We start from the raw sequence: 230,686 nt of genomic DNA on the forward strand, positions 1-230,686 counted from the left end.
TCGGTTATCTTTTTGCCATCGGCTGATAATTTCAAAATCCGTAAGGACTGATTTTTTAGCGTTGCTAAAATCAAACTGTTCTGCCATTCCGGAATAGTAGCGATACCATAATAAGCCATTCCGGAGGGGGCAACAACTGGTGTCCACGATTTAATGGGTTCAGTTCGAGGGCTTAGCCTGGCTATGGCTTTCTCCTTTTCGGTATCAATCATACCTTCAATTTGTGGCCAGCCATAATTTTTAAGGGGCTGGATAAGATTAACCTCATCCTCAATGGCATCCCCATGTTCGGAAGTGTAGATCGTTCCTTTGTCGTTATGGGTAAGTCCCTGCATATTACGGAAACCCCAGGCATAAACATAACTGTTTGCTATCGGATTATCCGAAGGAATTGTACCATCCAGGTTTAGCCGCAAGATCTTTCCATTTAACGAACTGCTATCCTGTGCAAAGGTATCGCTTGCAGCGTCGCCTGTCGCCCAATAGACTTTTTTGTCAGAGGATACAATGACACGTGAACCGTTGTGTCCCGTATTGCCCGGTATCTGTAACAGGCGCTTTGGGTTGGACAGTCTGCCATCGGCACTGTAATCGTAGCGATATAAATTTGAAAAAATAAGACTGTCTCTTTTACTGGTATACGAAAGATAGAGATAGGCCTGCTCGTGTTCGGGCTGATACAAAGACATGCCTAACAGCCCGAGTGTACGCTGATGGTAGACATCTTTTAGGCTATCGACTAAACTGACCCTTTTTGTCCGTATATCCAGTCTACGGATACTTCCACCAATTTCCGAAAATAAGATAGCCTGATTTACATGATCGTATTGTAAGTCCCATGGAACCTGTAGGCCAGTGGCCTCTTTGGATAAAGAAAGTATGCTGTTCTCCAATTGGATGCTATTGATTATCACGGTGTCCTTTTCGCCCCGGGGAGAACAGGAAGATAGAAAGGACGTCAATAGCAATAGCCAAACACAGTTTATTTGTTGTTTCATTGTCGGTCAATGGTTATTCTTTTGATTTATCTGGTTATGTCAAAATTAGTTTATTAAAAATAAATATACAAAAAATAATGTAATTTGTATACAAAATAACTGAAAATACGTTGCTAAATTCGATTTAGTGTTCTTGTGAATTAATTCTATAGATGATTTTATTAGGTTAATCTGTATTTGTTGCGAAGACTGTTTTGTAAAAAAGTAAAAAAAATACTTAATTGTATACAAAAAATATATATTATTGTATTCACTATGATGAAGTATAGGAGCAGAGTCATTATAAATTATAACGACAAAACACTGCTTCTTTAAAATACCAATAAACTGAAGAGCTTATAAATCATTTATTTAACCACTTTAACCTGAGTATTCATGATACTAAAACAGATTAAAATCCGGGATGTGATAAACAGGAACTGCCTTTTGGTCGGACTACCTTTTATTTCAATGGGTGCATTTGCCACTGTTCCGTCTTTTCCTCACCTGGAAAAGATTCCCATTCAACGCGTTCTTACTTCGGCCGGGGGCGCAGCAAATTTTCAACAGCAGATCGTTGGGCAGGTGCTCGATGCGAAAGGTCAGCCATTGGCTGGGGTAGAGGTGCGCAATCTTAAAAACTCATCTGTTACGGTGACAGATCAGGAGGGACGGTTCAAAGTGAATGGGTCTTCTTCAGATCAGATTCAGTTTCGCCTGATCGGTTTTAGTACAAAGGTAGCCTCGGCTAGGGATGTGCAGGCTTTGGTGCTTGAAACGAATGAAAGTGCCCTGGATGAAGTTATTGTGGTTGGTTATGGGAAGCAGAAGAAAGAGAATCTAACGGGGTCTGTTTCCAGTGTCAGGTTTGATGAGTCAACGGTGAGCCGGCCAAATATGAATTTGGCTTCTGCTTTGGTCGGTAAAGCTTCGGGACTTAATATCGCACAGACCTCCGGTAGTCCGGGTGCGGAAGGGTTTGATCTGTTGATTCGTGGCAAGGGGACAATGAATGATGCTTCTCCTCTGGTTGTCATTGATGGGGTGCCCGGTGCACTGAATGATGTCAATCCCATTGATGTGGAAAGCATATCTGTGTTGAAGGATGCGTCATCGGCTGCAATATATGGTTCCCGGGCTGCGAATGGCGTTATATTGGTAACCACCAAGCGCGGGAAGGGAGAAGATTTTACAGTAACCTATAATGGGTACTTCGGGCGTCAGCAAGCAGCTAAAAATATCGGTTTTATAACCGATATGGCAACCCATATGGAGCTTGTTAACGAGTCGGAGGGGCGAGAAAAATATAGTGCTGAATTAATTGATACCTGGAGAAAAGAGTCGGCGGCCGGTAATCCGCTGTATCCAAATACAGATTGGTACAAGGAAATGCTGAATACCTCACCGTTAACCGAGCATACGCTCTCTGTTCGCGGTGGTGGTAAAAAAGGAAACTTTGCCATGTCCTTGGGTTTTCTGGATAATAAAGGGGTCGTAGATAATTCTGGTTATAAAAAATATGATTTTCGGATCAATGCCGATACGAAGATCAAGAATATATTGACATTGGGCGGAAATGTTTTTGGTACCTGGTCAAACCGGCAACCCTTGGATGTAAATAGTTTTTTTGGAGCGATCCGTAATACGACGCCGGGAGTTGTGCCGCAGTATGAGGACGGGCGTTATGGCGGGGAGATGTTCCCGGGGCTCCCTCAGGGGGCTAATCCAAGAGCTTATGTCGATAATATCCGCGGAGATTACGAAAGGCAAAAGCTTGGACTTAAGTTTTTTAGTATAGTGAATTTCATGGAGAATCTGGAGTGGGAGAGCAGTTTTGGTTTTAATTACAATAATAACCGGAATTGGGAATATGTGCGTCCTTATTCATTGTGGAACTTACAGACTGGATTGGAATATCAAAAAAAGCCAAGTGTAAGTAGTTTGTTCAATGGCAGTATCCGCAATTATACAACGGTGCTGAATACCTTGTTGCGGTACCGCGAAACAATTGCAGAGAATCATCATTTGGCAGTCTTGATGGGTTTTGATCAGCAGTATAACCGTATGGACAAATTTGATGCAAAAAAGAATGATATATTGGGGGATGATGCGATCTATATTCTGGATGCGGGGGCAAACCTCGAAGCGATCAATGGTTCCGGGACAGATGATGCCCTTCAGTCTTATTTTGGTCGTTTGAATTATGATTTCAAAGGAAAGTATCTATTTGAAGCAAATGCGCGCTATGACGGTTCTTCCCGATTTGCAAAGCAGAATAGATGGGGTTTCTTTCCATCCTTTTCAGCTGGCTGGCGTGTAACAGAGGAGGAGTTTGCTCAGCCTTTGAAAACAGTATTTGATGAAATTAAAATTCGTGGTTCATGGGGTCGGTTGGGAAATAATAGAATCGGGGATTATACCTATCAGGTAGTATACGGTTCTTATCTGTATCCATTCGGTGGCCAGCTGAAGCAGGGGGTAGCGCCAAAGGAAATCGCGAACAGTAAAATAAAGTGGGAAACGACCACGATTGCTAATATCGGTTTAGATCTTGCGCTATTGAAGAATAGGTTGACTTTCAGTGCCGAATATTTTGATCGCAACACATCTGATATCCTGACGAAGATCCCTATTCCGATGGTGATGGGTAACTTTTCACCGCCTTGGCAAAATGTTGCCGAGATGCGTAACAGAGGGGTTGATCTTCAGCTTGGATATTTTGGGAAAGTGGGTGCGGATTGGTCCTATAGTCTGAATGGGAACCTGTCCTTTCTGAATAATAAAGTGATTAAGTTTAATGGCAATAGATCAATCAATGAAAGTTATATTACCATGGAAGGAAAGCCTTTCAATAGTTTCTTTATGCTCGAGTTTGATCGGATTATACAGAATCAAAGTGAAATCGATCAATTGAAGGCAGATGGTTATACTTTTGGGACGTATGTGGGCGGAGAGCCTAAACCTGGAGATCTGTTGTACAAAGATGTGAACGGTGATAAGGTGTTTAATGAGGAGGATCGGGTTGTCAAGAATTATTCGGGATTGCCAAAAGTTACTTATGGACTGAGTCTGAGTGCAGGTTATAAAGGTTTTGATCTGAATGTTGTGGCACAGGGTGTTAGTGGTGTGAAGCAATATTGGGGAAACGACGGTTTTAATACCTTTAATATCAATGAAGGCTTCTTGCAGAATGCAGCGATTTTAAATCGCTGGACGCCTGAGAACCATTCTACCGAATATCCACGATTGCGTACTTCTGGCAGTGCTTTAAATACTGTATATAGTGATTATTGGTTGCAGAATACGTCGTTTTTAAGAATAAAATCGCTACAGCTGGGCTATGCTTTGCCAAAAGATGCTTCGGCAAAATTTAAAGTGGATAGGTTGCGTGTATTCGCTAATCTGGAAAATTACTTCACATTCACAAAGTTCAAAGGTTATAATCCGGAGAACGCCAGTGTCTCTTATCCCTTAATGAAACAATGGGTAGTTGGTTTAAATGTAACATTTTAAGACGAAAAGCCATGATTAAGAAATTTAACAAAATAATAATTGCATCACTTGCATTGGTGCTACTAAGCTCTTGTAGTGATTTTTTGGACCGAAACTCATTGGTCGGTCTTTCGGAGGAGAGTTTTTGGAAGTCTGAGCAAGATGCTGTCATGGGGGTGAATACCCTTTACCATGCCAATCGGGAATTTACCAATAGTATTGTGATTTATGGGATGATGGATGATTTTACCGATATATCCTATCAGTCTTTTGCAACAGGATTGACAACGGGTGTTTTTCCTGCCAATGCAGGTTTTTACCTAACCTCCTGGGGGATCTTTTTTAAAGGAGTGTATCGTGCAAATACGGCCCTAAAGAATATTCCTGCTATCGCAATGAGTGAAGCGATAAAAAAACGGAGTATTGGTGAAGCCAAGTTTTTCCGGGGGTATTTTTATTTTAAATTGTGGGACTATTTCGGTGGAGTTCCTTTATACGACAGTCCCATCAATGTGGATGAATCTTATGAACCCCGGAATACGGAGAAAGAGGTGTATGAGTTTATTGTCAAAGATATGACCGAAGCCTATGAGACATTGCCGGATACTTATGATGCTTCAAATAGGGGGCGTGTAACCAAATGGGCGGCTCTTGCCATGCGGGGCAAAGCGCATCTTTGGGCGAAGGAATATGCAAAAGCCGCTGCTGATTTTAAGGAGTTGATGGATAAAAGTGACCGCAAATTGCTTGCTGATTTTCATACGCTGTTTCGGGTTGCTGGTAATAACAATAGCGAAGTGATCTTTGATGTGCAATATATTGCTGAACAGGGGCATGGTATAGCGACGGATCGTAATTATGGAAATGCACGGGGTGCGACGACAGGGTCCCAAAGGACAAGGCCAACACCTCAGCTTGTCAATGCTTTTGATATGGAGGATGGAACGGCTTTTAATTTTGCAAATTATACCAATGCAAAAGGGCTGCCTTTTAACCCCAATAGTGTGGAGGATTGGAAAGATGAGGCTTCGGTACGTAAGCTTTTTGAAAAACGGGATCCGCGTCTGCAGCAGTCTATTGTTGTGCCATGGTCGACTTTTGTGGGGCGCGGTGGTGTGACTTATCTGTATAAGTTTCCGGTGGCGAGCACCGATCCGAATGCTTATGTGCCTGTGTGGACAAATGGCAGTTATGCATGGCGCAAATTTGTGGAGACGGGGTCTGTTTATACGCTTCAGGATAATATGCCACAAAACTTTCCATTGATTCGCCTGGCGGATGTACTGCTGATGTATGCTGAAGCAAAGAATGAGACCTTGGGTGCGCCTGATCAAACGGTTTATGATGCCGTGAATGCGGTTCGTAAAAGAGTTAAAATGCCTGATCTGCCTTCTGGTATGAACAAAGAGCTCATGCGTGAAAAAATACGCCATGAACGTATGGTGGAGCTGGCTGGTGAGGGGCAGCGGTATTCGGATATCCGACGATGGAAAATCGCTAAAGATGTCGTGGATAAAGTTTGGATGACAGATTTTAACGGGACTCAGATCAGACAGCGGGGTTTTCCGGATCATTATTATCTGTGGCCTATTCCGCAGGCAGAAAGGGATGTGAATCCAAAGTTGACACAAAATCCGGGCTGGGAGTAGAAATACTTCCACCGGTTGGCTAAATAGTTGTATTGTATCATTGGTAATGAGTTTGATGAAAACATATTTTTCGTTGTTTTTGGTGTTGGTATTAACGTCAGTTTCCTACGCGCAGCAAAAAGAGATTCTGGTTGACTTGAGTCGGGGTGACTTAAATAAAAAGACCGTCGTTTATGAAAAACCAAAAGGAGGAAGTGGGCCGGGGCTGGTGTTGAAAACCGTTCCTCATGCCGGTTACCCTGATCGTTTGGCAGATATTGAAGTTACGGTTAAGGTGTCGCAGGCTGGATGGTATGTGCTGGAGTCAGATGCCCAACCTCAGGATCTGGAGCGGTTAAAACAGGAAGATGAAACAGGTCTAATGACAAAAGTCGCCTATTTTCAACTGGGTAGACAGCGGGTGACAAAGCGTATAGTGTATGATAATCTGAAAGGTGGGCATCAGGAGCTTGGGAAATTTGAGCTGCTAAATGCAGCGGAAAAAATGAAAATCTGGCTACCTGCAAATTTAATGTTGCAGGGCTTGCGCCTCAGACCTTATGTTCCACCTGCGGCACCTTTAGCGGCTGTACATTATCAGCCTAAAATTACGCCACCACAAGAAAGGCCAAGGTTGTGGGTGAATAAAGAAAGTTTGCCTGTTGTCAGAGAACGGCTTTTGTCTGAAGAGAATGGTTCGGCATGGGCTAAAGTGAAAGCTTCGGCTTTAATGCCCTATACCTTTCCGACCAATGAACATCAGGAAATATTTTACAATGAAGGGCTGGAGCATGTTATTGAGCAGAAAGCTTTTTACTACCTCATGACGCAGGATGAGCGGATTGGCCGGGAAGCTGTGGATCTGGTTTCGCGTTATTTGTCAGTTCTGGAATTTGGGAATGTAACACATGGGGATATTACCCGTGAATTGGGACGGGCGATCTATACAGGGGCACTGGTCTATGATTGGTGTTATCCACTGATGGATGCCGGTGTTAAAAGTCAGATGCGGAAAGACTTTAAGCGGTTGGTCATGGATATGGAGGTGGGGTGGCCGCCGTTTTATGGGCTGGAGAGTATTATTAACGGTCATGGTAACGAAGCGCAAATCTGCCGAGATATGCTGTCCTGGAGTTTGGCTGTATATGATGAAGATCCTGAGCCCTATAAATATGTTGCTTATAGCGTGCTGGAGCAGCTTGTGCCGATGCGTAAATTTGAATACCAGTCTCCACGCCACAACCAGGGGGTTGATTATGGTGGTTATCGTTTTGGCTGGGAAATGCATGGTGCCTGGTTGTATTATCGTATGCTTGGCTATCCCGTATTTGATGATAATATCAAGAATATGCCTTATTATTGGCTATATATGCGTACGCCCGACGGGAAAATGCTGCGTGATGGCGATATGTTTAATGTGAAGTATAATTCCAGTGATGATTTTTATTGGAAGAATCCCCAGACAATGTTGCTCTGTTATGCCTATTCGGGAAATGCAATGATCAAGGCTGAATTTTTGAAACAGGGTGGTTTGCCTGACAATCCGGTGCTGTTTCTGTTGTTAAATGATCCGAAGCTTAAAGCGGATTTCGATCGCTCAAAGCTGCCATTGACCAAAGATTTTGGACCTGTTTTGGGGTCTATGGTTGCCCGGACAGGATGGAGTGAGGGGAAAACAAGTAAGGAGGTCGTTGCGGAGATAAAAGGTGCTGGTTATCATTTTGGAAACCATCAACATGCGGATGCCGGCGCCTTGCAGATTTATCATCATGGTATTCAGGTGGGTGATCTGGGTTTATATCTTTCTTATGGATCACCTTATGACTTTAATTTTAATAAGCGATCCGCGGCGCATAGTATGCTGTTGGTTCGTGATCCTGCCGAGCCGCTCTTGTTCCGGACCAAAACTAATGATGGTGGGACGCGGTTTAGCCAGCGCTTTCCGCGTACCGTAGCGGAGGTGCTCGGTGACTCCTGGTACCATACCGGAGAAATCAGGGCTTCGGCATTTGGTCCGGATCCTATCCAGCCGGCCTACAGTTACTTTAATGCAGACCTTACTGCGGCCTATTCGTCCAAAGTGAAATCGTATGCAAAGAGTTTTCTGTTTTTGAATCTGAAACGGAAAGATGTGCCTGCTGCTATTGTATTATTGGATGAATTGCAAACCAATAATAGCGAATTTCAGCCCTACTGGCAGATTAATACACTGAATAAACCGGTCATTAATGAGGCAGGGTTTGTTTTGAATAATCAGTTTAAAGGTGCGGGCGGGACCACCTATGTCGATATGTTTAAGCCTGCGGTATTCGATCGGGAGCTGAAGGTTTATGCTGGTGATTCCACGGCTTTTGTATTCGGGGACTTGTACCAGGTGAAATCGCCCTGGCCTGAGGCGCGGGGTGCGCGGGTTTTGGTTAGCCCAAAAGCCAAAAGTACGCAGGTGAGTTATGCGACGGTTTTTCAAATGGCGGAAAGTGCCGAAGCAAAATTACCGGTGAGTTATGAAGAAAAGGAAGATTATTACCTGGTCCGGATTGCAGATCGTGTGCTCGTTATTGCGAAACCCGATCGGTATCTCGATAAAGCGGTTGAAATCGCTGTTCCTGCGGACCGGGAATACGAAGTGATTGTTGTGGGCTTGAAAGATGGTTTCTGGAATGTGAAAAATCCATCGAAAAATAGTAGCTTTAATATAAATATCCTCAAAGGGAATCATACGACCAGTTGGAAATCTAAGGCAGAACTATTCTATTTGTCACCAGGGAGACAGTATGGTGTCCGTGAAGGGGCGTTTTAGTAAAGGAATATATTGTTTAAATTTTTTAAATGATTTTGTATTCTTATTTTTGTAGAAAATTGTATACAATATGAAAGAGGATTCGCTTGCCAATAAGGTTTATTTAGAAGTCCGCAAGAAGATTTTATCAAGCCAGCTCGCTGGTGGAGCGCGGTTGGTCGAAAGTGCCTGGGCTGACAAGTTGGCTGTAAGCAGGGTTGCTGTTCGCGAAGCCTTTATGCGTTTGGCGGGAGAGAGTCTGGTGGAGTTTGGTGAAAAGGGGGGGTGTTTTGTGAAAAAGATGACTGTCGAGGATGTGCGGGATATCCGTGAGCTGCGTGAGTTGCTTGAAGTCGGAGCTTTAAAGATTTTGTTTTCAAAAAAGAATAAACAGCTGATTGATGATTTGGAATTGATCTGCAACGACTTTTCAGACATGGTCAGCAAAGGGTATTATGGTGGAGCCTGTGAGGCAGATGTACGCTTTCATGAACGTATTATCGAAGGTACTTGCAATTCCAGGCTAATCGCTATTTATAAAAATAGCAATATTCCTTTATTTCACATGAAATTGGGGGCTATTCTTGGGCAGATGGAGGATTATCTGGATACCGAACAAGAGCATCGAGCGATTGTGGATGCGTTAAAAGCGAATGATTGGAACAAGGCTTATGAAACTTTGGTGCATCACCTCGATCGAGGTGAGCAAGAGGCTTTGGAACTTGTGTAAAGTCTTGCCGGAATATACAAAAAAGGGGATATATATTATAATATCCCCTTTTTTGTGTGAATCAATTGCAATAATTGACCCTTTTCTGCTTCTGTAATAATCAATCCCATCGCTCCGGATGGGTCTACTGCACAATTGGTTGGGTTTTGTCCTGATGTTTGAATTTTTTCAGTGACTGTGCCGCTTTGATCCAGCGCGAGGATATGCCCTGAGCCATATATGGCAACAAATAAATTGCCTGCCTCATCAAATGCGATCCCATCGGGTCCGATCTGTCCACCTGCAAGTGCAAATTTTTCAATGGAATCCATTTGACATGATAAGGCATTCCAGTTCATTTTCCAGATCCATTTACTGCCTGTTTCGGCAATATATAATTTGCTGCTGTTGGGGGCAAAGGCTAGTCCGTTCGGGTAGCACATGTTCTGATGGACGGCATGCGCCATGCCGTTGGTCCGTAGGCAGCAGATATAGCCCGTTCCATCTGTCAATTCGCTCCCCGGACAAGTAAATAACAGATTTCCGTTGCTGTCAAAACATAAGTCATTGGGCATTTTTAATGATTTGTTGTCGAGTTCATTCAGGAGTGTGTCGCGGCTGTTGTTGGTGGGGTTATACCTGCGGATGCTGTTTTGTAATGCATCGCAGAACCAGATTGTTCCGTCTGGCGCAACGGCAATTCCGTTGGGATGCCCATCGACCTGTATGCGATCGTACTTGTTGTCCCTGTAGCGGATTAGGTTGCCGGCTTCTTTTTCTACCAGCCATATCGTGCCTTGTTGATCAAAGGCGGGGCCTTCCGGAAAGTGTAGGCCGTCAATAAGTATATTCATCTGAATTATTTTAAAATTTATTTTAAATGTATACAAAAATATTGTAATTTGGTATACATAAAATAGTGTGTATTTAAATACAGGATTGCTGTATCGCGCATTAGATACAAAGCAGTCATCCCAATTATAAAAATAATAAAAGCAAAACTTTTAATAGGCATGCAAGAAAACGAAAGATCAGCCGCAATACTGCGCGAGAATGCAAAATGGATACCAGGAGGTGTGGTATCGTTGAACAGGAAGTCGGATCCTAATATCTGCTTCGTTAAGGGAAATGGTAGCCATGTGGAGGATATCGACGGAAATAGTTATATCGATTATCAGGCTGGATTTGCAGCTTCCTTTCTTGGTCATAATGATCCGGATGTCAATGCTGCGGTATTGAAGACGCTTCAGGAGCAGCAGCTGCTGATGGGAGCGGGTCCTACTTTATTGGAAGGGGAGTTTGCGGAACTATTTTGTGCATCAGTTCCCAATGCCGAGAGTGTGCAGATTACGACAACGGGATCCGAGGCCACTTATCATGCGATCCGGATTGCCCGTGCGGTGACGGGACGCGATCATATCATCGTCATGCAGGGCGGATACAATGGTTGGCATAATGATGTGGCCTGCAATGTGATCAGCCAAAAAGCGGATATCGGATCTTATCAAAGTCCCGGTGAATATCCCTTTGACTCACTGAGCGCCGGGGTTCCCAAAAACCACAGTGATCTGGTACATGTTATCAATTATAATGACTTGGATAGTGTTCGTTATGTACTGCAGAAGTATTCAGTAGCCTGCATCTTATTGGAACCTATTTTACAGAATATCGGTATCGTTAAGCCGCAAGCCGGATATCTGGAAGGACTTCGTAAGCTTGCAGATGAGCAGGGTTTCTTATTGATCTTTGACGAGGTAAAAACTGGATTTAGACATGCTTTAGGCGGTTATCAATCCATTTGTGGTGTTCAGCCAGATCTTTCCACCTTTGGCAAAGCGGTAGCGAATGGTTATCCTTTGGGAGTAATTGCAGGAAAGAAAAAGTACATGGATTATTTTGTTGATCCGGATAAAACCAAGCGGGTCATGATTGCGGGAACATTCAATGCTTTTCCGCTGACAACAGCCGCGGCAATTGCAACATTGAAAAAACTTTCTAGTCCTGAACACCAGGTCTATAAGCATGTTGAACATCTGGGCGCACGCTTGGAACAGGGATATCAGGAAATATTTCCTAAATTAGGTGTACCATTTTATGTCGCTCGTCAAGGCTCGGCTTTCTGTACTTACTTTATGGATCATGCGCCGCTTAATTTTCACGATATTCTGGATAATCATGATTTCGAATTGGATATCCGCTACCGCAAAAATCTCATAAAAGAAGGAATCTTTAATTTCCCGGCTGCAATTAAGCAGGGAAGTATTTCCTTTGCGCATACGGAAGATGATATTGACCGGACCTTAGAAGCGACAGCACGTGTAATAAAAACTTTGTAACCCTGACTATGAAAATAACCGCTATCGAAACCTTTGTATGCCATGCGCGCATGCGAAATTGGATTTTTGTTAAAGTTGTAACCGATCAGCCCGGGCTTTGGGGCTGGGGTGAGGCGACGTTGGAGTGGCATACACAAAGTGTCGTTGGTGCAATTAAAGATATTTCTCAGCTGTTGGTCGGCGAGGATCCACGCCGCATTGAGTATCTGTGGCAGATGATGTACCGCCAGCATTTTTGGCATGGGAACGGAATTGTCCGCGGAACGGCAATCAGTGGTATTGATATTGCCCTATGGGATATTTTAGGTAAAATTCATAATGTGCCCTGTCATGAATTGTGGGGTGGTCGAGTACGGGATTATATCCGTCTCTATTGTCATTTGGGTGGTGGCCGAATGGAAGATTTTTACGAAACAGCACCTGACGACGCTAAACGTTTTGGCGATCTTGCCTTAAAGGCCGTTGATGAAGGTTTTACGGCTTTTAAATCCATGGCTGTTCCGGAAACAATGTCCCTGGAAGGGCTTCGCCCGATTAAATATGCTGAAGCCTGTGTCAAGGCAATGCGCGATGCCGTGGGGGATGATATTGATATTATGGTCGATTGCCATGCACGTCCTAGTCCACGCATGGGTATGCAATTTGCCAAAGCGCTAGAACCTTATGGTCTGTACTTTTTTGAGGAGCCATGCTGGCCCGAAACCATGGAGGATATTGCCCTGATCCAACGGGCGGTAGCGACACCTATCGCTTCCGGCGAACGCCTGATCGGTGTGCATGCTTTTCGGGATATGCTTGAAAAACGTGCGGTAAGTGTTATTCAGCCTGATATCACACATTGTGGTGGATTATCTGAAGCCCGCAAAATAGCTGCTTTGGCGGATGCTTATCGTGTGTCTATGGCGCCTCATAATCCACAGGGACCTGTAAGTACAGCTGCCTCTATCGAGTTGGGCTTCGCAACACCTTCATACATTATCTGTGAGAGTGTTCACAAAGATGTTGAATGGCGACAAGATGTCGTCAGTGAAGGATTTACGGTGCAAGAAAAAGGCCGTATTGTCCTCCCCAATACAAGAGCTGGTCTGGGTATTGAAATCAATGAAGAGGAGGTGAAAAAGCATCCGTTCCAACAGGAAATTTTACAGCGTACATTTTACAGAGATGGCAGTGTTGGGGATTGGTAGATTTAAATAGATATGAGAGCAGAATATAAAAACAAAGTGGTTTTGATCAGTGGTGGACTGGGTGATATTGGCAGGGCAATAGCCGAGGCTTTCCTGACGGCGGAGGCAATTGTCTGTATTGCGGATCGTTTTGCACCAGCACTTGCGAAAGAGCGGTGGCCTTCGCTCGATGAATCTCAGACCAACCTATTTTACGATCAGGTTGATGTTGCGGATGCTGATCAGGTGGAGTCTTGGGTTGATCGTATAGAGCGGGAGCTTGGAGCAATAGCGATCTGTATTGCTAATGCGGCCTGTGTCACGATTCAAAACTTTCGGGAGCTCAGCAATGCGGCCTGGAAAAACGAAATGGCGGTCAATCTGGACGGTGCTTTTTTTCTGGCCAATGCCTGTGCTAAATCATTTGTAGCGACTGGTGTCCGGGGGAATATTGTCTTTTTGGGCAGTTGGGCAGGGCATGCTGTACACCAGAACCTGCCGGCATATAGCGTTTCCAAAGCTGGCTTACGGATGCTTTGTCAAACCATGGCGCTTGAGTATGCTATTGATGGAATCCGTGTCAACGAAATTGCACCCGGTTATGTCAATGCGGGCTTGAGTAAAGTGGTTTGGTCCAATGATGCCGCACTCCAAAAAAAGGCTGCAGCAGTAGTACCACTGGGGGATATCCTCGAAGCGGAGGAAATAGCCAAACAGGTGCTTTGGATATGCTCCGACAATTGCAGACAGATGACGGGGACAAGTATCGTACTGGATGGAGGCCTCTCATTAATTAGACCTTAGATCATGGAACAAAAGGATCCAAGAAAAGAAACAACAGGTGGTTTACAGGCTAAAATTGGACTTGGCCAATGTGATATTACACCTAGCTTAGGGATCTATTCGCGCAATTGGGGGGCAGCTACTTTTGACCGGGCTGTTGCTGTGCACCAGCCCTTGCTGATGCATTGCCTTTATATGGCGCCTGTTGATTCTCCTCCTGCCATTATATTGACAGCCGATCTGGGCTGGTGGAAAAATGCGGAAGACGAACGGGCATTGCGTTTTGCATTGCTCGATCATTTCAATCTGACAGCATCACAGCTGGTCTTTACACTTTCACATACACATGCTGGCCCCAGTATCTGTTCTACGGATATACATCAGCCCGGAGGTGAGTTGATTCCACCGTATCTGGAATTCTTAAAAGCGCAGGCGATCAGCTGTGTCCAGCAGGCGAAGGATGGATTATTTGAAGGGAGTTTACATTGGAGTTATGGGGTATGCGATCTGGCCTGTAATCGGGATCTGGAAATTAATGGCGAATATCTCATCGGCTTTAACCCTCTAAAAGAAGCGGATCATACCTTATTACTAGGGCGTGTGTACGATAACACCGAAAAATTAAAGGCGGTGATCTGCAATTATGCCTGTCATCCGACGAGTTTTGCCCACGAAAACGAACTGCTTTCTCCGGATTTTGTTGGTGAAATGCGGCATACGGTGGAAGCGGTCTTGAAAGTTCCCTGCTTGTTCCTGCAGGGCGCATCGGGGGATCTTGCTCCCAAACGTCAATATGTCAAAGATCCGGCTTTGGTAGAAGCAAATGGTCGGCAGTTGGGCTATGCGGTGCTTGGAACCTTGGTCCAGGAGGATCATGCAGCTCAGCGTTGGGCGTTTGACAAAGCCTTAATTTCAGGAGCACCTTTGGCTTGTTGGAGTTTTCAGGAACAGGTATTATCAACTGAATTCAAGCAGCTTGTGCATACTGTAAAAGTACCATACAAAAATTTGCCGAGCCTTGAGGCTATTTTTCAGGAGTATGAAAGCTGTACTGATCGGGTTATGAAAGATCGCCTTTGGCGGAAATATAATACCCGCAAGACCATTGCTGATCAGCGGGAAGCAACCATTCCGGTATGGCTGTGGAAAATGGGAGATGCTATTTTGGTGGCCCAGGCCAATGAAGCATACTCTTGTTACCAGTCGATTATACGGGCTGAATTTCCCAACCATACCATTGTCTTTATCAATATCGCCAACGGTTACGTTGGCTACCTCGCGCCAGCGGAATGCTATGATAAAGATATCTATGCCGTATGGCAGAGTCCTTACGAACAAGGTAGTCTCGAGATACTTATTGAACAAACGAAATTAGGAATTCAAACATTACTGACCGATGAAACTAGATTGGATTGATGTCATTATTTTTGCGGTATACATAGTCGGTATCGTCGTATTGGGATTATATGCCTCGAAGAAAAGTTCCTCGTCCAAACGGGACTATTTTTTGGCAGGAGATAAGTTGCCCTGGTGGATGATCGGCGGGAGTATTATTGCCGCAAATATCAGTAGCCATCATCTTGTCGGTGCCATGGGAGCAGCCTATAGCCGTGGGTTTGTGGCCATCACCTTGGAATGGGGGGCCATATTGATCGGTTTTAATGCGCTGCTTTGGATATTTCTGCCTTTCTACATACGCAATGGCTTTTATACAATTCCCGAATATCTTGAAAAAAGATATGGAAATGCCACTCGCGTGCTCTATGCGATCTTGATCTTATTTACCTACGTTTTTGTGGAAATCGGAGCAGTGCTCTATCTGGGTGGACTCTCTTTACATGCTTTATTTGGTATTCCTATTCTGTATAGTATTTTTGGAATGGCGATTTTGACGGGCTTGTACACCGTGTTAGGAGGGCTGAAAGCCGTTATCTGGACCGAAATGGTTCAACTGGTTATCCTAGTGCTCGGCGGTGTCGTCCTGACCTTTGCAACCATCAATGCGGCAGGCGGATTTCAGTCCGTCGTGGAATCATCCAAAGACTGGAAGATGTTCTATCCGGCTTCCGATCCCGACTTTCCCTGGACAATGTATTTAGGCGGTTTGCTTTGTATCAGTGTATTCTACTGTGCGACCAATCAATTTATTGTTCAGCGCGTATTGGCCGCAAAAAATGAATGGCATGGCCGTATGGGCGTTATTTTCGGTGATTACCTTAAATTTTTGGTCCCGCTGATCATAACGATTCCGGCTCTGGTAGCACCTAAATTTTTACCGCATTTAGATCAACCGGATCTGTTATTTGCGACGCTCGTAGAAACGCTGTTGCCCAAAGGGTTGATCGGTCTGGTCATGGCTGGTCTCATCTCTGCGATTATGTCCCATATTTCTGGCGCTATAAATTCCTGTACAACCATACTCACAGTAGATATTTACAGTCAATACATCAATAAAAATGCCTCTGATGATCAAGCGATACGTTTTGGTAAACGTGCTGGAGTCGTCATTATTGTGCTTGGTATTATGAGTGCTGTGGTATTGATTAGTTATTCCGACAAACCTGTATTCCTCTACCTGATGAATCTGTATGGTTTATTTACGCCGGGTATAGCTACCATGTTTCTGATGGGGGTCTTTTGGAAGCGGACGACGGCACAGGGAGCGTTGACGGCTGGCTTATTGACCATTCCACTTTCGTTGCTCTTGGAATATGTACTTCCAGATATGCCATTTTTTAACAGAACGGGCATTGTGTTCTGGACCTGCATGATCGCCTGTGTATTGGTGAGTTTATGTACACCGGCCGTTCCGGAAGCGCGGCTGAAAAACCTGATATTGACACGCGATTCGCTTCAGATGCCCGAAGGAGATCAAGCCTCTTATCGTGGCTTTCGGAATCCAACCCTCTGGTGGATAATTATTACAGTGATGGTGCTGTATTTTTATGTGCGCTATTTTTAACCTAACTTGTTGGACGATTCCTTATGAAAGTATCGTAACTGAAATATGTTTTTTATCAATACATCGACGATGAATGCTATGTTGAAAGAACTAGACACCGAAATTGAAGCTATTTTCCCGGAGATTGTTGCGATCCGCCGGCATATTCATCAGCACCCTGAGCTGTCTTTTCAGGAATATAAGACGAGTGCCTATATCCAGGAGCGGTTAACCTTGCTCGATATTCCATTTAAAGTTGTCGCCAATACAGGCGTAGTTGCAGTGCTTGAGGGCGAAAAGTCCTCAAGTGACGATATCGTGGTTTTGCGTGCCGACATTGATGCGTTACCTATTCACGAGCAGAATGATGTGTTGTATAAGTCCACAAATGAGGGTGTTATGCATGCTTGTGGTCACGATTTTCATACAGCAAATCTATTGGGGGTTGCTACAGTCTTAAAGGGATATAAAGCCGAGTTTTCAGGGAAAATTGTGCTCTTGTTCCAGCCTGCGGAAGAAAAGATTCCCGGTGGTGCGATCCAGATCTTGGAGTCCGGTATCCTGGAGTCTTTCGGTGGAAAGATTAAAGCGGTTTTGGGTTTGCACGTCAGTCCGCGTGTACCTTTAGGGAAAATAGGTTTACGTCCGGGGCGGTTTATGGCCTCAAGCGATGAGTTTTATTTTACCATTAAAGGACGTGGCGGTCATGCGGCGGAGCCGCATCGTGGCGTTGATCCAATTATGATTGCCGCTCAGTTGCTGACCACTTTACAGCAGCTGGTCAGTCGTAAGGCAAACCCAGACATCCCTTCTGTATTGACTTTTGGTCGTTTTATCGGCGACGGTGCCGCGAATGTCATTCCCGAGGAGGTGAAGTTGGCTGGTACCTTTCGTACCATGGATGAAACCTGGCGCAAGGAGGCCTTGGCGACAGTAGCAACAATTTCACGGACGTTGCCCGAGGCCTTGGGTGCGACAGTAGATGTGGAAGTGCGCCATGGGTATCCTGCATTGAATAATGATCCCAAATTGACCCAGCAAGTAAAAAATATCCTACAAAGGAGCATGGGAAATGAAGTCGTGCAAGATCTGGAAATCTGGATGGCAGCAGAAGATTTTGCTTATTACTCCTATCGGTACCCAGCTTTATTTATGTTGGTGGGCACGAATAATGACCAGATCAATACCCAATATGGGCTTCATAATCCGCAGTTCAATCTTGATGAAAAAGCATTTAAGACGGCGATTTCGGCTTTGGTGAATAGTGCTGTTTCTTTGTTGAATGAGTCCAATGGATAGAAAGCATTTCTTACTTTCATTATTGCCGTTGGGGCTTTCTTTTCACACAAGAGCCGATTTTTCGGAGGAAGGACTCAATCTGATATTAACACAGCCGAAGAAGAAAAAAATCGGTATTATCGGTTTGGACAGTACACACGCCATTGCTTTTACAAAAGCGATCAATACGGCCAGTGCAGATAGTTTATATGGGCAATTCTCCGTTGTTGCGGCCTATCCTTACGGCAGTAAAACAATCGCGCTTAGCGCGGAGCGTATTCCCAAGATCACGGCCGAAATTCAGCAATATGGCGTCTCGGTCGTTTCCAGTATTGCTCAGCTGCTCAAACAAGTGGATTATGTGTTTTTGGAGACGAATGATGGCAACCTGCATTTACAACAGGCTCTTGAAGTCCTCAGGGCGCGAAAACCATTGTTTATCGACAAGCCTATAGCTAATTCGTATACCGATGCGCTAAAAATATTTGAAGCAGCCCGGAAGTACGGGTGTCCTGTATTTTCCTCCAGTTCATTACGTTACATTGTCGGCCTACAGGAACTTGATAAGAGTAAAGTTGTTGGAGCCGATGTCTATAGTCCCGCTGTCACGGATCCGTCGCACAAGGATCTGTATTGGTATGGAATTCATGCGGTGGAAATGTTGTTTGCCTTAATGGGGCCGGGCTGTATAACGGTGCGAACGGTACAGGAAAGGGGGACTTCCATGTACATTGGTCAATGGGATGATGGAAGAATTGCCTCGGTTCGCGGTATCCGGGAAGGGAAGGATGATTTTGGTGGCACAGTCTTTCTGAAAGATCAGATTGTTCATCTGGGGCAATTTATGGGTTATGGCCCCTTGCTGGATCTTATACTTCCTTTTTTTCAAACTGGGCAAAGTCCGGTGGATGAGCGGGAAACCTTAGCAATTTGTGCTTTTATTGACGCTGCGGAACAGAGTAAATTGAAGGGGGGTACACCCGTTAAATTGCAGAAGCTAGACTAGTTTGGGGGCTGATGTCGTGTAAGACTGTTTAGTTGCTCGCTACCGTTGTCAAAAGCTCACTATTGAAAATAGATGCCGGTGAAATTACTGTTTCCTCCAAAGGGATCTGATTGCCGTAACGTTCTTTGAGTTTGCTTTTGACCTCGGCGCTACTGAGGTCAAAATTTTTGAGTTTTTCCAGTTTGCCTACTTCGATTCCGGCACCGCGCTGATAGATTTTCCAGATCAGTTCCGAACAATAAATTCTGTTGTCCGACCATTCGAATGTGGCATCGTAGTTTTTACCCAAAAATCCCTCACCGATTCCCTTCATTTTAGCTAAAACTTCTTCCGATAGTACTTTGTCTGCTTCTTTAAGCCGTTTGATGACATAATGTTTGTTTTTTCCTCGAGCGATCCAGTCTGTCAAGCTGGTAACTGTGACGGGTTGAACAGCCTCCAGCACGTAAGGTTTTCCATCCTCATGAAAAATAAGACCACAGTGAGAGTAAGGAGAACCTGTCGCTAGTTGTACAGCTTTACATTGAGGCGAGACGGATGACTGAAAGATCATATCGCCATCTTTTAACTGAGGTAGCATCGCGCTACTTTTAACTTTTTTATCTAAAGATCCGTTTTGAGCTTTCGTTGCATTAATATGGAAATAAGATCGCCCGATCAATAGCGTGCAAATGAGCAACAGGGCAAATAAAGCTATTTTTTTCATCTGTGTAATTTTTTAAATAGGATCATATCATCTGCTATTATCGTTTATTCCAGTAAGATACGAAACGTACCGGCATAATTTATAGATTTATCTGTATGACCTTATTTTGGTAACGTTATTTTAGCTGCTGTTAGTATGCGCTGATTATGTATTGTTGTTTCAATCCTGTCATTCCCTTAAATAGCTATGCTGTTATTCAATCCCTATACTACCAGAAGTAGTGCATAGCATAAGTTGTTATCCTTATCTTATGGCTATGAATTATTTTTAAATATTATTAGTCTGATGAACAGGTAAATGTGTCATAAGTGTTGTTTTATTTAAAAAGATCAGATAGCTTTTTTGCTTTCATCTGCTCTGCGAATTGAATTGCATTAAGTACTTCTGTTTCACATTTGTATACCTTTTCTGTTGAAGCACCATGATCCAAAAGATAGCGTGCGATAACCTTGTTTTTTTGTTGTATTGCTTTACCAAGCAAGGTGCATTGTGTAAAACTGTAGTCGAATTTGACCTCATCTATACCCCAGATGTTTAAACTGTTTAAGGATGTTTTTTTGATAAAATCCAAGTCGTCCTGTTCAATCGCCATTTTAAGTAATTCAAAGTCATTGAAATTCTTATTCTTTGTCAGAAATGAGTTGTAAAAAAACTTTGCCACAGCGTAGTTTTTATTGGCTAACATATTGTGAATTGCATTGTAACCAAATTCTGCTGTGTTGGAGAAATCGTTCAATTGGCTTAAAAACAAGAGTATATTTTCTTTGGGTATGGTCCCCCAGTTGAGTAGCTTTAATTGCTCTAAATCGTTTGCCGCAAACAGTGCTGTCAGCTCTTCAATGAAGCTCAAGGAAAACAAATGGTTGTTTAATGTAAGTTTTGAGGGCCAGTTTTTGGTCGTCAATAACTTGATTTTGTTATCGATAATCTGATAGCTGGCCGAAACAGGAACTCCTTGATAACTACTGATTTTAAGTTCTGAGTCAGTTAATTCATACTGTTTCAGCCTAAGATTCTCGACGTTTGTACCAGGGAATAGGGTATGCAGATTCAGTGCTATAGCAAGATAGCTGCTATCATTTACCTGTAGATTATAGTGTAAATAGCCATCATCACTGATCGAATAGGGACTGAACGGTTGCTGTTGGAGTTGATCAGGAGAAGCCGCCCAAGTCTCCTGCGGCAATAGGAGTGTGCTTAGACTAACGAATAAACAGCATATATACGTTGATGTTCGCAAGAGCAATGCTCGAATGAAAAACAGCTTATTCATCAACATATTGTGTTAAAATAGCTTCGATCTCATCTATAAGTTTGTAAGAGTCTGATTCCAGTAGATCTATTTCTGTTTGAATGGCAGGAGTAATCGGCAACTGCATCAGTTTTCGATATACTTGAATGTCCAGATCAATACTCCTGAGTTTGAGTTGAAGTAAATACTGCCCTTGCTCGGTTTGTAAGCATAGTTGGTTGAATGCCTGTTTCACCCTCTCCAGTTCGGCAATTGTTCTGTTATGGTCATTTTCTGTCGCTAGACCGTAATTGGGGTATTTTTCACCCAATTGATTGAACGCATCAAGATATTCCTGTTCCGATAAGGAATGTATATTCATGTAAAGCAGGTTATAGGCGTATAATGCTTCCTGATTTTCCTCACTGACCGGAACGTCCTGATAATCTTCGACCAACTGCGAGATGTCTTGATATTCTGTTTGTAAAATAGCTTCAATATCCTTATTGATTAAATTTGCTTTGTTCATGCGAATATTTTGTTCTTTTTGCAGTCAACGATCGTGATCAGTTCGTTTGACTGTTTGTCTTAAAGACAAAGATCCGGTTTTCTGCGAAAGATACTATCCCTGTATTCCGCTAATTTTATACGGCCTCCTGGTCGTTTTGTGTTTCTCATTTTCAAGCGAATTTTAGCGTTTGTTTGCGTATGTTTAGGTGCCACTGAAGGTAAAACTGTGATTTTTTATTGTGCGTTATTAATAAATAAGGTGTTTTTAGTTAAAGTTATTGTGTTGATATTTAGTTGTTTGTGTCTTTATTCTGATTTATTGAGTAAAAAGTACTCAATAAATTTTGTCAAAGTGAAAATAATACGCATATTTGTTGAGTAAAAAGTACTCAACTAGAGTGGTTGTAAAAAATGAAACTATGATTATATTAAATAAACATCAGCTCATCACCGAACAGTTTCCAAATGGAGAAACGAAAGTGAAGGATTTCGATCAGTGGATCAAAGCGGATAATCTGCTAGAATTTACCTATCAGGAAGATGGCGATTTGATCCGTTTGTTTTTTGTCAAGAAGCGACTTGAGGAAGAAGGGGCGAGCTGTAAATTATGGATTCGTTATATGCCCTATAGTCGTATGGACCGCAAAATTGAGGGCGACCTGTTTACCCTAAAATATGTCGCTGCATTTATCAATAGTTTGCAGTTTGATAAAGTTTATGTTATTGAGCCACATTCCGAAACAACCCTCACATTACTGGAAAATAGTGTAGCGATCTATCCAGCGCTAGATTGGTTGCCGAAACTAATGGAAAAACTCGAATTTTCAGATAATGACCGAATTGTATTTCCGGATAAAGGGGCAGCAGCGCGCTATTTAAATAGTGGCTACGAAGATGCCTGTGTCTTTGAAAAGCAACGCAACCCACAAACGGGACGTATTGAAGCGATGAAATTAAAAACAGGTAACATTGTAAAAGGTGCCAAATGCATAATTGTCGATGATTTATGTTCTGCAGGTGGAACATTTCTCTGGGCAGGAAAAATTCTAAAGGAGATGGGGGCAAGTGAAATCTACCTGTTGGTGACACATTGTGAGCCAAGGATTTTCAAAGGTACTTTGTTGGAGGAAGATTCACCGATCGACCTTGTTTTCACCACAGATTCTATGATGAACACTACGCATCCGAAATTAAATTATATCAACTTAACAACTGAAAGCTATGTTTAGAGCAATGAGCAAAAATCCGATTCTCTGGACGGACGGTTACAAATTGTGTCACAAGGATCAATATCCAGCACATACAGAATGGGTATACGAAACCTGGACTCCCCGGATGTCACGGATCGCAGGAATAGGCCATGTTGCCTTCTTTGGATTGCAGGGGGCTCTGGCGGAGATCAGTAATTCTTTCGATGAATATTTTTTCGCCCAACCTGAGGATGCAGTTGTCGCGCAGTATGAAAAAGCCATTCGTGAAGTGTTCGCGATGACCAATAGCAATTTTGCGAGCACACATCAGTCACAACATATACGCGATTTACATCGCTTGGGTTATCTTCCGATTAAGGTGAAAGCCTTGAAAGAGGGGAGTCTCGTACCGATAGGCGTGCCGATGTTTACGATCGAGAATACCCATCCAGATTTCTTCTGGTTGCCAGGTTATCTTGAAACGCAACTCTCCGCTTATATCTGGTCACCAATGACCGCTGCGACTATCGCCGATCAATACAAGCGATTGTTGACAGGTTTTGCTGAAAAAACAAGTGATGTCAATAAAGTATTCACCCAAGCTGGAGACTTCTCCATGCGCGGTATGGGATCGCCTGAAACGGCTTATCGCACTGCCGGCGGACATTTACTAAGCTTCGGCGTTTCCGCAACACTTTCCGTTCGGGAATACCTCAAAACCTATTACGGAGCCACAAGTGATGTCATGATGTACACGCCTTCAACAGAGCATAGTGTGATGTGTTCTTACGGTGAACAGGAGGTTGAAGCCTTCCGACATTTGATTACGGAGGTTTACCCCAGCGGAAACATTTCTATTGTGTCCGATACCTATGACCTATGGCATGTTGTGGATCATGTATTGCCACAATTGAAAGATCTGATCATGGGGCGGGAAGGCAAGGTTGTCATTCGGCCAGACAGTGGCGATCCTGTTAAGATTATTTGTGGTGATCCGGAAGCTGACCACGAAACAGTTCAAAAAGGGATTGTCGAACGTTTATTTGAACTCTTTGGCGGGACGGTCAATGCGAAAGGCTTCAAGGAACTTGATCCACATATCGGTGTTGTATATGGCGACTCCATCACCGTGGAACGGGCAACTAAGATCTGTGAAGGTTTGATGGCGAAAGGTTTTGCCTCGACCAATACAATACTTGGAATAGGATCCTATACCTATCAGTATGTCACAAGAGATACCTTTGGCTTCGCTTTAAAGGGAACGGCCGAAATTGTGGCCGGTCAGTTTAAAGCTATTCAAAAAAGACCGGCCACAGACACCGGTAATTTTAAGAAATCCCAAAAAGGTATGGTTGCCGTTGTATTTGAAAACAATGATTTTCGCTTGATAGACGATCTCAATCCAACGACCATCGAACAATTGAATGATAGCAACCTGCTCAAAGAATGTTTTGTGGATGGGGCCTTTGTCTGCACAGCTAGTTTTAAGGAAATAAGAAATAGATTACAAACAGAATCAATAAGAGTATATGGAAAATAACCTAAGAAAACTGTTTTTCATCAATGATGAAAACGTTGAACAGTATGCCCAACAAATGGCATCATGGATTGCGGGACAAGTGAATGCGGCAAACCGTCAAGGTTTGGTACTGGGTATGAGCGGCGGGATTGACTGTAGTGTGGTTGCTTGCCTATGCCACTTGGCGAAGGTGGATGTCCATTTGGTCATGATGCCTTATGGTAGTGACATGAACAATAGCAAGAGTCATGCACATGGGATGGAGCTTATTGAAAAATTTGATTTTCCCTACCATATCTTTGATATCAAGCCAGCGGTCGATGCGCTGACCATCAATAACGAAGCCTATATTGCAGCTTCAAGCGAATCCAACCGTGTCTTGAGCTTAGCCAATATCCGGCCACGGGTTCGCATGACTTACCTCTATCAATTTGCTCAATTGGGAAGCCGTTTTGTGATCGGTACCGGCAATATGGCCGAAGCGACCGTAGGTTACTTTACCAAATGGGGAGATGGCGCTTATGATCTTAATCCCTTGGCCATGGTGACCAAGCAAGAAGTATATACACTGGCAAAATACCTAGGTGTCCCCGAATCCATTCAATATAAGAGTCCTTCGGCAGGTCTATGGGAAGGACAGACAGATGAAGAAGAATTGGGCATGAGCTATGCACAGATTGATGCATTTATTCTGACCGGAACATCCGGTGATCCGACGATAGATGAACTGATCCGTAGACGTCAACAACAATCTGCTCATAAGTTTGCTGCGATTCCAACTTTCAAAGGCTAGTAAAAAGTAGAGCTGATAGGAAAAGGTTAGGTTTAGGACACATACAATACATAATTATTGAAGATGAAAACAAGATATGAACAGATTGTTGATGTAAGAGAGATCGCATCCGAAAAAAGGGATCATGTTCCGTCCATATTGTCATTGGCTGGGCAGGAGCAAATCCTGCCTGCTGCATCGGATAAAAAGCGTACACTGCTTTTGGCGATTGATGTACAGAACGATTTTATGGAATCCATTGGCAGTCTACCGGTAGTTGGTTCGCGTGCTGATGTGCAACGGCTGACCCAATGGATGTACAACAATATGGCTTCTCTGACACAGGTCATGTGCAGCCTTGACTGTCATTCACTGCTGCAGATTTTCCATGCAGATTGGTGGGTGGATAAGCAAGGAAATCAGCCCAAACCTTTTACGGTCATCCGTCGCAAGGATCTTATCGATGGAACATGGACTGTCGCCAATGCGGACACAGCTGAACTATCTCTAGCGTATCTTAAAAATTTAGAAACCGAAGGGAAAAAGGAGCTTTGCATCTGGCCCTATCATTGTTTAGAGGGCAGCTCGGGGGCGCAATTGGAAAGTCAATTTACCAATATGCTCTATTTTCACAGCGCTGTACGACAGGTCAAACCCATATTGGTCTATAAAGGACAGGATCCCTACACTGAAATGTATGGTATCATCAAAGCTGAATACGATGACAATAAATTTGTCAATCGTGCCGTGCTCGAGGCTATCCAGGCCTACGATGCCATTTATATTGCCGGGCAGGCATCAAGTCACTGTGTATTGGCATCTGCAATGCAGATATTGGAATATTTTGCGGAGGATAAAGCGATTACGTCCCGCATTACCCTACTGATAGACTGTATGTCACCCATTGCTGGTTTCGAAGAGGCTACACTGCAGGCTTTTGACTCACTGCGTGAAAAATACGGCATACAGATCAAAAAGTCCACAGACGTAATTTTATAACAAGATGGTCAGTACCCCAAAAACATATAACTACGAATACCCCAGACCTGCAGTTACAGTCGATTGTGTGATCTTTGGTTTTGAAAAAAATCAACTTAAACTGTTATTAACCAAACGGGCGATAGAACCTTACTTAGGGAAATGGGCATTTCCCGGTGGCTTTATTCAGGAGGATGAAACTGCGGATGAATGTGCGCTACGTAAATTGTCCGAAGAAGCTGGGCTCAGCAATATCTTTCTTGAGCAGCTCTATACTTTTTCGGATTTAAACCGTGATCCCCGGGGGCGGGTCATCAGTATTGCCTATTATGCTTTAGTTAAACCTAACGAATATATCTTGGTGGCTGGACTTGACATCGATGCGGTGCAATGGTTTAGTTTGGAGGAGGTAGCTGATTTGGCTTTCGATCACCAACAGATCCTGTCTGTTGCGGTCGAACGCCTCAGAGGTAAAATCCGTTACCAGCCCATCGGATTTGAACTGCTGCCGGCACAGTTTACCTTACCTGACCTGCACAAATTGTATGAAACAATTCTGCAGCGTTCGATAGATCGCGGTAATTTTCGCAAAAAGATACTGAGCATGGATCTGTTGATCGACTATAGCGACATGCAAAAGGATAGACATGCCAGAGCAGCAAAAATCTATAGTTTTGATAAAGAAAAATACGAAGAACTCAAAGAAACAGGATTTTACTTCGAAATCTAACAATTTACCTTATCCATCGGGCTCATGAAACAACATGGGCCTTTATCCATTTCAATATTTAGCGTTTACAAGTCGAATATCGATTGTCACAGCGCTTAAATTGACTTACCTTTCCTATTATGTGATTGAAATACGATATTAGATTGAAATATCTTAATGGTGAATTATCTGTTAATATGAAAAAAGTACTTTATTGCGCTGGTATTGTTTTGTCGCTATGTATGGCATGTCAACAAAACAAGGTAAAAAATCCTGTTTCTCCTCCAATAAAGGAGGCTATTGTAAGCGAAAAGCCAGCGGTCGATTCGCTTGTCTTTCAGGATAAAATGATCAGAATTTATAAGATAGATTCGGTCAGCTTTTTTAAGGAACAGCAAAAGGCCGATTATAGGAGAGATACCATCGCTTCGATCAGCGATGTAAAAGTCGCGAAAAAGCTATTGCAGGGCCGTGTCGTATTTGGAGACTATATTCCAGGTAAGACCATGGAAATTGATACATTGGTGGAGGGGGATGTAATTGCTCAGGTACGACTTAATGATGGTCGCTTACTAACGGCGGGAAAAACAGAAGGTGCCATTGACCTGTTGGAGAATATGTTTGTGAAATATTTTCCATCTGAAGAGGTTTTGTTGTTGGAAGGAGGACATACAACAGATCAGGCACTTGATTTGCGTCAGGGGAAATGGGATATTGAAGAAATCGGTAATTTAGACTATGTTTATTTCTCTAAGCATAAGAAATATAGATTGAATGGCATGTTTAACGGACAGGAATGTTCCAGTTACTTTTTGCAAAAAAAGGAAAATGAGGTCTATCTGACCTATGCGCAGATTCCCCTGGACTGGAATGATAACTTTGAGTTTTGCACTTTAAAAGATATTTTTTGGAATGGAGATCAGCAGCTATACTTTCGGAATTTTTTCTATGGAGCACCGCATGATAAGCGAGCGGGTTTCTATAGACTGGATATTATTTCCGAAAATTGATGTCATCAATAGGAATGCATCGAATCTCAAATTACTTTTCCTAGCAAACTGCCCCTGCAAGTAAGAATTAGCAAAAGGAAAAATCCCTGTTTTCCGCTAAACAGAATATTTAATAATAGCTGTATTTTTACTGCATCAGGTACAGTGCTTGCCGTTTTCATCGTATTGAGGTAAGCACGATCTATTTTAAGACTATCGAGCAATAAGGTTATGGCGCATCGCATTTATATATATAACGTAAATCCTAAAACAAAAGAAACATTTGAAGCACATCTGGCCGAATGGAATTATGAAATTCCAGCTCTGATGTTCCCGCTATTTTCTTCGGGTATCCGTTCCCAAGGAACACAGCTCTATGCCAATAAGGAAGACGGTATTGCAAGGTTGCGCTATTTTTATGCGCTGCTTGCTGATGTTTATCAATTGCATTACAAAAAGAAGTATGCTGAACCGGTCAACAAGATGTTTGAATTTTTGGAAAGTTTGCCATTCGATACCTTTCAAATCGATGGACGGGATGTTTTCCATATGAACGTAGAAAAACATACAGAACAGGCAAGCGACTGGGTTGATGAGATCAGGACGACGGGAGCTTTATACACACAGGCCTTTGAGCAGCAGCGTTTGGATCCTCTTCAGAAGATCTTGCAATTATCAGGCTATGATACTTTTCTGGAAATGCTCGAGACAGACTGGATTAACTATGGTTTGGGCTTGTGGGAAGAACATGCTTTTCAGCAGGAGGGAACCGAAGTCTTTGAAGAAAATGGAAAACAAGGATTAAAGGATGCTCTTGGAAATATTCTGGTCGCTGCGAAATATGATGAGCTATTTGAGTTCAATGAAGCAGGGATTGCTTTGGTTGAACTGGATCATCTATTTGGTTACATCAATGAGCGGGGAGAGGAGATCATATCCTGTCAGTACGTTGAAGCATTTGACGCGCATGTTATCGATGGGGTTAATTATGCTGAGGTTGAAATCGAAGGGAAACGTGGTATATTGAATATTGATAGCAAACAACTTTCATTACCTGCTGCCTATGATGATCTGGACTGGTTTGCCCGTGGTTTTTTGAATGCAAAGCAAGGTGATAACTACTTTCTTTTTGCTGCTGATGGAACACAGGTTATTACCGAATCGGCGGATGAACCTTTTGGATACGATTACAGTAAGCTTTTTTATAAGTGGCAAAAAGGGACCATGAAGCGGAAATACTTTCGCATGGATGGTCACTATTTGGGCAGTTTTCTGGAAGATAGCCTACAGGCTCTTCCCAATGCCTATTTCTGGATCAAACCCAATAAGTTGCAGCGCAAGATTTCAATCATCAAGCCTGATGGTACTGTGCTGGATGAAGAGATTGATCGTATCATCGTTCTGGATGATTATCGTAGCATCGCATACCTGAAAAATAAACAATGGCAGATTTACGCACTTGCGCATGATCTATTCCGCTTAGTCGATCGATCTATTGATAAAATCTTGGTCGATAGCATTAAAAACTTCCGAAAAGATGTCTTTGTTGTCGCCTGTGCTGAAGGGCAGGGGATATATGAAGCTTATCTTGATCAATGGCTACTCGAACCTGATCCGACTTATCTAAAAATCGAATATTGCTATATGGACTTTATGCGTATCCAGCAATCCGAAGGAATGCGCTATTTTGATACAAAAGTGAATTTCTGTAGCGAACTTTACGATTATGTCAGTGCGCCGATTCATGATCCACATCCGGAACGAAGCGAAGGTGAATTCTTACTTTTATTTAAAGGAGAAAGGCTGTTTTACGTAGATCTAAAGCGAAATGTCGCTGAATTTCCTGAAACAGCATTTGGCCGTTTGTATGCCGAAAAATATAATTTGCAGGGAGCAGACCAGAGCTACTTTGTACAATTTTATCAAGCATGGACAAAACGAAAGGGGACGGGGTACGAATCTTATCTTGATAACGAGACGTTATACGAAAAAGCGCGAAAACTAAATTGGGCCGGTAAGATAACCGAGGCTATACCTTTGTTGACTATCGGTGCCTCCCGAGGTAGCGCCGACTGCCAATACCTTCTTGGCAATATCTATTGCGATACAGATCATGAAGATTTTCTGGATATTCCTAAAGCGATCGGCTTCTACAAGCAGGCTATCGCACAGGATCATGCACAAGCTTGGACGAACTTAGGGTTCATCTATGCTACGGGCCTCGGCCTTCCGCTTGATATTCCCAAAGCCTTAGAGGCTTACCAAAAAGCTGCGGCACTTGGGGAAGCGCAAGCAATGAGCAATCTTGGCAATTGGTATTATGAAGGGGAACATCTGGAACAGGATTATGTGCAGGCCTTACACTACTTTAAGCAGGCTGAAAAAGACGGCATCAATAACGATGCGCAGGTAGCCGAAATTTATTACCAACAGAAAGATTATGCCAATTTATTACCTTATCTGAAAAAGGATAAAGACGGACAGTATGCTGCGATTTATTATGGTATTTTGTATGAAGAAGGTTGGGGCGTAAAACAGAGTATGGTGAAGGCACTGCGTTACTATGAACAGGCAAACGAAAACGCTGCCTATGCTTATGCCGTCAATCGTCTCTTGTATTACTATAAAAACGGAGCGTTTGCAGATGCAGCTAAATACAACTTTTGGTTGGATTTTGCCAAAAACAATGACGTTGATATTGAAGAATAAAAAAGAATATGGCACATCGAATTTATATTTATAACACAGATAAAAAAGATCAGGAGTATTTCCATGCTTATTTGGGTGAATGGAACTATGTCATTCCAGATTTGTTGCTGCCCCTGTTTGCCGCAAATCCAAAAGCAAAAGGTACCTTGGTATATGCTGAAAAAGAAGCGGGTGTTTTAAAATTAAGGAGATTCTACGATCTGCTTATTCAGGAGTATAACTTGATATCCAATGCTGCTGTCCTGTTGACCATCGAAAAAATGTTCGATTTTCTGCATGGACTTCCATTTGAATGCTTCCAGATCAATGCGCGTGATGTGTTTAATATGTCTGAGGTGAAACATAGTCAACAAGCAAAGGATTTTGCATTTGAAATTCATGAGAAGAACCTGTATTACGAAAAAGCAGTAGAGAAGCAATCGTTATCAGAGCTTTATCCTATTTTGAGCCGCTCAGGTTATGATTCCTTTTTAGCGATGTTAGAGGCTGAGTGGAGCAACTATGGATTGGGCTGGTGGAATACGGAAGCGATTGATAGCCTTGATAATCAGTTTTTTGAAGAAAATGGACGCTGGGGGATCCGGAATGCGAAGGCTGAGGTAAAAGTTGAACCCCGCTATGACGAGATCGGAGACTTTGATTACAATGGCTTTGCAGTTGTTGCGAAAGAAGGTTTGTTTGGTTATTTAAATAGAAAGGGCGAAGAGACCATCCCTTGTATGTACGCCTCTGCAGCGCCTGTACAGAGCGGTCGTGGTACCATTGTAGGAAAAGTGAGTTTAGCGGACAAATATGGCTTGGTGAACGTGGAAACTGGCGCTACAATTATTCCCTTGAACTATGCGGTTTTGGACGATTTTGCTTATGGATTCTATCAGGGACAGCGGGACGGAAAATATGATATTATCGATGCCGAAGGTAAGGGCTTTCATACGACAGGTTCTGATGAGCCTTTTGAAATAGACTACGAGGGCTTTATTTATCAACCGATAGCGAACAGCAAACTACGTAAATACTATTCCAATCAGGGTGTTCTATTGGGCGAATATCCAGAAGGGGTTTTAAACGAATTGTTGTTTGATTTTTACGCGGTCAATTTAAACAATAAAAAAAAGAAATCAGTCCATGCAGCAGACGGCTCCCTTTTGGTAAAAGATGTGGCTGTGCTAAATGCCATGAATGGGCTCAGCGCATTATATTACCTTTCGGAAGGCAAATATTTTCTGTATGACCTCGCTAGCAAGGGTTTTCTTCTGCAAGATCTGACGATTAAATCTGTACAGGGAGGTGCCGATTTTGGTAATGGTGCCTATAATTGTTATATCATCCAAACCGAATCGGAAAGAGGAATCTATCACACGGAGACTAAAAGCTGGCTGCTACCATTGTCAGCACATTATGCCACAATCAGCTATGCGCTGATGGACTATTTTATCCTGCAAGATCAGGTGGGCGGGTATTATTACTACGATACTGATAGCAAAGAACTGAGTGAATCCTTCGATTTTATCTGTGGTAGTGTACGGCATTATCAAGATCTAATGATCTTGCGCGACGGCAAACTGTTCAATAAAGGATATGAGGGATTGGAAGAGGTGCCCCAAGATCAGTATGGATATTATATCAAGGTATTGGACAAGCTGGAAGGAAAGGAACTTGAGGTTTTTGACCATTTTTTCACCCAGTGGAAATCGGATCGGGGCGTAGATTTTGAATCTGCTTATGATAGTTATACCTTGTATCACATGGCCATGGATTGCTGCAGAAATGGAGACGTCGAAAATGCTATCCGTTACTTTACATTTTCAGCTGATCAGGACAATGAAAGCAGTATGTATGAACTTGGTAATATCTATACAGATACCGATAATGAAAATAAGCGTTTTCTGGACCTGAAAAAAGGAATTGCATACTATGAGCGTTCCGCCGGAAAGGGGCATGCAGCTTCTTGGAATAGCATCGGTTATCTTTACCAGCATGGAATAGGCTATACTTCGGATCTAAAAAAAGCTTTTGAGGCTTATAACAAAGGGGCTGATCTTGGGGATGGCTATGCATTATCCAACTTGGGTTATTTCTATTTTAGTGGGACCTATGTGGAAGAAGATCTTGAAAAAGCATTGGATTACTACAAAAAAGCGGAATTGAAACTGGTTGAAAATAATCGCAATATTGCTTCGATTTATTATAGTTTAGATGATTATGACCGTCTACTTGTTTATCTGAAGAAAGATAAAGCGGATAGCTATTCCAATATTTATTACGGTTTGATGTATGATGCGGGGTTAAAATTTAAAAAGGACAGTAAAAAAGCCATTCATTATTTTGAGCGGGCAAATCATTATAGTGTCTATGAGTCTGCTACAGAAAGCTTATTGGGTTACTATAAAAATGATCCCGACTTTATGGATCAGGAAAAACATGCCTACTGGTCGAACTTTGCCCGACAACACGAATTGGATATTGAACCCGAATTGTTGATTTGGGCGAATGAGAAAATTGGGGGAGTAGAAGCAAAGGACGAACCTAGAGGAAATAGTAGTTCATCCTTTTTTAGTAAACTGTTTAAAAAGAAAAAATAACCTGCACGATGTTATCTTCTGCGAATTTAGATTTCACAGGTATGCTAATCGACCTAGCCTTTATGCTATTTTTTGGCGTAGGTGTAGGTTATTCCCTGATAGTGGGGATTATCCATATCATCCAGAAAAAGACCAAAACGTTTGGCTATTATCTGCGGACATTTTTGATCGCCGGTATCGTAGGTCTTGCTTTGGGAGCCTTTGGTGCCTTTATTATCACGCTGTCGCTGATGGCCTAGGAATAGGTAATTCTCAAGGGGGCGCATTGACTTTTTTGGCAGCTACCTGAAAATAAGACTTTATCGTTAAACCGATCTATTTTTTGCGTTGACGATATGCATCAAATGGTGATTACAATGCCAGGCATAGAGACCTATATTTACTTTAAGGGAAATATACCGTTTTGTAACCGGATGAATAAAGGCTCGTTCAAGTTGCTCATCACTCAGGCTCTTAAGCAAGATATCCCAACGTTGGTGCAAGCCTTCTAATAATTTAAGGGAGCTTTCAATTGGATTGTGTTTTGCATCCGGAAGTTCGGCCCACAGGTTTTCTTCATAGAGTTTTATCGTAGGGTCATCTTCTGTCAGCGCTAACTTAAAACGGACAAAGCTATTCATGTGGCTATCAGCGCAGTGATGCACCACCTGTCTGATGGTCCAACCGTCTGGGCGATATCGTTTCTCCAAAGCGATATCTGGCAGGTCGCTGACTTCGGATTTGAGTCGTGCGGGGAAATCTGCGATTGTTTTTATCCAATCATTCAGTAGTTGCTTGTCAATATGATCTGGTACGGCAAAGCGGCCTATGGGATACCGAAGTTTTTCTAATTCATGTTGCATGGTTTAAATTTAACGAAAATTGCTTCAAGGTTCCTATGTTTTGTGCGTAAAGTGACGGTTAAATCCTGTTTTGGACTTTAGTTAATGAACTTATGTGATTTGGATGACAGGAAGAATTGTGGTAATTTCGGCAATTCAAGATGCGTCGCTTTATTCTTCTTTCTACGGCAGATGAGGTCGTAAGGGAAGTAAGTATGGTTTGTTTTGAATATAAAAGACAAGGAATGAAGAGTCTAAATGAGTTGATTAATCCGACAGATTCAGGATGGGGTCTGGTCGAAGAATGGATGAAGGGAGCAAGTAATTCTTATGAGGTACTGCCCAGAAATCCAAAACGTGCAGATGAAGAGCTACTACGAGCTCAGATTACCACAAAATCACCTATGGGTGCTATTATTCATCAAACCGGTGGAATACTCATCGATGGGGGATGGCTACGGATCCTAGGCTCTGGTTCGACTAAATTGAATCGAGGTATCATGGAGTGGAACAAAGGGAAAAGCTTTGACAAAGAAGGGGAGAAAGGTGGTTTTTTGTTAATTGCCGATGATGTTTTGGGAGGATATTTCGCGATTAATGCCGGAGCTTTGGGTGAGGGCATAGGACAGGTCTATTATTTTGCACAGGACACCTTGCAATGGGAAAGTTTGGAGTGCGGCTATTCTGATTTTATTTATTGGACATTGAAGGGTGACATCCGTCAATTTTATGAAACATTTAAATGGAAGGAATGGGCTGAAGATGTACAAAAATTGGATGGAAATCAGGTGTTTTCATTTTATCCTTTTCTATGGACAGAAGAAGCGCGTGATCTGCGCAAGGTTGATAGAAAAGTAGTGCCTATTGACGAAAACTACCATTTCACGATGGAGTTTGCCGGTGGAAGATAAACCTGTTACCAATTGGTGATCAACAGGTTCTTTGCCGCACGGAGACTACATTTCTGATATTTGGAATAGGCTTTTGCTGCTCTTTCCTGAATTTGTTCGTTGCTTTCTCCGTTTATATACCCTGTTAGCGCATCATGGAGACTGTAGGCTTCTGGACACATCAAATGGCTTGTCCAGAGAATGGGGTTTACAGTTTCCTTATCGATATGAGGTGCAAAATACTTTTTACTATAACAAGCGAGGATAATCGCATTCCGCTTTTCGTGGTCGGTGTTTTTGAAACGCTGGTCTAGTTGGAAATCCATAAGGCCATCATGTCCAATATAAGCATTGAGCTTTGCATTGCCTGCTATTCCGATAATCTTGTTGTCTACCTGCAGTGTATCTTTTAGCTGGCCATGCAGACCTCGGAGAAAATCAACTGTACACAGCTTGATCTCTTTGCCATCATAGGCATCTGCAACAAGGTAATAGTTTTCAGACCTGTGTTTATAGACCAAACGCTCGAGGATTGCATCTTTTGCTTTATACTTTTTTAAAAGTTTCCAATCTTTACTGCGATTGAAATAAGTTTTTATACCATATTCGCAGCCCCAATAGAGATTGTTGGCCGGATCCTGACCGTTACCGATTGCTTTGGGAACAGGTACGATTCCCTGATAGGTATTATCACATAATGCGACAAGTACATGAATTGTACGCGTTGTGGAATCATAAGGCAGAACGTCCGTGTGGTTATTTTCACTAGTCGACGGTTGCGCTGAATCTGCGGCGCTACGCTGCCCACATGCGAGAAATACGAGGGTACTACTTAGTACCCATATATAATTGAAAACCTTTTTTATCTCCATTGTATTAAACAAGAATGAATGATCTTATTTGTCGGTACATCAGATCCGACATTTAGTCCGCCTTGGATTTTTTTATCAGGGTCATCATCCTTAAATAATGTCCAAGGTCAGTCTGAATATAAACAAATATAGCCGGAAAATAGTGATGATATACTCCTTGTTTTCAGGGAATTTTAATCTGCAGCCGGATCAGACGATGCTGATACGATAGATACATGAGCTCGCACATGATCTTGTATCATTTGAAGTACTGATCGATCAACTACATTGGGTTCAATCAGTACTTCAAGTGTTTTTTTCAGTCCATCCTGCGCTAAAATTAGCGGGATTGATTTTGGAGTGTATAGGTATGCTCGTTGAGTTTCGTAATTTCTAGCTGGATACCTTCCGCTAGTCCAAGTTGGGTTGCGGCCTCTTTTCCTAGTTTAAGGACATGGAATCCACGGCCACGGTACGTGAAATTGCATTCAAACTCATTGGAATCAATAACGATCCGGAGCTTTTGTGATTTCGTTGGAAATAGAGGCTTAAAATCTTTCGTAATTCTGATTTGCGCTTTTTTTGTATCATCCGCTGTAATTTTATTTCCTGCTGCTGGAAATAACATATGATTGGGAGAATCATTTTGAGCGATATTTTCTACTGCTTGTTGTTCCTCCTTCTGTTGAACTGCTGCAAGCTCTTTCGGTGGATTTTCAGTTACTGCTGTCTCCTGAGGTTTTTTATTTTGGCGACCTTTTTTTCGTGCATTTTGATTGGTAGGTTTTGCCGTAACTTCCTGTGCTTTTGCATCAGTGGTTGCTACTGTTTTTTTGTCTTCAGCTTTTGGTGAGGGAGCGACTGCAGATAAAGGTCGTTTGATAATATTTCGAATGTAATAATGTTTTATTCTCGATTTATCCGTGTTACGTTCTTCAATTTCAAAATCCTCCGTATAGGCTTTAAAAAGGTGGGACATTTTGTCGTAACCATAATTTCGTGCATCAAAATCCGGCTTTCTTTTATTGAAAAGACTACCAATTTCCCCCAAAAATGCCCATCCATTTTCATCTGCGGTGTCATCAACGGTGTCTTTTAATAATTCCAGTGTCTCTTCGTCAAGCACTGCTATGCTGGTTGGATTGTCTACAGGTGCCGGTTTGGGTTGATTCTGCTGTTTTTTCTTTGTGTTAGGTTCCTTTTTTGGATTCTTTTCAAAGATCTCAACATAAATAAATTTGTCGCAAGAAGCGATGAAAGGTTTCGGCGTTTTTTTCTCTCCAATACCAATCACCAACTTACCCGATTCTCTTAAACGGGTTGCCAATCTTGTAAAATCGCTGTCGCTCGATACAATACAGAAGCCATCGACCCTGTCGGAATGTAGAATGTCCATCGCGTCGATAATAAGAGCTGAATCGGTGGAATTTTTACCTTGGGTATAGCTATACTGTTGGATGGGGGTTATCGCATGGGTGAGGAGCTTATCCTTCCATTTTTCGACATAAGGATTGGTCCAGTCACCGTAGATCCGTTTGATCGTTGGGATACCGTAGCGTTTGACTTCGTTCAGAATCTCTTCGATCTTTCGATAAGAAACATTATCCGCATCGATTAATATTGCGATTTGTAAATCCCCATGCTCTGCCATATGTGTTTATTTATATTTTCGATGTATTTTTATGTTTATGTTACGAATAGGATTCTCCTATTTTGAACATATGGTTAAAAATACACTATTGTTGAAGAATTATTGAATTTTTTAAGAATTTAATTTGAATGATGATTTTCTGAAGGCTGCTATTTTGTAAGATTTCCTGCCTTATTTTATACATGGGATTATAACAGGATCAGCCATAAAAGGCACGTCAAATAGAATTTAATAGGAAGTATAGAGACAAAAAAAAGGTTTTCAAACGGGGAGAATGAAAACCTTAAATAACCAATTATAAACCTAAATTATGATGCAACAAAGATAGTGTGTATTTTACACATATGCAAGTGTTGTTTATTTTTTTTAATAACCCGCTTGTTTTTTGTAGCTAAAAAACTACAAACACTTTCATGTTATGCTGTTAATGCTCAATAAAAGCGGAGGGCCGATAGCCCATGACAGCATAAAAACTATTTGTAAAAGCCTGTACACTTTGGTACCCAACTTTGTAGGCAATCTGGGATATGGTCAGTTCACCTGTGCTTAATAATTCAAGACTTTTAATTATCCGCAACAATTGCTGGTATTTGACCAGTGTCATTCCCGTTTCCTTTTTAAATAATCGTTCGATCGTGCGCAGGGAAAGATTGGATAATAACGCAATTTCTTCCATCTTAATAGGATGGGTATAGTGGTCGTGTAGGTGATTTAAGACTATCTGTAATCTATTTTCACTCGGCAGCGTAATTTCTAGATGCAATAAGCGGGATCCGAAGGCGGGGAGTTCGTTAAGTAGTGCACGAAGGAAAATTGTTTCATGTTCATTTTCTTCCGTCAATTTTGACCATTTTTCGGCATATAGGATCATCTCTCTTAACACCTTCGGAGCAGCGAATATTTGAACCTTTTCGAAAAATGGATCTTCCTGCTCGATATCAAAAAAGAGGATCATTAACTTGATACTCTCGGAATGTGAATTGGTCTTATGTAAAGCATTTGAGGGTACCCATGCCACATGATTCTGGGGGAGGAGGTACATTTTTCCCTCAACGGTGAGGTATTGAAAGCCTTGCTCGACATAAATCAACTGCGCCTTACGATGGGTATGTAACGCATCGTCGTGAACCCAATTTTCTTCGAACCAGACAAAATTAGATTTTTTTATATTATCAATTGTATCAATATGATTGGAACAGCTCATGTCGTTATAAATTAAATCAATGGCAAATTTAATTAAATAACTGGATATATCTTTGCAACAAATCATCTTGTAGGTGTATTCATCATGCGGTAATATCGTATACTAGTGGAAGGATCCATCCGCTAAACATTAGCTATTACACCCAAGAAATAAATAATTTATAAGAATAATAATATGCAAAAATCAAACACTGTATCCTGGAGCTGGTTGTCTGTATTGGTTGTTATTTTAGTTTCAACGAATCTGAGATCGCCGATTACGGCTGTGGGGCCTGTTTTGGGGCAGATCAGTGACTATCTTACATTAGATAGCTTTCAAAGTAGTTTATTGACGGCAATTCCTCTTTTTATGTTTGCAAGTTGTTCGGTCCTGGTGAGTAAGTATTCCCACGTTCGGGGTATGCATCGTTTTTTGTTGTTTGGATTGATTGTCCTTGCTGTGGGAATCATTGTGAGGGTAGGGGGCGGTACAACTTCTTTGTTTGTGGGATCCGTCATGATTGGCTTAGGAATCTGTGTGGGTAATGTTGTAGCTCCAGGGTATATTAAAACCAGTTTTCCCAATAACATCGGACTGATGACTGGTATTTTTGCTGTAGCAATGAACTTGACGGCAGCATTCGCATCAGGCTTTAGTCTACGTCTGGGTGACTGGACTGGCTTTGGATGGAGAGGTTCCCTAGGTGTTTGGGTGGTCTTGGCGATAGGATCTATTATTGCTGTTTTTTTTGATCAGTTACGTGGGCAGAAGAATGTTATTCCTGAGCAGAAGAAGCAAGTGCAGACTGGGATTGGGCATATTTTTAAATCCAGATTGGCTTGGTATATCAGTATATTTATGGGAATTCAATCATTGGTTTATTATAGTTTGATTTCCTGGTTGCCCAAGGTATTGGTCGATTATGGGATGGCTGCCAAAGACACCGGTTGGTTGTTATTTTTGATTCAGATTGCGATGATCCCCATTATGTTTGTCGGGCCTATTATTGCGCACCGAATGAAAGATCAGCGACTGATGGCTGTTGCTGTTGCGGTGGGTATGCTGGGCAGCATTTTGATCTTCTTTTTATATAAGCTAGATGGGATCTATGTTGCAGCCATATTATTAGGGCTTTCCAATGGCCTGTCGTTTAGTCTTTCTATTCTCTTTTTTAGTTTAAGGGCAAAATCGACAGCGAATGCAATCAAAATTTCGGGAATGGCGCAATCAGTTGGGTATTTGATTGCTGCATTCGGTCCACCGATTTTTGGAAAATTGCATGAGATAGACCCATCCTGGAACTACTCCTTTTATTTTCTTGCGGCTAGTATTGTCCTGTTGTTATTGACAGGAATAAAAGCGGCAGAAAATAAATTCGTGGAAGAATCATAATCGCGTATACGACATTTGGTAAATGCTAGCAGCCCCATTATTTTAAAATAATGGGGCTGCTGTCTATGTGGATAGCTTACTCATGAACCACTTGTTGATATCGTCAAGTTGGTTCACCTCGATTTAATCTTTTAAGATGTCAAATTCGATATAGGTCGCATTATTGACATCATGGAAAATGCGCTGTGTTGCTTTACGGAAGTCGGCTTTGGTCGCTGTATAGGGTTCCATAAATACCTGTGGATTCCGTTCCGCCAATGGGAACCAGGAGTTTTGTACCTGAACCATGATACGATGTCCTTTTTTAAAGGTGTGCGCAACATCTGGCATCACAAAATCTACTTTTTCTACGAAACCGGGAGTCAATGCCTGTGGTTTGTCAAAGCCGTTTCTGTATTTTCCAGCCATGATTTCACCTCTGACCATCATTTGGTATCCCGCCATTGTTTTTCCTTCAAAACTGGGAGCATCATTGGGATAAACGTCGATGAGTTTAACAACATAATCCGCATCGGTACCTGTTGATGATACTTTAAGGAAGTTTTTGATCGGGCCGACAATGGTAATGTCTTCGGTCAAAGCTGCTGTTTGGTAGACCATAACATCGGGGCGATTGGCTGCAAAACGTTGATCGTCGACCATGTACTCGCGTGTACGGTTTTGGATGAGTCCGCCTTGATGTGGAACAGGTTTGTTGGGGTCCGTTACATATTCATCCCATGAATCCGTGCGTTGGACTTTCTCAAAACCAAGTTTGCCCTGTGGCTGAAAATAAAGTTTTTTTGTTTCGACATTTTTTGGCGGCCATTGTTCAAATTGCTTCCATTCATTACTCCCCGAAATAAAGATATTGGCCTCGGCAGCAGAGAAGCTACCTTCTTCTTTTAAGTAGTGACTGAAAAAAGGCTGTTCAAATTTTTCCTGATAGGTGATACTTGTTTTTTTCTCAAATTGAATGTCGCCCAAATGATCTCCTGCTGCGCGAACCCATCCGCCGTGATACCAGGGACCCGCAACCAAAATCGAATTATTTGTTTTGCTTTTTTCTTCAATGGATTGATAGGTTTTAAATGTACCATAGGCATCTTCGGCATCAAAAAAACCGCCAACAACCATCACAGCTGGTTTGACCTCTTGTAGGTAATTGGTGATGACACGTGTTTTCCAAAACTCATCGTAGTTGGGATGCTTGAAGAGGTCGTTCCAGAATTTGACCGAATCGCCAAAATACTTTTCTTTGAGCTCTTTGGCGGTTCCGCCTTCAAGGAAAAAATTATATTTATCGACCTCGTTGATCTGAATGTTACTTTTGAATTGATTGGGGGTTATCGGTTTTGGACGTGGTACACCAAATGTTGACATAAATGTGAAAGCATCTTGCAGGAATAATACACCGTTGTGGTGAAAATCATCCCCAATAAACCAATCGGTCACCGGGGCCTGTGGCGAGACCGCTTTGAGGCTGGGATGGGTCTTGACCAGCCCCACTGTGGAGTAGAAACCGGGGTAGGAAATCCCATAGAGACCCGCTTTTCCATTGTAGTTCTTCACATTTTTCTGTAGCCATTCTAAAGCGTCGTAGGTGTCTGTGCTCTCGTCGATCGCTTTTTTATCTTTACTCAGATTTGTTGGCCGAACATCTTCAAAATCGCCTTCACTCATCCATTTTCCACGGACATCCTGATAGACAAAGATATAGCCTTCCCGCATCATCGATGGGAAGTTGCCCAAACTTTTCTTGTACTCATTTTGGCCATAAGGCCCCACGGTATAAGGTGTTCGGTTTAATAAAATGGGGTATTTCTTGGATTTATCTTTGGGGCTGTAGATTACGGTAAACAATTTCTTGCCATCTCGCATCGGAACCGTTACTTCGGTTTTCTCATAATAATCCCGAACATAAGCGGAATCTGTGGCAGTCTGTGCATGGAGCTGGCTCCCGGTTAACAATGCTAAAGCCAGAAACGAAATTGTAGTTTTCATTGAAATAATTATTTAGGAATGTTGATTTTTCATGGTTTATATAAACGTCCTATAGTCGTTTAGCCTAAACTCATGACGGTTTCATCAATTATCAGCCTAAAGGTAACGCTCCCGAAGTCATTTTCCAATTTTATTGTCATATTTATATAGAATAGAAAAAGAAAAATTGACCAATTTTTTAGAAAGAATAACTTTTTTCGAATTGTATTTGGATTAGTTTTTTAATGTTAATATATTGAGTTAAATTAGTTATGATTATATTTTGTTTTCGCAAGTATGATCAAATGCCTTATATTTCAGTGAGATGGACGATGTAAGCTCGGGGTGCTTATTTATTTCATCTCGTTTCTTTCGCCTTCGAATAGGTATTGAAATAGCAATTGTCATGATTTTATAAATAAAGTGACGATGGATATGAAATATGTTTTTTTAAGCTAATTTTAAGAATTATTTTATCATAAAACATCAATTAAATAACAATTTAAGTATATAGAATTAATATGGGACAACAAGTGAAAGATGCCAATGGTAAATTGGGTATTCTTATTCCGGGATTGGGTGCTGTGGCTACAACATTGATCGCTGGTGTGGCATCTATAAACAAAGGTTTTTCAAAACCAATAGGATCTGTTTCTCAATTGAGCAGAATCCGTTTAGGTAAGCGCACGGAGAATAGAAATCCTTTAATCAAGGATTTCGTCCCTTTGGCAAAGTTGGAAGATGTGGTTTTTGGTGGTTGGGACGTATATGAAGATAACGTATATGAAGCTGCTTCAAAAGCACAGGTATTAGAACAAGGCCAACTTGATGCTGTAAAAGCTGAATTGGAAGCAATTCAACCAATGAAAGCTGTGTTTGATCGCAATTTTGTTAAAAATTTGGACGGCACGCACATCAAATCAGAAAAAACACGTCGCGAATTGGCTGATGCCGTACAACGTGATATCCGCGAATTTAAAGAAAAAAACGGCTTAGACCGTGTTGTAATAGTATGGTGTGGCTCTACTGAACGCTATATTGAAACAAACGAAGCTTTCTCAACAATTGCAAAATTAGAAGAGGCTTTGGATAAAGACGATCAACGCATTCCACCAAGCATGATCTATTGTTATGCGGCTATAAAAGAAGGCGCTCCTTATGTTAATGGTGCACCAAACTTGACGTGTGACGTTCCTGCGATCGTTGAATTAGCTCATGAATATGGTGTTGCAATTGCTGGAAAAGACTTTAAAACAGGTCAAACATTGATGAAAACAATTGTTGCTCCTGGTCTTCAGGCAAGAGCACTTGGCGTTGAAGGTTGGTTTTCAACAAATATTTTAGGTAACCGTGATGGATTGGTATTGGATGATCCTGAAAATTTCAAAACGAAAGAAGTTTCTAAATTATCCGTATTGGAAGAAATCTTAGATGCGAAAAAGAATCCTGAGCTATATGGTGATCTATACCATAAGGTACGTATCAATTACTATCCTCCTCACGGTGACAATAAAGAATCTTGGGATAATATCGATATCTTCGGTTGGTTAGGTTACAAAATGCAAATTAAGATTAATTTCTTATGTAGGGATTCAATTTTAGCAGCTCCGGTTGCATTGGATTTGGCATTATTTATTGATTTGGCGCAACGTGCTGGCATGTCAGGTATCCAAGAGTGGTTGTCTTTCTACTTGAAATCCCCACAAACTGCACCAGGTTTACCTCCTGAGCATGATATCTTCAAACAATTAATGAAGTTGCAAAATACCTTGCGTCATATTATGGGCGAGGATTTGATTACGCACTTGGGATTAGATTATTACCAAGAGTTAGTAGACAGTATTCAATAAATTACCTTTATAAAAAGGGGAATAATTGCTTAGGGTAGTTCTTCCCCTTTTTCTTCAGGACAATTAGTGTATAAACTTGTATAACCCGCTCTATTTAGAGATGGTGGAGGGGGCTATCAAGCAATTGTCCGGAAATAACCCGCTGTAAATTTTTGCGTTTGCGAACGTTAAGATCGTGACAGGGGTTTTACTTTTTTAATGAATGATTTTATTTTGCAATTAGAAGGAATGGAATTTGCTATCATTGCGGCGGGAGAAGGATCTCGATTGCGAAAAGAAGGCTTTAATTTGCCTAAGCCCCTGCTACCTTTACATGGTGTTCCATTAATTGAACGATTGATTCGTGTCTTTGCTAAAGAAGGTGCGCAGCAAGTGCATGTTATTATCAACAGACAATCACCTGAATTGAAGACATTTTTAACGCATACAGCCTTCGAGCTTCCTATCGTCCTGATCGAGGAGGATACACCAAGCTCCCTGCATAGTTTTGCCTTATTGGTCGAAAGCAATCCAGATTGGACCTCCTGTTGTCTGACAACCACAGATACTGTTTTTAGACCCCATGAATTTCACGAATACCTAACAGCTTTCCAGCAAAAAGAAAATGCAGACGCTTTTATGGCCGTCACACCATTTGTCGACGATGAGAGTCCGCTTTATGTGAACACAGATCAGGAGCTAAACGTGAAAGCATTTTTAGATCAGGCTACATCGGAAACAAAATTTGTTTCAGGAGGTATTTATTGCTTTCGTAAAGCGGCAATGAGCTGTGCATTAAGTTCTGTTGCGGCAGGAAATTCCAGAATGCGTAACTTTCAACGTGCGCTTTTGGAAGATAATTTGCATGTTGAGGCATTTGTGTTTGAAAAAGTAGTCGATATCGATCACTTGAAAGACCGTATTGTAGCGGAACAGTTTTTGAGTGAGGAAGTTAGTTAGTAAAATGAGCGAAATGATTTCTATTTTAGGCGTGACGCGTAAAAACCGTTTTTCTCCCAATCATGTGGGGAATGATGCTGCAATATTTAATGAAGTTGTGCTAAAATTGACCGAGAAAGGTGCGTCAGTTGAAATTTGTAATGAAGACGAATTCTTAGCTTTGGATGCTATCAAACAGAAAAATGTTCTGACAATGGGAAGAACAAAGACCTTGGTTAAGAAGTTGCAATCTCTTCAAAATAATGGTGTTAACGTATTGAATTCAGGTTTCGGTATTGAGAGCTGTTTTCGAAAAAATATGACACTCAAATTATTGGAAGGGGGAATTCCTTATCCGAAGAGTATCGTCATTTCGACAGTCGCAGACATGCAGGCTATTTTTGAAAAACTGAAAGGAAAGGGTGTCTGGATCAAACGTGGAGACTTCCATGCAATCCATAAAGAGGATGTCACTTTTGCAGCCAGTCTCAAAGAAGCACAGCATATCCTAAACGAATATGCGCTCCGGGGGATTAAGGAAGCCGTTATCTCTGAGCATCTGGCAGGAGATCTATTAAAGTTTTATGCGGTTAGGGATACCGATTTCTTTTTCTACTTTTATCCCTATGAACATAATCATCATAAGTACGATTTGTATGAACAGATCAATGATGAAGTTGTCCATTTTCCATTTGATTTGGCTAATTTAAAGCAAGTAGCCAATCGCGCAGCGGAAGTGCTGGATGTCCATATCTATGGCGGTGATGTGATTATTGATGCAAATGGAGATTTTCATATTATTGATCTAAATGATTGGCCCAGTTTTGCTCCTTGTCGGGCAGAAGCAGCTGAAGCCATTGCACAAATGGTTTACCATAAATTTACTGAAAAGAACCACAATGCAGAGAGAACAAGTTAATGTAATCGAAGAAGAGAATTTGAGTGCATTCGAACAATCTTTAAAATCCAACGATACAGAAGAGAAAATAGATATTTGGTTTTATAGACCAATTGGTTTTCGTATTGCACAGGTATGTGCTAAAATTGGGATTACACCCAATGCTGTGACGATCATAAGTATTTTCTTTGGTGTTGCGGCCGGTATTTTATTTTATTACCAAGATCTATGGATTAATGTGATCGGAATGCTGTTGTTGGTCTTTGCAAACTCTTTGGATAGTGCAGATGGACAGTTGGCCCGGATGACAGATAACAAGAGTCGCTTTGGTCGTATTTTGGACGGCTTTGCGGGCGATTTTTGGTTTGCTTCCATCCATATTGCCATCTGTTTGCGCAGTATCAATGAAGGCTGGCCGGAATGGTTGTGGGTATTTTGTATCCTTGCTGGAGTGTCCCATATGGTGCAATCTGCAATGGCTGACTATTACCGCAATGTCCACCTCTTTTTTATCAAAGGTAAGGCAGGAAGCGAATTGGATAATACGTGTGATTTGAAAGTTGATTACGATGCCTTATCCTGGCGGAAGAACTTTTTTAGCAAGTTTGTGTTGAATGGTTATATGGGCTACACCCGAAATCAGGAAAAGCTATCCCCAAAATTGCAGAAGTTATTGCATATCGTCAAATCCCGATATAAAGATGATTTGCCCCAACAATTGATGGTTGATTTCAGAATGAAAAATAAACCATTGATGAAGTACACCAACATTGTGCAGTTCAATACACGGGTAATCTTCCTTTTTGTTTGGTTGTTTATCGGTCAACCGTGGATTTACTTTTTCTTTGATATGTTTGTTTTAAACCCGATCTTAATCTATATGTGTAATAGACAGGAAAAGGTAAGTGGTTATTTTGTTGATAAATTAACAAACGATCCAACTTATGGGGAGTAAAATCTATAAAGTACTCTTTATGCTGATTGGTATAGGCACCTTGGCCTATATGATTCATGCAATGGGAGTTCAGGAGATTTGGACGAATCTGGAGAAAATTGGTTGGTGGTTTTTGCCGGTATTGGGTAGCTGGGCTGTTCTTTACTGGATGAATGCCATAGCTTTTAAAGCGATTATTCAGGAGCCGCAATTGCCGCAGACCAATGTTCCTTTCTGGAAAGTTTTGCAATTAACAGTGTCTGGTTATGCGATTAATTACATTACGCCATTTGTGGCGCTAGGGGGAGAACCTTACCGCATTATCGAACTGAAAAATTATGTTGGCGGTTCAAAAGCAGGATCATCCGTTCTGTTATATGGCGTTATGCACATTCTATCCCATATTTTATTTTGGGTGGTATCAGTTTTCCTGATTCTATGGTTTGTGCCGGCGAGTACCTTGGTTGATGTTGCCTGTGCCGTAATTTTTGTCATGGCTATTGTATGCACCTGGTTGTTTACAAAATTCTATAAAAAAGGAATTACAGTTTCTTTATTAAAGACCTTATCGCGCTTGCCCTTAGTTGGAATGAAAATCAATAATCTGCTGGAGGCAAAGTTCGAAACATTGAACGATGTTGACCAACAGGTGAAGAATCTATTTCAAAATCGTAGAGACCGATTTTATACGGCTCTTTTCTGGGAATTTGTTGCTCGGGTAGTCGGCTGTTTTGAGATCTATTTTATTGGCCTTGCACTGGATATCAACATCGATTTTATTGATGCGATGATCATCAGTTCCGGATCCTCGCTATTTGCCAATTTGGTATTCTTCTTTCCAATGCAATTGGGGACTCGTGAAGGTGGATTGGCGATGGCTGTGATGAGCATAGGCCTGCCTGCTTCGGTCGGTATTTTTATGGGGATCGTGACAAGGATCAGAGAGATTGTTTGGATTATGATTGGTTTAGGTTGGATGAGTTTAGTTAAAAAGAAATAGCAATGGATAAGTTTATAATTAAGGGGATCATTTTTGATTACGGTGGTACATTAGATACGAATGGGGGACATTGGGGGGCAGTGATATGGTCCGGTTACGAAAAATATCAAGTTCCGGTTAACCTGAATTCCTTTCAAGAAGCCTACGCCTACGCCGAACGTCAAATGGCGATTCAGCCGATTATTAAACCGGATTTCAATTTCCTGGAAGTACTTGAAGCGAAATTGAAAGTACAGTTTGAATATCTTATAGCAGCTGGCTATGATCTGGATATGCGGTTGGCTGATAAAATCGCATTTGACGGTTATTCTCTTGCCAAGGATACTGTCGCACAGGTAAAGCCGTTATTGGCTATTCTGGGCGATCAATATCCCATTGTGATGGTATCCAACTTCTATGGAAATCTAAAAGCTGTGCTGGCTGATTTTGGGATTTTATCATATTTTAAAGCGGTTGTCGAGTCAGCGGTAGTGGGAGTACGTAAACCAGATCCTGCAATTTATGCACTTGGTGTCGAGGCGATGGGTATGCCTGCTGCTGAGATATTAGTCGTGGGTGATTCCTATAGTAAGGATATGGCGCCAGCAAAGGCTGTCGGTTGTCAGACGCTATGGCTGAAAGGACAGACTTGGGGCGAAGATAAACTACAGGATACTTCTGCCGCAGATAAACAATTTAGTACCATCTTTGATCTCAAGGATTTTGTTTAATCAGGCTTTTTGACGAAATTCTTTAGGCGATATGCCCACATTTCGCTTAAAGAATTTTCCAAAAAAAGACTGATCTGAGAAATGGAGCTGTTTCGCGATTTCTCCGATCGATAGCCCCTGACGGAGCAAACATTTAGCCTCTTCCACCAGAACATTCTGAATCAATTCTATTGCTGGCTTTCCGGTAAGTTCTTTCGTGATCACCGAGAGGTGTTTGGGGGTAATACCTAATTCTGAAGCGTAAAACTGTACCATATGTTCCCGATGGAAAGATTGTTTTAATAGCAAGTAGAAATTGGCCAATATTTCTCTTTTCCGTGAAGGTACCACGGGAATATTTTTGATATTTTGGCTGGCTAAACGTGCGATTTCACAAAACAACACTTCCGTTAGCGACTTGATAATCTGTGGCTTGAAAATATAGTCCCCACCTTGCTTGTCGTAATGAATAAACTGCTTGAATAGGTTAGACAGGTTTGCGGAATCTGGTGTCGAAAGTGAAAAAATGTGATTGCTATTTAATGCGAGCGACTTTTTTGTGAAGTCAAAAAAGTCTTTTTGAAGTTCCAATTTAAACGTAAAATCTATACTAAAGAAAATCAAATAAACTTCACAGTCCCAAGATTTGGTGACAGATGCACCATTGACTTTCGACGAGGGGTGAGTCAAGAGCAGATGATGCTGTCCAACTTGTACCCGTTCGTCATTTATAATAAAAGAGGTTTCCCCCTTTTTTATTAGGCAGAGTGAATAAAGGCTTTTGTTCGCCAATACATGTTGTTGCTGTGGGCTGAAGACCGGTTTGGATTTGTTTCCCTTGATGTGAAAAGCGAAAAAATCTCTGTTGTCAATGAGTTTATCGATAGAGGACATGCTTACTTTACAATAAAATCAAAATATGTTTTACGATAGGGTTCATCCTTTAAGGTATAGTGCCACCATTCCTTATCGTAGGCCTTAAACCCAAATTTAGCCATAGCCTCACGTAGTATCCTGCGGTTTTCCTTTTGCTTTGCAGTTAGTTTGGTATAGTTATGATGAGAGACGGCACCAAAGAAATCAAAAGGACCGCCCATATCTATTTCTTTGTGATCTTTAAGACTGATCAATGTTAAATCGACGGTACTACCGCGACTATGTCCTGATTTGGTCGCAATGAAACCGAGTTTAAATAAGTTTTTCTTATCCAGCTCTGGATAGAACTCCCGCTTAGCGATCGTATCTTGGGTGGCCAGTGACCAGGCTTTAAAATGATCAACTGCGCGTTGCGGACGATAGGCATCAAATATTTTTAATGCCAAGCCTTGATTGTTTAGATGTTGTTCAACTTGCTGTAAGGCCAATGCGGCACGCTTGGTCAGGATTGCAACAGGTTTTTCGTAGCCACGGATAGGTTTCCCTGTAAAATTGTGGCTTCCAAAATAACGCATTTCGAGGGTAATTGTCGGGATGAATTCTTTTACGTAGACGAAGGTTGCTGGCATCTTTTGTTGGGCTTTCGTTTGGAAGGCAAAAAAAGCAAGACCAATGGATAGACAGAAATTGAGTTTCATAGGATGAAGATACAACTTTGATGATCAATTCTAGCATTGAGCGATGAGCTGAAAGTGTATTGTAAACAATAACAACAGGATAAATAAGACAAGCCTCAGGAAATGAATGCCTGAGGCTTGTCAGGAAATATACTTAATGGTCTGTTATTTTCCTTTTTAAATAGTTGTAGATCTCGATCTGTGAGCGGCAAGGCTCCTTTTTATTTTCGACGTAGTGATTGCTTAGGGAATTGTTCAAAATACGAGCTTTAACATTATCAGTTAGTTGAATGTAAAGCATTTCCTTTAAATCTTCCTTGATTTTTTTACTGGTGATTTTTACAGCAGCTTCAATACGATGATCTAAATTTCGGGTCATCCAATCCGCCGAGGAGATATACATTAATTCTTTACCGGCATTGTAGAAATACATGACTCGTGCATGTTCCAGATATTCGTCGACGATTGAAATTGCATTCATCGGGGATTTAAATGTTTTCTGGTTCATCGCGCAATAAATCCCGCGGATAATAAGATCTATTTTAACGCCAGCTGTTGCAGCATCATAAAGTTTTTTAATCATATCTTTATCACTCAACGAGTTTACTTTGACAATGATAGCTGCTTTTCGGCCAGCTTTAGCTTCTGCGATTTCCAGATCGATAAAATGCAGCAACTCCCTGCGCATATCAATTGGACAGATTAATAAGCTTTTACAGTTTTTGATCATCTCAGCGGGGTCTGATTTTGGTCTTCTGAGGTAATTGAAAACTTTATTAATATCCGCAATGACATCTCTATTGCTCGTCAACAGGCAGTAGTCCCCATATAATTTGGCCGTTTTTTCATTGATATTTCCGGTGCTGACAAAGCCATATTGAATTGTTTTTGCGCCAGTCCGCTTTTTGATAACACATAATTTGGCATGTACCTTTTTATTGGGAATTCCCGTTAGGACCTTGATGCCTTCCAATTCAAGTTTTTCTTTCCAGTCGAGATTATTCTCCTCATCAAATCGTGCCCGCAGTTCAAGCATGACCGTTACTTCCTTGCCATTTCGGGCAGCATTTATCAATGCATTGGCGACTTTGGAATTCGAAGCTAAGCGATAGGCTGTAATCTGTATGGTTTTCACATCCGGATCCATTGCTGCTTCACGTAGCAGGTCAATGATAGGCCTAAACTCATGATAAGGAAAGGAGAGTAGAACATCTTTCTTCAAAACTGTATCGGTGACCCGTTCATAATTTTGAAAATAGGGATGTGGAAATGAAGTTCTCTCCTGTGGTTGGTGATAGGACTTAAACACATTGGGGAAGTCCATAAAATGCTTGAAATTATGGATCTTTTGTCCAGGTATGATACTATCTTTTTTGGATAAGTTGAGTTTTTTGATCAGAAACTCGACGAGTTTTGGATCCATCTCCTGATCAAAGATAAAACGGGTCGGTTTACCTTTCCGTCTATTTTTGACGCCTTTACTTATCTTTTCAACCAGCGTTGTATTGATGTCGTTATCGATATCGAATTCTGCATCTTTCGTGACCTTAAACACATGTGCATGGAATACATCGAAACCAAAATAGGAAAATATCAATGGAAGATTGAACTTAATGACATCTTCGAGAAGAATAATATGTTTTTCATCCTTTGGTGCCGGCAATTGGACGAAGCGTCCGTTCTGGCTGGTGGGAATTTCAATTAGGGCAAACTTAGTTTCATATTGCCATTCGCTTTTTCCCATGGCGATACCTAAATAGAGGCTCTTGTCACGGATATAAGGCATTGGACGAACATCATCTAGAATTAGCGGAATGACATTCGACTCCACATCATCCTGATAATACTCACTGACAAACTGCTGTTGCTCCGGACTAAGCTCTTCACTCGTCTTGATAAAGACATTTTGCTTGGCCATATCTTTTTGGATCCGATTCCAGGTGTTATCAAATTTCTTTTGCTGTTTGATTACCCGGATATTGAGTTCTTCTAAAATCAGTTGCGGATCTTCATAAAAAGATTGATTGGCACTTTTGTCCTTGAGGTCGATGGCACGTTTGAGGCCTGCCACACGTACACGAAAAAATTCGTCCAGGTTATTGGAAAATATACCTAAAAATTTGATCCTTAAGGGCAAAGGTACAGTCTCATCTGCAGCCTCTTGTAATACCCTGCCATTAAAGCTCAACCAGCTAACATCTCTAGGAATAAATTTTTTCGCCATAGCTAAATATACATAAATTTAAGAAGCAAAACTATAGGTCTAGGCGCGATAAACGAACTTTTTCGTGTTAAAGAATTATTAATTTATTTTTTCTTCATCTACTTCCAAAAAAATACCCCAAAAAGTGCGATACCTTTTGGGGTGAACAACATCGTTGACTGTGTTGTTATTTCTTTTTTCCGTATTTTTTTGAAATCTGGACCGCTTTATACTTGGTACCGTCAAAATGCGGGGCATCAATTGCCAATGTCGTAGGGTAAGGAGCTGTACGATCGAAAAAATATGCGGTGGTTGTACTGCCATAATCGTTGACTGGCAGGAGCTCCAGACAGGCTGTATAATCTGCATTCAATAGGTCGCCTACTGTGACGGCATAAATACGGATAATCCCGCCTTTATTCTGCTCATTCCTAACAAAAGCAACTTCCTTAAATCCGCCAGGAAGATCTTCGATACTTTTCTGATTGAAAGTATCTTTTAAAATAAAACCCAACAACACTAAAACCGGGATGACCAAAAGCCATACCTTTTTATTCTTCTTCATTAAAATACGCTTAAATAGTAATGTTTATATCCAATAATTTATAAAATTCTTTTAAGATAGCCTGATGTCCGGGCCAAGCAGGAGATGTAACCAGGTTTCCATCTACAACAGCCTGATCAGCTGGAATATTTTTCCAGATACCACCTGCCAATTCAATGTCCGGCCCTACAGCGACATAGGCTGTCAATGTACGCCCTGTCAGAACCTTTGCTGCTGTCAATACCTGAATCCCGTGGCATATTGCTGCAACAGGCTTATTCTTTTCAAAGAAATGCCTAGTAATTTCCAATACACGTTGGTTAAGACGGATATATTCCGCCGAACGGCCACCTGCAATATAGAGTCCATCGTATTCTTCAGGGTTGACCTGATCAAAATCTTTATTGATCGCAAAATTATGACCCCGTAATTCCTTATAGGTCTGATCACCTGTAAAATCATGTACCGCGGTAGGCACCACATCGCCCTTTTTTCGGTCAGGGGCAATGGCATCAACTGCTATTCCTATTGATCCCATCGCTTGAAATGGAACCATCGCTTCGTAGTCTTCTACAAAGTCTCCAACAAGTAATAATATTTTTTTTGCCATATCAAAAACCTCTTTTAGTAGGTTCTGAATTTACATATTAAAAGAGGTTTTTACAATGGTTATTTGTTAATCTTTTGTTAACCTTGAACCGTTAATTTTTCTGCAAGAGCACGTTTAGTCTTACGTACTTTAGCCTCGAGCTGGCTTCTTAAAGTAGGATTGGTAATACCTTTTCCTTCTTCAAAATTTTTATGAAATTCAGGTAGGGAGAATGAGTCTAGGATATCAGCACCATCCCAGGTAATTCTATTGACTGCTGCATTCAGTACAGTTGAGCCACCCATTGGACCGGGAGAAGTAGCTAATAAGAAAACAGGCTTACCATTGAAGGTTTTGCGATTCGGAATCCGTGATACCCAGTCAACAATGTTTTTGTAAGCTGAAGTATAGGAGCCATTATGTTCCGCAAGTGAAATAAGCAAGAAATCCGCGGCATCCATTTTTGCTGCAAAATCATGCGCTAATTGTGGAATGCCCAATTCTACTTCCTTGTCATAAGAATAAATAGGCATTTCAAAATGATTGAGGTCAAGAAACTCTACACTATCATCAGCTTCTTTGTAATATTTGGAAGTACTTGTTACAAAAGTTTTATTGATAGAATTCTTATTACTTGTTCCTGCAAATGCTAATATTTTCATCTGTGTGTACGTTTTAATTTTTAAACTGGTCAAACTTACAACTTAATCACAAAAAAAATGTCAGCAAAATGTCTGCTAGGGGCATAATAGCCTATTTATTGACCTAGATCAATGAAATGCGAAGCGTTCGTACATCCCGAGTAATCCGGTGAGCCCACCTGTATGAACAACCAGTAGCTGATCTGCTGGTGTGAAATAATCTTTTTTGATGAGATCATCTACAGCATAAAGCAATTTTCCGGTATAAGTAGGCTCGATCATAATCCCTGTACTGCTGATAAAATGCTGTGTGAATGCAAGGAGTTCAGGTGTAGTCTTAGCATACCCTCCAAAATGATAGTCCAGATGTAAAATAGGTGCGGCAAGATGGGGGTAGAGTTGAGCAACTTCATCATTGATAAAGCTGCCGTTTTTGAGTACGGGTACCCCGTGTATCTGGGTGAAAAGATCTTTTTTGTCAATTGCGTTGGCAATTCCGGCAAGCGTAGTTCCGGTACCACAGGCGGTAAAGATATGTTGGTAGTCCTGTTGGAGCTCATCGACAAGTTCGGCACAGCCTTTGGCACCCAAGAGGCCATAGCCTCCTTCATGGACATAGAAGGCCGTTGGATCCTGGCCGAAATAGTCGCTATAGAGCTTTTCTTTGTCCCTATAGGAATCCCGGTCCACATAAATAAGGTGCATCCCGAATAATTGACACATGGTCAGAACCGGATTATTAACCTGTTCGTCACCTCTGACGAAAGCTGTCGTTTTGAGCCGGAATGTCGCACCCGCACAAGCGGTCGCTAGCAAATGATTGCTCCATGCACCACCAAAAGTAACGATATGATTTTTTTTGAGCTGCAATGCCTCCTGAAGATTGTACTTTAATTTTCGCCATTTGTTGCCCGAAATAAAAGGATGGATCAGGTCGTCTCGTTTCAGTGTTACCTTGATGTGCTTTTTTTCCCATAAAGGTAATGTGACTTCTGTTTCGGGGCTATGGATTTTGAATGGAAACATAACATTAAATGAAAACAAATTTAACGAAAATTGTTTCATTTGGTTTATTTTTGTAGAATGACAGAACAAATGGGATCGCAAGATCAAGAAGAACAAGAGTTATTTGAACATCTACGCATTGAAGTGGATAAGGGGCAAGCTTTACTCCGTATTGATAAATATCTGATGAATAGGGTGGAAAATGCGACAAGAAGCAAAATTCAGCATGCCATTGAAGCAGGTTCTGTCATGGTTAACGGAAAAGAGATCAAGGCGAGCTATAAAGTCAGACCAGAGGATGTCATTACGTTGGTATTACCAGATCCACCACGCGATAATGAGGTTTACCCCGAAAATATTCCGTTAGACATAAAATACGAAGATGACGATGTCCTTATTGTAAATAAAGAAGCTGGAATGGTAGTTCACCCTGGTTATAATAATTATACAGGTACATTGGTCAATGCATTGACTTATCATATACAGCAGCTGCCACAGTTGCCGGGAAATTCAGACCGTCCCGGTCTGGTACACCGAATAGATAAAGATACTTCCGGATTGTTGGTGATCGCTAAGAACGAAAAATCGATGGCATTTTTGGCTAAGCAATTTTTCGATCATAGCATTACCCGTAAATATATTGCCTTGGTATGGGGTGATTTGAAAGAGGATGGAACGATTACTGGTTACATTGGTCGTCATTTGAAAGATAGACGTATTATGGCCATGTACGACAGTGAGGACAAAGGAAGATGGTCAGTGACGCATTACAAAGTACTGGAACGATTGGGTTATGTGACTTTGATCGAATGCCAGTTGGAGACGGGGCGTACACATCAAATTCGTACGCACATGCAATCCATTGGTCATCCATTATTTAATGACGCAATGTACGGCGGGGATAAAATATTAAAAGGAACTGTCTTCTCGAAATATAAACAATTTGTGGACAATTGCTTTAACCTGCTTCCACGGCAGGCGCTTCACGCACAGGTATTGGGATTTATTCATCCGACTTCAAAAGAAAATATCTATTTTGAGGTACCATATCCTGAAGATTTTCGTTTAGCTTTAGAAAAGTGGCGTGGTTACGCCGCAAATTCCATGGCTGTAGAAAATGATTAAAATTTAGAAAACAGATAAAGATGCCGACAAACTATATCAATTTTAACGGCAATGTAGTGCCGGAAGAACAGGAAATATTTAGCGTAGAAAATAGAGGCTTTCGCTATGGTGATGGATTGTTTGAAACCATGTTGTATAAGGATGGTGATATTCGTTTTCTGAATTTTCATGTAGCGCGCTTGCAACAGGGGATGGAATTGATACACCTTGATGATGCAAATCTTTTTGATGAATTTTTTATCCGTTCAAGATCGGAAGAACTGATTCGTAAGAATAACATGTTGGGACAGCAAGTGCGTATTCGATTGATTGTATTTCGGATGGGTGGTGGATTGTATAGTCCAACCACAAATAAACCGGGATTTGTCTTGCAGGTACAGCGCATAGAACCCAATCTACGAGATAAGAAAGTCGGTCTGATCGTGGGCTTATATAGTGAGTTCAAAAAGCCTTATAGTGATTTGTCAAAACTAAAATCGCTCAATTCGCAAATTTATGTACTGGCGGGTATCTACAAGAAAAAAATGGCCTTTGATGATGTATTGATCTTAAATCAGGAAGGTTACCTTTGTGAGTCCCTGACCTCAAATATCTTCGTGTATTATGAAAAAATATTATATACGCCTGCGCTATCCGAGGGATGTATCGAAGGTGTTATGCGACGGGTAGTGATGGATATGGCACGGGCTGAAGGGATTGAAGTTGTGGAGGCACAAATAAGCGCTGAAATCATGAAAAGAGCGGATGAGATTTTTTGTACCAATGCGGTACAAGGGGTGCAATGGGTCATGGGCTACAAGCAGAAACGCTATTTCAACAAAATATCACGGATATTGCAAGAAAAGTTGCTGAGTTGGAATTATGATTCAAACGAGGAACAAAGCTAAGTTTGCAGGAAATAATTAATAAACATACAAAAAGCCAAGATTAATCTTGGCTTTTTGTATGTACTATTCTGATGATCCAGTGCTCAAAAGCCTTTTTGAAGTCAAGCAGAAAGTCTTTTGTTTTTTGTAATTCAACTTTTCCGCTCTCGCCGATACAATCTTTTATATTACCAAGATAAGCTTCGGGTTGCTGCATCGGAAAGATATTGACAAATACCAAGGACTGTCGGATATGATGATTTGCACCAAAACCACCATAAGCCCCTGTCGAAGAGGAGATGATAGCTCCAGGTTTGCCATCCCATTTATTCTTCCCGTATGGCCGGGATCCTACATCTATTGCATTTTTTAGTACAGCTGGTACCGAGCGATTATACTCGGGGGTAATGAACAGAATAGCATCCAGTGCTGCAACCTCTTTACGAAACCGGATATAACTTTCGGGCGGATTGCCTTCGTCGTCAAAATCCTGGTTGTATAAGGGGAGATCACCAATTTCAAGAATACGATAGTTAAACTTGTTTGGTGTTTGTTCAAGAATAAAATCAGCTATCTTTCTATTATAGGATTGTTTCCTTAAACTGCCGACGATGATTCCAATGCTGTATGTATTCATACTGAAGTTCAATTAAAGTATTAATAGTATTATTGGTTGAACAATTTGCTCCCTAAAAAGTTTCCCTGTTTTTGAATGTAAAAATAAAACTAAGTTGTTTGTGCTGAATAGATTAAGTTTTTGTTAACAAAAATTAACATTTATCATTTAATCTTTTGCATACAGTTTGTTGTCGTATTGTAAAGAATAAATTACAAAACTAAGGGAGGAGCTACTTATGAAAAAAATGTTTTACACCGCTGCTATCGTTGCAGGTCTTTTTGTGGCTGGGACGGCTGATGCACAGGTAAGTATCAGCGTAAATATTGGGAGTCAGCCAAGTTGGGGACCGGTGGGTTATGATTATGCCCGTTATTATTACATGCCTGAATACAATATGTATTATGATGTACCTGCGAGATGTTATGTTTACTATGACAATGGGGGTTGGATAAGAAGGGCGAGTTTACCAAGAAGATATCGGCATTATGATTTTTATAGGGCGCATAAAGTAGTGATCAATGATCGCACACCTTGGCATCATCATGACCGTTATAGAAGCAGATATGGCCACTCACGGGGCAGACAGGTTTCTATCCGGGATAGTCACCATGGACATGGTGGATATTCCTTTGCAAGTGAACGCAGTGTGAGACGTGATCATTCCTGGGGTGAAAGCAATAGAAGATATAACGATAGAGGAAGAGGGCGTGGACGCGGATACGGAGATAGAGATAATGACCGACACGAGCATGGACACAGAGGGAGACATAGAGATTAATTGGATGTGTCTAGTTTGAGTATCTTAATCGTTTAATAGGAAAGGGACTTGTCGTAAGACAGGACCCTTTTTTTATAGCATTGATTTCGGTTGAGTTAGTCTTTTGGATTGGATAATCTCTAGATAGATGCTAAAATTTTATAACGATATGTTCAATAAAATAAAGTGTAAGGAATAAATCACAGGATATAAAGCGTTGATTCATGAAAATTATCTTAATTTTGCGACACGAGCATATGAAGTGACTTTAATAAAGTAGGACATTTTGTGTGCAAAAGATAGCATGTGGCGTGTAAGTTAATTTATGTAATGGGAAAAGTAATTAAATCAAGCTTTGTATTGATGGGCTTGGGAATAGCTAGTTTAGGATTGTGGTCTTGTAATCAAAACAGCGGTAAAAAGGAAGAAAAGGGTGTTACTGTCGATTCTGTACAGCACAAGAAAGACAGTCTAATTGTTGTGCAGGATTCTATTACAAAAGTGGATTCGCTACGCAAGGATTCCATTACCAAAATGGAGGCGAATGTTTCCTATAGTGGTGCCAAAGATACCACAGTTTTATTGACGGACTCTGTTTCGCCGCGATATATTTACCTTACTTTTGATGACGGCCCGCTTAATGGTAGCCAGTATTTGGATTCTATCGCAACAGCGAAGGGTATCAAGATCAATGCATTTTTGATTGGCGAACATGATAAGATGAGCAAAAAATTGCACGGCTATACAGAGCGGTATAAAAATAATCCGCTGGTCGATTGCTACAATCATAGTTATTGGCATGCGCATAATAAGTATAGTACATTTTATTCAAATCCACAGACGGCGTTTGAAGATTTTGAATTGGCAGAACAATCTCTGGGCCTGGAGCACAAAATCGTGAGACTCCCCGGAAGAAATATCTGGTATGTGGGTGACCGTAAAAAGGTTGATCTAAAAAGCGGCGCTTCTACCGCAGAGCTACTGCACCAAAACGGTTATAAAATTATGGGTTGGGACTGTGAATGGAAGATTAATGGTGTGACAGGTAAGCCGGATTTATCAGTTAACCAGCTGTATACACAGATGAAGAACTTGCTTCGTAAAGGTACATCCTACACAAAAAATAATGTTGTCCTGTTGACCCATGATAATATGTACCAAACGAAAAAAGGCCAGAAATTACTGTCAGATTTAATTGATAGTCTTAAACAACACCCCAACTATCGCTTTGAGTTTATGCGCAATTATCCACAATAGCGGATTTACACAATCTATAAAAATTTAGCCCTAAATCAGTAGTATAAGATTACTGGTTTAGGGCTAAATTTTTATAGCGGAAGAATTCCTCTTCTTAGTTTTGTTTGCGTAGATATTTTGTCAATATGACGATTGTCTGGCCTTCAATTTTTCCTTCGATCTGCTCAATATTATCAGCTACTAATCGGATATTTTTAACCACAGTACCTAAGGTTGCTTTGAGCGAAGAGCCTTTTACATCCAGTGTTTTTGTTAGCACAACAGTATCGCCTTCTAATAATCGCTGTCCGATGCTATCTTCATGAAAAGAAACGTAACCGTCGTTTTCATGATCTCCGGTTTTCTTTGCCTCCGCTAACGTTTCATCATCAAGGTAGAGGATATCGAGTGCTTCGGAAGCCCAGCCTTCATTTTTCAGACGATTTAACATGCGCCAACAGACAATCTGTACAGCAGGGATTTCTGACCACATGGCATTCGGTAGAAATTTCCAGTCTTCAGGGTTTAATTGCTCTGTTTTGTTGAGCTGGTTGGCCAATGTTGCTGAAATCAGTAGGGTGTTATCCAAAGTTGAACTGGTTTCCGGAGGTAATGTATAGGTTATTAAGTCCGTTGCAGTGTCTGTCAGTTCACATTTTCCGCCAGCTCGCGCTAGTAATTGTTCTTCTAATTTCATATCTGTTTCTATAAAAGCCCAAAAATAAGAATATAAATTGTAGTAAGTTGTCGTTGCTAAAATAAAGCTGGTCTTTCTCTAAAAAAAATAGGATGAGCCATTATATTGGTACTGAATTTGTACGCTAACGAAGTTGGAAAAGATTATTAACTGAAATAAATATACAAATCATATGAAATGGCAAGGAGGTAAACAAAGTGGCAATTTTGAGGATCGTAGAGGTATGTCCGGTGGTGGAAAGCTAGCATTGGGAGGTATAGGGGGGATCATCGTATTAGTTATTGGTTTTCTGATGGGGGGTGATCCCATGCAGTTGTTGCAACAGGCACAAAATATGGGTGGACAAACGGAGCAATCTGGACAGCCGCGCGAACTGAACCCTGAGGAAAAGAGGTTGACTGAGTTTTCGTTGACTGTACTTCAGAGTACAGAAGATATCTGGGCTGAGCTATTTAAAGAGCAAATGCAGCAAAATTATACGCCGACTACCCTGGTTTTTTATGATGGTGGTACGCAGACAGACGGTTGTGGGATGGGACAGGCTTCGTACGGGCCATTTTATTGCCCTGGAGATCAGAAAATCTATTTGGACTTGACCTTTAACCGCGAACTTTCCGATAAATTTGGTGCAAAGGGGGAATTTGCCATGGCTTATGTTATTGCACATGAGGTAGGGCATCATATTCAACAGCTGGTCGGATTATTACCCAAAACCAATCAAGCCCGTGGGAAACTGAGTGAACGTGAAAACAACAAGATTTCGGTCATGACTGAACTTCAAGCTGATTTCTATGCCGGTGTATGGGCGCATTACCTCAATGAATACACGGATATAAAAATAGATTATAACGATATCGTGGATGGTATGAAAGCCGCAGAAGCGGTAGGGGATGATAAATTGCAGACGGCTGCGCAAGGCTATGCTGTTCCAGAATCTTTTACACATGGAACCTCAGCGCAACGAATGGCCTGGTTTAAGAAAGGGTATGACTCAGGAGACATGCGCGCCGGAAATACGTTTGAAGACCCAAGTCTGAAATAGTAAGAACAGATTCCATAAGCGCTACCAACTGTAGTATGGTAAAGATAAGCCCTATAAATTTTTATGGGGCTTTTTATTGAACCAATAAATTACAACCTCGAATATCGCTTTGGTCAAAACGCCCCAGTATCTCAAATGAACCATTCTGATATACCTTTCCAAGATCCTGTGTTGCTATAAATGAACAAGAGTAGCGGTTGGCTAAATCGATGACATTAATGCCTCCAGTTCTGTCGGAAGAAATTAAACTCAAAGGGTCATTTGTATCACGAATTAATACTTTCATCCATTTGGGCAAATGGAAAATCCCTTGACCCGAAGAGTACCCCTGTGACAATAATTCGGTCATACCATATTCTGAGTGGATCCCACTGACCTTAAAAGCATCCTCAAGCAGTTGGTGAATTTCCTGTTTCACCATTTCTTTGCGTTTACCCTTCATTCCGCCAGTTTCCATGATAATCAGTTCCGGAAATTCAAAAGCATATTGCTCAATGAAATCAAGCAAGGCATAGGTGACACCAAAAAGGATGGTTTTAGTTCCGTTATCTTTTAATTGAACAAGTGTATCGTATAGCTCCTGATGATTGTAGAGGAAATAATTACTCTCCGTTTGTTTACTCTGTTTCATCAAATCATCGATCATGTAGATCAGGGACGAACCACTTCTTTCCAGATAGGAGGGGAGTAGGGCCAAAACAGCGATATCCGTAATCGGTCCATAGAAGTCTTCGAATATACGTCGAAAAGTGTGCTCATAGATGGATACATCGGCAACAAGATGTTTGGATGTGACCATACCTGTTGTACCTGAGCTTGAAAATACAATTTGGGGATCCATTCCGGCAGCCAGAACTTTTTGTGTTTTGAAAAATTCTATCGGCAGGAAGGGGATCTCGCTATAATGCTTGACTTGATTTTTTTCTTTACCTATCAGCGAAACATAGTCTCGGTAAACCTGACAATGCTGCAGTTGGAAGTGATAAGTTTCTAAACAATGTTGATTAAAGTCGTCTTCTGTTTGAATTGCAAAAAAATCCGTCCAATTCGTCATAGCATTTAAATTTTGATGGACAAAATTAGCTAAAATTTAGAAATATTGGGTAGCAAAGCCAAAGCTGGAGAGTCGGAATAATGTAAAAGCGTCTGCGGGCGAATTTTGGTATTCGGAATAATTATAGAAAAACACTGGTGTCGACTTTAGGACACCAGTGTTTGATATATTTTACAACATACCACCATCAACAGGAAGAACCTGTCCAGTGACGTATGCGGATAAATCAGATGCAAGGTAAAGACAGGCATTGGCTACATCTTCTGGAGATCCAGCACGTTTCAAAGGAATTCCAGCTTCCCATGTCGCGATCACTTTAGGATCCAATATATCTGTCATTTCTGTACGGATAAATCCGGGAGCGACAACATTTGCACGAATATTACGTGAACCCAATTCTTTAGCAATGGATTTGGTGAATCCTATGATACCAGCTTTGGAAGCAGCATAATTTGATTGACCAGCATTCCCTTGGACGCCAACAACGGATGACATATTGATGAAAGAACCTTTACGGTTTTTCATCATTATTTTTGAAGCAGCTTTTGTAACATTAAATACGGATTTCAAGTTGACGTTTAAGACGTCATCCCAGTTTTCTTCCGTCATACGCATGAGCAGACCATCTTTTGTGATGCCGGCATTATTGACTACGATATCCAGGCTTCCAAAATCTGCAACGATTGCATTGATTAATTGTTCTGCTTCTTCAAATTTCGAAGCATCAGAACGGTAGCCGATTACTTTTGTTCCGTAGGCTTGAAGCTCTTTTTCTAGCGCTTGTCCCTTTTCTACAGACGAAAGGTAAGTGAAAGCAACATTGGCGCCGTGTTGTGCAAACACTTCCGCAATTTTTCTTCCAATTCCTTTTGATGCTCCAGTTACCAAAGCAATTTTTCCTTCAAGTAGTTTCATATAAGAGTGTAATGTTATTCGTTGATGTTTTTGCAAAAATGTTAAAACTATATTATAACACAAAATCTTTCGATAAATAACGATTCAAAAAGCAATGGGCTTTTGTCTTATTTTGGATTATTTATTGCCGTATCGATGAACGATATCCTATGTATGGCCTTAGAAAACTGGAAAAAGTGGAATTTCGGTTATGCTTAGGATTATTTTAATAAATCAATGGTATTTTTGAATAAGTGTTTCTAAAAAGTACAGTTTTTTGACAAAAGACTTGGGGGTTTACCAAAAACTATATTAAATTTGCATCAATCACAAAAACATGAGCAAAAAATCAAATAAAGAAGTTGACGTTGTTCTAATCGGCGCCGGGATTATGAGTGCTACTTTGGGTACTCTAATCAATGAATTAAGCCCAGACGTTAATATTGAAATTCTCGAGCGTTTGGATGTTGTGGCGGCTGAGAGTTCTGACGCTTGGAATAATGCTGGTACAGGTCACTCGGCCTTGTGCGAATTGAATTATACACCGGAACAAAAAGATGGTTCGGTAAAAGTTGATAAAGCTGTTAAAATTGCTGAGCAATTTGAAGTTTCTAAGCAGTTTTGGTCGTACTTGGTTGATAAGGGTATTATTGCCCAACCGGAGAACTTTATCCGTAGCATTCCCCATATGAGTGCGGTTTTTGGTGAAAAAGATGTGAAATTCCTGAAGACAAGATGGGAAACAATGAACACCCAAACCTTGTTCAAAGGCATGGAATATACCGAAGATGCAACGCTATTGAAGTCATGGATTCCTTTGATGATGGAAGGGCGGGATGCAAGTGAGAAAATCGCTGCAACCAAGATGGATTTAGGTACCGATGTGAATTTCGGTTCATTGACACGTGATTTGATTAATAACCTAGCAAACAAAGAAAATATTTCAATTTCCTTAAACCACGAAGTTGTTGATATCGAACGTGAAGACGATGGCCGTTGGGAAATCGAAGTGAAAGATCTGAAAACAGGGGTAAAGAGAGAGCTAAAAGCGAAGTTTGTGTTTATCGGCGCTGGAGGTCACTCCTTGTTATTGCTGGAGAAATCTGGTATTCCCGAAGCAAAAGGTTATGGTGGATTCCCTGTGGGAGGGCAATGGTTGAGATGCATAAACGAAGAAATTATCAATACGCACCATGCTAAAGTCTATGGTAAAGCATCTGTTGGTGCGCCACCGATGTCTGTACCGCACTTAGATACCCGTTATATCGATGGAAAACAAGCCTTACTTTTCGGTCCTTATGCTGGTTTCTCAACCAAATTCTTGAAGCAAGGTTCTTATTTTGATTTACCTGCATCGATCAAATTATCCAATATCCGTCCGATGTTATCGGCAGGACTTGACAATTTGCCGTTGACCAAATATCTGATCACGGAAGTCATGAAATCTCCTAAAGATAAATTGGAGTCTCTGAAACAATTTATGCCAACAGCTAAATTGGAAGATTGGGTTATTGAGAAAGCCGGTCAACGTGTTCAGGTGATTAAAAAGGATGAGAAGAAAGGTGGAATTTTGGAGTTTGGTACAGAAGTGGTTTCAAGTGCAGACGGTTCTATCGCTGCGCTATTGGGAGCTTCTCCAGGTGCATCAACTTCGGTGGCGATCATGATCAGTCTATTGAAGAAATGTTTCCCTGAGCGTGCTAAATCAGATGAATACCGCAAGAAATTACGCGAGATGATTCCTTCGCATGGCAAAGCATTAAATGATGATGCTGAGCTTTGTAGAGAGACGCGTATCCGTACGCATAAAGCGTTAAAATTAATTGATATAGATTAATTTCAATAAACAATATACTTATGGGGTGCTCGGAAATGACAATGTCATCTGGGCTGAGATTATACCCAATAAAAGCGATTGTACGACCTTGTGCAATCGCTTTTATATACCTGATCCGGATAATGCTGGCGTAGGGATTTTAATTTCAATAAAAACATCCGTTTTTTCCGCTCATAAGTTTATTATGTAATTACACGAACTAATAAACAATTGAATGACTTCTGATACAATTTTCGAGGCTTTTATTCAGCAAATGCAACAAGCCACCATAGCGGAATGGCTGGGGGTATGTTTTGGTATCTTGCAGGTTTGGTTTTCAAGGCAAAATAAATCGATCAATTACCTCTTTGGGATAATAGGAATTATCATATCAGTATATGTATTATTCCATGCAAAATTATATGCAGAAATCTTGTTGCATCTCTATTATCTGGTGATGAGCATCTATGGTTGGATCTATTGGAAATATAGCAGTGATACGATCGTACCGATCAGTCGTAGTACAGCCCGAGATTGGCAGATTGTTGGTTTTATCTGTGTAGTCGGTTTCCTATTGTTCTATTTTGGTCTGGTGCATTTAACTGATTCGGATGTTCCGTTATGGGACTCTTTTGTTTCCTGTACAGCTTGGGCGGGGATGTGGCTATTGGCAAAACGTAAACTTGAAAATTGGATTTTATTGAACATCAGTAACCTGATGGCAATTCCCTTGCTTATACACAAAGGTCTATTCCTTTATGCTGGTTTAACCTTATTTTTATTTGTGATGGCTTTTAGTGGCTATTTTAATTGGCGGAGAATATTAAGTGATGAAAAAAAATATACAACTGACTGATGCAGCTATCGCTGTTCTAAAAGATCAGCAACGTAAAGCAATTCAGCAAAAGAGTTTGTCTGATGAGCAGCTTGAACTGATATACCTGAACAAGTGGTTTAAAATCTGGGTACCACAATCTCTGAATGGCTTGGGGCTGGATCTGGTTGGCGGGCTTTCCCTGTTGAAGGAGCTAGCCTACCAGGATGGCGGATTGGCATGGACGGTAACTTTATGTGCGGGAGCGAATCTTTTTGTTGGTTTTATTGATCCTGAAGTTGGGCAGGATATTTTCACTTCAAAACAGGTATGTTTTGGCGGAAGTGGGCAGATTGCAGGCATCGCTGAGCGTGAGGGCAAGTCTTATCGCTTGAAAGGGCTTTGGAAATATGCTACTGGAGCACCCCACCTGACACATTTTACCTTGAACGCCTATATCCAGGCGGATGGACAACAACTGTTGGATCAGGATGGAAATCCACTTGTAAAATCTTTCTTTGTCGCGCGTGAATTTGCATTGATTCATTACGATTGGGATACTTTCGGCCTTGAGGCGACGGCATCGCATTCTTTTTCACTAGATAATATACAGGTAGACGAAAACCAGTCTTTTTTTATTGATGCCTCAAAAAGTACACGACCTGAGCTGCTCTATCAATACCCTTTTATGCCATTTGCGGAGTTGACCTTATTGGTGAATTTTATGGGGATGTACCATCGGTTTTTGGATCTGATCGAGAAGTTATTTGTATTGAAGTCCAATCAGGGGAAATGGGAGCAAATGGAAAGTAAAACTGCTTTTCGGAAATTAGATGAAATGCAGCAGGACTATACAGCTAGGGAAAATAGTATCCTGGAGCTTGCGACTCGTTCTTGGGAGAATCTCAAGGATAAGGTTGATAATACCTCATTATATGAGCGTATAGCGATAGAAAGTAGAGACTTTGTGGAGGTTATTTTGTCCAATGTCATTAAACTCTATCCCCATACGGGGATTTCGGGCGCAGCCGCTGACAATGAAATCAATATTTTGTTTCGGAATATATTTACGGCATCTCAACATAAATTGCTGCAAAAGAATTTGTCCTAAACGTCGGGCTAGGCAAGCATGCTGCAATAGAATTTTAGCTGGAGATTTTTGAAGAGCATGGAGTTATAATTGTTAAATAAAAAAGACGATCAATTGATCGTCTTTTTATTGTTAAATAGGAAGTGTCCCCGACGAGATTCGAACTCATATCGTCAGAACCGGAATCTGAAATTCTATCCATTGAACTACGGGGACGTGTCGCAAAGATATACTATTTTCTAGATCTTACAAATAATCTTTGCTATAAAATTTAAACTTTTGAGTGGGGAATTTCTGGCGTATATCTCTCTTGTTTTTTAACGTCCCCGCTTTTATAATTTGCGTCATTCCGCTTTTCTTTGCTAACTTTTTGTCTATTAATATTATGCGTAAAAGTAAGCTCCATTCGCCCTGACCAATTAGGATATTGTAACCTGTTTTCATCAGGTATGATGGACTCAATATCGAAATCTGAGCGCTTATTTTTTTTTACTGACTACAGAACAAAGGCCGTTAATGATAGACCTATTTAAAGCAGATTTGTACGATTAAATTGTCAATAGTCAAATTATCGTTTTCTTTTATTGAGCTTACTGTTTATTTTTACCAGACTTACTGCTCTCTTTTATCAAGCAAATACGTCGGTTTTCTGTTCAGTGGATTATAAATTTTACTAATTAGTATCTCTTCCCGTTCAAATTCTACTGTAGGAATTACACGTAATTTAGCTTGAAAGCTATCTTTTATTTCCTTTAATAAAGCGGCATTTTCTTGTTTGGCAGAGATTAAAACTCGAATATCGTCGGTACCAATTGCTGTGCTGGATATCTCAATCTGATAATGTTCAATCTCTTCATAACTGGCCAATACATCAAACATTGCTGGAGGAAACAAGGTGGTTCCCTTATATTTGATCATCTGCTGTTTTCTTCCTTCGACTGGACCTATCCGATAGCTGTTTCTGCCACAGGTGCAGGGGGCGGCATGCCGTCTAACCATATCACCGGTTTTATAGCGCAATAATGGCATTGCCTGAATACCTAAAGTTGTTACAACAAGCTCACCAAGTTGCCCATCAGGTACGGCATTGCCATCGTTGTCCAGTATTTCCGTAATAATCAATTCTGGATGCTGATGACCACCATTGAAAGCTTCACATTCAGTAAATGCCGAACTCATTTCGGTGGAAGCATAGGTGGAGTATAGGGCAATATTCCATTTCTCCTGAATACGTTTGGCCAGTTCGTTATCTTTTAATTCGGCTGTTCTGAGATTTTCACCAATGCAAATAGCCACTTTCACAGAGCTATTATTGTAATCGATGTTGTGCTCTTCGGCATAGGCGATCATTTTAAGTAGGAACGAAGGAACAACAACGAGAAATTTAGGTTTAAACTGTTGTATTGAATCCCATTGCATTTGTGGTATACCGGCTCCGATACGGAGTATTCCTGCGCCAATTTTACGGAGACCGAGGAAGTAGGCCAGACCAGCCATAAAACGACGATCTAAGGTTGTCATGATCTGCACACGATCGCCCTTTTGTATACCAACACGTTGAAATGAAATCATTTCATTGTAGGCAAGCCGCTCCAGATCTGCATCCGTAAGTCCGAATACAACCGGCGTACCTAATGTTCCGGAAGTCGTAGAATAGTCAATAATCTGATCTTGGGGAACGCATAAGAAATCCCAGTTGAACTGTTGCAGCTGTTCTTTGGATGTGGTTGGAAGTAAGGGCAGGTCTCTGATACCACGAATGCTTTGAATATTGATCGCTTCAGTTTTGAATAATCGTCTGTAATAACTTGAATGCGTATTTAAGTAGTTTAAAACAGTCCTAAGCTTTTCATCTTGAAAGCTGGTTATTTCCTCAATACTTGCTTGTTCTATGTTTGGGTTCATCGATGATCTCCTTTCTTTTCGATCTTTCGGATATATGAAGCAATATTTTTTTGATCAACCGCAGTTGTTACTTCAAGTGAATTAGCCCGTTGGAATTGGTCCAATGCTTCTCCGTATCTTTTTTGATCGAAATAGTATTTTCCTTTTTTATAATAAACAGCCCAAAACAATGGGTTTAATTCTTGATAGTCCTGCCATTCCGATTCAGAAATCGATTCTTTGGTCTTTAATTTATGGTCGATAATACGGTCTAAAATTCGATATTGCTCATAATTCTGATAGGTCTTGCTATTTAAAAACGGATCCTGAGGGATATTCAATTCTGCACTTGATACCGAATGACCGGCCTGATGTAAAGTACTGTCAAATATCTTGTTGAGGTCATAACAGACAAATTCGCCAAGCTGATAAGGATTTGCTGATACCCAGACAAGACGTTTTTCGGGTTGGAAAACAATGCCATGATGTGCTAAAAGTTGGTTTAGGGCCTTTTCGTTGCCTAATCCTATTTCCTTATTTTTTAAACCATTCCGGTCCCTTAATATGGTAGCGACCTCATTAGGAGTGAGTTTGTCATGTTCCCGTAGCTGCGCTGTCAACAATTGATAGCGATAGGTACTGTGGCCTTCCTCAATTTGCTTTAGGTTGCGCTTGTCCGAACGATATGCAGGGCTTTGGAAATGGTTCGTGCACAACAGATGGTTCGTGTTTTCAGATTCGTATACATCAAATTTATGTGGCGACATTTCAATTAAAATTGCCTTTCCTTCATCTGCGGAACCAATCATCAACGATTCCGAAATAAAAATGGGGTGTTTTTTTGCAATAGCAATCGCTTCTTTAAAATTTCGTGCATATTGGAGAATTTCTCTTGCCACTATAGATATTGGGGTTTTTGCGGCCCAAGGAATAGAAGATTTCCCCGCATTAAGTGTCACTGTAAGTCCTGCACGATTCATTCCCGAGACAACACCGATCATCCCGGCCCAGCCGACGGAAAGAAAGGCATAGCCAGAATCAGGTTTAACAATGGAAATGAGCTTATTTTTACTAAAATCATCACCGGCATAAAAATCAAAATTTCGGCCGATAATTAGGCCTCCATCCGCGGACTTCTGATCCCAGGCCGCCAGAGAGGAGCAACCGACCAAAGCAAGATCCTGAAAAGCATGGCCCAGGTCGTGTGCACCGTGTAGAAAAAGATTACGTTGATAGGGATCCATTAGCGCGTCATAACGTGGAGAAGCATAGGTTGACAAAGCAAAAATCTCCTTTTTATATTCCGATGGGATATATTTATGGATCTTACGATTATAAATTTTTGTCAGTCGCATCATCAATTTCTGTTTCTTCGTAGAGGGTATAAATTCCTGTATTTTAGAAAAGAATGCATCTTCCTGATAGGCATATAACGATCGTGTAAGTAAACCTGTTTTTAACCCGATTTCCATTGGATTTCCAGTGACATAGAGTTCCCAAAGTCCCTGTCTGTTCTGTAGCAGGAAATTACTGTCTACAGCAATGTAATTGCTTCCCGAATCGGATAACTTCAGTTCTGGTATAGTCTGTGTTTCAAATTTAGCTTTTTCTTTCAATGCACCATTCAGTGTGCATGAACTACATAGCAATAGTATCCAGGTCGTTAGCCACAGCTGTCTCATCGTTCTCTTTAAATAGGTCATCTTCAAATTCCTTTCCAAGCATCATTAAGCAACAGGAGAAAGCTGTAATCGTAACCCCCAATACACCATGCATCTTGACATTTTGCCCCGTCAAAAATAAATTTTTGACTTTTGTTTTTGTAGAAATCAAGCTGTTCAAGGGATATTGGTGCTCTTTCAGGTAACCATACATATTGCCTTCCTCCGCACCGATAAAGTCGCGATAGGTCAATGGGGAAGAGGTATGGACCGATCGGATTGCATCCTTTATATTCGGGAACAAATGCTGTAGCTCTTCAATAATTTGATTGGCTTTTGCGGTTTTAAATGCTTCATAACTATCTCCTCTGGTACTCAGTTGCTGTATAATCGAGCGATTGAAACTTTCATCCCATTGCTGTACTTCTGCTGCTGTCATATAGCACATCACGGTCATTGTACTGCAAAAGGTTTGATCTTGATCGTTACGGCTCATGGACATGACCAAAGGCGATTGATCGTGATCATACCACACTGACTTTATATTTTTATAATGGTATATATTGTAGTTTTGGTAGGGAATAAGATCATCCTTACAGACGATGTAGACCGAAAATACAGAAGGACTCAGGGGGAGGCTGTGGATACGTTTGACATAGGCCTGTTTCTGAAAACGTTCAGGAAGCATCGCAAAAGTATGACGAAGATTGATATTTGAAACAAATTCATTTGCATAAATCAATTGCTGATCATCTGTACGTACAGCTTTAATCAACTGTTCCTCCATTTCTACACCGATAACTTCTTTGTTTTTCAAAATATCACCGCCATATTTTCGCAATTGGCGTATCAGTAATTTTGCGATTTGACTTCCTCCATTTATGCATCGCCAAGCAGATTGAATATAGGAGTTGATGGTCAGCGCATGGACATAAAGTGGCGTACTCTCGGCCTTGGCAACATATAAGAAATTGGAACCAACAAGAACAGCTTTAAGTAGTTCATTATCGGTCAGCTCATCTAGGAAAGATTTTAATGAGGTCCCTAGTACGGTTTCATTGAATCCAAAGCTTTTCCGAAGATTATACATCGGAAAGGAGTTACAGATTTCCTGTATTTTTTTGCAGTAATTTCTTAAAGCTTCTTCTTCTTCCGGAAAATAGGGGAGCAATTGATTGATGAAATTATCATAACCCTGAGCGTGCGGGTAATTGATAGGATCTCCTTCAAATGAAATTCGGTCATATTCATCGATATCCATGCGCTGGATGGCTAGATCCTGCATGATGCCCAGGTAATCAAAATATTTATACAGGTTTTCACCTTCACCTAGCCCGCCAATATAGTGTACTCCAGTATCTAAGATTTCCTTGTCGCGTACAAAGGTCTGCAGATTGCCACCATATTGATTGTTCTTTTCAATGACACATACCTTGCGCCCAAATCTGGCCAGCAGTACAGCGGTAACGAGACCGCCGAGGCCTGAACCGATGATCACACTATCATAGACCTTACCCATTCGTTTTTCTCTTTAATACATAACTGTGCTGGTCACTAAATACCTGTTCAAAACCTAGGTAGCTCGGTGCTTGTACAACATCATAATATATGATCGTCTGTACTGAATCCGCAATTTCATAGTTTTCGTCGTTACTCCCGAAAATCACTACATCTAGTTTTAATTGACTTTCAGCAAGATGTTTTAGATAGGTTAATTTACGTTTTCGAACCAAATAGTTATTTGCCGCAATAATGCGTTTTTCTGAATCCCGGATAAAGGTTTCTATTTGCCGTTGCGCCTGTTGCATGATTAACAAAAATTCAATATGACCATAATTGTCTCCAATATGCAAAATTTTTGCATTTGCTGCAATGAATTTATTCCATGCAGCGTAGGATGTCTGAAAGCGGTCAAAGGCGTTTAGGCTGACTTTTTCTATTTCACTTTCTTTATAACGATAGTTTAAACTGATTTTTTCTCTAAAATAAGCTGGATTTTCAAACTCATTTCTAATATCCGCAAATTGTTGTTTAAAAAAGCGACTGATATTTTTACAACGCAGGGTATAATTGTCACCAAATTGCTGATCTGCGGCAGGTATCCTTTTCCCTATGACTGTGCTTAATGTACCGTCATAGATAATAAAATCGCCTTTAGGACATACATCTGCAGCGCCATGGATGTAAATTGGGATGATATCCAATTGCAATTGTTCGGCCAGATAAAATGCTCCTTTGTGAAATCGTTGTATATCATTGGTCGCCGATCGTGTACCTTCAGGAAAGATAACGATAGAAAACCCTTCGTCTATCCGTTGCTTTAATATTGTTTTGGTCTTTTCCAGATCATCATCTAACATCAAAAATCCGGCCCGCCGAACCACTCTTCCAAATACTGGTGACTTATAAACCCATTCGTTGGTGACAAAAATGCATTTTGGCATTAAACGCCCGATCAGCAAAGTATCCAATAAGGAATTGTGATTGGCAATAATGATCGCCGGTTTTTTGAAATCTTCTCCGTGTGGATTGAATTGCTGCTTTTTGACAAAAGGATTTGATTTTAGGACGGAATCCCCAAAGCGGGACATGAGCCTTGTTATCAGGGCTCGGTTGCGGATAAGACTGAAAATAAAACCGGAAACAACACTTCCGATGATGTAATAGCTAAAGGAAAAGATAGCGAATAATCGCAAACGCAGCGTCAATGGAGAACGACCTGCTGCTGGCCTACGGCTAAACAATAACCTAAAAATAATAGGATAGAGAACGAAGGTGTTTAAAACGGCGGCGGTTACCCCGAGTAAGGAGACTGCGGAAATAGATTTTAACGCCGGATGTTTGGCAAAAATTAGTGCACCGATAGCCAGAATTGTGGTCAATACGGCAAGGAGAATGGATGTACGGTAGGTTGGCATCTCATCTTTGCCGGTACTATATTCTTTTTGTAAGGCCGCTGTCATGAATATCGCAAAATCCACACCATGACTGAAGACTAATGTACATACGATGGTGCTGAAAATATTGAATTCAAGATGAAATAGACCCATGAGTCCACCGGTGACCAATCCTGTCAATGCAATGGGGATCATACTGACCAATGCCAGCTCAATACTCCGAAAAGACAACCAGAGAATAATAAATATCGCGATAAAGCTGTAATTAACCAAGGTATTGAAATCATTTACGAGCTGGCCTAGAAAAGTTTCGTTCATCTCTTTTCGGTCAATCACAACAGTAGTTTTGTTGTTGAATTGCCCGATCAGATTTTCTCTGTATTTTTCCGTTGTTTTTACGACAGTATTTGCTGTAAGAAATCCATTTTTTGAACTCAGATACTCCGATAAGATACCATTATTTAGCGTGCGGTACTCAGCTAATGATATGGCTGAGTATTTTTGATCCAATAGATCAAAAAAAGCTTGATATGCATCGGGCTTAAATCCAAAGGCAGCGCTTGAACGGACAAGATTGCTGCGGATTTCTTTTTTGCGTGTCTCAGTCCAAAAGGCATTCCATTGTGCAATTTTTGCCTCCTGATCCTTTTTTGATAAAACAATTTCACCTATTGAGCTAATGGATGTGATTGTTGTATCTTGCTTTAACCTGTGATATAAGACGGTATTTTCGGAAAGAACCTGTTCGGAATTATTACCGTAACTTATTAAGAATAATGATTTTCTTTGCTGTTGCGCAGAATTTTCGAGCTTTTGCTCTGCTTCCTGAAGCTCCCTTGGGAAAAAGTTTAATGCCGACAGATCTTTATTGAAACCCACCCGCCAAAAAGTGAATAAACTAACAGCAACCAACAGATAACTAAAGATCTGTAGGGTTTTATTTCTCTCGAAACTGAAAGCAGATATGCGATCGATAAGATGATTTTTATCATCCGAACGTTTATTATTGGGCTTATATATATGTGGAATGAGAATCAAGGAAAAAACTCCTGAAAAAAGAATGGCAATAAATGCGAAGATTCCTAAGTCCTTCAGCGCTTCGGAATTGACAAATAAAAGGCAGAGAAAAGATACCGCTGTCGTTCCGGCACTCATCAATATCGGTTTGGTGATTTCTTTATACAGATGCTTGATATCCTGCGTTTGTTTGAAATGCGTCATGATATGGAGCGCGTAATCAATGGTAATACCTATCAGGACCGCTGCGATGGAGATCGATATAGCCGAAATAGTACCTCTCAGAAAGTAGAGAAATGAGAGCGCTAATAAAGCTCCAAATAATGATGGGATAAAGATGATGACGGGAATTTGTATTTTCTTATAAAAAAGAATCAAAATCAGCATCAATAGACTCATCGAAATAAGGATCGTTGTCTGGATATCCGTTTTGATTTGTTTTGCATTGGCAACAGCCACCAGTGAAGCTCCAAAATAACTTAATTTGGATTTCTTGTTATAATGCTGGTTGAGATCTTTTTTGATCCGGTTGAGTCCGTCGACAAAAAGGACATTATGTTCAGTCTCTGAACCCGAATATTTCGGATTAATAAAGAGTAATAGTTTGCTTGAGTCTTTCGTGATAATATAACCATTATAGAGCTGAAAATCACCGGCGATATTGAGTTGTTGGAATTTTTTTAGCGCTAAGAAACCAATTCCCAATGGATCCCGTTGTATAAAAGATTTTGCGATAATACTGGTGGGGGCAATTAATGCTGCGTAATTAGCCGCAACTGTCTGGGCTATGCTATCGCTGGAAAGTCGCTCTTCGATTGATTTATAATCGTTTCCATCAAGCAGGGTAGGCAACTGCCCGTAGACGAATTTCATGGTGTTCTCCATTTCTTCGTCACTAATCTGTCCTTGGATAGCCTGATAGTAGGGGGCAAGAGGTGCGATGCTATCTGAAAAAGAGTTGGCCATGTCAACCATATCATCAATTGAAGCATCTTTCTCCCGCTCGATGATGACACTGATTTTATCAGAAAATTTCAGTTGCGCTAATACTTTGGCTATTTCGTTTGTTCGTTCGTTTTTCGGTATTATCCGGGTGATATCTTCTTCAAATTTCAGTTTCAAAGCAAAAAATCCGGTGGCAAGCAAAAAAAATAGTGCAATTAACCAGGCAATATAGGGCTTCTTCTTAAAAAATAAATAGAGCTGATAAAAATAGTGCTGCATATTAACGTCGTTGATTTAACCTTAATAGAGTAAATGATGAAAGTCCAAATAGAACAGCGGTAAACAGGGCTAGAGCAAGACTGCCAAAGAGATATTGTAGAAAGTGCTCAGATATGGATTGGAAATCAATATTGCTATAATCTCGCAGCGGTCTGGCATTCGGAATGATCAGTTTGCCGGTCTGTATAGATCCCCAAATGATCAATGGTATCATAGGCGGAATACTGACATTTGAAAAGGCAAAGCAGAGTCCTTTGTTAAGCCTAAAAATGGAAGCGAGAAAGATGGACAGAAAAGACTGAAACCCCCAGACTGGAGCAATGCCGATAAATACACCCAATGCGATGGAGATAGATTTAATTAGATCCGAATCATTGGTGCCTAGAATGTCTTCTTTTAGAAATTGCTTAAAGCTTTTTTTTTTGAAACTTTGGAAAGCATTTCTCGGGAATATATAAAGTAGGCTGATCAATACCAGGAATGTATTAAGTATACTGATTCGGGTGAAGTCTTTAAATGGTCGAAAATGGGAAACTCTCTCCGAGGGGTCGTAAAGTATTTTAATGGGTACATTTTTTACGTTAACACCCTTCCATGCTGAGCGAACAATTACTTCAATTTCGAGTTCAAACTTATTGGTAAATAGTTTTTTAGGTATGAGGTCCAGCGGATATAAACGATATCCAGATTGCGTGTCTGCGAGCTTGATGCCCGTTTCAAACCAAAACCAGAAGTTTGAAAACTTATTACCAAAGCTACTTTTTTTTGGTATTCCGGCCTGATCCATCTGACGTTCACCAATCAATAGAACCCGACCATCACTCTGGTCAAGGGCATTAATAAATGTTGGAAGATCATCGGGGAAATGCTGCCCATCTGAATCTATTGTTATCGCATAGTGAAAACCTTGTTTTCTGGCCAATTCAAAACCTATTCGCAATGCCTTTCCCTTACCCGAGTTTTTATCAAGATGCTGTATCTCAATGGATGGATACTTTGCCAAAATTTCGGCTGTAGCATCTGTTGAACCATCGTTGATGACGATGACCTGTGCGGTGTATAACAATACACCATCCAGAACCCGCTGCAAAGTTTTTGCATTGTTGTATGTAGGAATTAGTACACATACATCTGCTGGGATCGCCATTTCAGGGATAGGTTGCGAATTTAACATAGCTATTTAAATGGAATGAGTATAGCGATGAAAAAAGAGCTCCATTTTTAATGCGATAGTTTCGTCAAAAGAGCAATTGGCTTTGATCTGGATGGTATCAGCTTCTTTGATTGCTAACTCTAAACTTAGATTTGGATGAACGAAAGGATCTATGATCGCATAAAAACGAATGTTTTTTGCGGCGCTCATACGCAGCTTTGATTGAAGTAAATCTTCACTTATATTTTTAATGATCTGTAACATGCATACCCCCGGTGTAACCGGTCTGTCCGGAAAATGTCCATTAAAAATAGAATGATTCGGATTAAGACTTATTTCCAACAAGTGTTTTCCATCTGCACTCAATCGACGTCCATGTATCTTATAAAAGTCTGCTAAAACCATGTCCCAAATATACAGCTTTATTTATTTTTCGTAAGCTGAGTTGTGTATCAAGTCAGTTAAAATGGAATATTTACAAAATCCATTTGCAACTTGATACCATGATGCTGCATACTAAACTTATCGAGTTTGCCGATGGAATCAGTGCTCAATTGGATTTTGAGTTTTGGTTTATATTTAGATGCGGTTTCAATTTTGGCTAATTTCCCCTGGTCGTTTAGATCCAAAAAATATCGCTTCCCATCCATTGTGCTTAAAAATTGTCGCGAAGATGAATCTTGGTATGTAATTGGGTAATTCACTTGTGTTAAGGTCCTAAAGTCTTTAACAAGCGTATTGATGATGATCTTTTTGTTGAGATCCTGCATGATATAGTTGACCTGATGCTTATCCTTGGCAATCGTCATATCAAAGAGTGTATTCCCTAGGTCAGAGGTAAGCACAATGCGGTGTTCCTGCTGATTTATTCTTTTAGCCACAAACATACCCGAGAACTCTTTTTTATAAAAGCGGATCGTTGCCCGATAGAGACGTTCATCATTTAGATCTGCAAAATAAGGGTTCTGAATAACTGTATCCGCTTGTTTGTAATCCTGCTGTGTATGGTTTGGGTAGTATACTCTACAGCCGGTTAGGAGCAATAGGAGTAGTGTACTAAAAGCTAAATGACGCATCATCGATGGGCTGATTGATCTGTTTGTTTTTGAAAACAATTTTTGTGTAATCTTTAGATGGTTCTATTAATTGTACTTCAGATACCGTGAGCTGCTGATTATTAAAATAAAGAATAACTGTCTGTATATAAGTGGACAATTCTTTGGTTTTGGGCGATAATTTTGCAATCCGCTGGTTTTTATTTTTATAAAATGTGATATTGAAATCATTTGCCGAAAAAAGATCGCCGCTGATACTACCAATGATCATTTTATTGATTTTCTCAAATTTCTTATTGTTGCCCAGATCCACTTTATTCTTCTTGCCCTGATCATTTATGAGCACTTTATTGTCTTTGAAAAGAATCCCATATTGAATGGGCTTATTATATTTCCACAATAATTTATTTGGATTTTTTAGGAGCATTGATCCGCTGGACGTAATTTCCTTCGACAAAAAATCCAGGTGCTTGTATTGCACAAAGTCTGTTTTTAATGTTTTAATTTTTTGCGCTTCGGCTACTACCGTTTGTTTGAAGTTGCTGATCTCAGCATTGGACATGGCTTCTTCTTGCGCTTTTGTGTAAGCAAAATGAAATAAACAAATAATGAGTAGAATGAGCTTAGTTTTCATATACTTTTTGATTTAAAAAATCTTCTAAATTTAACGCTTCTAGTTTGTTTGTCTGTAATTCTATCAATAAACTTTTAACAACATGGACCGTTTTTTGGGATGTATCATGCAACAAAATGATCTTACCGGGGCGGAGTCTTTTCTTTATGCGTTTGAAAATTTTATTTTCATCTCGATTTAGGGTATCCAAAGAGCGGATACTCCAGCCGATCGATGTCATTGCGCAATAGCCTAGTGCTTTTGCAATATGCGGATTACTGACACCAAATGGCGGTCTATACAGCAATGTTTTCTTTCCTGTTATTTTCTCAATCGCCTGATTTGCATGTTTCATTTCGACAGCAACGCTGTCACTGGAAAAGAAACCGATCGAATTAGGATGATTCATACTATGGTTGGCGATGACATGTCCCCGCATAACGATTTGTTTTGCTATTTCGGGATATTTGAGTACCTGCGAGCCGATACAAAAAAAACTGGCTTTAACACCGTACTGATCTAATAAATCCAGAATTTCCAGCGTATAGGGGCTAGGACCATCATCAAAGGTGATGGCGATTTGATTCGTACTTGTCTTACGGTCACAGGTGGAGTGCATAAAGAAATTCAACCGGAGGTCAAAAGCCCCCCAGGATAAGGTGCCGATATATAGTAGCAATACAACAGGGAATGGATAATAGAGCTGATATTCTTTCCATAGTAATATTGCCATTAAAAGTAGTGCAATGCATCCGTATGTTGTATTTCTAAAATTTAGCATCTTGATAACAGCATTAAACTGTTTTGTTCTCCAAAATTACAGATAAGAATATTTCGATCATATTGTATTTTACCTTCATTTAGACTGATCGATGTTGAAAAGGTTTGATCGTTCAGTCGTTTTAAAGCCAGATCAAAAGCAAACACAATGTCGGTGTCGAATATTCCGGTTTGAGAATTATACTTTATTTTGTTGATTTTCTCCAATATTGGTGATCCGGTGCTAAAGGAGGCTTCTACTGTTGTTGAACTATAGATAATGGTGTCTATTTGATTTATAGTCAGCTGGTTTCTTTTAAGAAATTCGCCGATTTGTTTTTCTGATGTATGATCAGCCGTATTACGATAGATGTCGATATCCTTTAATTCGCCGAGGGTGTGGCTGTCTTTTTGATTGGAAAATACAAAGAAACCAGCACCTTCTGTTTGAATGTCGTTTGTATCGTTTATCTGATCTTTGTCGATTGCTTGGTTTATTTCAATGCTAATATCTGAGAGCTCGTCAACGGCACCGACCAATAGCGACACGTGTTCATTCATTGTAAGCTGGATATAGGCGTCTAATGCGGCGGATTCAAAGGATATTCGACCTTGAGAATAGGTCATATTATAACCTGAATTTTTGGTCAGTAATGCAATTTGCCCTGCGACGGTATTATGGGTAGACTGGATAAAGGCTGTAGGAGATAAAAAATCCTCTTTTTGTTCAATGATCGCTTTTAGAAATTTGTCGGAATCAACCAGGCAGCCTTTACCTGTACCGACCAATATACCATCAGGATTGGGGCAGTCCGCTTGCCGCATCGCTTCTATCCCGCAGATAATGCCCATTTTTACGGCCTTAGACATGCGTCTTGTGGCAGCTGGGGGAATTACCGCGCCATCTATTTTTGGTAAGTTGATCTTTATCCACTGTTCTGTAGTATCCAGCTGAGCTGAGTTAATGACAGCGACGCTGCTACCATTAATATAAACTTTCTGCATCGGAAAAAATTAAAGTTGAGCAATTTCCGCCAAATCCAAAAGAGTTGCTGAGGACATGTTTGATGGAGGATGATCGATGATCGGTTACTGGCTGTAGTGCGGGTTGTTCCATTGCTGTTTCAAACCTTAAATTGGCAAAAGCCAATTGATGTTGGATTGCCAGTAAGGCATAAATCGCCTCTATACCAGCGGAGGCCCCTAATGTATGGCCTGTATAAGCTTTTGTTGAACTAAAAGAAGGAACATTGTCCCCGAATATACGCTGTATGGCAATCGCCTCAGTTCGGTCATTATTTTCTGTTGCTGTTCCATGTGCATTGATGTAATCAATTGCATCAGGAGCCAACCGGCTTATTGTTAAAGCTTCTTTCATCGCTAAATAAGCCCCTTCACCGCTGTCTGAGGTAGCTGTTTGATGAAAAGCATCATTCGCATTGGCGAATCCCGTAAGGTAACCTAATAAAGGCTTAGGTATTTTTTCTAATGCTTTAGCAGACTCCAGTACCAGAAATCCTGCACCCTCACCGAGATTTAATCCGTTTCTATTCCGGTCGAATGGTCGATTAGGCTTGTCAGATAGGAGCATCAAGCTGTCAAATCCATTGATTGTAAACCGCGATAAAGCATCTGAACCGCCAACCAAAACACGTTCTGCACGACCTGAAAGTAATAAACGGGCTCCAAAACTAATCGCATTGGCCGCCGAAGAACATGCTGTGCTGATCGCTGTAGCAAAACCATTACCACCCAGTAATTTTGAAAGCACAGACGCCGAATCTCCCACATCTCTTCTTTGTATGAGCGTTCTATCGCTATTTAAATGTGGAAAGTATTGTTCGAAAATATCCATTCCGGCGACAGATGTGCCCATAATAACGGGTATATTTCCTAGATCTGTTATCGTTGCTTGTGTCAGGGCTTCTTTGGCAGCAATGGCGGCCAATAAACTTGTGCGTGAGCTGTATTTCGGAACAGTAGTTCCCAACTTTTCTACTAGCTCCTGGTTTGTCCAAGGGACTTCACCAACAAGGGTGCCCGCTTGATGTTTCCCCCCAATATGCTGAAGTGGTTTAATACCATGCTGTTTCCGGAGTAATGAATGATAGTTTTGCGCTACGTCATCTCCGATAGCGGTAATCATTCCCATTCCGGTAACAGCAATCGCATTATTCATGGGTTATTTTGTTCTATTTTCTGAAATATAGTGGGCCAGGGTGTTAATGGACTGAAAAATTGTCTTTCCAACTTTTGGATCAGTCACTTTGATGCCATAATCTTTATCCAATAACACGGTTAGTTCCAATGCATCGATCGAATCGAGTCCAAGACCATCCCCAAACAGAGGAGCATTGTTTTCAATGTCTTCTACCGCAATCTCTTCCAGATTTAATGCTTCTATTATCTTTGCTTTTAATTCAGATTTCAATTCTTCCATTCCATTATAACATTAATTGTCTTACGACGTTTAAATCATGCGCTAAATTGCCCGTTTTTTCCACAAGATACAAAACCAATTTATAGTTTTCTTCCAAATATTCTACCCAGCCGCACAATACCTTTTCTGCTCTATTGTTGTTTAAAAGGTAATTGCAGTAGTTTACTGTGAGTTGGCTGTCAAACTGCTCCGAAACAAAAAATATATTCTCCGTTTGCAGATGATGTCGAATCGCAATCTCACCGATACAGACATTTGGTAAGGTGTAAACAAAAATTGCAGGACTTGGGTAGTATTGTTCCGTATTGCTGATCGTATGTATATGCTTTAAATCTGTATCGTAGCTACTGGAACGATTTGATAATACGATGGCAATATTTTTGGAAACCTCCTCTTTTAGCAATAGCTCAGCACCTAGCCAGGCCAATTTGCTGAGATTATCCATTTTAAAAAACTTGGGATAAGTTGTTCCCAGCGAATAATAAAACGTCTTCGAAAAGATGGAAAATTCCATTGATATTTCTGCTGACAAGGGTTGGCCATTGTAAAGTACACCATGATGATCAATACGACAGTGCTTGCTGATATGATATTTACGTTCCATCTATAAGATCTCCTTCTCGAACAGTATTGCCGTATTGGTGCCCGCAAATCCAGATGCTGTTTTCAGGCAGTGGGAGAGTGGCTTGTGAATTTTTTCTGTGATCACCGCCAGCGGCAATGAGGTTCCCTGTTTTTGATAACCTAAACAGGGTAATAATATATTATTTCGTAAACTCTCCAGGGAGAGAATGGTTTCTATCAGTCCAGCAGTACCCAATGTATGTCCAAAATAGCCTTTCAGGCTATTGATCGGTTTGTCGGCCAGTTTCGTACGATGTAGTGCTATGGCCTCCATTTCATCGTTATATACTGTGGCGGTTCCGTGGGCGCAGATAAAATCGACCGCTTCTGGTAAGATAGCGGCTTCAGCTAAAGCTCGTTCTATGCTACACTTCAGGCCTTCTCCCGTACGTGAGGGACCAGAAATATGGTTTGCGTCATTGATTGAGGCTTCTCCAGCGATATAGAATTGTTGCTTTTGGCCTGGAATTGGTTGGTTGCTGATATAGAGCGCTGCTGCCGCTTCACCTAGATTCAGGCCTTTTCGGTCTTCATCATAGGGTCTGCAAATCCCATCACTCAATGCCTGAAACGATCGGAATCCCGAAAGGACAAATTCGCTCACCAAATCGGCGGCAACAATGACAGCATCTTTGCAATAATCTATCTGGATAAGTCTTTTAGCTGTTGAAATAGCCTGTAGACCCGAAACACAGGCATTACTGATAACGATAGGGTTACGTTTAAAGCCAAATAGGTCTGCTATCCGCTGTGCGAGTGCAGGGAGGCTGGCAGCTGCACCATCTTTATCTTTGCCATCACATTGGGCAATATTACCTTTTGTTGTGGAAATGATCAATTCGGTCTCCGTAGTAATATCAAGGTTTCTGACTATTGGTAACAGCGCCGAAATCATCAGTTTTTCCAGCTTTGTGAAACTGAAAGGCGCGGATAATTTTATATCCTGTAGTTGCGCTGTGAAGTAGCTGTCGAGTTCATCCCTGGCAATTATAGCAGCATAAGTATTGGGAATTTCACCGATAGGTTCTTGAAGAGTAATACCTGATTTCCCCTCGACAACAGCGTTCCATGTGTCTTCAAGTGTATAACCCAAAGGGGATATGCAATTGTAAGGGCCTATATATACCTTTCTCATCTGTTGGAAAAATGGAGCGAGTTTTTCCACTGTTGAAAAAATTCTGGGAGATACAACTGCAGGTTTCCGGATGCATCCAAAAAAACCTGGATTGTTTCGCCTAAACAGACAATCTGATTGTCATTGTTTAAAATACGGTAACGGTAGATTATTTTTGCTGCTTTGCAATCAACCAAGGAGGTTTCAATGCGTGCATGTTCACCATACCGTAAAGGCAATTTGTGCTCGCAGGTGCTTTTCACAATAGGCGTGGTATAGCCTTGCTGATGAATGTCCAGATAAGTCAATCCATGTTCGATTCCGAAGGATTCTCTGCCATCTTCAAAATAACTGATATAATGACCATGCCATACTATTCCCAACGAATCGACTTCATTAAAACGTATACGTAAAGGACTTGTCCAGCTGACCTGATTAACTGGTTCTGGTAATTTGTTTTTTGCCATAGTTAAGACGCTATTACACTTTTTATCTCGGCATAGGCGATGCGTCTATCTCCGATGAAGGTCTCTACTGAGACAAGTGTGACTCCCATAAATTCCTGCAATATTGTAGCGCTGGTTGATATATCTTCACCAATCATCGGAAAATAATCAATAGCAATACTTTTTATTGTACCGAGGTAACCGATTGGAGCAGCCTTTTGCTGGATATAGAAACTGTAACCAGTATGTAGAGCAATGGATTGGGCCATATGTTCTAAAATACCAGCTTCGAGGAATATCCCATCTTCAACAAAAATATTATCTTCCTGAATAGTTAAGCCAGCTTGCACGGTAGTGTCCGTAAAATCATATAAGGTATCAATCATTATCATAGGGGCACGATGCGGAAGCAATTCCTGCAATAATATGCTATCGGTTATTGGAAATGGGCTTGCTGTCATTTATATTAAAGTTGCACCAAAGGTAGTAATTTAAAGACAAAATCAGCGATTACAGGAACTTCAAAATTGCTTGTAAGGCGTCATAATGGATGAAATGCGGCTTAGAGAGGGATATTTGGTGTTAATTTTTACTGCAATAGTTTTTTTGCAGTACTTGCAAATTACGCTCTGCTTTTTGAAAGCGTGTAACTTTTAATCATTACTTTTTTTTGTTCGATAGAATAAATAATATGCTGGTGGATAGCGGATTTATTTGGAATAATCTTTCCAAAAATCAAAAAAATTAAACCATTGAAGTGGATGTTTTTTGACCATAGTTGAAAGGGATTCGCAATAGGATTGTAGCAGGCCTTGGGCATCACGGTGCTTGATTTGAACTTCCCGCGCATATAAGTGATAGTGAAGATTGGGCTCTTTCATAACATATACGAAAATAACAGGTACTTTAAGTCTGGAGGCAATCAAGAAAGGTCCCGCCGGAAATTGGGTCTCTTTTCCGAGCAACTGAGCGCGGAGTGTTTTGGTTCCTTCCATATAGCGATCACCAGTAAAGACAATCAATTCGTTATTGGTCAGTGCCTCATTTATTGCAAAAACATGGGAGAGGTCTTCTTGGATAACAATGAATTTTATGGAAGATTTGCGGGCTACTTTTGATAGATAGGCTTTGATTGCTTGATGTTCCCGATCTGAAATTACCAGGTTGATCCGGTTTTCAATATTAATATCTTCCAGAAAATAGGATGCAATTTCAAAGTTACCGATATGGGCTGAGAGCAGGATACCACCATTTTTCCTTTCCAATGCGGATTTTAATATATCTATCCCATCAAATTCATAAGTGAATTTGTTGCGCATTCCGGCAGAGATCGCCGTTTTGTCAATAAGTACTTTACCGAATGTGAAGTAGCTTCTGTAGAAACCGGTAACTGTTGCCCCAAGGGAATATCGGAGACGATATCTTAAATAATAGTACAACGATCGATTGCTATTCCAGGCCGTTATAAAATAATAAAAAGCCACGAATACCAACAGCAGATATGCTGTGCGGATTCCCAGCTTTTGAATACAGAAGACAAAAATTCTATATCCTAAGACACTACCTTTGGATTGTCCTTTCCAGTGGCTCATCAGTAAAGTTTGGCTTAGTTCTCTCCGGTTTTACGTTTTAAAAGATCATAAAAGTCTTGAAAGGTTTGAATGTTCGCAAAATCTGCTTCTACTAATTTAACACCAAAATTGGACTCAATGATAACGACAAGATCGACATAGTCCAAACTATCCAGATTTAAAGTGTCTTTTAAATTTAGATTCGGCTGAATTACGTCAACATCCACCTCAAACTCATCAACAAGTATTTCGTTAATCTTTTCAGAAATCATTTTTATAAGTTAATCTTTAATTTTTTTAATAACTAAGGCGGAGTTAGTTCCCCCAAAGCCAAAAGAATTGGACAAATATAGATCAAATTCTTTAAATAATGTCTTCTTAACAATATTTAATTTGGCCGAATGCTCATCTGGATTTTCGAAATTAATGTTTGGGGCAATAAAATCATTTAGCATCATAATATTGGAGTAGATGATTTCACTGGCGCCAGCCATCCAACATTCGTGTCCAGTCATTGATTTTGTAGAACTGACAAAAGGTTGGTTTTCACCAAATACACGCAGGATCGCCTGGGCTTCATTTGCATCACCTACAGGTGTTGATGTTGCATGCGCGTTGATGTAAGCAATATCTGCGGGACTGATTTCCGCTTGTTTAATCGCCCGTTGCATAGCTAGAGCTGGGCCGTCGACGTTTGGCGTAGAGATATGACCGCCATTGGATGAAAAACCGTAACCGAGTATTTCGGCGAGGATAGGCGCGCCTCGACGTACCGCTGATTCATAACTTTCGATAATTAGCGTAGCCGCTCCACCCGAAGGCACCAAACCAGAACGGTCTTTGTCAAAAGGGCGCGAAACGGTTGTCGCTGGTAAAGCATCATTTCCAAATACCCCTAGACCGTCAAAACTGGCCATTGCATATTTGTTGATCTCTTGTGCGCCGCCACATATAATCATGTCCTGCATTCCACTTTTTATTAAATTGAATCCCAGACCCAAGGAATGAGATCCCGAAGCACAGGCTGCGGAAATCGTCATATTGATTCCTTTCAATCGGAATATGGTGGAGAGGTTCATGGTCACCGTAGAATTCATTGATTTGAAAATTGCCCCCGAACCGATAAGACTGGTGTCTTTTTTCTCGCGGACAATATCAACGGCTTCAATGATTGCTTTAGATACCGAATCATTACCATATAAGATGCCGATCTCATGTTGATCTAGATAAGTATCATCAATGGCCGCATTTTTTAAGGCTTCCATCGTCGCCAGATAGGCGTATTCGGTTTCTTCGCCAATGGACATCCGTTGGCGACGGTTTAATTCATTTTTTAAATTAGGCAAGGGTACAGCACCTGTCAGTGCTGAGCGAAACCCAAATTGCTTACGTTCGGTATCGAAGATTATACCCGATTTTCCTGCTTGAAGAGATTGCTTTACTTCATCCAAAGATGTTCCTAAGCAGGAATATATCCCCATACCCGTGATCACTACTCGTTGTTCCATAGCTTTACGAATAAACTCCTCCATTTATGTTAATCACCTCACCTGTAATATATCCCGCTTTTGGAGAAGCCAAAAAGCTGACTAAGTCAGCGACTTCTTCGGGCTCACCAAATCTATTTGCGGGTATCAATTTTTTTAATTCTTTTTCATCCATATTAGCTGTCATATCGCTATGGATAAACCCCGGTGCGACAGCGTTGACGGTAATGTTCCGTTTGGCGACTTCCTGTGCTAATGCTTTGGTAGCACCTAGCAAAGCGGCCTTCGCAGCTGAATAGTTGGTCTGCCCAGGTGTTCCCTTGACGCCAGAGACTGAAATAATATTGATGATCCGACCATAACGTTGGCGAAGAAGCTTCTGTATGAAAAATTGTGTGACATGATAGAAACCGTTTACAGTCGTGTTAATGACTGAAGACCAGTCTTCACTGGACATCCACATAAATAAACCATCCTTGGCTATACCGGCATTGTTGACAATGACCTCGATAACGGCTTCCGGATGACTGGATTCCCATTGGGAGAGAGCATTGGTGACCGCCGCATGGTCTCCCACATCAAATTTTAAAATAGTTCCAGTTCCACCCGTCGCCTCAATGCCAGCAAGCGTTTCTTTTGCTGCATCCTCATTATGCTGAAAATTAATCAATACATGATAACCTAATTCCTGAGCTAGTTTAATACAAATTGCTCTTCCAATTCCTCTAGATCCACCAGTAACTAAAGCACACTTCATCCTTCGGTACGTATATTAATTTTGAAATAATTCTGCATTGTCAAACCACTTATTTCCTAAGAGATTTCCTTTGGTATCAATGAATCCCCATTTACCGTTGAGTTTGACACGGGCAAGCCCGTCAATAAAGCCCTTTTCCTGCTTCTTAAAAGTCAATGCCGCTGTAATGTCGTATTGAAAAGGAATAACAACTTTGCCCGCTCTATCGATAAATCCCCATTTGCCATCTTTGACAGCAGCAAGTCCTTCGGGGGAGAAAGATAAGGCATCATGGTAAGCTACAGGAATAATCATTTTGCCTGTGGTATCGACAAATCCCCATTTCCCATTCATTTTCACAGGCGCTAGACCATGCTGAAAATTTCGGGCATCATCATAAGTCGCTGCAATTGCCCATTTACCTTCTGCTGTCATAAAACCTACTTTATTGCCTTGTTGAACAAGAATAAAGTCTGGATTTTCTATGTTTTCAATTTTTGAAACAGCCGGCACAAGGATTTCTGTTTGACCGGACACGATATACCAGTTATTTTGTTTTTTTGCCCAAACGAATCCCGCATTGAAGTCTCCGATATCATCATAGTTAGGTGCAACAATTTCTTTCCCCAGGTTGTCAATGATACCCCATTTTTTGTTTTTTGCAATTTTGGCATAACCACCTTTAAACGGACGGATAACATCATAAGTAGGGGCGAGCACAACCTCTTGTTTATTGTTAATAAGCCCGACCAAGTTTGAGTCGTCACGGTAGAAGGCTACACCGTCATTGAATTCATAGACACGTTTACTGGAAATTGCTTTCATCTCCTGACCTAAGGAATCGATATATTGCCAACCTTTCGAGGATTTGACCATAGCCATTCCCTGACTGAATGATCGGGCATTATCATATTGTGGCTGAACGATATAATTGGCGTCTTTATCTACAAATCCCCATTTGCTACCATTGTAGACAGCGATCTTTCCTTCGGACTGATCCTGTGCATCTTTATATTGAGGAGCAATCTGAAATGTCCCGTCTTTTTTGATAAATCCGATAAGTCCTTTTTCTTGGACCCGAGCTAATTGCTGTGCGGATGTGATGGAGCAGGATAGTATAAACAGTCCGCCAAGGGTGAGCTTCTTAATCATCATTTTTATTTATCAGATAGTCTTTTACTTTTTGTATAATCGGATACATCGCTTGATCTTCTTTAAAGACCGGAAATAATTTACGAAGGTCCATATACCAAGATAGTGTTTCTTTTGCTAATTTTTCCTGACAGCCCAAATTGTCAATTGCCTGAGCTAAAGTTATAAATTCTATAGCCAATACTTCAAATGAGTTTTCAATAATCTGACTGCAGGACATTGCGGCATTTGTACCCATACTGACAATATCCTGGTTGTCGTTATTGTTGGGAATACTATGGATATAGATGGACGTACTTAAGGCCTGAGATTCCGCAGTAGTGGAGGTCGCGGTGAACTGTACACCCTGCATACCAAAATTTAGTCCCAAGGTTCCCAGATTCATAAAAGGTGGGAAAATCTCATTGATCTTGCTATTCAAAAGATAATTCAATTGTCTTTCAGCCAGCATGGTCATTTTGGTCATCACCAGTTTGAGCTTATCCATCTCAAGTGAAATATAATCACCATGAAAATTACCGCCATGATATACATGTTTGTTCTCCACATCAATTATGGGATTGTCATTGGCGGAATTGAGTTCATTTTCAAGTACAGATGCGACATTGTCAATGGTATCTGAAATAGGTCCCAAGATCTGCGGTACACAACGGATAGAATAATATTCCTGAACTTTGTCTTTGAAGATATCCTCTTGGTTTTCACCTGAGTACAGGTGGTCTTCGCGTTTTCGGATCAATAAGCTGGAAGCAAGGTGATCCCGCATTTTCTTTGCGATATGCTGCTGTCCAATATGTTTTTTACTTTGATTTAACGCTTCAGAAAAATGATCATCGTATGCCTGCACAATTTCGTTGATAGCGCATGCCGCTTTGATGGACCAGGATAGTGCCTTTTGGGCCTGATTCCAATTTAGGATACCAATGCCTGTCATAACAGAAGTTCCATTGATCAATGCTAAACCTTCACGAAGTACAATTTGAATAGGTTTGAGCCCCTCTGCTTCAAAGGCTTGCATGGTGGGGATACGTTCATTTTTATAGATTACCTCACCTTCACCGATCAACACTAATGCCAGATGGGCCAATTGTACAAGATCGCCACTCGCGCCGACACCACCATGCGCAAAAATGATTGGCGTAATGTCGCGGTTGATGAGTTCTTTCATTAATGCGATCGCTGAACGATGAACACCCGAATAACCCAGTGTTAGTGTATTCAAACGGGCTAAAATCGTGCTTTTAACCTGCAATGGGTCTAAGAGCCGCCCTGTTCCTGATGCGTGGCTGCGGATCAGATTGTATTGAAGCTTGATTCTATCCTCGTCCTTAATTCTATACTGTGCCATAGGGCCGAAGCCGGTATTGACACCATAAATTATTTTGTTATCGGCAAATTTTAGAAGAAAATCGTGACTAGCATCAACTTTCTCCCAGACATCGTCATCAATAGCCAAGTGTTCATTTCTATAGGTTATTTGGACAAACTGTTTTAAATCTAAATGCTTTGCAAGTGAGCTCATGGGGTATGGGATAGCAATTTTGAAAAACTCTCGAAATTGTTTTTTTTATATTATTTTTTGTGAATAGATTTGGCATTTATTAATCAGAGACGAAATTAATATTTTTTTCTTTTAATCAAAGCGTATAATGAACGTTGAAGAGGTCGACATTTTGATCATTGGGGCTGGTCCATCAGGAGCAGTGGCTGCGGGGTATCTGCAAAAACAGGGGGCGAAAATAAAAGTAGTTGAAAAGAGCAGATTTCCAAGGATAGTGGTTGGGGAGAGTTTGATTCCACGGGTTATGGATCACTTTGATGAAGCAGGATTGTTTGACGCCTTGGATGCTATGGGTTTTGAAAAGAAATTTGGTGCGCGCTTTATATGCGGTCAGGAAATCTGTATTTTCGATTTCTCTGATAAGTTTTCCCCGGGCTGGGATTGGACATGGCAGATTCCGAGAGCAGACTTTGATCTGGAAATGGCCAATGAGCTCATCCGAAAAGGTGTGGACTTACAATTTGAAACCGAAGTGATCGATGTACAGTTTATGGATGAAATGTCTATGACCACTGTACGTAACAGTGAAGGTGTAGAAACAACCATTAAAGCAAATTTTCTGATCGATTGCTCTGGTTATGGTCGGGTACTGCCACGTATGTTAAATCTGGATCAACCTTCCAGACTAAGTCCGCATTCGGCGATATTTAGCCATGTCAGCGATGTAAACAGACCAGTAGGACAGGAGGGGAGCTTGATATCTTTTGATATATTGGAAACGCAGGTCTGGTTATGGGTTATTCCATTTTCCAATGGCAATACATCTGTAGGGATCGTAGGGCCAACTTCCTTTATTGAAAATCTTGGTGCAGATACAACTGTTGCATTGAATAAGGCGATTCAACGCTCTGATTATTATGTGAAGCGTTTTGGCGATTTGGCTTTTATTTTTGAACCGCGCAAATTGAGTAATTATTCGACAGCGGTCAGCAAGATGTACGGAAAGGGGTATGCATTGACTGGTAATAGCTCTGAATTCCTAGATCCTGTATTTTCTTCTGGTGTGTGTTTCGCTACAGAGTCCGGTATCTTGGCTGCGAAACTAGCTTTGAGGCAAGTGCGTGGAGAAACGGTAGACTGGCAATCGGAGTTTGAAGATTATATGAAAGAAGGGATTGCTGTTTTTACCACTTACATTCAGGAATGGTATACCGGCAATCTACAGGAACTGTTTTACCATCAACCGGAAAACCCTGAAGTCAAAAGAAGCATCTGTGCTATATTAGCGGGATACGTCTGGGATCGAAACAATCCTTTTGTTGTGAAGCATGACCGTGCTGTGAAAAATTTGGCACACCTTATCCGAATGTCCAAAGGTGAACAATATGATTCGCTATGCTAAAATTACGATCTGGGATGGTATTGCGTGATGATGGAATGGAGGTAATCTCGATCAATATGGGTATATATTTCGGTTGTCGTAATACTTTCATGCCCCAACATATCCTGTACAGCCCTTAAATCTGCACCACCTTCAACGAGGTGGGAGGCGAAACTATGCCTAAACGTATGGGGACTGATTATCTTTTCTAGTCCAATTTTTTGGGCAAGCTCCTTAATGATCAGGAAGATCATCACCCTGGACAAAGCCGAACCTCTTCTGTTCAGAAATACAAAATCCTCATTTCCATTCTTGATCTTGATATGTGGTCTAATGGAATCCAAATAAAGCCTGAGGTGTTTGATCGCCTGTTGTCCAATCGGAATCAGTCGTTCTTTGCTACCTTTACCTTCCACTTTGATAAATTCTACGTCGAGAAACAAGTTGGAGATCTTGAGATTGACGAGCTCGGACACACGCAATCCACAACCATATAAAACTTCAATAATTGTTTTATTGCGCTGTCCCTCCGTAGAAGAAAGATCTATAGCAGCTATCAGTTGATCGATCTCATGAATACTCAGTACACTGGGGAGTTTCCGTGCCAGGCGTGGCGCTTGGAGTAATTCTGTTGGATTATTATCCAGTTCATGTTCAATGATCAGAAAACTAAAAAAGGTTTTTAGCCCGGATATCAAGCGGGATTGTGTGAACGGTGAGATATTGAACTCCTGTAACCACTGTAGAAAATCCTGAATATCCTTCCTGACGATTTTGTTTAAAAGGAGTCCGTTGTCCTCACAATAGATCTGGAATTTGGAGACATCGTTGAGGTAAGCCTCGATCGAATTAATGCTCAAACCCCGTTCGAACTTTAGAAATTGTTCGAATTCTTTTTTAATGACCTGCCAGTTGCTAAAATCCATTTGCAACAAAATTACAATTAACTATTGTTCTTTTCGAAAGATATTCTGTATTTTTAGGCTTGTTTTTACAAACCATGAGCAATAGTGAAGAGACGCTCGATCCCATAGGGGGTATTAATAAATATTATTTATCTGTATTTTACTATTTATCGGGACAATTGGTCTCCAGTTCCGTTTACCCTAATATAAACAATTAGCAAAAAATAACCGACTAAAAAAAAAGAGATTTTTTTGTATGAAATTCATTAAACCACTTGCATTAGCCTTTTTGCTTCCGGCTACATTTTATGGCGTAGAGGCAAAAATGCCTACTACTTTAACGGCACATGCCAGGGCTATTCTATCGCAGGATAGTTTGGCCTTAAACCAAAAGTTACCTTTCGACAATGAAGTTGTCACTGGTAAACTGAAAAATGGATTTACATATTTTATCCGCAAAAATACAGAGCCTAAGGGGCGCGTTACCATGTATTTGGGTATGAAAGCGGGTTCAATCCTGGAAAACGAAAAACAGCTGGGATTGGCGCACTTTTTGGAGCACATGAACTTTAATGGCTTGAAGCATTTTCCAAAAAATGAACTTGTCAATTACCTTCAGAAAGCTGGTGTACGATTTGGCTCGGATCTGAATGCCTACACAAGCTTTGATCAGACCGTCTATCAATTACCTATCCCATCTGATGATCCGGAATTACTAAAAAATGGACTACAGGTCATGCGTGATTGGGCACAGGACGCCTTATTGGACGGTGAAGAAATTGATAAAGAACGTGGTGTTATTTTGGAAGAGAAGCGTGGTGGTAGAGGCGTGCAACAGCGTCTGCAAGATCAGTATTTTCCAATGGTACTTAACGGCTCCCTTTATTCAAAGCGTCTACCTATTGGTACCGAAGAAATTTTAAAGACTTTTCCGTATACTGAAATACGCAAATTTCATCAGGATTGGTATCGACCAGATCTACAAGCCCTCATTATTGTAGGTGATATTGATCCCAAAGCAATTGAAGAAAAAGTGAAAGTATTATTTTCGGATATGACAATGCCGAAAAAGGTGCTTCCACGCAAAGAGTACAAGGTCGATTTACTGAATAAAAACCAGTTTTTGACTATTTCGGATCCGGAATTGCCTTATACTGTTGCTCAGGTCTTAATTAAAAATGAGAAAGACAAGGTTGTGACTGTCGGAGACTACCGTAATGAATTACTCAAAAATATTTTCAATCAAATGATTGCTGGTCGTTTTTCTGAACTGATGCAGCAACCGAATCCACCTTTTATGCAAGCTGGTGGTAGTATCGGTGATTTTGTGGCGAATTTAAATACCTTCTCTTTGTTGGTTGTACCTAAACCGGGTGAACTGGAGTCTGGATTTAAAGCGATGCTGACTGAATTTGAGCGTATTCAAAAATATGGTTTCACGCAGACCGAACTGGATCGTGCGCTTGCCGATATGAAGAAAGGAAATGAAATGGCGTATATCGAGCGGGATAAGAAGAAATCCGACAGCTATGTCAATCGTTATCTGAATTATTTTATCGACAATGAACCGGCCTTGAGCAATGAAGCTTCTTATAGCTTAACGAAACAGTTGTTGCCTACATTGAAACTCGAAGAAGTGAATGGCCTGGTCAAAAAGTATTACACGGATTTAAATCGTGATATATTAATTATGGGGCCAGAAAAGGAAAAGGCGAACCTGCCTACGGAACAAGCTGTTTTGGGATGGGTGAAGGCGGTCGAAGATAGTCCGGTTTCTGCTTATGAGGATAAGGTTTCCAATCTTCCCTTGCTTTCCAAAGAACCTACTAAAGGTACAATTGTGTCTTCAAAGGATGTCACAGCTGTCCAAGCTAAAGAATTGGTTTTGAGCAATGGCGTGAAGGTGATTTTAAAACCTACAGACTTTAAAAATGACGAAATCCAGATTATGGCCTATAGCCCTGGAGGAACATCGTTGTATACTGATGCTGATTATTTCTCCGCTTCAAATGCCTCTTCATTGGTCGATGCGAGCGGTGTCGGACAGATGAGCAATGTGGAGCTGACTAAGTATCTTGCCGGAAAAGAGGTGTCGATTTCGCCATATATCTCAGAACGATATGAGGGACTTTCAGGTAGTACAGACAAAGAAGGCTTGAAAAATGCTTTTGAGCTGATTTATGGCTATTTTACAGAGCCTCGTTTGGATAGTGACGTTTTCCAAAGTACAATGACAAGGGCAAAAGGGTCATTGGAAAATAGATTGAGCGATCCAAATAATGTTTTTTCAGATAAAGTGAAGGCAGTGCTTTATGGGAATAACGTTCGTCGACAAAATGCTACTGTCGAGACGCTTACAAAAATCGACCGTGATCGTGCACTGGCAATTTACAAAGAGCGATTTGCAGATGCTTCAGATTTTGTGTTCACCATTGTAGGTTCATTTGATGAAGCGCAAATTAAACCGTTTATTGAGACTTATCTTGCTTCCCTTCCTGCGGTCAAACGAGGAGAGAATTACAAAGACTTAAATATTCTGGAACCGAATAAAGGGGAACGTGTGGTTGTTCATAAAGGTAAGGAAGAAAAAGCAAGTGCCCAATTGGCTTATTACGGAGACTATAATTATAGTGAAAGTGAAAATGTCAATATGGAAGCTTTGGAAAGTGTATTGACAATCAAATTGCTTGAACGACTGCGTGAGAAAGAAGGTGGTGTTTATGGTGTTGGTGCCCGTGCAAGCTTCGGTAAATTACCTAAAGCACGTTATGCCTTTTCAATTGGCTTTGGTTCAGCAGTTGATAAAGCTGATGCTTTGATTGCTTCTGCTTTGGATGAAGTGAAAAAGATTCAGGATCAAGGTGCGGATAAGGTGGATATTGAAAAATTTGTGGCTGAACAAAAAAGACAGAATGAATTGAGTTTGCGTGAAAATGGTTACTGGCTGAATTACATTTCAAGTTCTTATCAAAATGATTTGGATATCAGTAGATATACACGTCGGATGGAGAATTTGAATAAGGTGACGCCAAAATCAATACAAGATGTAGCTGGAAAATATCTGAAGAAAGATCGGCTTTTCGAATTTATTTTAATGCCAGATTCTAAATAAAGAATAGCATTGATATTGGATCAATGCAGGGTAAAGGCTGTTTGCGAAAAGCAAGCAGCCTTTATTGTACAAAAAACTTTATTACACAAAAAATCCCAATCATTTCTGATTGGGATTACCAAAAATTTCAATAAATATCTCTTTTAACCTAAATAAGATTTTAAGATTTTGCTTCTTGAAGTGTGTCTCAAACGTTGAAGAGCCTTGTCTTTAATTTGACGGACGCGTTCACGTGTCAAATTGAATTTCTCACCGATTTCTTCGAGCGACAGTTGGTGGTTGGAACCTAATCCAAAGAATAGAACGATGATTTCACGTTCTCTTTCTGTTAAAGTTGCCAATGATCGCTTGATTTCTTCTGATAGAGATTCATCAATTAGAGAACTATCGGTGTCTGGGTCATGGTTTTCCAATACATCCAAGAGTGTGTTTTCTTCACCTTGAACGAAAGGTGCATCCATAGATACATGACGTCCAGAATTACTTAGGGTATCCGAAACCTTGTCAACGGTGGTTTCAAGGATATCCGCCAATTCTTCTGGAGATGGTTCCCGCTCGTATTCTTGTTCTAGTTTTGAGAAAGCTTTACTGATTTTGCTTAGAGAACCTACTTGGTTCAATGGCAGACGTACGATACGTGATTGTTCAGCAATTGCTTGAAGAATAGATTGGCGAATCCACCAAACGGCATAAGAAATAAATTTAAAACCCTTTGTTTCGTCAAAACGTTTAGCCGCTTTAATTAAGCCCAGGTTGCCTTCATTGATTAAATCACCTAAGGTCAATCCTTGATTTTGATATTGTTTTGCTACTGATACTACGAAACGAAGGTTGGTTTTAGTCAATTTTTCCAAGGCAACTTGGTCGCCTTCGCGGATGCGCTGTGCTAATTCTACTTCTTCTTCTGCTGTAATTAAGTCTACTTTACCAATTTCGTGTAAGTATTTGTCCAATGACTGGGACTCACGATTGGTGATAGATTGTGTAATTTTGAGCTGTCTCATTAATTTTTATTAATTCTCCTCTCTAAGAAATGTTTGCGAAAATACGAAAAATTTTTGAATTATTAATGGAAAATAGATTATCTAACCTCTCATCTATAATGAGTTATGATTTTGTGAATCTTCATTTTACACTATCAAAAACTATTCCATTTAAAATTGTTTTTCTTTCTCAATTGCGACTGTAATATTCAACTGATTGATATTTAAAGCGCTAACAAATTTTATTTTTTTCTATTCTCAAGTAATTTATCTAATGATATCAGATATGTTACGTAAAACCTATTCTTTGAATTTATTTTAAAATGATAATTTTATGATAAAACAAAAAGATATATGTTTTGTTTTACAAGAGACATTAAATAAATTTAAAGGAATAAAAATTATAATATGCCAATCTTAATTCATTTGGATAAAATAATGAAAGAAAAAAAAATGTCACTTAATCAATTGAGTGACAGTGTAGGGATTACACTTTCTAATCTTTCAATCATAAAAAATCAAAAGGCTAAGGCCCTGCGATTAGATACACTTGAAGCAATATGTAAAGCGCTAGACTGTCAGCCTGGTGATTTGTTGCAATATTATGATGGAGATGACGAGAAAAACTAGAATCTATAGCCTTTCAAAAAGTCTACCACATTCATTTTCTTCTTGCCTTCCAGTTGAAGTTCCGATACCATGATATAGCCATCTTGTGTCGCAAACTTTAAATAGCTTTTTTGGTCTGTCTCTATTGTTCCCGGTGCAGCAGTAGTAACTGTTTGCTCTTTTTCTGTTTTGTATATTTTTAATACCTTATCATTGAGCACAGTAAATGCTGTTGGATAAGGGCTAAGTCCGCGTATAAAATTATAAACAACGTCAGTATGTTGATCCCAATTTATTTTACAATCTTCTTTAAAAATTTTCGGCGCGTGTTTCAACGTTTCTGTTGGGACGATATCGTCTTGACTTTTCGGCTGTAAATTCCCACCTTTCAGCTGCTGGATCGTCTGAAGGAGTGTTCTGGCTCCAGCAACCATCAGGTTGTCGTGGAGATCTCCAGCTGTGTCAGTTTCATTTATTGTAACTTTTTCGGCTAAAAGTATATTTCCAGTATCAATCTCATGTTGCAATAAGAATGTAGTCACTCCGGATTCTTGCTCACCATTCATAATGGCATGATTGATTGGAGCAGCACCTCGGTATTGGGGGAGTAAAGAGGCATGGACGTTAATGGTGCCATGTTTCGGCATATTCCAGACAACTTCAGGCAGCATGCGGAATGCCACCACAACCTGAAGATCGGCTTGATAGTTTTTGAGTTCGGCAAGAAAGGCCTCATCTCGAAGTTTGACCGGTTGAAGGACAGGGATATGGTGTTGGGTAGCGTATACTTTAACGGCTGATTCATGTATCTTTTGTCCACGACCTGCCGGCTTGTCTGGTACTGTAACGACAGCAACGACTTGTTCACCAGATTGAATGAGTGCATCAAGTGAAGCAACGGCAAAGTCAGGAGTGCCCATGAAAATAATACGCATAAGTGCTGTGTTTTTTGTAAAATCCTTAAAATCAATAAATCGTTGGGATGATAAAAATCATCTGCGAAAGCGCTAATAATTTGCTATTAAAGTTTTGTAAATAACAAATTTTTATAACTTTGCGAAGTTACATAAATATATTGAAAGCTTGAATTTTCCTTATTTTTTAGCAAATCGAATAGCATTTTCAGGTAAACGGACGTTCTCAAAATTGATCGTTCGGGTTACGATCGGTGCAATTGCGCTAGCCATTGCTGCCATTATTATATCTATTGCGGTTTTGCGGGGATTTAAGGGGGAGATCATCAGCAAGCAACGTGGTTTTTTTGCGGATGTATTGGTGCTACGTTATGATCTCAATAAATCGTATGAAAATTCGCCCATCTCACTTACACCTCAACTCCATAAGTCTATATTAGCAGACCCTGAAGTATATTCCATTAATCCATTTGCAACCAAAGCTGGGATTATCAATGTGAACGACGAAGTCGAGGGTGTTGTTTTGAAAGGTATTGATTCGCTATACGATCAGCAGCCCATAAAAAATATGCTGCTCGAAGGGAATACAATAGATTTTAAATCCGAGAACACTGATAATCAGATTTTAATTTCTAAATATCTGGCAGATAGACTCTTGTTGAAAGTAGGTGACGACTTTATTATGTATTTTGTCCAGGAGCCCATCCGTAAGCGAAAGTTTGTCATCAAAGGAATATTTAATACAGGGTCGGAGGAACTTGATAAAGTCTACGTAATCGGATCTTTGAATGTCATTAGGAAGCTGAGCAATCTTGATGACAATGAGGTCGGTGGCTATGAGATTCGGATCAAGGATTTCAGCCAACTCCAACAGACAACACAAAAAATAGAAGATATGCTGCCTATTGATATGCAGGCAATCAATATTAAAGATCAGGTACCCGATATTTTCCAATGGTTGGATTTATTGGATATGAATACCAAAATTATCTTTATCTTGATGACTGTGGTAGCTATTATCAATATGATTTCAGCTTTATTGATCACCATTCTTGAGCGTACATCCATGATTGGTATTTTAAAGGCTTTAGGATATCATAACGCCGGTATCCGACGGGTCTTTATGTATAGTGCCCTGTATCTCATTGGACTTGGTTTACTGATAGGAAATCTCATCGGATTGGGCTTTTATTTTCTACAGGATTATACCCATTTTTTCAAACTGGATGAGCAGACCTACTACATTGCTTATGTTGCCGTAAAACTCTATTGGTCCGATGTTATTTTGGTCAATCTTGCAGTGGTATTTATTGGAATGGTTTCCTTGTTTATTCCTTCGATGTTAATCACCAAGATTAGTCCGATAAAAGCAATTTCTTTTAAGTAAGCCCTTTTTTAGGCGTCGTTTTGTTGGAAAAATTGTATTTTTAAAGCTGTTTAGCTATTTTACGGCTGGTAACGAAAAATAAGTTGACACATTTTACCGATAGCATACGAGCACATATGAATAAAACTTTCGAGCATATTTCCCACGCTTTCGAAGCGCCCTTACAGAATCCCGTACTTATTTTTTCACTGGTACTCTTTATTATCCTACTTTCACCCATCATCCTCAGGCCGATCAAGGTGCCGGGTATTATTGGTTTGATTATATCTGGTGTTATTATTGGACCCCATGGATTAAATTGGCTGGAAAAAAACTCTGCAATTAATCTGTTTTCCACGATAGGCCTCTTGTATATCATGTTTATTGCCGGTCTGGAATTGGATATGAATGAATTTAAAAAGACCAAGAACAAAAGTTTGCTGTTTGGTTTTTTTACATTTATTGTGCCTATAAGCATAGGTTATCCCGTTTGCCATTTGTTGTTGGGGTACGATGTCCTGGCGAGTCTTTTGATCTCGAGTATGTTTGCGACCCACACCCTGGTATCTTATCCCATTGTGAATAGTTATGGTATTTCCAAGATGGAAGCTGTGGCGATTACGATTGGTGGTACGATCCTGACCGATACAGCGGTACTGATTATATTGGCTGTTATTACCGGAGTTTCTCAGGGTAATATTGGAAATGAATTTTGGGTTACACTGGGGATTTCCTTCGCGATTTTCCTGTTTATCATGTTCGGTATTATCCCGCGGATCGCAAAATGGTTTTTTGAACGGTTGGGCAGCGAAAAGACATCAAACTATATTTTTGTACTTTCCGTTGTGTTTTTTGCAGCCTTCTTAGCAGAAATTGCGGGATTGGAACCTATTATTGGGGCCTTTGTGGCTGGTCTGGCCTTGAATAAATTGATTCCGCATTCTTCGGCGCTGATGAATCGAATCGAGTTTATCGGGAATGCGATTTTTATTCCTTTTTTCCTCATATCAGTCGGTATGATAGTGGATGTGAGTGTCATTTTAAAAGGACCTCAGGCATTAATTATAGCAGGTACCTTGACCGTCGTTGCAATCGTCGGGAAATATGCCGCAGCTTGGCTAACACAGAAAACATTTAAATATAGCCGTGGGCAGCGTAACTTGATTTTTGGTTTGAGCAGCGCTCATGCTGCGGCGACTTTGGCTGTTATTATGGTCGGTTATAAAAATGGGATCATTGACGAAAATGTCCTGAATGGTACGATTTTGTTGATCTTGGTAACCTGTATTGTCGCCACGATTGTGACAGGGAATGCTTCCAGGAAAGTGGTTATGGATGGGGAGCAAGATGAAGAACATACTGATGTGGTGAAGGAGAAAGACGAAAATATATTGATCTCTATTGCGAATATGGACAATATGGAACCTATCCTTGACTTTTCCACTTACATCAAGAGTAAAAAATGCACTCAGCCTGTGAATATTGTATCCGTGGTAAAAGATAATGAACAGGCACAGCTGAATATGAGTAAAGCCCGTAAAAATTTGGACAATATGGTGCGTTATGCTTCTGGTTCGGAGACCAATGTTAATATCAGTGCAACGATAGATTTAAATATTGCAAGCGGTGTGGCTCGGTCAGCGAAAGAAGTTTCCGCAAATTGTATTGTGCTTGGTTGGCCAAGCGCAGCGAATTTTATGGATAAATTTGTTGGTGAAAAAACAGAAAGTATCCTCAACAGAACATCAGCTAATGTGATGCTCTGCCATTTTAGAAAACCTTTTATTTCCAATAAAGCTATCGTTGTATTTGCACCGCCAATGTGTGAGGCAGAGTTTGGTTTCGAGTATTGGTTGGAGAAGGTTATTAAACTTGCACAGGAACTATCTGTTCCAATTTCTTTTGTTGTGGATACGCGCTCTACATCCGCAATTGAGGCGCACCTGGTCGAAATAAAGAATTCCGTACCAGTTACTTTTAAACACTACGATGACTGGGATAATTTACAGGGATTAAAAGCGTTTAAGGATGAAGAGTCCATGTTCATTTTTGTGTCCGCACGAAATGGAGAGGTTTCATATCGCGATTCACTGGATGGTGTGGCAAAAAAATTAGATCGGATCTATGCAAACGAAAACCTTGTTTTGGTGTTTCCTAGTAGGATAGAGAATGCGCACATCGACGAATACGAGGATGTTGAGGCTGCTCCGATATTCCGAAAGATTAGTAAAGAGATTGGAAATATGTTTAATAAAGGATAGTTGCTATCCGCAAAAAACACTGATTATGTCAAATAAGATTACAATGTCTAACGAGGGAACATTACAGGTTCCAGATTTCCCAACGATTCCTTTTATCATAGGTGATGGTATAGGTCCTGACCTATGGCATGCTGCGGTGCGTGTTTTTGATAAAGCAGTGGAGAAGGCCTATAACGGACAACGAAAAGTCAGTTGGAAGGAAGTTTTGGCAGGGGAGAAAGCATTTGATGAAACCGGAGAGTGGTTGCCCAAAGCGACATTGGATCTATTGCGCGAATACTTAGTTGGCATAAAAGGGCCTTTGACCACACCTGTAGGTGGTGGCATACGCTCCTTGAATGTTGCCTTACGGAAGGATCTGGATCTGTACGTCTGCCAGCGACCGACGAAGTGGTTCCAAGGTGTACCGTCTCCGGTCAAACATCCAGAATATGTGGATATGGTCATATTTCGGGAAAATACCGAAGATATCTATGCTGGGATAGAGTTTCAGGCGGGAAGTGCCGAATCCAATAAACTACAGGATTTTTTACATGACGAACTTGATATTGACTATAACTTTTCGAGTACCACGGGGGTAGGGGTCAAACTGGTTTCTGAAGAAGGATCCAAACGCTTGGTGCGGGCAGCGATAGAACATGCTATCCATTATGCATTACCCTCGGTGACTATAGTGCACAAGGGTAATATCATGAAATATACAGAAGGAGCCTTCAAGATCTGGGGTTTTGAGGTTACAGAAACAGAATTTGCGGATAAGACCTATACTTGGGGGCAATGGGAGCGAACTAAAGCGGAGAAAGGTGAAGCAGCGGCCAATCAGGAACAAAAAGAAGCCTTGGCTTCGGGTAAAATCCTGATTAAGGATATTATCGCGGACAACTTCCTGCAACAAATCTTGCTTAATCCACGCGACTTTTCTGTGGTGGCAACCCTGAATCTAAACGGAGATTATATCTCGGATGCTTTGGCAGCCATGGTAGGCGGGATAGGAATTGCACCGGGAGCCAATATCAACTTTAAAACTGGTCATGCTGTTTTTGAAGCGACCCATGGTACAGCACCTAGGTTTGCGAATACCAATACCATGAATCCTTCATCCGTTATCCTCAGCGGTGTGATGATGTTTGAATACCTGGGTTGGACAGAAGTGGCGGCGGCAATTGTTCGTGCATTGGGGGAAACCATTATTGCGAAAACGGTCACTGTTGATTTTTACAATCTGATGGATGATGCGACCTTAGTGAAAACCAGTGAGTTTGCCGATCGGATCATCGAAAAATTATAAGGATTTTCTTTTTTAAGATATTAAGCAGAAATTTGACTAAAATTTCTGCTTTTTTTATGGACTACGACCAACTTCCTCCTTTTGTAAAGGAATCCACCGTTTTTAGTACGGAAGATAAAATTAAACTGGCAAAGTTAGACCGACTGCCTACACCGTTGGAGGTGGATGAGATTACGTCCTTGCCCGAAATTTACGAATTGTTAAATGCCTTTATCGGGGACCAATCCTCCCGTAACGTCCACCTTCAGCTTAAAGCAAAGGGGTATTTGAAAGATAATCAGTTAGATATGGCTTGGAAAGTGCTTCTTCTGTGATTATTTTAATAACCAATAGGGATCTACTTGTGTAATATTTTTATTGAAATGATTCAGAATTTTGTAAATTTTCAATAAAAAAACAGAATAGTTGAAAAATATATAATTTTATTTTACCTTTGGTTTTTAAAACAACAGATTGCTTTACTAGGGTTCTGAATGAGCAGTCAAACAAACTATAACATCAATGAAACATAATTTTGGAGCAGGTCCATGTATTCTGCCAAAGGAAGTATTTCAACAAGCCTCAGAAGCTGTAATTGATTTTAACAACACAGGTTTATCAATTTTAGAGATCTCTCACCGTTCCAAAGAGTTTGAAGCAGTGATAGATGAGGCGACTCAGTTAGTAAGAGAATTATTAGCCGTACCACAAGGATATTCGATTCTTTTCTTGCAAGGTGGAGCGAGTCTGCAATTTGCGATGGCACCACTTAATCTTTTACCTGAAGGCGGTAAAGCTGCTTATTTGGATACAGGTGTATGGGCAACAAAGGCCTTAAAAGAAGCGAAGAAATTCGGAACAGTAGATGTTGTAGCTTCGTCGATTGATAAAAACTATTCTTATATACCTAAAGGGTATTCAATCCCTTCGGATGCTGCCTATTTTCACTATACTTCAAATAATACGATTTACGGTACTGAGGTGTTTGAAAAACCAGCGACGGAATTACCAGTGGTTGTAGATATGTCTTCAGATATTTTTTCCCGCGAGATCAATGTCGCAGATTACGATTTGATCTATGCTGGTGCACAAAAAAATATGGGTCCTGCCGGCGTAACACTAGTTATTGTGAAGGATGATATTTTAGGTAAGTCAGGACGTGTTCTACCTTCGATGTTAGATTATAAATTGCATATCGATGGCGGTTCCATGTATAATACTCCTCCAGTATACTCGATCTTTGTTTCCATGTTGAACCTACGTTGGTTAAAAGCAAAAGGTGGTGTGCCTGTCTTAGAGCAAGAGAATATTATTAAAGCACGTGCTTTATACGATGAGATCGACCGCAACCCTTTATTTAAAGGCACTGCTGCTGTTGAAGACCGCTCGCGCATGAACGTGACTTTCGTGATGGATACTCCTGAATTAGAAGCGGAATTCTTAGCTTTGGCAAAGGAACGTAATCTGATTGGGATCAAAGGACACCGTTCGGTAGGTGGCTTTAGAGCTTCTATATACAACGCATTGCCATTGAGCAGTATAAATGCATTGATTGATGCCATGAAGGAATTTGAAGACACACACAAATAGTCTATTCGGTCAAAAATATTTTGATGAAATCATCGGATTCATTCCGTTCACAACGTTGTCCGAATGAATTTGATTGCTTTATCGCTTAAATAAACAATCAGGATGTCACAGATTCATGTATACAATGAAAAACCGACATTCATAAATAAATATAAAGGATGAAAATATTAGCAAATGACGGTATCGATCCACTAGGAAAGAAAATGTTGGAGGATGCTGGTCATACTGTAGATACAAATCATATACCACAAGAGGAGTTAGCTGAAAAGCTGCTTGCTTATGATGCAATTACTGTACGTAGCGCAACTAAAGTTCGTCAGGAATTAATTGATGGCTGCCCAAATTTGAAAGTAATCGGTCGTGGTGGCGTAGGAATGGATAATATTGACGTGGAATACGCACGCTCAAAAGGTATTGCTGTTGTCAATACTCCTGCTGCATCTTCTTTATCGGTGGCTGAATTGGTTTTTGCGCACCTTTTAAACGGTGTACGCTTTTTATATGACTCCAACCGCAAGATGCCTGTTGAAGGAAATACCAAATTCGGTGCTTTGAAAAAAGCCTATGGTGCCGGAACTGAGCTTCGCGGTAAAACAATCGGTATTGTTGGTTTTGGCCGTATCGGTCGTGAAGTAGCTAAAATCGCGATCGGTCTGGGAATGGATGTAGTCTATACAGATCTATTTGAAGGACCCAAAGGTTTAACGATTGAACTTTCTGGTGGTATTCAGGTTGAGGTTCCGATCAAACAAGTGGAAATGGAAGACTTATTGAAAGTTTCTGATTTTATTTCCTTACACGTACCATTTTTGGACAAACCGGCAATTGGCGCAGCAGAGTTTCCGCTGTTAAAAGATGGTGTTGGCCTGGTCAACGCTTCCAGAGGCGGTGTTATTGATGAGTTGGAATTAGTGAAGGCATTAGATGCAGGTAAAGTAGCATTTGCAGGCTTAGATGTGTTCGACAACGAACCTACACCACGTGAGGAAATTTTAAAACATCCAAAGATTTCGTTGACACCACATATTGGCGCAGCGACAAATGAAGCACAAGAAAGAATCGGCGAAGAATTGGCCGGTTTACTGATCGAAAACTTGAAGAAGTAATTCTTCCGCATAGAACAAATATATGCGGCACAAAACTTTCATGATTTTGTGCCGCATTTTTTTTAATATACATTCATGAATTGCCTATATTGGCGCACAGAAATTTAATAATTGTAACTTTAGTATGAAAGTTTTAAAATTTGGTGGTACTTCAGTAGGAAGTGCAGTACGTATCAAAGGGTTGTTGGATATTGTAAACCCTTCGGAACGTCAGATCGTTGTGTTATCCGCGGTAGCTGGAACGACAAATGCTTTAGTAGAAATTGGTCAAGCTTACACAGCAGGTAAGAAGGACGAGGCTAAGGATTTGATCAAGAAGCACAAGGATAAGTACGAAGACCTTATTAAGGAACTTTTTAATACTGAAGCCGGTTATAAAAACGGGAAGGAATTAATCGACTATCATTTTAATCTGATCTCTAGCTTGGCGAACGAGCTGTTTACGTCGATAGAAGAAAAGATTATTTTGGCGCAAGGTGAATTGATGTCTACAGCATTATGGCATTTTTACCTCAATGAAATCGGAATTCAGTCTGTCTTATTGCCGGCGTTGGATTTTATGAAAATCGACGAGGACAATGAGCCAATGGTGGAATACATCGGTGAGAAATTGAGTACTATTCTTGCTCAACATCCCGAAAATACCTTGTTTATTACACAAGGATTTATCTGTAGAAATTCGTTTGGTGAAATTGATAACCTGCGCCGTGGCGGATCGGATTATACAGCTTCATTGATTGGCGCAGCTATCCGTGCGGATGAGGTTCAGATTTGGACAGACATTGACGGTATGCACAACAATGACCCGCGTGTCGTAAAAGGGACAACACCGATAGCACATCTTAGCTTCGATGAGGCGGCAGAATTAGCTTATTTTGGGGCGAAGATATTACACCCACAATCGGTATTTCCTGCACAAAAATATAATGTACCGGTACGTCTGTTAAATACAATGGAGCCAAATGCTAAAGGAACATTAATTAGCAAAGATGGTGCACAAAAAGGTTGTATACGGGCAATTGCGGCAAAAGATGGTATCACCGCAATTCATATTCATTCCTCAAGAATGTTGCTTGCTTACGGTTTCTTGCGTCGTGTTTTCGAGATTTTCGAACGCTATAAAACACCGATCGATATGATCACTACCTCAGAAGTAGCGGTTTCGTTGACCATAGATGATACAACAAATTTAGCCGATATCATTAAAGAAGTAGAAGATTTTGGATCTGTTACCGTAGACGGCGATCAGACAATTGTCTGTGTAGTCGGTGACTTTGGTTTGAATAGTCATGGTTATGCTGCACGTGTACTTGATGCTGTAAAACATCTTCCGGTCCGTATGATTTCATACGGTGGTTCGGATTTTAATGTATCCATTTTATTGAATTCGGATCATAAAACAGAGGCTTTACGTTCATTGCATAATCGTTTATTTTAAGAATTAGGTTTTATATGATAAATACAGCTATTGCGGCAAAATTTGCAGAGAAAGAAACGCCGTTTTATTACTATGACTTGGCCGTGTTAAACAAAACCTTGGAAGCGGCTTACGCAGCTTCCAACAAAAGGGGATTCCATGTTCATTATGCATTGAAAGCTAATTTTAACGATGTGTTGTTAAAAGCCATGCAACAGATCGGCTTCGGTGCGGACTGTGTGAGCGGAAATGAAGTGAAAAAAGCTATTGAGTGTGGTTTTGCGCCTCAGAATATTACCTTCGCTGGCGTTGGGAAATCGGATAAGGAGATCAAATACGCATTACAACAAAATATCTTTGCATTCAACGTAGAGTCTATTCAGGAGCTTGAAGTTATTAACGAATTGGCATCAAAACAAGGTGTAAAAGCAAATGTTGCATTGCGAATAAACCCCAATGTTGATGCGCATACACACCATTATATTACAACAGGACTCGACGAAAACAAATTTGGTATTCCAAATGCGGATCTGGAGAAATGTGCCGCTGTTCTTAAGAAATGTGATTTTATAGAATTGGTAGGCTTACACTTCCACGTCGGATCTCAGATTACCGATATGACGGTATTCAAAAGTTTGTGTGTAAAAGTTAACGAGTGGAAAAACTGGTTTGAGGAGCGTGGAACAAAGATTCGTGTGTTGAACGTCGGTGGGGGCCTTGGGATAGATTATAAAAATCCAGATGGTAATCCAGTTCCAGATTTTGAAGCTTATTTTGACATTTTTGATCGTTTCCTAGAGCGTAAGCCACATCAGGAAGTTCATTTTGAACTGGGCAGAGCTTTGGTTGCTCAATGCGGAAGCTTGGTGAGCCGTGTATTATATGTTAAGAATGGTGTCAAGAAAAACTTTTTGGTACTGGATGCAGGGATGACTGAATTGATGCGACCAGCCTTGTATCAAGCTTACCATAAAATAGAAAATATTAGTGAAGGCAGCGCTACAGAAGCATTAAACTACGATGTCGTAGGGCCAATCTGTGAATCTTCGGATTGTTTTGGAAAGGAAGTACCTTTGCCGGTATCAAAACGTGGTGACTTGATTGCGATTCGTTCTGCAGGAGCTTATGGTGAAGTTATGGCTTCCCGCTATAATTTGAGAGAAGAAATCAGATTTGTCTACAGCGATCAATTATAGATTGCTATCCTAGACGAAGATAAGGAGATAAAGCCGGTTCACAAATGAACCGGCTTTTGTTTTTTGGTGATCGATATCTGAATTGTCTTTTGTATACTTGCTTATGCTAACTGCAATCGAATTTCCTGTTACCATTGATTTATTTGGAAAGACCTTTCTCCTCCATCCCTTTATGGAAGGTTTGGGGATGTTTATGGGCATGCGTTATTATCAGCTCCTGAAATGGAAAGATAAGGAGAGCTTAGGTCACACCAATTCACTTTTAATTGTCATTGCAGCCGCTGTAGGAGCCTTGATCGGATCTCATGTGATCGGATCGCTTGAGCGCCCAGAGGAATTGTTTAGTGCCCTAAGTAAATGGCGTTATATCTGGCTAAATAATACGATTGTAGGTGGTCTGGCCGGTGGACTGGTCGGGGTGGAACTGATGAAAAAAATCATGCGCAAGCAAGAGAGCACGGGGGACCGCATGGTTTTTCCGCTGATTGTTGCGATCATGATCGGGCGGATAGGTTGTTTTTACACTGGGGTATTTGAGCAGACCTATGGCTTGCCTACGGAATGTCCATTGGGGATGTACCTTGGTGATGCTTATCGCAGGCACCCCGTTGCCTTATACGAAATTGCATTTTTGATTCTGCTATTTATTTCCCTGCAATGGTTTAAACGGAGATTTATATTCCAAAATGGCGTACTGTTTCAGTTTTTTATGCTCAGCTATTTTAGCTTTCGTTTTTTATTGGATTTTATCAAGCCAAGGGTAGTTATTCTTTTCGGAATGAGTACAATACAAATTACCTGTCTTGTCGTGATAATTTATTATATTTATTTATTGAATAATACGCATATAGAAAGGAAGGTCTAAATTATGTATTTACTCGAAGGGTCATTTGGTTCGGAAAACACAGCTGTATTGGGCTTGTTTTTACTGTTTGGAGGAGCTATAGTCATCGGAATAGCGCTTTTGGTCATTATTATTGGTTCGATTATGAAATCCAATAATAAAGAGTCTACATTTAATGTCAACCTTTGGCTTAAAGTGCTTTTGGGTGGTGTTGGAGCGATGATCGCAGGTGGAGTTGCTTGTGGAATAGCATTAAGTTAATAACGATAAGATATATGCCAGTTAGAAATTATACCTATTACGATTATACCATTAGTCTGTGTCCGACCTGTCTTTCGCGTGTAGGAGCAAAAATTATCATCGAGGATGAAAAGGTTTTTATGACCAAAAATTGCCCTGATCATGGTTTTTTCAAAACCCTGATCGCCACAGATGTTGAATACTATAAAAATATCCGAAATTATAACAAAGCGTCTGAGACGCCATTGAAATTTGAGAACGAGGTTCATTTTGGCTGCCCGTATGATTGTGGCCTCTGTGTCGATCATGAACAACACAGCTGCCTGTCTATCGTTGAGGTGACCGATCGTTGCAACCTGACATGCCCGACCTGCTACGCCATGTCTTCACCTCATTATGGGCGGCATCGTTCGCTGGAGGAAATCGAACGCATGTTTGACAAGATTGTCGAAAATGAGGGGGAGCCTGATGTCGTTCAGATCAGTGGTGGAGAACCAACTATTCATCCGGAGTTTTTTAAGATTTTGGATATCGCTAAAACAAAACCAATTAAGCATTTGATGCTGAATACCAATGGTATTCGGATTGCGAATGACCCTGGATTTGCTGAACAGCTTGCCACCTACGCTCCGGAATTTGAAATTTACCTCCAATTTGATTCTTTCCGCCCGGCTGTGCTGGAGAAATTTAGAGGAAAGGATTTGACCGATGTACGGAAAAAGGCAATCGACAAGCTCAATGCGTTAAACCTAAGTACGACACTTGTCGTTGTCCTGGAAAAAGGAACCAACGATGATGAGATCGGAGCGATATTGGATTATGCTTTGAATCAACGTTGTGTTCGTGGTGTAACCTTCCAGCCCGTAGAAATTGCCGGTAGAAACGCGGAGAATGCACAGCAGCATAAGATGACCCTCACTGAGGTCAGGCAGGAAATCTTAGATCAGTACCCGCTCTTGAATCCGCATGATATCATTCCGGTACCCTGCAACCCAGACGCTTTGGCCATGGGCTATGTGCTTAAGATTGGTGATGAAAGGATTCCGCTAACACGGCATATTGACCCCGCTGTACTCTTGAATAATCAGTCTCGCAATACCATTGTGTATGAACAGGACACCGGTGTGCAGATGCAGTTGCTGGATATTTTTAGTACCGGTATTTCGGTGGATAAAGTAAAACCAAAGGTCAATCAATTGCTTTGCTGCCTGCCTGATGTGTGTGCTCCTGAGCTGGATTATGATAATCTTTTCCGCATCATTATCATGAATTTTATGGATGCTTATGACTTCGATGTGCGTGCGGTCAAAAAATCCTGCGTACATATTGTCAATAAAGATCTGAAGCTAATCCCCTTTGAGACAATGAATCTGTTTTACCGTGATGACAAAGTCAAGCGTTTGGAGGAACTTAAATTATCGGATGCTATACGATTTTAAGCTTAGATAAGCTATTTTTGTCGGAAAAATAATAATCGTTATCGGCTTTCCTGAAACTTCATTTTGCGGAGTTCTCCTGTGAGGCACAGGTTATTATTTAGAGAGATTAACATATTGGGCGTATGAAATTGAGCAGCATGAAACATTTCATTGTTTTTATAATAAGTCTATTGGCATTGCATCTGTATGCTATCGGACAAGATTCGGTTCAGGTAAGAAGAGGTGTCAGTACCGATAGATCACAGCCGCATACTGGTTTAAATAGAAGATCTGGTTCCGATTCGACAAGAGTAGGGAATGATTCGCTGCGAAATGACCTGCGGAAGGTAAATTTGACATTTTTGTCCAATATCCGTACAGCCTCTATGGCTGAGTTTGTCGCTCAGTTAAATGAAAAATCCAACTCTTATGCCTCGACAAGTGCCAACTCCGCAAAAGATTCTGTCGCAACAATAAAAAATTCGATTTCCGAAGAAATCAGACAACTTAAATCGATCAAAGGGAGTATTGCAAATTATTCAAACAGTTTAAGTGGCACGAAAGACCAAATCCGTAATATCGTCAATCATTATGATATCAGTGCCAATAATCATGCTAGGGCACATCAATACCTGAATAGCGCAGAACTTAAGTTATCGTCAAAGATGGATTCGCTGGAAATGATCAATCGCACGATAGATGAGCTTATCCTAAAGAACCAGCGGCACCTCAATAGATTGGATCTGATTACTGAAACAAAAACTGCTGCGAAGAAGTCTACTACCGCTCCCGGTAAAAGTTCCATTTGGAAGGCCAATACGACAAGTATCTCGAAAGATGTTATTTTGGACAATATTCGCAGCAATTATAGTAACAATAAATCCATTGATAAATATGTCAATCGTACAGATTGGGCGAGCCGGATTCTATTGATTGTGCTGGGACTGGCTTATTCGTATTGGATAGTGCGGGTTGCCTATGTGCTGAAACAAAATGATCCATCCAATAAGATAGCCATTGATGCGATTGTTGGGAAAACGATTATTTTTCTGCTAACCTTATTGCCCTTTGTCAATTTCTTCACGCCAACTTTCATCTTACAAGCGTCTCAACTGGTGATCATGTTGATTTTTATGTATTTGCTAAGACATAAAATGACTGGACAGCAGCGTAAGATTGCGCTGATTCTGATCATCTTTTACCTATTGGATGTCTTTGTCAATATGATTGTGAGTGATGATCTGTTTTTACGTATTGTTTGTATTGGTTTTAATCTAATCGCATTGGGATTGGTAAGCTATACGAAACGACGTATAAAGAATCCAGAGAGTCCGGGCTATATCAGTAATTTTATCTATGTGGTATTTGCGATCTTAAATATCACGGCAATCACGTTGAATGTCATTGGGCATGTGGAGCATTCACGCAGTTTCAGTATAGCCTGTGCGGTAGGTTTGGTGCAGTCATTTACCCTACAATATTTTGCGGACATGATCAAATTGGATGTCCGTAACCAATTCAAAAAAGACCGTTTGGTGGCGGGATTTTGGATGCGCTTTAATGAACAGCGTACGCTGACGATTATAACAGAGATCCTTCGGATTGTATGTATCCTGTTGGCAATTATTGTTTTGGCCAATAATCTTCAGTTTATCGAAACCTTATTGGCGCTTAGTGAAACATTCTTTGGAAAGGTGCGTAGTATAGGCAGTATATCGTTCACCTTGGGGAACCTTGTTGTTGCGATTTTGCTGTTGCTGGTCGCCAATTGGTTTCAAAAGAACATCAGCCTCATCGTGCTCGGTGGTGAAGATGGTCAGTTAAATCAGGCCTACAATCAAAAAATGACGCTGTTTCCGTTATTCCGTTTGGCGATTATTCTGATTGGTTTTTTTATCGCTATTTCCGCTTTGGGGATGAGCTTGGATAAACTTACCGTCGTTATCGGGGCGCTGAGTGTGGGGATAGGTTTGGGGATGCAAAATATCATCAACAACTTTGTATCTGGGATTATTCTCGTTTTTGATAAGCCTTTCCGCGTGGGGGACCAGATCGAACTCGCCGATAAAAAGGGGCGTGTCAAGGAGATCGGTATTCGCGCGAGTGTATTGAAAACTGCCGATGGTGCTGATGTAATTATTCCAAACGGTGATTTGCTGTCAGGTAGATTAGTCAATTGGACATTATCCCAAGAGTATAGTAGGACAAGTTTTGTCCTCCATATCGATCGGAAGACGGACCTTGACGAAGCTAAACAATGGATTAATGCGGCTATAGCGGCGAGTCCACATTTCGTCAAGGAAAGAGATAGTGGAATCAGCGTGCAAGACATTAGCGAAGAAATGATTTATTTAAGTGTTTTCTGCTGGGTAAATTTCGCGGCGAATGCTTCATCTCTGAAAAATGATGTGTTAGTTGTCCTCTATAAACAGTTTGAGGAAAAAGGACTGAAATTCTATAGTGTATTACCTCCTAAATCTTGATAGGCAACCAGTGTCTTTTGTATGTTGCATGCTTGGGGTAGATCATAGGATCATTTTGTCTGTTGTTGCCGATATGCTTTAGGGCTGTACCCCTTTGTGCGCTTGTAGAAATGGGATAAGTGGCTCTCGTCGACAAAGCCCAGTTCTTCGGCAATCTGTTTGAGTGTATATGCAGTGGACTTAAGCCGATGTTCTATTAATTCGATTCGGTACATATTGATGTATTCTCTCAGGCTACTCCCAAAGTTTTTCTTGAAATAAATGCCAAAATAAGTCGGGGAGAGGTTAAATTTCTGGGCAATTGTTTTTAGCTGAAGATACTCTGGGGTAAAGATATGCTGATGGATATAAGCCGAAATGGAGCTGTCGATGTGTAGTGTATGTGCCTGTGGCAAGCGCTGTATTTCGGATATTTCCTTATAGCGACCAAAGATAGCAACCAGTTGATCAAACAGCCATTGTGATGTCTGGTTGATAGCGGTAATACAGTATAGCCGGACCGCTTCCATAAGATGGGAATAAATCAAACGATCGTGATCGGTCATGTGCAATTTACTTTCTCGCAATCCTCGGTCGTTCATTAACTCCATAATCCAGGCGTAGAGTTTTTGATGACGCCGATTTTGCATAAAATAGCTATCCGTAAAAAGAATGAATAGGAAATGTGTTTTTTCGTGAATATTGAAGTAATGTTTATCTGCAGGGCTAACAAGAAAAATATCACCACGTTCATAATCCAATTCAAATTTATTGATCACATGTTTTCCCTGTCCGCTGCGTATGTAAACAAGTTCATAATAATTTTGCTCATGCATAGGTAGATGGAAAGTATCTTCCACAAACTCACTGATCAATAATGGCTCGAATTGTTTCTTTCGCATGATTTTTTTTGTATATCGTATTAAATGTACATAAAAATAATGTATTTATACATGTTTTTACTAAGTATACTATTGCACTTTTGTGTCGTATAAAATTGTAGGAAAAACATGGTTAATTTTATAATGATTGCGTTTTGTATTGCTGCTGGTATGCTGTTGCGAAGGACAAATTTAATCCACAGTGAGGCGCATAAAGGAATCAATACCTGGATACTTTATTTTGCTCTTCCGGCGGTTTCGTTTAAATATATTCCAAAGATCGTATGGTCATCACAGTTGTTGTTTCCGATCTTTTCAGCAGTTTTGGTCTGGGCGGGAAGCTGGTTATTTATGGAATGGTATTGTAGGCGAAAATTCTATAAGCAGCGTTCCAGGAGCAGCCTGGAATTGGCGGCAGGCTATAGCAATACATCCTTCATCGGATTTCCATTGATTATGGCTTATTTTGGCGAAGCGCAATTACCGATTGCTATAATTTGTGACCAGACGACATTTATACTATTAGCTACTGCTGGTATCATCAATGCGCTGAAAGCGAATCTTCAAGAAGGGCAATCCATTGAGGCCAAATTTATGATCAGGAAGCTGATTACTTTCCCACCATTGATCGGTTGTCTTCTTGCATTGACCTTATCTCAGTTTATTGATTTTAGTGTTGCCGAACCTTTTTTTGATAAACTTGTGGCGACAGTAGGACCATTGGCGCTATTTTCTATCGGTTTACAGTTGAAGTTCGAGGGCTGGCGCCAACAGTTCGCACAAATTAGTACAGCCATGATCTATAAATTAATTTTGGCTCCCGCATTGGTTTTGCTATTTGCATTGTTACTTGGAGTAAAAGGACCTGTGGCGCGAATCAGTATTTTCGAAGCTGCCATGCCTACCTTAGTCACCTCAGGGATCATCGCTGAACAATATCATCTCAATGCAAAATTGGTGAATCTTGTTATCGGTTTTAGCATTGTAATCGGGCTAATGACAACGGCCTTATGGGATCTTGTAATCCGGTTTGCGATAGCCTAATGTTTCGTTCAACCTTTTTGAAGGACTTCGATCCCATGTAAGGGCAATGGTCTGTATATTAAAATGATACTGAGCTACAACTTTTTTGTAATTCAGTTGTTATAGCAGTATAACCATCTATAAAAGGAGGTATGTTATGAACCTGATACATAGAATTGAGCATTGGGGAAATGTCCATCACCCACAATGGATTGATTACCTAAGAATTGCCTTGGGTATTATGATTTTCGCCAAAGGCGTAACTTTTGTAAATGATAGGCAAGTGGTTGAGCACATGATCGAACAAAGTAGCTTTCATCTTTCGATTTGGGGAGCTGTTCACTATGTGGTATTTACACACTTGGTTGGCGGGTTATTCCTTATTTTGGGTTTTCAAACCCGTTTAGCTTCTTTATTGTTGTTGCCAGTCTTGGTGGGAGCTGTCTTTTTTGTTAATATCACCAATGGTTTTAGTTATGTGAATTCCGAATTGTGGCTTTCTATAGTCGTATTCTTTTTGTTGATCTTTTTTATGGTCATGGGATCTGGAAAATATTCCCTTGACAATATGATGAACAAACCTGGATATAAAAGGGATATCTAAAAAAAAGAAGCTCCTTCATAGATGAAGGAGCTTTTATGTAGTGCTTATTACTTGCTTTGATTGTCAATCCAATTGCGTGCATTGACGAAAGCCTCTAACCAAGGAGAAACTTCATCCTGACGTCCTTTTGGATAGTTTGCCCAATGCCATTGGAAAATTGAGCGCTCGATATGCGGCATTGTGGCCAAATGGCGACCAGTTTTATCGCAGATCATCGCTGTATTGTAATCCGAGCCATTTGGATTGTGCGGATATTGCTCATAACCGTATTTCGCAACAATATTGTATTGTTCCTCTGCATACGGTAGATTGAATTTTCCTTCACCATGTGAAATCCAAACACCCAATGTACTTCCTGCTAATGTAGAAAGCATAACGGAATTATTTTCCTGAACTTTCACGGAAATGAAATTTGACTCGTGTTTGCCCGAAGTGTTGTGCAACATTTTACCATGAACCTCGTGCTCCGGATTGATCATTTCCAATTCCATAAACAACTGGCAACCATTACAGATACCAACTGAAAGTGTGTCTGGCCGTGCAAAGAAATCGGTCAATGCCTTTTTCGCTTTCTCATTGTATAGGAATGCTCCGGCCCATCCTTTTGCCGAACCCAGTACATCCGAGTTGGAGAATCCACCAACAGCACCGATAAATTGGATATCTTCCAATGTCTCACGGCCTGAAATCAAGTCAGTCATATGAACATCCTTCACATCAAAACCTGCTAAGAACATCGCATTTGCCATCTCGCGTTCCGAGTTGGAGCCCTTTTCCCGAAGAATTGCCGCTTTTGGACGTGCTTTACTTCCGTCGATCACCGGTTTTTTGCCGTTGAACTGACTTGGGAAGGTAAATGTTAAAGGTTGATTTTTATAGTTATCGAAACGTTGTTGTGCAGTTCCGTTTTTCGATTGTTTCGAATCCAATAGGAATGAAGTGGTCGACCAAACATCACGTGTTGCCGCAACATCAAAGCTGAAGTTCTCTTCTCCGTTTTTGATGGTAACGGTGTTTCCTGCTACTGCCTGGCCAATTTTTATGGCATCTACGCCGGCTTCTTTAACAGCTTGCTCGAAAACAGTATCATTTTTAGCTTGAAGTACAAGTCCAATATTTTCACTGAACAATACTTTTACAGCATCAGACTCATTTAATCCCGAAAGGTCATAATTTGCAGCCAAATTCACATCTGCAAATGTCATTTCCAAAAGGGTCGTGATCAAACCACCGGATCCGATATCATGACCGGCTTCGATTTGGTTATCGTTGATTAATTGCTGAACGGTATTGAATGCTGTTTTGAAATAGTTTGCATCTTGGATTGTAGGAACTTCTGTGCCTAATTTATTGACAATCTGAGCGAAAGACGAACCACCTAATTTGAAGTTGTCTTTTGATAGATTGATGTAGTAAATGGATCCTGCATTTTTGTTTAATACGGGTTCAACTACTTTAGTAATATCCGTACAATTTCCAGCTGCTGAAATAATCAATGTGCCGGGAGCAATTACATTCTCACCATTTGGATATTTTTGCTTCATCGACAAGGAGTCTTTTCCTGTAGGGATATTGATTCCTAATGCGATTGCAAAACCCGAACAAGCTTTGACAGCTTGATAAAGTCGAGCATCCTCACCTTCGTTATTTGCTGCCCACATCCAGTTAGCTGACAATGAGATGCCTGCAAGACCATTTATAATCGGTGCAAATACGATATTTGATAATGATTCTGCGATAGCAGTTTTACTAGCCGCTGCCGGATCAATTAATGCTGCGACAGGGGAGTGTCCTATCGTTGTTGCGATACCCTCTTTTCCTTTGTAGTCAAGAGCCATGACACCAACGTTATTTAAAGGTAACTGTAATGGACCTGCACATTGTTGTTTGGCAACACGGCCACCCACACAACGGTCCACTTTATTGGTCAACCAATCTTTGGAAGCCACAGCCTCCAATTGTAGTACCTGATTTAAATAGCTCGGGATATTCGCAGAATCATAGGTAAGATCTGCATAATTACGAGCAACTATTTTATCACGCATAAAGGTCTTTGGTGATGAACCAAAGAAATCCTCTAAAGCATAATCCATTGGTTTGGCGCCATTGCTTTTTGATGCAAATGTGAAGCGGTGATCTCCAGTGACGTCACCTACGGTGTACATTGGAGCACGTTCACGATCAGCAACACGTTTTAGGATTGCAATATCATCTTCAGCAATCACCAAGCCCATTCTTTCCTGAGACTCATTGCCGATGATTTCTTTTGCTGAAAGGGTAGGATCACCTACCGGAAGCGCATCAAGATCTATTAAACCGCCTGTTTCCTCTACCAATTCGGATAGACAGTTGAGGTGTCCACCAGCGCCATGGTCATGGATAGAAACAATTGGGTTATGATCTGCTTCAACTAAGCTTCGTACAGCATTGGCCGCACGTTTTTGCATTTCCGGATTTGAGCGTTGAATGGCATTCAATTCAATGCCTGACCCGAAAGCGCCTGTATCAGCAGAGGATACTGCTGCACCGCCCATACCGATACGGTAATTTTCACCTCCTAAGATGACGATTTTATCACCTATTTTTGGGGTATGTTTTTTGGCTTGATCCAATTTTCCATAACCGACACCACCAGCTTGCATGATGACTTTGTCATAACCAAGCTTACGGCCTTCTTCTTCATGTTCGAAGGTCAGTACAGATCCCGTAATCAAGGGTTGTCCGAATTTATTACCGAAGTCAGAAGCTCCATTGGAAGCTTTGATAAGGATATCTACTGGTGTTTGGTAAAGCCATTGGCGTTCTGGCATTGCTTTCTCCCAAGGACGATCTTGCAATAGGCGTGAATACGCTGTCATATAGACCGCCGTACCCGCCAAAGGAATAGCGCCTTGACCACCGGCCATACGGTCACGAATTTCACCACCAGATCCTGTCGCCGCTCCAGAGAAAGGCTCCACAGTTGTTGGGAAATTGTGGGTTTCGGCTTTTACGGATAAAACAGAATCGAAAGATTTTTCCTCGTAAAAGTCAGGCTTGTCAGCGGATTTAGGTGCAAACTGGGTGACCCGTGGGCCTTTAATAAAGGCTACGTTGTCTTTATACGCAGAAACAATCTCATTTGGATTTGTTTCGGAAGTTTTCTTGATTAATTTAAATAGGGAAGTAGGTTGTTCTTCACCATCAATGATAAATGTACCATTGAAAATCTTATGTCTACAGTGCTCAGAATTGGCTTGTGAAAAAGCAAAGACCTCGGAGTCTGTTAAAAGACGGCCCAATTTGGTAGCAAGATTGTTTAAGTAGGCTACTTCTTCCGGATTTAATGCCAATCCTTCGGATTTGTTGTAGGCATCAATGTCTTCAATTTCCAAAATAGGTTCTGGTGTGATGTTGACCGTGTACATATCCTGCGTCAACGTACTGAACTTTTGCGAAATCATTGGATCGAAATCATTGAAATCTGCTGGTACCGGTTGAAATTCTTCGATACGAACAATTCCTTCAATACCCATGTTCTGTGTGATTTCTACTGCATTGGTACTCCAAGGAGTGACCATCGCTGCGCGGGGGCCTACAAAGTAATGGTTAAGGGTTTGGTCGTCGAGTTTTTTGGCGTTGCCGAATAGCCAGTTGAGTTTAGTAATGTCTTCTTGTGATAAAGAGTTTACGCTTTGAACACCATATACGGTGTTCGATGGGTTCTCAAAGAAATGAATCATTATAAATGTTTGTTTTGAACGTTCTTCAAATTAAAGCACAAAGTTACATATTATTTTCATGGAAATGATTGAATTTTGATTAAAAAATAGTGGTTACTATTCGGTTTAAAAACAGTGAAATAGCGGTTCTTATGTAAATAAATGTAAAGTTGTGTTAATCCGTGTAAATAAATGTTATCATTCTATCTGCTGTTAGGATAGGTCGCTTGTAGGTGGTAGATTCGTAAACCCTATTCCCTATGAGTATAACATGATCAAGCCTTGGGATGTGGATCTAATGCGCACCCCAAGGCAAAGATTGAATTAGGCTGTCAATTAACCAAATTCATAAGCATCGTCTTTTCGATTTTTAAAAATCCTGTTTTCTCAGTTCATTATAACGAGTAAGGTGGATAGCAATCAGGATATGGCAGATTGCAAAGAATGCGAGGAACAGTAAAACTATAGTAGGGCGAGCGCCTGGGAAGGTGTTTTTGCTCAACAGACCGCCAGCAATCCCAAATATCAACGCGAAGATACCCAGTTGAAAAACATGCTTTTGGATGATTTGTTGTCGATATAGTCCCCATGACCAAATTATTGTCCCGATAAAAAATGGTAGTAGTATTGGAATTAAAAAATAAACGCCCGTCTGTTGTAGATCAGCCATAACCTGCGTTAGGTTTGTCGTCTGATCTAAAGTAGGGGATGTTAAGAAATAGGCAAATAGATGGAAAAAGCTATCAACACACATTCCCATAACACCAATTGCCAAGAGGGTAGTTTCCATAATTGAAATAGTGGATAAGACCTTGAGGCGAGCTTGAATTTGGAAAAGTGCAATGAGGTAGAATACGGATGACAAGATGCCTGAAATCACGGAGTTGAATACGGAAGTTCGATTCATCGCAACGATTTTTAGAATATGAACCGGATCTGCTGTACCTTGATCAGGCATGAGGAACCAACTTAACCAAAAGAGTATAGAGGCGACAATTAATAGAATGGCTGAACTTTTCATGATGAGATAGATTTACAATTTTTTATGCATGTACTGACAGGGATAAATTGATATACTACGCAATTATAATTGCATACAAAGTCAAATTTATCTAAGTTTGTGCATCAAATCAAATTCGAGATGAACATTTCATATAATTGGTTAAAACAACACGTTAATATAGATTCGACGCCGGAGGAATTATCTTTGATCTTGACAAACACAGGATTGGAAGTAGAGGCACTGGACGTTGTACAGAGTATCCCCGGTGGATTGGATGGTTTGGTCGTTGGCGAAGTGAAAACTTGTGAGCAACACCCGAATGCTGATAAATTGCGCGTTACTACAGTTGATGTAGGCGCTTCTGAATTACTGAATATCGTATGTGGGGCGCCAAATTGCCGTACAGGATTGAAAGTAATTGTGGCAACAGTCGGTACAACATGTCACCCCTTGACCGGAGAACCCTTTAAGATTACCAAATCTAAAATTCGTGGTGAAGTATCCGAAGGTATGTTATGTGGTGAGGATGAAATCGGTTTGGGTACGTCCCATGTCGGTATCGTTGAATTGCCCGCTGATGTTGCGGTGGGGACATTGGTGAAAGATCATTTCAATATTCAGGATGATTACCGTTACGAAATAGGCCTTACACCGAATCGTGCGGATGCGGCATCCCATTTAGGGGTAGCACGCGATATTGCTGCTTATTTCCGTACGAATATTCTAAAAGCGGATGTTTCGACCTTTCAAGCGGCTGAGGAAGCTGGTACAGCTGTTGTCGTCGAAGACACTGCAGCTTGTCCACGTTATAGTGGAATCAATATTTCCGGTGTTCAGGTTGCAGAATCACCTGATTGGTTGAAAGAAAAATTAAATGTGATCGGTGTACGTCCAATCAATAATATTGTCGATATCACCAATTATATATTGCACGACCTTGGCCAACCATTGCATGCGTTTGATGCGGATAAAATTGCGGGGAACAAGGTGCTTGTCCGTACCGCAAAAGAAGGGGAAAAATTTGTGACCCTAGATGCTGTGGAACGGACGCTTTCTGCTGAAGATCTTGTGATTGCAGATGCTGAAAAACCGATGTGTATCGCTGGTGTTTTTGGTGGTGCACATTCAGGTGTTTCGACAGAAACAACCAATGTATTTTTAGAATCGGCTTATTTTAATGCCGTATCGGTGCGTAAGACCTCTAAAAGACATGGTCTGAAAACAGATGCTTCATTCCGTTTCGAACGTGGTACAGATCCTAACATTACCGTAGAAGCGTTAAAACGTGCTGCATTGTTGATTCAGGAAATTGCCGGGGGGACAATATCTTCGACCTTGAAAGATGTATATCCTGTGGAAATTAAACCATTCTCATTCCATGTGAGTTATGCGAACGTGGTACGTCTAATTGGACAAGCAATCCCAAATGAAGAAATTAGAGCCATTATCGTTGCCCTTGGTATTGAAGTTGCTTCAGAGACAGCTGCGGGACTAGATGTTTTAGTGCCTGCTTATCGTGTTGATGTAACCCGCGAGGTGGATGTAGTAGAAGAGGTATTACGGATTTACGGCTACAATAACATTGAACTAAAATCCCAAATTAAGGCTTCCTTAAATACGGTCGAAAAACCAGATAAAGAGGTCGTCTTAAATCAACTTGCGGACTTATTGATCGGTAATGGGTTCCGTGAAATATTGGCGAATTCGTTGACAAAGCTTGATTATGCAGACGACAGTGAAACTGCTGTCAGATTGTTCAATCCCTTGAGCTCGGACTTAGATACCATGCGTCAAAACATGTTGTTCTCCGTGTTGAATGCCATTGAATATAATCAGAAGCGTAGAAATTTTGATCTGAAATTTTTCGAATTCGGAAAAACTTATGCGTTGGATGGTGAGGGCTATAAAGAAACGCAGCATTTGACTTTTGCAATAACAGGCAGAGAGGAAGCTGAACAGTGGAATAGCAAAAAAGGTAATGTCAATTTCTATAACCTTAAAGCAGCAGTTGATACCATTGTCAAACGTCTTAAGATTGAGGGCATACAAATACAAGATGCACCGATCAATCATTTTGCCTACGGATTGAGTTATATGAAAGGTCAGAAATGTCTGGTTTCTTTCGGTGCGGTAGCTAATGCAGACTTGAAAAAAGCAGATGTTGAGGGACAGGTTTTCTTTGCAGATTTTGATTGGGATGTCTTGATGAAAATCATTCGCAAGAATAGTATTCAATATAAGGAAGTATCTAAATTTCCTGCTGTACGTCGTGATTTATCCCTGTTGATTGACGAAAATGTGAGCTTTGATAAGCTTCAGTTTGTTGCTCAAAAGACCGAACGCAAGCTTTTGAAGGAAGTAAATGTATTTGATGTGTATAAAGGTGATAAAATTCCGGAAGGGAAAAAGTCTTATGCTCTGAGCTTTATCCTGCAAGACGAAGAAAAAACATTGACCGATAAACAAATTGATGCAATAGTTCAAAAATTAATTGTTAATTTTGAGAAGGAACTAAGCGCAGAGGTGCGTGGTTAATTAGAGATAGAACATTAATTGGTAATATTCGATTTACGCTATGGCAACATTGTCTTCACAAATGAATCTGATCGTTGAGAAAACGAAAAACTTAATTCAAATGTGCGAAGTCTTGCAAGAAGAAAATGATTTGCTTAAATTAGAGGTACAATCCTTAAAAGTGGCTTTCGACGCGAGCAACGACAAGAGTAAGCAGTTGGAAGAGAAAGTCAAGGCCCTGGCAGTAGCCCGAACCTTGGATTCAGAAACCGATAAGGAGGCAATTAATGAAAAAACACTTGACACAAAACAAAAAATTAACGATTTTGTGCGAGAAATAGACAAGTGTATTAGTTTGTTGAAGTAGTTGGAATTTGGAGATCATCGGAATTTAAACTAATACAACGTTAAAAAGCTCAAAGAAATGGGAGAGATTTCCATAAAAATAAATATCGCAGATCGTGTTTATCCCCTTCGGGTGGAAAGCGCGGAGGAAGAAGTAATTCGACATGCTGCGAAATTGATAAATGAAAAAGTAAAGGAATTGCAGGAAAACTATACTGTTAGAGATAAGCAGGATTTGTTATCCATGTGTGTATTGCAGTTCGCTACGCGAATGTTAAATGCGGAGCGACAGTCCCAGAACCACGAAGTGGGGCTGGAGAATTCAGTACAGGAGCTTGATCAGTTGTTGACGGATTTCTTTAACAAATAAATTTACGTTCTTTATATTTAGAGCTTAAAACGACGAATTTGCCGCAATTAAATTCGGGTTGTCACTATTTTAAACTTAACGCTTCAATATTACAGGCGCAAAAAGATATAGGCCATTTTGCGAAAGCCATCTGGGTCATAATCTAAGCCTAATTATGTAATCACGAAGTTTAATAATACATGAGGCCTGTTTAAATTTAATTGCGGTTTTTTTTTGTTTTGAAACCATCATGCGTTGGGCCTGTTTGCATACAATGTAAACCTTGTCTGATTCAATCGCTGGTATTCCCAAGAAGTATATCGGAATACCAATGGCATTAAATCAGCTTGTGTCCAGTTCAAAAAATGGCGAAGATATTTATTCTATTGAAATTTAATAATTAATAAAAACAAACATATATAATACAATTATACATACATGGACGTCGCAATTTATATCATAATTTCTCTGATTGTTGGTGTAGTTATAGGTCGTTATCTGCTGGTTCTGTTATTCAAAAAACAAGAACAGGAAGCCAAAGATAAGGTAAATAGCATACTAAAAGATGCAGAGCAAGAAGGAGAACACATTAAAAAGAAACGCCTGTTAGAGGCTAAAGAAAAATTCCTTCAACTAAAATCCGAACATGAAAAGGAGGTGAATCAACGTAACAACACCATCAACCAAAAGGAAAATACGTTGAGACAGAAAGAACAATCTATTAACCAAAAGCTTGAAAGTATCAATCGCGATAAGCAGGATGTGGATACCAAAAAGAAGCAATTGGATAAATTGGTTGAACTTAATGAAAAGAAATCCGAAGAAGTCGAGACTTTAAAATTACAACAGATTAAACAATTGGAGAGTATCGCTGGTGTTACAGCTGACGAAGCTAAAAACCAATTGGTGGATTCATTGCGCGAGGAAGCCCGTTCCCAAGCAATGATTCAGATCAAGGATATTGTGGACGAAGCTAAATTGACCGCGACGAAAGAAGCGAAAAAAGTCGTTATCCAAACGATCCAACGTACAGCTACTGAATCTGCAATCGAAAATACTGTTTCCATTTTCAATATCGAAAATGATGAGATCAAAGGCCGCATTATTGGTCGTGAGGGCCGTAATATCCGCGCATTGGAAGCTGCAACAGGTGTAGAGATCATCGTGGATGATACACCGGAGGCAATTATCCTTTCTGGATTCGATCCAGTACGTCGTGAGATTGCCCGTTTGGCTTTACACCGTCTTGTAACGGATGGTCGTATCCATCCAGCTCGTATCGAGGAGGTTGTAGCAAAAACACGGACACAGATTGAAGACGAGATTGTTGAGATTGGTGAACGTACTGCCATTGATCTGGGTATTCATGGATTGCATCCTGAACTGATCCGTATGGTGGGACGTATGCGTTACCGTTCGTCTTATGGTCAGAACCTTTTACAGCACTCCCGTGAGGTTGCCAATTTTGCGGCAACAATGGCTGCTGAGTTGGGATTGAATGTAAAACATGCCAAACGTGCCGGACTATTGCATGATATTGGTAAAGTGCCTGATGACAACCCTGAATTGCCACACGCGATTCTAGGTATGCAATTGGCTGAAAAATATAAGGAGCACCCAGATGTTTGTAATGCCATTGGCGCTCACCACGATGAAATTGAGATGACAGCCTTAATTTCTCCTGTTGTACAAGCCTGTGATGCTATCTCAGGAGCACGCCCTGGGGCACGTCGTGAAGTCGTTGAAAGCTACATCAAACGTTTGAAAGAACTTGAAGACTTAGCACTATCTTACCCTGGTGTCGAGAAAACTTTTGCGATACAGGCAGGTCGTGAATTACGTGTCATCGTTGAGAGTGAAAAAGTATCGGATGCGCAATCAGAAATATTGGCAGCTGATATCTCAAACCGTATACAGACTGAAATGACTTATCCGGGTCAGATTAAAGTGACTGTCATACGGGAGACAAGATCCGTATCTTACGCGAAATAACGTATGGAAGAGTCCTGAAAACAATACAGGATCTTTGATAAACAAATAATATTGAAAAAGCCTCAATCATTGATTGAGGCTTTTTTGTTGCTGTATATTTTGATTCCGGGAAATAGCCTGCGCAGCGGCGAGGAATAGTTGTTTCCGTTGAAAGTTTATTTATATGCCAAAAAACTCGATTAAATTACTCACACTGTGCAGCAGATAGGTTGGTTTTTCCTTCATAAGTTCTTCCTCACTACCATAACCATAAAGCACAGCCATGGCGTCCATGCCTGTTTCCCGGGCGCCGATTAAATCATGCTTGCGGTCACCGATCATAATACAGTGCTGTGGATCCGTCAGGCAAGCCTTATCCAATACGTACTGAATGACACTTGTCTTGGTCGGTCTAGAATCGTCCAATGCACTTCCGCCAGCAAAATCGAAGTAACTGTCGATTGCAAAATGTTGTAAAATCTTATGTGCAAAAATTTCGGGTTTGGAGGTCGCTAAGTATACCTTAAAATCTTTCGATTTAAGTCCTTCCAGTAATTCGGGGATACCATCAAAGAGCAGATTCTCATATAAACCCTGGGTCGCAAAGCGTTCACGGTATTTGTCCACACAAGCCAAAGCTTCCTTCTCTTCAAATCCATAGATATGCATGAAGGTATCTTTCAACGGCGGACCAATTAATGGCTTCAGACTATTTAAATCAGGCGTATGTATTCCTTTTGCTTCGAGTGCATACGCAATACATTTGGTAATGCCCTCAGCAGGGTCCGTCAGGGTACCATCAAGATCAAATAAGATATGTTTGTAAGACTTCATGTTGCAATATTACGTAATTGGATAGGAGATTGCCAGTTAAAGGTCGAAGAAAGCATATAATGACAAGGGACAGACCAAAAAAATGAGAATATTATCCCGGTCAACGGTTTATGCAGATCAATATTTATTAAATTTGCCGAATGAAACAAAAGAAGAAAGTTCAGGAAGTAGAACCGAAACGTCCAGTGGATACCTATTTTGAGGAATTGGATAGTAATTTTCAAGATCCAATCAATCGTCTTATTCAGATCATCTTTTTGCCGCTGTTATTCTTCGGTGTGATGGGCTGTATCTGGATGATTCCTTTTCCACAGTTTGAATTTTTGGTGAAGCTCAATTGGCACACCTTTTTGAATTGGGGCTCTTTCTTCATTGCAATTGTCATCTATTTTTACCTGAAATTATCTGCAACCTTGTCTTATGCAATCTTGTTCTCGATAGGGGCAATGAGCTTTTTTATTGTTCAGTTGGAATATGTACAAAAAAACGGCGGTCCTGCAGTAATATGGGTATGCTTGGCGATCGCATTGCTGGCGTTAGCCGCACTGTTTCTCGGTAAAGGAAAAGAGAAAAAGGCAATTACTGGAAAGCAGTTTCTGCAATTTCTACTGATAGGCCCGATATGGCTATGGCATTTTGTATTTCAGAAGTTCAATATTAGATATTAACCCATTTACCTAATAGTTGTCATTGTGAAAGAAAAGCAGGTTTATGTATCTATTTGAGCTGAGGATTTGACAGTTAGGTTGATAAAAAGAGAAGGCTAGATTGTATTGTACAATCTAGCCTTCTCATCTTAATATGCTTTGTTGATCAGTCCGATCAATTTTTATAATTGAACCATTTGATGATTTCTTTGAAACTGGCTTTCTTTCCATAGATCAATATCCCCACACGATAGATACGTGCGGCTACCCAAGTGATCAGTAGGAAGGTTAAAATAAGCAAGGTCAACGAAGTTAATATCTGCCATAAGGGGACACCAAAAGGAATGCGAACCAACATAGCGATGGGGGATGTAAAAGGAATAAAGCTCAGCCAGGTGGCAATTGGACCATTGGGATCATTAATGATAACTCCGAAAGAAAGAATATACGTCAACAATAGAGGCATGGTGATCGGCATGGAAAATTGATTGGCCTCGGTTTCGTTATCTACGGCAGAACCCGCAGCGGCAAATATAGCGCTATAGAGGAGGTAACCTGCAATAAAGAACAGAAAGAAGAATACAATAACCTCTGTGAAATTGAAACTTTGGATTGAAGCGAGAATAGAGGCAGAACCACCTTGCCCCATTGCTTTGGATACTGTTCCCATATTGGCCGCTCCAGGCTGGCCGGCGGCGACTTCCTGTATGTCTTGTGGATTGATAAATAATGTAGTAGCCACAAGAAAGAGCCCTAGCGTGAGTACAAGCCACATCACAAATTGTGTAAGGCCAACCATACCGATCCCTACAATTTTACCCATCATAAGCTGAAAGGGCTTTACAGAAGATATAATAACTTCTATAATGCGATTGCTTTTTTCTTCAATGATACCCCGCATGACTTGCGCGCCATAGAGAAAGAGGGAAAGGTAAACCAAAATAGCCAAGGCGACGCCAATCCCCATCGCTATTGCCGTATTGCTGTTTTTTTCCTCACCGTCTGCCGTTATTTCTTTCGCTTCAATATCCACCTTAGGTTTAATGGATTGAATCAGCTTGAGGTCTATCCCTTTGGCTTTATATTCCTTTTCCCGAATGATGTCTTCCAACTGACCACTGATAATCTCCTGCGTGACAAAACTTGTCTTGCCGCTGGTAATCAATTCAGCCTTTTGTGTCGTCAGGATATCTTGAGGGATGTATAAGATGGCCTGTTTGGTTTGCTCTTGGGCCAGGCGTTGTTTTTGTTGCTGCAGAGGTAGCTGACTCTTCTTATAGCTTACATTTTTATTGCTTTGCAGCTTATTGGCGAAGTCGCCCTGTTGATCAATGATAAAGACTTCTGTATGGGCATCTTTAAAGCTCTTTTTTGTCAGGTAAAACATACCTGCATACAGCGCAAAAAAGAAGAGGGGGACCGCGAAAGTCATCACAATGAATGATCTTTTCTTGACTCGGGATAGATATTCCCGTTGGATGATGAGTAATATCTTATGCATGATCTGGGGATAAAGGTGAGACCTCAGTAACCTTCTGGATAAAAATATCTGCCATGGAAGGGACAAGCTCAATGATTTGATTGAGCTGAATTTTTGGTAATAGTTGTATTAATACATTGTTTATATTAACATCTTTATTTAACTGAATAGTAGTATTGTAAATATTTTCTTTTTGTGAGGATCTGACAATTTTAAATAGACTTTCATTGCTGATGTCAATGCCATCTGCATTGGGGGTGAATTCCAATGTATAGGTTTGGTTTCTGTAGTCTTTCTTGATATCTTGTACGGGACCATCCAGGATTTTCTTGGAGCGGTGGATCAAGGCGATATGATCGCAGAGTTCTTCTACCGTTTCCATACGATGGGTGGAGAAGATAATTGTAGCACCTTCCGCATTTAACCGTAGTATCTGTTCTTTGATGATATTGGCATTCACTGGGTCAAAACCTGAGAAAGGTTCATCAAGGATAATCAATTGCGGTTGGTGAATAACGGTGGCCACAAATTGGACCTTCTGCTGCATTCCTTTGCTGAGGTCTTCAATCTTCTTGTCCCACCATGAAGTTATATCAAGTCGTTCGCACCAATCGTGGATTCGATGTAATGCTTCTTTTTTTGAAAGCCCTTTCAATTGTGCTAGGTAAAGCATCTGATCCCCGATTTTCATTTTTTTGTAGAGACCACGTTCTTCCGGAAGATAGCCTATCTGGGCAATATGCTGTGCACCTAAGGGTTCCCCATTAAAACGAATTTCACCGGAATCGGGTGCAGTGATCTGGTTAATGATACGGATCAGTGATGTTTTTCCGGCCCCATTGGGTCCCAGTAGCCCAAAAATCTTTCCTTTTGGAATCTGGATGGATACATCATCCAATGCGCGATGATTGGCGTAATCCTTGGTGACATGATTGATTTCGAGTAACATCTTTTCTAAGGTTTAATTAAATTCTGTATGGAGAAAAAGAGCATATATCCTGTATTATCAAAGATACACTTGTTTATTTTGACTATTAGTATGTAAATGCCCGTAAATGTTACAGCATGACCATGAAGTTTTTTCTGGTATAGAAGCGGCGGAAACCTTGTCAAACGGATTCATTTAATGTACCTTTGTTCCATGGAAGTAAAAAAAGCCGAATTCGTGTGTAGTAACACGAGAGTTGACAAATTACCTGCGCCAAATTTGCCTGAGTACGCCTTTATAGGTCGTTCTAATGTAGGTAAATCTTCTTTGATCAATGCAATGACAAATAAGAAAGGCCTTGCCAAGACCTCTCAAAAACCTGGTAAGACTCAATTGATCAATCATTTTATTATAGACGACACTTGGTATCTGGTCGATTTGCCCGGTTATGGATTCGCGAAAGCATCCAAAACGAGTCGCAATGAATGGGAGAAATTCATTCGCAGATACCTGACTCATAGAGACAATCTGCAATGTGTATTTGTTCTGGTGGACAGTCGTCTTGAGCCACAGAAGATCGATCTTGACTTCTGTTATTGGTTGGGTGAATGCGGTTTACCTTTTATGCTGGTCTTTACAAAAGCAGACAAACAATCGGCAGTGAAATCTGATGCAAATATCGCGAAATTTAAAAAGGAGCTTTTGCAATGGTTTGAGGAGGTGCCAACGATCTTTTTAACTTCGGCAGAAAAGAAATTAGGTCACGAGCCTATTTTGGAGACCATTGATGAGGTCAACCGCCGATTTGTAGGGCCCGAGCCGGAAGAAAGAATGCCGTTTTAAGTATTTCAAAAAAATAAATATTGGTTCAACACAATAGCTTCGTCAATCTGATCATTGTCGGGGATAGGATGACGAACGTTTTAAAGTCAAATAAGATCATCTCATGAAGAAGTATCTTTCCTTAGTTTTATTTGCCCACAGTGTATTCGCATTGCCATTTGCCCTAATTGGCTTCTTTTTGGCGCTGCATACCACTGAATATGCATTTTCTTGGAAACTATTACTATTAATGTTATTGTGCATGGTAACAGCACGAAATGCAGCGATGGCCTTCAATAGATATTTGGATCGCGATATTGATGCGATCAATCCGAGAACTGCAATGCGGGATATCCCTGCAGGGAAGATTTCTGCCCAAAATGCACTGATCTTTACCATCGTCAACTGCTTACTTTTTGTCACAGCGACTTATTTTATAAATTCCCTGTGCTTTATGTTGTCGCCGATTGCACTTTTTGTGGTGCTTTTTTATTCTTATACCAAACGTATCACACCTTTGTGTCATTTGGTATTAGGTGCAGGATTGGGTTTAGCGCCGATCGGAGCATATCTCGTTATCACGGGGCAATTTGCAACTGTACCGGTCCTGTATGGCTTTGCTGTGCTGACCTGGGTGAGTGGTTTTGATATTATTTATGCCTTGCAGGATGAAGCTTTTGACCGCGCCAATAAGTTGAACTCTATTCCAGTCTGGCTGGGAACCAAAGGGGCGATGCGGGTATCCGAATGTTTACACGTGCTGTCTTTTATATTTGTTTTAATCCCAGCGTTCTTAATGCCTGTTGGCTGGATTTATTATTTAGGTGTGGCTTTCTATGGTGGGTTGTTGATCTATCAGCATACGCTGTTTTCATCGACAAATTTAAGTCGGGTAAACCGCGATTTTATGACCACCAATGGATACGCTTCCGTCATCTTTGCGGTCTTTTATCTCTTGGATATCTGGTTGATAAAATAAACGTTTTAGCATAAAATAAGAAAGGCTTTAGGAATTCCTAAAGCCTTTCTTATTTTTGTGTCTAATCCAATATGCGTACTATGAAGAAAAATATCCTTTTTGTTTCAATTTTATGTCTGTCATTGTCCTCTTATGCCCAGAAGCTAACGAGCTATGTGATCCAGTACAATCAAAGTTTTAATGGCAATACACCCGCCAATCAGAATGGGGTACTGGTCTATGCTAATGCAAATGAAACGTATGTGAGTTCGGAAAAAGATATAAAAGGACAATTGTTGCCACCTTACGAACGCGTACTGGTGGAGCGATCGTCTGGAAATACCTTGCTTAAGATTGCGAAACTGAAAGATGGTTCCCTTATCCTGACAAGAGACTCTTTGGCGCTCTCCAAACAGAAATTCAACCCGACTACCGAAACCAAGACCATCTTGGGGTATCCCTGTAAGAAAGTGGAAACCAGTATCAATTCCAATAAGATTGAAATCTGGTATACGGACAAACTTGGGGTAAAAGGAGCTCCGAGTGAACTCGGGCAGGACCTTGGCTTGGTATTAGAGGTGATCAGAAATGGCAATACACGTACCTTTGCAACAAAAGTAGAGAAAGTGAAGACCATTCCTGAGCAATTGAAGTTAAAAGGAAGCGAAAAACGCTATGATGATCTTTCCTATAAAGATCTAATCTGGAAAAACCGTTTTGTCCAACTTCCAGTTTTCCAAAAGGAACGTATTCGTTTTTCAGATGATACCAAGTCGGATTCGATCTTACGTTTTGCCAATGGTACAGTGATTGTCAAGAAAATCAAAATACCAAAAATCAAAGCTAGTGATAATGTGTTCGTTCAGCTTGTGGAGCAATCAAAAGGAGATGCATACGACCGTACCGGATCCGTTTTTATCATTCCAGCAAATAAAGCACAGAGCTTTTTGGATGGTATGAAAAATGGCATGTCAACCTTATCGAAGTACGAAAATGGAAATGGCAAGAGTTATCAGGGAGTGGTAAGAACAGCGACTTTCGAACCTATTGTTGAATTGATGCGTTTCTTTACACCCTTTGGTGTTAAGCAGTTTAACTATCTTCAGTTAAAGGATAAGGTATGGCAAGATTCTGTTCTTTACCGACAGGATGTGTCTGAGCTTGCAGGAATGTTAAGTGAGCAGGAAGTGTACGTAGGTGCTTTCATTGGCAACTATGATAAGAATGGTCATGAAGTTAGTGTTGAACTTACAATTCACCCAGGGTTTGAGGCGGGTTCGGAAGGAAATCTGAAAAAGACGATGTCATTATTTACGACGACCAATGTGATGGAAATGGGTGGACAGGAGTATGGATCTATGTTCGATAAGGATAAAGGATTGACACTGTCGTTTCGTTTGGATCAGGATGCTAAAAATGTACAGTTACGTTATATCACGACCGGTCATGGAGGCTGGGGGAATGGTGATGAGTTTGTTCCCAAAGAAAACCGTATTTTCTTAAACGATACCTTGCTATTTAAATACACGCCTTGGCGCAACGATTGCGGTTCTTATCGTTTATCCAACCCTGCTTCGGGTAATTTTGCCACTGGATTGTCTTCATCTGATCTGAGCCGTTCCAACTGGTGCCCAGGAACAGTGACTCCTCCGATTTATATCGACTTTGGCGATTTAAAAGCTGGTGATTACAAATTACAGGTTCAGATCCCGCAGGGAGCTCCTGAAGGGACAAGTTTCAGTAGCTGGAATGTCAGCGGAACTTTACTATTTGATTGATTGATTGATTGATTGATTGATTGATTGATTGATTGATTGATTGATTGATTGATTGATTGATTGATTGATTGATATATTTGAGGTATTGATTTTGTAGAAATCAATACCTCAATTTTTTAGACAGAATCTGTTCAATTAAAGGGGGTAGGCTGTTTCACTCTTTGTCTCTGACAACACAAAATAAGTCTGTACCGTATTGACTTGCGGTAATACAGCAAGGCGATGTCTTAAGAAGATATGATAGGCATCCATGTCTTTGGTAGCAATACGCAACATGAAATCATAAGACCCCGCCATCTGATAGCATTCCATGACTTCAGGAAATTTAGCCACTTCCTTTTCAAATTCATTCAGTACCTCGAAAGTATGTGCCTTGAGGAATACCTGTGAAAACGAAATTAATCCGATACCGATCTTATGGCGATCCAAGATTGCCACAGTTTTCTTGATATAGCCTAATCTTTTTAATTTTTTTACCCTTTCGTGTACTGCTGCAATTGATTTATTCAATTCGAAAGACAGTTCTTTATTACTTAATGAAGCATCTTGCTGTAATAAGCGCAGTAGTTTTAAATCAATTTCATCCAATTCCATAATCTGAATATTTTCGGTGTTGTTGCAAAATTACAATGTTTGAATGGATAATTTATTGTTATTTGTGTTTTTTTATTTAATTTTTCTTGAAATTATGGTTATCTATTGAATAATATCTTGTTATTGGTCAATTTTGCAACAGAATAATCATTTATATAAAAATGGCTGAACAAGAATTACAAAGTGCATGCTTATCACCTGCATTGGACAAAAGATTTAAGCATTTGTGGAGATTGGTTGGAAACACGCCAATGTTGGAATTGCAGTATACCTACAAAGGTAAGCCAGGCCGGGTATTTGTAAAATGTGAGAATTACAATTTAACAGGTAGTATCAAAGACAGAATGGCTTTGTACATCTTGTATAAAGCATATATGAATTGCCAGATTAGGCCAACGGATGTTGTTATCGAAGCTACAAGCGGAAATACTGGAATTGCTTTCTCAGCAATAGGCAAAGCTTTGGGACATCAGGTGAAGATTATTATGCCGAATTGGTTAAGTAAAGAGCGTACCGATATTATCAGAAGTATGGGCGCGGATATTCAGTTGATCAGCAAAGAAGAGGGCGGTTTCTTGGGCAGTATTCGTTTGAGTGAAGAGCTTGCTGCTGCGGGTGGGGTTTTTCTACCCAGACAGTTCGAAAATCAATATAACGCGGAGGCACACGAAAAAACGACTGGTTACGAAATTGTCAAACAATTGGAGGAGCAGGGGCTAGTGGCAGATGCTTTTGTTGCCGGAGTGGGAACAGGTGGAACCGTTATGGGGGTAGGACGTAGTCTACGGAAAGCGAATCCAAGTGTTCGTGTACATCCTTTGGAACCTGCGGAGAGCCCAACATTGACGACAGGACATAAAGTAGGTTCACATCGTATACAAGGTATATCTGATGAATTTATACCGGCTATTGTTGATCTGAATGAATTGGACGAGGTTGTTTGTGCTAATGATGGTGATTCGATTATTATGGCGCAGAAATTATCAAGGCAATTGGGGCTTGCTGTGGGGATTTCTTCAGGTGCAAATGTTATTGGCGCCATTAAGTTACAGCAAGAGCTGGGGGATGATGCAGTCGTCGTTACGCTACTCTGTGATGATAATAAAAAATATTTAAGCACAGATTTGGTCAAGGAAGAGCCTGTTAAACCGGGGTATCTATCCAGTGATGTTGATTTTTTGGGCTTTCAACCGATATGTAGACTACCGAATCCTGTATTTGGAGCCTAATAAGATTTAGTTTCATATGTTTATAGTTAACTCGGGGAGCGTCATACTCCTCGGGTTTTATTTACATCGGAACGATAAATAGGTCTCAAAGCAAATAAATTATGAAAAACATATTATACGCTGATGAAAACTAATTTTAAACTATTAACCCTTTTATTCCTGCTTATTCTTCCTCTTGCTATGTTTGCGCAGCAGGATAGCACGGCTAACATGGAAGGCGTCGAATTTACGGATGGTACAATCAGTCCGGATTCGCTATCATTCGAAGAGTCACCGGACACCGTGACAGCAAGTGTTGATTCCAGCAAAACGGTCGCTGCGACCGCTAAGGTGGGAGATCCTGCTGAAAACGGTAAAAAATCGCTTTGGAGTATTTTCATCGCTGGTTTGGTTGGAGGTTTTGCAGCCTTATTGATGCCGTGTATATTTCCGATGCTTCCGTTGACGGTGAGCTTCTTTACCAAGCAGTCTGGTAGTCGCGCCAGTGGTATCAGCAAGGCCTTATTATATGGTCTCTTTATTATTGTGATCTATGTTGCTTTGGGGATGATTATTACCATTGCATTCGGTTCTGATGCACTCAATGCACTTTCAACCAATGGAATTTTTAATTTTATATTCTTCTTGCTGTTGGTCGTATTTGCTGCATCTTTTTTTGGTGCATTCGAAATAACTTTACCGAGTTCCTTTGTCAATAAAATGGATGCCAAATCGGATAAAGGTGGGCTTATTGGTCTATTTTTTATGGCATTTAGTTTATCGTTGGTATCGTTTTCCTGTACGGGTCCGATCATCGGAACCCTGTTGGTGGAAGCGGCTTCAAAAGGTGAACGATTGGGCCCAGCCATTGGTATGTTAGGATTCTCTATCGCTTTGGCAATTCCTTTTGGCTTATTTGCGATGTTCCCATCGATGCTTAAATCTCTACCCAAGTCAGGCGGCTGGTTGAACAGTGTTAAAGTGGTGCTTGGATTTTTAGAATTGGCGCTAGCTTTGAAATTCTTGTCAAATGTAGATTTGGCTTACCATTGGAATTGGTTAGACAGAGAGGTGTTTCTGTCGCTATGGATTGTAGTATTTGGTTTGATGGGGCTTTATCTGATAGGTAAGATTAAGTTTTCTCATGATAGTGATCTTAAATTTTTGTCCGTTCCAAGAACGATATTGGCTATTGTTGTTTTCTCTTTTGTTGTGTATATGATTCCGGGCTTATGGGGTGCACCTTTGAAGTCTATTTCAGCCTTTTTACCGCCATCTGCAACCCAAGATTTTGATTTATCTACCGGAGTTGGAAGTAGCTCCGCAGCACATACGGATGGAAGAGTTAAAAAATATGCAGAGATATTCCATGAACGTGGTACACCAAAGGGCTTTGATCCTTATTATGATTACGATCAGGCTTTAGCAACAGCAAAAGAACTTAACAAACCCGTTTTGATTGACTTCACTGGATGGAATTGTGTCAACTGCCGTAAAATGGAAGCAAATGTATGGACAGATCCTGCGGTAGCTAAATTGTTGAAAGAAGAATTTGTTATGGCAGAGTTATTTGTGGATGATAAAACTGAGTTGCCTGCTAATGAGCAATTTGTTTCCAAGTATAGTAATAAAAAAATAAAGACTATCGGAAATAAAAACAGCGATTTTCAAGCTTCGTCATTCAATAGCAATTCGCAACCATTGTATGTAATCGTCGACCCAAATGGTCAGATATTGGTTCCTCAAAGTGGGGCAAACTACGACGTTGAACAATACAAGGCATTTCTACAAAGCGGTGTAGATGCCTTTAAAAAGAAAAAATAACCATCGTCATATTCTAATTTTATCCTCCTTGCTGTTTGCAAGGGGGATTTTTTTGTTTTTTGATCATGCTTTCTTTGGCATAGGAACTTTTTCCTATCATTTTTCATGACCTACGCGGGATTTCTTCGATATTCATTGTGAGTTGTTCGGAATCTGTTCGGGACAGCTTCGAAACAGCCTCCGAAGAAATCCCGAACAAATCTCGAAGCAGTCTCCCATCGGTTCTACAAAGCTGTCGAAGAAGTTACGAAGGCCAGTCGAAGCGCAATCGAACAACAGTCGAAGAAATTCCGAAGACTAGTCGAAGCGATCTCGAAACTCAGCTGAACAGTTGTCAAGGAATGGACACAACCCGATATTGCATAGCTGCCGCGGTGCAAAGTCGAATCGTTATCGGAGGTTTTCTGATTAACTTTGTATACCTGATCAAAGTTGAGATGAACCCCGCTGGCCGGATTTGTTCAATAGAACAAAAAGAGGCCCTGTCATTCTCTCAATCGACAGGGCCTCAAAATTATAATATAAATTTACGGAAACTCTTAGAAATCAAATCTGACTCTGGCGCGGATCCCCCAAGCTGGAGCATCAACATGGTCAAGATAGTTCAGACGTTTGACGTAGTCTACACGTAAAATCTTAAAGATGTTAGATAAACCGATACTGGCCTCCATATAAGGTTCAGAACCGAATGTATATGAACTTTGAATTTGGTCTGCATTGCGTTGCCATGCAAACACTTTAGAGCCATAATTTGGATCGTCTGGATCGTTTTCTTTGCGAAGACCACCATAAACACCTTTGAAACTAAAGACCTCCCGTAATTTAAGCTTTTTGATCAATGGGATCTTATTCAATAGGAATCCATTCATGTAATACTGCACATTGATGGAAGCGTTATGGTCACTGACAAATTCCAGGAAGTTCATTAAGTTGTACGAGTTTAACTGGTACGCATAAGTCTGGTTTGCCCGGTGGATCGTCAGGAAAGGAAATGGAATCTCTTTTCCGGCAATGTAATTCCCTTCTGCTGTGACGTCGGCAAAACCAAATTGACTGAAGTAAAAACGTTTAAATGCACCGACGTTAAAGCTGTGGTAATTATATTCTCCCTTTGCCAACCCCTTTATTCCTGCTGTATAATTGAACGTGAATATCGGGTATTGATTGAAAATCGGTGTACGGTAGATTTTACCTTGATAAAATTCTTCATGGGGTGCGTACCTGAAGTTGACCGATAATTCTGTTGTATTTAATTCGTTGAACAATTTGTTTTGTCCATTTTCATCCAACATCTGGTAGGTTAAGCTGCCTGCTGGAGATTGTTTGTTGATATTAAATCCAGCACCAATAGCCAGATGGTTCAAGAATTCTTTTTTATACTCCAATCCGTAGTTGGTCTCGTAGATATAACGGTCATTATCACCACGTTTAAAGGATAGTAAAAAGTTGTCTTCCTGAATAAACTCAAGCTTTTGTCCAGGGATCTTGGTATCTTTTTTATAAGACGCCCGGATGTAGTGCATAGGGAAGGAGTATACTGATTTGTTATTGAAAGCATAGGTCCCACTAAAAAAGTACTTCCATTTCTGATCCTTGAAGCCATAGGCTGCATAGGTCTCGGCATAGAAGCGTTTGCTCAATGCCTCTGTTGTACGACCACCTATGCGCAAGCGAAATCCTTCAACAGGGTTAAAGCTGTAGAATGTGTTCACTGGGCCAATTTCTAAAGGTCCGGCTTGTTTATAACCTGAAAGAACCAAGGCAGCAATATCCATGAAGGTTCTGAACGAAGGTATTTTCTGTAGCGTGTCAATATTATGGTAAATATTCAATTCATTTTGCGCCAAAGCCAATGGGCGTTGTGTTTCAAATAACGATTTGGTTGCTTTCTTATTTTCGATATTGTAAGCAATAACCGTAGAAGGACCATCGTAAATACTATCTGCTTGCTGAATACCGACTTTATAATTATTATAGTTGACCGTCCGGCTTCCTCGAATTCCCATTCCTTTTTCCGTTAGTGAAAAATCAATGCCTAACGTGCTGGTTTTTAGGTAAAATCTACTCTTGCTATCTTTTTCAAATTTGAGCTGAACCTGAAGGTCGCGCACAAAATTTAGGTTGATATCATCGGCAACAGTCATATTAGCGCCCTGAACGGCATAATTACCATCCAACGTGACATACAGCTGTCCCTTAAATAACATGTCTGCTTTATTGCGGGGAACGAAGCTCAGCTCAACCAACCAAGGTTGAGAAGTTTTAATGGTATCAGTAATGAAAAATTTATAAAATGTCGGTGCAGAGTTTGCTATCGGACTCAAAAACTGATTTGTTACCAATGAGATGTTATTGTCATAGATATCAACTTGTTCGTAGAGCTTGTTAAAGTAAGCTGCTAGACCATCATTATCGATAAATTTGGGGTCAAACTGTGCCCGTTGATCACCGAGTATATACTGCTTGGTCTTACTTGGATCTTTACGGTAGTACACTTTGGACATTTTCTCTTCGATAAAAGCCGGTAACACATATTTATTTGCCGTTTTGGCCGAATCGTCTGTTTCAAAAAGAAATTGATAGTTTTTAAAGATTTTTTTGTTGACAAACTTCTCAGAAAGATTGCTTAATCCCAAAGACATCTTCTCGTACTGATCGAATTCGGCGTATTGCTGTCCAGATAGGCGATTTTTCTCTTTATTTTCGATAACCTTACGGATCAGGGCGACTGCGGGGTTGTCTTTGTTGCTATATTTTTTCTTCTGGGCTTTGACAACAACTTCCTCCAGCATATTGTCTTGTGCATCCATCAGAATTTCCTTTGACTGTACAGCATCATTGGTCACGAAAGCATCCTTATTGTCATAACCGACATAGCTAGCTCTGATTTTGACATAAGATGTCGGAAATACCAGCCTAAACTCTCCATTCGCGTTGGTCGACGTAGAAGTTCCCGCAGCAGCAGGCGCGCCTACTACGGCCACGGTAGCATAAGCGATGGGTGTCTTTGTCTTTGCGTCCTTGACTGTACCTGTAACCGTTTTGGTTTGAGCAAAGGCTAGGGACGCTGATAGCAGAAATGTTATCGAGAAAAAGAGTTTAGTTATGAAGGTTTTTGCGTTTATTTTAGCTTCCATTATATTGCTATAATCTTGAAAATTCAAAATTGTTTTGTTGTTTTTACTTTATTTCTGACTTTATAAGTATTAAAATCAAAAAATCAGTGAACAAAGGAAGCAAAAAATTAAGAATATTTAAAATTTTATTGTAATGTAATAAAGGAAATGTACTTATTTGTTTTTTGGTTTAAATGGTTGTTTTGCAGTTGTTTGTCTCAAATTATTGATTTAGGTCAATAATTTATCATTCACATTTTGACTTCACGATGATTTTCCGATCAAATATTTGCTGACTTTTGTAACGATATAGTCAATTACACTAAAAATCAGGCGGAATTTCAAAGCTGATTTCCCGTCTGGAACCTGGGTGTATAAACTTAATGAAAGCGGCGTGGAGGTGTAATCTATTTGCTTTTCTGCCGTAAAGATCATCACCTACAATAGGTGTATTCAGTCCGTTTGGATGTACGGCATGCATGCGAAGTTGATGTGTTCGGCCTGTTAGTGGATAGAAACGGACTCTTGTTTTACCATCTTCAATTGCGATTCTCTCCCATTTGGTTTGTGCGTGCTTGCCATAGCTATAGCAGACCATTTGTCGGGGTCTGTCATCGAGATCCACACGGAGCGGGAGATCAATTAGGCCAGATTGCTGTTCAATAATGCCATCGAGTAAAGCGATATATTCTTTTGTAATGGTGTGTTGTATAAATTGATCCTGTATAAATTGATGGGCTTCTTTATTTTTAGCGACGACTAACAGTCCTGAAGTGGACATGTCCAGCCGATGGATAATAATCGGGCCTGCAGCAGGATAACGTTGGAGTACACGATTGTAGACCGAATCCTTGACGTATATCCCAGGGACAGACAAAAATTCGGCTGGTTTATTGAAAACAATAATATCCTCATCTTCGTAGATTTGCGGCAGCTCAGTTTGCAGTGTTGTTTCCTGTTGCATGGGATTCGGGTCAACGTTTAGTCCCTGAAGCATATAACCTAAAATAGGTTCACATTTTTTACGGCAAGCCGGGTAATAGTTTTTGTGCCGACGGATTTCGGACGAAGGGGAGCAGCCCCACCAAAATTCGGCCAAAGCTATGGGGGTAAGATTGTTGCTGTAGGCATATTGCAATAATTTTGGCGCTGCGCATTCTCCGGAACCAGCGGGTGGTGTACTTTGGTCAAAGTCCTGAAAAACAGCAACGACGTTCTTGTGCTGCCCTGTTGCATTCAAAAAATTATATTGTTCAAAAAGTCTCTTTTGCAAATTTCCGGATCGCATCTTACGCTCTTCTTTCAATGCAGAAATCTCGGAAAGCAATTGTTGGGGCCTAAGGTTTCCAGATTCCAGCGCTAGATACATGTCATATTGATAACGTTGGAGTTCCTGTTTGTCCTTGAGGCTTTGGCTGCGCATATCTTCCATCAGCATTTCGTAGTCCTCATCTGATAGGAGTGGACGCAATCTTGTTCGGGCTTCCTTGCGTTCTTTTTTCTGACTTCTGAGTTTTGTTTTGAGCTGCTCAAGCTGTGTGTCCCAATGATCTTTTAATCTATTGAGATTGTTTGTTATCTGTTCAAGTTCTTCACTCTTTTCAAGAAATTCAATTTTCCTGTTGAGGGCATTTAGGTGCACCTCTTCATTTAAAAAGAAGCCATCCTCTTCCAGCATGTCAAATATCGGGGGAACAAAGTATTGGTGTTTATTGCTGCCAGCAAGCTTGCCGGATACAGCGGCCAGGTATCCAAGCCGATGCTGCTGATCGCGGACAACCAGTATGCCAAACATCTTGCCTATGGCAAGACTATCGTTATTTTCTTCAAGACCAAAGTTATGCGTCCACTCGTTTTGTGTCTCCAGATAAGTTTGAAGTTCTTCCGCAGCGATAATGGCTAGCGCATGTGGTTCATAACAAAATGGAAAGGTAAATCGCAAGGGAAGTTCGATACCCGAAATATCCTCTTTGAATGTATGAAAATAAGCGTTGTTGTCTAAAGTACCCACAGTCTTCCCTCTATAATATTCTGTCTGCAAAAATACGGTTATTATGCTATTGAAATGACATTTTAAACTCAGTTTTTTTGCTTACCCAGCCTTTTTTTGGTAAATTTAACTAAGCAATTAAAAGATATAGTTAACAAATAAAAACAATATGAAAACTTCAATTGGAATTAAAGATGCAGACTTAAAAAAAGTTGCGAAATTGCTCAATGTCTTATTGGCCGATGAGCATATTATCTATATGAAAACACGCAATGCGCATTGGAATGTTGAAGGAGCGGATTTTCACGCTGCTCATTTATTTTTAGAATCCCAATACGATGAGTTGGCAGAAGTTATTGATGAAGTGGCGGAGCGTGTACGTACATTGGGTCACTATGCGGTAGGTACATTTGATAAATATTTAAAATTAACACGTTTGACAGAATCAACATCTGAAAAGACAAATAGTCAGTCTTATTATAAAGAGCTGCTGTCGGATCACGAGTCTATTGCGATGTCAATTCGTGGAGATATTGCTGTCGTTGAGGGTACCGCTGATAATGGTACGGAAGATTTTTTGGTAGGCTTGTTGGAAAAACACGAGAAAATGGCTTGGATGCTGCGCGCTCATTTTATAAAATAGCAGATGTAGTCCCATGTGATATGGATAATCCCGCTCCTTTTAAGGAACGGGATTTTTTTTTATGTTTTGTTGTCGGCGCAGGATAATTTTTCTATCTTAAAGAGGAATTAAGCCTTCAGAAACTTTTAACATATTACAGCTATGCTTGAAGACGACAACCTAAATCAAACCACACTAAACGAGGAAGAAAATGATGGTACTTTGGAAAGTATGCATCATGTGAATAATCCGGTATTGGATTTACCTAAAATTGAAAAGAAATACCTCGAAACAGTTGTATCCCACAATCAAAATGACAAATCATACTATTTTTCCGATGGTAAGGCAAAAGTCGAGATTAAGATCGTAACGGATGAGATTGTACGTGTTCGATTGGCGCCACAGGGGACGTTTTTGGAAGATTTTTCCTACGCCCTTGCAAAGAAAGACCATCGTGTCAGTATACACCAATGTAAAGAGGAGACAGACCATTATAGTGTTCATACAAACACTATTTCCTGTCGCATCAATAAAAGTGATTTTTTGATTTCCTTTTCTGATAGAGCGGGTAAACTATTTAATGCCGATTTGGCCCCAATGCATTGGGAAGAAAGTCCGGATTTTGGCGGATATTATGTCTATAGTACTAAAGTTGCTTTTGAAAATGAAGCATTTTATGGACTAGGCGATAAGGCCACTAAGCTTAATCTTCGTGGCAAGCGATTAAAGAATTGGAACTCGGACACCTATGCTTTTGCTTATGACCAGGACCCTTTATACAAAACCATTCCTTTTTACATTGGGTTGAAGGATGGTGAAGCTTACGGTATTTTCTTTGATAACACGTTTAAGACCTATTTCGATTTTGCTGCCGAGGATCCAGGAAAAACCAGCTTTTGGTCAGAAGGTGGTGAATTACAATACTACTATATTCATGGTCCGCATATCATTGACGTGATCCGTAGGTACCATACTTTGACGGGAACACACTATTTACCGCCACTTTGGGCTATCGGATATCATCAATGCCGATGGAGTTATTATCCGGAAGCCAATGTGCGTAAAGTGGCCGAAGAATTCAGGAAAAGACAAATCCCATGTGATGCCATTTACCTAGATATTGATTACATGGATGGCTATCGCTGTTTTACATGGAATAAACAATATTTTCCAAATCCAAAAAAAATGATTGCTGATCTTGCCAATGAAGGTTTTAAGACGGTGGTCATGATTGATCCTGGAATTAAAGTGGATGAAAACTATTGGGTATTTCGAGAAGGTAAAGAGAATAAATATTTCTGTCGCCGAGGTGATGACTATTTTATGGAGGGATTTGTTTGGCCTGGGCGCTGTCAATTTCCTGATTTTACAAATCCTGAGGTCAGACAGTGGTGGGGAACCTTATACCAAGGGCTGGTGGAAGATGGTGTGGCAGGTTTTTGGAATGATATGAATGAGCCCGCGGTTTTTGGTCGAGGGACTTTTCCAGATGATGTCAGGCATCAATACGACGGACATCGTGGATCGCACCGAAAAGCACATAACGTCTATGGTATGCAGATGGTGCGTGCTACCTATGATGGCTTAAAGAAATTGTATAAAAACAAAAGGCCATTTACCATTACAAGAGCGGCTTATGCTGGTACGCAACGTTATTCTTCGGTTTGGACCGGCGATAATTTAGCGAGTTGGGAACATCTCAAGCTGGGCACTTTGCAGCTGCAGCGTTTGTCCACTTCAGGGATGTCTTTTTGTGGAACAGACATTGGCGGATTTACGGGAGAACCCGATGGAGAACTGTTCACACGGTGGATGCAATTTGGTGTTTTTTCGCCATTTATGCGTGTGCACTCCGCAGGGGATACCCGCGATCGTGAACCTTGGAGTTTTGGTGAAGACTGGGAAAAAATAAATAAAAAGTTTATAGAATTGCGGTATAAACTGTTACCCTATATCTATACCTGTTTTTGGGAACAAACTAAATACGGCTATCCGATTTTGCGTCCAATTTCAATGGTGGAGCAACATATTCCGACCAATTGGCAACGTGAAGAAGAGTTCTGTTTTGGCGATAAGATATTGGTATCACCGGTGTTGCAACCCGGTCAGAAGAGCAAGATCGTTTATCTTCCTGCGGGAGATTGGTTCTACTACTTCAATAATGAGGTTTATGTCGGCGGAAAGGAACATACTATCGCAACACCACTGGATGAAATGCCACTATTTATTCGTGGTGGATCTGTTATTCCAGAATATCCAGTCATGCAATACACTGGTGAAAAGAAAGTGGAAGAACTGCAATTGAATATCTATTTTTCTGAAGGAGTACATCGTTCATACGTCTATTCCGATCATGGTGATACATTCGCGTACGAACAAGATATCTATTTGGAAAAATGTTTTACACTATCTGGATTAAAAGATTCCCTTTCTATCAAGCAGACCCGTGACGGATTATTTACCGAGCGATATGAAGAGTATAAGTTGCAATTGATAGGTCTACCATTTGCAGTTAAAAAGGTGAAAACAGATGGGATTGATACAAAAATACAAAAAGATGAACAGGGGCGATATTGGATTAATGTCGCACGTGAATTTGAAAACATATTGATAGAGGGTTAAACATGGCCAATCAAGTAATACCGCATAGTCTTTTTTCGGAATTTGATGTCGCGCTGTTCCAATCGGGCAGGCATTTCAAATTGTATGAAAAATTTGGTTCGCATGAACTGGAAGTAGAGGGTGAAAGAGGCGTTTATTTTGCGGTTTGGGCCCCAAATGCAAAATCCGTTTCCGTAACAGGAAACTTCAATTTCTGGGACAAGGGGAGTCATCCTTTACATGTCCGCTGGGACACAAGTGGAATCTGGGAAGGTTTTATTCCCGGAATAGCCAATGGTGAAACTTATAAATATAGTATTCAGACCTCCTCTGGAGAAGAGCTTGAGAAAGGCGACCCATTCGCGTTCAAATGGGAGGTAGCACCTAAAACGGCATCCATTGTGCATTCTAATTGGTATGAATGGAATGACGGAAACTGGATGAAGGAGCGTATCGTAAAAAATAGACTGGATCAACCATGGTCGGTCTATGAACTGCACCTTGGCTCATGGGCACGAGACCCGGAGAGTCCAGATACACTATTAAACTATCGGGAGATTGCTGTACAGCTCGTAGCTTATGTCAAGGAAATGAATTTTACGCATGTAGAATTTATGCCTTTGATGGAACACCCTTATTATCCTTCATGGGGATATCAGATTACAGGTTATTTTGCAGCAAGCTCGCGTTATGGCTCTGCGCAGGATTTAATGTTCCTGATCGAAGCGCTCCATGCTGCCGGAATCGGGGTGCTATTGGATTGGGTGCCTTCACATTTCCCTGGTGATGCACATGGGCTTTATCGCTTCGATGGCACAAGCCTGTATGAACATGAAGATCCGCGAAAGGGTTTTCACCCTGACTGGCAATCGTATATTTTCAATTATGGTCGTAATGAGGTGCGCTCTTTTCTGATCAGTAATGCTTTTTATTGGTTGGATCGTTTTCATATTGATGGACTTCGCGTAGACGCTGTCGCTTCGATGTTGTATCTAGATTATAGTCGGAATGCCGGTGAATGGATTCCGAATGAATTCGGTGGTAATGAGAACCTGGAAGCTGTACAATTCCTAAAGGAGTTTAATGAGGCTGTTTATGCACATTTTCCGGATGTACAGACCATCGCCGAAGAATCGACCTCCTGGCCTGGTGTGAGTAAACCAACCTATGCCGGTGGTCTGGGCTTTGGAATGAAGTGGATGATGGGATGGATGCACGATACCCTAGATTATTTTAAGGAAGATCCGATCAATAGAAAATACCATCACGACCGCATTACTTTTGCCACGGTATATGCTTTTCATGAAAATTTTATGCTCCCGCTGTCACACGATGAAGTTGTTTATGGAAAACAGCCTCTCATTTATAAAATGCCAGGCGATGAGTGGCAGAAATTTGCTAACCTAAGGGCGTTATATTTGTTTATGTATACTTTCCCAGGAACAAAATTGTTGTTTATGGGTGGAGAGTTTGGACAAACGTCCGAATGGAATGTGAATCAATCGCTCGACTGGCATCTGTTGGAATTTATGCCACATCAGGGTATGAAAAAATTTGTTGCTGATTTAAATGCGACCTACCAGAAACAACCCAGCCTCTTTCAAAAGGCTTTTGATGCTTCAGGGTTTGAATGGATAGATGCTGGCGACCGTGAAAACTCGGTCTTGGTCTATTGGCGTAAGGCATTTGACCAATGGGATGATACTGTGGTTGTGATTAATTTAACACCTGTTGTACGTGAAGATTTTCGTATCGGACTGCCTTATGCAGGAGAATGGGAAGTTGTTTTGAGTTCGGACGATCTTAAATATTTCGGTTCAGGAGTGTGTAGTCAACATGTTGAAAGTGAACACCTGCATTGGATGAACCAGGTGCAATCTGCTCAGGTCAATCTTCCACCACTTGGTGGCTATATCCTTAAGCGGAAGAAGGTGATGAAGGAGACGGTGCCTGTAAAACCGGAAGAGCGTGTTCCGCTGTGATCGTATGTTTTATCGGTTGAAGGAGTAGGTAAAAGTAAATTTTAAATAGGATAAGCTCCATCTGACTGATGGAAAAAAATATGTACAGATGAAAGTATTTCATTTAAGTGTCGAATGTTATCCAATAGCCAAGGTTGGCGGTCTAGCGGATGTGGTGGGAGCGTTGCCCAAGTATCAAACTAAACTTGGGGTGGATGCCGCCGTCATTATGCCCTGGTACGACCGCCCATTTGTCAAGGATCATTCTTTTGATGTAGTTTATGAGGGGACTTTTTTTCAAGGATCCGAACCATTAGATTATAGTGTTTTCAAGGAAAGAGATAATATACTGGGTTTTGAACTCTATTTGATTAAAATTCCTGGTAAATTGGATCGTCAGGAAGTCTATTGCTATCCTGATGAGGGAGAGCAGTTTATCGCCTTTCAACATGCTGTATTAAACTGGTTCAAGGCAAAAGCGATTGTACCTGATATTGTGCATTGCCATGATCATCACGTCGGTTTAATGCCTTTTCTGATGAAATATAGCAATGAATATAATTTCCTTGCTGATGTAAAGACGGTTGCTACAGTTCACAATGGTCAGTACCAGGGTTGGACACACTGGAGCAAAGCGATTTTATTGCCTGGTTTTGATAGTTGGAAATGGGGACTCCTGGACTGGGATGGTCTGATTAATCCACTTGCAGCGCTGATCAAGTGCTGCGATGCCTATACGACTGTTTCGGAGGGCTACCTTGAAGAGCTTTACGTAGATGCGAACGGATTGCAGCATCTATTTTATGATGAAAGGCATAAGTCGGTGGGGATTGTCAACGGAATTGATTGGGATATCTGGAATCCGGATAAAGATTATACCCTGATTGAAAATTATGATCTTGCCTCGGCCTTTGCCGGTAAACTCAAAAATAAGCAGGCACTAGCACAGCAGTATAAAATTGATCCAGCACTTCCGTTATTGGTCTTTATCGGGCGTTTTGCGACGGAAAAAGGAGCCGATTTATTGCCGGATATAATTTTGGATTTGACTGAAAATTTTCCCGGAAGATTGAGTATATTTATACTGGGCGCTGGAGATCCAGCCATTCAGTCACGGGTAAAAATGCTCGTGGATGAACAGATAGAAAATTTTGATGTGTTCTTTGGTTATGATGAAAATCTTGCGCACTGGCTTTATGCAAGTGCAGACTTTCTTTTGATGCCTTCACGGGTTGAACCTTGTGGACTCAATCAGCTTTATGCCATGAAATATGGGACCTTGCCGATTGTACACACTGTGGGTGGTCTAAAAGATACAGTCGTCGATTTAGAAAACAATGGATACGGTGTTGGTTTTGACACGCTTGAGATAGCTGATATCAGAAAGGCTATTGTCCGCGCTGTCGAATACTATGAAAATAGGTCTAAATTTGAAGACAACCAACACAAAATAATGAGTTTGGATTTTTCCTGGGATAAATCCGCAGCGAAATACTTAAATCTATATAACCAATTAATTTAATTTGATATGTCACATCACAATGTAGTAGCTATCGTCTTGGGCGGAGGAAGGGGCTCGCGTCTGTATCCGTTGACCGACCAACGGTCTAAACCAGCTGTTCCTATTGCAGGAAAATATCGCTTGGTTGATATCCCCATCTCGAATTGTCTCAATTCGGGATTCAATAAGATTTTTGTATTGACACAGTTCAATTCGTCCTCGTTGAATTCGCATATTAAGAATACGTACAACTTCAGTATTTTTAGTAAGGGTTTTGTCGATATTTTAGCGGCCGAACAGACTAATGATGGTGACAAATGGTTTGAAGGTACTGCAGATGCTGTGCGTAGATCGTTCAAGAAGCTGGCAAGCATAGATTACGATTATGTCTTAATCTTGTCGGGGGATCAGCTTTATCAGATGGATTTTGATGCACTGGTGGATTTTCACGTACAGAACGAAGGCGATTTGACGATTGCGACCATTCCTGTCAATGGCAAAGATGCAACAGGTTTTGGAATCCTTAAATCGGATGAGCACAATCACATCACATCGTTTATAGAGAAACCCAATAGCGAGCAGTTGGTGGACTGGAGTTCAGAAGTGAACGATCATTTGAAAGCCGAGGGTCGTGAGTACCTGGCTTCCATGGGGATTTATGTGTTCAGTAAAGGTGTTCTAAAGCGCCTGTTGGAGGAAAACAGCGGAATGGATTTTGGAAAGGAAATTATTCCGGATGCGATTGAAGATATCAACGTACTCAGCTATCAATATGAGGGCTATTGGACAGATATTGGAACAATAGGCTCATTTTATGAAGCCAATATTGGACTGACGGATAATATTCCAGCCTTTAATCTATTTGATAAAAATACGGTTTTTACGCGACCACGTATGCTGCCGCCATCTAAGATTTCGGGCACGACATTGATTAATTCGGTTATCTCCGATGGATGTATTATCCATGCCGATAAGGTCGACCGTTCGGTGATCGGTGTACGTTCACGTATTGGTATTGGTTCTGTCGTAAGGGGAACCTATATGATGGGATCAGATTATTACGAGGATTTCTCGGATATGGATGAAGCAAAAAGAAAAAATATGCCTATTGTGGGTGTGGGTGAACGCTGTTATATTGAAAATGCAATTCTGGATAAAAACTGTCGTATTGGAAATGATGTTCGCATCAATGGTGGCCCTCATTTGTTGAACGCCAACCATCAGACTTATACCGTTTGTGATGGTATTGTTGTGATCAAAAAAAATGCGGTTATCCCGAGTGGAACGACAATCGGGCTCGCGACAGTATAAATTTATTAAACAAGGGAGATAATATATTGTTATAATTGCATGTTATTGTAATAAATAAATGCTTTGAAACAGATTATCTCCCTTCTTTTTGTATTGATCACACTTGTCGCCTGTGATACCTCCTTAATGGTGCAGAGTACAGGTGTATTGCGGGATGCTTCACGAAAATTTGAGCTCCATAATGGTGACCGTCGTATTATTTATATCCCGATGCGGCATTTAGGGACACGTGTATATTATGATCAGGTACAGGCTGCGGTAGATTCGCTCCAAAAATCAGGCTATGTTGTCTTTTATGAAAGCATCGCCTATCAGGTAGATAGCGCCGTACAACGTGATCTATATGACCGTAAGTTCAGAAAATTGACTGGTAACCGTCTCGGTCTGCAGCAGTGTATTGAAACTCCTGGAGATACCTCACGCGTGTTGAGAGCACCTTTGTACCGTAAATTGGGCCAACGTATTATCAGTCAGCCGGATTATTCTTTTTTTCTGGTCGACTATGGAACCGCAGTTAATGCCGATATTCCTAAAAATAAATTGTTGGATGATTTTGAGTATCGCTATGGCACCATACAGCTGGATGCCTGCGATTACGATACTCCACTAAGTGCGCCCTATAGTTGTAAACCCATCAAAACAGCGCTCAAGAATAAGTTTGACAAAGAATTTGTTATGCAACAACGGGAGGAAAATTTAGCTTCTCTTGTGGCTGACGCTCCGCAGCAGAAAATTTTAATCTTATTTGGCACATCTCATTTTAAAGGCTTTTTGCGTAATTTGCAAGCCAGAGATCCCCATTGGATTAAGATAAAATAATATGTTAGGAAAGATTTTTATTATACTGCTCGTACCAGTAACCATCTATGTTGTCTATTACCTGTTAAATCGTACCGCGAAAAATAATAAGGCTATCAAACGAGTCTTGAGTGATGAGGGGAAGGATATCCTGGAAAAGGAGGTCGCTTATTATCGCCGTCTCTCTATTGCGGATAAGCAGGAATTTGAGTCACGCTGCCTTGCATTTTTGGATACCGTCAAGATAGAGGGAGTGGGCGTTACGTTGGAGCTGAAAGATTATATGCTGATCGCAGCCAGTGCAATTATTCCGATCTTTGCTTTTAAAAAATGGACCTATCCAAACTTAACCAATATTATGGTCTATCCCTCACATTTCAATGCAGACTATCAATTTGAAGGTCATGCAGACCGGAATATCATGGGAATGGTTGGAGAAGGTGCCATGAATGGCCAGATGATTTTATCTAAATCGGCATTGGAATATGGTTTTCAAAATGCAAGTGATGGCCAGAATACGGCTATCCACGAATTTGTGCATCTTATTGATAAAACAGATGGTACTGTAGACGGTGTGCCAAGTTATTTATTGGATAAGGCGGCTGTGATTCCGTTTATGAATCTGATACGGGAGGAAATCAACAAAATAAAACAGCATCAATCGGATATTGATACCTATGGTATGACCAATCCGGCTGAATTTTTTGCTGTCGCATCTGAATATTTTTTTGAAAATCCAACGAAATTCCAAAAAAACCATCCAGCACTTTATACTGCACTTTCTGAAATTTTTGAGCAAAGTTAAGTGGAGATAAATAAAATTTTAGTATTTTTAAAGCAAACAGAAAATGTTTGCTTTTTTTGTTAATTACAACTGTTATGCCTAAAACTACTATTTATTCTACTATTGCATTCGCATGTCTATTATTTTGCGGCAATAATCAAGGTTTTTCTCAGGGACGTTATGCTGTGGGAACGACTTTTACTGAAATGGCGGACCCATCAAGGGATACGCTTTCCGATTGGTCAAATGTTAAACCTGGTGTGCACGCATCGTTTGTGTCGATCGATAAACGTTTTCCAAAATCTTTAAATCCCAACATCGCTATCCAGCCCAATAACAAGGTGGATGCCTGGAAAGGGGAGCAGGTATCTGCGCAGATACTCCTGTGGACTAGTTCAGCAGCCTCTGATGTTGTTGTTTCGACTGCTGAGTTAAAATCAACTACCGGCAAATCTATTTCTGCTGAAGCGTTACAAGCACGATTTGTTCGCTATGTAATGACAGATGAATTTGCAGAGGGATGTGGTTATCGTAAACCTGAAGACTTTAAGGCCGCACTTTCTGCAGATATGTTGGATGATCTCAAAAGCTATAATCTCGAAGCAAAGCGCGTCCGTCCAGTATGGATTACGGTAAAAGTGCCTGCTGGAGCAGCGGCAGGCCAATATAAGACAGTCATTGCTGTTAAACAAAAAGGTAAGGTGATACAGAATTTGGATCTGACTGTTAATGTTCTAGATCAAGTATTACCGCCAGCTTCACAATGGTCATTCCATTTGGATCAGTGGCAACATCCATCAGCCGTAGCACGTGTCAACAATGTTAAGATGTGGAGTGATGAGCATTTTGAAGCTTTGAAGCCAACAATGAAGCAGTTGGCTGCTGCAGGGCAGAAAGTCATCACGGCGACGTTGAATAAGGATGCCTGGAATGTACAGACCTATGATCCCTATGCCGATATGATCACCTGGAAGAAAACAAAAGACGGATCCTGGAGTTATAATTATGCGGTATTTGACAAGTGGGTGCAATTTATGATGGACTTGGGAATTAACAAACAGATCAATTGTTATTCATTATTGCCATGGAATAATGAAGTGCATTATTTTGATGAAGCAAAAAATGAACTGGTCAATGTTGTCGCAAAACCCGGAACGCCAGTATTTGAGGAGCTATGGACACCTTTCTTAAAGGATTTTAGTAAACATGTCAGCGCCAAAGGTTGGTTGAAAATTACCAATATCGCGATGGATGAGCGAGCACAGGAGCAGATGGATCCAGCAGTAGAACTTTTGGAACGTGTGGTACCCGAATTTGGGATTGCTTTTGCAGACAACCATAAAAGTTATAAGCGTTATCAAAAAAGTACCGATATCAGTGTTGCTGTAGGCGACCCTTTCGATCAAAATGATTTAATTGAAAGACGTAAAAAAGGGTATATTACTACATTTTATGTTTGCTGTTCAGATGAGTTTCCGAACCAATTTACATTTTCTGATCCGGCAGAATCGACCTATATGGGGTGGTACGCACTCGCTGCGGGATTTGATGGCGCGCTACGTTGGGCCTTTAATTCCTGGGTAGCCAATCCGCTGCAGGATTCACGATTCCGTACATGGCCTGCTGGAGACACTTATATTGTTTATCCGCAAGGTCGTAGCTCGATTCGTTATGAGCGTATGTTGGAAGGTATTCAGGATTATACTAAAGTGAATATACTGAAAGAAAAGTTAGAAAAATCTAATGACCAAACAAATTTGGCAAAACTTAACGCGAAAATTGCCAAACTAAAAAAATCTAGACGTTATGCCGCCTGGAATGATGATCTCAATGATGCTAAAGCGTTTGTAAGCGAATTATCTAGCAAGATCAAATAATCTATCTTCATATAGTTAAATAAACAGGCTGCTCCTCGATACGATGGGAGCAGCCTGTTTATTTAATAAAGTCTTTCTTTCAGATCATCGATCGATATCTTGATCACTGTTCCAAAAACTGTGGATCAATCTACATGTACTTTCCGTTCAATAGCTGAATACCCAAAACCATTGTTACGCAATATTGTTGTTATAGAGAAGCGATAGCGTAATCAATATATCATCACGTTATCAAAATCTTAAATCATCATATGGGTATGAAAAATGTAGCACACCAGATCGTTGGTATTTTAAAAGATGCGGGAATAAAACGTATTTATGCCGTAACGGGAGATAGTTTGAATTTTTTCAATGAGGCAGTTCATGAGGATGGAACCATGCAATGGATACATGTTAGGCATGAGGAGGTCGGTGCATTTGCGGCGACCGCCGAAGCGGACCTGCATGGGATCGCCTGCTGTGCTGGGAGTAGTGGGCCAGGCCATGTTCACCTGATCAATGGCGTTTATGAGGCACATAAGACACGTGTTCCGATGCTGGTGATTGCGTCAACCTGTGCCACTTATGAGTTTGGTACAGATTATTTCCAGGAGACTAATCCGATTAAATTATTTGACGACTGCTCGTGTTATAATCAGATGATTACCCGGCCAGAGCAGGTGCAACGTATGGTTCAGAATGCATTACAGCAGGCAATTTCAAAACGGGATGTCGCTGTTATCGGTCTGCCGGGGGATGTTTCCGAAATGGAAGCCGTCCATATGAACACTTCGGCAAAGGTATTCTTTACTCAGCCGCAGATCAGACCCTCAGAGCTTGAAATTGGGCGTTTGGCACAATATATCAATCAGGCGGATAAAGTGACTTTATTCTGTGGTGTAGGTGCCCGGAATGCGCAGAAACAAATTGTTGAACTCTCCGAGAAAATTCATGCCCCCGTGGGGTATTCATTTAAAGCTAAATTGGATATTCAACGCGATAATCCAAATGAAATCGGCATGACGGGGCTTTTGGGGACGGCATCGGCCTTTCAGAGTATGCACCATTCGGATCTGATCCTGCTTTTGGGAACTGATTTTCCGTACAAGGATTTTATACCCACTAATAAAACGATTGTTCAGATCGATATCGAGGGCGAGAAACTCGGTCGACGGTCGATCGTAGACTATGGCTTGGTGGGAGATATTGAGCATACATTGAAAGCTGTTCTACCCTTTGTGGAGGCAAGAACTGATGCAAGTTTTCTTGAAAAACAATTGGCGGCCTACGAGAAAGTAAAAGAAGATCTGATGATCTATGTCGAAGATTCGGGTAGTGAATGTGCTATTCAACCGGAATTTGTGGCCCATACGATTGACCAAAAGGCGAGCGATGATGCTATTTTTTTAGTGGATACAGGCATGTCCTGTGTATGGGGAGCACGGTATATCAATCAGCGACGAGATCGCAAAATGCTCGGCTCATTTAATCATGGATCTATGGCAAATGCAATGCCGATGGCGATTGGAGCTGCATTGACACATCCCGAAAGACAGATTATAGCCTTCTGTGGTGATGGTGGCCTTTCGATGTTACTGGGGGACCTGGCTACAATAAAACAGTATAATTTGCCGATCAAATTGATTGTGTTTAATAACCGTTCACTCGGAATGGTCAAATTGGAAATGCAGGTTGCTGGTTTAAAAGATCAGGAGACCAATATGGTCAATCCAGATTTTGCGATGGTGGCACAGGCAATGGGAATCCGTGCTTTTACGGTGACGCAACCAGAAGAAGTCGACGGTATCTTGGATGAAGCATTTAGTATAACTGACGAGCCTGTACTTATAGATATCTATACCAGCCCCAACGCGTTAGCCATGCCGCCCAAAATATCATTTAGCCAAATGAAAGGAATGACCGAAAGTATGACTAAATTGATGCTATCGGGTAACTTTGAGGAAGTATGGGGCACCATCAAGTCAAATTATAAGCACTTGAAATCGCTCTAATACGCGTATACAACTTGTAGATCTATTCTAAAAAAGCCTCTCCAATATAAAATAGTTGGGGAGGCTTTTTGTCTAGGAAAAAATAGGGTATTCGGACTATTGATTGAATTAAGTGAATTACTGATCAACACTGGCGTTGAACGAACCAAAGGCTCTTCAATAACTCCTCTTTACAGCGTCGAAGTTTTTCTATTTTCGATTCCGAAGAAATAGAAACATTCTCTTTAACAATAATAGCCAAATCTGTTTCAATGGATAATTTAGTGAGGGATGTACACCCACTATCAAATTTCTTAAAGCTTACATCTTTCATACTAATATTGGTTAAGATTTTCTGAATTTTATAATGTACAATTTACTAATAAAAATTAGCTTTACAATAAGCTATGAATAATTTTATTGTTACTAAATTGTTTATTTTTAATCTTTTATCGGACTGTAACTTATAAACAATATTGCTGCAATTTTTGTTTTCTGAATTCCAAAATATTAAATGTTAGTTATTTAAAACAAAATGTTGTTTTGATTGCTATTGATATTAATAAACAGGGAAGGCGGAATCTATTGTTCATAAGCTCCGATTAGCCCGTCAATAAATTCCCGTTGGCGCTGATTTTTTCAGTTGCTGTCACGTATTTAAGAAGAAATAATTATTCACATGAAAATAATCAATATTGGATTGTCACTACTGATTTTTGCTACCGCTTGTCAGCAAAAGGACAAAAAGAAAGATGACCAGGCACAAATGGGATCGGATACCACAAGTTTTGCAGCAGCAATTGCTGAAAATGGAACCTATCAATACCTCAAAAATGGTGATACAATTTCGTTAATAATTGCCATTGATGGTGATAAAGTGCATGGTGACCTCAACTATAACTGGAAAGAAAAAGACCGAAATGTTGGACATATTGATGGTATTCTGAAAGACGGTATCTTGTTGGCGGACTATACCTTTGCTTCCGAAGGACAGCAATCCGTTCGGCAGGTTGCTTTTAAATTTTCCAAAAACCAGGCTGTTGAAGGCTTTGGGGATATGGAGGAAAAAGGAGGGAAGATGTCTTTTGTTGCGTCCGATAAATTGGTTTATGATGAAAAATTTGCCCTAGAAAAGCTGAGCCAGTGAGCACCATAAAAGGAGCTTTGGGATAAATATAATCAGTCCAATCAGCAGCGCTGTTATACTGCTCAGCATGACCGCTGCGGCAGCAACGTCTTTGATCCTTTTGATGTTGGGATTTTTTTCTTGGCAGATAAAATCAGCGAGATGTTCTAATGCCGTGTTCAGCAATTCACTGACAAGAACAAAACCAATGGAAAAAATAATGGCTAGCCACTCATAAGGGCTTATTCGGAGGAGGTACGATAGTACGATTGCTAAAACTGCGGCAATGAGATGTATCCTGAAATTGTGCTCTTCTTGCCAAACGATTTTTAACCCGTTAAAGGCATAGCTAAAACTTCGGATTCTGTCTTTCCATGAAAAGTTGCTTCGGGCCATAGTCAATCTGCTATATTTTATGTAAATATAACCTTTCCCTTCGTTTTTTGACTGGCCTTAATTTTTGTTTAGGCCAGAACCCTTATTGTAACCTGTCATCCTTATTGTGAACTGTACTTTAACAAATGGCGATTATCTCAAATAGCTGCTACTCTGATAGAGCCCAGGGGGCAGCGGATTTTAGTCTGGATTTTATCTCCATTTTTGTCGTTGATTTTTCACTAAAGTATTATTGGAAATGCGTAGTATTTTTGAGTAAATTGCTTTATGATCTACAATTTTGATAAAATAATCGACCGTAGGGGGACTGATTCGGTAAAATGGAATCAACAGGACTATGCCGATTTAATTCCACTCTGGGTTGCTGATATGGATTTCCCTGCATCCAAAGAGATTATCGACGCGTTGACCACACGTGTTCAACATGGTATTTATGGCTATGCAAAAGTGCCAGATGCTTTTTATGAGGCGGTATCAGATTGGTCTAAACGTAAACACGGTTTTCATTTGCAGCGCGAGTGGATACTTCCGGTTTTAGGTGTGGTGCCGGCCTTGTCAGCAATTGTTGCAGCATTAACAGAAACGGGGGATAAAGTATTGATCCAGGAACCTGTATACCATTGTTTTTTTTCATCGATCGAACGTAATGGCTGCGAGGTGGTTTCCAACGACCTATTGTATAAAGATGGGCAATATGCAATTGATTTTGTAGATTTTGAAACTAAGGCGAGTGATCCGAGGGTAAAGCTCTTTATCCTCTGCAGCCCACATAACCCTGCGGGTCGGGTTTGGACAAAAGCCGAGCTGGAACGTTTGGGGGAGATCTGTCTAAAGTACAATGTTCTTGTTATTTCGGATGAAATCCATTGTGATTTAGTCTTTGAAGGACATCAGCATATTCCTTTTGGAATAATTAATTCCGCCTTTTTAGCCAATACGATTACTTGCATTGCGCCAAGCAAAACCTTTAATCTTGCAGGATTGCAAGTCGCTGCGGTCATCGTTGCCAATCCGATCTTAAATAGGAAAGTGCAGGATGCCTTTCTTGTCAATGAGATTGCGAGTATCAGTCCTTTTGCGATCACGGGTTTAATAGCGGCCTATCAACAGGGGGAGGATTGGTTACAACAAGCGCTAGCCTATATTCATAATAATTATATTTATTTAAAAAACTATATGGCAGAGCATCTGCCGACCTTAAAAATTATTCCGCTTGAGGGCACTTATTTGGTTTGGGTAGACTGTACAGCGTTCAAGATTTCCAGCCGAAAGCTAGGACAAATACTATTGAAAGAGGCTCATCTGCAGGTCAATGTTGGTGCCATGTACGGTAAGGGAAGTGATTCTTTTATCCGTTTGAATATCGCCTGTTCAAGGTCTATTTTACAGGAGGGGTTAGCAAGGTTGAAGCTGGTCTTGCTGAATTTGCCAGAAGAATAACAAATTATTTAAGGTTTATTGGTTTACACCAATAAAAAAAACACCCGAACGGTTTTGTTCAGGTGTTTTTTTTATGTATAAAACGCTTTTGGTAGCGATTAGATACCCATTTCCTTTAAAATAAAATGAGCATTATCAATCTTATCCGCAACCCAAAGTACATAACGGATATCCACACCGATGGAGCGGCTATAACTTTCATTCCATGCAAAATCGTTGATTGTAGCATCATAGGCACGGTCAAAGTTTACACCGATCAACTCGCCATTTGCATTCATGATCGGCGAACCTGAGTTACCTCCTGTGGTGTCCATATCATACAATATATTGACAGGAACTGAGCCCAGGTCTTTCTTTAAGTAAGGACCAAAGTTTTTATTGAGATACGCGGTCTTGATTTCCTGTGGATAGTCGAAATCGGCTAGACCAAGATTCCCCTTCTGAATAATACCTTCAATGGTTGTAAATGGTTTCATATAAGTAGCGTCAGCGGGAGCATAGCCTTTGATATGTCCATAAGTCAAACGCAAGGTGGAATTAGCATCTGGAATAAAGTTTTTGGCCTGAGAGATTTCCTTGACAGCGACATAGTCACCCATCAGCTTATTCAACACACCTTCACGTCTTTTCTGCTCAGCGGCGAAGATGACAATATCATTTTCCAGCTCATTTTGAAAACTCAATAGTTTATCGTCAAATTGGTTTAACGCGTTTGCATTCGCCAAAACGGTATTTAAAATATAATTTTGATCCGCCAATTTACTGCCATTGATGAGCTGTGTAGCATAGGTATTGGCAGTTTCGCCAATCAATTGGAGTTTCTGGATAGATTCAAGCTGATTTTTACCTTGGAAAGCAGCTGCATCGGCAAGCATCTTACCGAAAATACGTTGGTCTGCCTGTTTGTTGTAGCTTTCGTACGTTTCCTGAATACTTTTTTTGAGCTGTTCGACATTATAGTCGAATAACTGTTTTGCCGCATGTGAAGAGCGCTCTTTACCCATTGCAACTTTTAAGGTATTGAGATCGCGGGCAACTTTCAGCAAACTGGTACTGTTATAAATATTGTTAATCCAAAGCTCTTTCAAGGCATCTTGATCACTGACCTGATAGTAAGCGGCAATATCGTTTAATAGATTGCCATATTTGCCTTTAAGTTCGGGTTTACTCAAGATAAACGCTGCTAGCGCCTCATCTTCCTGTTTTTTGGTCGACAGGAGATCTATGCCGTGCAAACCTTTGAGCTTGCCACGGTAATTTTTAAGCACATTGGCGTTGCGTTTGATCCGTGTCGCCAAAGAGAGTGCAATATCCGTATTGTCTTTCCCAGCTTCCTCCATTTGTTTGTTCTGGAAATCATACAAATTGGAAACATAGGGCAATAAATAGTCTTGTTGGTATTTAATATACTGCGCCGGACGATGTCTGAATGTTTTTCCTGGATAACCCAGAATAAAGGTGAAATCATTTTCTTTTACACCATTTGGATTGACTTTCAGGTGCTTTTTTGGTTGGTAGGGCACATTATCTTTTGAATAAGGAGCTGATTTTCCATCTTTTCCCACATAGGCCCGAAGGAATGAATAGTCGCCCGTGTGACGTGGCCATACCCAGTTGTCAGTCTCGCCGCCAAATTCACCGATATTTTGGCGTGGAATATAGACAAGACGCACATCTTCGATTGTTTTGTAGCGAAATAGGACATAGCTTTTACCAATGAACATTTCGGACACTTCAGCCTTGATCGTTGGGTCTTCTTTTTCAGCCTGTTTAACAAGTTCTTCCTGTTTTCTTTTAATGGTATTGATACGCTCGACAGGGTCGCTGATATTGGCTACGGCATTTAATATTTTAACAGATACATCTTCGTATGAATCTGTAATTCTGATCTTTAATCCTTTTGCTTCAATCTCCTGTTCCTGATTTTGTGCGACAAAGCCATTTTTAAGATAATTGTTGATGGCGGTACTGGCCAACTGAACTGCGGAAAATGCACAGTGATGGTTGGTAATGATCAAACCACGGTTGGAAACAAATGATCCTGTACATCCACTGACTTGAACCAGGGCGTCCACTAATCCAACTTGGCCGGGATTGTAGATATCCTTCTCACTGATCTTTAATCCGGCTTTCTTTAAACCCGCTCTATTTAAATCGCTCAATGGGTACATCCCTTCATCTGGGTTCGCATTTGCGTATGGGATGTTCGTTGCGGATAATAATAGTGCTAGTGCAATTGTCGTATGATGTATAAACTTCATGGGATTCTTAAATATCAACTGTTATAAATCTCCAAATTTAAGAAAAGCTTTTTGATGAATTAGACTTTTCGATCAACAATTGTCATAATAGCCAGTCAATTCTCGCTTTTTGGCAAGGTATTTATTGTATAATATGATCGGGGAAGCAATGGTCGAGCCTTAAAATATTGTGTATTTGCCATCGTTTTACAGGAGTATTCGTAATTTTGCGCTTTAAAGATTTTAACATGACCTTAATCCAATTGGAATATATCATTGCTGTTGATACCTATCGTAGTTTTGTTGCCGCAGCCGAAAAGTGTTTTGTGACACAGCCGACCTTAAGTATGCAGATCCAGAAACTGGAAGAGTCTTTGGGGGCTAAAATCTTTGACCGGAGCCGTCAGCCTGTTGTGCCTACTGAAATTGGAGAGAAGATTATTCTTCAGGCAAGATCGGTACTGATTGAAAGCCGTAAGATCAATGAAATTGTACAGGACAAGAAGGGGGAAATCGAGGGAACGCTAAAAATCGGTGTTATCCCAACAATCGCGCCCTACTTATTGCCTAAGGTGTTGACAACGTTTATGGAGAAATATCCAAAACTGCAATTGCAGATCTGGGAATATACCACCGAACGTATTGTTCATGAGTTGAAGGTTGGGCTTTTGGATTGCGGTGTACTATCTACCCCCTTAAATGATCAGGGAATACTGGAGTCTCCTCTGTTTTATGAAAATTTTGTCGCTTATATATCTGAAAATAGTCCTTTGTTTTCCAAGAAAGTGCTGAGTGGTGATGATATTGCCGATGATAAACTCTGGTTGCTCAATGAAGGACATTGTATGCGTGGACAGGTACTTAATATTTGTCATCATAAGCATAATCAAGATCTTTCCGGACGTTTTGAGTATAATACCGGTAGTGTTGAAACACTCAAAAGAATGGTGGATATCAATGATGGTATCACAATCTTGCCGGAGCTTTCGATTTCAGATTATGTGGATGAGCAGTTGGATAAGATCCGTTATTTCAAATCACCGGAACCAGTCCGCGAAATATCGTTGGTCACGACACAAAATTATGTCAAACGACATGCAATTCAGGCATTGGAAAAGGAAATATTAGCGGTTGTACCCGATAAATTTAAAACAAAAAAGAAAAAGGAAGTGTTGAGCTTTCAATAAGAAGACATGGCAAATCTCAGTGTACGTTTTTTTAAGAAGATAGATCAGATCAATCAATGGCGAATGAAAAAAGTTTCGAACAGAAACTTTATTATTCTCCTGGCGTTTTTAGTTGGAATTGTTGGTGGTCTGATGGCGTCTGTATTAAAAAGACTAACGCATTTTATTGCGGCGACGATCCAGGATGATATTGATTGGAAGGTTAAATATTCGGTTTATTTGATTTTCCCGTTGATCGGGATCTTACTGAGTGTGTTTTTTGTTAGGAAATTTCTGAAAGGAAAGAAGATGGAGCATGGTATCACCCCGATTATCTATGCCATCAGCCGAAAGGGAAGCCGATTGGACCCGAGTAATATCTATTCGCAGGTCGTCACTTCGGCGATTACGGTTGGATTTGGAGGTTCCTGTGGATTGGAGGCTCCGGTGGCATTGGGGGGATCGTCGATAGGTTCCAATATTGCCCGTTTTTTTGGTCTGCAATATAAAGAAGTCACCATGCTTTTGGCCTGTGGCGCGGCAGCAGGAATTTCGGGCGCATTTAATAGCCCTTTGGCGGGAATGATCTTTGCGATTGAGATATTGCTTCCGGAATTCTCCATTCCGGTCTTTATTCCACTTTTGATTTCTTCGGCCCTGGCGTCCGTTGTATCGCGGCTTTTGTACAGTGAACCGCTATTTAGTACGTTCAATTCGGATTGGCAGGTTTCTGCCTTGTTATTTTATTTGTTATTGGCGGTATTGATTGGACTGTATACCATCTATTTTGCCCGTGTGTCCAGTTCAGTAGGAAAATGGTTTGCTAAAATAAAGAATCCCTATAACAAAGTATGGGTAAGCGGAATATCCTTAGGGATTATGATTTTCGTATTTCCAGCACTTTATGGTGAAGGGTATATTACGATCCAGCAGATTCTCAATGGACAATTTAACTCAATTGTAAAAAACAGCTTGTTTTCTGATTATAAAGATATGGGATTGGTGGTGTTGGGTTATACCATTTTGACCTTATTTGGTAAATCTTTTGCTGCACTATTTACGTTGAATGGAGGCGGAAACGGCGGGGTATTTGGACCGAGTCTGGTGATGGGCGGTCTATTGGGCTTTGCCTTTTCTTATGGGGTCAATCTGACCGGAATTGCGGAGCTTAACGTCCCAAATTTTGTAGTTGCCGGTATGGCAGGTGCGTTGAGTGGTATTATGCATGCACCGTTGACGGGTATCTTCTTAATTGCAGAAGTCACTGGAGGTTATACCTTAATGGTACCCCTGATGTTGGTCTGTTCACTTTCCTATTTGATTAACCGCGCGGTATTGAAGCATTCGATCTATACAAAAGTATTAGCCGAGTCAGGCGATCTCATTTCTTACGAAGATAAGGACCGTTCTGTCTTGAGCATGATGCGGATTAAGTATGTTCTGGAAACCAATTTTGTGATTTTGAGACCCGATGAAACGCCAAAAAGTAGGCAGTCGGATATTATCCACAGTAAACGTAATATCTTTCCGGTGGTGAGTTATGAAGGTAAATTTATAGGGCTTCTCTATAGCGAATTTTTATTTTCGGTGCTGTTAGGAGAGGTCGAAGGGGGAGAGACTCCATTTGAAAAATTGGCACAGAAACCAAACGATACAGTAGGGATCAACGAGAACATGGAAATTGTAATGGCCAAGATGAACAAAGATGACACTTGGATATTACCGGTACTTGGGGATGAAAATAAATATATGGGCTTTGTGTCCAAGTCCAGCGTTTTTAATAAATATCGCGCATTACTTATCCGTCAGGGACATTATCTAGAGTAAACGGATCAGGATTGGTGTAAACATAATCTGAAGTAACATCATGTTCTCGGATAGATGGTTGGTGGGAAATCGTTTATTGATCAGATACTTACATGGACTTAAAGGTGGTAAAATCCATGTAAGTATAGTTTAGGCTGAATTAGCCACGCATGGCCATAATTTTTGTTACGTATTTTCCAATAATATCAAATTCAAGGTTGATTGTCGTGCCTACTTCAACCTGTTGAAGATTGGTATGTTCGAGTGTATAAGGAATGATTGCGACAGAAAACCGGTCATCGCGAGAATCCACCACTGTCAGACTAATACCATTAACGGTAATGGATCCTTTTTCTACTGTAATATTCTGTTTGGAAGGATCGTATTGAAAAGTAAAAATAAAACTACCATTTTCATCGGTTTTCTGTATGCAGGTTGCGGTCTGATCGACATGTCCTTGGACAATATGCCCATCAAATCTTCCACCAGCTAAGGTACAGCGTTCGATATTAACCAGGTCTCCAACTTTCAATTGTGCTAGATTCGTTTTTTGTAAGGTCTCATCAATCGCTGTTACTTTGTGCACCTGATCATCCAGCCCAACAACGGTCAGACATACCCCATTGTGGCTTACGCTCTGATCTATTTTAAATTCATTCGAGATCGGGGAGCTCACATAAAAATGAATGTTGCTTTTTTCATGTTCAATATGCTCGATTTTTCCTAAAGTTTCTATGATTCCGGTAAACATGCACTAAAATTTTTGATTCAATCAAAGTTACTAAATAATCGAAGGAAACATGGTTTTTGCTAACAAAATCGACGCATGAATGACAGAATAATTTATGGTAAATATAATTCATGGAAGGGATAAATACTGTGATAGAATCTGCTTTGATATAGTATGCTAAAAAAAGAGCTTTTGAAAATAGCAAAAAGATTGTGTGTATATAGTACACTTACTATTCCTTTTGTCGTAGCTATGCCAAAACAAATTTATGGGAGTTGAAAAAAAATATTACAAAATTTTTGTTTATATCATTTGAAGCATTATCTTTGTCATAGGTTTAGGTTGATTGCCTCTTACAAAGAGGTATTTATAAAAGCTTAGCAGGTCGCCCGACCAAATGCTAAGCTTTTTTTATTTTATGATAATATGCTGTTTTACAGTTGATTATATTGTAATTTGGCCCAATCATTTCTTTTTCTGAATTGTCTAATTTTTATTTGATTCGTGTTTTTTAATTAGGGTATCGATGAGCTAGCTACCCGCTGTCTATTGGCTAGAGCGAATACTTAGTCGATTTTCGTAGCTGTTGCTGCTTGTGGAAGTATGAAAACATTATTTTTTCGGTATAGCAATACGATATGCTGTTATCGGAATAGATTGATTTTTTTAGCTTTTGAAAATATGTAAAGCGGACATTGAGATTAGCAGAAGGTATTCGAAATTTTTGGATCTGAAGCGTTCTTTTAAAGCGAGGAGTGCCTTAGAACGCGCATAATAGACATTTGATGGGGTAGTATCTAGTATCTTGCAGATTTCTTCAGTATCTAAATCCTCCAAAAAACTCATTTTACATATTTTAGCCTGCTGTTTTGGTAGTTTATCGATTTCAGCCAGTAATAACTCCGTTAGCTCTGTCCTAAATATTTTTTTTAGAATATCGTCCTCGGGTATAGATAAATTCTGAAGGATGTCCAATTCTTCGGTCTGCATTTTAAATCGGGCCGATCTTTTCATATCAATACAGGCATTCTTTGTCGCGATATACAAAAATGCTTTGAGGCTATCGTAATTGTCCACTTTCTGTCTGTGATTCCAGAGCTTGACAAAGATATCCGACACAATTTCTTCAGCATCGGTTTTGCTGCGTAGATAGGAAAAGGCAAAATAACGTAGCGCATGGCCAAAATGGTCCATGAAAAAGCACAATGCGCTTTCATTCCCCTCTTTTAATGCGTTAATATGCGACTCTAGTTGAAGCATGTTTGGTTATCAATATTTTTCTTTCATTGCCCTAAGATGGACATAATGACCGATATCATGGCCTTTGTTGTTGTTCAATAGGATATTTACGGGCAGCCTCCCAACATAGATACTAACAACGAAGTTACATAAAAAAACTTGGGTTGTCATGCTTTCAAGCATGACAACCCAAGTTTTTTAACGGAGAATAAATGAGATCCGGAGAAATTTATTTTTTTACCAGCTTACTGTCTATGATTTCCCATTCTTTTATGTGTGCAGGACGGTGTTCAGTGCGGATAATTTCATCAAAATGACGGAGCAATTCGGGATGTTTGTTTGCAATATCCTTTTGCTCCCAGGGATCCGTTTCTAGATCATACAATTGCCATTTTGCCTTTGGATTATTTTTTAAATCCAGTTTAATTGCTTTCCATTGTCCCTCACGTATGGCTACCTGACCACCTTTTTCGGGGTATTCAAAGTAAAGGTATTGGTGTTTTTTCTGGTTCTTTTGTCCCAACCAGGTTGGCAGCAGGGACAGTCCATTGGTCTTACCGGGATCCTGTTGGACCAACTGTCCAAAGGTAGCCATCAGGTCATATTGTGCTGAGATGACAGCTGTCTCGGTGTTTGCTTTGATTGTTTTGGGCCAGCGGACGATCAGTGGAACTTTTATTCCCCCTTCAAACACATCCATTTTTAACCCTCTGAGTGAATCAACGCTCTTAAAAAAGCGATAGTCTATGCCACCATTGAAACCCGTGCCATTGTCGCTAGAGAACAGAATAATGGTATTGTTATCCAGACCTAGGGATTTAATATGTTCCATGATCAGGCCCACTTGATCATCCAGATAAGTGATCATGCCTGCATAGGTAGCTCTTGGATAAGGAGTGGCCGTGTAGCCATCCTGCCCATAGTAAGGATGGTCATGGAAAAGATCTTTATACCGATCCACATATTTCTGGGGTACCTGTAACGAAAGATGAGGTAGGGTGTACGGAAGATAGAGAAAGAAAGGGCTGTTTCGGTTCTTATCAATAAATGCCAATGCCTTTTCCGTCATAATTTCAGGGGCATATTGTTTGCCACTGAATTGCTCAAAATCTTTGGCTGTTGCTTTAGTGGAGTCGAGTGGAATATGCACAAACTTTTCTTTGTTTTGGAGTGGATATTTTTGCTCGTTTTCCCAGAGATGGCTTGGATAGTAATTGTGGGCCTGCTTTTGGTCGAGGTAACCAAAGAAGTAGTCAAATCCCTGTTTGTTGGGACTTCCGGTTGTGTTTTGCATGCCTAGACCCCATTTTCCGATGGCCCCAGTATGATAACCTGCTTTTTTAAATAGGTGAGCCATGGTATAGGTCCCCTCGGGTAAGGGCATTTGTCCACCTTCCAGGCTATCGGCAAACCCGCCCAATTCATAATTGCCCCGGATATAGGACTGACCACCATGTTTACCTGTCAGTAACATGCAGCGCGCTGGGGCACAGACTGGTGTACTGGTATAATGGTTGATAAAACGAAGTCCCTCTTGCGCCAACTTTTGCAGGTTGGGGGTTTTGATCAGCTGTTGTCCGTAAGGTTCTGTCTCAGCATAGCCCAAGTCATCCGCATAAAAAAAGATGATATTGGGCAGCTTTTTAGCTGCTTGTTTTTGTTGTGCAAAAAGCATCCCCCATCCCAGTAGGATGAGGGTAAGACCTATTCCTTTTTTCATTTTTTCCGTTCTCCTTCCAACAACTGTTTCAACTCATTCACTTTTTCAGGATATTTAGCAGCAACGTTGTTTTTTTCTCCGATATCATTTTTGAGGTCGTACAATTGATCTTCGGGAAGATTTCCTGTTTCTGTATCCGTCAATTTCATATAGGCGGTACCGTTGCTTGGCGCAATATATTTCCAATCGTCTTTGACAATAGCCAAGGTTTGTGCATGTTGGATCATGGTGCTACGTCCTTTGGGGTCTTCGCCGGTTAAGGTTTTCAATAAGGCCTTGCTATCTTTTGCTTCATCAGCTTTTAATTTTACACCTACAAGCTGCGCACTTGTTGCCAACAGATCCATTTGACTGATCAATGCATTGGATACCTTACCTTTGGCCACCCCTTGTCCGCTGACGATAAAAGGTACACGTGTCCCTCCCTCAAAGATACTATATTTACCACCTCTGAGCGGTCCTGCGGGCTGATGTCCATTAAGCTGGGCAACAGCACCATCTACATAGCCATCATCCAATACCGGACCGTTGTCGCTACTGAAAATGATAATGGTGTTCTTATCCATGCCGAGTAGCTGCAATTGCTGTTGAATCTGTCCGACTGTCCAATCCAATTGAAGAATAGCATCTCCGCGGTAACCGAGCTTACTTTTACCTCTGAATTGTGTGGCGGGCATACGTGGTACGTGGGGTTCCGTTAAACAGAAGTAGAGGAAGAATGGCTTATCCTGATGTTGTGAAATGAAATCTTGTGCTTTATGTAGAAAGGTTGTGGAAACTTCTTCGTCTACCCAGCGTGCACGTGTGCCGCCGCTCATGTAGCCAATCCGTCCGATGCCATTGACAATCGTCTGGTTGTGCCCTTGGCCGGGAGAGGATTGCATTTTGAGCAATTCGGGATGCTCTTTGCCCGTAGGGTCATTGCCTATTTTTTTCTCGTAATCGACAAGGATGGGATCGTTTGCTTCAGCGGCGACAACCCGATCATTTTCTAAGAAAACGGTCGGAACACGATCGGCAGTTGCAGGGAAGATAAACGAGTAATCAAAACCAACATCGTTAGGCCCGGGTTTGATGGCTGCATTCCAGTCTTTTTTGACCTCGCTGCCAAGTCCCATATGCCATTTACCGACAATTGCTGTAGCGTAGCCTGCATTTTTGAATACTTTGGGCAATGTGATTTTGTCTGTCGGTACAATCAGCTTGGCATCTCCGGGCAGGATACCTGTACCCGTCTGGCGCCATGGATAGGTACCTGTCATCAAAGCAAAGCGAGATGGGGTACAGGTTGCGGAGGTACTATGTGCATTGGTGAAGCGCGTACCGCTGTGCGCCAATTTATCCAAGTTTGGGGTTTCAATCTGTTGGGCTCCATAGCTGCTCAAATCACCAAAACCAAGATCATCCGCATAGATATAGATAACGTTCGGTTTATTCAGTTTTTGTGCAAATGAAGTCAGGGGAAGTGTCATCGCCAGACTCGAAGAAAGTAGGATCGTAAGAGATAGGGTCTTTTTCATATTGTGCAAATACGTTGATAGGGTGCCGTCTTTTTGTTGACGACACCCAATATACTATTTTAAATTTGGATTGATATCAATTTCACTTTGGGGAATTGGCCAGTGATTATCCTGGCCTGCTCTGAAGGACTTTTTGGTTACATACCAGCGACTATAACTGTCTCTGCTACTACCTGCTTTCACGCGGATATTTTTGGCATCGGGAAATGCGGCGCCATAGAAATCACCATTTAAAACATCTTTTGCTGTATCCCAACGCAAAAGATCCCAATAGCGGATACCTTCTAAGGCTAGTTCCACACGTCTTTCATTGCGCAATGCCGCCCGGACTATAGTCGCGTTTGCGACAGCGATAGGAGGCATATTGACACTGCTACGTCGGCGGACTGCATTGATGGTTTTATCCAGTAGCTCAGCTGTCAGGGGATCACCATTTTCGAGTTTGGCTTCAAGGTAGCTCAATAGTACCTCAGCATAGCGAATAATAGGAAGATCTGTTCCGGAATTCTGTAAATTGCCGCTAAAATTTTCAGCGTTAAATTTACGAAGACCATAACCCGTGCGTGTTGCTTGCTTGGTGGTTGTGAGCTGGTCAATGGACAGGGTTGAGTCTGGATGCGAGGTATACCGGAGATTTTTGAAACGGTCCCCGTTGCTGATGACCGTAAATCCTAATCTCGGATCCCGATTTTGGGTGATATTCTGTGAATTATATCTGGGATCAGTATAGGAAAAGGCTGTTCCATCCGTAAAGGTATAGCTCTCCACTAAGCTTCCCAATGGACAATGGAGATGCCAGCCACCAGCTATTGCTGGAAAATTATGTTGAAACATACCATTTCCGGCAAGGTCTACAAGATATTGTGTGGCAAAAATGATTTCTTTGCTGGATTCATTACTGCCATCAAAAAGACTTGTATAGTTGGGATCAATACTATTTTCATTGGCATTGATGATATTTTCGTAGGTCTTAATTGCTGCAGCGTAAGATTTTTCGGCTAATTGTAGACGCCCCAGAAATGCATAAGCGGCTTGTTTCGTCGCGCGACCCCGTTCTGCTGCAGGTAATTTACCATAGCTTGGAAGGTCATTTGCGGCTTCCTGCAACTCACGTTCGACAAAGGCAACCAATTCCTGCTTCTTATTTTTGATGACATGATTGGCTTCGTCGGGTGTTAATGTTTTGGTCACCAATGGGGCATCTCCCCAATACTGTGATAGGTAGAAGTATTGGCAAGCGCGAATAAAACGTGCTTCAGCCTTAAAGCGGGCCAAAAGCTCAGGTGAAACAGGCGTTTTGTCCACATTCTCTAAAAAGAAATTTGCACGGGCAATCCGTTTGTAGGAGAGCGTCCAATAGTTGGACAATATACCAATATTACTGGTGAGTGTACCATCGGACAATTTATTGAATGCTGAATTATCTCCGCGTCGGTCATAGGCGTTGTCGGAGGCAAACTCTAGGTAGAGCAAACCATGGTAGGACCACCAGTCTGAGGGACTAAACTCGGCTAAACTATTCATTTGGATTTCGCCTTTGTAAAGGCCTGTGATTGCAAGTCGTGCATTAGTCTCGCTGCTCCAGAATGTGTCATTAGCAAATTTATCCAGCGGATTTGTATCCAATTGTTTTTTGCAGCTCATGGTTAGACTGGAAGCTAAAAATATACAAAGGACCAGTTTTATATTTTTATAGGTTATACGTTTCATGTTATGGTTATTGAGTTGATTTAAAAACTAAGATTTACGCCGAACGTGAAATTGCGCATAATGGGGTAGTATGCCCCACTTGAATTGATCTCCGGATCCCAACCTTTTCTATAATTGCTACTTGTAAATAGATTCTCAGCATTGGCATAGATGCGTAAGCCTGACAATTTCCATTTGGAAACCAGTTGTTTTGGGATAGCATATCCCAACTGTATATTTTTTAAACGCAAGTAGCTCGCATCAAGCAGCCAATAGTCTGATAAGAGCGTATTTGGTGTTCCGGTACTTGGTAGCTGTTCGAATCGTGGGTATATGGCATTTCGATCTGGATTTGCGGTAGTCCATCGGCCATCGGCTTGCCAACGTTGAATATTTCCATTCTGAGTTAATGCAAATCCAGCGTAGTTATTTAACAAACCCTGCACACCACTTACACCCTGGAGTAGGAGACCAAGGTCAAAGCCTTTGTAATTAAATCCAAGATTTATTCCATAAGTATATTTGGGAATACGGGATCCAATAACCGTTCGGTCGTAAGTTGCATCCACCTTACCATCAGGGACACCGTCCGGTCCACTGATATCCTTGTACCGGATATCGCCAGGTTGTGATTGTGGATTAATACTTTTTTGATCTGCCCAAGATGCCACATCAGCAGCATCAACAAATAAACCGTCAGTCTGATAGCCGTAATAAGCCTGTATCGGATAGCCGATAAACAAATCGGATCCGTTACCAATCATGCCATTGGACTGGTTGATATTGCCAATACCCAAATCGACGACTTTATTCTTGACCGTGGAGAAGTTTAGATTGACATTATAGGAGAACTCATTGACCTTATGTTGATGGCCTAACGTAAATTCCCAGCCAGTATTTCTAAGTTTTCCGGAGTTTTGTATACCAACATCAAAGCCTAATACCTTTGAAATGCTAGAGCTGGGGCTGACTAAAATATCATAAGTAAAACGATTGTAATAGGTGCTGCTAAAGGTCAGTAGATTTTTAAATAATGCGATTTCGAGTCCGGCATCAGCAGTTCGGGTTGATTCCCAACGTAAGTTTGGATCTACAATCGTCACACGGGCGACCCCAGGCGATATACTATTTCCGAAGGGATAATTGTAACCCGTATTTAAGATGTTTTGGTAGGGATAATTTGACACTACTCTTGAGGTAAGATTCTCCACAATATTCTGATTACCTAAAACACCATAGGAGCCTTTTAATTTCAGCTCAGTAATCCAGTCAAATTTATCTTTTATAAAAGCTTCTTCACTGATTAGCCAACCTGCAGCAAGTGAAGGGAAAATAGCATACCGTTTACTTGTAGGAAAGCGGGATGAACCATCGTATCGAATCACGCCTTCTAGGAGGTATTTTTTTGCGTAATTGTACTGAACCCGACCAAAGAGCGATTCTAATGCCCATTCGGATGCCGAGCCCGAGTTAAGTTGTCCATCTGGTGAACCAATATTTAATTCTGTAAGCTCATTGCTCGGGAAGTTTTGACGAGAAGCCGACAGTCCTTCACTGTAACCTTTTTCAAAGGAATAACCAGCTAGGATTTTAACGGAATGGTCGTTGAATGATTTGGTATAATCGGCTAATGCCTGAAAAGTTTTATATGTCGTATAAGGGGCGCTCTGTTCTAATGTAGAAGGAGCAAGTGTAATGGAGCTATTAATGCGCTGTGCTGCACGAAACAACTTGGAACGGCCATTGGTTTGGGTATAACCACCAATTGCCGAGAGTGTCAGATCAGAAATTGGATTCCAGTCGAAACGAGCATTTCCTGAGATATTGGATACTTTCTCTTTGTAAAATGATTCGCTTTCAAGAAAAGATACGGGTGTTCCCTTTAGATTATTTCCAGCTCCCCAGTCGCCATTGCTCATACGGATCGGAAATATTGCGGGATAGCGGATAACCTGGGAGATAATATCTGTCATTCGCGAAAAATCAAGCGTTGCTGGTGCAGCGGGTTCATCGGTGTCGGTCTGTATCGCCGATACCCTTGTCGTTAATTTAAGTTTATCACTCAGCTTGGAAATCAGATTGAGTCGAACATTGTATTTATTAAAGTTGTTTTTAATGACAATACCTTTCTGATTGAGGAACCCGGCAGATAGGGTATACTGTATTTTTTCGGTTGTATTGGAAATATTCAGGTTATGTCCAGTCTGGGCTGCCTGTGATTTAAATGTACTACCGATATAATCGCTATTGGGGTAATTGTCAGGATCAGATCCGTCCTTAAATTTTTGAATTTCTTCTTCGGTATAACCACCGCCACCAGTTGTGGTTTCATTGAGCAGGCTGGCATATTCCCCGGAGTTGACAAACTCGGGAAAAGCTGTTGGTTTTTGAATGCCAAAGTATCCGCTATAATTAACGGCTAATTTTCCGGCTGTTGAACCTGCTTTTGTGGTGACCAGAATAACGCCATTGGCGGCTCTGGCACCATATATTGCTGCTGATGAGGCATCTTTCAAAACAGAGATGGAGGCTACATCATTGGGATCGATATCATTGAAGGAGCTGGTTGGAATACCGTCGACCAGTATAAAGGCATCGGTGGTGGCACCGAAGGAGCCTACACCTCTGATTTGTATACTATTGTTGGCCGCACCGGGTTGCCCCGAACGTTGGATTACCGTTACACCAGGCATCTGTCCCGTTAGTGCCTGCGCAAGTTGGGGAACTGTTCGTTTTGCAAGTTGCTTACCATCAATCTGCGAGACCGAACCGATCAATTCCTTCTTTTTCGTAGCGCCATAGCCCACGATCACCACCTCTTCCAAGGCATCAATCTGTTGATTAAGCGTAACATCAAGATAGATTTGTGTATTTAAGGGAATTTCTTTCTGTTGAAATCCAATCATTTTAACAACAAGTATGGCATTGCGATCATTAACATCTAACTGAAAATTTCCACTGGCATCTGTTGTGGTCGCTTTGCTTGTTCCTTTGAGTGTGATTGTTGCCCCAGAGATTGGCTGCCCTTGGCTGTCATGGACATTTCCCTTTACGGTCCTTGTCTGCAACATAAACGCATAGTTTGTTGGAGTAATGACAGCTGAGTTATTTGCTTTTACTGCGGTGACGACAAGCATATTGTCTTTGAAACTCCAGCTAATGGGTTTGTCTTTCAACAGTACTGACATCGCTTTTTCTAAAGGCATATTCTTTACATGCCCCTCAATTTTTATTTCGGCGAGTTCCTTACCATTTAACAGAAAGGGAATACCGCTCTGCTTTTGGATGGTTCGCAGAACCTGTATAAGCGATGTTTTGTTTGCATCTATGGTAATAGATTGTGCATATCCAGCTGCTGAGAGTTTGACAACACATGCAAGCGTAAAAAAGGCGCTAAGCTTCATTTTGGTCTTCCATTGTTTGGGTATGTCCATAGCTATAGGTTTTCTATGAACAAGAAATTTAAAATTCATAAATTTGTTGAATTAGGGATATAATCTGTTTGTAAACTGATTGAGTGAATCGGTCAAAAATGGAGATCGCTAATGTATTGGCCGATTAATGTTGGAAGCATTATTCGGCTTTTTTTAGCGGCTCTGATTAGCTTCGTTAAGTTGGCTTTTTCATCTGTATAATTTAGTTTTTAGTTATATAATGGGTTAATTGGATACGATGAGCTTACGAACACCATCTTCCTGGATCAATTCAAACTGGATATTACTTCTTTTTAAAATTTCCAATACTGCGGACAAACTTTTTGTCCGCTGAATTTCACCGTATAAATAGGTCTCTTTGATGTTATTTTTATAAATAATCTGGAGATCATACCATTGACCAATCGTCTGTAGGGCGGTATGGAGGTCTGTCTCATTGAAATAGAATTTATTGTCAATCCAGGCAATGTAATTGTGTGGGTCTACGGCTTTTTGTGAAAGGCGTCCCGATGACAGGGTGGCCTGTTGATTGGGTTTGAGCTGTATTTGCTGTCCATTGGCTGATAAATTGATCGAACCTTCGACAAGTGTCGTACTGCTTTTTTGTTTTGAATAGGTGTTTACATTAAATTCGGTACCTGTTACTTCAATCAATTGACCATTGGATCTTACACGGAAGGGCACTTTTTTATTTTTAGCGATTCTAAAATAAGCTTCCCCATCTACTTCAACAAGGCGTTGGTCTTTTGCGAATTGGATAGGGTATTTGAATGAGGTCTTTGCATTAAGAGTAACCTGAGACCCATCTGCCAGGGTAATTTGGAGCATGCTGCCAGCTGGTGTATTGACGGTCGCAATCAAATCTGTATTGGGAACTGTCGATTGAATAAGACTACCATCGGCATATTTCAAGCCACCAGATGTGACCAATGCGCCTTTTCCATTGTCCAGTTGGATTACTTTTCCGTTCGAGAGCCGTATTTCAGCATGATTATTCGGTAGTTCTACATCATGTAGGACGATTCTATTGGTAGTGGGCGCCGAAGGCTTCCAAATAAATTGATAGATTAATCCCGTAAGAACAATACAAAATAGAGCCGCAGCATAAGGCATAAGTCGCCTGATCCTGTTGATACGAATAGGTTTCTCTTGTGCATGGATTGTTGCCAGGGTTTTTGTTTTGAGGCGTTCAGACCAATCTGTCGCATCTGATTCCTCCAGTGAGATCCGCTGTCTCAAATCCCGTACAAGATCTTCTTTTTGCAACAGATCATCAAGATAAATGCCATGCGCAGGAGATTCTGCTAACCAGGAGGACAACGCATTTTTTTCCACAGGCGATAAATTGCCTTTTATGCATTTTACAATCAGTTGCTTGATATCTTCTGTTAGCCTCATGGTTTATAATTTTAGATAGATACGTAGCATGGAGAGGAAATCTTAGTAAAAAAATAAAAAATTTGTATTAACTGTTCGAATAGGAAAGATCTTGTCTGCAAATAGTTAAATATGAGTTCTGTATCTGCGAATGTTTGTTGTTGCTTTTTAATTTTTGGATTAGTTTGCACCTTTAGGAAAAGTTTATCTTTTGTACTAATCTGTTGTTCTAAAGGATAAATAACAGAAGCATGCATAAAATGGTTATGAACGTAGTATGAAAAAACAATTGGCTTATATTTTCTTAAGAATTACAGGTTTCAGTGTCTTGACAACCTTTATCTTGACGGCGATACTTCAGGCTAATAATGAAGCTGCAAAACGGGCCCGTTGCTATATGCCTTTGTTTACTGAATTGCTGTTGTCATTTAGTGTTCTATGCATTTGCCTGCTTACATTGGGGATCTTTTTAAATAATAAGCCGCGCTTTAGAAGCGGCCGCCTTCGTGTATTCTTATCCTTTACCTTGTTGCCTTTTGTGGCAATTGTGCTATTTGCCTATCTTCTTATCGTAGAAGATGGTATGTCGAGTTTATTCGGACTCTTACATATACTGGCGACATTGGTACCGGTCAGCAGTTTGATTTTATGGGAGCATTATAAATTTAATAGATCATTAAGCAACGGAAACTGAAAGAGATCCCTTATGTGGTCATCTTGAAGCATCAACATAAAGGACCTTTCAGTATTTAATTTCGGAGATTGATAACGGTAACTGCGACTAGGATAAGTAATATACCTGCCCACTGAATTCCGGAAACAGCCTCATGGAGTAATAAAACTGCGGAGATGGTAGAGACTGGAATCTCCAGGCTTGAGATGATATTTCCCAAAGCGATACCGGTCTTAGGGATTCCTCGGGTAAAGAATAGTGGTGGTAAAATTGTACCAAACAAAGCAATGATCAATCCCCAGGGTAGGGCACGTAGTGTCATTTGTTGGACGATATGTACATTCCAGAAAACTATAATCAGGAGAAGTCCTCCAAGTACCAAAAACTGGCTTCGAACAGGACTCGGCAGCTGATTGGCGATATTGCTGGACGAAAAAATGGCAACGGCATAACTGATACCGGCACCGAATCCTAATAAAAGACCTCTACCGTCCAAGATCTTTGTTTCCTGAAAGATATTGGTTGAAAGAGCTGTTCCCAATAGTACAATAAGGACTCCCATAATCTTTGCTCCTGAGGGAATTTGTTTCCTGATCAACGCTTCGGCGATTAGACTTATCCAAATAGATTGCATGAGTAGAATAATTCCTACAGATACAGGGATATATTGTATGGCAAGGTAATACAACGTTGAGGTCAGGCCCAGGGATGTTCCCCAGGCAATTAGTTTTAATTTTGCAGCAAAGCTTGGTGGTTGTGGTACTGTTTTTTTTGATTGGGAAAAATAATTGAAAACCAGTAGAAATAGAAAGCCGATAAAGAATTGTAAGAAGGTCAATACACCGGTATGGATATCCAGTTGATTGGCGAATTTGACTATGGTCGCTAATAGGCCGTAGCTGCAAGCACCAGCGGCGACGTAGAGAATAGATTTATAATCCTTCATAGCCAAAATACTGATGAAATAAGACCAATTGATTGGCTAGAGATTTGCTCCAATATGCGGTATCGTGTCCACCCGGAGACTCGATATAAAGATGATCAATATTTTGTGCAGTTAACTGCTGGTGTAGCGATCGGTTCATCTCCAGCATTTGGACATCTTCGGTTCCACAATCCAAAATATAATGTTGCCCGCTATGGGCCATTTTATCCACATTGTTATAGATCCGAAAACTTGGAGACAAATCTTTTAGTTCCCCAAGCACCCTGTTCACTTGGTAGCCTTGATATCCTTTCCCAAAGCGATTAAAGTCAATGGCACCACAGGAGCTTCCGACAATAGAAAAGACCTGGGGATAGGCAACACCGATATGTAATGCACCATATCCGCCCATACTCCATCCGAGCAAACCTCGCGAAGTTTTATTTGCTTGTGTGGGGTAGTTGTGATCGATATAGCCAACCAGTTCCTCTGCGATAAATGTTGTGTACTGTAGCTGTGTATCAACCGGGCTATCCACATACCAAGAGTTATAATTTCCATCTGGAATAACATAAATCGTTTGGAAAGCCGCCGCCTTTTGGGAAAGAGCTGGAATATCCTGTTCGATAGCTCTTGTGGGATTGCCACTATAACCATGTAGAATATAAACGGTTCTATAGCGAACACCTTCCTGGATTTCAGGTGTCACAATGATGGCATCAATATTTTTGTGCATCTTGGTGCTGTAGACTTGCTGATGGACGATATGCTGTGCATCTACCGAAAGGAAGAGTGCCAGGAAAAGAAGGGTGAATACTATTTTCATTGCTTAAGAATTTATTGTTACACTGCAAAATTCTCAAGGATATCGTTAGAAAACATGTACAAATGTTGACGGAATTATTGTTTTAATTCTTTACGAATACGGCTCAACTGGGTAGGAGTGACACCAAGATAGGAGGCGATATGGTGTTGTTTGAGCCGCTTAAAGAGAGCCTGATTCTGATACAATTCAAGATAACGTTCTTTGGCTGATTCCCATTTCAGGTTGATTTCAAGAGGTTCTTTTTTTACGACCCAGTTTTTTTCCAGGTAGGCGATCTGGAAGAGCGCTAAGTCGTGATGTTGTGCTACCAATTCACGGAAAAGCCTGGCAGAATATTGAATAAGCTGTACATCTTCAAGCGCTACAATAGTAAAATTACTAGGTTTTTCTTCAATGATAGCTGCTGTGGATGCGCAAAAGCTGTTTTCTTCAAAAAATAATTTGTAAATGATATCGCCTTCGGGATCCAGTTTGTAATAGCCCAATAAGCCACTATAAACAAAATAATAATATTTTGCATAGTCGCCAGCACGCAAGATCAATTCATTTTTCTTATAGCTTTTGGGCTGACAGATCTTTTTCAACGCTTCAATTGTTTGCTCGCTTAATGGGAAATATTTGTTCATTTCGATTAGCAGTTTTTCCATTATTAATTTCTCTGAATGTGATTTTTTATTGACGTGTTGATACCGGTATTCAATGGCTAAAGTTACTGAAATATATATTGTGACATGTACTTGATCGTTCTGCAGGGAAAAATTTGATCCATAGGAAATCCAACCTGTAAAATTTTGCATGTAGTAGCGTAAAAACACATTTTGAAATGTTGATAGATATGGCTATTTTTAAACCTTTCATACAATTGCAGTATAGCCTTATTAGCTGCTTTTTCGTCTTGATTATAGTGTTGTTTTTTTTGTAGTTAATGGTCAGTTTAATAAGGTTTTATCGCTTTGTTTGGTTATTAGTGCTTTAGGTATATTGATGCAAAGGAAAATAGTTAAAATACTAGAAAATGGTGTATAGAAGATGGAATGCAATTAAGCTGGCTGTGGATAGTATTGGATACATATCTTTTGACAGATCACTAACATGAAAAATTCACAGGTAATCATCGGTTACGAAAATAGTCTTTTTATAGATTTTGTTGTCGATAAAAAATATCGTTGGATTCGCCATTGTTTGTTGATCGGAGTGATTGTTGGTATTCATTTTTTGCCAAGCAAGAAGGCGGAAGTAGATCCTACGAGTAGCCTGTGGCGTCTTTTCGAGACTTTGCTGTCCATTACAATTTTATTGAGTCTTTTTTACATCAATCATTATATCCTAATCCCTGCATTTGTACTGAGAAGTCGGTTTTTAGCTTATGCGGGGAGTCTTCTTGTCGCTTATACATTTATTTTTTTAGTGTTGATGTATTTGGAGCGACAGGAATTGCGGTTTATCCAAAAGCCGGATCGATCCTATCTAGATTGGGAAGATTATTTGATCATCGTTATTTTATTGACCATATTTATAGCTGCAGTCAGTAGCATGAAGCTATTTAAGGTATGGATTGTTAACCTCATTCGATTTAAAGAATTTGAGAATAATACGCTGACGATTCAATTGGAGCAGCTCAAAAGCCAAATTAATCCCCATTTTTTGTTTAATACGCTCAATAATATCAATTTCCTGATTGATGAAAACCCCAAATTAGCTTCCAAGGTACTGCTTAAATTAAGTGATGTGCTGAGAAATCAACTTTATCTGTCAAAGGGAGATTCGATCGAGCTAGGAAAAGAAATTGCTGTTTTGAAAAATATTCTCTTTATGGAGGACATTCGCAGGGATAAATTTGTTGTCGATTTTACTATTGACCAACAGATGGAACAACTGCATGTTCCACCATTTCTATTTATTCCTTTTGTTGAAAATGTTGTTAAACATAGTGCACATCAGGCGATGGAAGGAGGGCAACATGTGCAGATTGCGTTTTCAATTCAAGCTGACCGCATTTGTTTTACCTGTGTTAATCCGAAGAAAAGAAAAATACAGGCTGCTGCATATGGTGGTCTCGGATTGAGTAATATCCAAAAACGATTAGAAATTTTGTATCCGAATAGCTATAATTTGCAAATTGATGATTTCGATGATAGGTATAAGGTGTTTTTAAGTATTCCGATGGAAACGTAATAAGACTATGGACAAGCTAAGTATTAAATACATTGTGATTGAAGATGAACCTTTGGCGAGAAGGGGGCTGGTAAAATTATTGAAAGGTTACGATTTTTTGGAATGCCTCGGCATGTATGGCAATACGGAAGATGCCCGTATGGTGATGGAGGATCAGCTCCTTGACTTGATTTTTTTGGATATCAATCTACCAGAAGAAAGCGGTTGGGATTTTGCTCAATTTATCCCCGCCCATATACAGATTATATTTACAACGGCTTATCCCAATTATGCATTGGAAAGCTATGAACTGAATGCGTTGGATTACTTGTTAAAACCTATTGCTGAGGATCGGTTAAAGAAGGCTTTGGATAAAGCCGTCAGCCATTTTCAACAAAAGGTTCCGGAAAAAGGTGTTGTATCGCCTACTGATCATATTTTTGTAAAGGCTGACCGTAAGCTTTTTCGCTTGGAGCTAAATGAAATTCAGTACATTGAAGCCATGAAAGATTATGTGATGATCCATACAAAAGATAAAAAATTAATGGTGGCAATGAACATAAAAACGATATTCAATCAATTGCCCAATTCAGACTTTGTGCGGATCAATAAATCCTTTGTGGTCAACCTAAATAAAGTAGAGAGTGTAGACAACCATTGGGTGACAATCGCAGGCTTTGAGATGCCTTTGGGGGCAAGTTTTAAAGATGATCTTTTGGAACGTATAAAAAAGCAAACCATTAATCGGTAAAAGGTAGACTGTAATGGGCTATTTGCTTAATTTAGTAGCGAGGAGATAATGTCGTTCAGCATCATCTCCTCGCTGTTACAATGTATTCAATTAATCGACCTGTATGCTTTTGGTCGAGAAGGTATGCGCACTAAAATAGCCGAGTGTCGCCGGGCTAATATTAGTAGGTGGATTACTTGGTGTCACACCCGAATTGGCCGATTGCTGCATCAGGCTATACCAGTAGTTGTACACGGTTTTATCTACACAGAGCATTTCTACACGAATACGATCTCCGGGGAATATATCGACATCATCTGGACGCAATGTTAAATTGATATCATTCCCATTGTTGAAGTCGTCGTTGACGGCATAAATATCTTTCAATTGCTTGTCGTTTAGAAAAACGATAAATCTATACTGATTGATTTGATCGGCCGGATCCTTATAAAAGACTTTAATATTCCGTTTTTCCTTATCACCAAATTTTGGTTTTTCGACAGCAATAGAGTCCAGTGAAACGATTTGTGGCATTTGCGAAGTAGCCTGATATTTATCTTGATCAACGCGTACTTCCATTGTGTATGTCTCCCCCGGGATTCCAGTCAATTGTTGTGCTTTGTATGTTCCAGCTTCGGTCTCCACGAATGTATATTCGTTCTGATTCTGATCGCTTACCACGATCGTTGCTCCGCTTACTGCGGGGTAATTGTTGCCGCCAGAGAAGGCTGCATTTCGGCTCAGTTTTATTTCTTGTTCCGTTGTTGTGTTATTGATGATGCCTTCAATAACTAATCGACCAACTTCATCATTGACCTGAATATCGATGACTTTCTCACAGGATGAAATGAAGGCCGAAAGGATAATGATACTGGAGATAACAATAATATGTTTCATATATAAATATTTTATGAGCTTGCTATGCTCGGTTTGTCTCTAAAAGTCTTGGTAAATACCCATTTCATCAATGCATGTGTTTTTTTGAATAAGGGTATTTTATGTTTTTAGTAATTGGGATTAAAATTTAAAATTCCAGGTAAACGAGGGGATAGGGATACCAAAAATACTTGTTTGGACAGCCTCTGTTGCGTTGGCAACGGTTTTACTATCTCTAAATGAGATTCTGTAAGGATCCTTATGCCCATAGACATTGTAAATGCCAAATGTCCAGCTTGACTGATAACGTTTCCCCGGTTTTCCTTCAAAGGTGGCGGCAATATCCAAGCGATGTGATGCGGGCATACGATAAGCATTCCGCTCCGAATAAGAGAAGGTAGTATTGCCACCGACTGTGTATTTTCCCGTTGGGTAAGTGACAGCCCTTCCTGTTCCATAAACGAAATTACTGGAGAAAGTCCAATTTTCATTGAGCTTATAGATACCGACAATAGATACATCATGGGTACGGTCCTGTGTTGCCGGAAAGTACTTTCCTGCGTTGATCTCATCAAATTTGCGTTCGGTTTTAGACCAGGTATAACCCACCCAGCCATTAAAACGGCCATATTTTTTCTTCAGAAATAATTCGACACCATAGGCTCGCCCTACACCATAAACCAGTTGGGATTCGACGTCTTGGTTGACAAGCAATTGCGCGGCATCTTTATAATCGATTTGATTTTGTAGATTTTTGTAATAGACCTCCACGGAGAACTCATATAGATTATCTTTAAAGTTTCTGAAATAACCCGTGGAGAACTGATCAGCAATTTCGGGCTTGATATTCTTACTACTCATTACATAGAGATCCGTCGGACTGGCGCTTGTGGAGTTTGTCAATAGGTGAATATTTTGTGTATTTCTATTGTACGAAGCTTTGATGGACTGTTGTTCATTGAGTAAATAACTTACACTAAAACGAGGCTCTAAATTGAGATAATGCTGTACTAGCTCTCCGGATTTGTAATGTTGTGAGCCAATGGTGTTACCCGCTGCGTCATAAGTACTAAAGGTTCCTGGACCAACCAGCAACATCGAGCTTAAGCGCAGGCCATAGGCCATATTCAGTTTGTCGTTTACCTTCCAGTCGTCACTGGCATAGGTCGCCATTTCGTAACCAAAGCGATGTTCGACATGTTTATCGTTGAAACTGGAACTGGCTGTTGTTGTAATATCACCCGGAGCAATATCATGTCGAGTAACGTGCAATCCAAATTTTAGCGCATGGTCAGAACTTGCATAATATTGGAAATCCTGTTTAAAATTTAGATCGGTAATCTTAGACGTTGCCTTAAAGCCATCGTTGCGGTCCAAGCCTTCGATGACATAGTTAAACTTGCTATAGACAAGTGATGTGTTTGAGAATAATTTATTGCTGAAGATATGGTTGAACCGTAGGGTTCCGGTTGCATTCCCCCAGTTGGTGCCGAAAATATCCTGGAGCCCCAATACATCTTTACCAAAATATCCGGATAGATAGATCGCATTTTTATCGTTGAATCTATAGTTAACCTTCGCATTGATGTCATAAAAGTAAAGCGTACTTTTATTAATTGTTGTATCCGAGGAGGCTTTCATAAAAAGATCCATATAGGTACGACGGGCGGATAACATAAATGAGCCTTTGTCTTTAACCAGCGGACCCTCTACTTTAATGCGGGAAGCAATTAATCCAATACCACCCTGAACAGTGGTTTTCTTATTATTACCTTCATTCATTTTTACATCGAGCACCGATGACAGCCGTCCTCCATATTCAGCAGGCATACCACCTTTATAGATACTGACATCTTTGATGGCATCTGAATTGAACGTAGAAAAGAAACCGAGTAGGTGAGTGGCATTATAGACGGTGGCTTCATCCAGTAAAATTAAATTTTGATCGGCACCACCACCACGGACATAGAAACCTGTATTTCCTTCGCCGGAGGTTTTAATTCCCGGCATTAATGTGATGCTTTTTAAAATATCGCGTTCTCCCAAAACTACCGGAAGCTGATTGATCTGGTTCATATTGAGTTTTTCAACCCCCATTTGTGGCGAGGAAACATTTTTATTATTACGTCTGTTGGATGAGATGACAACCTCATCCAGTAAGGTCTGTGATCGCAGCGTGAGATTAAGGGCTTGATCCCTGTTTAATTCTATCGTGTCAATACGGGTATTGTATCCTACATAGGAGGTAGAGAGTAGATACCTTCCTTCGGGGGCAGCTATGGAATAGAAACCATAAGAATTACTGGAACTTCCAGATTGGGGAAGTTCGCGTAGTTTGACCGAAGCACCAATAAGTGTTTCTCCTGTTGATACGTCGGTGATTGTTCCGGATAATGTATAACGCTTTTGGGCAAGGGCAGCGCTGCTGCCAAGTGAAATAGAAAGTAATAAAAAGGGTAATGATTTGAGCATATTGTGAATTTTTCACGAAAATAGGGCTTAGTGTACCGTGAAAAATTTCTTTTATAGCAACATGGTTAGATATTATAGCAACCTATTGTTTTGGCGACTTTTTAATGAATTGAAATTCGAAGGGGCATCCAGCTTTTTTAGAATACGAATTTATGTCTTTATTCTATTTGAGCTGAGTATAGTACATACTCAGTTCCGTTGAGTCCTACGTATATGTATTTATTAAGATCCCTACGAAATGCGACAAACAAGGGGTACTGATGTACACGTAAGGGATTATTGTAGTATTCTTCAATAGAGGCATATTGTGCTTTGATCATGATTTCACCTGTCTCTTTATTTTTTATTCCCTGGAGTAGCGTTTGTTCATCGGAAAAGTAGGTATATGGCATTTCTGTGAATTTAGGATAATAAATCAATCGGATTCCTTCGTCAATAAATATTTTATTTTTTTCTTTAAAGTCAGTAATGGATTGATCGTCAGGGAAAGCGATTTGACCCGTTTGATTGTTCTTTATTTGTTGAAATAGGGTTGTATCATCCACCTTATTTATCGTATGTGATGTGGAATTTTTAAAGAGCTGAATGAGTGTTTCTCCAGTTTTAAAATCTGCTGCATCATACTTATAAACCGGATCACCATTTTTGTCGATACGATAACGCTCACCATGGCGTTGAACCCAAGCATATTCAGCTGATCCATACTTGACAATTTCGGGTTTGTTGACATGGAAAATCTGGAAATTAAAATCTTCTTCAAATAGTTCTGCCCTTTCATACACCGGCGACAATTTTATGTCAAGAACACTATCACAATAACCATATAGACTATCGTTCACCAACACCGGGATTAATTCGGGGTAGGATAAGCTTTTGGTTATGGGGCTCGTCTGCGCATAAGTAAAGGTACTTAGCAATGAAAAAAGAAATATGAAAATGAAACGCATTTGGTTGTGTTTTTTCTAATATATCAAAAATACAGCAATATTGATTGATTTAATATCCATGAAATCAGGGGTTTTCTAGCCGGCAGTGAAGCACAGGAGAAACACACTTAAAGTATACATTAAGTATCGATCAAGTATTGACTAAGTATTACTTTAGTATTTCATACATTGTACGGTGGACATGCTTCTATTGTGCTTAATACCTAAGAAATATATCCTGTTGATGTCTTTGATAAAAAATGTGTGGTAAAAAAAGCAATTATTTTACAGATCCGACGGGAGAAACAGGCTTCCGAAATGAGTAAGTAATCTACATACGCTTAGTATTGAGTTTTTTATGTAATGATCAACTTCAGGTTTTATAGCTGTTAAATTCCTGGTAATTATTTGGTTAAGTAGTGTTAAATAAACTGTGATATATAAGCGGAACAGGTATTTTTAAGCTAAGCAAAAATAAACATACTATGAAAGGTACTTTCGCTTATTTAATTATTTCGTCTTTTTTGATATTGATGGGTTGCCAGTCCCCAAAGGCTGACTCGGTCGAGAAAAGATCGTTAATAGATTCCTTTAAGATGACCTCTGTTAATGTCAAAGATGATTTCGATATCAAGGTTAGCTTGCCTGAGGAATACGGTACTTCGGGAAATAAATATCCTGTCGTATTCCTTTTAGATGCAAATCTATACTTTGATACATTTGCCCAAGCGCTCCGGGATTATGCGAATGTAGGCTTAGCTCCCCAGACTATACTTGTGGGGATCGGCTATAAAGATATTCCTGCAATGGATTCATTGCGGCAGCGTGACTACACCTATCCAACAGCGAAAGCGGAATATGAAATGAGTACAAGTGGCGGTGCTGATCAATTTTTGAGTTTTATTGAGAAGGAACTTTATGAACGGATTTCCAAATCTTATCGAATAGATAGTACAAATGTCATACTTTACGGACATTCCCTTGGGGGATATTTTACTTTATATTCGTTTTTAAAAGGATCAAGCGCTCCGGTTAGTAAGATAAATAAATTTATTGCTGCCAGTCCCTCTCTTCATTATAACGATTATTACCTGCTCTCTCTGACCAAACAGTACCCAAAAAAATCTGCTCATTCCAGGAAAGTTTATATCACTTATGGGGGAATTGAAAACACAGATGACCCAACTGGTTTAAGGCTTGAGGCGATTGCTGATACGCTTTACAAAAATATAGGGCGAGAAAACCTGGTTTTTGATATCTATTCTAATCTCGATCACATGGACACGCAGTTCCCTACATTTTTTAAAGGTTTAAATATGCTTATTAAGAACAATTGATCTCTGATACTATTGAGCGAAAAAACAATTTCGAATAGAGTTTTCCTTTCGCAAGTTTTAAGGAACCGCGCTTAAACTGTTTATAATAGATATTCAAAATTTAAATCGCTGATCGGCAATAGTTTATATGCTATGATGAAATTCTAGCCATTACCTGATGTCTTCGTTCTGATAATGTACCATATACTTCAATCACAGGTATTCCAAAATCTTCAATCCAATCACGGATTACATGATCAACCTGGTTTCTAATTTTTGACAGTTCTATCTGATGGTTTGGTATCAGATCCGGCTCTTCAATAGGAACAAAGACAAAAAGATCAATTTCTGCAATAAGTGTCTGAGCTGTTTCATAGAAATGTTGGACATTTCTATGTGGATCAAGAACATGAAGATAAGCTAAGATGTCAATGACACATCGGTCAAAGATTACATCGTCTCCACTTTCTAAAATCAGCTTGGCTGAACAATTAAATTGTTCAATGAAATCCTTGGGAGTGGGGACTTCTGAAAATTCATAACCTGAAAATTCCAATTGATAATATGGCTCTAGTTCGAGCGTATACCCCAGTAGGTTTTCCATAAGTTCTTCCGCCAATGTTGTTTTTCCAACCTTGTGTGCTCCAAATATTGCAATTCTCATATTTCAGTTTATTTTATGATCCTGTCGGGATTGGCTCAGTCCCAATATTCCCATGTACTTTCAATCACGGTGTCGATTACTATGGGCAATATACTCATCTTATTGTTAAGTGTATTTTCATCACTCAAATTTGGTATAAATATTACCAAATACAGGATAAGTAACACAGCACCGTCCTCGATACTGAAAGCTATGCAGGCTACTGACATACATACTATTTACGATATATTTACAAAGTTTACATTTTTATTTACCTTCCAAATTCCCCTCACTGAAAGATTCCAAAGTAAATTTGTTGCATCAAATGGATGTGAACAATAAAAATATTTTAAAGTTTGCTGAACAATGGAAAGCACAACTGCATGGAGAGTTATAAGAACTTTGCAGCTATTAACCTATTAAATCAAACAAATAAATTATGAAACAGCTACACGTATACGTATTACTCTTGGTTTTTAACATCTCCTGTGGACAGAACCAGACAAATGTACCACAAGATAATATTAGTAAAGGACACTACTCCGAGTCTCAATTTAAAGAAGCAGTTGCCTCCAAGGTGCCTATGAGTATGGTTCGGAATGTAAAGAAAGATCGGAACGGAAATATTTTGATCGCTTCTTATTTAGGCGTGTTTCGGTACGACGGGACATCTTTTACCAATCTGACAAATGAAATAATTTCACCCAGATTATCCAGCTTCTGGGATGTTCTGGAGGATCGAAAAGGAAATCTTTGGTTTGCTAGTAAGGACTCAGGTGCTTATTATTACAATGGCAAATCCTATCTGCATTTTACGACAAGGGATGGACTTGGCAGTAATTCAGCGCTTCATATTTATGAAGATAAAGCCGGTAATATTTGGTTTGGCACTAAAGGTGGCGCCAGCCGCTATGAGGGAAAGTCCTTTCGGAATTTTACAACGAAAGACGGACTGCCCAATAACGATATTAATGCTATCATGGAAGACAAAACCGGAAAATTATGGTTTGGTACAAGAGGTGAGGCCTGCTATTATGAGGGAAAGAAATTTACCGTTTTCAAAAACAAGGACGGTAAACCTTTTTGCAACGTTTGGTCAATAATCGAAGATAAAAAGGGAAATATTTGGTTCGGCGACGTTGATGGCCTTTGGCGCTACGATGGCAAAACCTTTACTAAGGTATCACAACGGGGGGCGTATGCTATAGTCGAAGATAAAAAGGGGAATATCTGGACTACCGGTGAAATAAATCCGAAGGCCTGGGCACTTTCACGTTATGATGTAAAGTCTTTGTACAATCAAGTGCCCACCGTAACCGAAATTAAGTCGGGAGGAAGAATGGATTTTTTGGGAATATTGGAGGCTAATGATGGAAGCATTTGGTTTGGATCTGGATCTGCGGTGCATCGTTATGACGGAAAGACCATCACGGACTTTAAAAGCAATGACAGGCAGAAAAACTAAACTGGAACTGTTATTTTCAGTCTTCTCTTCAATGTTTAAGACCGCCTATTCGGATATTCTTGTCACTTTGCTTGGGACAACATACTAATTGGCTTGCTATTTCTTTGCCGTTTGAAGCCTATTTTATTACCATTATACCAAAGAAACACCAAAGCAGAAGCAAGCCGGGTCCCTAGAAAGTAGCAAGAAAGTTCGAAGAAATGGCCTAGAATAAGCAATAAATAACCAAAGGATCACCAATAAATAAGCAAAGAAATAGTAACAAATAACCAACGGATAAGCAAAGAAATACTGCTGTTTTATTCTGGAATAGCTATAGAGATTAATAAATAAACCCCGAACCCAGCAGACCCTTCTTTCGAATCCTAATACGATTTAAACAAGAAAAGCTAATCTTGCGATTAGCTTTTCTTTTGGTGATCCCGCTGGGATTCGAACCCAGGACCCATACATTAAAAGTGTATTGCTCTACCAGCTGAGCTACGGAATCTTACTTCTTTGTTTTTGAACTATCGTTCCTTGTTTGAAGTGATGCAAAGATAGGGTTAATCCTTATTCCTCGCAACTATTTATGTGATAAAAATGCGTTTAATGTGTTTAAACCTTCATTTTTAGCTATTTATTTTTTATCACTAAGACAAAAAATCGCGATCTTCATCGGATAATGCGGACTTAGGGGCCTGATTGTCGTCTTCTGATTGATCAAAAACCGCCGTGTTTTCCTGCTGTTTCGTCTTTTTACCGCTTTTTAGGAGAAAGGCAAAGAGTACTCCCATCGCAAAAAATGTCAATAGGAGTTTCCATAATGCTACTTTGCTCTCCACAAAAAGATCAATATTGATCGTTTGCGGGTTTTTGACACAAACTAGCGTTACGATAACCGATAGAAGTATTAAAAGTATATTACGCATAATAAATAATGATAAATATATGTCATTAAGAATAGCGAATATAGTTAATTATCTATTTTCGTTGCTATCAAGCACCTTTCTTTTTGTTACTTCTTATCTACTTCTATTGTCGCACGGTTTAAGCGTAGTGAGTTTAAAATCACCGAAACGGAACTAAAGCTCATTGCAGCAGCAGCTATCATTGGTGATAACAGGATGCCAAAGCTCGGATATAGAAGCCCTGCAGCCAAGGGAATGCCCAAAATATTATAGATAAAGGCAAAGCCTAAATTCTCTTTGATATTTCGGAGTAGTTTCTTACTCAGTATTTTGGCTTTGGCGATGCCTATTAGGTCTCCCTGTAGCAGGGTCAGGGATGCACTTTGTATCGCTACATCTGTTCCTGTGCCCATAGCAATGCCAATATCGGCTTGCGCAAGGGCGGGAGCATCGTTAATACCATCACCAGCCATTGCCACAATATGTCCCTGTTCTTGTAGCTTATGTATTTCCTGTAATTTATCCTTCGGTAATGCATTTGCTTTGAAATGTTTGATACCGACCTGCTCGGCAACGGATTTTGCCGTGTGTGCATTGTCTCCAGTGAGCATAATTACATCTACATTGTGCTGAAGCAGGTAGTGAATGGCCTGTTTGGAAGAGGTCTTGATCTGATCGGAGATGCTCAAGTAGCCGAGTAAATCACTTCCTTTCGCGAGATAGGAAACAGTTTTGCCATTGGATTGGGCTGACTCGACAGCTTTTCGTATTTCGTTTGGGATGATCACCTGCACGGATTCCATCAACAATTGATTACCTAGGGCGATCAATTGGCCGTTAATATGTCCCTTGATACCTTGTCCGGCAACGTTTTCGAAGTCTGCAACCTGTTGTTCTATTTTGTTTCCTTCCTTTTTTGCTCGATCAATAATAGCTTGGCCGAGTGGGTGGGTGCTGTTGCTATTGAGAGCGGCGGCTAATGATAATATTTCGTTGATACTGCTCTTAGCGGTGGGTTGAATGTCATCAACGGTGGGTTTACCTTCAGTGATTGTTCCCGTCTTGTCTGTTAATACAACATCAACCTTGTTCATTTTTTCTAATGCACTGGCATCTTTGATCAAAATACCATTTTTGGCTCCCTTGCCTACACCGACCATGACGGACATCGGAGTTGCCAGACCAAGCGCACAAGGACAAGCAACAATAAGCACTGCCAATGCATTGGCGAAACCATAAGCCAATGATGGCGCAGGACCCCAGATCCACCAGGCGAAGAATGTCAACAAAGCGATAACGATCACAATTGGAACAAATATTTCAGATACCTTATCTGTGAGACGTTGGATTGGAGCTTTACTTCTGCTGGCATCATTGACCATCTGAATGATCTGAGCCAATAAGGTGTCTGAACCAATACGTTCTGCTTTCATGAGAAAACTTCGTTCACCGTTGATGGTTCCGGAACTGACTTTGTCACCTTCCTGCTTTTCGACAGGTAGGGGTTCGCCTGTCAGCATGGATTCATCAATGCTCGTCGTACCATTTGTAATCTGTCCATCGACAGGGATTTTATCTCCAGGTTTTACTTTCAGCGTATCACCGATCTTAATCTGATCGACTCCAATTTTTACGTCGACACCATTTTCAACCCGGGTAGCGTCAGAGGGGCTGAGTTTAATGAGCTCTTTGATAGCTGAATTGGTTTTGGAATGGGCTTTTGCTTCCATCACCTGCCCAAGGAGAACCAATGTTAGGATAACAGTAACAGACTCAAAATATAATGCGATATATCCGTGATGATTTTTTAGATCAGCCGGAAATAACTGCGGAAAAAACAGGCCAATAATACTATATACGAACCCAGCGCCAGCGCCAAGGGCAATCAAGCTAAACATATTCAGACGCCAGGTTTTAAAAGAAATCCAACCGCGTTGGAAAAAGGACCAACAGGTGTAGAAAACCACCGGCAGGGATAGAAATAATTGTATCCAGCCTGACCAATCCGGTGGAATTACTTTTCCGATCGGATTACCGGGAAGCATTTCTCCCATGGATAGTATAAATATCGGAACTGTAAACAGGATGGATAGCCACAGTTTCATCCGGAGATCTCTATAGGTCCTATCATCGTCGGTATCATTTCCTCCAGCGATAGGGACAAGATCCATACCACAGATCGGGCAGCTTCCAGGATGATCCTGAACAATTTCGGGGTGCATCGGACAGCTGTATTGTGTGCTTTTGGTTAATTCGGGGACTTTCTCCAAGTTCATCCCACAAACTGGGCAGTTGCCCGGTTGATCATAGAGCTTGTCGCCCTCACAATGCATGGGACAGTAGTATTTTCCAGCTGAACCCACTTTCTGTTGATTGGGTTTTGCAGCGGCAGAATGGTCGTTGTGAGCATGCTTATGCTGGTCATGCCCATGTTGTACCGATTCATGTTGGTGATGGTTATGATCCTGTGCTACAGATTGATGTTGTGTTCCAACATGATTATGCTGCTGTTCCATCTTTGTCTGTGCGACAACTGTTGGAGCTTGGTCCGCACTGTGCCTATGATCAGGATAATGATGTTTGTTTTCAATATTTTCCATCGGTACAAGGTACATCCCACAAACTGGACAGCTTCCCGGTTGATCGTAGGTTTTATCACCTTCACAGTGCATGGGGCAATAGTACTTGCTTGACGCAGACAGCTTTGGTTGTTCCGTATTGGGGGTTTCATGTACAGGTTTATTGAGTTCGTCAATATGATAATTACCTAATTTAGCGAGGGTTTCCTGTAGTTGTTCCGTCGAAATTTCTTTTGCAGATTCTATTGTCAGTAGCGGTGGGTCTAGCGTAACTTTAGCCTGAACTTCAGGAAGCTGATTGATGGCATTCTCAATTGTTGTTCTACACCCGTCACAGGACATGCCTGAAAGTTTATATTGGTATTGCATAGCATTTTGTTGTACAATAAATTTAAGGGGTATTGCTTGGGTAATGTTATACTTTTACACTGTTTATTTGTAATATTTCAAAGCGTATATCCATTCTTTCGGAAAGGAAATCAATCTGTTGGATAAACGATGATCTCGATACCACACCTAAAATAAACAAACAAAGTGGGCTATTTGTTTAGTGTGACAATACCCAACGAAACAGGAGTGGCGACGGGGAGGATAAAGGATGAGTTAAGCTGTATTGGGGACCACAATCGGCTTCTAGGAGAGCAGCATGGCTTCTGGATGCTTCATTAAGCTCTGGACAGTTAGTTTGTCTGCTAACAATGCTTCGTGAAAAGGTGCTGGAACCATTATTTTAAAGGTTTTACGCGCTGTTTTAACGAAAAAAAGTGCACCATGGCTGACCTGCTTGTCGTCAATAATCAACGTATGTTGCGTAACAAGTTGGCTACCTAGTTTTTCCTTTTCAACGAGCTGTATAAGTTGTTGCATTGTATCAATCTGTTTTGCCAAAATTACCAAATACTTATCATTTTTTAGTTTTTTTTTATTTGGTAATATTTAAAAGATATCTACTTCTTGCTGTGCTTTGTTATCTTTTTGTAGTTGATAATCGTTTTAGCAAATGAAAGTTTTCAAGGAAATGCGCAATCGATTGCGCATTTCGTCTGCTAAAGTTTAGCTGAACAGGGGTTTGGCTTTGCTAAAATCTGTTTTACTTTTTTAGCTTTGTGCAACAAATATCCAATAAAACACTATTATGAGTGGTATAACAACACTAGGTCAATTTATTATTGAAAAACAAGCCGATTTTCCATACGCTAAAGGCGAGCTGTCCAGACTCTTGCGTGATATCGGAATTGCAGCAAAAATTGTTAATAGAGAAGTCAATAAGGCTGGATTGGTTGATATCCTGGGGGATGCAGGTCAAACCAATATTCAGGGGGAAGGGCAGAAAAAACTGGATGTGTATGCTGATGAGCAATTTATTAAAGCGCTCCAAAGTGGGGGAGAATGCTGCGTGGTTGCTTCTGAGGAACATGAAAATCCAGTTTACATGCAGTCTGGAGTTTCTAAAAATGCAAAATATATTGTTTGTATAGATCCACTGGATGGTTCGAGTAATATTGATGTGAATGTTTCTGTAGGTACCATTTTTTCGATCTACCGTCGGCTTTCGGATACCGGAGTATCGTGCAATAGCAATGATATCCTGCAACATGGAACCAAGCAGGTTGCAGCAGGATATGTAATTTATGGAAGTTCAACGATGTTGGTTTATACCACTGGAAAAGGTGTGAATGGTTTTACATTGGATCCTTCGATTGGTGAATTCTGCCTATCACATCCCGATATGAAGATTCCAGAAGCTGGCCATATTTATTCGATCAATGAGGGAAACTATTCTAAATTTCCGAATGGCGTTAAGCAATATATCAAATACTGCCAAATGGAAGATGCTTCTACCCAGCGCCCCTATGCGTCACGTTATATTGGTTCTATGGTTGCCGACATTCATCGTAATCTATTGAAAGGAGGGATATTTCTTTACCCAACCACCTCTGCCCACCCAAATGGTAAACTGCGATTGATGTATGAGTGTAATCCGATCGCTTTTATTATTGAACAAGCCGGAGGTAAAGCGACCAATGGATATCAACGTATTTTAGATATTGAACCAAAGACATTACACCAACGAACGGCAGCTTTTTTGGGGAACTCCGAGATGGTCGAGCTCCTCGAAGATTTCCTGCAAAAACAGCAGTAATTCATTCTGTAGTGATTCAATGACAGGTAAAATTCGTTTGCCAATAAGAATTATTTATCTTTGTGATCAGAAAATGGCTTCATTATTGCGAAGCCATTTCTTTTTCATTATTTGTTGTATGTTACGTATTTTAGTTTTTATTTCCTTCGTTTCAATTGTATTTTTTTCCTGTAAAGAGAATCCGCCGACTTATGGCGATGTGCTCGCAAAGGGTTTTGAGCAAAAATCCTATAAAGAATTTGATACGACGGCCTATCTGAAGGTATTCCATGAGGTGTATGGTAAACAGAAGTCCAAACTGCATAATCCGAGTTGGATGAAAGAGTTGTCTGACTCTACCGAGGGGATGACTTTAATCGCTGGCCATCTATTCGATGGTAGTATTGATACGCTATTGAATTATTTTGAACGAAGCGAAAAACATGGGATTCGTAGCAGTTACTTTCATACAACAGAGATCAAGGAAACTTTATTTTCTCTGCGCAAACTGAAGCCTAAGGATGTAGCGGAATCTTATCCGCTTCTGGCCAAATTGGATCTTTTAGGGACAGATGGCTTAGTGGCTTATGTAAGCAGTATAAAATATGGTGTAATCAATCCAAAACGTTTGTATGGAAGGTATTTTGTTCCTCAAAAACGTATGAACTATGCTGGCGTTGTGCATCTCTTGGATAGTGTGGCGATTGGACCATTAATGGCTGGTATTCAGCCAAAAAACCAGTATTACATTCAATTTCAGGATTTGTTGCAAAACGGCAATCTGGATAATGCGCAAAGAACGAAAGTACTGATGGTGCTTGAAAAATTACGTTGGATGGGGGAGTCTTTCCCAGAGAAATATGTTTTTGTCAATATTCCTGAACAACGACTACACATCATGGAAGAGGGAAAAACCAGCCAATTGATGAATGTATGTGTTGGCGAAACCGATAATCCGGCATATACCCGTAAAGGTGAAAACCATGAAACTCCGGTCATGCAGGGCATCTTGGATGCCATGCAGGTCAACCCTGTATGGAATATCCCAAGTAGTATTGTGAAAAAAGAATTATTGGCAAGTGTACGGAACAATCCGAACTATCTTGCTTCACGTAATATGGTGGCATATTATAAAGGAAAGCAGGTGGATCCCAGTACCGTAAATTGGCAATCCGATTCGGTGGAGAAATTCCGCTTTAAACAAAATCCGGGTTCAGACAATTCGTTGGGCAATGTGAAATTTTTGTTTGAAAATGCTTATTCGATCTATCTCCATGATACACCTGCCAAACAAATGTTTGGACAGACCAACCGCGCTGTGAGCCATGGTTGTGTACGTGTTGAGAAGCCTGTAGATTTGGCCGGTTACTTGGTCAATAATGAAAAGCAGGCTGAGAAGATTGCAAAAGAGATTACAACGGATTCTATCACCAAGTCGCGTTGGGTAACACTGAAACGTCAGATGCCTGTATACCTGACTTATTATACAACCTGGCTTGACGATGAGGGTAAAATGGTTTCTTATCCAGATATCTATGGGTATGACCCACGTTTGAAAGAGGCGATGAAAAAATATTGGTCAAATTAAAAAGAAGACCTAACCGGAAGAAGGTTAGGTCTTTTTTCTAATCGTTTGGTTTGTCTTAGTATTCGGAGTTGTAGGCTAGAGCCAAACGAATAAAAGGATAATCTTTATTGACATTGTTATGGTCTTTGTAATGGCCTTCAAGTCTAAAATATCCGGAGTAAAGGTTGACCCCAAAGTTTTTCCAGATCCGTACAGATGCACTGGTGGATGCGGTATGAAGATAGTGGTGAGATTTGTTGCCACTGATCGTGACGAAATATCCACCCCGGTAATCTATACCAAATTTGAAGCGATTGAGTGTACTTAGTGTTGCTGATGCCCGGACATCTGCTCCAGGGCCATAATCGTAGGTACGACTTTCGCCAAAATGAAGATAGGGATCCGGTACTGCGGCCAGTACGACTGGGCCACCGCCCAGAATGGTGGTCAACTTGGTCCGTTTACTGATGTTATAATTGGAAAAAATATTGTAATTGATACTTTGTGACCCATAATAGAACGCTTCATTACGCAAAAAGTCAAAATGAGCAGAAACGATACCGCGATGTCGGCCTGTTAAATTGGATAATATTCGATTCCCATAGAGAGAAGCGTAAACATTAACTGCATTGACCATAGAGCTGTCATCTGATCCAATCTCAAGATTTAGAAAGAAGTCGTCAAATGGTTTCTTTTTATCGACATCATCGTTGTTGTAAATCAGTTTAATGCGCGCGTAGATGTCATTCTTTCCCCGGCTCAGGACATTATGCTCCTTGGCATCAAATCTGCGGATTCCCAACTCCACCTCAGTATGGACCGAAGAACTGTCAACTACGGCCCCTTTGGTTGTATTTCCCCAACGGCCGTCGAGCAGCCGATTTAAACCATTCATCGGATTGATCAACATTGCCAAAATTTCCTTTTTATTACGTTGTCCTTTCGTAAGGCTTGGCCTGGCGAGCACATGGTGTGAAAGACGATGAGTCATCTCACCGAGAATTGTTCCGCCAAAACTAGTATTGATAATATCATTGATCGAAGGTGGCTCTGTCTCACCTGCTGTCTCCCAGATGTAACTTCCGGCGACTGTCGCAAGCGTAGATTGTAGGAAACTAAAATTGTTGGATCTAAATGAATTGAAATAGAACTGACCATGGTAGGGGTGCGCGATCTGATTCGTAGCAAAGAGATTGTCATCCCAAGTCCAAGCGGAAAACTTCAAATGACTGAAGAAATTTTTGAAAGAAATATGGGAGACAGGATCTTTCCGAATGAAATAATTGACTGAGGCAGGTATGGCCTGAATAGAAAACCATTCGATTCCAGCCCTTAGAAAGTTTTTCTTTTGATAATTTACGATACTATCGGGTAATTTGGCATTGATCCGATCGGAAATCCATTTCGTCTGTTGCATCGATACGGTGATGCTATCCGTCATTTTTTTTTTGGGGCCGATAGGAATTATACTGTCTGTTGATGATTTTAGCTGCGTGCTGTCTGTTAGCAATGAGGGATTTAAGATTGAAAATGGTACGACAGACTGACTCGTATAAGTGGATCCGCTAGCTGTGGAATTAGCAAAGCCCAAGGTTCCAAAAAGGGTAGTAAATAGATTTATAAATAAAAATAAAATAGAGCGATATGTACCTAAATGTTGTTTCATAAGGGTTAATATACTGTTTTGCAATAAAACTTGTAATGAATAACAAATAGTTGCTAAAAGTGTTTTTAGGATTGTGATTTCTTTGTGTTTTAGCTGCGCATAGCTTGCTGATTTGCGGTACGGATTGTTACCTTTGCAGGGCTTTATTACTGTTCAACTAATTTTTGATATGAACAATACCTTTGAATTTTTTAATGTGCGATCCATCAATTTTAAGAATGAGCTATTTGCTGGTTTGACGGTTGCCATGACCATGATACCGGAATCACTTTCATTTGCAATATTAGCGGGCTTGCCTCCTCTGACGGGGCTTTATGCGGCCTTTTTAATGGGGCTTGTGACGGCAGTTTTGGGAGGAAGACCGGGTATGGTATCTGGTGGGGCCGGTGCGACTATTGTCGTTCTGATGGCGCTTGCAGCAAGTCATGGTATCGATTACCTTTTCGCAGCTGTGGTCCTGGCAGGTATATTGCAATTTTTGGTCGGTCTTTTTAAATGGGGTAAATTTGTTCGGCTGATTCCGCAGCCCGTTATGTATGGTTTCTTGAACGGATTGGCCATTATTATTTTCATGGCGCAGGTTGTCCAATTTAAAGTGAGCAGTGGAACAGGCACAGCCTGGATGTCGGGGTCGACATTATATATTATGGGTGGACTTACATTGTTAACGATGTTGATTGTGATCGGTTTTCCTCGGCTGACAAAAGCAATTCCTGCCTCGTTAATCGCTATTTTAGTCGTTTTTGGTCTGGTTTCCCTGCTGGGCATTGAAACCAAGAAGGTCGTGGACATCGCTTCAGTCAGCGGATCACTGCCACATTTTCATCTGCCCAATGTTCCCTGGAATTGGGAGACATTGCAATTGATCTTTCCATATTCCCTGGTGATGGCTGCTGTGGGGCTTGTTGAGTCTCTTTTAACCCTTAATATGGTTGATGAAATTACAGCTAGCAAGGGGGACGCAAATCGTGAGTCCATGGCGCAGGGGATAGCAAATGCGATTAATGGATTTTTTGGTGGAATGGGGGGATGTGCCATGGTGGCCCAGACGTTGGTGAATCTGAATGCCGGTGCACGGACCCGACTATCTGCTTTTATCGGGGCCATAACAATCCTAGTGATTATCCTGGTCGGTGCTCCTTTTATTGAGCAGATCCCAATGGCAGCACTTGTCGGGGTGATGATGATGGTTGCGATCGGAACTTTTCAATGGGTGAGTTTCCGTATCATCAATAAATTTCCGAAATCAGATATTTTCGTTGGTATTCTTGTTGCTGGAATAACAGTGTTATTGCACAATTTGGCCTTAGCTGTACTTGTTGGTGTCGTTGTGTCGGCATTGGTTTTTGCCTGGGATAATGCGAAACGGATACGGGCCAGAAAATACCTCGACCAAGATGGTATAAAGCATTATGAAATATATGGTCCTCTTTTTTTCGGATCTACCGCTAATTTTTTGGATAAGTTTGATATCTCTGAGGATCCCGATCGCGTCATTTTGGATTTTAAGGAAAGTAGGGTAGTGGACATGTCTGCTGTGGATGCGTTAAATAAAATCACGGAGCGTTATGCCGCACAACAGAAGAAGATAGAGCTTTGGCATCTCAGTGAGGATTGTCGCTCTTTACTCAAAAATGCCGAGGGAATCGCTATCGTTAATATTATGGAGGATCCGACTTATCAGGTGATGCCAGGTAAATAAGCTATTTCTTCCTTAATGCAATGAAAAGCTCACTACCTTGTCGTTGGGGTATGCTGTTAAAACAGTCCTCCATTTTTAAAATATCAAAGGCTACCTGAAACAGTCGTTGATATTCCGTTTTGTTTCCGCCAAAGGGTGGCCCTACTGATTCAAATGCTCTGTTAAACAATAGACCTGCAAGGATACCATGTGGATGGAGCAGATCGGCCATTTTGTTACTGTATTTTTCACGTAGAATCGGATCTAATGCACAGAAAAAAGTCTGCTCGAGAATATAATTGTATTTTTCGCCATGTTCAAAAAAATCTTCGCAGATAATCCGGAGCGGTGCAGCTTCACCAAACTCTTTTTGAACCTGATTGACTAATGTTGGTGCGATATCAAGTAAAGTGATATTTTTAAACCCTTTGTCAAGTAGCGCTTTCGCTTCGTATGCATTTCCACAGCCAGGGATCAAAATAGAAGCCTCTTTGGGAATCACCGTTTCCGCATATTCGATTAATGCCGGTGAGGCATAACCGATATCCCAGCCGGTCTCCCTGTTTTTATAGCGATTGTCCCAATATTCTTTATCCAAATCCAATATATCCATCGTATTATACGCCTGTTAAATCAAGCGGATACAATTTAAGGAAATCTTGTATAATACGGCATTATTTTTGTTTTTTACCTGAAAAATCTGTCCATAAGATTCGTAATAATCTCAATAGAGATGATAAAAAATAATTCGCTTTATTGTAGGTTTTTAACATTTTGTTTTTAGTCTTTTAAAACAAAAAAACAACTTTCGGATTTATATGATGTATTATTTCAACTAAAGAACGATTGTTATATGTTACTTAATAGGAGGATCTCTGTCTCATACTTCTTAAAAACCATTCAGACTGATCTGGTTCGAATTGTATTTTTTGGCTGTCTGGTGGGCCTACTGGCAAAACACAAAGACTTTCTCACATTGGAAATTCCCTTATCTTTAATTGCCATCGTTGGTACAGCCATATCGCTTTTGTTGGCTTTTCGAACTGCGCAATCTTACGATAGATGGTGGGAAGCTCGTATCGTTTGGGGTGGAATTGTCAATGATTCACGTAGCTTAATTCGTCTTTTGCAGACTTTTATCAGTAAAGATCAGGATATACATCTAAAAATGTTTGTTGAAAGACAGATTATATGGAATTATGCCTTGAGCGAATCGCTGCGAAAGGAGCCGTATTCAAAACGAGTAAGCGACTATTTGGAAAATCATCAAATCAAGGACACCAATGCTGTTTACGGAATTTTAAATGCGCATGGAAAGCATTTGCGTTTATTGGCCCAGGAGGGGTTGATTACTGAATTTCGGCAGGTTGCTGCAGACGAGATTCTAACGCGGTTTTCGGATTCAATGGGGCGATGTGAGCGGATAAAAAATACGGTTTTTCCGGTGTCCTATGGTAAGCTGATCCATTTTCTGATTTATCTATTTGCGCTCTTATTACCCTTTAGTCTGAATGATGATGTTATCTTGGTCAAAATGATGCTGACGATCGGAATTCCCATTATTTTTATTATTATCGAGCGTACAGCCATCTTAATGCAAGATCCTTTTGAAAATAAACCCATGGATACGCCGATGACAACGATATGCCAGACCATTGAGATGAATCTATTGGAAGCTATTGGCGAACCTACTCCAAAACCAACTGCACCTGCCGAGCAATTCTATTATATTCTTTAATTGGTTGATCGTAAATCTTAGTTATAATCGGATAGCTTGCTCACCAGATTTGGTTTCATAAAGCTATCCGATTATAAAGTTTTTGTGTTGAGCTACTTTTAGGTGATCGGGCTCCTGGCTATTGCGGTGTTCGCAATGTCTTAATTACGGCAGCAAATTCTTCCTGTTCATAACCCGCATCTTTTGCTCTTTTGAGCCAATTTGCTGCAAACTGGGGAAATTCAGTATTTATTCCACTTAATTTTGCTGTTGCAAGGATTCTTTCTGTTGCCTCTACGGAGATGGCGAGTGGGCTTTGGGAAAGCTTAAAATCTCCGCTACTGATCACAGCCCCCTCATGCTTTAAAAATTCGCCCATTCCCGGAGCAATTTCTGCGATGATATTGCCATATTCCCTGACGTCAAAATTTTCAGATTCGGCAATTAAAGCACCATGTAGAAAACCTGCTGCTGCGCCGTAGATATAGGAAAGTGTAGCTGTGTCCATGGCTGCTGCTGCACCAATATTTTCGCCTAGATATTTTAGATTCCCACCCAGAATTTTCAATGTATCTTCGATTTCAAGATATTTTCTGCTATTGCCCGAAAACAGTATTGTTGTATCCGGCTGCGCCATCTGTTCTGGCGCCACCTGTATCGCTCCATCAAGGTAATCGGCTGTTTTACCATTAAACCAGGTTTCGCTTAAACGTGCTTCCTGCGATGTACCTGTAGTCAATTGCACAATGAGTTTACCCGCTAATGTATTCCCTGTTTCGATTGATGAAAAAAGATCATTCGCTACCGAATAGTTATGAACGATAACAACACTCACTGGGCTCGCCTCAATGGCTTCGCTGATGTTTTTCGCTAGTCGAGCACCTTCTTTTACCAGTTGATCTGCTTTAGCGGCGGTTCGATTGAATACGGTGACCTGAAAACCTTTTTGTAGATAGAGCTGCGCTATTTTTATACCCATTGGACCTAGGCCAATAATGCTGATTTGATTTTTCAATGTTTCCATGTGTTTCTTTATTTGTTTTTATACAACAAATATGAGGACAAGCCGGTACGCTGGCAATAAGGGAAAAAGGATTCACCCAAGGAAAAATTATTCCCTATGGAATTGCAAAATTCAGTAGTTTTAATGAAAATTATGAAATTATGTATAGTAGAAAGATTCCCGAAGATCTTGACTGTGGCATAGTCGTCACAATGAAAATACTTGGTGGAAAATGGAAAGCCTGTATATTGGATGGTATCAACAAAGGTATAAAACGTCCCAGTGAATTGCATCGTGCTATTCATGATGCGAGCCCAAGAGTAATCAATATGCAGCTTCATGAATTGGAACAAGCTGGTATTATCGTGAAGAAAATTTATCAAGGACTTCCGCTTAAAGTAGAGTATAGCCTGACTGACTTGGGGATTAGCTTATTGCCAGTCATAGCAATCATTGATAAATGGGGTATTGAAAACAACCATTTGGTTGAAAATTTGAGAGAGCAGATTGTAGGCTGATACCGAAACCTGAAAATCATGAAAACAGACATATTGTAAAAGGACAATAGCGAATTGTAAATAAATCTATTATTGTGGCGGTAGTGAACTAGCTTTATCCCAACAGTCAGATAAGATAAGACCTGTTGGGCCTTGATAAGGGACAATTTGAAAAATAGCCTGCTGTTAATCCAGAAAAGATAATTGTATATGAAACAGCCACTACAAGCTGAAGCCTTTAACTTTGATCGAATACTTTCGTATAGCTTATATACCGTTTTGATTTCTTTTGCGCTCATGTTCGCTAGCACACTATTAATTCGCAATATTCATCCCTTATGGAATGCGGTCTTAGTCATAGGTTTCCCGTATTCATTATTTGTGTCGAAAATAAAATCGAGCGCAGATGTTATGATTTTTGAGGAAAACCAAATCATTGTGAACGGGAAAAACATCGCTATTCAAGATATTGAATTCTTTCGCATATTTGATTCGTTAAGGTTATATTTTGCATTGCGAATAACTTTAAAAACAGGCCAACAGTATATTCACTACCTTCCAGTTTCGGCAAAGCAAGATCTGGAAAACTATTTTGAAAAAGAGGAGGTAGGGAGCAGCAAAGGATCTTTTGATTTTATTGCCAAATATTATTCTTTATTGTATGTTTTACCAGTCATGATATTGCTAGGATTAGCTTATTCATTAGGTACGCAACTGTATTATTATTTGCAGTATTGATAAAATAAGGATTTCATAAAAACGGATAAAAGTAGTAATGAACAAACTGTGAGGGGAAAGAGCGCTTAAATTAAGTCAATTCCTGTACGAGTCTAGCTCCGAAACGTTGTAATTGATAGACGGATATTCATTGGGTTCAGGCGAATATTAGACCGGTCTAAAAGTGGTGCCAGCTTATTCTATATTTGATTGTTGGGTTTGTTATCTCAGGATACTGCTACAACAACAGAATGGTTTAATTAAGGTATTACTTTTAATGATAATAATATGAAAACAATGAAAATGACAGTGATGACACTGCTAATAGCTGCGACTTTTGCGATATCAAGTTGTGGTGGAGGAAAGGATCAACCGGCAACTCCAATTAATGCAGATCAGTTTGAAAAACTAAATCAAAACAAGGATAATGCTGGTAAGCGCTTTAGTTTAACAGGATACCCTTACCTTAACAGTGACGTAACAGTCCGTAGCGATATGGAAATTGCTGTTTCGTTGTATTCCGAACCAAAAGGAAAAGGTGATTATATCGGCAGTATAGATTTGGGGTATAAGGACAATAAAAACGGAATGTATATCCCGGAGAAGTTCACTGCAGAGGATTTGCAGGTTTTTGATAATGAAGGAAATAGTCTTGGGATAAATGATAAAATTACCATTTCTTTCGAGATGGATCTGGATACCAAACGTCCACCAAGAACGGGTATTAAAAAATTGGAAAAAGACGAAAATGGCAATCCAAAGATGGTTGAACAGCAGCCTACATACTATGGAGATGGGCCATCTGATATAAAAATCGAAAAGGCGAAATAGTTGCTTTTCATGTGTTTTTGAGGCAAAGGGATGAGTTATTACGATTTTACAGGACTGACATTTGTGCTTGCGGACAACAGGCTCAAATTAACAGAAAATAATAGGTTAGGACGTTATCGGTATTCCAATATTAATCTGACCTTCTTAAAACAATGAAGTATTACAGCTGTTAAGAACGTTAATTTTTCTTTAAGCATGAGTTAATGTTATAAATAATACGGATAAAAAAGGTAGATTTAAGATATGAATAAAGAACAGCACTATTTGGATATAAACAGAGCGTCCTGGAATAGTAGAACGGATTCACATCTCAAGTCGGAATTTTATTATCTCCCAGGTTTTCTTCAAGGGAGAAGTTCTTTGAATGATATTGAGTTAGATCTGCTTGATGATATTCAGGGGAAAACAATATTACATTTGCAATGCCATTTTGGTCAAGACACAATTTCACTGAGCCGGCTCGGTGCTGAAGTTACGGGGATCGATTTGTCCGATAAGGCTATAGAAAGTGCACGAAAAATTGCCGAACAGACAAATGCCGATGTTCGTTTTATCTGTTGTGATCTATACGATCTGCCGAATCATTTGGACCAGCAATTTGATTTTGTTTTTACGAGTTATGGTACAATCGGCTGGTTACCTGATTTAGATAGATGGGCAAAGGTTATTTCCAGATTTTTGAAGCCTAAAGGGAAATTTGTGTTTGTTGAGTTCCATCCTGTCGTTTGGATGTTTGATGATAATTTTGAAAAAATAGGTTATCGGTATTTTAATTCAGGAGCCATTATAGAAACTGCAAACGGAACTTATGCGGATAGAAATGCGTCTATAACAGAGGAGTATGTCATGTGGAATCATGGTATAAGTGAAGTGGTCAATAGTCTGATAAAAAATGGACTGCAAATCGCGCAACTTGATGAATTTGATTATTCCCCCTATAATTGTTTTAACGGGACGATTGAATTTGAAAAGAATAAATATCGGATTGAACTACTTGAGGACAAAATTCCAATGGTCTATGCGATAGTGGCCATAAAGAAGTAACATCTGAGCGTTGGACGACCAAAAAAAGGAATTATGATAAAGGTATTTATAGCGGGTGCAACAGGATGGGTGGGAACTGAGCTAAGCAAAAAGATAACGCAGGAAAAGGGCTTACAATTGGTGGGTGGTCTGTCCCGCTCCAAAGGTGGTGCTGATTTAGCAACAATTTTAAATCTGGGAGACGGGCCGATTCCATTATTTGATAATATAACAGATGCGCTTGATCTAGTGGATTTTGACGTGATGATTGATTTTACCAGACCAGAAATTGCAAAGAGCAATGTTATTGCAGCATTAAAAAGAGGGAAGCGAGTTGTATTGGGAACTTCGGGGCTAACAGATGCTGATTTTAAAGAAATCGCAGCGGTGGCAGATGAGCATCATACGGCAATTTTAGCTGCCGGTAATTTTGCAATCACTGCAGTGCTTCTACAGAAGTTTGCGGAAATTGCGGCTAAGTTTATCCCACATTTTGAAATTATTGATTACGCTTCTGGAGATAAGCCTGATGCCCCAAGTGGCACTGTCGCTGAACTTGCATATCGCCTTTCCAAAATTCAGACACCGGAATTAGCGGTAGCAATTGACGATACCGTCGGACGAAAGGATGCGCGTGGGGCAAGCATAAATGGTATACAGGTACATTCTGTGCGCTTACCGGGACATATTCTTGGTGTTGAGGCGATATTTGGTGAAAAGGACGAAACGTTGATCCTTCGTCACGATGCAGGTAATGGCGCAGAACCTTACATAAAAGGGATTTTGATGGCTGTAAGTAAGTTGTCGACCTTTGAGGGCTTGAAGCGCGGATTGGACACCGTAATGGATGTATAGAAGCGAAGATATCGAATAATCGGGATTAAAAAATTAGATTATTTTATACTAAAATAATTAGTATAATACTGTTTTTTATTTTTATATTTACATACTTATTTAGCATGTGAACACTTATTCGTAAGCCTATTTTGGATATTTAGGAGAGGTGTATGGATGCTCCAATGTGGTTGAGAGCTTATAGATAGGCTGACCATACGGTTTGACAGATTAGACTAAATTTGAGTTAGATGCCATGGAAGATACGATTGGACAGTTAAATACAGCATATAAAGGACAGATTTTCCGGATTACCTATCAGGAAAGAGATTTTCAGATTCAATTGTTGAAAAAGTGTCCAACAAAAGAAGAAACAGAATTGGAGATTCTGTTAGATGGTCTATTGCAAACTTTGGTTAAGAACAAAGAGAGATGGTCTTTTCAGCAGCATGAATTGGATCAGGATCTTGCAAATCATATCTGGCGGGCCATCTCTCTCCGGTATAGACTTTGATAAGAATCAAAGTGCTGGGACTATTTTTTTAATTTACGCCAGGTCCAATAAGTTCAGTAGTAAGGCCTAAAAATCTCAGTAGATTTTTACTGTCAAAAATTAAAGTAGCATAATGTTTTCCCTTTTTAAAGGTAAGTTTTGAACCACCTGGAAAGGTACTTCCTTCCTCCATTTTTTGTGTTTTGGCCGCATATTTACTGAATTTAGCTGCGCTTTCCTTAAGCGTGGTTTTGTTCATCACAAGATTAAAAGGTAAGCCCTCGACAACAAGCACTTGATCTTCTGGGATATCAAAAAAGATTTCATTGATGGTATTATCTTTTCCAAGACTGGTATAGAGTTCCAGACCAGAATTGGTCAACCATTTGGCATATTTTTCTTCGTTGGCATCTTCATAGTAGACCGTTTTCGCATTTAAAGCTGCTTCGATCTTTTGCACTGTCTGTGGGAAAATAAATTCTGAATCCTTGTTTAGGAGCGGTTTTATTCCTGCATGGTTTTGCGAGAAAACGCTCATGGTCAATAGCAGGAAGAACATATTCAATGTTAGTGTTTTTATCATCATAGTGATCTATTTTAAGTTCTGGAAAATACGATAATTAAAGATATTAAAAAATTAATCAAATTCATTTCGTCTTTATGGCATTGAGATATGTCCTGATATCCTGTTCGAGTTTTATAGGGTATGTATAGTTCAATTTATTCGCTAGTTCCCTGCCAATTTCTGCGACAAGATTGGCCATTGCGAATAGTGCCGTCCAATTTTCGTTGATATCGCCGGCTGAAAAAGTCCGCATTACTTTTCCCCAGGTTTGCTCGGTCAGGTATTTTTTAAATAGGCGTCCATGTTTATTGGTTGTGATGTTCCAATCATGCTGGCTAGCGATATACCACTCAATCAAGGGTACTAGATAATCTGTACGTATATTGTCTTCGGACATAAATTTTGCATAAAAAATATCCTCTCTTACGAGACATTTGGCGACATACGTACAGTCCCACCAAAAATCATTGAGTAGCTGTTTGAATTTTTGCTCGGTAGGCCTTTTTATGATTGACACCCGATAGGAAGGTTTTTGGATCGCTTCTGTTAAACCTTCTTTGTCAAGGAGTACTTGATAACCAATATCCCAATCTTCACATAACGGGATTTGGTGCACCTCTTCCAAAAAATTAGGCTTACTATATAACTTAAAATCAACTTTTGTGTGATCTGCATATAAAACCATCTTCATGGCATGTTTGCTATCAAAGTAGCTTTCATCCTCTTCAATCATGGCGATAGGAGTGCCAAAGTTACTTAGCCAATTCTTATTGGCGACATACTTGCTGTTGTCATCAAATACGAGTTCGATGTCTAAATCACTTAATTCATCAACTGGCGCCAGTGGATTTACTAAGGAGCTCGTTAGGAGAACTGCCCGAATATCCGTATTGTTTTGTGCCCAATCAATAATCTGCTGTAATTTTTCTGCTCGAGTTTGCATATTTTTAGTTTATTTATGGGGAATAATCCCGTTCATTTCTAAAGAAGGACGACTTACGGCCGTTGGCATCGCAAAGGTGTTGGAACGGCGAACATTAAAAATATACGAAAAAATTGAGAAATAATGATAATAAGGCCAATTAGTATTAAGATACCTAATCTTATCAAGAGATGTTTTTTTATTTGTTTATCTCTCAAAATAGGCGTGCGAATGAAGAATACCGTTCCTGCAGAGTAAGCTATGATGAATATAATCCCTATAAGCTGTCGGAACCTGTAAGATATATTAAACCAACCATTTGTATAGAGTGACCCTATAATTACTGTTGATAAAAGAAAATAGCCTATAGTTCATGTGGTAAAATTAACGTTTTGCCCATACCGGATGACTTAAGACTTTTTGTTGGAAAAACTTCGTTTTCTAATAGTCTTTTAGCTATAAATCATGATTATAGCAAAAATAGAGGGTGAAGATTAATGTGCCAAAAAATGTAGGGAGATATTAGTCCTTGAAATAGAGATTATAAACGATTACTAATGACAGTATTATTTAATGGGATTGGTTGCTTTATTGCTTTAACTTGCATTTTTTGCAATATTATGCAATAATATGCTTATTTTTTGATTTATTATTGATAGTTTTGTACGACTAAGCCTAGACAAGTCTATCGCTATACTATTTTAGTTTATCTCAAATTATATGGAAATTAAATCATTACCCATTCGTCCGGATACAGCGAGAAATGCTGTCAGGTTTATCTTTTTTGTGTGTGGGTTGGGACTCGCCAGTTGGGCACCTGTCGTTCCTTATGTTAAGCAACGGCTTGGAATAGATGATGGTGTATTGGGGCTTTTGATGCTTCTTATCGGCGGTGGAGCTCTTTTTATTATGCCATTTTCGACCATCCTTCTCAATAAATTTGGAACAAGAAAAATTATCTTTCTTTCGGGTATCACACTCGCACTGATACTGCCGATGTTGTTAATTGCTAATTCCATCATAACAATGGGGATTACCCTATTCTTTTTTGGTATGTGTATGGGAGGAATAGAAGTTTCCGCAAATGCGCACTCAATCCTTATCCAGAAACTCTTTGATCGACCGATCTTATCCGGTCTGCATGGTATCTTTAGTGTGGGAGGATTAACGGGGTCGCTCGGATTAGGACTGTTGATAAAGTTAGGGTTTCAGGCTACCTATGCCATGTTATTGATCTCCTTACTGATCGTTGTGATTATGTTCGTCATGTATCGTAGGTTGTATGCGCATGATGATGAAATACGCATTAATAGTCATCATGATGACAAGAAAATGGCCGCAGGTCAGTCCAAATGGGCTGGTTGGTTCAATTTGCATGTTTTATTTCTGGGCATGCTCTGTTTTTGTGCTTATCTGTCCGAAGGTTCAATGTTGGATTGGAGTGCGGTATTTTTGCATGAGGAAAAAAATGCACCGCTTGAAATTGCGGGGATAGGATATGCTGCCTTTTCCATCGCCATGGCAACAATGCGACTTTTTGGCGATGTACTTGTTGTCCGGTTAGATCATCGGGTTGTTGTGGTCGGAGGGGGACTCTTAGCGGTATTCGGTTTGCTGGTAGCTGTTTTATCACCTTCTTATTGGGGTGCATTAGCCGGATTTATCCTATTGGGCTTTGGCGCTGCTAATATTGTTCCGATTTTATTTAGTCATGCCGGAAATTTAAAAGGGGTTGGGGCATCAGCAAGTATTCCGGTTATGTCGACATTGGGTCATTCGGGACAGTTGTTGGGCCCCGCCTTGCTGGGTGGAGTTGCCCAATTTTATGGAATTTCAGTCTCGCTTATAGTCGTTGCTTTTCTTATGCTTTCACTTTCGGTGTCTTATTGGACGTATTGGAAATTCCAGACTAGAAAATAAATTCTTGCAAACTATAGCTGGGCAATTACCTCTCGTGATTGGCCAGCTATAACTTACTCAGTTGAACGTTTTATTTTGAAGGTCGGCAACAAAAAAACGATGTGCATCTGTCCAGTTCTTCAACCGTTCAAATCGGTGCTCATTGACATTGTGAAATGTATTGAACATAAGCCCTTTTCCAGAAAAACTGTCTAGATTCTTTAGATGATCGTCAATAAGAAAATCGGTGTCGATAATACCTTTATTCCCACAGAATACGATGTTCTTCCACGAAATAAATGGAAAATATTCCTGTAGCCATTCCCGTTTCTCTAAAAGACTATTGGGAAATTCCATTGCGGCAGATACGACAAAAATCTCATAATAGTTTTGTAATTCCTTCACCACGTCTTGTGCATCTTGTGCAACAGGGATGCTGCGGAAAAAACCTGGTGTATGCAAATACCGTAAGACTGCCGTCTGATCAGGTAAACAATCCGCTTCCTTCAGCCCTACGATATCGTTTTCATTTATCCGTATACCCGTTTCTTCAAAATAATGTGAAAGATAGTGTCGTTGGATGTCTGCAAGTACACCGTCCATATCAATGGAAATTGTCTTTTTTATCATAAGTTATATCTTTATTATTGCACAAATGTAATTATATAATTGCAAAATATTGCAATTATAGCAATTTTTTGCAATTTATTTTATTCTGGTAAATCTATATATTTGTTCCTATGCTAAAGTACGATCGTCTACAAACCATTTTAGATATCACCAATAGGGAGGGCTCGGTTTCATTTCAAACCTTGAGCAAAAAGCTTTCGGTATCCGAAGATACCATACGGAGAGATATCAAGGAATTGAATGATCGGGATCTCCTTCGCGCGGTACGGGGTGGAGCTCACAGCATTGTGCAAAAAAAATATCATTATCGTGATCGCGAGAAAGCAGGGCTGGAACAGAAAAAGATTATTGCACAAAAAGCTTTATCATTAATAAAAGATGATCAGGTGCTTTTTTTCGATGGGGGTACATCTATCCTGGAGTTGACTAAAATTTTACCAAAGGATCTTAAAGTTACTATCATTACGAATAGTTTTCCTGTCGCGAGTGTGATCGAAGACCATCCTTTGATCGATATCATATTTTTGGGAGGCCGACTTTATAAATCCGCCTTTACCACTTTTGGCAATACTACGTTGGAAAGCATTGCTAATTTTAAAGCTGATTTATACTTTTTGGGCGTTTGTTCAATTACCCCTGAAAATTTGTCCTGTAATTATCAGGAAGATGCTGAAACGAAACGGGCAATGATGAAACAGAGTGTTCGCATCGTTGGATTGTGTACTTCCGATAAATTTGATACTGAGTCAAGCTTTATCATCGATAAAACCAAAAAGCTTGATATCATTGTGACAGAACAGGAATCAACGAGCCCCCAAATGCGTAAATATATTGCTCAGGGGATTGAGCTGCTTTAGACAATCAATGATGTAGCAGTTTTTTTGCTACATCATTGATTGTTATCAAAGCTATTTTGCGGCTTTGATCTGAATATCCAATGTAAATTCGTCCTCAATAGCTCGGTTGCCGAGGTCAGAGAAAAAGCTGGCCGAACGATATTGGATATCAAAATCCAATCGATTTACCTTTACACCTAAAGCTTCAGCCGAAAGTCCGTCAGCAGTGCTGGTTACCTTTGCAGGAAAAGATATCGCTTTCGTTTTGTTTTTGATGGTAAGATTCCCTGTGATTACTGGAGTAGCCTTGCTGTTATCCACTTTGCTGATAATGAATTTTGCTGTTGGATACTTCGGTACATCAAAGAAATCTTCATTTTTAAGATGACCAGTTAGTTTTGGCGCATCAGTACATGCCATCGAATTCATATCAATGGTAAATCCACCACCGGTAATTTTACCTTTTTCTGTTTGGATCGTTCCGTCTTTCAAGGCAATGGTACCAACATGACCACCGACGACTTTCTTCGCATCCCATTTGATTATTGATGATTGTGTACTGACTTTATACGTTGTTTTTTGCGCAAAAGCAAAGGAAGTACTGCAAATAATAGCAATGAATAATAAGGTTCTTTTCATAGAGATGATTTGTTTAAAATCAAATATACAAGAAAGTAGGCATATTCAAATGAGTAAGGTAATGATTATATAAACGATAGTTTTAAATCAATGATTTTAACCATTCCTGAAAAAGTGGGTAGACTTTGATGACATGATTTATCCTGTAAAACTAGGAAATATTAGCTCCTAACCAGTATAAAGTTGGCTAGGAGGGGAGCTTATCCATTGCAGGAACATTATCTTTTAAGCGGTCCAATATATTTATAGCTATTGATGAATATGCCAGTCGGGGTTGCCTTGGAGTCAAGGAAGACAAGTTCCTGGGCGTACACCTTATCTGAGAGTAGGCGCTTGCCATGTCCCAGCAAAACTGGGTAGGTAATGAGCACCACTTCGTCGACGAGACCCTGCTCAAGTAAAAGAGAGGTCAGTGTAGAACTACCTACAACAATCAGATCGGGACCATTCATTGACTTAAGGGCATGAATCGCGGCGACAATGTCTTCTTCCAAATTTTTTACTGGCCCCCAGGTTAGACTGTCGGGACGGTGTGTTGCAACATATTTCGTTGCAGCATTTATGGTATTGGCCATAGGGAAATCTCCCGCATTGGGCCAGAAGCCACTAAAGATATCATAAGTCTGACGACCTAAAAGAAGGTCGAAGTCTGAGCCATATGCCTGAAAGAGCATTTCCGCTCCTGCGGGACTTCTATAGGCAGTTGTCCATGCGCCATAGGCGTAATCTCCATCGTGTTCGATGATGCCATCAAGGGAGATGTGTTCGAAAATTCTGATCTTTCTCATTGTTTCAAGTGTTTGATTATCAATTCAAATTTAGCGAAGTTTAGAAGCACGGATGAGGTGCAATTGCGACAATATAAGGGGGTAAAACCTTTATGTCAATCTGCTGTTTTTAGGAATAATTACGAATTGTCCGAAGGTCGATTCAATATGATTTACGAACAAAATACGGAAATGTATAAAAATATGTAGAACTTTAATCCTGCAGATACCGGTGCATGTGGATTTTAAATCTCCCTGTGCCAACGGTACATTCGGCAATGTAAAGAAAAAAAGATACGCGTATGGAATTTTCACCTTTCAACAACGTTGTTAAACTCTGTCTTCGGGGTATGAGCATGGAAGAAGCCAAGCATACTGAAGAAGCCCTTAGCTTATTTATGCAAGCTTGGAACGAAGCCACAGACGATCACGAACACTTTCTTGCAGCTTATTATATCGCCCGGAATCAAGAGGCTATTTCCGACAGATTGACATGGTTGGAGGCGGCCTTGAGCCTTGCATTAAAACTAAATGATGATACGGTTAAGAGTGCTTTGCCAAATCTTTATTTGAACCTGGCTAAATGCTATGAAGCGCTGGGGGATAGTGATAAGTCTCATGGATATGCTGATCTGGCTGCAGTCTTGGGGGAAAAACCATCAGATACCGGTCCATTTTATCATGGTACAAGAGCTGATTTACCAGTGGGTGCGCTATTGACAGCGGGAGGTAATTCTAACTATCAATCTGAACTTACCATGAATCATATTTATTTCACCGCATTAGTTAACGGAGCCGGACTCGCGGCGGCTTTGGCAAGGGGCGATGATCGCGAACGTGTTTATATTATTGAACCAATGGGAAGCTATGAAAATGATCCAAATCTAACAGATAAAAAATTCCCAGGTAACCCGACGCGTTCTTATCGCTCCACAATGGCATTGAAAATCATCGGTGAAGTAAGCGACTGGGTCAGACCGAGCCCCGAAGAGCTTCAGCGGTTCCGTGAACGTTTGGCGAAGGGTAATGGAGAAATAATCAATTAAATGCAAGAGGAATATTACCTGTCCAATATTTAGAGAATGCTAGATTGGTGCTTCTAAAGAAAGATCATGAAGGTGATCAGGGGCTATGAGATTGATTTTGAAAGGGATTAAAATTTGAAAGGGATCAAATTGACTGTTCAGAGCGGTTGACCAAGAACATTTTGCGATTTTCATTGTTTGTTCAATGTCAATAATGCCTGACAGATTCTTTTTTTCGGGCAAATCCCCATTAACTTCGCACAACGTGGTAAATGGATCTTATTTATTGATAATTTGGATCCAATTGGTATTTTATAAAAAACAAAAGAATGATTAAATCGAAAGGTTACGCGGCGAAGGACGGCAATTCCCCGCTTGAATATTGGGAATTTGAAAGAAGAGAACTTGGTTCAAATGATGTGCTAATCGATATCTTGTATAGTGGTATTTGCCATTCAGATATTCACCAGGTGCATGATGAGTGGGGTGGGACACAATATCCAATTGTTCCGGGGCATGAGATCGTTGGTCGCATCAGTGCGGTAGGCAGTGCGGTGACCAAGTTTAAAAAAGGTGATCTAGCCGGTGTTGGTTGTATGGTGGCATCCTGTGGTGAGTGCGATAATTGTAAATCGGATCAGCAACAGTTTTGTTCGGAGAAGAAAACGGTGTGGACTTATAATAGCACCGATGTGATGCACGATCACTCTTGCACCTATGGTGGGTATAGCGATAATATTGTGGCTGATGCAGACTTTGTCTTACATGTGCCGGAATCGCTTGATATCAAAAAGGTAGCTCCTTTACTTTGTGCGGGGATCACCACTTACTCGCCCTTGAAACGATGGAATATCAGCAAGGGGCATAAAGTTGGCGTGCTAGGGTTAGGTGGTTTAGGCCACATGGCAGTAAAGATCGCTGTCGCCATGGGAGCTGAAGTTACGATGATAAGCCATTCGCCCCGTAAAAAAGCAGATGCGGCGCTGTTAGGTGCCCAGAAGTTTTTAAATACGCATGAGTCTTCGGAGTTGAAGGAGTTTTCAGCCTATTTTGATTTTATTATAGACACCGTATCGGCACCTCATGATTATAATCTCTATTTGGCATTGCTAAAAACCAAAGGTGTATACATCTGTGTTGGTATCCCAGCAGCGCCAATGGAAATTAACGGACGCTCGATTATGGGAGGAAATAAAATTTTGACGGCTTCAAGCATTGGTGGTATACAGGAAACACAGGATATGCTTGATTTTTGTGCTGAACATAATATCCTTCCAGAAACCGAATTGATTGACATCGATTATGTGAATGAGGCTTACCAACGTGTATTGGACAGTGATGTAAAATACCGGTTTGTCATTGATATGGCTTCATTAAATAAATAGTGTCAACAACATAAAAAAAATAGGAATCGTCCACTATTGAAGTGAACCTCAAAAGTTAGACGGATTAACAAAATTAAGTTTTTTGTACTAGAGCTCGGTGTTCCACCGGGCTCTTTCCATTTAACCTATGTTTTATTCTTTAATTTTGTTTTTGTCTCCTTAGCGTCTCTTTCTAAATATTCATTTCTAAAAGGATTTACTTTTATTTTTAATCGCTTTTTCCAAGAAGCTTTCTCCTGCCTGTTTGTCTGCGGTTTAAAATCTGCTATTCTGCCGATCTGTATTTATTTCTGATTTTTTGGTTCGTATCTTTAAAGCCTATTTTTTTTAGTTTTTATACTGAAGCTGCTCGTTGTTTTGTTTAAGCTGCTCTTTTCGATCGTTTTAGCAAAAAACGGTGCTCGATATGAGTGATAATTTGTTGCGCATTTTGTCGAGATTGATGATATATCTCCAGAAAAGGAAAAACAGCAGGTTTCGGATTTTTTACCTTGATTGATAGGCCTAATTTTGAGCTGTTGAAAATTATCGTCATGGAAATTATAGCATCTAGATTGCTGGTCAGGGATTGGACAGCCATCACCAGGGAATTGCATGATAAGGGCTTTGTGATTGTACCTGATCTATTAAATCAAGTCGAATGTGATGAACTGGTTGCAGCTTACTGTGCTGACAATAGGTATCGAAAAACTATTGTAATGGAACGTTATCGCTTTGGTTTGGGGGAATATAAATACTTTCAATACCCCTTACCCGAGCTGATTACGACAATAAGGGAAAAAGTATACGCATTGATTGCTCCAGTCGCCAATCAATGGATGGAGGAGCTTAATATGGACCGAAGATTTCCGGCTTCGCATGCTGCCATGCGAGAACTTTGTCAGCAGCATGGACAGGTGGAACCTACCGTCCTTATTTTAAAGTATAATACAGGCGGATTTAATATGCTACACCAGGATCTATACGGTGAAATTTACTTTCCCATGCAAATCGTATTGCTGTTGGATCAGGTGGATCAGGATTATGCCGGTGGTGAGTTTGTTATCACGGAACAGATACCACGGGCGCAGTCTAAGGTTAATGTCTTAAAACCCAAGCGCGGCGATATGATCATCTTTACAACTAATTTTCGCTCAGCTAAAGGCTCCAAAGGCTATTATCGGGTCCATATGAAGCATGGTGTTAGTCCATCGCACAAGGGGCACAGGCATAGCCTTGGCATTATATTCCATGATGGTCTTAGCTAAGGATAGGAGATTCTTGCAGGTATAAAATAGCCCATTTAAATTATAGGTATGTATACAATAGAACAAAGATTAAAAACGAAACAATGGGATCTTATCCTTGACGAATTGATCGACAAGGGATTTGCGGTTGTTCCCGATGTTGTTGACGAACAGGAATGTGCTCAATTGCTTGGTGAGTTTAAGGCCGAATATCGCTATAGAAAGACCGTTGTGATGGAGCGCTATCGTTTTGGTCGGGGTGTTTATAAATATTTTCATTATCCATTGCCCAGCATATTGACCGAATTAAGGGAACACTTTTATGATTATCTGATGCCGTTAGCCAATAGATGGATGGAAGTCTTAAAAATAAATGTGCAGTTTCCGCAGATGCATAGGGATTTTATAGCACAATGTAAAAATAACGGTCAGGATAAGGCTACAGCCTTAATTCTCGGATATGGTGCTGGCGGATTCTGCGCCATGCATCAGGATCTTTATGGAGAGATTTTTTTTCCAATGCAGCTTGTTCTTTTTTTAGATGATATTGATACAGATTATATAGGCGGAGAATTTATTTTAACGGAAAATATACCGATGGCTCAGTCCCGTACACATGTCGTTAAGCCCAAAAAAGGTGATATTATTGTGTTCACGACTAATTTTCGTCCGGTTAAAGGCGCAAGAGGTTACTACCGCGTAACTATGAAACATGGGGTATCGACCATTCATAGTGGCGAACGCCATACGTTAGGCCTGATCTTTCATGACGCTAAATCATAAAAACTAATCCCAGTCAATGGTCAGACATATAGATTTAGGAGGGACAGCGGCTGACAGAAAGAGGTCCTTAAGTTCCTTCATTCGAAAGGGTGAAATTACCTTGGGCGGATATAAAAAGGTTAAGATTTACGGTCGTCTAAACTGTGCCACGGGTAAACGGATGAAAGTCGAACATCGTGTTTTCTTTCGGGATGAAGCTGATGCCTTCAGCCATGGATATAGACCATGTGGTCATTGTATGCGGGAAAAGTACAAGGAGTGGAAAACTAAGCAGCAGATTCTGGAGCATGGTTAAAATAAACGCAGATCTCGGTCTGAAAATTTGCAATCACATTTTAGTTTGCCAGATGAAGATCCTTAAAGGAAAAGTGGAAGTCGTGTTGCGTTGACAATTTCTTTCATGACAAAATAGCTTTCCATATGTCTGATTCCTTTAATCGTTGCAAGCTTATTGAAGTTAAATTCATGATAATGGTCGACATCTCTGACCATAACCTTAAGCTGATAATCAAAAGCTCCTGTCACATGGAAGCATTCGACCACTTCCGGAAATTTCTGTATTTCTTCCATAAATAGCAAAGCACTTTCGTTTGAATGCTTTTCCATACTGATCGATACAAGAACCATCAGGTTCAGGTCCAGTTTTCTTCGATCCAGCAAATATACCTTTTGTTTGAGCACAGCTGTAGCCGTCAACTTCTTAATCCGTTCGTATACAGGAGTCATGGATAAGTTGACTCGATCGGAAATTTCCTTGTTACTCATGTTGGCATCCTGTTGCAAAAGGTCCAAGATCATAAGATCTTTTTCATCTAATTTCATTGTTGTAGTAATTTAAATCTAAAAACAAAGGGGTATAAGCCTGTCGTTGGAATAGTGAATCTAAAAATAATAATATTTCAATATAATTTTACTAAAATAAGTTTAATAGCAGGTATTTAACACTATAATTTAATTTAAAGTAGTAAATTCATATTACTTAATATCAGTTACCAACCTAGAAAAAGAATTATGAGTGATCCCCAATTAAAGAAAGTCCTTGGCCCCGTAATGTTGTGGGGATTGGGGGTAGGGTATGTAATTTCAGGAATGTATTTCGGATGGAATCTTGGTCTGGCAGAAGGAGGGACCTTAGGGTTAGCCATCGCGACTATATTTGTCATTATTATGTACTTAACCTTTACCTTCAGTTATACAGAAATGGCTTGTGCCATACCGAAAGCTGGAGGGGCTTTTGAATATGCCAATAGGGGACTGGGAAAACAATTGGGGTTTGTCGCTGGGATTGCTCAAAATATAGAATTCGTTTTTGCACCGCCGGCCATTGCAGCGGCGATAGGTGCTTACCTTCATTTGCTTCATCCTGGCGTAGGTTATCTTACTTTTGCGATCGGAGCCTATCTGATTTTTACAGCAATGAATATTTTAGGTGTGAAACTCGCTGCTTCGTTTGAATTGGTTGTGACAGTCCTTGCAGTTATTGAATTATTGATATTCGCCGGTGTGACGCTGCCAGCATTTAAATTTTCTAATCTCCAACAAAATGCACTTCCTAATGGGTATTCAGGCATTTTTGCATCCATTCCATTTGCCATCTGGTTTTTTCTAGCGATTGAAGGGATCGCCAATGTGGCTGAGGAAACCATCAATCCACAGAAAAATGTATTGATCGGTTTTGGATCAGCTATCGTTACTTTGGTCGTATTGTGTATCATTACATTTTTATCAGCGGTTGGTGTCGCTGGCTGGGAAGCCGTTGTCTATCCACCAGGAAGTACCGAGGCCTCGGATTCTCCTTTACCTCTTGCTATTGCCAACGTCATTGATAGCTCCCATATTCTATATAAATTACTAATCGGGGTAGGGTTGTTGGGGCTTATTGCGTCGTTCCATGGTATTATTTTGGCCGGAGGACGTGCCACTTTTGAATTTGGGCGGGTAGGATATGCACCATCTATCTTAGGAAAAGTTCATTCACGCTTTAAAACACCAGCTAATGCGCTATTGATCAATATGGCTGTTGGTATAGTCGCGCTACTGACGGGGAAGACGGCTGGGATCATTACCATTGCCTGTTTTGGTGCAATCAGTCTCTATATTATATCCATGTGGTCTTTTTTTGCCTTACGCAAGAAAGAACCCGCATTGGAGCGCCCATTTAAAGTTCCTTTGTATCCCTTATTTCCTATGCTTGCGCTGATCATCGCCCTGATCTGCCTGGTTGCTATGATTTACTACAACCCATTGACAGCCTTACTATTCTTTGGGCTTGTCATCTTATCATACCTCTATTTCTTAATCTTCCTTGACAAGGATAAAACCATCAAATCATGATCGACAAAAAAGAAATTATTTCCAAATTAAAGGCAAGTACGAGTGCGCACGTAAAAGTCGCCGTAGCAGATATTGATGGCGTATTGCGGGGCAAATTTATGCACCGTGATAAGTTTATCTCTTCATTGGACAATGAATTCGGCTTTTGTTCCGTCGTGTTTGGATGGGATGTCAATGACCAAGTTTATGACAATGTGGAAATTACTGGCTGGCATACCGGTTATGGAGATTTTCCCGCTCGTATAGATGGAAATACCTTCCGAAAGATACCCTGGCAGGAGGATGTTCCATTTTTTCTGGCTGACTTTGAATCGTCACATACTACAGATCAAAATGTGTGCCCGAGGGCGCTCTTAAAAAATATCATAGCACAGTCTGAACAGGCTGGCTACAAACCCATTTTTGCACAGGAATTTGAATGGTTCAATTTTATTAAAGGTGATATCAATGCATCACAGAACAGCTTTAAAGAAATGACACCGATTACCTCAGGAATGTTCGGTTATTCCATCTTGCGGATGTCTGATAATTACGGGTTCTTTCGTGATCTTCTTGCGATGCTCGAACAGTTTGGTATTCCCTTGGAAGGTTTGCATACTGAAACAGGACCTGGCGTAATGGAGGCCGCGATTCAATGCAGCAATGCTCTTGAAGCTGCAGATCGGGCTACACTCTTTAAGTCAGCAGTAAAGGAGATCGGTAAAAGACATGGTATTGTCGCTAGCTTTATGGCCAAGCAGACGAAAGAGCTACCGGGCTGTAGCGGTCACGTACATCAGAGCCTCTGGGACCTAAAAAAAGAAAAAAATCTATTTTATGATGCCAACGATCAGTTAGGCATGAGTGAACTGATGAAGCAATTTCTTGCTGGACAACTGTATTGTCTGCGAGATATTCTACCCTTATTTGCACCGACTGTTAACAGCTATAAAAGACTCACAGAGGGCGCTTGGGCTCCCACGACTTTAACCTGGGGGATAGACAATAGGACTACGGCCCTACGGGTCATCGATGGTGGACCAAAGGCTACACGTATTGAACATCGGGTGGTTGGTTCGGATGTTAACCCATACCTCGCCATAGCGGCTTGCCTAGCGAGTGGACTTTACGGTATCAAGCATAAACTATCCTTGGACAATCCGTATACTGTCGGTAATGGTTATAAAGATTTGCAACATGGCGTTTTACCAAGAAATCTCTATGAGGCTACGAACCGGATGGCGCAGTCTGAAATAGCATCAGAATTGTTCGGTGAAAAGTTTGTTGACCACTTCTGTAAATCAAGGTTATGGGAATGGCGGCAGTTTTCAGAACAAGTAACAGATTGGGAAACAAAAAGATATTTTGAAATTATTTAACTGCAAGATGGATACAGACAAAATTTATGGTTTTAATTTTCCGACACCGATTCGTTTTGGTGCAGGAGCGATCAATGAATTACCGGATTACCTATTGCGCAATGGTCTTAACCGTCCTTTATTGGTAACGGATCCAACTATTGCCGAACTTCCTTTTTTTAAGGAAATCCAGCGTAAATTGACGGGCAGAGGGATAGACGTGATTGTGTTTCATGATTTGCACAAAAATCCGGTTAAATCCGATGTGCTACAAGGTGGAGATGTCTATCGGGGGAACAATAGGGATTCCATCATTGGTGTTGGAGGGGGAGCTGCACTTGATGTTGCGCGGGCAATAGCACTGCGCGCACATCATCATCGTGATCTCTTTGACTACGACGATCTTATTGGTGGAGATATTTATGTAACCAATGAGATCCCACATCTGATCACTGTACCCACTACAGCAGGCACTGGAAGTGAGGTCGGTCGTAGCGCTATTATTTCCGAAGACGAAACCAAAAAGAAACGTATTTTGTTCAGCCCTAGGTTGATGGCGAAAATAGTCTTTGCGGATCCGCTCCTCACGATGGATCTTCCGGCATTCGTCACAGCAGCTACAGGAATGGATGCGCTCACACACAATATGGAAGCTTATTTAGCAAAAGGATATCATCCGATGTGTGATGGTATAGCGTTAGAGGGAATGGCGATGGTGGCAGCAGCTATTGAAAAGGCAACCAAGGAATCTGATTTACAGTCTCGTTCGAAGATGCTTTTGGCCTCACTTATGGGGGCAGTGGCCTTTCAAAAGGGGCTGGGTATTGTTCATAGTCTGGCACATCCTCTTTCCTCGTTGTTAGACACTCATCATGGACTTGCGAATGCCATTAATCTACCTTACGGTATGCAATTTAACTATGCGGGATTCGAAGATCGTTTTGATAAAATGGCAGTAGCGCTCGGTATTGGCAATAACGCTGGCGATAAAGTCGTGGACTATTTATTTGAACTGAATACACGCCTGGATTTACCTACTCATTTATCATCCATAGGTGTGCAAAAGCAACATCTTGCGCCATTGTCGGAACTTGCATACGCGGATTTCTGTCATCCTTCAAATCCGAAGCCGGTGACAACAGAAGACTTTCTTGCTATTTATGAAACAGCATTCTAATAAAAATAGTATGATCAAAATTGGTATAAGCGCCTGCTTCTTTTATCCTGACAAGGAACGTACCGTCTTTGGTCCTAAATCACTGAGCTATATGGAAAATGATATGGCCCGTTGGATAGGGAAAAAAGGTGTACTTCCAGTGCTGCTTCCCGATTTAGAGGGGGAGCTGTTGACGGATATTATTGATCAGATGGATGGTATCATCCTCCAAGGGGGGAGCGATATTGCTCCGGAGCAATACGGTGAGGATCCCATAGGAAAATGGAGAGGAGACGCTTACCGGGATCAGTATGAACTAAAGATATTGGATTATGCGATCAGGAAGGAGAAGCCCATATTGGGTATCTGCCGGGGATTCCAATTGATGAATGTCTATTTTGGGGGTTCACTTTATCAGGATATTCCTTCACAGATACCTGGAGCAGGAGCCCATCGGTCGGCAGAATTATACGATACGATTAATCACCCCATAAACTTTGTACCTGGGACCTTGCTTGGGGATTTGTATGGGCATATCTCTAATCCTAAGGTAAACACCGTACATCATCAGGCGGTCAAACAGCTTGGACAAGATTTGGAAGTATATGCTCGTTCGGATGATGGTTTTATCGAGGCATTTGGATATACCAAGGCAGCTCCAGGTAAAGTGATGGGTGTACAATGGCATCCGGAGTTTTCTGCTACGCAAGCGGGAGAACTGTTGGATGAAGAATTGATTTTTAATGTTTTTCTAGAACATGCAAAACAACATAGAAATTAGAAACCCCGCTACGGGGGAGGTAGATGCTGTGATCCCTGTCATCTCAGCATCCGAATTAGATACAGCGGTCGCTCTTTTAAAAAAAGGACAACTTTCGTGGGTAAAAGTGCCATTACAACAACGTTTAGACTGCATAATTGCGTTTGGACAGTTAATTCTAGCCAATAAACAAAAACTTGCCGAAATACTGACGAAGGAAACGGGAAAACCTATTACCCAGTCGCTAAACGAAATTGTAGGGGCGCAGAACCGTATCGAACATCTTCGGACAAATGCGGTTAAATGGCTTTCTGAGGAACTCATTACAACAACTGGGGCAACCCACGAAAAGATTGTGTATGAACCACTGGGGCTGATCGCCAATATTTCAGCATGGAATTTCCCTTATAATGTTGGGTTTAATGTATTCCTATATGCACTTGTAGCTGGCAATGCCGTGCTTTATAAGCCATCAGAGTTTGCTACTGGTACAGGTATACAGTTTGAGAAATATCTGTATCAAGCGGGTATTCCCCAAGATGTATTCAAATGTGTTGTCGGAGATGCCGAGATTGGCCAGCAATTATTGGAGCTACCTCTGGATGGCTATTTTTTTACAGGGTCATATAAGACTGGTCTCCATATTGCGACCACAGTGGCGCATAAATTAGTTCCTGTCCAATTGGAACTAGGAGGGAAGGATCCGCTATATGTTGCCGACGATATCGTGGATATTAAGAAGGCCGCAATTCTTGCCGCAGAAGGCGCATTTTACAATAATGGACAAAGCTGTTGTGCTGTTGAGCGGATTTATGTCTCGCACAAGATATACGATCAGTTTGTTGAAGCTTTTGTTGAAGAAGTAGCCTCTTATACCATTGGAGATCCGATGAAGCAAGATGTATTTATCGGGCCACTAACCAGAGCCGCTCAGCTCACTGTGCTTGATGCCCAAGTAAAAGATGCGCTTGCAAAGGGAGCAACCTTGCGCTTGGGGGGGCATACACTGGAAGATACAGGTTATTACTATGCACCTACAGTTTTTGAGCATTGCAATCACGACATGGAATTGATGAAGGAGGAGAGTTTCGGCCCTTTGATCGGCATCCAAAAGGTGGCTTCAGATGATGAGGCGATCCATCTAATGCAGGATACCACGTATGGCCTGACTGCAGCCGTATTTTCAGCTGATCAGGATAGGGCGATGGCAATACTGGAAAAAATGAACACGGGAACAGTGTATTGGAATTGCTGTGATCGGGTAAGTCCCAACGTCCCTTGGTCCGGACGAAAAAACTCAGGGCTGGGATCAACCCTATCTGCGCAAGGAATCCGCGCTTTTGTTCAGCCCAAAGCATACCATCTGCGACCATAGATTTTTTGTCTAAAGATCGTTTGTAGGGAATTGATTCCCTAATTTCAAGGTTTTAAGTCGTTTTTTGAAAAAACGTCTGTTTATTTCTGTAAGGTTTAATACTGTAGTCCATGACATCGTATTAAACCTTACTTTTTAAATGGAATATCGTGATCTCAGGTAATATTCCCACTCGACTGGGGTAATCCAGGTAGCCGAAACCTACATTTACATAAAGTGATTGATGTTTTTCCTGATACAGACCGGCCCATTCACGATAGGCATATTTAATTGGGCTCCATTGATAATCTGGATTGCTAAAGCCGAATTGACCACCATGTGTGTGTCCACTAAAGGTGACATCGATCATCGGATATTTTGGTAATACCTCAGCCCTCCAATGTGACGGGTCATGTGAAAGGAGGAAGTTGATAGGTGAAGAAGGATCGACCTTGGACATGGCCAGATCGAGGTCGCCATAATTGTGCGGGTTGTTCGCCCCCCAGTTCTCTACACCTACAAGCGTGATTTTTTCATTATTTAAGACAATCTCCTTCGATTCGTTTAACAGGAGCTGCCAGCCAAGTTTGCGATGGATATCTTTTACATTTATCAGGTTCTGCTGTTTGGTCAACTTACGCTCATTGTTGAAATGGAACCTATTAAAATGATAGTCCCCATAGTCGTGATTTCCCAAAATAGAAAAGACACCCAAGGGGGCCGTTAATTTATCAAATACAGAGAGATAGTCATCCATCTCATCGGCAAAGTCATTCACCAGATCTCCTGTGAAGAAAATGATATCTGGCTTTTGTGAAAGCAATAGGCTTATACCCTTTTTTACAGCATTTAAATTATAAAGACTGCCAGCATGTATGTCAGAAATCTGAGCGATGGTCTTGCCCTCGAACGATTTTGGAAGATCGGGTAAAATCAAATTGACCTGTTTGATTTGGTAATCATAGAGATTGGATACAAAACCACGGGTTAAGGCGACTAAGGGGATACTGCTCAACAAAAGACCACTTTTGATAATGAAATCAGATCTTCCTATGGTCTTTTTATTTGCACCTGGTATTGTGTTATTGTTTGTTAGTCGTCCGCCAATATTTCTAAAAAATACCGAAAGTATATCCACGCCGATGGAGAAAAGAAGGACTGCCTTTGCAAGCAATAATGAAATAGGGAAGAACATGAAACAAGCAGCGATAAAATTGTTCCACTCGAAAAATAAATTCAGGAATATGCAGGCATAAGAGAAAATACTTATTAACCACCAAATTACATTTGTGGTTAATGGTTGTGATTTCCATACTACCAGTCTGCGTAACCTTAAATATATTAAAATATCAAAAAGAAGAAATATAAAGATGATTTTTAAGAAAGTGCATAGCTGTGGGATCATATAAAAGTTTTTTTGTCTGAACCAAATCTTGCCATAGGGCAAGCGTCTTGACTAAATAATTTATTTATCTTGTATTCTTGTTAAAAATAGTAAATATGAACACAAAATTTGAAGCTGGGATTAATATCGCCATAAAAATTCCCAAAAATAAATATGAAAAGACGGTAGCTTTTTACAGGGATATTCTGAAAATGGATGTCGAGGAGAAGCCGATCGATAACCCAACGGTCTCCAGGACACATGAGGTGAAATTTGGGCACAATATTATTTGGCTGGATTGTGTAGATAACTACACCCATTCCGAAACTTGGTTGCAGCTTACTGTTCCGAATGTTGCTGAAGCGACCGATTATCTATTGTCAAGTGGGGTGGAAACCTGTGACGAAATTGAGGAACTTCCGGAGGATATGCATTGGATTACCGACCCTGCAGGTACCGTGTTCAATTTGCAGCAAAAGCGATAAAATGCTGATTTCAGGCTATGTTGTAAGCGTCAGTTTACTATTGCTGTTCAGCAATAGTGCTGTTTCCCAGCAGGTGAAAGTGTGATAATATTACTATAGGTACTATGATTGTTGGAAGCAAGACATAAGGAAACTGTAGCACAGCAATATTAGGTTGATCAAATGCTATTGACTGTAAAGGTAATGGCGATGATAATATACCAATGACCACGACAATCAGCAGTGAACAGATACCCAAAATATTCCAGGCTTTGAAAAATACAGATGTTAGTATTTTTGGATTGAAGCTACTAAAGATTAAAAATAGAACAGCAGTAATGCCGAAAAATAGATCATAGTTCCAACCCAAAAATGTCATTTCTATAGGCAGCATTTTGTGCTTAAAAAGTTGAAAAATAATGAATTCAATAGGGAGTCTGATGATGTGAATACCAAGCAGATAATAAGCGTTCAAGCTTAAATTTTTTGCTAATCTATAGTAACTTATACTCAGTAAGAGCGCGCTCACCAAGACAAGTACAAAAGTAGGTGGGAAAATCAGAAAAATATTAAGGGATGAGACCGCTGAGAGTGCAAATGCCCATATCGCAATAGGAATCACCACCATTTTATTGGGAGAAGCGAGTCCAAATAAAATGAGGCATGCTAAAGTGGAAACGGAAAAAACAACAGGCATAGAAATGCAGATTTATGATATAAAACTACAAGAAATTCCCTTTGAAATACTTGTCCTAGGGCAAGTATTTTGACTCTCAGAAAAATTATCGTATAGTTTTGCTAACCTATGCCGTTGGTCGAATCTTAAATTTAATTGATTTGACGACGAGGGTAAATCATCTTGACTTTGTCTTAATAATAAAACAGGTAAGATGAAATTAGACAAAACTATTCTATGTATCGTAACATCTATTTTGCTGATGGTCACTGGATGTAGAAAATCGGAAAACGCCATTCAGGAAGATCATATTGCTACTCAACAGATAGATTCCTATTTGAGTTCATTGATTGATACGGCGGGTATTCCGGGAATTGCAATAGCACTTACAAATGGGCAAGATGTCATATACGCGAAAGGATTTGGGTTTGCAAATATACAGACTAAAGAGAAACTTACTCCTTCACATTTTTTTCATGTCGCCTCAATATCTAAAACATTTACAGCAACTGCCGTTATGCAATTAGCTGAGCGAGGAAAACTTGATATCAACAGGCCCTTAATTCATTACTTACCGTATTTTAAAATGAAAGATCCGCGGTATAGAAAAATTACGATAAAACAAATGCTCAATCATACTTCGGGTATCCCAGATGTTACAGATTATGAATGGGAAAAAGCGGAATCAGACGAAGGGGCACTAGAACGGTATACACGGAGCTTGGCTGATTCTATATTGATGTATGATCCGGGCTCAAGTTTTAATTACAGCAACATTGCCTTTGATGTATTAGGAGATGTGGTCGCTAAAGTTTCTGGTGTATCATTTGAAAAGTATGAAGAAGAAAATATTCTAGTTCCTCTTGACATGGACAAAAGCAATTTTTATTACCCTAAGATGAGTAAGGATTTGCAGACCGTGCCCTATACAGGCAGCTCACAGGCCATAAGTATGGTATATCCCTATAATCGGAAACATGCACCTAGTTCCACATTAACTTCAAATGTATTAGAGCTTTCACATTGGGCAATTGCAAATATGTATGAAGGAAGATATAAAAATAGACAAATTATCACACCGTCCACTTTTAGGGCAATGACAAGCCCTACCGTGACTGTTGATCCGGCTCAGGGATTATCAGTGGGACTATGCTGGTTTATTTATCCCTATAGAGGCTATGTAAATTATGTCCATGAGGGAGGAGATATTGGCTATAGGAGCATACTCTCGTTGATTCCCGAAAAGAAACTAGGCGTTGTTATACTTAGCAATACAGATCATATCGATATTCAACAAGTGTATTTTAAGATAGTGGATATGTTATTGGCCGATAAATGATAAATTTAAGTTTATAACAGGATAATAAGATGCCTAAAGGCTCAACCTTTTTTCTTTCAGCCATTTTGATAGGTGGTTGGCGACTTCAATATTATTCAGGTCAGAAAAGGGGAAGTGTGTATTTCCATGAATACCGACCTCGGGAAGATGGACGACAGTGGCGTCACCCCCATGTTTATTGATTGTTGCCGCCCATATTCTGGCCATTTCTAGTCCCGAACGCCAGTGATCCATATTCCAGATTTTGGTGGGCTGTTTGGCAATATTATCTCCGTAGTAAATCACGATGGGAATTTTGGTGAGTTTTTCGAAATCTGCTAATGGAATTTCAACACCTTTGAGCTCACCAAAAAGTCCTGTGGATTGGATTGGTTGTGGCAGTTCGCCTTTCGGAAACATGAAGCTGCTATATGGTTCAAAGGCGACAACGGCTTTAACTCGGCTGTTTTTAATTGCCGTAGACCATCCCGGGCCACCCCCCTGTGAATGCGTTACCAATATACCAGCACCTATTTTATCAAACAACGTAGAGAGTGCTTCAGCGATGACATTACTGTCAAATGGTCCTGTATTGGGTGTCATCTGTCGATAAAATTGTTCCAGCGATGCGGTATCCCGTGGGAACTGTACATTTGGAAAATAGTCGGGATAATTGCCAATACGAAATTGTGTGAACCAAAACTGTTCGTCTGCAATAGGTTTGATAGTTGTTTCGACCATACTTTTACCCGCATCTCCACGTCTGGGCTGGTCAACTAAATATACCGGGAACATCCTGCGTAAAAAGATATTTTGAAATCCCTCTCTGCCGTCGGGTGTCGTTTCCCAGGTCTTTTTTGACTGTCCAGCGCCATGTAAAAATACCAATGGATATTTTCGGGCTTTCTGGGGTATCTGGTAATAGACATAGGCATGGTCTGCATGAAATGTCTGCCCCTGAGGAGCTAAGGCGTTACTCAGATCGAACTTCCCTTCTTCCATTTTCTTTGTTCCACCAATCGCAAAACTGCCTTGTTCTTCAATAACCATTGGTTTTTGCTTATTTTGAGCATTGGCTGATGAGAACATTGCGAGGAGTACTACTATTGTTGCCATTTTATTTGATAATGTCATTTTCATCTATATCAATTTATTTTCCAGTCTTGTAATCAATCTCAAGGATCGACACAATTAATCCGTTTCTTCCGAGTGAATGCTTCTCCTTCAGGATATTACCTCAAGTTTAACGCATTCTTTTCTTCGGGATCTTATTGAAATTATATCTTTTTCAAAATTGCGAAATACGCTAGTATATAAAGTTATATGAATTACTGAAATAAATACCATTATTACTGTTCATAGGAAGGTAACAAAATGATCAAAGACAAGTTCCGCAAGCGATAAACCACACAAAAATTGGATACCTTGCTATTTTCTGGATAGGGGATGAGCTGATGAAGCTATGCTATTGTTAATAAACCTTTGGGATTGATGGGATATCAGTTATTATTTGTATCTTTAAGAATAAGGTTTGTTATTCATATAACCCCATTCGACAAACCAAACATGATAAAAGCTTCTCGTTTTATCTTTAAATTTCTCCAATTATATCATCGTGAAATTTTCTGTTTAGAACCAACCACACTCAAGTTTAATCCCCACAATTCATGTACCCATGGTTATGGGACACACCCTCACAATGTAAATATTATAAGTCATGAGTAAAGATCAAAAAAAGGAAAAAAGTACGAAAGAGAAAACACAGTCGTCATATCAAAAAGAAAAGGACTCGATTTCAAAAGATCTAACAGATAATGTCTTTCGTAAAAAAAAGAAATAAGCAATTGTAGAAGTTAGCTTAATTTAATAATGGTAGATTATTAATTTGGAGCGAGTATAAAGAGTGGAGTATTAGACCACGCTTTTGCTCGCTCTTTTAGTATAAAATTTAAAACAACTCTTAGTTGTTTAAAAAAACTCCTTTCATAAGATTGAGCTTGTTTTGTTTTCGCTCATTGAAAGTAAATTGACTAGACATGTTGACGAATTGCTAAAGTCTATAGGTAAATGCATTGATATTCATTCCTGCACCTACAGAGGCAAATAAGATGATATCATTTTTATTGAATGAATGTCCTTCAATTTTTCCCTGCCTAATTAAATCATAAAGTGTTGGAATCGTTGCAACACTGCTGTTCCCAAATTTATGAATAGACATCGGCATGATATCCTCTGGCGGCTGCATATGATATAATCCATAGAATCGCGAAATAATAGCCTCATCCATTTTCTCATTGGCCTGATGAATTAATATCTTTTTTATGGCATTAATGTCAAGATTAGCTTTCTCTATGCAGACTTGCATGGCTAAAGGAACCTTACTCAGAGCGAATTCATATATCTTTCGTCCCTTCATCTTAATGTAACGGGTGCCTTCTTCATGTTGGCTGTTAAAGGAGCCTCCAAAATAAAGATAGTCGGCCTCATCAAATGCATAAGTTGCACTTTCAAAAGATAGTAATCCTGCCTCCTCTGTTGTAGCTTCTACGATAACTGCGCCAGCACCATCAGCATAGATCATTGAATCTCGATCGTAAGGATCTACGACACGGGAAAGTGTCTCGGTACCGATAACCATACAGCGTTTAGCCATGCCTGATTTGATAAACGCATTAGCTTGTATCACGCCTTCATTCCAGCCCGGACAACCGAATAAAAGATCATAGGCGATACAATGTGGATTTCGTATACCTAATTTTTTCTTGACTCGTGTTGCCAGACTGGGAACAGTATCCGATTGAACTTTTCCATAGGGTACATCGCCATAGTTATGTGCGACAATAATATAATCAAGTGTCTCTTGATCAATGTCAGCGTTAGCGATTGCCCGCTCTGCGGCAATAGACGCTAGATCAGAAGCCACCTGATCATTATTTGCATAACGACGTTCCTCAATGCCAGTAATATCTTTAAACTTACCTATAATGGATTCAGGGTATTTGACAGGCTCACCAGCCTCATCCAAAAAAATACGATCTTCAAAATTCGCGTTATTGATTTTATTGTCCGGAAGATAGCTACCTGACCCAATAATTTTTATATTCATTAATTTCCCTCCGTTTCTCAATTATTGAGTTAGTTTCTGTATTGTTCTTTGTGGAAAGCAGCAATGGGTTACGATGCCCAGTGATTTATAAATTTCAATGTAGACATTTTCTTGACCGAGCCTTCTTTTGCTTAATTTACCAAAATTATTTAAGATATCGCTATACAAGTTAAATAAAAGGGAACTTGCTCATTGTTTTCGGAATATATGCTGGAAATGCATACCAAATTCATAATGAGGGATCACGCATTTCGGGATCTTTGGGCCTCAGATAAACCAAGTAAGCTGCCTGTCATCGTGATTTCGGGAAGTAGCATCTTACATAAATTTATCCAATCGGGGCGGATATCAATCGTGTTATGGCAGCTATCGATCTGTACAAAATAGTTTTTATTTTATTTGCAGATTTACTTTAGGTGAACCCCTGATTTTTGTAGGTACTACCATGTAATTTAACTGAAAATGAGTTATATAAAGAGCGTTGTCTCTGATCAAAAAAATGGGTGATCAAAAAATAATCAAATCAAACAATAAGATACGTATTGTACTAAGAGATACCATGCGATGAAAAAAAAGTTATTATATATTGTATGCTCACTACTTTTTTTTAATTATTTTAAGAAAGATGCTCGCATAA

The 230,686-nt window shown here is 40.4% G+C and carries 193 protein-coding genes, 2 tRNA genes and 1 riboswitch (2 of these 196 running past the window's edge); of the genes, 106 read left to right on the forward strand and 89 right to left on the reverse strand.

The genetic code is table 11. The annotated features are described in order from the left end of the window. Positions 1-998: the 5' portion of a PQQ-dependent sugar dehydrogenase gene (locus M2408_RS07745; protein WP_259180559.1), read on the reverse strand. It extends 526 nt beyond the left edge of the window; only the first 998 of its 1,524 coding nucleotides appear in the window; the start codon lies at positions 996-998; its stop codon lies beyond the left edge, outside the window. Positions 999-1,373: 375 nt separating this feature from the next. Between M2408_RS07745 and M2408_RS07750 the strand changes: the two genes are divergently transcribed. From M2408_RS07750 to M2408_RS07765, 4 genes are all read left to right on the forward strand, one after another. Next, positions 1,374-4,490, forward strand: coding sequence for a TonB-dependent receptor (locus tag M2408_RS07750; protein WP_259180561.1), 3,117 nt, complete (start codon positions 1,374-1,376; stop codon positions 4,488-4,490). 11 nt (positions 4,491-4,501) lie between these two features. After that, entirely contained in the window at positions 4,502-6,118 is a 1,617-nt protein-coding gene (locus M2408_RS07755; protein ID WP_259180563.1) for a RagB/SusD family nutrient uptake outer membrane protein, read from the forward strand. 55 nt (positions 6,119-6,173) lie between these two features. Beyond that, positions 6,174-8,897 (forward strand): hypothetical protein, encoded by a 2,724-nt coding sequence (locus M2408_RS07760; protein ID WP_259180564.1) that lies wholly within the window; start codon positions 6,174-6,176, stop codon positions 8,895-8,897. 70 nt (positions 8,898-8,967) lie between these two features. Beyond that, entirely contained in the window at positions 8,968-9,606 is a 639-nt protein-coding gene (locus M2408_RS07765; protein WP_259180565.1) for a GntR family transcriptional regulator, read from the forward strand. Between the two features lie 35 nt (positions 9,607-9,641). Here M2408_RS07765 and M2408_RS07770 read toward each other — a convergent pair whose 3' ends face one another. Beyond that, a complete protein-coding gene (locus M2408_RS07770; RefSeq protein ID WP_259180566.1) occupies positions 9,642-10,439 on the reverse strand; it encodes an SMP-30/gluconolactonase/LRE family protein in 798 nt (265 codons plus the stop codon). 159 nt (positions 10,440-10,598) lie between these two features. On the opposite strand from M2408_RS07770, the gene M2408_RS07775 reads away from it, so the two are divergent. From M2408_RS07775 to M2408_RS07805, 7 genes are read left to right on the forward strand one after another with little or no spacing between them, the layout of a single operon-like run. After that, the gene (locus tag M2408_RS07775) at positions 10,599-11,921 is read left to right on the forward strand and encodes an aspartate aminotransferase family protein (protein ID WP_259180568.1); all 1,323 of its coding nucleotides are present in this window, start codon (positions 10,599-10,601) and stop codon (positions 11,919-11,921) included. A gap of 8 nt (positions 11,922-11,929) precedes the next feature. After that, positions 11,930-13,108, forward strand: a complete 1,179-nt coding sequence (dgoD, locus tag M2408_RS07780; protein WP_259180569.1) for a galactonate dehydratase — start codon at positions 11,930-11,932, stop codon at positions 13,106-13,108. A gap of 12 nt (positions 13,109-13,120) precedes the next feature. Further along, a complete protein-coding gene (locus M2408_RS07785) occupies positions 13,121-13,891 on the forward strand; it encodes an SDR family NAD(P)-dependent oxidoreductase (RefSeq protein ID WP_259180571.1) in 771 nt (256 codons plus the stop codon). A gap of 3 nt (positions 13,892-13,894) precedes the next feature. Further along, positions 13,895-15,286: a hypothetical protein gene (locus tag M2408_RS07790; protein ID WP_259180573.1), complete on the forward strand. Its 1,392-nt coding sequence runs from the start codon at positions 13,895-13,897 to the stop codon at positions 15,284-15,286. After that, positions 15,267-16,832 (forward strand): SLC5 family protein, encoded by a 1,566-nt coding sequence (locus tag M2408_RS07795; RefSeq protein WP_259180575.1) that lies wholly within the window; start codon positions 15,267-15,269, stop codon positions 16,830-16,832. Before M2408_RS07790 ends, M2408_RS07795 begins: the two co-directional genes overlap by 20 nt. A 45-nt stretch (positions 16,833-16,877) precedes the next feature. Continuing rightward, the gene (locus M2408_RS07800; protein WP_259180577.1) at positions 16,878-18,110 is read left to right on the forward strand and encodes a M20 family metallopeptidase; all 1,233 of its coding nucleotides are present in this window, start codon (positions 16,878-16,880) and stop codon (positions 18,108-18,110) included. Beyond that, positions 18,103-19,095 (forward strand): Gfo/Idh/MocA family protein, encoded by a 993-nt coding sequence (locus tag M2408_RS07805; protein ID WP_259180578.1) that lies wholly within the window; start codon positions 18,103-18,105, stop codon positions 19,093-19,095. Before M2408_RS07800 ends, M2408_RS07805 begins: the two co-directional genes overlap by 8 nt. A gap of 28 nt (positions 19,096-19,123) precedes the next feature. Here the strand turns inward: M2408_RS07805 and M2408_RS07810 are convergent, their stop codons facing one another. From M2408_RS07810 to M2408_RS07820, 3 genes are all read right to left on the reverse strand, one after another. After that, positions 19,124-19,801, reverse strand: coding sequence for a YiiX family permuted papain-like enzyme (locus M2408_RS07810; protein ID WP_259180580.1), 678 nt, complete (start codon positions 19,799-19,801; stop codon positions 19,124-19,126). Between the two features lie 316 nt (positions 19,802-20,117). Beyond that, positions 20,118-21,074: a hypothetical protein gene (locus tag M2408_RS07815; RefSeq protein WP_259180581.1), complete on the reverse strand. Its 957-nt coding sequence runs from the start codon at positions 21,072-21,074 to the stop codon at positions 20,118-20,120. Then, entirely contained in the window at positions 21,067-21,561 is a 495-nt protein-coding gene (locus tag M2408_RS07820; protein ID WP_259180583.1) for a hypothetical protein, read from the reverse strand. Before M2408_RS07820 ends, M2408_RS07815 begins: the two co-directional genes overlap by 8 nt. A 400-nt stretch (positions 21,562-21,961) precedes the next feature. Here M2408_RS07820 and M2408_RS07825 point away from each other — a divergent pair, with 400 nt between their 5' ends. The 9 genes from M2408_RS07825 (at position 21,962) to M2408_RS07865 (ending at position 33,229) form a co-directional block, all read left to right on the forward strand. Next, complete coding sequence (locus tag M2408_RS07825; RefSeq protein ID WP_259180587.1) at positions 21,962-22,771, forward strand: phosphoribosyltransferase family protein; 810 nt, start codon at positions 21,962-21,964, stop codon at positions 22,769-22,771. Continuing rightward, positions 22,764-24,272 carry a nicotinate phosphoribosyltransferase gene (locus M2408_RS07830; protein WP_259180589.1) on the forward strand — a complete coding sequence of 503 codons (1,509 nt, stop codon included), beginning with the start codon at positions 22,764-22,766 and terminating at the stop codon, positions 24,270-24,272. The genes M2408_RS07825 and M2408_RS07830 overlap by 8 nt, the downstream gene beginning before the upstream one ends. Continuing rightward, a complete protein-coding gene (nadE, locus tag M2408_RS07835; protein ID WP_259180590.1) occupies positions 24,262-25,044 on the forward strand; it encodes an NAD(+) synthase in 783 nt (260 codons plus the stop codon). The genes M2408_RS07830 and nadE overlap by 11 nt, the downstream gene beginning before the upstream one ends. A gap of 63 nt (positions 25,045-25,107) precedes the next feature. Next, on the forward strand, positions 25,108-26,022 hold the full coding sequence (locus M2408_RS07840) for a hypothetical protein (protein WP_259180591.1): 915 nt from the start codon (positions 25,108-25,110) through the stop codon (positions 26,020-26,022). Between the two features lie 4 nt (positions 26,023-26,026). Next, entirely contained in the window at positions 26,027-26,731 is a 705-nt protein-coding gene (locus M2408_RS07845; RefSeq protein ID WP_259180593.1) for an NUDIX hydrolase, read from the forward strand. A 176-nt stretch (positions 26,732-26,907) separates the two neighbouring features. After that, positions 26,908-27,720, forward strand: a complete 813-nt coding sequence (locus tag M2408_RS07850; protein ID WP_259180594.1) for a hypothetical protein — start codon at positions 26,908-26,910, stop codon at positions 27,718-27,720. 210 nt (positions 27,721-27,930) lie between these two features. Then, positions 27,931-30,408 carry a tetratricopeptide repeat protein gene (locus M2408_RS07855; protein WP_259180595.1) on the forward strand — a complete coding sequence of 826 codons (2,478 nt, stop codon included), beginning with the start codon at positions 27,931-27,933 and terminating at the stop codon, positions 30,406-30,408. A gap of 8 nt (positions 30,409-30,416) precedes the next feature. Next, a complete protein-coding gene (locus M2408_RS07860) occupies positions 30,417-32,990 on the forward strand; it encodes an SEL1-like repeat protein (protein WP_259180596.1) in 2,574 nt (857 codons plus the stop codon). An 8-nt stretch (positions 32,991-32,998) separates the two neighbouring features. Next, positions 32,999-33,229 (forward strand): hypothetical protein, encoded by a 231-nt coding sequence (locus tag M2408_RS07865; protein ID WP_259180597.1) that lies wholly within the window; start codon positions 32,999-33,001, stop codon positions 33,227-33,229. 66 nt (positions 33,230-33,295) lie between these two features. Here M2408_RS07865 and M2408_RS07870 read toward each other — a convergent pair whose 3' ends face one another. Further along, positions 33,296-33,832, reverse strand: coding sequence for a YfiT family bacillithiol transferase (locus M2408_RS07870; protein ID WP_259180599.1), 537 nt, complete (start codon positions 33,830-33,832; stop codon positions 33,296-33,298). 224 nt (positions 33,833-34,056) lie between these two features. Here M2408_RS07870 and M2408_RS07875 point away from each other — a divergent pair, with 224 nt between their 5' ends. Beyond that, positions 34,057-34,722: a DUF2625 domain-containing protein gene (locus M2408_RS07875; RefSeq protein WP_120261025.1), complete on the forward strand. Its 666-nt coding sequence runs from the start codon at positions 34,057-34,059 to the stop codon at positions 34,720-34,722. A gap of 5 nt (positions 34,723-34,727) precedes the next feature. Here M2408_RS07875 and M2408_RS07880 read toward each other — a convergent pair whose 3' ends face one another. The 3 genes from M2408_RS07880 to M2408_RS07890 form a co-directional block, all read right to left on the reverse strand. After that, on the reverse strand, positions 34,728-35,573 hold the full coding sequence (locus M2408_RS07880; RefSeq protein WP_259180605.1) for a hypothetical protein: 846 nt from the start codon (positions 35,571-35,573) through the stop codon (positions 34,728-34,730). A gap of 319 nt (positions 35,574-35,892) precedes the next feature. Beyond that, entirely contained in the window at positions 35,893-37,203 is a 1,311-nt protein-coding gene (locus tag M2408_RS07885) for an NYN domain-containing protein (RefSeq protein WP_259180607.1), read from the reverse strand. 424 nt (positions 37,204-37,627) lie between these two features. Next, entirely contained in the window at positions 37,628-38,407 is a 780-nt protein-coding gene (locus M2408_RS07890) for an AraC family transcriptional regulator (protein ID WP_259180609.1), read from the reverse strand. A 174-nt stretch (positions 38,408-38,581) separates the two neighbouring features. On the opposite strand from M2408_RS07890, the gene M2408_RS07895 reads away from it, so the two are divergent. Next, positions 38,582-39,778 carry an MFS transporter gene (locus M2408_RS07895; RefSeq protein WP_259180611.1) on the forward strand — a complete coding sequence of 399 codons (1,197 nt, stop codon included), beginning with the start codon at positions 38,582-38,584 and terminating at the stop codon, positions 39,776-39,778. Between the two features lie 123 nt (positions 39,779-39,901). Here the strand turns inward: M2408_RS07895 and M2408_RS07900 are convergent, their stop codons facing one another. Then, positions 39,902-41,761 carry a CocE/NonD family hydrolase gene (locus M2408_RS07900; protein ID WP_259180613.1) on the reverse strand — a complete coding sequence of 620 codons (1,860 nt, stop codon included), beginning with the start codon at positions 41,759-41,761 and terminating at the stop codon, positions 39,902-39,904. Between the two features lie 500 nt (positions 41,762-42,261). On the opposite strand from M2408_RS07900, the gene M2408_RS07905 reads away from it, so the two are divergent. The 6 genes from M2408_RS07905 to M2408_RS07930 all read left to right on the forward strand — a co-directional run bounded on the left by M2408_RS07905 (position 42,262) and on the right by M2408_RS07930 (position 48,050). Further along, positions 42,262-43,590: an inositol-3-phosphate synthase gene (locus M2408_RS07905; protein WP_259180615.1), complete on the forward strand. Its 1,329-nt coding sequence runs from the start codon at positions 42,262-42,264 to the stop codon at positions 43,588-43,590. A 198-nt stretch (positions 43,591-43,788) separates the two neighbouring features. Continuing rightward, a complete protein-coding gene (locus M2408_RS07910; protein WP_259180616.1) occupies positions 43,789-44,529 on the forward strand; it encodes an NTP transferase domain-containing protein in 741 nt (246 codons plus the stop codon). A 13-nt stretch (positions 44,530-44,542) separates the two neighbouring features. Then, on the forward strand, positions 44,543-45,427 hold the full coding sequence (locus tag M2408_RS07915) for a hypothetical protein (protein ID WP_259180617.1): 885 nt from the start codon (positions 44,543-44,545) through the stop codon (positions 45,425-45,427). Next, complete coding sequence (locus M2408_RS07920) at positions 45,408-46,361, forward strand: CDP-alcohol phosphatidyltransferase family protein (protein WP_259180619.1); 954 nt, start codon at positions 45,408-45,410, stop codon at positions 46,359-46,361. Before M2408_RS07915 ends, M2408_RS07920 begins: the two co-directional genes overlap by 20 nt. After that, complete coding sequence (locus M2408_RS07925; RefSeq protein WP_259180620.1) at positions 46,351-47,340, forward strand: lysylphosphatidylglycerol synthase transmembrane domain-containing protein; 990 nt, start codon at positions 46,351-46,353, stop codon at positions 47,338-47,340. Before M2408_RS07920 ends, M2408_RS07925 begins: the two co-directional genes overlap by 11 nt. Positions 47,341-47,342: 2 nt before the next feature. Continuing rightward, complete coding sequence (locus M2408_RS07930; protein WP_259180623.1) at positions 47,343-48,050, forward strand: HAD family hydrolase; 708 nt, start codon at positions 47,343-47,345, stop codon at positions 48,048-48,050. On the opposite strand, the gene M2408_RS07935 is transcribed toward M2408_RS07930, so the two are convergent. The 7 genes from M2408_RS07935 to M2408_RS07965 all read right to left on the reverse strand — a co-directional run bounded on the left by M2408_RS07935 (position 48,051) and on the right by M2408_RS07965 (position 54,585). Next, complete coding sequence (locus tag M2408_RS07935; protein WP_259180625.1) at positions 48,051-48,923, reverse strand: helix-turn-helix domain-containing protein; 873 nt, start codon at positions 48,921-48,923, stop codon at positions 48,051-48,053. A gap of 2 nt (positions 48,924-48,925) precedes the next feature. Next, positions 48,926-49,603: a M15 family metallopeptidase gene (locus tag M2408_RS07940; protein ID WP_259180627.1), complete on the reverse strand. Its 678-nt coding sequence runs from the start codon at positions 49,601-49,603 to the stop codon at positions 48,926-48,928. A gap of 133 nt (positions 49,604-49,736) precedes the next feature. Further along, on the reverse strand, positions 49,737-51,806 hold the full coding sequence (gene ppk1 / locus M2408_RS07945) for a polyphosphate kinase 1 (RefSeq protein WP_259180628.1): 2,070 nt from the start codon (positions 51,804-51,806) through the stop codon (positions 49,737-49,739). Between the two features lie 166 nt (positions 51,807-51,972). Beyond that, on the reverse strand, positions 51,973-52,350 hold the full coding sequence (locus M2408_RS07950; RefSeq protein ID WP_259180632.1) for a hypothetical protein: 378 nt from the start codon (positions 52,348-52,350) through the stop codon (positions 51,973-51,975). A gap of 10 nt (positions 52,351-52,360) precedes the next feature. Next, a complete protein-coding gene (locus M2408_RS07955) occupies positions 52,361-52,939 on the reverse strand; it encodes a DJ-1/PfpI family protein (RefSeq protein WP_120260819.1) in 579 nt (192 codons plus the stop codon). A gap of 77 nt (positions 52,940-53,016) precedes the next feature. Beyond that, positions 53,017-53,580, reverse strand: coding sequence for an NADPH-dependent FMN reductase (locus tag M2408_RS07960; protein ID WP_259180637.1), 564 nt, complete (start codon positions 53,578-53,580; stop codon positions 53,017-53,019). A gap of 108 nt (positions 53,581-53,688) precedes the next feature. Continuing rightward, positions 53,689-54,585 (reverse strand): 1-aminocyclopropane-1-carboxylate deaminase/D-cysteine desulfhydrase, encoded by an 897-nt coding sequence (locus tag M2408_RS07965; protein ID WP_259180639.1) that lies wholly within the window; start codon positions 54,583-54,585, stop codon positions 53,689-53,691. Positions 54,586-54,642: 57 nt separating this feature from the next. On the opposite strand from M2408_RS07965, the gene M2408_RS07970 reads away from it, so the two are divergent. Next, positions 54,643-55,689 carry an RluA family pseudouridine synthase gene (locus tag M2408_RS07970; protein WP_120260821.1) on the forward strand — a complete coding sequence of 349 codons (1,047 nt, stop codon included), beginning with the start codon at positions 54,643-54,645 and terminating at the stop codon, positions 55,687-55,689. Positions 55,690-55,709: 20 nt separating this feature from the next. After that, a complete protein-coding gene (locus tag M2408_RS07975) occupies positions 55,710-56,576 on the forward strand; it encodes an aminotransferase class IV (RefSeq protein ID WP_259180643.1) in 867 nt (288 codons plus the stop codon). Positions 56,577-56,616: 40 nt separating this feature from the next. On the opposite strand, the gene M2408_RS07980 is transcribed toward M2408_RS07975, so the two are convergent. Next, positions 56,617-57,192, reverse strand: a complete 576-nt coding sequence (locus M2408_RS07980; protein WP_259180645.1) for an NADPH-dependent FMN reductase — start codon at positions 57,190-57,192, stop codon at positions 56,617-56,619. A gap of 217 nt (positions 57,193-57,409) precedes the next feature. On the opposite strand from M2408_RS07980, the gene M2408_RS07985 reads away from it, so the two are divergent. Both M2408_RS07985 and M2408_RS07990 read left to right on the forward strand, forming a co-directional pair. Continuing rightward, positions 57,410-57,952: a hypothetical protein gene (locus tag M2408_RS07985; RefSeq protein WP_259180646.1), complete on the forward strand. Its 543-nt coding sequence runs from the start codon at positions 57,410-57,412 to the stop codon at positions 57,950-57,952. 309 nt (positions 57,953-58,261) lie between these two features. Next, complete coding sequence (locus tag M2408_RS07990) at positions 58,262-59,188, forward strand: polysaccharide deacetylase family protein (RefSeq protein ID WP_259180648.1); 927 nt, start codon at positions 58,262-58,264, stop codon at positions 59,186-59,188. A 94-nt stretch (positions 59,189-59,282) separates the two neighbouring features. On the opposite strand, the gene M2408_RS07995 is transcribed toward M2408_RS07990, so the two are convergent. After that, a complete protein-coding gene (locus M2408_RS07995; protein WP_259180652.1) occupies positions 59,283-59,864 on the reverse strand; it encodes an alkylphosphonate utilization protein in 582 nt (193 codons plus the stop codon). 172 nt (positions 59,865-60,036) lie between these two features. Here M2408_RS07995 and M2408_RS08000 point away from each other — a divergent pair, with 172 nt between their 5' ends. Continuing rightward, positions 60,037-60,906, forward strand: a complete 870-nt coding sequence (locus M2408_RS08000; protein ID WP_259180654.1) for a neutral zinc metallopeptidase — start codon at positions 60,037-60,039, stop codon at positions 60,904-60,906. Positions 60,907-60,979: 73 nt separating this feature from the next. Here the strand turns inward: M2408_RS08000 and M2408_RS08005 are convergent, their stop codons facing one another. Together M2408_RS08005 and fabG (M2408_RS08010) are read right to left on the reverse strand one after the other, a co-directional pair. Next, a complete protein-coding gene (locus M2408_RS08005; protein ID WP_259180655.1) occupies positions 60,980-61,960 on the reverse strand; it encodes an acyl transferase in 981 nt (326 codons plus the stop codon). Positions 61,961-62,131: 171 nt separating this feature from the next. After that, positions 62,132-62,875, reverse strand: coding sequence for a 3-oxoacyl-[acyl-carrier-protein] reductase (gene fabG, locus M2408_RS08010; RefSeq protein WP_120260831.1), 744 nt, complete (start codon positions 62,873-62,875; stop codon positions 62,132-62,134). A gap of 316 nt (positions 62,876-63,191) precedes the next feature. On the opposite strand from fabG (M2408_RS08010), the gene M2408_RS08015 reads away from it, so the two are divergent. From M2408_RS08015 to M2408_RS08025, 3 genes are all read left to right on the forward strand, one after another. After that, entirely contained in the window at positions 63,192-64,691 is a 1,500-nt protein-coding gene (locus M2408_RS08015; RefSeq protein WP_259180659.1) for a malate:quinone oxidoreductase, read from the forward strand. 11 nt (positions 64,692-64,702) lie between these two features. Further along, positions 64,703-64,845: riboswitch (TPP riboswitch) on the forward strand. Between the two features lie 60 nt (positions 64,846-64,905). Further along, complete coding sequence (gene pnuC, locus M2408_RS08020; protein WP_259180661.1) at positions 64,906-65,526, forward strand: nicotinamide riboside transporter PnuC; 621 nt, start codon at positions 64,906-64,908, stop codon at positions 65,524-65,526. Further along, the gene (locus tag M2408_RS08025; protein ID WP_259180663.1) at positions 65,501-66,595 is read left to right on the forward strand and encodes an acyl-CoA dehydrogenase; all 1,095 of its coding nucleotides are present in this window, start codon (positions 65,501-65,503) and stop codon (positions 66,593-66,595) included. The genes pnuC and M2408_RS08025 overlap by 26 nt, the downstream gene beginning before the upstream one ends. Positions 66,596-66,718: 123 nt before the next feature. Here M2408_RS08025 and M2408_RS08030 read toward each other — a convergent pair. The 23 genes from M2408_RS08030 to hutH all read right to left on the reverse strand — a co-directional run bounded on the left by M2408_RS08030 (position 66,719) and on the right by hutH (position 89,929). Further along, a tRNA-Arg gene (locus M2408_RS08030) sits at positions 66,719-66,790 on the reverse strand. 396 nt (positions 66,791-67,186) lie between these two features. Then, positions 67,187-68,479: a phenylacetate--CoA ligase family protein gene (locus M2408_RS08035; RefSeq protein ID WP_259180665.1), complete on the reverse strand. Its 1,293-nt coding sequence runs from the start codon at positions 68,477-68,479 to the stop codon at positions 67,187-67,189. Continuing rightward, complete coding sequence (locus tag M2408_RS08040) at positions 68,476-70,140, reverse strand: C45 family peptidase (protein ID WP_259180668.1); 1,665 nt, start codon at positions 70,138-70,140, stop codon at positions 68,476-68,478. The genes M2408_RS08035 and M2408_RS08040 overlap by 4 nt, the downstream gene beginning before the upstream one ends. After that, entirely contained in the window at positions 70,097-71,638 is a 1,542-nt protein-coding gene (locus tag M2408_RS08045) for an NAD(P)/FAD-dependent oxidoreductase (protein WP_259180671.1), read from the reverse strand. The genes M2408_RS08040 and M2408_RS08045 overlap by 44 nt, the downstream gene beginning before the upstream one ends. After that, on the reverse strand, positions 71,631-75,257 hold the full coding sequence (locus M2408_RS08050; protein ID WP_259180673.1) for a 1-acyl-sn-glycerol-3-phosphate acyltransferase: 3,627 nt from the start codon (positions 75,255-75,257) through the stop codon (positions 71,631-71,633). The genes M2408_RS08045 and M2408_RS08050 overlap by 8 nt, the downstream gene beginning before the upstream one ends. 1 nt (position 75,258) lies before the next feature. Continuing rightward, complete coding sequence (locus tag M2408_RS08055) at positions 75,259-76,431, reverse strand: DUF2062 domain-containing protein (protein WP_259180675.1); 1,173 nt, start codon at positions 76,429-76,431, stop codon at positions 75,259-75,261. A gap of 6 nt (positions 76,432-76,437) precedes the next feature. Next, positions 76,438-76,815: a hypothetical protein gene (locus M2408_RS08060; protein WP_259180677.1), complete on the reverse strand. Its 378-nt coding sequence runs from the start codon at positions 76,813-76,815 to the stop codon at positions 76,438-76,440. A gap of 56 nt (positions 76,816-76,871) precedes the next feature. Beyond that, the gene (locus tag M2408_RS08065; protein ID WP_259180680.1) at positions 76,872-77,489 is read right to left on the reverse strand and encodes a hypothetical protein; all 618 of its coding nucleotides are present in this window, start codon (positions 77,487-77,489) and stop codon (positions 76,872-76,874) included. Next, positions 77,467-78,099 carry an outer membrane lipoprotein carrier protein LolA gene (locus M2408_RS08070; RefSeq protein ID WP_259180681.1) on the reverse strand — a complete coding sequence of 211 codons (633 nt, stop codon included), beginning with the start codon at positions 78,097-78,099 and terminating at the stop codon, positions 77,467-77,469. The genes M2408_RS08065 and M2408_RS08070 overlap by 23 nt, the downstream gene beginning before the upstream one ends. Beyond that, on the reverse strand, positions 78,089-78,811 hold the full coding sequence (locus M2408_RS08075; RefSeq protein WP_259180682.1) for a polysaccharide deacetylase family protein: 723 nt from the start codon (positions 78,809-78,811) through the stop codon (positions 78,089-78,091). The genes M2408_RS08070 and M2408_RS08075 overlap by 11 nt, the downstream gene beginning before the upstream one ends. A 41-nt stretch (positions 78,812-78,852) precedes the next feature. Next, the gene (locus M2408_RS08080; RefSeq protein ID WP_259180683.1) at positions 78,853-79,842 is read right to left on the reverse strand and encodes a beta-ketoacyl synthase chain length factor; all 990 of its coding nucleotides are present in this window, start codon (positions 79,840-79,842) and stop codon (positions 78,853-78,855) included. Then, entirely contained in the window at positions 79,823-81,016 is a 1,194-nt protein-coding gene (locus M2408_RS08085; RefSeq protein WP_259180684.1) for a beta-ketoacyl synthase, read from the reverse strand. The genes M2408_RS08080 and M2408_RS08085 overlap by 20 nt, the downstream gene beginning before the upstream one ends. 3 nt (positions 81,017-81,019) lie before the next feature. Further along, positions 81,020-81,277 (reverse strand): phosphopantetheine-binding protein, encoded by a 258-nt coding sequence (locus M2408_RS08090; RefSeq protein WP_259180686.1) that lies wholly within the window; start codon positions 81,275-81,277, stop codon positions 81,020-81,022. 4 nt (positions 81,278-81,281) lie between these two features. Then, positions 81,282-81,881: a hypothetical protein gene (locus M2408_RS08095; RefSeq protein WP_259180687.1), complete on the reverse strand. Its 600-nt coding sequence runs from the start codon at positions 81,879-81,881 to the stop codon at positions 81,282-81,284. Further along, positions 81,882-83,036: a beta-ketoacyl synthase N-terminal-like domain-containing protein gene (locus tag M2408_RS08100; protein WP_259180688.1), complete on the reverse strand. Its 1,155-nt coding sequence runs from the start codon at positions 83,034-83,036 to the stop codon at positions 81,882-81,884. Next, positions 83,033-83,482 carry a thioesterase family protein gene (locus tag M2408_RS08105; RefSeq protein ID WP_259180691.1) on the reverse strand — a complete coding sequence of 150 codons (450 nt, stop codon included), beginning with the start codon at positions 83,480-83,482 and terminating at the stop codon, positions 83,033-83,035. The genes M2408_RS08100 and M2408_RS08105 overlap by 4 nt, the downstream gene beginning before the upstream one ends. Before the next feature lie 2 nt (positions 83,483-83,484). Continuing rightward, positions 83,485-83,922 (reverse strand): hypothetical protein, encoded by a 438-nt coding sequence (locus M2408_RS08110; RefSeq protein ID WP_223582629.1) that lies wholly within the window; start codon positions 83,920-83,922, stop codon positions 83,485-83,487. Between the two features lie 249 nt (positions 83,923-84,171). Continuing rightward, on the reverse strand, positions 84,172-85,053 hold the full coding sequence (locus tag M2408_RS08115; protein ID WP_259180695.1) for a hypothetical protein: 882 nt from the start codon (positions 85,051-85,053) through the stop codon (positions 84,172-84,174). 14 nt (positions 85,054-85,067) lie between these two features. Further along, positions 85,068-85,304 (reverse strand): acyl carrier protein, encoded by a 237-nt coding sequence (locus M2408_RS08120; protein ID WP_223582631.1) that lies wholly within the window; start codon positions 85,302-85,304, stop codon positions 85,068-85,070. Positions 85,305-85,313: 9 nt separating this feature from the next. Beyond that, on the reverse strand, positions 85,314-86,540 hold the full coding sequence (locus tag M2408_RS08125) for a beta-ketoacyl synthase (RefSeq protein ID WP_259180697.1): 1,227 nt from the start codon (positions 86,538-86,540) through the stop codon (positions 85,314-85,316). Between the two features lie 4 nt (positions 86,541-86,544). Beyond that, positions 86,545-87,276 carry a 3-oxoacyl-ACP reductase FabG gene (gene fabG, locus M2408_RS08130; protein WP_259180699.1) on the reverse strand — a complete coding sequence of 244 codons (732 nt, stop codon included), beginning with the start codon at positions 87,274-87,276 and terminating at the stop codon, positions 86,545-86,547. 15 nt (positions 87,277-87,291) lie between these two features. Further along, entirely contained in the window at positions 87,292-88,410 is a 1,119-nt protein-coding gene (locus tag M2408_RS08135) for a WG repeat-containing protein (protein ID WP_259180700.1), read from the reverse strand. Beyond that, on the reverse strand, positions 88,400-89,929 hold the full coding sequence (gene hutH / locus M2408_RS08140) for a histidine ammonia-lyase (RefSeq protein WP_223582635.1): 1,530 nt from the start codon (positions 89,927-89,929) through the stop codon (positions 88,400-88,402). Before hutH ends, M2408_RS08135 begins: the two co-directional genes overlap by 11 nt. Positions 89,930-90,056: 127 nt before the next feature. Here hutH and M2408_RS08145 point away from each other — a divergent pair, with 127 nt between their 5' ends. After that, complete coding sequence (locus tag M2408_RS08145) at positions 90,057-91,310, forward strand: NAD(P)/FAD-dependent oxidoreductase (protein ID WP_259180702.1); 1,254 nt, start codon at positions 90,057-90,059, stop codon at positions 91,308-91,310. Positions 91,311-91,312: 2 nt separating this feature from the next. Here M2408_RS08145 and xerD read toward each other — a convergent pair whose 3' ends face one another. Then, on the reverse strand, positions 91,313-92,215 hold the full coding sequence (gene xerD / locus M2408_RS08150) for a site-specific tyrosine recombinase XerD (RefSeq protein ID WP_259180704.1): 903 nt from the start codon (positions 92,213-92,215) through the stop codon (positions 91,313-91,315). A 235-nt stretch (positions 92,216-92,450) separates the two neighbouring features. On the opposite strand from xerD, the gene M2408_RS08155 reads away from it, so the two are divergent. Beyond that, positions 92,451-95,306, forward strand: a complete 2,856-nt coding sequence (locus tag M2408_RS08155; protein ID WP_259180706.1) for a pitrilysin family protein — start codon at positions 92,451-92,453, stop codon at positions 95,304-95,306. 143 nt (positions 95,307-95,449) lie between these two features. On the opposite strand, the gene M2408_RS08160 is transcribed toward M2408_RS08155, so the two are convergent. Next, the gene (locus tag M2408_RS08160) at positions 95,450-96,310 is read right to left on the reverse strand and encodes an RNA polymerase sigma factor RpoD/SigA (protein ID WP_028068906.1); all 861 of its coding nucleotides are present in this window, start codon (positions 96,308-96,310) and stop codon (positions 95,450-95,452) included. Positions 96,311-96,697: 387 nt separating this feature from the next. Here M2408_RS08160 and M2408_RS08165 point away from each other — a divergent pair, with 387 nt between their 5' ends. Beyond that, a complete protein-coding gene (locus M2408_RS08165) occupies positions 96,698-96,919 on the forward strand; it encodes a helix-turn-helix transcriptional regulator (RefSeq protein WP_120260837.1) in 222 nt (73 codons plus the stop codon). Here the strand turns inward: M2408_RS08165 and fmt are convergent. Continuing rightward, complete coding sequence (gene fmt / locus M2408_RS08170; RefSeq protein ID WP_259180719.1) at positions 96,916-97,833, reverse strand: methionyl-tRNA formyltransferase; 918 nt, start codon at positions 97,831-97,833, stop codon at positions 96,916-96,918. The genes M2408_RS08165 and fmt overlap by 4 nt on opposite strands. Before the next feature lie 148 nt (positions 97,834-97,981). Here fmt and M2408_RS08175 point away from each other — a divergent pair, with 148 nt between their 5' ends. The 12 genes from M2408_RS08175 to M2408_RS08230 all read left to right on the forward strand — a co-directional run bounded on the left by M2408_RS08175 (position 97,982) and on the right by M2408_RS08230 (position 113,000). After that, positions 97,982-99,199 (forward strand): ABC transporter permease, encoded by a 1,218-nt coding sequence (locus tag M2408_RS08175; protein WP_259180721.1) that lies wholly within the window; start codon positions 97,982-97,984, stop codon positions 99,197-99,199. A 116-nt stretch (positions 99,200-99,315) separates the two neighbouring features. Further along, positions 99,316-101,439: a cation:proton antiporter gene (locus M2408_RS08180; RefSeq protein ID WP_259180722.1), complete on the forward strand. Its 2,124-nt coding sequence runs from the start codon at positions 99,316-99,318 to the stop codon at positions 101,437-101,439. A gap of 25 nt (positions 101,440-101,464) precedes the next feature. Further along, positions 101,465-102,727, forward strand: a complete 1,263-nt coding sequence (icd, locus tag M2408_RS08185) for an NADP-dependent isocitrate dehydrogenase (protein WP_259180723.1) — start codon at positions 101,465-101,467, stop codon at positions 102,725-102,727. A gap of 56 nt (positions 102,728-102,783) precedes the next feature. Beyond that, positions 102,784-103,041, forward strand: coding sequence for a hypothetical protein (locus tag M2408_RS08190; protein ID WP_259180724.1), 258 nt, complete (start codon positions 102,784-102,786; stop codon positions 103,039-103,041). A 187-nt stretch (positions 103,042-103,228) separates the two neighbouring features. Further along, positions 103,229-104,296 carry a 3-phosphoserine/phosphohydroxythreonine transaminase gene (gene serC, locus M2408_RS08195; RefSeq protein ID WP_259180725.1) on the forward strand — a complete coding sequence of 356 codons (1,068 nt, stop codon included), beginning with the start codon at positions 103,229-103,231 and terminating at the stop codon, positions 104,294-104,296. 158 nt (positions 104,297-104,454) lie between these two features. Continuing rightward, entirely contained in the window at positions 104,455-105,402 is a 948-nt protein-coding gene (locus tag M2408_RS08200) for a D-2-hydroxyacid dehydrogenase (protein WP_120260844.1), read from the forward strand. 124 nt (positions 105,403-105,526) lie between these two features. Next, the gene (locus M2408_RS08205; protein WP_223582656.1) at positions 105,527-106,840 is read left to right on the forward strand and encodes an aspartate kinase; all 1,314 of its coding nucleotides are present in this window, start codon (positions 105,527-105,529) and stop codon (positions 106,838-106,840) included. A 14-nt stretch (positions 106,841-106,854) separates the two neighbouring features. Then, a complete protein-coding gene (gene lysA, locus M2408_RS08210) occupies positions 106,855-108,015 on the forward strand; it encodes a diaminopimelate decarboxylase (protein ID WP_259180726.1) in 1,161 nt (386 codons plus the stop codon). 103 nt (positions 108,016-108,118) lie between these two features. Next, complete coding sequence (locus tag M2408_RS08215) at positions 108,119-108,880, forward strand: prolipoprotein diacylglyceryl transferase (RefSeq protein WP_259180728.1); 762 nt, start codon at positions 108,119-108,121, stop codon at positions 108,878-108,880. A gap of 3 nt (positions 108,881-108,883) precedes the next feature. Further along, positions 108,884-109,120, forward strand: coding sequence for a hypothetical protein (locus M2408_RS08220; protein WP_120260848.1), 237 nt, complete (start codon positions 108,884-108,886; stop codon positions 109,118-109,120). 14 nt (positions 109,121-109,134) lie between these two features. After that, positions 109,135-110,538, forward strand: coding sequence for a radical SAM protein (locus M2408_RS08225; RefSeq protein ID WP_259180729.1), 1,404 nt, complete (start codon positions 109,135-109,137; stop codon positions 110,536-110,538). Between the two features lie 137 nt (positions 110,539-110,675). Beyond that, positions 110,676-113,000 (forward strand): mechanosensitive ion channel family protein, encoded by a 2,325-nt coding sequence (locus M2408_RS08230; protein WP_259180730.1) that lies wholly within the window; start codon positions 110,676-110,678, stop codon positions 112,998-113,000. A 50-nt stretch (positions 113,001-113,050) separates the two neighbouring features. On the opposite strand, the gene M2408_RS08235 is transcribed toward M2408_RS08230, so the two are convergent. Beyond that, entirely contained in the window at positions 113,051-113,881 is an 831-nt protein-coding gene (locus M2408_RS08235) for an AraC family transcriptional regulator (protein ID WP_259180731.1), read from the reverse strand. Between the two features lie 108 nt (positions 113,882-113,989). On the opposite strand from M2408_RS08235, the gene M2408_RS08240 reads away from it, so the two are divergent. Both M2408_RS08240 and M2408_RS08245 read left to right on the forward strand, forming a co-directional pair. Next, positions 113,990-114,904 (forward strand): AEC family transporter, encoded by a 915-nt coding sequence (locus M2408_RS08240; RefSeq protein ID WP_120260852.1) that lies wholly within the window; start codon positions 113,990-113,992, stop codon positions 114,902-114,904. A gap of 136 nt (positions 114,905-115,040) precedes the next feature. Further along, complete coding sequence (locus M2408_RS08245) at positions 115,041-115,487, forward strand: DoxX family protein (RefSeq protein ID WP_120260853.1); 447 nt, start codon at positions 115,041-115,043, stop codon at positions 115,485-115,487. 47 nt (positions 115,488-115,534) lie between these two features. Here the strand turns inward: M2408_RS08245 and purL are convergent, their stop codons facing one another. Beyond that, a complete protein-coding gene (gene purL, locus M2408_RS08250) occupies positions 115,535-119,209 on the reverse strand; it encodes a phosphoribosylformylglycinamidine synthase (RefSeq protein WP_259180732.1) in 3,675 nt (1,224 codons plus the stop codon). Positions 119,210-119,558: 349 nt separating this feature from the next. After that, entirely contained in the window at positions 119,559-120,209 is a 651-nt protein-coding gene (locus M2408_RS08255; protein WP_259180734.1) for a hypothetical protein, read from the reverse strand. A gap of 120 nt (positions 120,210-120,329) precedes the next feature. On the opposite strand from M2408_RS08255, the gene pheT reads away from it, so the two are divergent. The 4 genes from pheT to rny all read left to right on the forward strand — a co-directional run bounded on the left by pheT (position 120,330) and on the right by rny (position 125,391). Then, complete coding sequence (gene pheT, locus M2408_RS08260) at positions 120,330-122,726, forward strand: phenylalanine--tRNA ligase subunit beta (RefSeq protein ID WP_259180736.1); 2,397 nt, start codon at positions 120,330-120,332, stop codon at positions 122,724-122,726. 40 nt (positions 122,727-122,766) lie between these two features. Next, a complete protein-coding gene (locus M2408_RS08265) occupies positions 122,767-123,072 on the forward strand; it encodes a hypothetical protein (RefSeq protein ID WP_259180738.1) in 306 nt (101 codons plus the stop codon). 57 nt (positions 123,073-123,129) lie between these two features. Beyond that, positions 123,130-123,420 carry a cell division protein ZapA gene (locus tag M2408_RS08270; protein ID WP_077432704.1) on the forward strand — a complete coding sequence of 97 codons (291 nt, stop codon included), beginning with the start codon at positions 123,130-123,132 and terminating at the stop codon, positions 123,418-123,420. Positions 123,421-123,837: 417 nt separating this feature from the next. Continuing rightward, entirely contained in the window at positions 123,838-125,391 is a 1,554-nt protein-coding gene (gene rny, locus M2408_RS08275; protein ID WP_259180739.1) for a ribonuclease Y, read from the forward strand. Between the two features lie 159 nt (positions 125,392-125,550). Here the strand turns inward: rny and M2408_RS08280 are convergent, their stop codons facing one another. After that, positions 125,551-126,204 carry an HAD-IA family hydrolase gene (locus M2408_RS08280; RefSeq protein WP_259180740.1) on the reverse strand — a complete coding sequence of 218 codons (654 nt, stop codon included), beginning with the start codon at positions 126,202-126,204 and terminating at the stop codon, positions 125,551-125,553. A gap of 140 nt (positions 126,205-126,344) precedes the next feature. Here M2408_RS08280 and M2408_RS08285 point away from each other — a divergent pair, with 140 nt between their 5' ends. Further along, positions 126,345-126,872 (forward strand): Mpo1-like protein, encoded by a 528-nt coding sequence (locus M2408_RS08285; protein WP_259180741.1) that lies wholly within the window; start codon positions 126,345-126,347, stop codon positions 126,870-126,872. 154 nt (positions 126,873-127,026) lie between these two features. On the opposite strand, the gene M2408_RS08290 is transcribed toward M2408_RS08285, so the two are convergent. Then, positions 127,027-128,352, reverse strand: coding sequence for an ABC transporter permease (locus tag M2408_RS08290; protein ID WP_259180743.1), 1,326 nt, complete (start codon positions 128,350-128,352; stop codon positions 127,027-127,029). Further along, the gene (locus tag M2408_RS08295; RefSeq protein WP_259180744.1) at positions 128,345-129,280 is read right to left on the reverse strand and encodes an ABC transporter ATP-binding protein; all 936 of its coding nucleotides are present in this window, start codon (positions 129,278-129,280) and stop codon (positions 128,345-128,347) included. Before M2408_RS08295 ends, M2408_RS08290 begins: the two co-directional genes overlap by 8 nt. A 192-nt stretch (positions 129,281-129,472) precedes the next feature. Here M2408_RS08295 and yihA point away from each other — a divergent pair, with 192 nt between their 5' ends. The 3 genes from yihA (at position 129,473) to M2408_RS08310 (ending at position 132,817) form a co-directional block, all read left to right on the forward strand. Continuing rightward, positions 129,473-130,102 (forward strand): ribosome biogenesis GTP-binding protein YihA/YsxC, encoded by a 630-nt coding sequence (gene yihA / locus M2408_RS08300; protein WP_120260861.1) that lies wholly within the window; start codon positions 129,473-129,475, stop codon positions 130,100-130,102. A 103-nt stretch (positions 130,103-130,205) separates the two neighbouring features. Beyond that, the gene (locus M2408_RS08305) at positions 130,206-131,060 is read left to right on the forward strand and encodes a UbiA-like polyprenyltransferase (RefSeq protein WP_259180745.1); all 855 of its coding nucleotides are present in this window, start codon (positions 130,206-130,208) and stop codon (positions 131,058-131,060) included. A gap of 80 nt (positions 131,061-131,140) precedes the next feature. After that, a complete protein-coding gene (locus M2408_RS08310) occupies positions 131,141-132,817 on the forward strand; it encodes a PNGase F N-terminal domain-containing protein (protein WP_259180747.1) in 1,677 nt (558 codons plus the stop codon). Positions 132,818-132,952: 135 nt separating this feature from the next. Here M2408_RS08310 and M2408_RS08315 read toward each other — a convergent pair whose 3' ends face one another. Further along, the gene (locus M2408_RS08315) at positions 132,953-133,411 is read right to left on the reverse strand and encodes an Lrp/AsnC family transcriptional regulator (RefSeq protein ID WP_262903069.1); all 459 of its coding nucleotides are present in this window, start codon (positions 133,409-133,411) and stop codon (positions 132,953-132,955) included. A 161-nt stretch (positions 133,412-133,572) separates the two neighbouring features. Here M2408_RS08315 and M2408_RS08320 point away from each other — a divergent pair, with 161 nt between their 5' ends. Both M2408_RS08320 and M2408_RS08325 read left to right on the forward strand, forming a co-directional pair. Next, the gene (locus M2408_RS08320; RefSeq protein WP_259180749.1) at positions 133,573-134,640 is read left to right on the forward strand and encodes a PLP-dependent cysteine synthase family protein; all 1,068 of its coding nucleotides are present in this window, start codon (positions 133,573-133,575) and stop codon (positions 134,638-134,640) included. Between the two features lie 123 nt (positions 134,641-134,763). After that, positions 134,764-136,443: a protein-disulfide reductase DsbD gene (locus M2408_RS08325; protein WP_259180751.1), complete on the forward strand. Its 1,680-nt coding sequence runs from the start codon at positions 134,764-134,766 to the stop codon at positions 136,441-136,443. 539 nt (positions 136,444-136,982) lie between these two features. On the opposite strand, the gene M2408_RS08330 is transcribed toward M2408_RS08325, so the two are convergent. Beyond that, entirely contained in the window at positions 136,983-139,580 is a 2,598-nt protein-coding gene (locus M2408_RS08330; RefSeq protein WP_259180752.1) for a DUF5686 and carboxypeptidase regulatory-like domain-containing protein, read from the reverse strand. A gap of 301 nt (positions 139,581-139,881) precedes the next feature. Then, positions 139,882-141,600, reverse strand: a complete 1,719-nt coding sequence (locus M2408_RS08335) for a pseudouridine synthase (RefSeq protein ID WP_259180754.1) — start codon at positions 141,598-141,600, stop codon at positions 139,882-139,884. 118 nt (positions 141,601-141,718) lie between these two features. Here M2408_RS08335 and M2408_RS08340 point away from each other — a divergent pair, with 118 nt between their 5' ends. The 10 genes from M2408_RS08340 (at position 141,719) to M2408_RS08385 (ending at position 156,121) form a co-directional block, all read left to right on the forward strand. Continuing rightward, positions 141,719-142,192, forward strand: coding sequence for a Dps family protein (locus M2408_RS08340; protein ID WP_259180756.1), 474 nt, complete (start codon positions 141,719-141,721; stop codon positions 142,190-142,192). Between the two features lie 141 nt (positions 142,193-142,333). Next, the gene (locus tag M2408_RS08345; RefSeq protein WP_409049483.1) at positions 142,334-144,793 is read left to right on the forward strand and encodes a glycoside hydrolase family 31 protein; all 2,460 of its coding nucleotides are present in this window, start codon (positions 142,334-142,336) and stop codon (positions 144,791-144,793) included. 2 nt (positions 144,794-144,795) lie between these two features. Further along, positions 144,796-146,754: a 1,4-alpha-glucan branching protein GlgB gene (gene glgB, locus M2408_RS08350; RefSeq protein ID WP_259180757.1), complete on the forward strand. Its 1,959-nt coding sequence runs from the start codon at positions 144,796-144,798 to the stop codon at positions 146,752-146,754. An 88-nt stretch (positions 146,755-146,842) separates the two neighbouring features. Further along, the gene (locus tag M2408_RS08355) at positions 146,843-148,255 is read left to right on the forward strand and encodes a glycogen synthase (RefSeq protein ID WP_259180759.1); all 1,413 of its coding nucleotides are present in this window, start codon (positions 146,843-146,845) and stop codon (positions 148,253-148,255) included. A 6-nt stretch (positions 148,256-148,261) separates the two neighbouring features. Continuing rightward, on the forward strand, positions 148,262-149,545 hold the full coding sequence (locus M2408_RS08360) for a glucose-1-phosphate adenylyltransferase (RefSeq protein WP_120260874.1): 1,284 nt from the start codon (positions 148,262-148,264) through the stop codon (positions 149,543-149,545). Between the two features lie 63 nt (positions 149,546-149,608). Next, positions 149,609-150,364: a hypothetical protein gene (locus M2408_RS08365; RefSeq protein ID WP_259180762.1), complete on the forward strand. Its 756-nt coding sequence runs from the start codon at positions 149,609-149,611 to the stop codon at positions 150,362-150,364. Between the two features lies 1 nt (position 150,365). Next, positions 150,366-151,148, forward strand: coding sequence for a zinc-dependent peptidase (locus M2408_RS08370; protein ID WP_259180765.1), 783 nt, complete (start codon positions 150,366-150,368; stop codon positions 151,146-151,148). Between the two features lie 74 nt (positions 151,149-151,222). Beyond that, positions 151,223-153,004 carry a DUF4091 domain-containing protein gene (locus M2408_RS08375; RefSeq protein WP_259180767.1) on the forward strand — a complete coding sequence of 594 codons (1,782 nt, stop codon included), beginning with the start codon at positions 151,223-151,225 and terminating at the stop codon, positions 153,002-153,004. Positions 153,005-153,261: 257 nt separating this feature from the next. Beyond that, a complete protein-coding gene (locus M2408_RS08380) occupies positions 153,262-154,995 on the forward strand; it encodes a thiamine pyrophosphate-dependent enzyme (protein ID WP_259180770.1) in 1,734 nt (577 codons plus the stop codon). A gap of 658 nt (positions 154,996-155,653) precedes the next feature. Further along, the gene (locus tag M2408_RS08385) at positions 155,654-156,121 is read left to right on the forward strand and encodes a hypothetical protein (protein WP_259180772.1); all 468 of its coding nucleotides are present in this window, start codon (positions 155,654-155,656) and stop codon (positions 156,119-156,121) included. On the opposite strand, the gene M2408_RS08390 is transcribed toward M2408_RS08385, so the two are convergent. Next, the gene (locus M2408_RS08390; RefSeq protein ID WP_259180774.1) at positions 156,101-156,496 is read right to left on the reverse strand and encodes a diacylglycerol kinase family protein; all 396 of its coding nucleotides are present in this window, start codon (positions 156,494-156,496) and stop codon (positions 156,101-156,103) included. The two genes, M2408_RS08385 and M2408_RS08390, sit on opposite strands and share 21 nt — an antisense overlap. Positions 156,497-156,763: 267 nt before the next feature. On the opposite strand from M2408_RS08390, the gene M2408_RS08395 reads away from it, so the two are divergent. Further along, complete coding sequence (locus tag M2408_RS08395; protein ID WP_259180776.1) at positions 156,764-157,936, forward strand: MalY/PatB family protein; 1,173 nt, start codon at positions 156,764-156,766, stop codon at positions 157,934-157,936. 98 nt (positions 157,937-158,034) lie between these two features. Here the strand turns inward: M2408_RS08395 and M2408_RS08400 are convergent, their stop codons facing one another. Continuing rightward, positions 158,035-160,197 (reverse strand): S46 family peptidase, encoded by a 2,163-nt coding sequence (locus M2408_RS08400; RefSeq protein WP_259180778.1) that lies wholly within the window; start codon positions 160,195-160,197, stop codon positions 158,035-158,037. 227 nt (positions 160,198-160,424) lie between these two features. Between M2408_RS08400 and M2408_RS08405 the strand changes: the two genes are divergently transcribed. Then, complete coding sequence (locus M2408_RS08405) at positions 160,425-161,363, forward strand: hydrogen peroxide-inducible genes activator (protein ID WP_259180781.1); 939 nt, start codon at positions 160,425-160,427, stop codon at positions 161,361-161,363. 6 nt (positions 161,364-161,369) lie between these two features. Further along, positions 161,370-163,169 carry a chloride channel protein gene (locus M2408_RS08410; RefSeq protein ID WP_120260884.1) on the forward strand — a complete coding sequence of 600 codons (1,800 nt, stop codon included), beginning with the start codon at positions 161,370-161,372 and terminating at the stop codon, positions 163,167-163,169. A 139-nt stretch (positions 163,170-163,308) separates the two neighbouring features. On the opposite strand, the gene M2408_RS08415 is transcribed toward M2408_RS08410, so the two are convergent. The 7 genes from M2408_RS08415 to M2408_RS08445 all read right to left on the reverse strand — a co-directional run bounded on the left by M2408_RS08415 (position 163,309) and on the right by M2408_RS08445 (position 174,878). Next, on the reverse strand, positions 163,309-163,899 hold the full coding sequence (locus M2408_RS08415; protein WP_259180785.1) for a riboflavin synthase: 591 nt from the start codon (positions 163,897-163,899) through the stop codon (positions 163,309-163,311). A 645-nt stretch (positions 163,900-164,544) separates the two neighbouring features. Beyond that, the gene (locus M2408_RS08420) at positions 164,545-165,138 is read right to left on the reverse strand and encodes an RNA polymerase sigma factor (protein ID WP_259180787.1); all 594 of its coding nucleotides are present in this window, start codon (positions 165,136-165,138) and stop codon (positions 164,545-164,547) included. Positions 165,139-165,346: 208 nt separating this feature from the next. Further along, the gene (locus M2408_RS08425; protein ID WP_259180788.1) at positions 165,347-166,837 is read right to left on the reverse strand and encodes an arylsulfatase; all 1,491 of its coding nucleotides are present in this window, start codon (positions 166,835-166,837) and stop codon (positions 165,347-165,349) included. Next, complete coding sequence (locus tag M2408_RS08430; protein ID WP_259180790.1) at positions 166,834-168,357, reverse strand: sulfatase-like hydrolase/transferase; 1,524 nt, start codon at positions 168,355-168,357, stop codon at positions 166,834-166,836. Before M2408_RS08430 ends, M2408_RS08425 begins: the two co-directional genes overlap by 4 nt. 54 nt (positions 168,358-168,411) lie before the next feature. Next, on the reverse strand, positions 168,412-170,067 hold the full coding sequence (locus M2408_RS08435) for a RagB/SusD family nutrient uptake outer membrane protein (RefSeq protein WP_259180792.1): 1,656 nt from the start codon (positions 170,065-170,067) through the stop codon (positions 168,412-168,414). Between the two features lie 20 nt (positions 170,068-170,087). After that, positions 170,088-173,480, reverse strand: a complete 3,393-nt coding sequence (locus M2408_RS08440) for a TonB-dependent receptor (RefSeq protein WP_259180794.1) — start codon at positions 173,478-173,480, stop codon at positions 170,088-170,090. Between the two features lie 225 nt (positions 173,481-173,705). After that, entirely contained in the window at positions 173,706-174,878 is a 1,173-nt protein-coding gene (locus tag M2408_RS08445) for a FecR family protein (protein WP_259180797.1), read from the reverse strand. Positions 174,879-175,134: 256 nt separating this feature from the next. Here M2408_RS08445 and M2408_RS08450 point away from each other — a divergent pair, with 256 nt between their 5' ends. After that, entirely contained in the window at positions 175,135-175,551 is a 417-nt protein-coding gene (locus tag M2408_RS08450; RefSeq protein WP_259180799.1) for a hypothetical protein, read from the forward strand. Positions 175,552-175,606: 55 nt separating this feature from the next. On the opposite strand, the gene M2408_RS08455 is transcribed toward M2408_RS08450, so the two are convergent. From M2408_RS08455 to M2408_RS08465, 3 genes are all read right to left on the reverse strand, one after another. Then, complete coding sequence (locus tag M2408_RS08455; RefSeq protein ID WP_259180800.1) at positions 175,607-176,476, reverse strand: DMT family transporter; 870 nt, start codon at positions 176,474-176,476, stop codon at positions 175,607-175,609. Next, entirely contained in the window at positions 176,463-177,281 is an 819-nt protein-coding gene (locus M2408_RS08460; RefSeq protein ID WP_259180802.1) for an alpha/beta hydrolase family protein, read from the reverse strand. The genes M2408_RS08455 and M2408_RS08460 overlap by 14 nt, the downstream gene beginning before the upstream one ends. Positions 177,282-177,355: 74 nt before the next feature. Continuing rightward, positions 177,356-177,907 (reverse strand): Crp/Fnr family transcriptional regulator, encoded by a 552-nt coding sequence (locus M2408_RS08465; RefSeq protein WP_259180804.1) that lies wholly within the window; start codon positions 177,905-177,907, stop codon positions 177,356-177,358. Positions 177,908-178,373: 466 nt separating this feature from the next. Here M2408_RS08465 and M2408_RS08470 point away from each other — a divergent pair, with 466 nt between their 5' ends. Together M2408_RS08470 and M2408_RS08475 are read left to right on the forward strand one after the other, a co-directional pair. Then, positions 178,374-179,456: a sensor histidine kinase gene (locus M2408_RS08470; protein WP_259180805.1), complete on the forward strand. Its 1,083-nt coding sequence runs from the start codon at positions 178,374-178,376 to the stop codon at positions 179,454-179,456. Between the two features lie 7 nt (positions 179,457-179,463). Next, positions 179,464-180,186: a LytTR family DNA-binding domain-containing protein gene (locus M2408_RS08475; RefSeq protein WP_259180807.1), complete on the forward strand. Its 723-nt coding sequence runs from the start codon at positions 179,464-179,466 to the stop codon at positions 180,184-180,186. A 90-nt stretch (positions 180,187-180,276) separates the two neighbouring features. On the opposite strand, the gene M2408_RS08480 is transcribed toward M2408_RS08475, so the two are convergent. From M2408_RS08480 to M2408_RS08490, 3 genes are all read right to left on the reverse strand, one after another. Beyond that, positions 180,277-181,062, reverse strand: a complete 786-nt coding sequence (locus M2408_RS08480) for a DUF4249 domain-containing protein (RefSeq protein WP_259180809.1) — start codon at positions 181,060-181,062, stop codon at positions 180,277-180,279. Positions 181,063-181,182: 120 nt separating this feature from the next. After that, positions 181,183-183,513: a TonB-dependent receptor gene (locus M2408_RS08485; protein ID WP_259180811.1), complete on the reverse strand. Its 2,331-nt coding sequence runs from the start codon at positions 183,511-183,513 to the stop codon at positions 181,183-181,185. A gap of 158 nt (positions 183,514-183,671) precedes the next feature. Next, positions 183,672-184,460: a hypothetical protein gene (locus M2408_RS08490; protein WP_259180812.1), complete on the reverse strand. Its 789-nt coding sequence runs from the start codon at positions 184,458-184,460 to the stop codon at positions 183,672-183,674. Positions 184,461-184,924: 464 nt separating this feature from the next. On the opposite strand from M2408_RS08490, the gene M2408_RS08495 reads away from it, so the two are divergent. Then, complete coding sequence (locus tag M2408_RS08495; protein WP_259180814.1) at positions 184,925-185,776, forward strand: alpha/beta hydrolase; 852 nt, start codon at positions 184,925-184,927, stop codon at positions 185,774-185,776. Between the two features lie 130 nt (positions 185,777-185,906). On the opposite strand, the gene M2408_RS08500 is transcribed toward M2408_RS08495, so the two are convergent. Next, complete coding sequence (locus M2408_RS08500) at positions 185,907-186,419, reverse strand: ATP-binding protein (RefSeq protein WP_259180816.1); 513 nt, start codon at positions 186,417-186,419, stop codon at positions 185,907-185,909. Between the two features lie 418 nt (positions 186,420-186,837). On the opposite strand from M2408_RS08500, the gene M2408_RS08505 reads away from it, so the two are divergent. Next, positions 186,838-187,863 (forward strand): two-component regulator propeller domain-containing protein, encoded by a 1,026-nt coding sequence (locus tag M2408_RS08505; protein ID WP_259180818.1) that lies wholly within the window; start codon positions 186,838-186,840, stop codon positions 187,861-187,863. Positions 187,864-188,277: 414 nt separating this feature from the next. On the opposite strand, the gene M2408_RS08510 is transcribed toward M2408_RS08505, so the two are convergent. The 4 genes from M2408_RS08510 to M2408_RS08525 form a co-directional block, all read right to left on the reverse strand. Beyond that, positions 188,278-188,353 (reverse strand) — tRNA-Lys (locus M2408_RS08510). Positions 188,354-188,495: 142 nt separating this feature from the next. Beyond that, entirely contained in the window at positions 188,496-188,774 is a 279-nt protein-coding gene (locus M2408_RS08515) for a hypothetical protein (protein WP_259180819.1), read from the reverse strand. Positions 188,775-188,860: 86 nt separating this feature from the next. Continuing rightward, a complete protein-coding gene (locus M2408_RS08520) occupies positions 188,861-191,701 on the reverse strand; it encodes a heavy metal translocating P-type ATPase (protein ID WP_259180821.1) in 2,841 nt (946 codons plus the stop codon). A 264-nt stretch (positions 191,702-191,965) separates the two neighbouring features. Further along, a complete protein-coding gene (locus tag M2408_RS08525; RefSeq protein ID WP_259180823.1) occupies positions 191,966-192,199 on the reverse strand; it encodes a hypothetical protein in 234 nt (77 codons plus the stop codon). Between the two features lie 268 nt (positions 192,200-192,467). On the opposite strand from M2408_RS08525, the gene fbp reads away from it, so the two are divergent. Together fbp and M2408_RS08535 are read left to right on the forward strand one after the other, a co-directional pair. Continuing rightward, positions 192,468-193,475, forward strand: coding sequence for a class 1 fructose-bisphosphatase (fbp, locus tag M2408_RS08530; RefSeq protein WP_120256995.1), 1,008 nt, complete (start codon positions 192,468-192,470; stop codon positions 193,473-193,475). Between the two features lie 118 nt (positions 193,476-193,593). Beyond that, positions 193,594-195,042 (forward strand): L,D-transpeptidase family protein, encoded by a 1,449-nt coding sequence (locus M2408_RS08535; RefSeq protein WP_259180830.1) that lies wholly within the window; start codon positions 193,594-193,596, stop codon positions 195,040-195,042. A 55-nt stretch (positions 195,043-195,097) separates the two neighbouring features. Here the strand turns inward: M2408_RS08535 and M2408_RS08540 are convergent, their stop codons facing one another. After that, a complete protein-coding gene (locus M2408_RS08540; protein ID WP_259180833.1) occupies positions 195,098-196,687 on the reverse strand; it encodes a DUF3943 domain-containing protein in 1,590 nt (529 codons plus the stop codon). A gap of 169 nt (positions 196,688-196,856) precedes the next feature. Here M2408_RS08540 and M2408_RS08545 point away from each other — a divergent pair, with 169 nt between their 5' ends. Next, positions 196,857-198,389, forward strand: a complete 1,533-nt coding sequence (locus M2408_RS08545) for a SulP family inorganic anion transporter (RefSeq protein WP_259180836.1) — start codon at positions 196,857-196,859, stop codon at positions 198,387-198,389. A gap of 1 nt (position 198,390) precedes the next feature. Here the strand turns inward: M2408_RS08545 and M2408_RS08550 are convergent, their stop codons facing one another. Then, a complete protein-coding gene (locus M2408_RS08550) occupies positions 198,391-198,981 on the reverse strand; it encodes a TPMT family class I SAM-dependent methyltransferase (RefSeq protein WP_259180837.1) in 591 nt (196 codons plus the stop codon). A gap of 240 nt (positions 198,982-199,221) precedes the next feature. On the opposite strand from M2408_RS08550, the gene M2408_RS08555 reads away from it, so the two are divergent. After that, the gene (locus M2408_RS08555; RefSeq protein WP_259180839.1) at positions 199,222-200,106 is read left to right on the forward strand and encodes a bestrophin family protein; all 885 of its coding nucleotides are present in this window, start codon (positions 199,222-199,224) and stop codon (positions 200,104-200,106) included. 118 nt (positions 200,107-200,224) lie between these two features. Here M2408_RS08555 and M2408_RS08560 read toward each other — a convergent pair whose 3' ends face one another. Then, on the reverse strand, positions 200,225-201,109 hold the full coding sequence (locus M2408_RS08560; protein ID WP_259180841.1) for an NAD(P)-dependent oxidoreductase: 885 nt from the start codon (positions 201,107-201,109) through the stop codon (positions 200,225-200,227). A gap of 140 nt (positions 201,110-201,249) precedes the next feature. On the opposite strand from M2408_RS08560, the gene M2408_RS08565 reads away from it, so the two are divergent. The 6 genes from M2408_RS08565 to M2408_RS08590 all read left to right on the forward strand — a co-directional run bounded on the left by M2408_RS08565 (position 201,250) and on the right by M2408_RS08590 (position 205,504). Next, positions 201,250-201,606 carry a helix-turn-helix domain-containing protein gene (locus M2408_RS08565; RefSeq protein WP_120259152.1) on the forward strand — a complete coding sequence of 119 codons (357 nt, stop codon included), beginning with the start codon at positions 201,250-201,252 and terminating at the stop codon, positions 201,604-201,606. Positions 201,607-201,795: 189 nt separating this feature from the next. Beyond that, entirely contained in the window at positions 201,796-202,323 is a 528-nt protein-coding gene (locus M2408_RS08570; RefSeq protein ID WP_259180843.1) for a hypothetical protein, read from the forward strand. Positions 202,324-202,590: 267 nt separating this feature from the next. Then, positions 202,591-203,133 carry a hypothetical protein gene (locus M2408_RS08575; RefSeq protein ID WP_259180845.1) on the forward strand — a complete coding sequence of 181 codons (543 nt, stop codon included), beginning with the start codon at positions 202,591-202,593 and terminating at the stop codon, positions 203,131-203,133. 243 nt (positions 203,134-203,376) lie between these two features. Beyond that, complete coding sequence (locus M2408_RS08580) at positions 203,377-204,177, forward strand: class I SAM-dependent methyltransferase (protein ID WP_259180847.1); 801 nt, start codon at positions 203,377-203,379, stop codon at positions 204,175-204,177. Positions 204,178-204,210: 33 nt separating this feature from the next. Continuing rightward, on the forward strand, positions 204,211-205,011 hold the full coding sequence (dapB, locus tag M2408_RS08585; protein WP_259180849.1) for a 4-hydroxy-tetrahydrodipicolinate reductase: 801 nt from the start codon (positions 204,211-204,213) through the stop codon (positions 205,009-205,011). Between the two features lie 235 nt (positions 205,012-205,246). After that, positions 205,247-205,504 (forward strand): hypothetical protein, encoded by a 258-nt coding sequence (locus tag M2408_RS08590; RefSeq protein WP_259180851.1) that lies wholly within the window; start codon positions 205,247-205,249, stop codon positions 205,502-205,504. Between the two features lie 28 nt (positions 205,505-205,532). Here M2408_RS08590 and M2408_RS08595 read toward each other — a convergent pair whose 3' ends face one another. Both M2408_RS08595 and M2408_RS08600 read right to left on the reverse strand, forming a co-directional pair. After that, a complete protein-coding gene (locus tag M2408_RS08595) occupies positions 205,533-206,069 on the reverse strand; it encodes a hypothetical protein (protein WP_259180853.1) in 537 nt (178 codons plus the stop codon). Between the two features lie 61 nt (positions 206,070-206,130). Continuing rightward, the gene (locus M2408_RS08600; RefSeq protein WP_259180854.1) at positions 206,131-206,991 is read right to left on the reverse strand and encodes an AadS family aminoglycoside 6-adenylyltransferase; all 861 of its coding nucleotides are present in this window, start codon (positions 206,989-206,991) and stop codon (positions 206,131-206,133) included. Between the two features lie 699 nt (positions 206,992-207,690). Between M2408_RS08600 and M2408_RS08605 the strand changes: the two genes are divergently transcribed. Continuing rightward, positions 207,691-208,890, forward strand: coding sequence for an MFS transporter (locus M2408_RS08605; RefSeq protein ID WP_259180857.1), 1,200 nt, complete (start codon positions 207,691-207,693; stop codon positions 208,888-208,890). Positions 208,891-208,947: 57 nt separating this feature from the next. On the opposite strand, the gene M2408_RS08610 is transcribed toward M2408_RS08605, so the two are convergent. Then, positions 208,948-209,499 carry a 5' nucleotidase, NT5C type gene (locus M2408_RS08610; RefSeq protein ID WP_077432755.1) on the reverse strand — a complete coding sequence of 184 codons (552 nt, stop codon included), beginning with the start codon at positions 209,497-209,499 and terminating at the stop codon, positions 208,948-208,950. A 110-nt stretch (positions 209,500-209,609) separates the two neighbouring features. Here M2408_RS08610 and M2408_RS08615 point away from each other — a divergent pair, with 110 nt between their 5' ends. Further along, positions 209,610-210,356, forward strand: coding sequence for a DeoR/GlpR family DNA-binding transcription regulator (locus M2408_RS08615; RefSeq protein ID WP_259180862.1), 747 nt, complete (start codon positions 209,610-209,612; stop codon positions 210,354-210,356). 51 nt (positions 210,357-210,407) lie between these two features. On the opposite strand, the gene M2408_RS08620 is transcribed toward M2408_RS08615, so the two are convergent. Beyond that, positions 210,408-210,974, reverse strand: coding sequence for a YceI family protein (locus tag M2408_RS08620; protein ID WP_259180863.1), 567 nt, complete (start codon positions 210,972-210,974; stop codon positions 210,408-210,410). A gap of 218 nt (positions 210,975-211,192) precedes the next feature. After that, positions 211,193-211,762: a dihydrofolate reductase family protein gene (locus tag M2408_RS08625; protein ID WP_259180864.1), complete on the reverse strand. Its 570-nt coding sequence runs from the start codon at positions 211,760-211,762 to the stop codon at positions 211,193-211,195. Between the two features lie 611 nt (positions 211,763-212,373). Here M2408_RS08625 and arr point away from each other — a divergent pair. The 5 genes from arr (at position 212,374) to M2408_RS08650 (ending at position 216,455) form a co-directional block, all read left to right on the forward strand. Beyond that, positions 212,374-212,787, forward strand: a complete 414-nt coding sequence (gene arr / locus M2408_RS26335) for an NAD(+)--rifampin ADP-ribosyltransferase (RefSeq protein ID WP_409049485.1) — start codon at positions 212,374-212,376, stop codon at positions 212,785-212,787. A 308-nt stretch (positions 212,788-213,095) separates the two neighbouring features. After that, complete coding sequence (locus M2408_RS08635) at positions 213,096-214,151, forward strand: NAD(P)-dependent alcohol dehydrogenase (protein WP_120257022.1); 1,056 nt, start codon at positions 213,096-213,098, stop codon at positions 214,149-214,151. Between the two features lie 533 nt (positions 214,152-214,684). Further along, positions 214,685-215,398, forward strand: coding sequence for a 2OG-Fe(II) oxygenase (locus tag M2408_RS08640; protein WP_259180868.1), 714 nt, complete (start codon positions 214,685-214,687; stop codon positions 215,396-215,398). A 48-nt stretch (positions 215,399-215,446) separates the two neighbouring features. Further along, positions 215,447-216,160, forward strand: coding sequence for a 2OG-Fe(II) oxygenase (locus M2408_RS08645; RefSeq protein ID WP_259180870.1), 714 nt, complete (start codon positions 215,447-215,449; stop codon positions 216,158-216,160). Between the two features lie 16 nt (positions 216,161-216,176). Continuing rightward, positions 216,177-216,455 carry an Ada metal-binding domain-containing protein gene (locus M2408_RS08650; protein ID WP_259180872.1) on the forward strand — a complete coding sequence of 93 codons (279 nt, stop codon included), beginning with the start codon at positions 216,177-216,179 and terminating at the stop codon, positions 216,453-216,455. Between the two features lie 62 nt (positions 216,456-216,517). Here M2408_RS08650 and M2408_RS08655 read toward each other — a convergent pair whose 3' ends face one another. Beyond that, entirely contained in the window at positions 216,518-216,982 is a 465-nt protein-coding gene (locus M2408_RS08655) for an Lrp/AsnC family transcriptional regulator (RefSeq protein ID WP_120257026.1), read from the reverse strand. 189 nt (positions 216,983-217,171) lie between these two features. Here M2408_RS08655 and eat point away from each other — a divergent pair, with 189 nt between their 5' ends. Genes eat through M2408_RS08680 form a run of 5 tightly spaced genes read left to right on the forward strand, consistent with a single transcriptional unit; the run spans position 217,172 to position 223,122 of the window. Then, on the forward strand, positions 217,172-218,494 hold the full coding sequence (eat, locus tag M2408_RS08660; RefSeq protein WP_259180877.1) for an ethanolamine permease: 1,323 nt from the start codon (positions 217,172-217,174) through the stop codon (positions 218,492-218,494). After that, the gene (locus tag M2408_RS08665) at positions 218,491-219,852 is read left to right on the forward strand and encodes a glutamine synthetase family protein (protein WP_259180879.1); all 1,362 of its coding nucleotides are present in this window, start codon (positions 218,491-218,493) and stop codon (positions 219,850-219,852) included. Before eat ends, M2408_RS08665 begins: the two co-directional genes overlap by 4 nt. A gap of 7 nt (positions 219,853-219,859) precedes the next feature. After that, positions 219,860-221,008: an iron-containing alcohol dehydrogenase gene (locus M2408_RS08670; RefSeq protein ID WP_259180881.1), complete on the forward strand. Its 1,149-nt coding sequence runs from the start codon at positions 219,860-219,862 to the stop codon at positions 221,006-221,008. Continuing rightward, positions 220,992-221,768 carry a gamma-glutamyl-gamma-aminobutyrate hydrolase family protein gene (locus tag M2408_RS08675; protein ID WP_259180883.1) on the forward strand — a complete coding sequence of 259 codons (777 nt, stop codon included), beginning with the start codon at positions 220,992-220,994 and terminating at the stop codon, positions 221,766-221,768. The genes M2408_RS08670 and M2408_RS08675 overlap by 17 nt, the downstream gene beginning before the upstream one ends. Continuing rightward, the gene (locus M2408_RS08680) at positions 221,746-223,122 is read left to right on the forward strand and encodes an aldehyde dehydrogenase family protein (RefSeq protein ID WP_259180884.1); all 1,377 of its coding nucleotides are present in this window, start codon (positions 221,746-221,748) and stop codon (positions 223,120-223,122) included. Before M2408_RS08675 ends, M2408_RS08680 begins: the two co-directional genes overlap by 23 nt. A 121-nt stretch (positions 223,123-223,243) precedes the next feature. Here M2408_RS08680 and M2408_RS08685 read toward each other — a convergent pair whose 3' ends face one another. Then, complete coding sequence (locus M2408_RS08685; RefSeq protein WP_259180885.1) at positions 223,244-224,296, reverse strand: metallophosphoesterase; 1,053 nt, start codon at positions 224,294-224,296, stop codon at positions 223,244-223,246. A gap of 305 nt (positions 224,297-224,601) precedes the next feature. Here M2408_RS08685 and M2408_RS08690 point away from each other — a divergent pair, with 305 nt between their 5' ends. Continuing rightward, positions 224,602-224,970: a VOC family protein gene (locus M2408_RS08690; protein ID WP_259180886.1), complete on the forward strand. Its 369-nt coding sequence runs from the start codon at positions 224,602-224,604 to the stop codon at positions 224,968-224,970. 37 nt (positions 224,971-225,007) lie between these two features. On the opposite strand, the gene M2408_RS08695 is transcribed toward M2408_RS08690, so the two are convergent. Next, a complete protein-coding gene (locus M2408_RS08695; protein ID WP_259180887.1) occupies positions 225,008-225,646 on the reverse strand; it encodes a hypothetical protein in 639 nt (212 codons plus the stop codon). 193 nt (positions 225,647-225,839) lie between these two features. On the opposite strand from M2408_RS08695, the gene M2408_RS08700 reads away from it, so the two are divergent. After that, positions 225,840-226,964 (forward strand): serine hydrolase, encoded by a 1,125-nt coding sequence (locus tag M2408_RS08700; RefSeq protein WP_259180889.1) that lies wholly within the window; start codon positions 225,840-225,842, stop codon positions 226,962-226,964. 33 nt (positions 226,965-226,997) lie between these two features. Here M2408_RS08700 and M2408_RS08705 read toward each other — a convergent pair whose 3' ends face one another. Together M2408_RS08705 and M2408_RS08710 are read right to left on the reverse strand one after the other, a co-directional pair. After that, the gene (locus tag M2408_RS08705; protein WP_259180891.1) at positions 226,998-228,059 is read right to left on the reverse strand and encodes an alpha/beta fold hydrolase; all 1,062 of its coding nucleotides are present in this window, start codon (positions 228,057-228,059) and stop codon (positions 226,998-227,000) included. A 934-nt stretch (positions 228,060-228,993) separates the two neighbouring features. After that, entirely contained in the window at positions 228,994-230,049 is a 1,056-nt protein-coding gene (locus M2408_RS08710) for a 3-oxoacyl-ACP synthase III family protein (protein ID WP_259180893.1), read from the reverse strand. A 564-nt stretch (positions 230,050-230,613) separates the two neighbouring features. On the opposite strand from M2408_RS08710, the gene M2408_RS08715 reads away from it, so the two are divergent. After that, positions 230,614-230,686, forward strand: partial view of a hypothetical protein gene (locus tag M2408_RS08715; protein ID WP_259180895.1) — the beginning only. Its footprint extends 428 nt past the window's final position; only the first 73 of its 501 coding nucleotides appear in the window; its start codon is at positions 230,614-230,616; its stop codon lies beyond the right edge, outside the window.

Source organism: Sphingobacterium sp. BIGb0165 (assembly GCF_024810095.1).
Lineage (GTDB): Bacteria > Bacteroidota > Bacteroidia > Sphingobacteriales > Sphingobacteriaceae > Sphingobacterium > Sphingobacterium detergens.

What these genes read in the sequence shown, in the direction of transcription:
- M2408_RS07750 (WP_259180561.1), top strand. Translation starts at nt 1,374, where the DNA reads ATGATACTAAAACAGATTAAAATCCGGGATGTGATAAACAGGAACTGC.
- M2408_RS07755 (WP_259180563.1), top strand. Translation starts at nt 4,502, where the DNA reads ATGATTAAGAAATTTAACAAAATAATAATTGCATCACTTGCATTGGTG.
- M2408_RS07760 (WP_259180564.1), top strand. Translation starts at nt 6,174, where the DNA reads ATGAAAACATATTTTTCGTTGTTTTTGGTGTTGGTATTAACGTCAGTT.
- M2408_RS07765 (WP_259180565.1), top strand. Translation starts at nt 8,968, where the DNA reads ATGAAAGAGGATTCGCTTGCCAATAAGGTTTATTTAGAAGTCCGCAAG.
- M2408_RS07770 (WP_259180566.1), bottom strand. Translation starts at nt 10,439, where the DNA reads ATGAATATACTTATTGACGGCCTACACTTTCCGGAAGGCCCCGCCTTT.
- M2408_RS07775 (WP_259180568.1), top strand. Translation starts at nt 10,599, where the DNA reads ATGCAAGAAAACGAAAGATCAGCCGCAATACTGCGCGAGAATGCAAAA.
- dgoD (WP_259180569.1), top strand. Translation starts at nt 11,930, where the DNA reads ATGAAAATAACCGCTATCGAAACCTTTGTATGCCATGCGCGCATGCGA.
- M2408_RS07785 (WP_259180571.1), top strand. Translation starts at nt 13,121, where the DNA reads ATGAGAGCAGAATATAAAAACAAAGTGGTTTTGATCAGTGGTGGACTG.
- M2408_RS07790 (WP_259180573.1), top strand. Translation starts at nt 13,895, where the DNA reads ATGGAACAAAAGGATCCAAGAAAAGAAACAACAGGTGGTTTACAGGCT.
- M2408_RS07795 (WP_259180575.1), top strand. Translation starts at nt 15,267, where the DNA reads ATGAAACTAGATTGGATTGATGTCATTATTTTTGCGGTATACATAGTC.
- M2408_RS07800 (WP_259180577.1), top strand. Translation starts at nt 16,878, where the DNA reads ATGTTTTTTATCAATACATCGACGATGAATGCTATGTTGAAAGAACTA.
- M2408_RS07805 (WP_259180578.1), top strand. Translation starts at nt 18,103, where the DNA reads ATGGATAGAAAGCATTTCTTACTTTCATTATTGCCGTTGGGGCTTTCT.
- M2408_RS07810 (WP_259180580.1), bottom strand. Translation starts at nt 19,801, where the DNA reads ATGAAAAAAATAGCTTTATTTGCCCTGTTGCTCATTTGCACGCTATTG.
- M2408_RS07815 (WP_259180581.1), bottom strand. Translation starts at nt 21,074, where the DNA reads ATGAATAAGCTGTTTTTCATTCGAGCATTGCTCTTGCGAACATCAACG.
- M2408_RS07820 (WP_259180583.1), bottom strand. Translation starts at nt 21,561, where the DNA reads ATGAACAAAGCAAATTTAATCAATAAGGATATTGAAGCTATTTTACAA.
- M2408_RS07825 (WP_259180587.1), top strand. Translation starts at nt 21,962, where the DNA reads ATGATTATATTAAATAAACATCAGCTCATCACCGAACAGTTTCCAAAT.
- M2408_RS07830 (WP_259180589.1), top strand. Translation starts at nt 22,764, where the DNA reads ATGTTTAGAGCAATGAGCAAAAATCCGATTCTCTGGACGGACGGTTAC.
- nadE (WP_259180590.1), top strand. Translation starts at nt 24,262, where the DNA reads ATGGAAAATAACCTAAGAAAACTGTTTTTCATCAATGATGAAAACGTT.
- M2408_RS07840 (WP_259180591.1), top strand. Translation starts at nt 25,108, where the DNA reads ATGAAAACAAGATATGAACAGATTGTTGATGTAAGAGAGATCGCATCC.
- M2408_RS07845 (WP_259180593.1), top strand. Translation starts at nt 26,027, where the DNA reads ATGGTCAGTACCCCAAAAACATATAACTACGAATACCCCAGACCTGCA.
- M2408_RS07850 (WP_259180594.1), top strand. Translation starts at nt 26,908, where the DNA reads ATGAAAAAAGTACTTTATTGCGCTGGTATTGTTTTGTCGCTATGTATG.
- M2408_RS07855 (WP_259180595.1), top strand. Translation starts at nt 27,931, where the DNA reads ATGGCGCATCGCATTTATATATATAACGTAAATCCTAAAACAAAAGAA.
- M2408_RS07860 (WP_259180596.1), top strand. Translation starts at nt 30,417, where the DNA reads ATGGCACATCGAATTTATATTTATAACACAGATAAAAAAGATCAGGAG.
- M2408_RS07865 (WP_259180597.1), top strand. Translation starts at nt 32,999, where the DNA reads ATGTTATCTTCTGCGAATTTAGATTTCACAGGTATGCTAATCGACCTA.
- M2408_RS07870 (WP_259180599.1), bottom strand. Translation starts at nt 33,832, where the DNA reads ATGCAACATGAATTAGAAAAACTTCGGTATCCCATAGGCCGCTTTGCC.
- M2408_RS07875 (WP_120261025.1), top strand. Translation starts at nt 34,057, where the DNA reads ATGAAGAGTCTAAATGAGTTGATTAATCCGACAGATTCAGGATGGGGT.
- M2408_RS07880 (WP_259180605.1), bottom strand. Translation starts at nt 35,573, where the DNA reads ATGGAGATAAAAAAGGTTTTCAATTATATATGGGTACTAAGTAGTACC.
- M2408_RS07885 (WP_259180607.1), bottom strand. Translation starts at nt 37,203, where the DNA reads ATGGCAGAGCATGGGGATTTACAAATCGCAATATTAATCGATGCGGAT.
- M2408_RS07890 (WP_259180609.1), bottom strand. Translation starts at nt 38,407, where the DNA reads ATGAGCTGTTCCAATCATATTGATACAATTGATAATATAAAAAAATCT.
- M2408_RS07895 (WP_259180611.1), top strand. Translation starts at nt 38,582, where the DNA reads ATGCAAAAATCAAACACTGTATCCTGGAGCTGGTTGTCTGTATTGGTT.
- M2408_RS07900 (WP_259180613.1), bottom strand. Translation starts at nt 41,761, where the DNA reads ATGAAAACTACAATTTCGTTTCTGGCTTTAGCATTGTTAACCGGGAGC.
- M2408_RS07905 (WP_259180615.1), top strand. Translation starts at nt 42,262, where the DNA reads ATGGGACAACAAGTGAAAGATGCCAATGGTAAATTGGGTATTCTTATT.
- M2408_RS07910 (WP_259180616.1), top strand. Translation starts at nt 43,789, where the DNA reads ATGAATGATTTTATTTTGCAATTAGAAGGAATGGAATTTGCTATCATT.
- M2408_RS07915 (WP_259180617.1), top strand. Translation starts at nt 44,543, where the DNA reads ATGATTTCTATTTTAGGCGTGACGCGTAAAAACCGTTTTTCTCCCAAT.
- M2408_RS07920 (WP_259180619.1), top strand. Translation starts at nt 45,408, where the DNA reads ATGCAGAGAGAACAAGTTAATGTAATCGAAGAAGAGAATTTGAGTGCA.
- M2408_RS07925 (WP_259180620.1), top strand. Translation starts at nt 46,351, where the DNA reads ATGGGGAGTAAAATCTATAAAGTACTCTTTATGCTGATTGGTATAGGC.
- M2408_RS07930 (WP_259180623.1), top strand. Translation starts at nt 47,343, where the DNA reads ATGGATAAGTTTATAATTAAGGGGATCATTTTTGATTACGGTGGTACA.
- M2408_RS07935 (WP_259180625.1), bottom strand. Translation starts at nt 48,923, where the DNA reads ATGTCCTCTATCGATAAACTCATTGACAACAGAGATTTTTTCGCTTTT.
- M2408_RS07940 (WP_259180627.1), bottom strand. Translation starts at nt 49,603, where the DNA reads ATGAAACTCAATTTCTGTCTATCCATTGGTCTTGCTTTTTTTGCCTTC.
- ppk1 (WP_259180628.1), bottom strand. Translation starts at nt 51,806, where the DNA reads ATGGCGAAAAAATTTATTCCTAGAGATGTTAGCTGGTTGAGCTTTAAT.
- M2408_RS07950 (WP_259180632.1), bottom strand. Translation starts at nt 52,350, where the DNA reads ATGAAGAAGAATAAAAAGGTATGGCTTTTGGTCATCCCGGTTTTAGTG.
- M2408_RS07955 (WP_120260819.1), bottom strand. Translation starts at nt 52,939, where the DNA reads ATGGCAAAAAAAATATTATTACTTGTTGGAGACTTTGTAGAAGACTAC.
- M2408_RS07960 (WP_259180637.1), bottom strand. Translation starts at nt 53,580, where the DNA reads ATGAAAATATTAGCATTTGCAGGAACAAGTAATAAGAATTCTATCAAT.
- M2408_RS07965 (WP_259180639.1), bottom strand. Translation starts at nt 54,585, where the DNA reads ATGTTTCCATTCAAAATCCATAGCCCCGAAACAGAAGTCACATTACCT.
- M2408_RS07970 (WP_120260821.1), top strand. Translation starts at nt 54,643, where the DNA reads ATGACAGAACAAATGGGATCGCAAGATCAAGAAGAACAAGAGTTATTT.
- M2408_RS07975 (WP_259180643.1), top strand. Translation starts at nt 55,710, where the DNA reads ATGCCGACAAACTATATCAATTTTAACGGCAATGTAGTGCCGGAAGAA.
- M2408_RS07980 (WP_259180645.1), bottom strand. Translation starts at nt 57,192, where the DNA reads ATGAATACATACAGCATTGGAATCATCGTCGGCAGTTTAAGGAAACAA.
- M2408_RS07985 (WP_259180646.1), top strand. Translation starts at nt 57,410, where the DNA reads ATGAAAAAAATGTTTTACACCGCTGCTATCGTTGCAGGTCTTTTTGTG.
- M2408_RS07990 (WP_259180648.1), top strand. Translation starts at nt 58,262, where the DNA reads ATGGGAAAAGTAATTAAATCAAGCTTTGTATTGATGGGCTTGGGAATA.
- M2408_RS07995 (WP_259180652.1), bottom strand. Translation starts at nt 59,864, where the DNA reads ATGAAATTAGAAGAACAATTACTAGCGCGAGCTGGCGGAAAATGTGAA.
- M2408_RS08000 (WP_259180654.1), top strand. Translation starts at nt 60,037, where the DNA reads ATGAAATGGCAAGGAGGTAAACAAAGTGGCAATTTTGAGGATCGTAGA.
- M2408_RS08005 (WP_259180655.1), bottom strand. Translation starts at nt 61,960, where the DNA reads ATGACGAATTGGACGGATTTTTTTGCAATTCAAACAGAAGACGACTTT.
- fabG (WP_120260831.1), bottom strand. Translation starts at nt 62,875, where the DNA reads ATGAAACTACTTGAAGGAAAAATTGCTTTGGTAACTGGAGCATCAAAA.
- M2408_RS08015 (WP_259180659.1), top strand. Translation starts at nt 63,192, where the DNA reads ATGAGCAAAAAATCAAATAAAGAAGTTGACGTTGTTCTAATCGGCGCC.
- pnuC (WP_259180661.1), top strand. Translation starts at nt 64,906, where the DNA reads ATGACTTCTGATACAATTTTCGAGGCTTTTATTCAGCAAATGCAACAA.
- M2408_RS08025 (WP_259180663.1), top strand. Translation starts at nt 65,501, where the DNA reads ATGAAAAAAAATATACAACTGACTGATGCAGCTATCGCTGTTCTAAAA.
- M2408_RS08035 (WP_259180665.1), bottom strand. Translation starts at nt 68,479, where the DNA reads ATGAACCCAAACATAGAACAAGCAAGTATTGAGGAAATAACCAGCTTT.
- M2408_RS08040 (WP_259180668.1), bottom strand. Translation starts at nt 70,140, where the DNA reads ATGAGACAGCTGTGGCTAACGACCTGGATACTATTGCTATGTAGTTCA.
- M2408_RS08045 (WP_259180671.1), bottom strand. Translation starts at nt 71,638, where the DNA reads ATGGGTAAGGTCTATGATAGTGTGATCATCGGTTCAGGCCTCGGCGGT.
- M2408_RS08050 (WP_259180673.1), bottom strand. Translation starts at nt 75,257, where the DNA reads ATGCAGCACTATTTTTATCAGCTCTATTTATTTTTTAAGAAGAAGCCC.
- M2408_RS08055 (WP_259180675.1), bottom strand. Translation starts at nt 76,431, where the DNA reads ATGTTAAATTCGCAACCTATCCCTGAAATGGCGATCCCAGCAGATGTA.
- M2408_RS08060 (WP_259180677.1), bottom strand. Translation starts at nt 76,815, where the DNA reads ATGGTTTTAGCAGACTTTTATAAGATACATGGACGTCGATTGAGTGCA.
- M2408_RS08065 (WP_259180680.1), bottom strand. Translation starts at nt 77,489, where the DNA reads ATGATGCGTCATTTAGCTTTTAGTACACTACTCCTATTGCTCCTAACC.
- M2408_RS08070 (WP_259180681.1), bottom strand. Translation starts at nt 78,099, where the DNA reads ATGAAAACTAAGCTCATTCTACTCATTATTTGTTTATTTCATTTTGCT.
- M2408_RS08075 (WP_259180682.1), bottom strand. Translation starts at nt 78,811, where the DNA reads ATGGCAATATTACTATGGAAAGAATATCAGCTCTATTATCCATTCCCT.
- M2408_RS08080 (WP_259180683.1), bottom strand. Translation starts at nt 79,842, where the DNA reads ATGCAGAAAGTTTATATTAATGGTAGCAGCGTCGCTGTCATTAACTCA.
- M2408_RS08085 (WP_259180684.1), bottom strand. Translation starts at nt 81,016, where the DNA reads ATGAATAATGCGATTGCTGTTACCGGAATGGGAATGATTACCGCTATC.
- M2408_RS08090 (WP_259180686.1), bottom strand. Translation starts at nt 81,277, where the DNA reads ATGGAAGAATTGAAATCTGAATTAAAAGCAAAGATAATAGAAGCATTA.
- M2408_RS08095 (WP_259180687.1), bottom strand. Translation starts at nt 81,881, where the DNA reads ATGGAACGTAAATATCATATCAGCAAGCACTGTCGTATTGATCATCAT.
- M2408_RS08100 (WP_259180688.1), bottom strand. Translation starts at nt 83,036, where the DNA reads ATGAGAAAGGTATATATAGGCCCTTACAATTGCATATCCCCTTTGGGT.
- M2408_RS08105 (WP_259180691.1), bottom strand. Translation starts at nt 83,482, where the DNA reads ATGGCAAAAAACAAATTACCAGAACCAGTTAATCAGGTCAGCTGGACA.
- M2408_RS08110 (WP_223582629.1), bottom strand. Translation starts at nt 83,922, where the DNA reads ATGACAGCAAGCCCATTTCCAATAACCGATAGCATATTATTGCAGGAA.
- M2408_RS08115 (WP_259180695.1), bottom strand. Translation starts at nt 85,053, where the DNA reads ATGAGCCACTGGAAAGGACAATCCAAAGGTAGTGTCTTAGGATATAGA.
- M2408_RS08120 (WP_223582631.1), bottom strand. Translation starts at nt 85,304, where the DNA reads ATGATTTCTGAAAAGATTAACGAAATACTTGTTGATGAGTTTGAGGTG.
- M2408_RS08125 (WP_259180697.1), bottom strand. Translation starts at nt 86,540, where the DNA reads ATGGAACAACGAGTAGTGATCACGGGTATGGGGATATATTCCTGCTTA.
- fabG (WP_259180699.1), bottom strand. Translation starts at nt 87,276, where the DNA reads ATGAAGTGTGCTTTAGTTACTGGTGGATCTAGAGGAATTGGAAGAGCA.
- M2408_RS08135 (WP_259180700.1), bottom strand. Translation starts at nt 88,410, where the DNA reads ATGATGATTAAGAAGCTCACCCTTGGCGGACTGTTTATACTATCCTGC.
- hutH (WP_223582635.1), bottom strand. Translation starts at nt 89,929, where the DNA reads ATGAGCTCACTTGCAAAGCATTTAGATTTAAAACAGTTTGTCCAAATA.
- M2408_RS08145 (WP_259180702.1), top strand. Translation starts at nt 90,057, where the DNA reads ATGAACGTTGAAGAGGTCGACATTTTGATCATTGGGGCTGGTCCATCA.
- xerD (WP_259180704.1), bottom strand. Translation starts at nt 92,215, where the DNA reads ATGGATTTTAGCAACTGGCAGGTCATTAAAAAAGAATTCGAACAATTT.
- M2408_RS08155 (WP_259180706.1), top strand. Translation starts at nt 92,451, where the DNA reads ATGAAATTCATTAAACCACTTGCATTAGCCTTTTTGCTTCCGGCTACA.
- M2408_RS08160 (WP_028068906.1), bottom strand. Translation starts at nt 96,310, where the DNA reads ATGAGACAGCTCAAAATTACACAATCTATCACCAATCGTGAGTCCCAG.
- M2408_RS08165 (WP_120260837.1), top strand. Translation starts at nt 96,698, where the DNA reads ATGCCAATCTTAATTCATTTGGATAAAATAATGAAAGAAAAAAAAATG.
- fmt (WP_259180719.1), bottom strand. Translation starts at nt 97,833, where the DNA reads ATGCGTATTATTTTCATGGGCACTCCTGACTTTGCCGTTGCTTCACTT.
- M2408_RS08180 (WP_259180722.1), top strand. Translation starts at nt 99,316, where the DNA reads ATGAATAAAACTTTCGAGCATATTTCCCACGCTTTCGAAGCGCCCTTA.
- icd (WP_259180723.1), top strand. Translation starts at nt 101,465, where the DNA reads ATGTCAAATAAGATTACAATGTCTAACGAGGGAACATTACAGGTTCCA.
- M2408_RS08190 (WP_259180724.1), top strand. Translation starts at nt 102,784, where the DNA reads ATGGACTACGACCAACTTCCTCCTTTTGTAAAGGAATCCACCGTTTTT.
- serC (WP_259180725.1), top strand. Translation starts at nt 103,229, where the DNA reads ATGAAACATAATTTTGGAGCAGGTCCATGTATTCTGCCAAAGGAAGTA.
- M2408_RS08200 (WP_120260844.1), top strand. Translation starts at nt 104,455, where the DNA reads ATGAAAATATTAGCAAATGACGGTATCGATCCACTAGGAAAGAAAATG.
- M2408_RS08205 (WP_223582656.1), top strand. Translation starts at nt 105,527, where the DNA reads ATGAAAGTTTTAAAATTTGGTGGTACTTCAGTAGGAAGTGCAGTACGT.
- lysA (WP_259180726.1), top strand. Translation starts at nt 106,855, where the DNA reads ATGATAAATACAGCTATTGCGGCAAAATTTGCAGAGAAAGAAACGCCG.
- M2408_RS08215 (WP_259180728.1), top strand. Translation starts at nt 108,119, where the DNA reads ATGCTAACTGCAATCGAATTTCCTGTTACCATTGATTTATTTGGAAAG.
- M2408_RS08220 (WP_120260848.1), top strand. Translation starts at nt 108,884, where the DNA reads ATGTATTTACTCGAAGGGTCATTTGGTTCGGAAAACACAGCTGTATTG.
- M2408_RS08225 (WP_259180729.1), top strand. Translation starts at nt 109,135, where the DNA reads ATGCCAGTTAGAAATTATACCTATTACGATTATACCATTAGTCTGTGT.
- M2408_RS08230 (WP_259180730.1), top strand. Translation starts at nt 110,676, where the DNA reads ATGAAACATTTCATTGTTTTTATAATAAGTCTATTGGCATTGCATCTG.
- M2408_RS08235 (WP_259180731.1), bottom strand. Translation starts at nt 113,881, where the DNA reads ATGCGAAAGAAACAATTCGAGCCATTATTGATCAGTGAGTTTGTGGAA.
- M2408_RS08240 (WP_120260852.1), top strand. Translation starts at nt 113,990, where the DNA reads ATGGTTAATTTTATAATGATTGCGTTTTGTATTGCTGCTGGTATGCTG.
- M2408_RS08245 (WP_120260853.1), top strand. Translation starts at nt 115,041, where the DNA reads ATGAACCTGATACATAGAATTGAGCATTGGGGAAATGTCCATCACCCA.
- purL (WP_259180732.1), bottom strand. Translation starts at nt 119,209, where the DNA reads ATGATTCATTTCTTTGAGAACCCATCGAACACCGTATATGGTGTTCAA.
- M2408_RS08255 (WP_259180734.1), bottom strand. Translation starts at nt 120,209, where the DNA reads ATGAAAAGTTCAGCCATTCTATTAATTGTCGCCTCTATACTCTTTTGG.
- pheT (WP_259180736.1), top strand. Translation starts at nt 120,330, where the DNA reads ATGAACATTTCATATAATTGGTTAAAACAACACGTTAATATAGATTCG.
- M2408_RS08265 (WP_259180738.1), top strand. Translation starts at nt 122,767, where the DNA reads ATGGCAACATTGTCTTCACAAATGAATCTGATCGTTGAGAAAACGAAA.
- M2408_RS08270 (WP_077432704.1), top strand. Translation starts at nt 123,130, where the DNA reads ATGGGAGAGATTTCCATAAAAATAAATATCGCAGATCGTGTTTATCCC.
- rny (WP_259180739.1), top strand. Translation starts at nt 123,838, where the DNA reads ATGGACGTCGCAATTTATATCATAATTTCTCTGATTGTTGGTGTAGTT.
- M2408_RS08280 (WP_259180740.1), bottom strand. Translation starts at nt 126,204, where the DNA reads ATGAAGTCTTACAAACATATCTTATTTGATCTTGATGGTACCCTGACG.
- M2408_RS08285 (WP_259180741.1), top strand. Translation starts at nt 126,345, where the DNA reads ATGAAACAAAAGAAGAAAGTTCAGGAAGTAGAACCGAAACGTCCAGTG.
- M2408_RS08290 (WP_259180743.1), bottom strand. Translation starts at nt 128,352, where the DNA reads ATGCATAAGATATTACTCATCATCCAACGGGAATATCTATCCCGAGTC.
- M2408_RS08295 (WP_259180744.1), bottom strand. Translation starts at nt 129,280, where the DNA reads ATGTTACTCGAAATCAATCATGTCACCAAGGATTACGCCAATCATCGC.
- yihA (WP_120260861.1), top strand. Translation starts at nt 129,473, where the DNA reads ATGGAAGTAAAAAAAGCCGAATTCGTGTGTAGTAACACGAGAGTTGAC.
- M2408_RS08305 (WP_259180745.1), top strand. Translation starts at nt 130,206, where the DNA reads ATGAAGAAGTATCTTTCCTTAGTTTTATTTGCCCACAGTGTATTCGCA.
- M2408_RS08310 (WP_259180747.1), top strand. Translation starts at nt 131,141, where the DNA reads ATGAAGAAAAATATCCTTTTTGTTTCAATTTTATGTCTGTCATTGTCC.
- M2408_RS08315 (WP_262903069.1), bottom strand. Translation starts at nt 133,411, where the DNA reads ATGGAATTGGATGAAATTGATTTAAAACTACTGCGCTTATTACAGCAA.
- M2408_RS08320 (WP_259180749.1), top strand. Translation starts at nt 133,573, where the DNA reads ATGGCTGAACAAGAATTACAAAGTGCATGCTTATCACCTGCATTGGAC.
- M2408_RS08325 (WP_259180751.1), top strand. Translation starts at nt 134,764, where the DNA reads ATGAAAACTAATTTTAAACTATTAACCCTTTTATTCCTGCTTATTCTT.
- M2408_RS08330 (WP_259180752.1), bottom strand. Translation starts at nt 139,580, where the DNA reads ATGGAAGCTAAAATAAACGCAAAAACCTTCATAACTAAACTCTTTTTC.
- M2408_RS08340 (WP_259180756.1), top strand. Translation starts at nt 141,719, where the DNA reads ATGAAAACTTCAATTGGAATTAAAGATGCAGACTTAAAAAAAGTTGCG.
- M2408_RS08345 (WP_409049483.1), top strand. Translation starts at nt 142,334, where the DNA reads ATGCTTGAAGACGACAACCTAAATCAAACCACACTAAACGAGGAAGAA.
- glgB (WP_259180757.1), top strand. Translation starts at nt 144,796, where the DNA reads ATGGCCAATCAAGTAATACCGCATAGTCTTTTTTCGGAATTTGATGTC.
- M2408_RS08355 (WP_259180759.1), top strand. Translation starts at nt 146,843, where the DNA reads ATGAAAGTATTTCATTTAAGTGTCGAATGTTATCCAATAGCCAAGGTT.
- M2408_RS08360 (WP_120260874.1), top strand. Translation starts at nt 148,262, where the DNA reads ATGTCACATCACAATGTAGTAGCTATCGTCTTGGGCGGAGGAAGGGGC.
- M2408_RS08370 (WP_259180765.1), top strand. Translation starts at nt 150,366, where the DNA reads ATGTTAGGAAAGATTTTTATTATACTGCTCGTACCAGTAACCATCTAT.
- M2408_RS08375 (WP_259180767.1), top strand. Translation starts at nt 151,223, where the DNA reads ATGCCTAAAACTACTATTTATTCTACTATTGCATTCGCATGTCTATTA.
- M2408_RS08380 (WP_259180770.1), top strand. Translation starts at nt 153,262, where the DNA reads ATGAAAAATGTAGCACACCAGATCGTTGGTATTTTAAAAGATGCGGGA.
- M2408_RS08385 (WP_259180772.1), top strand. Translation starts at nt 155,654, where the DNA reads ATGAAAATAATCAATATTGGATTGTCACTACTGATTTTTGCTACCGCT.
- M2408_RS08390 (WP_259180774.1), bottom strand. Translation starts at nt 156,496, where the DNA reads ATGGCCCGAAGCAACTTTTCATGGAAAGACAGAATCCGAAGTTTTAGC.
- M2408_RS08395 (WP_259180776.1), top strand. Translation starts at nt 156,764, where the DNA reads ATGATCTACAATTTTGATAAAATAATCGACCGTAGGGGGACTGATTCG.
- M2408_RS08400 (WP_259180778.1), bottom strand. Translation starts at nt 160,197, where the DNA reads ATGAAGTTTATACATCATACGACAATTGCACTAGCACTATTATTATCC.
- M2408_RS08405 (WP_259180781.1), top strand. Translation starts at nt 160,425, where the DNA reads ATGACCTTAATCCAATTGGAATATATCATTGCTGTTGATACCTATCGT.
- M2408_RS08410 (WP_120260884.1), top strand. Translation starts at nt 161,370, where the DNA reads ATGGCAAATCTCAGTGTACGTTTTTTTAAGAAGATAGATCAGATCAAT.
- M2408_RS08415 (WP_259180785.1), bottom strand. Translation starts at nt 163,899, where the DNA reads ATGTTTACCGGAATCATAGAAACTTTAGGAAAAATCGAGCATATTGAA.
- M2408_RS08420 (WP_259180787.1), bottom strand. Translation starts at nt 165,138, where the DNA reads ATGCTTCAACTAGAGTCGCATATTAACGCATTAAAAGAGGGGAATGAA.
- M2408_RS08425 (WP_259180788.1), bottom strand. Translation starts at nt 166,837, where the DNA reads ATGAAAAAAGGAATAGGTCTTACCCTCATCCTACTGGGATGGGGGATG.
- M2408_RS08430 (WP_259180790.1), bottom strand. Translation starts at nt 168,357, where the DNA reads ATGAAAAAGACCCTATCTCTTACGATCCTACTTTCTTCGAGTCTGGCG.
- M2408_RS08435 (WP_259180792.1), bottom strand. Translation starts at nt 170,067, where the DNA reads ATGAAACGTATAACCTATAAAAATATAAAACTGGTCCTTTGTATATTT.
- M2408_RS08440 (WP_259180794.1), bottom strand. Translation starts at nt 173,480, where the DNA reads ATGGACATACCCAAACAATGGAAGACCAAAATGAAGCTTAGCGCCTTT.
- M2408_RS08445 (WP_259180797.1), bottom strand. Translation starts at nt 174,878, where the DNA reads ATGAGGCTAACAGAAGATATCAAGCAACTGATTGTAAAATGCATAAAA.
- M2408_RS08450 (WP_259180799.1), top strand. Translation starts at nt 175,135, where the DNA reads ATGAAAAAACAATTGGCTTATATTTTCTTAAGAATTACAGGTTTCAGT.
- M2408_RS08455 (WP_259180800.1), bottom strand. Translation starts at nt 176,476, where the DNA reads ATGAAGGATTATAAATCTATTCTCTACGTCGCCGCTGGTGCTTGCAGC.
- M2408_RS08460 (WP_259180802.1), bottom strand. Translation starts at nt 177,281, where the DNA reads ATGAAAATAGTATTCACCCTTCTTTTCCTGGCACTCTTCCTTTCGGTA.
- M2408_RS08465 (WP_259180804.1), bottom strand. Translation starts at nt 177,907, where the DNA reads ATGAACAAATATTTCCCATTAAGCGAGCAAACAATTGAAGCGTTGAAA.
- M2408_RS08470 (WP_259180805.1), top strand. Translation starts at nt 178,374, where the DNA reads ATGAAAAATTCACAGGTAATCATCGGTTACGAAAATAGTCTTTTTATA.
- M2408_RS08475 (WP_259180807.1), top strand. Translation starts at nt 179,464, where the DNA reads ATGGACAAGCTAAGTATTAAATACATTGTGATTGAAGATGAACCTTTG.
- M2408_RS08480 (WP_259180809.1), bottom strand. Translation starts at nt 181,062, where the DNA reads ATGAAACATATTATTGTTATCTCCAGTATCATTATCCTTTCGGCCTTC.
- M2408_RS08485 (WP_259180811.1), bottom strand. Translation starts at nt 183,513, where the DNA reads ATGCTCAAATCATTACCCTTTTTATTACTTTCTATTTCACTTGGCAGC.
- M2408_RS08490 (WP_259180812.1), bottom strand. Translation starts at nt 184,460, where the DNA reads ATGCGTTTCATTTTCATATTTCTTTTTTCATTGCTAAGTACCTTTACT.
- M2408_RS08495 (WP_259180814.1), top strand. Translation starts at nt 184,925, where the DNA reads ATGAAAGGTACTTTCGCTTATTTAATTATTTCGTCTTTTTTGATATTG.
- M2408_RS08500 (WP_259180816.1), bottom strand. Translation starts at nt 186,419, where the DNA reads ATGAGAATTGCAATATTTGGAGCACACAAGGTTGGAAAAACAACATTG.
- M2408_RS08505 (WP_259180818.1), top strand. Translation starts at nt 186,838, where the DNA reads ATGAAACAGCTACACGTATACGTATTACTCTTGGTTTTTAACATCTCC.
- M2408_RS08515 (WP_259180819.1), bottom strand. Translation starts at nt 188,774, where the DNA reads ATGCGTAATATACTTTTAATACTTCTATCGGTTATCGTAACGCTAGTT.
- M2408_RS08520 (WP_259180821.1), bottom strand. Translation starts at nt 191,701, where the DNA reads ATGCAATACCAATATAAACTTTCAGGCATGTCCTGTGACGGGTGTAGA.
- M2408_RS08525 (WP_259180823.1), bottom strand. Translation starts at nt 192,199, where the DNA reads ATGCAACAACTTATACAGCTCGTTGAAAAGGAAAAACTAGGTAGCCAA.
- fbp (WP_120256995.1), top strand. Translation starts at nt 192,468, where the DNA reads ATGAGTGGTATAACAACACTAGGTCAATTTATTATTGAAAAACAAGCC.
- M2408_RS08535 (WP_259180830.1), top strand. Translation starts at nt 193,594, where the DNA reads ATGTTACGTATTTTAGTTTTTATTTCCTTCGTTTCAATTGTATTTTTT.
- M2408_RS08540 (WP_259180833.1), bottom strand. Translation starts at nt 196,687, where the DNA reads ATGAAACAACATTTAGGTACATATCGCTCTATTTTATTTTTATTTATA.
- M2408_RS08545 (WP_259180836.1), top strand. Translation starts at nt 196,857, where the DNA reads ATGAACAATACCTTTGAATTTTTTAATGTGCGATCCATCAATTTTAAG.
- M2408_RS08550 (WP_259180837.1), bottom strand. Translation starts at nt 198,981, where the DNA reads ATGGATATATTGGATTTGGATAAAGAATATTGGGACAATCGCTATAAA.
- M2408_RS08555 (WP_259180839.1), top strand. Translation starts at nt 199,222, where the DNA reads ATGTTACTTAATAGGAGGATCTCTGTCTCATACTTCTTAAAAACCATT.
- M2408_RS08560 (WP_259180841.1), bottom strand. Translation starts at nt 201,109, where the DNA reads ATGGAAACATTGAAAAATCAAATCAGCATTATTGGCCTAGGTCCAATG.
- M2408_RS08565 (WP_120259152.1), top strand. Translation starts at nt 201,250, where the DNA reads ATGTATAGTAGAAAGATTCCCGAAGATCTTGACTGTGGCATAGTCGTC.
- M2408_RS08570 (WP_259180843.1), top strand. Translation starts at nt 201,796, where the DNA reads ATGAAACAGCCACTACAAGCTGAAGCCTTTAACTTTGATCGAATACTT.
- M2408_RS08575 (WP_259180845.1), top strand. Translation starts at nt 202,591, where the DNA reads ATGAAAACAATGAAAATGACAGTGATGACACTGCTAATAGCTGCGACT.
- M2408_RS08580 (WP_259180847.1), top strand. Translation starts at nt 203,377, where the DNA reads ATGAATAAAGAACAGCACTATTTGGATATAAACAGAGCGTCCTGGAAT.
- dapB (WP_259180849.1), top strand. Translation starts at nt 204,211, where the DNA reads ATGATAAAGGTATTTATAGCGGGTGCAACAGGATGGGTGGGAACTGAG.
- M2408_RS08590 (WP_259180851.1), top strand. Translation starts at nt 205,247, where the DNA reads ATGGAAGATACGATTGGACAGTTAAATACAGCATATAAAGGACAGATT.
- M2408_RS08595 (WP_259180853.1), bottom strand. Translation starts at nt 206,069, where the DNA reads ATGATGATAAAAACACTAACATTGAATATGTTCTTCCTGCTATTGACC.
- M2408_RS08600 (WP_259180854.1), bottom strand. Translation starts at nt 206,991, where the DNA reads ATGCAAACTCGAGCAGAAAAATTACAGCAGATTATTGATTGGGCACAA.
- M2408_RS08605 (WP_259180857.1), top strand. Translation starts at nt 207,691, where the DNA reads ATGGAAATTAAATCATTACCCATTCGTCCGGATACAGCGAGAAATGCT.
- M2408_RS08610 (WP_077432755.1), bottom strand. Translation starts at nt 209,499, where the DNA reads ATGATAAAAAAGACAATTTCCATTGATATGGACGGTGTACTTGCAGAC.
- M2408_RS08615 (WP_259180862.1), top strand. Translation starts at nt 209,610, where the DNA reads ATGCTAAAGTACGATCGTCTACAAACCATTTTAGATATCACCAATAGG.
- M2408_RS08620 (WP_259180863.1), bottom strand. Translation starts at nt 210,974, where the DNA reads ATGAAAAGAACCTTATTATTCATTGCTATTATTTGCAGTACTTCCTTT.
- M2408_RS08625 (WP_259180864.1), bottom strand. Translation starts at nt 211,762, where the DNA reads ATGAGAAAGATCAGAATTTTCGAACACATCTCCCTTGATGGCATCATC.
- M2408_RS08635 (WP_120257022.1), top strand. Translation starts at nt 213,096, where the DNA reads ATGATTAAATCGAAAGGTTACGCGGCGAAGGACGGCAATTCCCCGCTT.
- M2408_RS08640 (WP_259180868.1), top strand. Translation starts at nt 214,685, where the DNA reads ATGGAAATTATAGCATCTAGATTGCTGGTCAGGGATTGGACAGCCATC.
- M2408_RS08645 (WP_259180870.1), top strand. Translation starts at nt 215,447, where the DNA reads ATGTATACAATAGAACAAAGATTAAAAACGAAACAATGGGATCTTATC.
- M2408_RS08650 (WP_259180872.1), top strand. Translation starts at nt 216,177, where the DNA reads ATGGTCAGACATATAGATTTAGGAGGGACAGCGGCTGACAGAAAGAGG.
- M2408_RS08655 (WP_120257026.1), bottom strand. Translation starts at nt 216,982, where the DNA reads ATGAAATTAGATGAAAAAGATCTTATGATCTTGGACCTTTTGCAACAG.
- eat (WP_259180877.1), top strand. Translation starts at nt 217,172, where the DNA reads ATGAGTGATCCCCAATTAAAGAAAGTCCTTGGCCCCGTAATGTTGTGG.
- M2408_RS08665 (WP_259180879.1), top strand. Translation starts at nt 218,491, where the DNA reads ATGATCGACAAAAAAGAAATTATTTCCAAATTAAAGGCAAGTACGAGT.
- M2408_RS08670 (WP_259180881.1), top strand. Translation starts at nt 219,860, where the DNA reads ATGGATACAGACAAAATTTATGGTTTTAATTTTCCGACACCGATTCGT.
- M2408_RS08675 (WP_259180883.1), top strand. Translation starts at nt 220,992, where the DNA reads ATGAAACAGCATTCTAATAAAAATAGTATGATCAAAATTGGTATAAGC.
- M2408_RS08680 (WP_259180884.1), top strand. Translation starts at nt 221,746, where the DNA reads ATGCAAAACAACATAGAAATTAGAAACCCCGCTACGGGGGAGGTAGAT.
- M2408_RS08685 (WP_259180885.1), bottom strand. Translation starts at nt 224,296, where the DNA reads ATGTTCTTCCCTATTTCATTATTGCTTGCAAAGGCAGTCCTTCTTTTC.
- M2408_RS08690 (WP_259180886.1), top strand. Translation starts at nt 224,602, where the DNA reads ATGAACACAAAATTTGAAGCTGGGATTAATATCGCCATAAAAATTCCC.
- M2408_RS08695 (WP_259180887.1), bottom strand. Translation starts at nt 225,646, where the DNA reads ATGCCTGTTGTTTTTTCCGTTTCCACTTTAGCATGCCTCATTTTATTT.
- M2408_RS08700 (WP_259180889.1), top strand. Translation starts at nt 225,840, where the DNA reads ATGAAATTAGACAAAACTATTCTATGTATCGTAACATCTATTTTGCTG.
- M2408_RS08705 (WP_259180891.1), bottom strand. Translation starts at nt 228,059, where the DNA reads ATGGCAACAATAGTAGTACTCCTCGCAATGTTCTCATCAGCCAATGCT.
- M2408_RS08710 (WP_259180893.1), bottom strand. Translation starts at nt 230,049, where the DNA reads ATGAATATAAAAATTATTGGGTCAGGTAGCTATCTTCCGGACAATAAA.